This is a genomic window from Arthrobacter sp. AZCC_0090 (assembly GCF_014207375.1).
Lineage (GTDB): Bacteria > Actinomycetota > Actinomycetes > Actinomycetales > Micrococcaceae > Arthrobacter.
This window is the reverse complement of sequence record NZ_JACHEE010000008.1, coordinates 54,603-236,451: the sequence shown is the minus strand read 5'-3', so window position 1 is coordinate 236,451 and position 181,849 is coordinate 54,603. Positions and strand designations below refer to the sequence as shown.

Here is a 181,849-nt window from a genome sequence, read left to right as displayed (position 1 = left end):
CTCGGCTGGAAAACCCCCGCCCAAGCCCTCCAAGGAATTCTGGAAGAATCAGCAGCATAAGGACGTGTTGCAACGACCACTTGAATCCGCCTGGGAAAAGGGCACCAAAGGTGAGCGAGCGTCGGGGGCTACAGGACGCCGTCGAACGCTATGGTGGGCAGGTCCACGACATGGGCTCCGCCGTCGGCGACAATTGTTGCACCCGTGATGTACGACGAGTCCGGCGACACCAGAAAGTTCACCACGCCGGCCATTTCGGCAGGACCCGCAGCCCGGCGCAACGGCACATTGGCCGTGACAGTGCTGTAGCCCTCGTCCCTCCCTGCCAGACCGGCCGCTTTGGCGAACTGATCCATTTCGGCGTCGGCCATGGGAGTCCGAACCCACCCGGGACACAGCGCGTTCACCCGGATTCCGTGCACTCCGTAATCCCTGGCCAAGGACTTGGTCAGGCCGATGAGTGCGTGCTTTCCCACCGTGTAACCCGCTACATTGGGGCCGGCAAAAAGCCCCGCAAGCGAGGAAACGATCACCACCCGGCCGGCAGAGGTTCGAAGATGCGGTATCGCTTCCCGGACGGTCGTGAAGGCCGTTGTCAGGTTGGCGTTGAGGCTTGCCTGCCATGCGTCGTCGTCGGTATCGGCAACAGAGGCAAAGCCGTGCCCGCCAGCGTTGGCGATCACCATGTCCAGGCGGCCGAACTCGGCGACGACGGCGTCGACGGCGGCCCGGGCTTGGGCAGAATCGCTCATGTCCGCGACGACGGGCAACGCGCCGTGCTTTGCCGCCACGGCGTCAAGCGGTTCCCGCCGCCTTCCGACGACGGCGACCCTCGCACCCTCCTGGATGAGCCGGGCGGCGATCGCTTCGCCGATTCCTGTACCGCCGCCGGTCACCAATGCCGCTTGGCCCGCCAGGGTGTTGTTGTACGAGGTCATGCTGTTCCTCTTCGCTTTTGGGGGATTTTCAGGCCGGAAATGACGACTGCGCCAGGTACCCGTAGTCGGAAACGAGGCTTGTCCCGTTCACCGGCGCGGACACAGGTGAGGCCAGGTAAAGCACGTGATTGGCTACCTGTTCCGCGGTCTGGACGGGGTACTTCTGGGCCGCGAAGGTCTCCGAGGTGTGCCCCAGGTCGGCGCGTGCCATCGGGGTGTCCACGACGGATGGGCAGACACAATTCACACGTATCCCGTCAGGTTCCAACTCCACTGACAACGCTCGCGTCAATTGCAGGACGGCCCCTTTGGATGCATTGTAGGGAACCATTCCCGGGGCCGCGACGAAGCTGGAATCCGAGGCCAGGAGCACCATGGCACCGACGTTAGACAGCTTAAGAAATGGCGCGCATTGCTGAGCGAGCAGGAACTGCCCCGTCACGTTGACGCTCATGACACGCTCAAATTCGGCCACGCCCACTTCCTGCAGAGCTACCCCAACCGGCCCCGAAATGCCCGCGCATCCGACCGCGATATCAATCCCGCCAAAAGCATGCGCCACGGACTGCACGGCGAATTCCATGTGAGTCGGATCGGTGATGTCTGCGCGCACGAACATGCACGACGCTCCGGCCTCCAGTTCGCCGCCTGCCAGTTCGCGCTGAAGGGAACTGCCGGCGTCGTTGTCAACGTCGATCAAGGCGACACTGGCGCCTTCAGCGGCAAATGCGCGGGCGCATGCCCGGCCGATGCCCGAAGCCGCACCAGTGATGATCACGACCTTGCCCGCAAGCCCTAGCTCCATTGGTTCCTCCTGCCCGATTCCGTCACACCATCGTGGCAGTCGTGGCCGCACCGGCCTTGGCTTCAAGTGAAGGGAACTTGTCGGTGAACGCATCGAGCGGACGACGGCGGTAGCGGACGACGGCGGTGCCGGTCCCCCGAACGCTCGCTCACCTTTAGGGCCGCCGGGCGGAACGCTCGCTCACCTATAGGGCACAAAACCAGAACGCTCATTCACATGATGATCTGCAGGAGCGTCGCGGGAGGGACCGGACGAGAGGGCAGCTGTGCCGATTCCGCGCGGCAGCTGTGCCGATTTGGACAAGTGGCGTTCGCTCGCAGACAAGTCCCCTGCGCAGGGCCAATTTACGCTGGACCATACCGTCGCGCCGAAGTGATCTATCCCACAGCGCCGATGTTCACCTGCATTGCCGCTCCGAGAGAATTGAGAGCCTTCATGATTTCCAAGCTGACGAAAATCGGCGCCATCGCCGTGGCCGGCGCTCTGCTGATGACAGCCTGCGGCGAGGACACCAACAGCACCAAAGCGTCCGCGGCCGGAGCGAGCGGAGGCGACATCGTCGTAGGCTCCGTCAACGCACTGAGCGGCGGAGCGACGTTCCCCGAGGCATCGGCTGCGTCCAAAGCCGTCTTCGATGCCTTCAACGCTTCCGGCGGCATCAATGGCAAGAAGATCAACTACGTCATCACGGACGACAAGGGCGATCCCTCCACCGCCTCACAATCTGCCCGGGACGTCGTCGAGTCCAAGAAAGCCGTGGCCATGGTTGGCTCGGCCAGCCTGCTGGATTGCGATGTCAACGCCAAGTACTACCAGCAGAACAAGATCCTCTCCCTGCAAGGCACCGGCGTAGACCCCGCATGTTTCTCCAGCCCGGCGGTCTCCCCCGTCAATGTCGGCCCGTTCCTCGATACCGAAATGACCCTGACGTACGGCTCTGAAAAACTTGGACTCACGGACATCTGCGGATTCCTGGAAATTGCGGGCAGCACGGGCCCTGCGTACAAGGCGGCCATCGATAATTGGTCCAAGAAGACCGGCAAGAGCTTGAAATTCCTGGACGACAGCGTTCCCCTGGGCAGCCCCGATTTCACGCCGCAGGTCATCAAAGCGAAGAACTCCGGCTGCAAAGCCGTCTTCATCAACGCCATTGAGCCGGACGCGATCGGCCTGCTCAAAGCCGCCGAGGCCCAAGGACTGACGGATGTGACCTGGCTGTTCCTGACGTCCACCTACACCAGCGAATTCGCCAAGGCCGCGGGCAGCGCTGGCAAGGGCGTGTACGTTCCGGCAGAGTTCGCACCATTCACCGACCCGAAGGAAGCCGCCAACAAGGACTGGCGCGCCCTGATGGAAAAGAACAACATTCCGCTGACGTCCTTCGCCCAAGGTGGCTACCTGGCCGCAACATACTTCATCGAGGTCCTCAAAGGCATCAAGGGTGACATCACGCGCCAGTCCGTCACGGATGCGCTACTCGCGATGAAGCCGATCGACAACCCCATGGTCGGCACGCCGTATGTCTTCGGGCCCGGCGACAAGCACGGCTCCAACACGGCCGCGTGGCCGGTCCAGCTCAAGGACGGGGCCTGGGTCAAGGCCTCCGATACCTGGATGCTCCAGAACTAGTGGTCTCTGGCAGGTGCCGGTGATGGTCCGCCAAGGCCATCACCAGCACTCTGCCCCCATGTTTGAGAAAGAAGGGACACCATGCTCCAAGGCGCATTGGCCGGCCTTGCCGCCGGAGGACTCTACGCGGTGATCGCCGTGTGTTTGACCCTTATGGCGAGACTTGTGCGGGTCGTGAACTTTTCCCAAGTGGCCATCGGCATGTTTGCCGCCTACTTGGCAGTGATCTTCGCCGAGCAACACCTCCCCCAATGGGCAGCAACCGCAGCGGGCGTCTGCGTCGGCGCCGTCGTCTCCGGGCTGATCGGCTGGATCATCGCGCAGTGGCTTCCCGAAGCCGGTATCGGAGCCCGCTCGGCAGTTTCAGTCGCCTCCCTGCTGCTTCTGGTGTCCTTGTCCTTCATCCTCTTCGGCAGCAAGCCCAAGACGTTCAAATCCCTTCTTCCGGGGCCCGCATTCAGCGTGGGAAACGTTGTGGTGACCCAGGTTACGGTGGTCATGGTGGCGCTGGCCCTTGTAGTCGCCGTCGGATGCCATGTGCTGCTCACCAAAAGCAAGATCGGCACCAAACTGCGCGCCTTGTCAGAACGCCCGACGACGGCGGAACTTCTGGGCGTGCCGGCCAAGGGCCTGAGCATCGCCGTATGGGTAGGCACAGGCCTCATCAGCGCGGCCGCTGTGTCCATCGTGGCGCCGACCCAGACGAATGACCCCATTTCCCTGTCCTTCATCATTGTTCCGGCCTCGGCCGCGGCATTGCTCGGCGGCTTCCGCAGGCTTGATCTAGCCGTCGTGGGCGGATTGGCCTTGGGCATGCTGCAGGGCGCCTTGGCCCAGTTCGAGCAAATGTCCGTTCTCCGCTACTGGGTCCCGTTCCTGATCATTGTCGTTTTCCTGCTGTGGACACAGCGAAAGGAAGTCTGGGATGTTGCGCGCTAACTCCTTTCCGGCCCGGGGGCCGATGAAACCCCTTGCGATCGCCGTTGCCTGCGTGCTGGTCGGCTGGCTCCTCAGCGCGGTGCTGCCCTCCTACTTCGTCTTCCTCGGCACCACCGCGATCGTGGCCATGATCTCCCTTTTGGGCCTCGGCATTGTCACCGGGAGTGCCGGAATGATGGCGCTCTGCCAACTCAGCTTTGCCGCCGTGGGCGCCTGGGTGGTGTCCTGGCTTAACTCCGTGGATGCCCCGGGCGGCCTGATGGTGTGGCTCCCGCTAGGTGGGTTGGCAGCGGCAGCGGCGGGCGTCGTCGTCGGCCTTCCGGCACTCCGCCTCCGGGGCGTTAACCTGGCGGTTGTCACCCTCGGCTTTGCGGCTGCCGCAGACCTGACCCTGGGCAAGATCCAATTCCCTGGAACCCAGACGGGGATCCAAGTGGCTCGTCCGGATCTTTTTCCCGGCGACCGCAGGTACTTCCTCTTCGCCGTGATTGTCCTGGCACTGTGCAGCCTCTTGGTCCACTTTCTGCAGGCGAGCCGCTGGGGAAGCGGTTGGAAATTCGTTGCCTTCTCGGAGCGTGGAACCGCTTCGGCCGGGACCAGCGTGACCGTAACCAAGCTGACTGCATTCGGAGCGAGCGCGTTCTTGGCGGGAATCGGCGGCGGCCTGCTCTCGGGCCAAGTGGGGCTCGTTTACCCCAGCAGTTTCACCACCATCCAGTCCCTGGCCCTCTATGTCCTCGCCATCGTCTCCGGCTCCTACCTGATCGACATGGCAGTTCTCGGCGGAATCCTCTGGGTGCTCGTTCCGGAATTGCTCAAGCGCTTTGGGATCTCGCAGGACTGGGGATTTGTCATCTTCGGCGCCCTCGGCATTCAGTCCCTGACAACCGGTTCCAACCTCGGCGCCGACCTTCGCGCCATGTGGTGGCGCAGGACCCAGGGGCGCCGCAAGTCCATGGAAGTGACCAGCCCGACGGCGGCGGTCCCGACGGCGGTGACCAAACCGACGGCGGCGCGGCGTCCGGCGTCGTCGGCGTCCGTGTCGGGCTCGCCCGTGTCGGAAGCCGGCGCCCTGCTTTCGGTGCGCGGATTGTCAGTTACGTTCGGCCACGTGACGGCGCTCAGCGAGGTGGATCTGGACCTCGCCGAGGGCTCCGTCACAGGTCTGATGGGCCCCAACGGAGCGGGAAAATCGACGATGGTGGACGCCCTCGCCGGGTTCCTGCCGCAGCACCAGGGAACCATCCAGTTGGCCGGCCAGTCCCTCAACGGGCTCTCACCCATGGAGCGTGCCCGGTTGGGTATCCGCAGGACCTTCCAACAGGACCGCGTGCCGCCCACCCTCAGCGTCGGCGCCTATGTCCGCTTTATCGCACGCGGACAGGCGTCGGACAAGCGCGTCGAGGAACTCCTGGCGTTCTTCAACTGCCCGCCGCCGTCGACGCAACTGGCGAGGGTCGACGTCGGGACCCGCCGGCTGATCGAGGTCGCGGCCAATATGGCGGCGTCGCCCCGCCTCCTGCTGCTCGACGAGCCAGCCGCAGGTTTGTCCCACGAAGAACACGTTTCCTTCGCCGAACAGTTGGTACAGCTGCCCGCTCGTTTTGGCACCACGCTGTTGCTGATCGAACACGATCTGGACATGGTCCGCTCCGTGTGCAATGACTTGGTGGTCCTGAATTTCGGCGAGGTCATCGCATCCGGCCAGCGCGACGACGTACTCGCAAATCCGCAGGTCATGACTGCCTACATGGGCGAATTGGAGGTCTCATGAACGAGTTGATCCTCGACGACGTGAGCGTCAGCAGGGGCTCCGGTCCTGTGGTGTCCGGCGTGTCGTTGGTGGTGAAACCGGGGTCCCTGTTGACGCTAGTTGGTCCAAACGGTGCAGGGAAGACCAGCCTGCTGGAGTCGATTTCGGGCATCGTTTCCACGAGCAAAGGGGACATGTCCCTTGATGGTGTTCCGTTGGGCAAATTGTCCAGGATCAAGCGTTCGCGTTTGGGACTTGTCCATGTGGAGCAAGGCCGCACCGTCTTCCCCTCCCTGACCGTCCAAGAAAACCTGGAACTGACGGCCAAGTCTCCAGCCGGTGTTGATGAAGCCCTCGAGCTCTTCCCGGAGCTGCACAAACGAAGGGGTTCGGCCAGCGGCTTGCTTTCCGGTGGTGAGCAGCAGATGGTAGTTCTCGCCCGGGCCTTCGCTGCCCGGCCAAAGTACCTTCTGATCGACGAAATGTCCTTGGGACTCGCACCAGTGGTATTCCTGCGGCTCTTGCCCATCATCCGGCACATCGCGGATTCGGGCGTCGGCATCCTGATGGTGGAACAATTCGCACAGCTGGCATTGAAGATTGCGGACGAAGCCATCGTGGTGACCGGCGGACGCCTGACGTATGGCGGCCCGGCCGAACCGCTGATGGCCGACCCCGCCCTGCTGCACCGCGCTTACCTCGGAATAGCGGAAGTCTAGTTCCGCCCCCCTGCCAGGGCCCGACGTCGGCCCCCATCAACGCGACTGCCTGCCGGGCGTGCAGGCCTCACCGAGCAAAGGACAACAATATGACACTGCAGATCTTCGTCAACGCGGTCATCCGGACACAGGACCCGAAGCGCCCGTGGGCACGCTCCATGGCCGTTTCCGATGGCCGGGTTGTAGCGTTGGACGATGAAGCCGAGGCGCTTGTGGGTACCGGCACGGAAGCTGTGGACATGGACGGTGCCTTCCTTATGCCGGGCCTGATCGACGTCCACAACCACCATTCCCTGGCGGGGGCGGCTGATCTGTTCGAGTGCAACTTCCTTCCAACCGATGACGTGGACACCATTCTGGAGACGGTTGCCCGCTGGAGCGCGAGCCTCGAGCCCGGCGCCTGGGTCATTGGAGGCAGTTGGGGCAGCGGCCTGTTCGAGGAACTCTCCCGCTTGGACACGCTCGCCCGGCTCGACGAAGCCAGCGGAGGGCGGCCCGTGCTCCTCAAGGACGACAGCAAACACAACCGCTGGGTCAATTCCGCCGCCATGGCATTGGCCGGGATCGATGCGAGCACTAGAGATCCCGAAGGCGGCGAAATCCTCCGCGACCCCGCTACCGGGCTCCCCACTGGTGTCCTGATCGAGGCAGGCGGCGTGCTGGTTGAACGGGTCGTGGCAGCATCGCAGGGATACAGCCTGAAACAGATGGCACGTGCGTGCGCCCGGGGCATCGAGATCCTCCACTCCTACGGCGTCACAGCCTTCCAGGACGCAGCAACCTCGCTTCAAATAATGGAAGCGCTGCGGCACCTTGACCAATCCGATGCCCTGGCGGCATGGGTGGTCAGTTCCATGCAGGTCAATGACTTCATCTTCGGTACCACCCCGTTGGGCGAGGAACTGGTGTCCAGGGGTGAGGAATTCCGGACCGCCCACCATCGTCCCGACTTCATCAAGATCTTCCTCGACGGTGTGCCGCCGTCCCGCACTGCAGCTTTCCTGGAGCCCTACTTGCCGGACGAGCACCACGCCCATGACTTCGCCGGCCACACCACCATGCCTGCGGAAGATCTGGTGGGATGGCTCCGGCGGACCGCGAAGACGGGGATCTCGGCCAAGATCCACTGCACGGGCGACGCTTCGGTCCGCATGGTGCTCGACGCGGTCCAAACCATCCGAGGCGAGGGGTTCCACGAGGCGAAATACCAGATAGCCCACGGCCAGTTCGTCCATGAAGACGATCTCCCCCGCTTCGCAGCACTGGACGTCAGCGCGGACATTTCGCCGTCGCTCTGGTTCCCTGGCGTCATTTATGAGGCCATCAAAACGGTGCTCCCACTGGAACGGGCCACGAAGATGCAGCCCAACCGGGACCTTCTGGACAGCGGCGCGACCATCGGTGGCGGCTCGGACTGGCCTGTCAGTGTCTCCCCCAATGCTTGGGAGGCCATCCAAGGGCTCATCACCCGTGCCGACCCCACGGGACAATTTCCCGGAACCCTCTGGCCCGAACAAGCCATCACCCTCGAAGAAGCGCTGGCCTGCTACACGACGGCGCCCGCGAGAATGCTCGGACTGTCGGATCAGCTTGGCACCTTGGAACCGGGCAAAGCCGCAGACTTCATCCTGCTCGACCGGAACCCCTTCGAGGTGGAGCATTCGGCCCTCGCCAAGATCCAGACCCTTCAAACGTGGTTCGCCGGCAAGCGGGTCTTCCAACGCGCCTGACCCAGCGCCCACCCGCCAACGCTCGCTCACCTATAAGGCCCGAATGGCGAACCTTCCTTCACTTGATGTGAAGGAAGGTTCGCCATTCGGCCCCAAGATCTGCAGGAGGATCGCCCGGAAAGGCCCCAAAGGTGAGCGAGCGTTCGGGAAAGATGCCCAAGATCTGCAGGAGCGTCGCCCGGAGCAAGAGCCAGAGAGCCCGGAGAGCCCCTTCAGCCGCGGGTCAGGCCTCGGCTTTGCGGTCTTCGATCAGTTTTTGCACCTGCGGGAACAACGGGTGCGACGGCGGCAGCTCGGTAATGCGCTCAACCGCCTCGGCGGCGTCCATTTCGGCGAGCATCCGGGCGAGTTCCACGGCTTCGTCGTCTGCTCCGTCGTCGAAACGTAGGGCGGCTGATATGGCGTCGAGCAAGGCAACGGGAGTGACTCCGCGCTCGGCTAGTTCCGCGGCTGGGCCGATGAACCGTTCGTGCCTGCCCAATTTGCGCAGCGGAGCACGGCCTACCCGGTTCACTGTGTCCGGCAGGTACGGGTTGGTGAAGCGGGACAGGATCTTCTGCACGTAGGCTTCCTGCTCAGCCTCGACAAAGTCATGCTTGGCCAAGAGAAGCTGCTTGGTCTCCTCCAACACAGCTCGCACCCGGGCAGCAATGGAGGCATCGGCCATGGCATCGGAGATCTTCTCCAGTCCGGCGCCATAGCCGAAGTACGCTGCCGAGGCGTGTCCCGTGTTGACCGTGAATAGCTTGCGCTCGATGTACGGGCCCAGCTCGTCGACGAAGGTGGCTCCCGGGATCACCGGGGCCGCCCCAGAGAACGGGGTGCGGTCGATCACCCACTCGTAGAAGGTTTCCACTGTGACGTCCAAACCTTGGCCGGGCGCCTGGTTGGGAACGATCCTGTCCACGGCCGTGTTGGCAAACACCGCCGTGGAGGAAAGATCACCCGCGGCACCGTCCCAAGCGGCCTGCACTTCGGAGTGCAGGAGGTCCGTGGCGTTGATGGCGTTCTCGCAGGCCATGACCTGCAGTGGAGCCAACGACGGCGAAACACCGGACCGCGCGGCCAACCCCTTGGCAATGACCGGCGCCACGAACTTGAGGATGTGCGGCCCCACCGCCGTGGTGACGAGGTCCGCCGTCGCGATTTCCGCGACGACGGCAGCCTCTTCGGAGCCCGAATTCAGGGCCCGGAAACCGGACACGGTCTTGACCGCCGCATTTTCGCCGACCTCGTGGACCTCATAGGAGGACGCGGAGGCGAGCTGGCTGATCAGGGCGTCCGCGACATCGGCGAAGACCACCTCATATCCAGCCTCGTGCAGCAGCAAGCCGACGAATCCCCGTCCGATGTTCCCTGCCCCAAAATGGACTGCCTTCACTATGCGTTGACCTTTCCGAACAGATCCAGCACTTCGTCCACCGACGTGGCTTGCTCAAGCTGGGCCACTTGCGCCTTGTCCGTGAAGATCTTGGCGATGGAGGACAGGATGTGGAGGTGCTCATTGTTCTTGCCGGCCACGCCGACCACGAACTTGACCTGCTTGCCACCCCAGTCGATGCCCTCGGGGTAGCGGACAATCGACACACCAGAGTGCAGGATGTGGTCCTTGGCAGCGTTGGTGCCGTGCGGGATAGCCAGGAAACTGCCCATGTAAGTGGACACGGATTCCTCGCGCTCATGCATTGCGTGAATGTAGCCCATGTCCACGGAACCGCGATCCAGCAGGAGCTTGCCCGCCTCGTCAATGGCCGAGTCGCGGTCCGTCGCGGTGCCGTTGAGGATCACGCTTTCGGCGAGCAGGACATCCTTGCCCCCGACGGCGGTGGCCGCTTGAGCGGCAGGCTCGGCCGCCGTCGTCGAGCCTTTATCGCCGGGCTCAGCGTTGCTGCTTTTCACAAGTTCCACGATCTCGTCATACCGCGGGCTGTTCATGAAGTTGTCCACCGAGACGTGCACAGCCCCGGTCGTGAGCGGCTGGGCGCGTTCGGTGAGGTCCTGATGCGTGATGACGACGTCGTAGGTGTCGGTGAGGTTGGCAATGGCCGCGTTGGTGACTTTGACCCCCGGGAAGCCGGCCGCCTTGATCTTGTTCCGCAACACCGAGGCGCCCATGGCGCTCGAGCCCATGCCGGCGTCGCACGCGAACACGATGTTCTGGATGGGACGGGTCAGGAGCGCGGTACCGCCACCAGCACCGAGGAGCGCGGAGGAAACGGAACTCTTCTTGCCCTTGAGTTCTTCCATCTTGGAGGTGGCTGCGCTGAGGTCAACCTCGTCGCTGTGATGCGTGGTGCGGAGAATCAACGAGGAAACGAGAAACGATACCGTCGCTGCCAAGATGACCGACAAGATGACGCCCACATAGCTGTCGCGGGAGGTCTGGGCAATGACAGCGAAGATGGATCCCGGGGCTGCCGGAGCCACCAGGCCGGAGTTCGTGATCGCGAGCGTCGCAATGCCGGTCATGCCTCCGGCGATGGTTCCGAGGATCAGCATCGGGCGCATGAGGACGTACGGGAAGTAGATCTCATGGATCCCGCCGAGGAACTGGATGATCAAAGCGCCAGGTGCCGAGGCCTTCGCTGCCCCGCGTCCAAAGAAGATGTAGGCGAGGAGAAGTCCGGCCCCCGGGCCGGGGTTGGCTTCAAGTAGGAACAAGATCGACTTGCCTTGGTCGAGCGACTGCTGGATCCCCAACGGCGTCAACACACCGTGGTTGATCGCGTTGTTGAGGAAGAGGACCTTGGCAGGCTCGATGAAGATGCTGGTCAGCGGAAGGAGACCGTTGTGCACCAGGAACTGGACGAAATTGCCCGCTGCCTCGCTGAAGCGCGTAACCACCGGAGAAATACCGAAGAAGCCAAGCATGGCAAGCAGGGCGCCCCAGATACCGGCCGAGAAGTTGTTCACCAGCATCTCGAAGCCGGGCCGAATCTTGCCCTCCCAGATGGAGTCGATCTTCTGCATCGTCCAGCCACCGAGGGGGCCCATGATCATGGCACCGATGAACATCGGAATGCCGGCACCAACGATCACGCCCATGGTTCCGATGGCACCCACGACTCCACCGCGCGCCCCGTACACGTTCCGACCGCCTGTGTAGGCAATCAGGAGCGGCAGCAGGTAGGTGATCATGGGGCCAACGAGGCCCACGTTGGGCGCACCCGCGGCGTCGTTGCCGAAGCCGCCGAGTACGGGGACGGGCAGCCAGCCGGTCTTGATGAACAGGGCAGTAATAAGGCCCCATGCAATGAAGGCCCCGATGTTGGGCATGATCATGCCGGAAAGGAAAGTTCCGAACTTTTGGACACCAACGCGCAGGCTGGTGCGCGGCTTCGCAACGGTCTCTGTTGCCATGTGAATTCCTAACGTGAGTCCCGCATCAGTGCGGGATCAGTCGATATCTATCGAAGGAGGACAGCTTTAGGAGCTGCTGGAGATTCGGTGAAGCCATTCAAGGAAAAGCTTCAGCTCCGAACTGGATAGCTGGTCTGAATGCGAGGCTTGGAGGGCCGCATTCAGCGCGATTGCCGCAACAACAACCGACGACTTGCCGGAGTCGTCTGCTGCGGCGCCACGGGCAGTTTCCGTGGACACGGCGAAAATCATGGAATCCCGGGTCATGGTGGAGAGCTCGAGGTTCCGGTCTTCCAATGGCTCTGCAATGAGCATGAGCGTGACACCAACATTGGCTGCCAGAATGCTCCTCGCTGCCTCGCGCGGGGGTACGTTGATCTGGCCGGCAATGGCCGCCTTGCTCAGCATTTCCTCCAGGAGCGACTCGGCATCAGCCACGATGGCCGGCCTGCTTTCCGGACGGATGTTGCCGAACATCACCAGGTAAAGGTGCGGTTGGGTAAGCCCGAACCGGACGTGGTTGTCCCACATCCGCCGGACGTCCTCCAGGGGTTCCCCAGAGGGTGCGAAGTCCCGCTCTCCCGCCACGTACTCCTCGAAGCCGGCTGCAACGACGGCGTCGAACAGCCCCTCCTTGTCGCCGAAGTGGTGGTAGAGCGTGGGCGCCGTGACGCCTGCGAGTTTGGTGATTTGGCGCGTTGAGACCGGTGACCCGTCCGAATTCGCCAGCAACTCGGCAGCTGCACGGAGCAGCCGAGTTTTGGGCGGAAGCTGGTCATCGAAACTCATAGCCGCTACCCTAGCACCTATAGCAACGCTATATGAAGTGAGTCACAGAAGATTTTTTCGGATCCCGAGGCGCCGCAGCCGGTGGGTCCGATCCGAGAGCAGGACAGAGGATTTCAGTGCAGAATTTCCAAGGAGTAGGCGTCAGCCCGGGCCGCGTCATTGGCACTATCCGTCAGATGCCCAAACCAGTCAGCGAACCGCCGTCGGGCGAGCAGCTAGCCGCTTCCACCACGGCGGAAGAAGCCGTCGCGGGCCTGAAAGCGGCGGCCCAATCGGTCCACGACGAGCTCAAAGCCCGTGCGGACAAGGCCAGCGGAGACGGTAAAGCCGTGCTGGAAGCCACCGCTCTCATGGCCAAGGACACCATGCTCCTGAAGTCGGCCACCAAGCTCATCAACAACAACGGCAGCTCCGCCGAACGCGCCATTTGGGAGGCTGGCGCCTCCGTCTCCGAAATGCTCCACAACCTGGGCGGATACATGGCCGAGCGCGCAACCGACGTCCTGGATGTCCGCGCGAGGATCGTCGCCGAACTTCGAGGGGTCCCCGCCCCGGGGATCCCGGCGTCGGACACTCCCTTCATCTTGGTGGCCGAAGACCTGGCCCCCGCCGACACCGCAACGCTGGACCCCGCCGTTGTGACCGCGCTGGTCACTTCGGGCGGCGGACCGCAGTCCCACACGGCGATCATCGCTCGCTCCCTCGGCTTGCCCGCCGTCGTCGCCGCCCGCGGAGTAGACGAAATCCCGGACGGCGCCGAAGTCTTCGTGGACGGCGCGGCCGGTTCCCTTTCCCTCGAACCCTCCGAAGAGCAGCGCGCCGCCGCCCTCGCATGGGTCGAAAACGCCGCCACACTGGCTGTCTTCGACGGAAACGGCACGACGGCGGACGGCCACCTGGTGCCCCTTCTCGCCAACGTGGGCGGGGCCAAGGACGCAGCCGCGGCCGCCGCCCTGGGCGCGCAAGGCGTGGGCCTTTTCCGCACCGAATTCTGCTTCCTGGAACGCGACACCGAACCGACCGTGGTGGAACAAGCTGCCGCGTACAGGGGCGTGTTCGACGCTTTCCCAGGCAAGAAAGTGGTGCTCAGGACCCTCGACGCCGGCGCGGACAAGCCCCTGCCCTTCCTCACGGACGCAACAGAACCCAATCCGGCCCTCGGCGTGCGCGGCTACCGCACCGATTTCACCACGCCCGGGGTTTTGGAACGCCAGCTCGAGGCCATCGCCATCGCGGCCGGCGAATCAGAAGCCGACGTGTGGGTCATGGCGCCCATGATCTCGACTGCGGCAGAGGCTGCCCATTTCGCGTCGATGTGCGATGCCGCGGGGATCAAGACTCCTGGAGTGATGGTCGAGGTACCGTCCGCGGCACTGACCTCGGCGTCGGTCCTGCGGCACGTGGGCTTCGCCTCGCTGGGCACCAACGACCTCACGCAATACGCCATGGCCGCCGACCGGCAACTTGGCCCCCTCGCCGAGCTCAACACCCCCTGGCAGCCTGCCGTTCTGCGCCTTGTTCAGCTGACCGTCGCTGGCTCTGCGGAGGAAGGCAACAACAAACCCGTTGGCGTGTGCGGTGAGGCAGCCGCGGACCCGGCCCTCGCCGTCGTGCTCGTTGGCCTGGGCGTGTCCACCCTGTCCATGACTGCACGCTCTTTGGCCGCAGTCGGAACCGTGCTCAAAACGGTCACGTTGGAACAGGCTCAGGAGCTGGCCCGCTTGGCGCTCAGCGCTCCCGATGCCCTGGACGCCAAGGCCTGGGTCCGTGCCAAACTGCCGATCCTTGAGGAACTCGGGCTCTAAGCCCGGCCGCACCAACCCCAACCCGAACACAAGGAGTACCCATGCCCGAACGCACCGCCACCATCGCCAGCCGCTCCGGACTGCATGCCCGCCCGGCGGCTCTCTTCGCCGAAGCAGCGGGAGAATCTCCCGTTGAAGTGACCATCGCCATGCGGGGCGAGCCTGCCGAGGACGCGCTCGACGCCGCCAGCATCCTATCGCTCATGACGCTCGGCGCCGCGAAGGGCGACGTCGTCGTGCTTCGGGCAGAGGGCGACGGCGCCGACGCTGCACTGGACTCCCTGGTGACGCTGCTGGAAACGGACCTCGACGCGGAGTAGGCACCACCGGACGCTCCCTCACATATAGCCGCCTCCAACCCAACCCTCCTGCAGAAATACGCACCGCGCGCCGAAATGGACCGGAAATGCGCAAGCCGAATGCCGCCGTCGCGTTCTATGTACTCAGTATTGTGCTGCTCCCGGTCTCACTACTCGGCTATTTGATCTGGGTGGGGAAGCTTCTGGCCGCGAGGCCTTCTGGTGTGTCGACCGGCGCAGGCACCGCTCTCCGCAAGACCCAGAAGAAACGCGCGTGGGGAGGATTCGCGGTCGCCGTGGTGGAGTGACGGGCGAAAGAACCGGCGCTTGCAGTTCAGATCTGCAGGAGCGTTCCGCCGATTGGGCTCACATCAGAGCGAGCGTCCGGGATTTCGGCCGCATAGGTGAGCGAGCGTCTCAGGGCGGAGGCGGGCGTCTCAGGGGGCGCGGCAGGGGCGGGCGGGACGACGCGCCGCTCACGCGAAGGCGGACATGCCCGTAATGGAGCGTCCGATAATCAACGCCTGGACAGTTTCCGTGCCCTCATACGTGTGGATGCCTTCGATATCGGCGAAGTGCCGTGCCACGCGGTTGGCCAACAAGATTCCGTTGCCACCCAGCAGGTCGCGCGCGTTCGAAGCGATGCTGCGGGCGGTACGGGTGCAGGTGAACTTCGCGAGCGCCGCCTGCGAGGGGGTCAGCACGCCTTCTTCGTCCAGCTTGGTCATCTGCATGACCATGAGCTGCATGGTGGCGAGCTCCGAGTGCATGCGCGCAAGACGCTCCTGCACAATCTGGGAAGCGGCTAGCGGGCGACCGAACTGCCGGCGCTGGGCTGCGTACTGTACAGCGGTTTCATAGCAGGCCGTTGCATGCCCGACGGCGGACCACGCCACTCCCAGCCGGGTCGCCAAAAGGACGCGCGCTGTGTCCTTGAAACTCCGGGCACCCGGGAGCACGTTTTCCACCGGGACGAAGACGTTCTCCAAGCGGATGTGTGCCTGCCAGATGGCACGGAGCGACAGCTTGCCTTCGATAGTTGTGGCGAAGTAGCCAGGAGAATCTTGCGGGACAAGGTATCCATGCACCTGCCCGTCGTCGCCTCGGGCCCAGACCACCGTCAGGCCGCCGATCGAGCCGTTGCCGATCCACTTCTTTTCGCCATTGAGGACATATCCGCCCTCGACGGCCGTCGCAGTCGTCTCGAGTCCCACCGAATCGGAGCCATGGGCCGGCTCGGTCAAGGCGAAGGCGCCGTATTCCTCGGCCCGGGAAAGCGCAGGAAGCCAGCGGGCCTGCTGCTCCGGGGAACCGCACTCGGCAACGGACCGCAGCGCCAAACCACCCTGGACCGCAACCACCGTGCCGATGGAGCCGTCCCCGCGGCTCAGTTCCATGGTGACCAGCCCGGCGGCGGTTTTACTCATGGCCGGGAACCCATCGATGTTGATTCCGTCGCGCAGCAGGTCAAGTTCACCCAAGCGCTTCACCAGGTGCAGCGGATACTCCGCGCGCTCCCAGTATCCCGCGATGATCGGGAGCACTTCGTCCTGGACGAAGGTCCGCGCTCGGTCCCAGTAGGCGCGGTCTTCGCCGCTGATGTCCTTGAAAACGGAGGCCGGGTCGGGGTCCAGCGATTCGTTCAGGACGTACTCGGGTTCCATGGTGCCATCTGGGAAAACGGTGCCGTCCGGAAAAACGGCATTCAGCTCTGCGGACGTGTCGTCGGACGTCGTCGTCATGGGTGAATCCTCGCTCTGGGTTGCATTCTGCGACTCCCAGCATGCGCTGACACCGAGTTTCATGTCAAGGAACTCAGTACCATCGAGAGTTTTTGCTGGATCATCCCGACCCATCCACGGGCAGGCCGCGAAAACACGCGGCCGTTCTGATGGGGAACCCGAATGATCCAGCAGAATCTACGCCCGGTCCGAGGAAAACCGAGCTAGGCCAGGGCGTCGCGGACGGCCTGAAGAATCTGTTCCGTACCCGCAGCCTGATCCAGGACGGCAACCACGACGGCGGGACGGCCACTCTCCGGACGAGCCTGCCCACCCGCCTCGCCGGCCGGAACCCGGGCCGGTCCCCCGGCGAAAGTGTCAGCCAGAACACCCAGCTCCCGCGCGAGTCGGCCGGCCAGCTCTTGGGCCTCAGTTTCCGGCGCCTCGTCCTCTGCCTGCTCGCCACCGGCGGCCGCCCGCAGCCATTGGCGCAGGGCGCTGTTGTGCACCGCGATGACGGACGCAGCAAACGCCACGGCAGTGAGTTCCCGGTTCTCGCCTTCGGGCAAGGCCGCTTGCAGATAACTTCGAAAGGCCCGCTGATAGCGATGTGTCATGACCAGTTCACGATCACGAAGGGCGGGCACCTGGCGCAGGAGCTCGTAGCGGGCCAGCGAGGTTTCCCGGTGGCCTACATGGTGGTCAAAGACCAAGAGCGCCGCTTCCACAACAGAACGCAACGGAGCCGCCGTCGTGCGCAAAAGCAACTCTTGGACGCGCGCCAGAATCCGGTCGTGATCAGCGAAAACGACGTCCTCTTTGGAACCGAACTTGCGGAAGAACGTGCTGCGGCTGACGCCCGCGGCGTCGGCGAGATCGTCCACGGAGGTTGCGTCGTAGCCTTGCCGCACCAGCAGTTCGATTGCGGCCGCCACAGCGGGGCTCGGATCCGGATTGGCGGGGTAGTTGACCATAGGCGTGAATCTAACACGGCGGCGTAACCGCGCAGCCTCGAGCGCAGCTAGGCTTCTGCCATGGCATTGATAGCTCCCCGCATGACGTCTGGCCTGCCCGCAGACGACGCCCGGAACCTTGCAGCCTCACTCCAGGACAGCAACGACATTACCGTTTTCGTCGACGGTACCGTCCACCGGCTGCCGAATCAGGCGAGGGACGCCGTCGTCGATCTCCTCGGCCGGCTGAGCCGCGGCGAAGCGGTGACCGTCAGCAGCGTGGAGGAAATGCTCACGACGTCGCGGGCTGCCGAACTCGCGGGGATCTCGCACACCTACCTGCGCAACATGACCGATCGTGGCGAAATACCTGTCGAATACCGTGGCACGCACCGCCGGATCCGGCTCGCAGACATCATGGCGTGGCTGGAGACGCAGAAGCGCAAGCAAGCGGCAACGGCCGCCGGAGATGACGCCGTCAGCTAAAGGTGCGGATCGGGAAGCAACGCCGCGTCAGCTTTCGACTTCGCCGCCAGTGATGGTTCCGCGCCAGGCTCCTGTTTCGACTTCCCTGCCTTCAATGAATTCTTTGAAGTGCTGCAGGTCCTTCTTCACTTGGCGGTCGTCGAAGTGCGTCGATGCCCCTAGACGCTCGAGCGCAGTCTCTGGCTCCCAGGTCATGGTGACCGTAACCCGGGTTTCGGTGGCGCTCAGGGGCCTGAATGAGACGGTTCCGGTGTTGTGGGGACTGTCCGTACTTTCCCAACTGATCGTGTCATCGGGGACTTGGGCCGTGATCCGGGCGTCGAACTCGCGGTGCACCCCTACGATGTCGGTGGTGAAATGCACGGTGGTTTCGTCGACTTGCCGGACGGATTCCACCCCATCCATGAAGCGAGGAAATTCTTCGAACTGTGTCCACTGGTTGTAGGTCTGGCTTAGCGGCACATTTACGTCGACCGATTCCAGCACGGTGGCCATGACTGTTCACTCCTTCAGCTACCGGTCCGGCCCTGAACGGTTCGAGGGCCATGGGGCCTCAACTCCACGCTAGGACGAACCGAGGATAGGAACAAGAGTGGCTACAGGGGTGGCAAAGACGGACGGAACCCACCCGGGGGCCCGCTTCCGCCAAGCCTCGGCACGAGCGGAGAAGACTAGAATCGGCTTATCAGCCCACCGTATGCGAAGGACGAACTGGGCGCCCTGGCACACGCCGGGACCGCAGCGCTTACAACGAGGTGGTTCAAAATGGTTAGTTCAGGCAACCAGGGACAGTACCCCGAAAGCGTTATCTGACAGGGGCGCTTGGCAGGCTCCCTCGTTATCTAAATGTGACTTTGCTGGCCGGCTGATGTACCGTCGAGGGGCGACCCATTCCCCAACTGGGCCGCTTCCGGGTTGACGCCGAGCTCTGCCGCAACCCGGATTCCGCTAGACCCGCGGCAGAGACGGGGGACCCAGAGTCTCCGGGCCTATTTCTCCACAGGCCCTTGGGGTGAAGCCGCCACGTGCGGCCGGACGGCCTCGTCCGAACCCGACAGCTAACCTCGAAGGCGTTGAGAGGCAATCACCATGTCCCCAACCATGGATCAGCCTCGCCGTGCCCAAGTGGCGGGCGAGCGCACCAAACCAACCGGACGCCGTCGGGCCCAAGACAGCGCAACGTTCATCCCTGCGCAGGCTCCAGAACCTTTGAGTTCGACGGCGGAACCCACCACCGCGAAAACCCCGACGACGGCGGAACCCACCACGCGAGCGGCCGCCCGCGCGGCCGAGCGGGAGCGGGCCGCACAAGCCAGCTCCGCCCCGGAACCCGCCACCGCAGCGATTCCGACAGTGGCACCAACGCCGGCGGAACCCGCCACCGCAGCCATCCCGACAGTGGCACCAACGCCGGCGGAACCCGCCACCGCCGAACCCACAGCCCCCGAGGCCCCAGAGGCCGCACCGAACCAGAAGACTCAGGCCGCCGAAACTCGGAAGGCAGCCACGACCGCCCAGCGCGCGGTTCCTCGTGCCGGCTTCGGTCAGATGTCCTTCGCCGGTTCGTCGTTCAGCCGGGAACCTCATGCCGTCCTGAAGAAGGCTGCGACCATCCGGACGATGAGCAACCGGATGGCCGTGGTGGCCGGAGCCCTCGGCATCTTGTTGACGGCGGGTTCCCTGGGCCAGGCCCTTGAGTTGCCCTTCTTCGGCCAGGAATCCCAAGCCCAGGACGCAGACAGCCAAAGCTCCGTGCAGCCTGAGGTCCCTTCCACCGCGGGGAGCGTCTCCCCCGACGCAACAGCTTCACCGTCGGCAACCGCCACGGCTGCCAAGGCCGGTCAAACCGCGACCGACCCGGCGCAGGGGCCGCAAGCGCCCGCCGCCGTCGCGCCGTCGAGTGCTGGAGCACCATCGGTCTCCGTTCAGGTCCCCTCCGTCATCCCATCAGGGCTGCCCCCAAGCCTTGCCCCGGTGCCGGCCGTTCCGACGCAGGGCCCGGCGCAGCCTGCTCCGGCTCCCAGCCCGGCTCCGCCGGTCACGGTCACTCCAACACCGACGCCGACGCCGACGCCTACTGACCCATCCTCGCCGACGCCCACTCCCACCGATCCGCCCTCCCACACGCCACCTGGGCAATCGAAGCCGAAACCGCCGGCAAAGCCCAGCAGCGCACCGACGCCTTCGTCGCAGCCAACTCAGCCGGGCTTCGACTTGGGAGCGATTTTGGACGCTGCAAGCGGGATCCTGCAGTGAGGATGGGACAGCATCGAACATCATCCGTCGAGTGGCACGGGCGGTGCTGCCAGAGCACCCGGACGCAGATGACTGAGCGCCGCCCCGACCGCTGGCGTTGCAGCCTTCAGCTCAGGCCGTTCAAGCGGTAAACGAGTGCGGCCTCCGGTACCAGCGCAGCCTCAAATCCGCGGGCGGCCCGCCCAGCGGCGTGCCTTGAGCGTTGCGTGGAGTTCGAGCCGGATAGCGCCATTCAACGGATCAGCACCGATGAGTTGCCGCACCCTGGCCAGCCGGTTGTAGATGCTGCTGCGGTGCAAGTGCAACTTCGTGGCCACGTCCTGGACTGAGCCGTCGCTGTCGTAGAGCAATTCGAGAACGGGCAGGAGTTCGCCGTTGCGGTCGGCGTCCTCGATCGCCTGGAAATAGGACGAGCCCGAATCGTCCCAACCGCCGGGTGCCTGCAGCCGTTCGAACAACTGGTAGATCCCTGCCGAACGGCTGTCCACGAGCTCACCGAGCGGAGGATCGACGGCGGCAGCCTGGGCCGCGAGCTTCGACTGCCGGTACGCCCGCCCCAGTTGGCGGATGACCGAAAACGGCTCACTGATGCCCAGGATGACCCGGTCCACCTTCCGGCCGGCCCGCTTGGCGAGCTCCAGCTGATAGTGGACCAAGACCTGGGCATGTTCTGCCCGTCCGCCGGTTTCGCGGAACAGCAGGACCGAATGCGTCTCGGTACCGGCGCTGAAAAGTACGGAATCGACGCCGATAGTGGCCTGCAGCGCGGCGGAACGGTGCGTCAGCGTGGCTGCGATGGGATCGGAGACGCCGCCGCCGTCCTCGGCGTCGAGCACGGTCACCAGCTGCCACGGGCCCCGGCCCTGGACCTCCTTCCATCCGGCCACGGCCGCCACCGCGTTGGATTCGCCTTGGCATGCAGCCAGGAATTCCTGCTCGCGGCGGCGCCGGAACTCCGATTCGGCCGTATTGGAATCGAGCAGCAACCCCGCGAGGAGGTCCAGCTCGTCCCGCACGCCTGGCAACTGGGCGAGGATCGCCGTCGCGGTCTGCTCGTCAAGGTCTTGCTGGACCCAGAGGTACCCCACGCGGAAACCGCGCACCAGCAGCGGGACGCAGACGCGCCCCACCATGCCGAGTTCCTCATTGGCGGGCACGACGACGGGACGCACCGCGGTGGCGATGCCGTGCGAGAGCTGCCACGCACTGACGTCCACCGGGACTTTCTTGCTGAGGAGGAAATTCACGCGGACGCGGTCGGCGTGGGACTGGTTGGAACTATAGGCGAGCAGGACACCGTCGAGATCTTCCAGGGAGAGTCCGCGGCCCAATTTGAGTGCGACGTCCTCGACGATCTTCTCCACGTCCTGTTGCATGGAGCAAGACTACTTTGCCCGCTGCCCACGAGTGGCTGGATTTGTTTATCTAGCGTGGCATCTATCCGACGCGGGCCGGCACGGGAGCCTCGTCGGCCTTTTCGGGGAGGGCGCCTTCTCCCCGGAAAGGCACGAAGCATGGCGTCCCGATCGAACTCGCCTTCCCATTTCGCCACAACAAAGGTGGCCACGCAGTTACCGAGCAGGTTCACTACCACCCGCATGGAGTCCATCAGCCGGTCCGCGCCCAGGAGAAGCGCGACGCCCGCAACCGGGAAGATCCCCAATGCGCCGGCAGTGGCCGACAAAGCGAGGAAGGCTGACCCGGGAACCCCGGCCATGCCCTTGGATGTGAGCATGAGGATCCCTAGTGCCACGAGCTGCTGTCCGAGATCGAGATGGTGCCCGAAAGCCTGGGCGAGAAAAAGCAGGGAGATCGACAGATAGATTACGGCACCATCGAGGTTGAAGGAGTAGCCGGTCGGAATAACCAGTCCGGTGGTGCTGCGTGAGCAACCTGCGTTGGAGAGCTTGGCCATGATGCGCGGCATGACGGATTCTGTGGACGCCGTACCAAGGGCCAGCAGGAACTCTTCACGGGTGTACTTCAAAAACTGCCAGAGCGGCACCCGTGCGATGCCCCACGCCACGAGGAAGAGCAAAGCGATGAAGACGACGGCGGCGCCGTAACACGCCGCGATGAGTACTGCGTATGTGCCCAATGAATCCAGTCCGTACTGGCCAATGATGAACGCCATGGCCCCGAACGCGCCGATGGGTGCCACCCGCATGACCCAGGCCATGATCTTGAAGAACACGTCCAGGACGGTCTCCATGAACGTGAGCACAGGCCCGCACCGTTCCTTGCCGATCACAACAACGGCCGAACCGAAGAAGACGGAGAAGCACAAGACCTGCAGCAGGTTGTTGTTCGCGAAGGCGCCCACGACGCTGGTGGGGATGACGCCGAGCAGGAACTGGCCCAGGTCCTTGGGCGGCGCGGTGCCGGTCTTGGCGTTCAGGGCGTCCGGGCTCAGCGAATTCGGATCGATGTTGAGCCCTGCCCCAGGCTGGACGAGATTGCCCACCATCAGGCCGAATGCCAGGGCGAACAGTGTGGCCCCGGTGAAGTAGATGAGTGCCTTGACTCCGACACGGCCCACGGCCTTGACATCCCCCACCGCTGCAATTCCGGTGACGATGACCAGGAAGATCAATGGCGCGATGATCATCTTGATGAGCTGGATGAAGCCGTCGCCAAGAGGACGCAGTCCGGAACCGATACTGGGCCAGAAGTGGCCGATCAGCACACCTGCAACCACGGCGGCGAAGATCTGGACGAACAGGGATTTATACAGGGGCTTCCTGGGCGCAGGAACAACAGTCGAAGAGGTCTGTATCTTCATGGTGCTGGCCAATCGTTGGACGGAGGTGCGTGGTTGCTCGTCCACGATAGGAAAGCCACGTTTCAACGAAGTGACACAAATGTCACAAGAAGAATCATTCATGAAACATGCGTTTCAACTGGCGGGCCATCACTCATGCCGAATCCCGGATCGCCCGGCGAACATCAGGCGACACCTGACGCTCTCAGATTCGACAAATGTCGAGTTGCGGAGGGCAAAAACCCCGGAAATACAAGGAAGTTCACGACGGCGGCCGTCGCCTTTCGTGTCGCCTGGCTCACAGCGGATTTATTCTGGAATCACAGTCCCCCGCAGAGAAAAAGGCCGTTGAAGCCTTTCGAACATGGAGCCCACAATGATTATCGGTGTCCCCAAAGAGATCAAGAACAACGAATTCCGCGTTGCCATCACTGCCGCGGGGGTTCACGAGTTCCGCACCCACGGACACACAGTCCTGGTGGAGCGCGGCGCCGGCGTCGGCTCCGGTATCACGGACGAGGAATACGCGGTAGCTGGTGCTGAGATCGTGGCCGAAGCCGACGACGTCTGGGCACGCGCTGACATGGTCATGAAGGTCAAGGAACCCATCAAGGCCGAATACCACCGCTTCCGCAAGGGCCTGATCCTCTTCACCTACCTGCACCTGGCCGCTGAGCCTGAACTGACTCAGGAACTCATCAACTCCGGCGTCACGGCCATCGCCTACGAAACCGTCCAGGAAGGCCGCACGCTGCCCCTGCTGGCACCCATGTCCGAGGTCGCTGGCCGCCTGTCGGTCGTCGTCGGCGCTTCCTCCCTCATGGCACCGGCCGGCGGCAAGGGTGTGCTGCTGGGCGGCGTTCCGGGTGTCCGCCCGGCGAAGGTTGTTGTCCTCGGCGCCGGTGTCGCCGGAACCAACGCCGCCGCGATGGCCTTGGGCCTGGGTGCCGATGTCACCATCATGGACATCAACATCAACCGCTTGCGCGAACTGGACGCCCTCTACCAGGGCCGCCTGAAGACCGTCGCCTCCAATGCCTACGAGATCGAGAAGTCAGTGGTCGACGCAAACCTCGTGATCGGTTCCGTGCTGATCCCGGGCGCCAAGGCTCCCAAGCTGGTCACCAACGAGCTGGTCTCCCGCATGAAGCCCGGCTCCGTGCTCGTGGACATCGCCGTGGACCAGGGCGGCTGCTTCGAGGACACCCACCCCACCACCCACCAGGAACCCACGTACAAGGTCCACAACACGATCTTCTACTGCGTCGCCAACATGCCGGGTGCCGTTCCGAACACCTCCACCTACGCTCTGACCAACGTCACCCTGCGCTACGCGGTGTCACTGGCCAACCTGGGCGTCAAGGCCGCGTTCGACCGCGACCCCGCACTGGCAGCCGGCCTCAACATCGCCGCCGGCAAGGTCACGCACCGCTCGGTTTCCGAGGCACACAACCTGCCCCTCGTGGCCGACTGGCACAACCTGGTTTCGGCGTAGTTTCTCTCCGCCGCTGACACGGGCGTGGTTTAACGAACCCGACGGCGGGGTGCGGCTTCCATGGGAAGCGGCACCCCGCCGTCGTAGGCTCGGCACATGGACGAATATCGACTTCATCCGAGCTTGGTTACCCACTGGCGAGCCGGGGTGCTGGAGCCGTGGCCAGACGCAAAGGCAGCGACCGAGACCGTATGGCTCCCATTGCCTGAGGGGACCGATGGGGTGAGGTACTGGGAAGGCCTGAACGGACGGCTTGAGCCCGATGGCACGGTCACCGTTCTCGGGGTGCCGGCCTACGCATACGATCTGAACCTGGGTGACCGCGTCGCCGTCGTCCGTTCCCCCAAGGGATCGTTCGTAGCAACCGGAATTACACACGACGCCGGCAACTACACATTCAGATTTTTCCTGCTCGACCCGGATGACAAGACTGCTTGGTATCCGCTGGCGCAGGAGTTCGCAGCCGTGGGCTGTCTGATCGACGTTCTTTCGCCCCACCTGACGGCGTTGTCCTGCGTTCCGAAGGCATCACAGTCGGTGGCCGACCGACTTGCGCAACTCGAGGAACAAGGCACGCTTCAGTACGAGACGGGCCGCACTATCAACGTCTGAGCTCCGGACTGCAGTCGCCGGGACAAAGGTTCCTCCGGGGGAGGCGGCTCCAACTAACTGTCCGTTGCATTTCCTAACAATTCTTTAGATCTTCTTAGGTTCTTTCAACTGGCCGGGTCCTTTCAGCCCAATAATGTCGTAGGTCCCTGAAATGCTTGGTTCATGGCCGGAATTCGGGGAACACAGCTGATAGAGGCGGGCGCGCCGTCGGGCGGCGCAGGTCCGGATGCTCCTGTGTCAGATGCCTGGGTGCGGGATATTATCGATGCCGTTGCCTCCTTCCGCCCCGACGTCGCCGGCACCGAACCTGGCGACCGCGCCGAGTTGATAAACCAGATACGTGCCCTCGAGGATTTGAAGTCCGCGGCGGTCGCGGGTTTGCAGGCCAGGATCGCGGTCGCGTTCGATGCCGCCCAGCGCAGCTCCGAGGCCGACCTGGGCGTTCCGGCCGACGAACAGGGACGCGGCGTCGGAGCGCAGATTGCCTTGGCCCGGAGGGAATCCCCCGCCCGCGGGTCCCGGCTCTGCGGGCTCGCGAAAGCCCTCGTCACCGAAATGCCGCACACCCTCGCCGCCCTCGACACCGGGCGGCTCAACGAATGGCGCGCCACCCTGCTCGTGAAGGAAACAGCCTGCCTGAGCGCCGAGGACCGATGCGCCGTGGACGAGGAACTCGCCGCCGACACCGGGACCTTCGACGGTGCCGGGGACAAGGCGATTATCGCCGCGGCCCGGACCGCGGCCTACCGGCGGGACCCCCGCTCCGTCACCCAACGCGCCAGCCACGCCGCCGAGGAACGTCACGTCAGCCTCCGCCCGGCACCGGACACCATGACTTATCTGACGGCGCTTCTTCCGGTCGCACAGGGCGTGGCCGTGCACGCGGCCCTGTCCCGGCACGCCGACACCCTCCGCTCCTCCGGAGGGGAGACCCGGTCCCGGGCCCAGATCATGGCCGACGCCCTCGTCGAACGGACCACCGGCACCCCTGCGGGGATCAGCGGGGTGGAGGTCCAGCTCGTCATGACCGACCGCACCCTGTTCCAGGGCGACAGCGAACCGGCCCGGCTCCCGGGCTACGGCATCGTCCCCGCCGCCTGGGCAAGGACAATGCTCACCGCGAACAACCACCAAACCCAGCCCGGCCAAGCCGGGAACGAGCACTCCGCACCCGGCCAGCCGAGGTTTCGTTATCCGCGGCATGAGCACGCAGCACAGGCTGAGCCCGGGCAACGCCAAGCCGAAGAGAGCCAGCACCTCAGGGTCTGGCTCCGTCGCCTCTCTTCACCGCCCCCGGAACCGGGAACCTCGTCGCCGCCGACTCCCGGGCGCGCCTTTTCCCGGCCGGTTTGCGGCGCTTCATCCAAGCCCGCGACGACACCTGCCGCACCCCCTACTGCGACGCACCGATCAGACACATCGACCACATCATCCCCTGGCACCAAGGCGGCACCACCAGCCTGGCCAACGGCGCTGGCCTGTGCGAAGCCTGCAACCACACCAAAGAACTCAACGGCTGGACAGCACAAACCCGGACAGCACAAACAGGGCCCAGGACACCGCATGTCCTCGAAATCCGCACCCCCACCGGACATTCGTACCGATCAACAGCCCCGCCCCTGCCAGGAACGCACTTGAACGGAGACCCGCCCGTCATGGCGACCCACTATTTCGAGGACCTGTACTACAGGCGCGACCGACGCGAACTACGACAACCGGCCTAGGCACGCAAACACGACCGCCACACAGCAAGAGGATACGGCCGCAGCACTCTACCGCGTTAGCCTCGATGGAGGTTAAGACAGGTTACGGCTTGACCGGGTTGCCCGGGAGAATGCCCGAAGGAACGGGTACCGGGAGCGTGGGGACGGACGGCGTCGGGATCGTCACGGGCCCGGGCTGGCCTTTGGCGATGTCTCGAAGTCCCTCGCGCGGATCCTGCTGGGAACCGGGCACGGTGGTGGTGTGCGGTGTTGGATGCGCGCTGGTGCTTGGGGCGTCGGGGCTGGTGGGCGCCGGCGAGGGCGTCACGGGAACGCTTGTCTCGCGGGTGGGCATCGGCCCCGGCCCTGAGCGCGTCCCTTGCTGTTGCGGAGCGTTGCCGCCCGATCCGGGCGCGAGCTGGGAGACGACCGATCCCACCACGGCGCCAAAGTGTTCAATGGTTCCCTGAATGCCGCCGTCAGAGGCAGCCGCGGCGGTGGCGCCAGCGGCAAGGGAAGCCGCCACCGCAACAGCGGCGAAGGTCATGCGGCTCTTTTTGCGGCGGCGGGCAGCCAATTCGTCAACGGGTCCAGCAATCCCGCCGGCGGGTGCAGCCGCCACGAGGGAAGCCACCTCAACGGGCGCAACAGTCTCGGCAGGCGCGATCGCCACGGGGCCAGGCACCATCAAGGCTTGCACTTCGGCTGATGGCTGCGGCCGGTTGTTTGCAAGGGCGCGCAGTTCCAGCAGCTCGGACCGGATCTCGTACGCTTCGTCGAGCCCGGCTTCAGCAAGCAGGCGGTCGATGCCGTGCTCGCCGCAGGATGCGGATTTTTCGCTCATGATGTGCCATTCCTTAGTAGTGCACGTTCTCTCAGTGCACTCAATGCCCTGCGCTGCAACTGCTTTACGGCTCCTTGGGACTTGCCCATAATGTCCGCTGTTTCTTCCAACGACAGGTCTGCGACGACCCGTAATGCCAGGACCTCGCGGTAGTCGGAGTTGAGGTCGGCCAATAGCTCTGTCACGCTCAACCCCTCCGCGTGCCCAAATGCTTGGTCCTCCGCCGAAGGCGTACGCCGAGCGTCCAGATCGGGTTCATAGGGCGCGGCATCAGGCGTACGCTCCCGCTTGCGGTAGTGATCCACCATCCGGGCGTGCGCGATGGAGAAGAGCAGGGTCTTGGCTCCCTGAAGGCCGCCGCGGAGGGAAGCCAGTTTGGGATAGAGGGCCAGGAATACATCCTGCGTAACTGCTTCCGGATCGTCTACGCCGCGGGCGCGCAGGTAACCAAAAACTGGTCCGGAAAAGTTGTTGTAGGCAGCCGTGAAGAGCAGGGCGGGGTCGTCCTCGTCCGCCTGCAAATATTCATCAGCCAAAGGGTCAAGCACCCGCGACCCCTCCATCCCACGCAGCACGGTCATCCTCCCTGGCCTGGGAAATAACCGCTGCCGCCGTCTGTTGCGTCGCGGGGCTCCTTGTCAGTTCGCCAAGGAGCCCCGCCGTTCAAGCGTAGCTGTCGTGTTATGGGCGGACAGAATCGGCCGGGACGTCCACGGGTGCGCTGGGGACGTGGGACGGCACGGCGGGAACAGCCGGTACAGCAGGAACGGCCGGTGCGGACGGCAATGCCGGGACGGCGGGCGTGGCAGGCAGGGTAGCGGTGCCATTGGCGTCGGCCTTCACAGAGGCAGAACCGTCTGCCGACAGGCCGGCCGCCTTACCTTCGGTCACGACCGTTGCGCAGTGTGCCTTGACGTTGGCTTCGCCACCAGCGGCAACAACCAAGGAGGAGTAACCGGGTACCTTGGCGTCACCCTTCAGGCCACCGTTGAGCAGAGCCGTGCAGAGGCCGAATGCCTCGGGTGTGCTGGCTTTGGCTGCATCCACGGCGTCTGCGGCCTTGGACTTTGCGTCGTCTACGGCGTCCGTGGCCTTCGCTTTAGCGGTTTCGACGGCGTCGGCGGCCTTGGACTGAGCGGTCTCGGAAGCATCAGCTGCCTTCGACTTAGCGGCATCGGCTGCATTGGTGACGATGGGAGCCGGAGCTCCAACCAATTCGTGGGCGCTCTGCTGCAGGCCGCTCGGAAGCGCTCCGTTGAAGGCTGCGACGCCGGTTCCGCCAACCGCGACAGCTCCGGCGGCGAGGACGCCAGCGGCGATTTTGCTGGTGGCAAGGACAGTGAACAAGGACATGAGACCTCCGACAAACGTTTTTGGACTACCCCGGCAGCGGCTTTGTCGCTACCGGATGATCAGTGCGGACGTGGCCCACACACCCCTTACATCGCTGGCGGTCCCGGCGAAGTTACGCCGATCCAAAAAAAAGTTTCTTGGCTGCTCCGCGCCGGCTAAACCAAAGCCCTCGCCTGCTCAATCAGCTTCAGGACCTCGACTGGCCCTGCCGGATCCACCGGCAGCGGCAAGTCAGAGGCGGCACCGCCGTCGTCGATCTTCTCCGCCAAGATCCGGTAGAACTCCTGGTAGGCGCCGCGTTCCGTGGGAACGGGGGTCCGCACGCCATCGACTTCGAGGGTTCCATAGTGATGCGGATCCTCGACGCCGTAGGCAGCGTCCGTAGGCAGCCCACCTGCCACGATGAAGGGCTCCTGCGGATCGATTCCGTACTTCACGAAGCCGCCTTTGCTGCCCAGGATGCGGAAGCGCGGCGCGTGGAGCTGGCTGTTGACGTTCATTGCCACGTGGCTGATCACTCCGGAAGAGTGCTTCAGCGCTAGGAAAACGTCGTCGTCGGCATGTTCCTGCGGCCGCCGCGCGAGGATTTCGGCGTGGACGACCTCTGCGGGACCGAACATCTGCACAGCGAGGTCCAACAGATGGGTGCCGAGATCGAAAAGCAGCCCGCCGCCGTCGTCGGCCGTTGCGCTTGCCTTCCACGCCTTGCTGATTTCGGGCGCCCAGCGCTCCATCGACGCCTCGCAGCGCATGATCTCGCCCAGCGTCCCGGCGTCGAGCAGCTTCTTCACGGTGAGCGCGTCGCCGTCCCAGCGGCGGTTTTGGTAGACCGTGAGCACACGGCCCAGCCTCGCGGCCAGTTCGATCAGTTCCTGCCCCTGCTCACTAGTCACGGCGAACGGTTTGTCCACGACGACGTCGAGCCCGGCTTCCAGCGCGGCTTTCGCGAGCGGGTGATGCGTTGCGGGCGGCGTGCCAAGGACCACCAGGTCAAGTTCCCCGGCCAGCGCCAGGACGTCGTCGGGACCGTCCACGAGCTTCGCCGCGGGATACCGCTTCTGCGCCTTGGCCTTGCGGTCCGGGTCCGAAGTTGCGATGACGTCGAGGGAAAACGCGGGATTGGCTGCGATGAACGGCGCGTGAAAGACGCTGCCGGAAAGGCCATAGCCGACGACGGCGGTGCGGATCGGTGTGTGGGTCATGCCGCTACGCTACCGGGCAGGGGCATCCTGGCGAAGGTTTGTCAGCAGTCTTTCAGCAAGCGCGTGACAAGCTCGCGCCACGACGCAGCTAGGCGCTCCGGCGCGATTCCGTGGGCGCGAAGGGAATGGAGCATGCGCTCGGGATCCAGGGTGGCGCCGAGAGAAAGAGCCATAAGCCAGGGATCACGGTCCAAGCCCGCCTTCCGCAGAAGCATCTCGATGTGCCGGTGCCACAACACGACCGGCGGGGCGTCGTGCCGGTTTTGCGGGGAATGCTCCGCCGCGGCGCGGGCCAGCTCGCCGTACTCTTCGACATACTTGATGCGCGCTTCGCCGAAGGCAATAAGGCGCTCACGCGGAGGCGCTCCCGGACCCAAGGGCGGCGGACCGAAGATGAACTGGCGCTGGAAGTCCGATTCGGCGTCGCTCAGGAGGGTCATCATGAGTCCGGCCCTGCTTCCGAAGCGGCGAAAAACCGTTCCCTTCCCGACATCGGCACGGCAGGCGAGCATGTCCATGGTGACGGCGTCCACTCCGTGTTCAGCCACGAGCTCCCTGGCGGCCTGGAGGAGCCGTTCGCGATTGCGCGCGGCGTCGCTGCGCTCCGGCGGCGCCCCGAAAGGCAACTCGGGCCGGATGGGAATGAGGCTCACAAGAAACATTCTAGCCTCGGGAATATTAAGCGGACCGCAGTCCGTTTAGAATCTACGAAGGCAGCAAAAGCCTCCAAAAACTAAGAGTCTGCGGCACCGTCCGCGGCCAGACCCAAGGAGTTCCCATGTCCAAGAACACCGTTCTCGCCCTTGTTGGCAGCCTCCGCGCCGATTCCCACAACCGCAAGCTCGCCGAAGCCATCCAGCTCAACGCCCCGGAAAACGTGGACGTGCAGATCCACGGCTCCCTCGGCAACATCCCGTTCTACAACGAAGACATCGACGTCGAAGGCCAGGTTCCGGCCGAAGCCGCAGCCTTGCGTGCAGCAGCATCCGAAGCTGACACCCTCCTGCTTGTCACGCCCGAACACAACGGCACCCTGACCGCTTCCCTCAAGAACGCCATCGACTGGCTGTCCCGCCCCTACGGCGCCGGCGCCCTCGCGGGCAAGCCGACCGCCGTCGTCGGAACCGCGTTTGGCCAGTTCGGTGGAGTCTGGGCACAGGACGAGGCCCGCAAGGCTGCTGGCATCGCCGGCGCCAAGGTCCTCGAGGACGTCAAGCTGGCCGTTCCGGGCTCCATGATCCGCTTCGCCGAACTGCACCCGAAGGACGACGCCGAAGTTGTTGAGCAGATCAAGGCCATCTTCGAGCCCCTGACCGCCTTCCAGGAAGACGAAGTAGCAGCCTAGTCTCCTCGGTTCGCGCGGCCCTACCAGGAGCGTGCGCGAGAAATGCCCCTGTCCCGCCGTGAGGCGTGGGCAGGGGCATTCTGGCGATACGATTGGGCATGGCACCACGGCCAGAGCACAACCGCCACCCCGAAGTCGACGCCTACCTCGAGGCCCTCCCGGACTGGCAACGCACCATCGGGGAGCAACTGCGCGACCTCATCCACGAAGCCGAACCCGAAATCGCCGAAACGATCAAGCGCCGCACGCGGCCCTACTTCGTTCTCGACGGCAACGTCTGCGCACTGCTCGCCGCCAAGGACCACGTCAACCTGTTCCTCTACGACGGCGCAATTGTCCCCGACCCGGACAACATCATCACTTCCGGGCACGACAACAAAACCGCCCGAATGATCACCTTCTATCAGGGCGACGTGATTCCGCGTGCACCGCTCACCACCATGCTGCGGCAGATCGTGGCCAACAACCGCGCAGGCGGCTGGCGGAAGATCAAAAGGGCGGATTAGCGGACGCCGCGGGCCGGGTCACCCCCCAACCGCTACCATTCCGTGACTGAGCTGAGGCCGAACTGTCATGGGCGGATCGGCCCACGCCCGGGTAGCCAGCCGTAACGTTGATTTACAGGCACCAGGTGGGTGGATCAGGGCAGGAGCGGGGGCTGTCATGGGGGTCAGGCGCGGCGTGGAAGGCACGACGACGGCGATCGCCGCATTGTGCCTGTCGCTCGCGCTCTGCCTGGCTGGCTGCGCTTCCCCCGACGGCGGCCCGTCCGCCAGTTCGCCCTCGGCACCGCCCGGATCCCCGGGCTCCGTCGAGGCGACGCAGGAGCCCTTGGCGGGGCCGGTTCCGACGCCCCGCCCAGCGCCTCCGCCGTCCGTCAATGAGCCTCCCGCGGCTCCGCTCGCCACCGCTTTGGGCCCAGCAAGCGGCACCTCCAGACCATCGGCAAAGCAAAGCCAAGCCCCAGGGGCCGCCGGTCTACCCGGCACGGCCACAACCATTCCGTCGCCGGGGCCGCCTTCCGCAGCGTCAGGAAGCCCGAGCCCCCAGGCGCCCTTGCCCCTCCCAACCACCGGCGTGCCGTCCGGGACCGCCGTGTATTTCGTGGCGATCGGCGACGGCGGCAGCCGCGGCGTGCGGTTCGGCTCCGATGACAGCCTCGTTGCCGTGCAATTCAGTGCCTCTGAAGGCAGCGACCCGCTTGCCGCCGCCATGGGCCAACTGCTCGCGCCCGACGACGGTGCCACTCAGGCAGGCTTGTACAACGCACTCTCCGGCTCCGCGCTGCGGTACGTTTCGGGCTACCTCGACGGATCCACCGCCGTCGTGAACCTGAGCGGTTCCCTTCGCCCGGGGGGTGTATGCGACCACCCGCGCATCGAAACACAGCTGACCCAGACCGCAGTGGCGGCGACGGGGGCGTCCCAAGCGGTGATCTATATCGACGGGCGCACCCTGGCGGATGTCCTGAGCTTGCGCTGAGGCTTGCGCTACCGCCCGCCGAAGAGCGCGTCCATTTCGGCATAGCTCAGTGTTCCGGCGAGGCCCGACCAGTTCCCGTCGCCAAGAACTTCCATTGCGAGCCGGGAGACCGTCGCGTAGGCGGCCCTGGCAGTGCTGCCGCCAATGCTGATTCGCCGCACGCCGGCGTCGTGCAATTCCCCGGGCGACGGCGAACCCAGACCGGCCAGCGCATTGAGCGGCACGCTGATCCGCCGGGAAAGTTCGTGCAGTATATGGAGATCTGTCAACCCTGGTACGAATATTCCGTCCGCCCCGGCCTGCCGGTAGGCATCCGCACGACGCAGCGTTTCTTCATAGGCAGTGTCCGGAAACTTTCCGGACCAATAGGTATCCGTACGCGCATTGATGAAAAGCCGGACGCCGGCGTCGTCGGCTGTCTGCCTGATCAGGGCAATGCGCCTGGACTGCTCAGCGATTTCGCTGAGCGGCTGTTCCGCTGAGTCCTCGATATTGATCCCGACGGCGCCCGCCTCCAGCACCGCTCGAACAGTGGCCCGGAGTTCTTCGTCAATGCGTCCGTAGCCCGTCTCAATGTCTGCAGTCACCGGCAAGCGGGTGGCTTTTGCTATTCGCGACAGCGCCTCCATGGCAAGCTGCCGCGGAAGGTGGTCCCCGTCCTGGTACCCCAAGCTCCACGAGATTGCCGAACTGGAGGTGGCTACCGCCGTCGCGCCCGCTTCCTCGACCATCCGCGCAGATGCCGCATCCCACGCATTCACCAGTACCAAGGGCGCATGAGGCGCAGCGTGGAGCTCGTGGAAGCGGAGAGCCTTGGATTCGAGTTCGGGATGCATCGTCATGGCTCTATTCCAGCCTTCCGCTCGCCGGACGTAAAGCGAATCGCACCCAGAATTGTGAAAATCGGATGAAACATCTGTTGCCTTCTTGGCAACTCTGGGGAGTATCCTGTCAATGTGACCCACGAAACATTGGATGCCGGGCCGGAGTTGCCCGCTGAAGCAATTGACGCAATAGAGCGAGCAGCCACTGCCGCCCACCGCCACGAGGAACTCTTCTCGGAGCGCGCCGCCAACATTAAGCAGTCCGCCGTGCGTGATGTCTTCGACATTTCAATGCGCCCGGGGCTCGTCTCCCTCGCCGGCGGAAACCCCTACCTGCAGTCCCTCCCCCTTGAGAAGCTTGGCCAGACGGCTGCACGCATCATCGCCGAAGAAGGTATGACGGCGTTGCAGTACGGCGGCGGGCAGGGCACCGAGGAACTTCGCACCCAGATCTGCGAGATCATGGCCGCCGAAGGAATCACCGACGCCCGGCCGGAAAACGTCGTGATCACCGCAGGTTCCCAGTCGGCCCAGGACGTAGCCACCAAGGTCTTCTGCAATCCAGGCGACGTCGTGCTGGTGGAAAATCCCACCTATGTGGGAGCCCTGAACACCTTCGAGGCCTACCAGGTCCAGGTTGAGACCGTGGACATGGACGACGACGGCCTGGTCCCGGAGCTGCTCGAGGCCAAGATCGCGGAGCTTCAGGCCGAGGGCAAGAACATCAAGTTCCTCTACACGATCCCCAACTTCAACAACCCTTCCGGCATCACCCTCGCTCCTGCGCGGCGCCAGCGAATCGTAGATATATGCCGCAATGCGAATATCTTGATCCTCGAGGACAACCCCTACGGTCTTTTGCGCTTCGACGGCAACCCGCTCGCGCCAATGCGGGCCGCGAATGAGCACGACGTCATCTACATGGGGTCGTTCTCAAAAATCTTTGCCCCGGGACTGCGGATCGGATGGGCCCTTGTTCCCGAGCACCTGCAGCGGCGCTTCTATCTCGCGTCGGAAGCCGTGACATTGTGCCCTCCCACCCTGAATCAGATGATCATCTCGGCATATCTTCGGGACTACGACTGGCGCGGACAGATTGAGACCTACCGGGCCCTCTACGAGGAACGCTGCAAAACCCTGCTCGCAGCGTTGGAAGAGCACATGCCTCCCGGCCTGAGCTGGACCAGGCCCGAGGGCGGCTTCTTCGTCTGGGTAACCCTGCCCGGCGGTGTGGATACGTACCCGCTCCTCAAGAAGGCGATCGAGGCAGGCGTCGTGTTCATCCCCGGCGCGGCGTTCACGCACTCGGACGAACCATCCAACAAACTGAGATTGGCCTTCAGCGCAGTGCCACCTGAGTCCATTGCCGAAGGCGTCCGCCGTTTGGCACCAGTACTGCGCGGGGCAATCGACACCATTAACAAAGGAGTTACATCATGAGCGGAATCGTAGTGGTCGGCGTAGACGGCAGTGAGACCGCAATGAGGGCAGCCGAGGCAGCCAGGGACCTTGCGGCAGCACTGGGAGCCAGCCTTCGCGTCTTGACGGCCTTCGACAGCGACCGTACCGAGGTCTTTGAAAGCGGCAGCGACCGGTGGGTCGTCTCGGATGCGGACGACGCTGAAAAGGTTGCCCGCGGAGTTGCGGAAAAACTCAACAGCGAGCAGCTTGAAATCAGCTTCACGGCCGCACGCGGCAAGCCGGGAGAAGCGTTGATCCGCGAAGCCGAACGCGTCGGGGCTCGCTTGATCGTCGTCGGCAACCGTCGCATGCAGGGACTGGCACGCGTTCTCGGCAGCGTTGCCAACACCGTGGCCCACAACGCCCCGTGCGATGTCTACATCGCCAAGACGGACGAACCGTAAGCCACAGTCAGGCACTTGACGGGGATCACGCGTTGTGGTGGGCGGTCTCACCTCGATTTGGGCCGTGCGGCTAGGGTGCCGCCGGTAAAATTGGAGTGGCCCCCAAGGGCGCGAGCCGCCCATCACAACAACCCGTAGGGGATCCCTTTTGCTTACTCTGCAGCCGCGCCAGCGCGTCGGACACGACATTCTGCTTGCCCGCCACGGCAACCACATCAGCTCCATGCGTTTCGACCGTGCGAACGATCGTATCGTGGCACTTCTTGACGATGGATCCGTGGACAGCGCCCCAAACATGATTTCCCCGCTACTGCAGATGCCGGAGACGTTCCGCAGCATCATGCGTTCCGACTGGAAGTTGTTACTCGTGGTTGGTTCCGCCATGTTGGCCCTTGGCGCCCTGGCTATGGTGCTGTCGTTTGGAATGGTCGGCGGCATGAACGACCAGCAATTGCGCGATCTTGCGCTCAGCTACACGGCTTACTAGCGTTCGGTCTGCGTCCAAGTCCGGCTTCCCGAGCGCTGCTGGCCGATCGTTGAACCGTTAGATCAGCCAGCCCCGAAGGACCCACCAGAGGCCTGCGATGACCACTCCGCCGAACAACGATCCGGCGATGACTTGGCCACGGGTATGGTCCCGCAGCACTACCCGGGACCAGCCGACGGCGGCCACCAGAAGCAATAGCGGCAGCCATACCGGTCCGAACATGAGTACCGCAATGACTGCGGCTGCGGAGATTGCCGAGGCGTGACCACTGATCTTCCACACAAGGCTGACCGCGGCCAACACCGAGATCCCACCAATCAGGGCAAGGATCACCACTGAGACGCTCGTCGGGGCGTGGATGAGGTTGAGTGCCAGCAATCCGAGGACCACCGACACGAGCGCAAGCATCAGCAAGGGAGCACGCTCCTTGCGGTCGCTGACGTGGTGGTCTCTCAGTTTGCCGAGCCTCACCAGGACCAACACGTAGGCCAGCGGCAGGACGCATACAAAGAGCGCACCAAGGGCCCCGAACCATATGGTCCCCGGGAAACCCGGTTCCACCGCAGGGCTGATGAGCAGCAAGATGGACACCACCGCGGGCGGCTGGAAGACCTCCGTAAGGATCCGAGCAATGCGGTGCTCAGTCAAGCAGCAGTGCCGGTTCTTCGAGGATCGATGCGACGTCGGCCATGAAGCGGGCGGAGAGGTCCCCGTCCACCACGCGGTGGTCGAAGGAGCCGCCCAGCGTCGTAATCCAGCGAGGGATGACTTCGCCATCGAGCACCCAAGGCTTTTGCTTGATGGTGCCGAACGCGACGATCGCCACCTCGCCCGGGTTGATGATGGGCGTTCCGGTGTCAATGCCCAGGGCGCCGACGTTGGTAATGGTCAGCGAGCCACCCTGCATCTGCGAAGGCTGGGTCTTGCCTGCGCGTGCGGTACTGGCTAGCTCGTTGAGCGCGAGGGCCAGTTCCTTGAGGGAAAGGTCTTGGGCATCCTTGATGTTCGGCACCATGAGCCCGCGCGGCGTGGCAGCCGCAATACCCAGGTTCATGTAGTGCTTGACGTGGATCTCGGCGTTGCCGTTGCCGTCGGCGTTCTCCACCCAGGTTGCGTTGACGCTCGGGTTGCGGGCGGCGGCCCAGATGACGGCCTTGGAGAGGATCAGCAGCGGCGACACCTTGATGCCCTCAAAGTCCCTGGAAGCCTTGAGTCGCTTGACGAATTCCATCGTGCGGCTGGCATCGACGTCCACGAAGATGCTCACGTGCGGCGCCGTGAAGGCTGATTCCACCATGGCCTTCGCCGTGGCCTTGCGGACGCCCTTGACGGGAATCCGTTCCACGCGCTGATCCTGCGGCTTCTTGGACGCACCCCAGAACGTGTCGGCCTGGTCCACCTCGGCGTCGCGCTGGGCCTGGTAGCTGACCAGATCATCGCGCGTCACTTCGCCGCGAGCTCCTGTGGGAACGACGTCGGCCAGGTCAATGCCCAGATCCCGGGCGATCTTGCGCACTGGAGGCTTGGCCAGGACACGGTTGACCAGGCCGCTGACGGTGGCACCAAGTCCCGTGAGGCCCGGCGCCTGGGTCGCGCCCCCTTGGCTTCCGGCATCCTGGCTTGCCGCTGGCGGCTGCTGCTCAGCAACGATCCGCAGCGGCAAGGCCGGGGCTGCGGGTTCGACGACGGCGGGGGCCGGGGTGGGCAGTGCGGTCGGGGCGGGCGTTGCTGTGCTGGCACCTTCCGGGCGCTTGCGCGGGCGGCGCTTGACGGCGTCGGCTTTGGGACCCGAGCCCACAAGCGGACCGCCAGCCGGACCGGCGTCGGAGGTTCCAGGGTCTCCGGGCAGCTTGCCGTACATCGAGGCCTCGAAGACTTGTTCGCCTGCCGGCTCAGCGGAGGGTGCCGGTTCAGCGGAGGGTGCCGGCTCAGCGGAGGGTGCCGGTTCGGCCGCAGGCGAGGCCGACGCAGGCTCGGGTTCTGCCGGCGCATTGTCCGAGATGCCGATAATCGCGGTTCCTACTTCAATCGTGATCCCCTCAGGGACGAACAATTCCGCCACCGTACCTGCGTACGGGGAGGGCAATTCCACCAGGGACTTGGCGGTCTCGATCTCGCAGATGACGTCGTTGATGGCCACGGTGTCGCCGGGCTTGACCTTCCAGGAGACAATTTCTGCCTCGGTCAGGCCTTCGCCGACATCCGGCAAGTTGAATTTCTTAACAGTCACTTAGGTCCTCGATTTCGGCTGGCCCATCCGCGTGGCGGAGGGTGCAATCAGGGGCGGCTAGTAGGCCAGGGAACGGTCCAGGGCTTCGAGGATCTTGTCGATGTCCGGCAAGTAGTCCTCTTCCACCTTGGCCACGGGATACGGCATGTGGAAACCGCCCACCCGGATGACCGGGGCCTCAAGGTGCAGGAAGGCACGCTCACTGATCCGCGCTGCGATCTCGCCGCCGATGCCGCCGAACGTCGGTGCCTCGTGTGCAACGATCAAGCGGCCGGTCCTCTTGACGGAAGCGGTGACGGTATCAAAGTCGATGGGGGAAATCGAGCGGAGATCGATCACTTCGACGCTGTGTCCGTCCTCTTCCGCCGCTGCTGCCGCTGCCAGCGCGACCGGAACCAGCGGACCGTACGCAACGATGGTAGCGTCGGAACCTTCGCGCAGGACGTGCGCCTGGAACGGGTCCGACGCCGGTCCGGGGCTTTCGGTGTCCACCTCCCCTTTGAGCCAGTAGCGGCGCTTGGGTTCGAAGAAGATCACCGGGTCCGTGCAATCGACGGCTTGCTGGATCATCCAGTATGCGTCGTGTGCGTTGGACGGAGTGATGATGCGCAGGCCGGCCGTGTGGGCGAACAGGGCTTCCGGCGATTCTGAGTGATGTTCGATCGAGCCAATGCCGCCGCCGTAGGGGATGCGGATGACCACGGGAACGGTCAGTTTGCCGCCGCTGCGCGAGTGCATTTTGGCAAGCTGCGTGGTGATCTGGTTGAAGCCGGGGAAAACGAAACCATCGAACTGGATTTCGCAGATGGGGCGGTAGCCGCGCAGGGCAAGACCTATCGCGGTTCCCACGATGCCGGACTCTGCCAGGGGTGTGTCCACCACCCGGTCTGCACCGAAATCCCTGATAAGCCCGTCCGTCACGCGATAAACGCCGCCCAATGGGCCGATGTCTTCGCCCATGAGCAGGGATTTCGGGTTGTTAGTGAGCGAGGCACGCAGGCCTTCGTTGATGGCCTTGGCAATGGTCATGGTGGTCATCAGTTACTTGCGCCCCTCTTCGTCGTCGCCTACGAATCCGGCGGAGTATTCCTCAAACCAGGCAAGTTCCTCGGCCACCAGCGGGTGCGGCTCGGCGTAGACTCCGGCGAACGACTCGCGGATGTTAGGGCCCTGCAGGCTTTGGGTGGTACTACGGACGTGGGCCGCGAGCTTGTCTCCGTCAGTCTTGACTTGCTCAAAGAAAGCTTCGTCGGCCAGACCCTCGTTGCGAAGGTACTTCTCCAGCCGGTCCAGCGGATCCTTGCCGCGCCAAGCGGTTTCCTCGGCAGATTCCCGGTACTTGGTGGGGTCGTCCGCAGTTGTGTGCGCGCCCACGCGATATGTATATGCCTCAATGAGCACAGGACCGCGGCCTTCGCGTGCATGCTCAAGTGCCCATTCGGTGACTGCGTGGACTGCAATGACGTCATTACCGTCCACTCTGATGCCCGGGAAGCCGTATCCCTTGGCCCGGTTGAAAAGGGGCACCTTGGTCTGGACCTCCGTGGGGACTGAGATCGCCCAGTGGTTGTTCTGGCAGAAGAACACCACCGGAGCGTTGTAGGACGCCGCGAAGACCATGGATTCGTGGACATCGCCTTCGGAGCTCGCGCCGTCGCCGAAGTAGGCCACAACAGCAGCCTTCGGCTCGTTGGAGCCGTTGGCTTCCGCGAACTTCTGATCCCGCTGGATTCCCATGGCGTAACCAACCGAATGCAGCGTCTGGGCCGCCAGCACCAAAGTATAGAGATGGAAGTTGTTCTCGGTGGGATCCCAGCCCCCATTCGAAATTCCGCGGAACAGCTTCAGGAGCTCAGCCAGATCCACATCACGGGTCAATGCAACGCCATGCTCACGGTACGTGGGGAAGATGTAGTCTTGCCGCTGAGTAGCCCGTCCGGAGCCGATCTGGGCGGCTTCCTGGCCGGTCAGGGGGACCCAAAGGGCCAGCTCGCCTTGCCGCTGGAGGGCGGTGGCTTCCTGATCGAAGCGGCGGACCTTGGCCATGTCGGCGTAAAAACCTCGCAGCTGCTCAGGTTCAAGGCGCTTGGCATAGTCCGAGAAGACAGGATCGGTTCCTAGCTTGCCGTCCGGCCCCAGCAGCTGGATCATCTCGGCTCCGGGGTCGCTGGAGGCGCCTCCCGCAGGAGACTGCAGGTCCAGTCCCGTTCCGTTGATCCCGGGGGTGGGCAGTTGAGTTGCGCCCATTCCGTCTCCTTGCCTGCTTCAGCCCGACGCTGAGCAATATTCGCTGATATATGCCAATTCTGGAATGCATTCCGAAATCGGCATATCTTGGCTTTCGTCCCTTACTTTATCCGCAGTAAGGGACGCGGGTGCATTTGTTAACCGCTAGGAAGCCTGCGGCGCTTTTGTATAGGACGCACAGAGTTCCAGGAATCGGGTATTGGCCTCAACCTCTCCGATGCTGACCCGGACACCTTCGTTACCGAAGGCCCGCACGGACAACGCCCGCTCGCCGGCTAGTGCGGCGAATTCGGCGCTGTTCTCTCCCAGGTTCAGCCAGACGAAGTTGCCCTGTGCCTGAGGGACGAGCCATCCCAACTCCCGGAGTCCTGCTGTAACCCGGTCCCGCTCATCAACCAGGCTTTGTACCCTTGCAACAACCTGGTCGAAGTTCTCCAAGGAGGTAATAGCCGCGCGCTCGGCTATCTGCGACACCGCAAACGGCGTGGCTGCGACCCGCAGGTGCTGGGTGAGATCCGGTCCGGAAACGCTGTACCCAACGCGCAGCCCAGCAAGGCCGTGAGCCTTGGAGAACGTGCGGAGGACAACCACATTCGGGTACTTGCGGTACAGCTTGATGCCGTCCACAGCGTCCTGGTCCCGAACGAACTCCTGGTAGGCCTCATCGATAACGACAACCACGCCGGCCGGCACGGACTGGATGAACCGCTCCGTTTCCTCTGCAGTGAGGACGGGCCCGGTGGGGTTGTTGGGTGTGCAAAGCAAAATCACCTTGGTGCGAACGGTGACAGCGGCTGCCATGGCCTCGAGGTCGTGGCGTCCGTCCGAAAGCAATGGGATCTGGACGCCCTCAGCACCTGATAGGCCTACGCAGATGGGATAGGCCTCGAAGGAGCGCCAAGCATAGATGACCTCATCGGCTTTGCCGTCGTGGTTCTGTCCCGCAAACGTGGAAAGAATCTGGTTCAGCGCACCGAGGCTTCCGGCTCCCGTGACGACGTCGTCAGCGGGGATTCCCAGAAATTCAGCGAGCGCCGTGCGCAGCTTGGTAGAAAGAGGGTCCGGGTACCGGTTGATGTCCGATTGATCGGCAATAGCCTGGAGTACGGCGGGAATCGGGGGCAACGGGTTTTCGTTGGAAGACAATTTGTAGCTGGTCAGGCCTTCTATGACTGCGGGAGCCTTGCCTGCCGCATATTTGGGGAGCCTGTCCACCACCGGGCGGGGACGCACGCCCTCCGGTGCGTTGTCAGAAGAATTCATGGCACCAGCCTACTTGCAGGCATTCGAGACATGAGGGTGGGCCTCCCGGTCTGCGGGTGTGAAAGCATGGGCGCATGGGTTCATTCATTGTGCGTGTCCTGATCAACGGGCTGGCCCTCTGGGTTGCCAGCTGGATTCTGCCCGGGATGGATATTTCCAGCTCGGCAACAACCAACGCGGTCACGAATGCGGGGGTCACACAAGGCAGCGACACCCTGGGCGTGGTTCTTGCCTATCTCTTCATAGGGCTCATTTTTGGCATCGTCAATGCCTTTGTCCGGCCTTTGGTCAAGCTGCTCTCCCTTCCGATCACGATCCTCACCCTCGGCCTATTCACGATTGTCATCAACGCGGCCATGCTGTCCCTGACAGCCTGGCTAAGCAGCTACACACCGGTACACCTCACTATCGATAGCTTCTTCTGGACCGCAGTTCTCGCTGCCATCATCATCAGCCTGATCTCCATGGTGGCCAGCTGGATTCCGGGCGCTAACAGGCGCGAACAGGCGCGAACAGGCGCTAACAGGCGCACGGAAAGCTCGGAGCCGCCCGTTCGGCAGCCCTTCTAGCGCCCTCCCGATCCGGAGCGGATATCTGACGGGGCGTGTGGCCGCACACTAGGAGCTGGCGGGGGCACACGCGGAACCGGAACCGGCGGAGGCTGGGGAGCTCCGCGGCTCAATTTGAACCTGCTCACCTTGGCCATTCCGCCGACGCCCAGTATCCCGCCCAAAGCGGCTGTGGATGCCGCCAGTGAAGGATCGGAACTGAGCTGCACCAGCTTCGCCCCTTCCTCGTACCGTGAAAGCTTGTGTGCCGGCCCTATTCCCGGGTCTTCGCCCGGTGCCAGGCCAATCGGGTTGGTCATGGTCACCGTGACCCTGTCCTTGGTATCAGCATTGGCTTTGCCGTCGGCACCCGGCACCCAGTCCTGTTCGTGCTCCAAGTGCAGGCTGCCGATGCCCGCTTGCGGCGTGATTCCCCCGACAGGTGATCCTGCCGTCACAACAAACTTGAGGTTGTACTCGGCAAGGAACGCCTTGTCCTGACTCAGGTTCATGGCATGGATCCCTCCCTGGCTGTGGCCAACTGCCACCACCGTTTCGCCCGCAGCTGCACCTGCCTCAAGCAACGCCTGACGGATGGCCTTGCTGGTTTCTGTCGAGTCGTAGCCCAGTGCTTCGGCAATGCCGGCCTCATCCAGTGGATTGCTGCCGCCGGGCGGATTGCCCGGCTGGGTACCCGGAATCAATACGACCCATGTCCGTTCACCGTCTTTGTCTAGCTGCACTACTTCAATTTCGCCCTCTGAACTGGCTGAGACGCTGTCTAGTTCCCGAAGCATTCCTGCCGCGGACAGGTCCACGCTCTTGGTGACGGTCTCGCCTCGGCCGACGTCGATGGAACGTGGCCTGAGGAAGGCCAATGCGGGGGTCGCGGCGATGGCTCTCAAGACGGCGCCGACGTCGGTGGGGCCGATCATGGCCCCTGCAAGGTTGGCCGCTACCGGCGGCAACCCCATCATCAGTTCCAGCATCCGGGTCAAATCCCGGACGACTCCTTCCGTTGCTCCCCGCCAGCCAAGGTCCAGAGGGCTGGGCCCGGTCCCGAGGAGTGGCATTCCCATGCCCATTCGCAGGCGGATCGCCGCATGTGATTCAGCAAACTCATATTCACGGTGGCTGGCCCTGACATCGTTGCCAATCCGCTGAAGCTGTTCGCGAACCCGCCCTATGTCCCGGCCACTCTCACCGACGGCAATGATGGCGTTGCTTCCACTCGTGTAGGACGAGGCCTGGTGTGGGAAGAGCGCCACCCGTACTGCTTCAGCCTCCACTTCAATAGCCTGCAGTTGGCGCACGAGGCCATCCAACGCGGCTGCGCCAGCAAGCAGCTCTTCGAATTGGAAATTGATCCCACCGACACCCCCGCGAATGCGGAGAGGGCCATCCGGCTCGGGAGCTTTGGGGCGGGGCGACCCACCCCCGCCGACGGGAGCGACCTCGACCATCAGAAGCCTGCCCGGCCGTTCGATACCACATTCTGGGAATGCCGGAGAGTCACTGCGGCTGCCTCGCGCAAGGCATCACGACCCCTTCGAAGCGACGCGGCCTGCAAAGCGACCGTGGTCCTGTAGGCGCGGCCCGCCGGCGACTCCCAGCGGTCCATTTGCAGCTGCGCCAGTTTGCCAAGCACGGAGTCGGCCTGGTCTGCACAGGCCGACATCCGCCATCCGAGCCGCTGGACCTCCGCTGCACGTGAAACACATTGCTGGGATTCCACATCCGGTCCTCCGGCCACCATCTGAACGATGCTCATGAATTTGTCCTCCCCTAGGTCCAATATTGACGTTCTGGCACCGACACTACGGCCCGTTCCGTGAGTGCGGAACCGGCCGATGGGGGCTATGTGGACAACTGTCGAAAACACGGCTCTGGAGGATCGGGCGTGGGCTTATGCACATAGAGAAGTGCCGCTTAATGGCACAGCGCGAGTTCATGAAAGAATTGCCCCATGCCTGAAACCGTCGCCGCCGCTGTTACCCGTACGCCCTCTGGACGCTTGGCCCTTGCCGCGTCGCCGGAGCCGATCGCCCTTGGCCCGCTGGACGGCCGGTACCAGTCCGCCGTGGCTCCGCTGGTCGACTACCTTTCCGAGGCCGCCCTCAACCGCGACCGTGTGGCCGTCGAGGTCGAGTGGCTCATCCACTTGACCAGTAACAACGTGCTCCCTGGCGCTGGCCCCCTGACCGCCGAACAGCAGGAGAAGCTGCGCTCGATCGTCACCGAGTTCGACGCCGCTTCGGTCACTGAACTGGCCGAAATCGAAGCTGTCACGGTCCACGACGTCAAGGCTGTTGAGTACTACATCGGCCGTCGCCTGCCCGCAATCGGTATCGAGAACCTGACCGCGATGGTGCACTTCGGCTGCACCTCGGAAGACATCAACAACCTCTCCTACGCCTTGGGTGTCAAGGGAGCCGTGGAAGATGTGTGGCTTCCGGCTGCCAGCGCTTTGGTGAAGCAGATCGAAGCGATGGCGGAGGAAAACCGTGCGGTGCCCATGCTTTCCCGCACCCACGGCCAGCCCGCCACGCCCACCACGCTGGGCAAGGAACTGGCAGTCATCGCGCATCGCCTGAACCGTCAGCTGGACCGCGTTTCCAAGACGCAATACCTGGGCAAGATCAACGGCGCTACCGGTACGTATGCGGCGCACGTCGCTTCCGTACCGGGAGCCGACTGGCAGGCCGTAGCCCAGTCCTTCGTTGAGGGCTTGGGGCTGACCTGGAACCCGCTGACCACGCAGATCGAAAGCCACGATTGGCAGGCTGAACTCTACGCTGACGTTGCGCGCTTCAACCGCATCCTGCACAACGTCTGCACGGACATCTGGAGCTACATCTCCATCGGTTACTTCCGCCAGATCCCCGTCGCAGGCGCTACCGGGTCCTCCACCATGCCGCACAAGGTCAACCCGATCCGCTTCGAAAACGCCGAGGCCAACCTCGAGATCTCCAACGGGCTGTTGGACACTTTGGGCGCCACGCTGGTTACCTCCCGTTGGCAGCGAGACCTCACGGATTCTTCCTCGCAGCGCAACATTGGCGTCGCGTTCGGGCACTCGCTTCTTGCCATCTCGAACGTCGCCAAGGGACTGAAGGCCCTGGACGTTGCTGAGGAGGTCCTGGCGGCCGACCTCGACACCAACTGGGAAGTCCTGGGCGAAGCCATCCAGATGGTCATGCGGGCCGAGGCCATCGCCGGCGTCGAGGGCATGGAGAACCCATACGAGCGTCTCAAGGATCTCACCCGCGGCCAGCGCGTCGACGCCGCCCGCATGCAGGAGTTCGTCTCCGGCTTGGGGCTGTCCCCCGAGGCCGAGGCGCGACTGCTGGCCCTGACTCCGGGCAAGTACACCGGGATTGCCAACCAGCTTGTGGACCACCTGAAGTAGAAGCGCCGCACTACGGACGGACGAACGGCGTGTCGGCCCGGTCCTTGGCTGCCGTGCCTGATTGGCTGAAAGTCACGGGTCGAAACGCCGCGTGGACCCGGCATTTCCGAATCGAGTGTAAGGAACTGTGTCAGCATGAGGCTCTTGCTTATCCGCCACGGGCAAACCCCGGGAAACGTCTTGGGGCAATTGGACACAGCTTTTCCCGGCCCGGGGCTGACTGAACTCGGCGAACGTCAAGCCGCGGCGCTCCCCAAGTCCCTCGCGGACGAAGACATCACGGCGATCTACGCGTCCACACTGGTCCGCACCCAACTGACCGCCGCCCCGCTCGCCGAAGGCCTGGGGCTGGAGGCCACTGTCTTGGACGGTCTGCAGGAGATCGAGGCCGGTGCTTTGGAGAAGCTCACCGACCACGAATCACACCACAGGTACATGAGCACCGTTTTCGCCTGGACGGATGGCGAACTGGACGTCCGCATGCCAGGATCGGGTGACGGTCATGAGTTCTTCGCCCGCTACGACGCAGCTATCGCCAAGGTGGCAGCGGCCGGCGACGAGACGGCCGTCGTGGTCAGCCATGGTGCCGCTATCCGATGCTGGGCCGGTCGCCGTGCGGCCGATGTCGGCCGGGAGTTCGCCGCCACCCACCAGCTGCAGAACACCGGAATCGTGGTGCTCGAAGGCGATCCGGAAGGCGGCTGGCGCCTGCTTCACTGGGACCAAAGCCCCGTGGGCGGACTTGCCTTGGCAGACAGAACGGCCGAAGATCCCACCGGAGACGCCGTCGAATGATTGCGCACGAATAACACCTGTCTGAAGATCAGCCCAACACCCCGGAACTTCTCCCAACACTCGGTATTTCTCCGGACGCTTACGCGGAGGAAACACCGCGGTAACCCCCGTTTCCTAGGCTTGATTTGCATAACCCCCTCCGGCGAAAGAGGTTCCGATGCAGACCAACCCTCGGCTCAACATCAGACAGGTCACCTGGGCCAACCCGGTGGGCGCAGACCTCCGCGCCGCTCAGCAAGCGGAACTGGACGCGCGTTTCGGCAACTCAGACCACGAGCCCGGACCCGCCCCATCGGAAGCTGATACCGCCGTTTTCGTGGTGGCCTACGAAAAGTGCTCAGGCCAGCCCCTGGGTTGCGGCGGTCTGCGGATCTTGGACGCCGAGACCGCAGAAATCAAACGCCTATACGTTGTCCCTTACGCGAGGGGCTCAGGAGTGGCCAGCTCCATCCTTGCCGCGCTGGAAGCTCAAGCACACTCCCACGGCTTCAGCGTGATCACGGCAGAAGCGGGATCGGCCCAATCCGACGGTCGCAGCTTCTACGAAAGCGCCGGCTTCGCCGCTGTGCCCAACTTCGGCCCGTACATCGGCGTCAGCCACTCGCAGTGCTACGCCAAGCCGATCGATTCGCACAGCGCATCGCACACCGCGATGGCCTAAGGACAGCCTCCCTGCCGGCCGGCCAGCGCCTCGCCGAACCAACCCGGCCAGCGCCTCGCCGAACCAACCCGGCCAGCGCCTCGCCGAACCAACCCGGCCAGCGCCTCGCCGAACCAACCCGGCCGGCTCTCCAGATCAATCCGGGCTGCTGGATCAATCCAGGGTGCGTCCGCCCTGCCCTAGATGTGCCCGATTCAGGGCTTCGATTTCTTCGTCGCTGAGGTCGTCGAAGCTCTTGGCCTCGTGCTTGTCGCTCCGGGAGAACCGGACGAACATCAGGATGATGAGGGGAAGATCCACGATCTCCGCGAGGAACCACATCAGGTCCCCGGCGAGTTGCTGGTCACGCAACGGTGAGGGGAACCAGCCTGGTTGATTGCCCAAAACTGATGTGGCGCCGTCGAGAATTCCCGGGCTGAGCCGCATCAGGACCCCTGGCACGGCGTCGGCGAGCAGTTCGATGAATACGAAGATGAATTCGACCACAATGAGCGATCCAGTGCGCCCTGCACCGTCTTCCATGATCGGAACCGTCATGAGGAGTCCCATGGCAGGCACCAGCAAAGTCAGGATGATGTCGGCGGCCGGGTTGGTCCGGAGCACGTAGAACAGCGGGGTCAAGAACACCGTGAACATGGCGAGTCCCAGAAGCGCCGCCACGAGCGTGTTGCTGAGCATGCGGACGAGCCGGTATCCCAGAATCGCTTCGACACGCGCCGCGCCCGCGGGGCCAAGGGTCTGCCTTGCGAGCGTTAGCGGCTTTCCCAGCCCAATCAACAGCGGGACCACAAACAGGTAAGACGTCACTTTGAGGGTGAAAGCCCACCGCAAATCGTGGCTATAGGCGCCCGGGAATCCAAAGCTCAGCGCAGCAAAACTACCCAGGCCAAGAGCAAAGAAGGCAAAAGAGTTCCACAAAGGCCAGCGGATGTCCCGGCGCTTGGCGGCAACCAGGCCCTTTGAATACAGGACGACGGCGGCAACAAGAATGACCAAGGCAGGCCAGCTCATTGACCAGGCGCCTAGCACAACGCCCAACGGTGGCATGGTCAGCGGTTCCAGCAGGAAGGCCGGGCGCTCAGCCCAGCACGGCTGTGGGTCTTGTCGATCTTCATGGTGTTCCTCCAGCGCGTTCCCGGCGTGCCGCATGGTGCGCGAATCGGCGTGTCGTGTTGTGCCCTGAACCGGGTGCACCGTATCCATGTTACGGAGTCCAGCAAAGCATGGCACGCCATAGAAGACGCGGGCGCCGGGCCTCGGCTAATCTCGCATTATGGAAAAGGCTGACATCACGTTCCGGACCCGCAAATGGGTACGTCCGGAGGACCTCAACGCCAACGGCACTCTGTTCGGTGGAAGCCTGCTGAAATGGATCGACGAGGAAGCGGCAATCTACGCGATCCTCCAGCTTGGAAACGGCCGCGCCGTCACCAAGTACATCTCCGAAATCAACTTCGTGAGCTCAGCCGTCCAAGGTGATCTGGTGGAGATGGGGCTGACGGCAGTCCGCTTCGGCCGGACGTCACTGACCATGCGTGCGGAGGTGCGCAACATGATCACTCGAGAAAGCATCTTGACCATCGAGGAAATCGTCTTCGTCAACCTCGGGCACGACGGCCGGCCGGAACCGCACGGCTACACGGAAATCACGTACGACCGCGACCGCATCCCCACGCACCACCTGACGCAAGCGCTCCACGAGGACTAAGCGCCCGACGTCGGGCCCTCCCAAACGCTCGCCAGGAACCGGGGCGAGCATCACCCTTCTCGTTGACACTCCCCGGAAACGGGTGCTGGCGGCCGCGAAATTCGCGGCCGCCAGCTTGTATTTCCGGTGACGGGAGTGAATGCCACCGGAACTTTGGGGCGCCCAGGACGGGCGCATCGCCTCAAGCGAGGCGTCGGTCAGCGCCGGTCGAAGGTGAGGCCTCCTGGGACCTGGAAGGTCGGCATGAGTTCCAGCATGCCCACGTTGACGTGGCGCGGGGTTTCGATGGCGTAGTCGAGGGCGTTGACGATATCGTCAGTGGTCAGCGACTCGTAGCCTTCGTAATAGGTCTTCCACGCTTCTTCCATGGCTTCAGGCGTGCCACCCATGTTCCGGCCGAAGATCTCGGTTTCCACCCGGCCGGGGCAGATCTCCGTCACGCGGATGCGCTTGCCGACCGTGTCATTCCTGAGCTGCCGGGAGATCTGGTGCACGGCCGCCTTGGTGGCGTGGTAGACCGTGTGGCCATAGAAGTTGTAAAGCCCGGCGATGGAGCTGATGTTGATGATGTGGCCGAGGTCGCGCTCCACCATGCCCGGCAGGACCAGCCGCGTGAGCTGAAGCAGGCCGCGAAGGTTCACGTCAATGAGCTCGTCGATGTCCTGCTCGGACGAGTCCAGGAGGTTGCCGGGACGGGAAACGCCGGCGCAATTAACCAGGACATCGACTTTCAGCTCGCTCACGACGGCGGTCAGCGCCGCTGTGTCGGTCAGGTCCACTACGTGCGGGATGGCACCCGTACGATCGGCCAGCTCGCTGAGGCGTTCCTCGTTGCGGGCCACGGCATGAACGGCGAGGCCTCTCTTGGCGAGGCGCTCGGTAATTGCGGCACCCATACCGGTTGACGCTCCGGTGACGAGGGCGGTGTTGTAGTCGGAAAATGACATTGCTTCTCCAAAGTGGGGAATAGGAGGGCACAAAGTGCCCGGAGGTCCGTGGGGCTTAGGCGTCGCGGAGGGGTTCGTGGGCCCGGTCCTTGACCGTGCTCACGGCTGCCAGCGTGCCGAGGGCCGTGATGACTGCGTAGAAGGCGGGCATGTAGATGTTGCCGGTGCTGCTGATAAGCCAGGTCATCAGCAGGGGGGCCGTTCCGCCGAAGAGCGCGGAGGAAATGTTGTAGCCGAGGCCGTAGGCGGAATACCGAACCCGGGTGGGGAACAGCTCAACGATTAGGATGTGGATCACTGCCGTGTGGCCGGCGAAGACGATGGCCATGATCGAGGCGCCGAGGATAGCCAGGCCCATGTTTCCCGTTGCGATGAGGGCGTAGGACGGGATGCCCAGGATGGTCATGGCAATGGCGGAACCGGCGATGACCTTCTTGCGGCCGATGCGGTCGGACAGGGCGCCCATGAATGGAATGGCGATGCAGATGACAACCAGGCTGCAGGCCGTGATGAACAGCGCCTCGCCGATGGTGAAGTTGAGCTGCTTGCCCTTGAGGAACGTAGGCATGTAGGAGAACAGGACGTAGTAGCCGGAGCCGTTCATGAGCGGGATGAAGAGTGCCAGAACCATGGCCCGGCGGTGCTCAGCGGACTTGAAGGCTTCCTTGAGCGGGTTCTTGGAGAGGCCGCCCTCTTCCTTGAGCTTTGTGAAGTTGGGGGTGTCCGCGATGGCCTTGCGGATGTACCAACCGATGACGCCCATGGGAATGGCCACCAGGAACGGAATGCGCCACACGAAGGAGCCGAAGCCACCGCCGTCGATGGCAGCCTGGGTGAGCCAAGGAGACATGGAGAATGCCACGAGGGTGCCGGTGAGCAGTGCTGCGAACGAAGCGATCTGTGCATAGGAGGTGATGATTCCGCGCTTGCCCTCTGGGGCGTGCTCAGCGAGGAAGGTCATAGCGCCGGCGGCTTCGCCGCCAACCGAGAAGCCCTGCAGGAGCCGCAAGAGGACGAGCAGCACGGGCGCTGCGATGCCGATGGCCGAGTAGGCGGGCAGGAGGCCGATGCCGGCGGTGGCAACACTGATCAGGAGAATCACGAAGACGAGTAGCTTTTGCCGGCCGATCCGGTCGCCCAAATAGCCACAAACTACTGCGCCAAGGGGCCGGACGAAGAACGACACTGCGTAGCCGGCAAAGACGAACAACAGGGCGTTGTCCGGGTTGCCCGGGGCGAGGAACACCAGGGCAAGCGTTCCGGCCATGAATGCGAAGATGCCGTTGTCATAGAGTTCCACGAAGATGCCAACGCAGCCTGCGGTGACAACCTTGCGCGTTTGACGGCCAGTGAGCCGTTCATGCTGCACTTGTGCAGCGTTGGTGTTTGCGGTCATGACATTTCCTTCTTGATGTTGAGCGTAGCAACCGCTACTGGTTGGCGACAGGTTTTTAGCTGCATGCCGCAACCGGTAGGTCCTGCCACTGAGGTCGGCATCCAATGCCAAGGAGTCCGAAGACGGTGTTGACGGATTCGCGGAGTGTTTCAAGCTGGGCCCGCGAGCGCCGATGGGCGGCAGTTGCCTCTGCCACGGTTGTTTTCCTGAAGTGGACCTTGTCGTCCGGGCGGGCTTGGGCAAGGACGTCCAGGCCACTGCTGGTGACCACGGCGAGGACCGGATATCCGGCGGTGACGCCGCGTCCCCGGTGCAGTACCAGTAGTTCTTCCCGGGAGGGAACCTCGACGGCGCCCACCGGCACCCCGCGCGAAAGCACTTCGCCGCTTGAGGTTCTTTCCGGAAGTTGGCCGCCGAGCCTCAGGCCGATGTGGTTGCTCCGGCCGCTCACGGCGTATTCCGACGTGAAGAGCAACTCGCTGGAATCACCGAAGTCGGCAACATCCGGACCGTCGGTCACATCGACCAGCAGCTCCGACCCCATGTTCGGCCGTTCAAGGCCAAGACGGAAGAGCGGGAGGTCGAAGTATGGTTGGCGCACTGGGCTTACGCTGCGGCGGGTAAGGAGCGTGGTTCCTTCCGTGAGTTGAAGGCCGAAGCCCACAACGGTGTCCGGAGCACAACTGCCCAAGAGCATTGGGGCCTCCACCGAGCCGTGGATGGCCACGTAGGCACGGAGGCCCCGGTTGATTCCCCGGATGGACACCATCTCGCCTGCACGGACCGAAACCGGCTCCCACTGGCTGCACGGACGCCCTCCGACGGAGAGAGTCAGCGGAGCCCCTGTGACCGCAATCAGGATGTCGGAGTGCGCCTTCATCCTGAAGTCGAGGGCAGTGATCTCCACCAGGGGATCATTGTCCAAGTTGCCGGCCAAGATGTTGGCTGCCCGGGCCGAATATTGGTCCAGGGCGCCGTTGACCGGCAGTCCAAAGCGAGGTCCACGGAAGCGGCCAAGGTCTGTGACCACGGCGTTACCGGGTTGCTGGATGAGGATGTGCCCACTCATGGCCGCGGTTCCAATTCCCTGCCGACGTAAGAGCCGAAGTCTTCGGCCTCGATGCGGCGGAACCGCAGAATGTCTCCGGGCTTGTAAGGGACCAGGGGTTCGCGGCGGATGTTCAGGACGGTCAAAGGGGTCTGGCCAATGACGCACCAGCCGCCGGGTGCCACCGCGGGTGCGATGACGGCCTGGCGTCCGGCGACGGCCACTGCCCCTGCCGGAACGCTGAGCCGCGGATCCTTGAGGCGCGGCACGGGCTTGGGGAACGCGGGGCCGTCCATCATCGGCGAGCCAGCAGGAGCACCCAGGCAACGAACGGTGTACGTCTTTTCGGTGTGGAGGCGGATGACTTCCTCGGTGGGGATGCCTTGGTATTCGGCTACCTTCTCCAGGTCGGGACCGTAGTCGCCGCCGTAGACCACCGGGACGTCAAACTCGCGGGGTGCCGCTTCCGCGCCGCCGGAGCGGCCCATTTCGAGGAGTCCCAGCTTGACGAACGCGCGCACCTGGCGTGCAGACACCAGGACAGGATCGAATTCCACCAAGACGGAATCGTAGGTGGGTACCGCGCCGTGAAGGCCCTCGGCGCCACAGCTCTCCAGCCAGTCCGCAAGACGGTGGACTGTCTGCCAGTTGTCCTCGCTAGCTTCAGCAAGTGCCACGACGCGCAATGCGGAGTCTCCGGATTCGTAGATCTCGGTGGGAGCCGCGCTGAGAATGGACATGTCAGGCTGCCTTCCTCTTGGCATCCATGACCTCTGCCAACGGGGCGATCCGAACGCCGGCCGAAATGAGTTCCGAACGGATGAGCCGGGCGAGTTCCACCGCACCTGGGTTGTCTCCATGAAGCAGGACGGTGTCTGCGGAAATGTCGATGTCGGTGCCGTTGGCGCAGCGGATCTTGCCTTCGCAGACCATGCGGACGGTGCGATCCACAATGGCCGAGGCATCGTGCAGTACCGCGCCGGGCTGGCTCCGCGGAACGAGCGTCCCGTCTTCCTGGTACGCACGGTCCACGATTCCGACTATCGCTACGTCCAGTCCGGCGGAACGTGCCGCCTTGGCCAGTTCGCCCTCCTGGGCGACAACGATGAGTTCGTTGTCCACGCGGGCGGCGGCTTCAGCCACGGCGGCTGCGTAGTCAGGGCGAACGGCTACGAGGTTTCCCAGCCGGCCGTGGGGTGCAATGTGGGTGACCTTGGTTCCGTGGAAAGCTGCGAAGCCGGACAGGGCTCCCAGCTGGTACAGCACATCGGCACGCACCTCGTCAGCGCTGAGGCCCATGTCGCGGCGGCCGAAGCCACGCAGGTCCGGAAAGCTCGGGTGCGCTCCGATGCCGACTCCGCGGCGTACGCATTCAGCAACCGTGGCATCCATGATGTCCGGATCGCCCGCGTGGAACCCGCAAGCGATATTGGCGCTTGAAACGATCTCCAGAAGATCGGAGTCGCTGCCCATGGTGTAGGCGCCGAATCCCTCTCCAAGATCCGCTACAAGATCAATTGTCGGGTTCACGTGGTTCTCTTTCCGTGGTTCTGCATTAGGGTCCCGCAATTCCATACGAACGGCTGGAATATTCGGTGAATTCAGTTGCCTGTTCGATTGAAAGTGTTTGGCTAAAATTCTTCAATCAGAGGAACTGTCGGTAATTCTTTGGTGATAGAAGTCTCGCACCGACGAACTTCCGGCACAAAGACCTATTCGCTATCACGGGATAGCTCCCGGTTATGACCTACGGCACACATGCTGCCGGCAGGGACCGCATGCCGCCGCGGCCAGAGGGCGATGTGCCCGAAAGTCTCATAGATGCTCTTTACGTGACGATCGATTTGTGGGGCAGTGCGCCAAGTGCGTCTATATTTGGTATTGGGACAATTGGTTGATGGGGAGTCAACGAACTGCCGGCAATGATTGGGAAACGCCACCGCGGGGATGTGGATCTCAAATTTAGTCGTTGAGAGACGGGTCACACAAAGACTGATTGTGTGTGCCTACATAGAATTTCCTTATGGCATCTATGCCCCAATGAGGGCCTAGAGGAAGGCAGACCCATGGACACGCGGAAGCTCTCATACTTTGTCAAGATCGTCGATTCGGGGAGCATCACGAAGGCCGCCGCAGCGCTCCACGTCGCCCAACCCGCCCTCAGCCAGCAGGTGTCCGCGCTGGAAAGCGATTTGAAGCAACGCCTGCTGATTCGCAGCAAGCAAGGAGTCGAACCAACGGCTGCAGGACACACCCTGTATCGCCATGCCCAGACCATCCTGCGCCTCGTTGAACAAGCAAGGCAGGACGTAGCGACGTCCGGGGCAGCACCGTCGGGGCGCGTGTCCATCGCCATCGCCCCGTACAGCATGGCCTCCAGCCTGACGCCGCAGATCATCCGCGAGGTCGGCCGGCGTTACCCGGACATCGTGGTGCACCTGACGGAGATCTTCGGCGGCGTGCTCAGCGAGGCCATCAAGAACGGTCGCCTCGACATGGCGCTGATCTACGAGCCGGGGAAGATCCGTGGAGTGCAGTTCACCACCATGATCGTTGAAGACCTGCATCTGGTGACCCATGAAGACGTCGATGTGGCCCAAGGCCGAACGACCGTCACCCTCGAAGAAGCCAGCAGCCTTGGACTGTTCCTCCCCGAAAAGAATCACACCCTGCGCCAGATCATCGAGAAGGGGCTGGCCGACCAAGGGTTGCCCTTGCGGCTCGTGGGGGAAGTGGAATCCGTTCCCTCGCTTGTTCGGCTCATCCGCGCAAACCTGGGAGCCACGGTCCTCCCGAAATCCGCCGCCGACGCCCTCTTCCCCGATGAGAACTTCAAGGTACTGCGGATCATCGAACCGGCTTTGCAGTGCAAGATTGCCTTGTGCACCCCCGACCATGAGCCCCTGTCCGAAGCTGCGTCGGCGGTGCTCATCCTGGTCAAGGAGATGCTGCAACAGCAGTTGATCAGCAAGTACGCGGCAGATCCGTCCGAGGCTTGATCCATCCATAACATTGCCTTATCCGGACAGACATCTTTGGTCTTATTCACCGGCGTTTTAGTTTCCTATTATCGAATTAGCAAGTAATTCGAAAGCGGCTCACGGATTCCGTGAACCCCATCAAAGGAACAACGGTGAAAAAGATCAGTCAGACCCGGTGGGTTTCGAATCCAGCCCTCGGAACGATCAGTGCACGGACCGGATTCCACTGCCCAAGGAACGGTTTCTGGCGTCCGCTGGGAAGCACAGGCGAGCCTCTCTTCGTCTTCGAGGGAAGCCTCATGCCGGCGTACGCTGGACACAGCATCGAATGGCATTTGGTCGACGCCCGGACTGGACTGATCCACTAACCACCAACCCGCCGTCGTCGGCTCACTCCAATTCGACACAGAAAATGCCCTGCGACCCTGGAAATTCAGGGTCGCAGGGCATTTTCCGTGTCGCCGGACCAGCCCAATCAGTCTTCGACCAGAAGCCCCTTGGCCTTCAGCTTCTCCGTCAGCCCGCACAACTCGATCGTGGTGCCTCCGGCGTGGTAGGCCTTGATGAGCTCGCGTTCGGCGTCGTCCCGGGCCTGGGAGAGCGCGATGACCTCCTCAGCTTCCTCGCGGCGCACTACCACGACGCCGTCAGCGTCGCCGCGAAGGATGTCACCGGGGTAGATGATCTCGTCGCCGAAGACCAACGGGTGGTTGATCGGCCCAAGGGTTTCCTTGACCGTGCCCTTGATGCAAACGCTGCCGGAAAACACGGGCAGGCCCAACTCAATGAGGTCCTGGGTGTCCCGCACGCCGGAGTCCGTCACCATCGCTGCAATGCCCTTGGCTTTCATGGCGTTGCCCAAAACGTCGCCGAAGGTTCCGGCGTCGGAAAATTCCTGCGCACCGACCAGGACCACATCGCCGGCCTGGGCGTAGTGGATGGCGACCTGCAGCATGAGGTTGTCTTGCGGGGCACAAGCCACGGTTACGGCCGGGCCGCAGAATGACATCGAACGGTCAATCGGCTTGATCTTGGAGCTCAGGGCTCCCCTGCGGCCCTGGGCTTCGTGGATGGTTGCGGAGGAGAACGCCGCGAGGCGGCTGACGACGTCGGCGTCCGGCCTCTGGAACTTGGTCTTTACGTGGATCATGTCCTGAATCTTTCTTTTGGCTGACTTTTGTGATGCCTGTGGGGGCTTAGTTGAGGGCGCTGACTGCCTTGCGGATCGAGTCCACGCCAGCGTTGATGGTTTCCAGCGAGGTCGCGAAGGAGATCCGGAAGTAGGGGCCGAGGCCATAGGCCGAGCCTTGGATAACAGCGACCGCGGCGGCGTTGAGGAGGTACAGCGTGAAGTCCTGGTCGTTCTCGATGACCGTGCCGTCGGGAGCCGTCTTGCCGATGACCCCGTTGCAGTTCACGTAGGCGTAGAAGGCACCGTCAGCGGGCGCGACGGACAGTCCGTCAATGGCGTTGAGGCCTTCGACGGCGACATCACGGCGCTTACGGTAAACCTCCACGCTGTCCCGGACGAAGGACTGATCGCCATTCAGCGCAGCTGCCGCGGCGGCCTGGCTGATGGAGGACGGGCAGGAGGACGTCTGGGACTGCAGCTTGTTCATGGCCGCGATCAACGGTGCCGGGCCGACGCCGTAGCCAAGGCGCCAGCCGGTCATGGCATAGGCCTTGGAGACGCCGTTGACCAACAGGATGCGGTCACGCAAGGACGGAACGGCAGTGACGAGGCTGGTCACCCGGCCGTCGCCAAAGTGGATCTCGTCGTAGATTTCGTCGGTGAGGATGTAGACGTGCGGGAATTCCTCAAGCACGGCACCGAGCGCCTTCAGTTCTTCGCGTGAGTACACGGCTCCCGTCGGGTTGGACGGAGCGTTGAGGATGAGCCACTTGGTCTTGGGAGTGATGGCTTCCTTCAGGGCGGCCGGCGTGAGCTTGAAGCCGGTCTCCTCGCCACAAGCGACGATGACGGGAGTGCCGTCGTTGGCGAGGACCATGTCCGGGTAGGACACCCAGTACGGTGCCGGGACGATGACCTCGTCGCCCTCGTTGAGCGATGCCATGAGGGCAACGTAGAGGACCTGCTTGGCACCGCCGCCGATGGTCAGCTGGTTCGCTGCGTAGTGCACGCCGGTGTGGCTTTCAATCCGGCGGAGGATGGCGGTCTGCAGCTCGGGAGTACCGGTCACCGAGGTGTATTTGGTCTCGCCAGCGTTGATCGCCTCGATAGCGGCCGCTTTGATGTGTTCAGGGGTGTCGAAGTCCGGTTCGCCGACGGTCAAGTCGATGATCGGGATCCCTTCGGCTCGTAGTTCGCGGACGCGGGCGGCGGCCGCAACGCTCGCTGAGGACTTGATACGGGTGACCCTCGACGCCGGCAGGTACTCGGACATTGTCTTCTCCAGAATCGTGAAACTCAGGATTCGGGTGTCGAATCCCCAATTTCGAGACTAGGCACTGCCGAGCGCCGTGGATAAGACCTAATCTGCGTGGATCAATAAGGGGCTCTTATGACGGTCGGCTCTCTTCGGCCCCATATGGGGTATCTGGCCCGATTTCGGGTTGTTCTGCCCCATATGGGTTAGTTCCCATGCACTTTCCTTATGGGTTCACGCGGTATTGGTATTTCCGCGCCTCTGCGAACGCCGCCTAGATTTCATAGATCAGAAGAGTTAGCGAAAAGTCCGAAAGGGATCCAATGCCAGCCCCATCCGGCTCCCTTCGGGGCACGTCAGCCACCGGCAGATACACCTACCGGGCCAATGCGCCAGCCCGGCCCCAAACTGCTGCCAAAGGGGAGCGTGCCAAGCTCACCCACGCCCTCGCGGCGCATAGGCAACTCCTATCCCACGCTTCGAGCGCCATCCGAACTTTGACCGCCGCCCGTAACGAGATGATCGCCCAGGCCCTTGAAGATGGGCTCACTCTGGCCACAATTTCCGCGGTGACCGGGGAAAACATTCGGGCTGTCCGAACCATTGGTTTGGCTTATGACGACCTCCACCCGAGTGGGCTTCCGCGGGGCGCACATCTGGATGCCCTGAGGGCGAAAAGCGAGCAACTCAAAGCGGCCGAAGGCACCGCGACCAGATCACGGAACAGCGGGAGACCTTGATTGTCACGGCGCTCCGGACCCAAGCCTGCGATGACCTTGAACTTGCCGCGCTGACGGGCCTCACGCCCGACCATATCCGGAGGTCAACACGGGGCGTCGCCCGTCCAGCCTAGTTACGGGCCAGCCCAGTTACGGGCCAGCCCAGACGGGCGCCTTCGCCTAACGGACGCGCTCACTTCACTGGCTCGTCTTGACCGGAGGAGTCCTGCAGCTAAACAGTTCCTGTGGTCCTGTTTTCCTGGCGATGAGCACCGTCAATGCGCGGGCTGACGTTGAAATCGGTTCAAAATGTTGGATCGATCGCGCACCAACGTTCCAGACGCGCTTCACGCCCAGCACACGGTCGTGCTCATCCGTGGCAACCAGGGGCGGGCTTCCTTGCCCTCCTGTGGGCCTGCGTTTCCAGCACAGACTGACCACCGTGGCATGCTCCCAGAATTCCACGGCAGTCACGAAGAATTCGCGTCCCTCATCATCCAGGAACGGCCCCCACTGCGGGACGTAAACCGCCCGTAGATCGTACTCCACGGGGCCCGAACGCCTTGCAGCCGGCGGTTGGGCAGTGGCTGCTTGTTGAGGATTGAGATCTGGTTGCGCGACCACGGCATGCTCCATTGAAATTGCGGACGGCCCCCTCCTAGGCCGCCCCCGAGCGGCCTCGGGATATCCAATGTAGCTCCGTCCGACGACCTCCGGAAGAGTGCCGACTACCTACCTAGTTCAGTAGCTCGACGGCGTGTCACCTGTCCCGCCAAAGGGCGTGTCGCCGTCGGGGGTTGCGGGGACGAACTTATCCGCGAGCGCTTCCGTGCCGCGCGCCAGTAGCGCGACATCTGCGCCGACCAGCACGAAGGACGCGCCAGCGGCCATGTAAGCACGCGCTGTGTCTTCGTTGAAAGCATTCACGCCGGCAGGCTTGCCTGCCGCTTTCGCCGCGGCGAGGCAGTGCTCGACGGCGGCACGCACCTTGGGGTGTTCCTGCTGACCCAGCAGGCCCATGGAAGCCGCGAGGTCGGAGGGCCCCACGAAGATGGCATCGACGCCGTCGACCGCCAGGATCTCTTCCACGGCGGCGACCGCGGCCTCGGTTTCGATCTGGACCGTCACGCTGACCGTCTCCGAAGCCCGGGCGAGATAGTCCGGGATGCGGTTCCAGCGCGAGGCGCGGGCCAGGGCCGAGCCGACGCCGCGCACGCCGTGGGGAGGGTAGCGTACGGCGGCCACCGCCGCTTTCGCCTCCGAAGCCGAGTTGACCATGGGGATGAGCAAGTCCTGTACGCCCAGGTCCAGGTATTGCTTGAGCAGCACGGTGTCGTTGGCCGGTGGGCGGACTACGGCTTGGACGGGGTAGCCGCGGACGGCCTGGAGCTGGGCGAGGATGGATTCGAGGCCGTTGGGGCTGTGTTCGGCATCAATCAGGAGCCAATCCAGCCCTGCCCCGGCGCACAGTTCCGCGATGAGTGGGCTGCCGGAGCACACCCACAACCCCGCGAGTGGCCGGCCGGCAGGGCCGGTTTGGTTCCGCAAGGCTTCACGGAACGTGCGGTCTGGTTCTACTCGAACCGGCATGTGATGACTCCCAAGGGTCCGTAGTCGGCGTGGACGGTATCCCCTTTGTACACCCACAGCGGGCGGGTGAAGGAGCCGGCGAGGATGATCTCCCCGGCCTTCAGCCCGTCTCCGTGAGGGGCGATCTTGTTGGCCAGCCAATGCACCCCGTTGGCAGGGTGGTCCAGGACTCCGGCGGCGACGCCGGTTTCCTCCACGGTCTGGTTCTTGTACAGGATGGCCGATACCCAGCGGAGGTCGACGGCGTCCGGGCGGACCGGGCGGCCGCCCACCACCATGGCACCCATCGCGGCGTTGTCCGAGATGGTGTCCACGATGGTCCGGCCCTCCATCTCGATCCTGGAGTCCAGGATCTCGAGGGCCGGAACCACGTAGTCCGTGGCGTTCAGGACGTCGAAGATGGTGCACCCTGGCCCGGAGAGGTCCTTCTTGAGCACGAAAGCCAGTTCCACTTCGACCCGCGGGTGGGTGTACTGGTCCCACGCCACGGAGCAGCCCGTTTCCAGCACCATGTCATCGAAGATCGCGCCGTAGTCGGGTTCGGTGATGCCCGTCGCGGCCTGCATGGCCTTGGACGTCAGTCCGATCTTGCGGCCCACCAGCTTCCGGCCGGCGTCCTCGTTCCTGCGCCGCCACAACTGCTGCACGGCGTAGGAATCCTCCACCGTCATGTCCGGGTAGCGGGCGGTCAGGCGAGGCACCGGGGTCCGGGACCGGCCGGCTTCCAGTAGTTCGTCCGCAATGGTTTCTATCGTCTTCGGGTCAAGCATCTTCACACTCCGTTCGGCCATCCTGCGGTCAGTATCCCTTTAAAGCCCGGACACTAGACCTGGGCGCCGAGCTTGAAGCCCTCTGCCGTGGCGCCTTCTGGCCGGGTGTAGGAGAAACCGTCGGCGCCCACGGTGACCGCCATTTCGCTCTTTTCCTCACGGATGATGACCGGCTGGGGGTTGCCGTCCAGGTCCAGGACGAGGGAGGCCTCGGTGTACCAGGAGGGGACCACGGGGTTGCCCCACCAGTCGCGGCGCTGGTTGTCGTGGACGTCCCAGGTGACGGTGGGGTTGTCAGGATCGCCCGTGTAGTAGTCCTGGGTGTAGATCTCGATGCGGTGCCCGTCCGGGTCCAGGATGTACAGGTAGAACGCGTTGGAGACGCCGTGCCTGCCGGGGCCGCGTTCGATCCGGTCGCTGATGCGCAGGGCGCCCATCTTGTCGCAGATCTGGATGATGTTGTGCTTCTCGTGCGTCGAGAACGCGATGTGGTGCAGGCGGGGACCGTTGCCGCCGGTCAGGGCGGTGTCGTGCACGGTCTGCTTGCGGTGCATCCACGCGGCGTACGTGACGCCGTCGGAATCCTTGATGTCTTCCGAGACGCGGAAGCCGAGGTCCTCGAGGTACTTCCGGCCGCGGGGAACGTCGGGGGTGACCTGGTTGAAGTGGTCCAGGCGGACCAGCTCCCCGGCGGAGTACAGGTCGTAGCGCTGGGTGAGGCGTTCGACGTGCTCCACGTCGTAGAAGAACTCGTACGGGAAGCCCAGCGGATCCTCCACGCGGACGGAGTCGCCCACGCCCTTGGTGAAGCCGTCCTTGCGGCGCTCGACCCGGCAGCCCAACTCGCGGTAGTACGCCTCGGCGGCGTCCACCTCGGCCGGGGACTTCACCCGGTACGCGAACGCGGCGGCGGCTGCGACCGGTCCCTTGCGCAGGACGAGGTTGTGGTGGATGAACTCCTCGAAGGAGCGTAGGTAGATGGTGTTCTCGTCTTCTTCGGTGACGTGCAGGCCCAGGAGGTCCACGTAGAACTCGCGGGACTTGGCGAGGTCTGTGACCACGAGTTCGAGGTAGGCGCAGCGCACGATATCCGGAGCCGGGACGGAAGGGGTGGGGACAAAGTTGGTCATCGGGTTCTCTCTTCTTTGAAAGGGGTCTCTGGGGTTCGGTACCCAACTGACTCGCAGTAGGTGTCGTTTTGGAGCCTCATAACGACAACAAGTGCGAGTTAGTTGGGTTACGCGCCGAACTTGGGGGTGTGGACAGCGCCGAGGGTGATGTGCACGGCCTGCTGGTCGGTATAGAAATCGATGGAGCGGTAGCCGCCTTCGTGGCCCAGGCCGGAGGCCTTGACGCCGCCGAAGGGAGTGCGCAGGTCCCGGACGTTATGACTGTTGAGCCACACCATGCCCGCCTCGACGTTCTGCGCGAAGTTGTGGGCGCGGGTCAGGTTCTGGGTCCAGATGTAGGCCGCCAGGCCGTATTTGGTGTTGTTTGCGAGGGCGAGGGCTTCGTCGTCGTTCTCGAACGGGGTGATCGCGACGACGGGTCCGAAGATTTCTTCCTGGAAGATCCGCGCATCGGGCGCGACGTCGGCAAACACAGTAGGGGCGATGTAGTTGCCTTCCGGGAGGTGTGCCGGGCGTCCGCCACCGGCCAACAGCCGGCCTTCGGACTTACCGATCTCCACGTACGAGGCAACTTTTTCGTAGTGCTCGGGGTGGACGAGGGCACCGACCTGGGTCTTGGGGTCGTGCGGGTCCCCGACGACGATGTTCTTCGCGCGGGCCGCGTACTTTTCGCAGAACTCGTCATAGATGGCGCGTTCGACGAGGATGCGCGAGCCCGCGGTGCAACGTTCCCCGTTGAGGGAGAAGACCCCGAACAGGGCCGAATCGATCGCGGCGTCGAGGTCGGCGTCGGCGAACACGACGCACGGCGACTTGCCGCCCAGCTCCATGGACAGGCCCTTGAGGTTGGCTGCGGCGTTGCGGAAGATGGTCTGGCCTGTGGTGGTCTCGCCGGTGAAGGAGATTAGGGGCACGTCCGGGTGCTTCACGAGGGCGTCGCCGGCTTCCTCGCCCAGGCCGTTGACCAGGTTGAACACGCCGTCCGGCAGGCCGGCGTCCTTGAAAATAGTCGCCCAGAGTGAGGCCGAAAGCGGGGTGAACTCGGCCGGTTTCAGGACCACGGTGTTGCCGGTGGCCAAGGCCGGGGCAAGCTTCCAGGACTCGAGCATGAACGGCGTGTTCCACGGAGTAATAAGGCCCGCCACGCCGATCGGCTTCCGGTTAACGTAGTTGATCTGCGAACCCGGAACCTTCATGGCGTCGTCGAACTGGGCCACGATCAGGTCCGCGAAGAAGCGGAAGTTCTCCGCCGCGCGCAACGCCTGGCCCTTGGCCTGGGTGATCGGAAGGCCGGTGTCGAAGGTCTCGAGCTCGGCGAGGCGGGCTTCCTGGGCTTCGACGGCGTCGGCGATCCTGTTCAGCACGCGGGCGCGTTCGCGGGGCTTCATCTTCGGCCACGGGCCGTTCACGAAGGCTTCGCGGGCGGCGGCGACGGCGAGGTCGATGTCTTCCTCCTGGCCGGCTGCGGCGGTGGCGTAGTTGCCGTTCGACACCGGGTCCAGGACGTCGAAGGTTTTGCCGCTCACGGAGTCAACGAACTGACCGTTGATGAAGTGCTGGATGTGGGTGGGAAGGTCCTTCGGGACGTAGTGGGTGGTGGTTTCTGGTGCAGTGAACGTCATTGTTGTCTTCCTTTACTGCTCTTTACTGCTGTGAAGGTGGGTCAGATGGTCTTTGCTTGCACGGCCGCCGGGGCTAGCGACAGGTACGCATCCAGGGTGGCGGCGCGGTGCCTGCGGGCGGCTTGTTCGATGGTGTCGGCGTCGGCGTTGCTTTCAATGAGTTGGAGCAGTGCCTCGTGTTCGTCCACGGACTCATGCGCACGCCCGGGGACGAATCGGAACGTTGAGGCCCTGATCGAGGCGAGTCGGTTCCAGCCCCGGTGCACGAGGTCCAGGATGTGCGGATTGGGGCAGTGTTCAAAGAGCACGCTGTGGAAATCCTGGTTCAGCGCAGTGAAACGGACCGGGTCGAAATGTTCCAAGCAGTCGCGCATCTCGGCGTTCACGGCCCGGGCCCGGGCAATGGCCACGGAATCAATGAGGGGTGCGGACAACGCAGTGGCCGCGCCCTCGATGATGCTCAGGGTCTGCATCGTGTACAGGTACTCTGTGGGGTCGATTCCGGAGACCGTGGCGCCGATGTTGCGCTCGAACTTCACGAGCCCTTCGGCCTCCAGGCGACGGATCGCCTCCCGGACCGGGACCACGCTCACGCCGAGGTCCTCGGCAATCTTGGCCAGCACCAGCCGATAACCCGGCGTGTAGGTGCCCTCCACGATGCGCGCCTTCACGGCCGCATAAGCCTGCTCGGACTTGCTGCCGGTTTTGGTTCCTGCGGCGTCAGCAGCGGAACGTTCGACGGCGGAAATCCCGACGGCGGTTTCAGTCACCTTGGGCTCCTTCCCACTCCTGGTACCGGGCACGCCACTGCGCGTTCATCGGATACAAACCGTCCACGCTGTTGCCCTGTTTGACCATCTCGAAGATGAAGGCTTCTTCCTTTTCCTGCTCGATGCACTCGTCCACGAGTTCCCCGGCGATGGCCGGCGGAATCACCAGGATGCCGTCCGAGTCGGCCACGATGATGTCCCCGGGCTGGACGGTGGCTCCGCCGCAGGCGATGGTGATGTCGGTGTCCCACGGAATGTGGCGTCGGCCCAGCACGGCGGGATGCGGGTTGGCGAAGTAGGTGGGCATGTCCAGTCCTGCCACCGCCGAATAGTCGCGCACGCCGCCGTCGGTGATGATGGCCGCGGCACCGCGCATCTGGGCACGCAGCGCCAAGATGTCCCCCACCGTTCCGGTGCCCTTTTCGCCCCGGGCTTCCATGACCAGGATCTCGCCCTCGTTCACGGAATCGATGGCGCGTTTCTGTGCGTTGAAACCGCCGCCGTGGGTTGCGAACAGGTCCTCGCGGTTAGGAACATAACGCAGGGTCCGCGCGAGCCCGACCACTCGGCGGTCCGGGCGAGTGGCCTGCAGTCCGTCGATGCTCACATTGTTCAATCCGCGTTTGCGCAACTGACTGGACAAGGTGGCCGTGGCGACGCTTTCGAGTTTCTTCTTCAGCTCCGAAGTCAGAACGGACACGATGGGGGCGAGGCCCGCCGCTTCACGCGAACCGTACGCTTCCTCCCGCTGGGTGCCGTCGGTCTTGGGCCGGGCACCAAAGTCCGCGAACGACGTCGTACCTTCCGTCACTGTGGTGGTGAGACGACCCGAGCTGAAGTCACCGGCACTCACCTCAACCTCGACGACGTCGCCCGGCTGGGCGACGGAGGCACCGGCCGGGGTGCCGGTCAGGATGATGTCGCCGGTTTCGAGTGTGAGGAGCTGGGAGAGATCGGCCACGAGGCGCGCGAAGGGGAACAGCAATTCTTCGGTGGTGTCGTCCTGGACGAGTTCGCCGTTGTGCCAGGCGCGGATGCGCAGCCCGGAAGGGTCGACGTCGGCGGCCGGGATGAGCGCCGGTCCTACCGGGGTGAAGCCGTCGCCGCCCTTGGACCGGAGGTTGGAACCCTTGTCCGCGTAGCGCAGGTCATAGACGCCGAGGTCGTTGCTCGCGGTGACCCACTGGACGTGGTTCCAGGCGTCCTCGAGGCTCACACGGCGGGCAGGCTTGCCGATGACCAGCGCGATCTCGCCCTCGTACCCGAGGAGTTCGCAGCCGGCCGGACGCTCTACCGCTGAGCCACTGAGCGCGAGGGACGACGATGGCTTCAGGAAGTACGACGGCTGCTCCGGGGTACGGCCGCGCTGGGCCGCCCGACTGGGGTAGTTGATATGCACCGCGATGACCTTGTGGGCTGCGGCCAGGATGTGGTCGGTGACCTGTTCCAAGATAATCTCCTCATCGAGTACGAAATCGTATACGATAACTATGGCTGGCGAACTTCGAGGCGTCAACCCCGGCGCGGATCCCGTGGCTTGTTTCCCAATCCGGAGCTTCAAGCAGCGGCCTTGGAAACAAGCTCCGGCGTCGGGGTGGGCCCACGAGGGCCTTGTGGCCCCTGTCACGCCTGCCGTACAGTTAGAAACCGAATCAGGTTCAAATAGAGAATTCACAGTTCTATAATTGAACAACCGCACAACGAAGTGAGGAAAGCCCGTGCAGTTCCACCACCACGGTTATGTATCCGGTGACCCGCGAGTCCAACCGGCCGCCGGCGTCGGCATCAACCGACCCTCGGACCTTCCCGATGAGGTCGACGTGCTCATCGTCGGCAGCGGGCCCGCAGGCATGCTCGCCGCCGCGCAACTGTCCCAGTTCCCGGGCGTCACGACGCGGATCGTGGAGCGCCGCGGCGGGCGGCTCGCGATCGGCCAGGCCGACGGCATCCAGGCCCGCAGCGTCGAGACCTTCCAGGCGTTCGGCTTCGCCGAGCGGATCATCGCCGAGGCGTACCGGATCACCGAGATGGCGTTCTGGAAGCCGGACCCTGCCGACCCCTCGCGCATCATCCGGACCGCCCGCGCCCTCGACGATCCGACCGGTGACATCAGCGAATTCCCGCACCTCATCGTCAACCAAGCGCGCGTGCTTGATTACTTCGCCGAGTTCATGGCGAACTCCCCCACCCGCATGTCTCCCGACTACGGACTGGAATTCCGCGGACTCGAGGTCGCCAACGAGGGCGACTACCCCGTCAGCGTCACGCTCCTCCACACGGCCGGCCCCGATGAAGGCCAGGAGCGCATTGTCCGGGCCAAGTACGTCGTCGGCGCAGACGGCGCGCGCAGCAAGGTGCGGGAATCGATCGGTTGCACCCTCGCTGGCGACCAAGCCAACCATGCCTGGGGCGTCATGGACGTCCTCGCCGTCACGGACTTCCCCGACATCCGCACGAAGTGCGCCATCCAGTCCGGCACGGGCGGCAGCATCTTGCTGATCCCGCGCGAAGGCGGACACCTCTTCCGCATGTACGTCGACCTCGGCGAGGTCAACCAGGGTGACAACCGCTCAGTGCGCAACACCACCATCGAGCAAATCATCGCCAAGGCCAACGACATCCTCCACCCCTACACCCTCGATGTGCGCAACGTCGCCTGGCACAGCGTCTACGAAGTGGGCCACCGCCTCACCGACAGGTTCGACGACGTCCTGCCGGAGGAACGCGGAACCCGCACCCCCCGCGTCTTCATTACCGGCGACGCATGCCACACCCACAGCGCCAAAGCTGGCCAGGGCATGAACGTCTCCATGCAGGACGGCTTCAACTTGGCGTGGAAGCTCGGACACGTCCTCGAAGGCCGCAGCCCGGAGAGCCTGCTGTCCACGTACTCCGCCGAGCGCCAAGTCATTGCCAAGAACCTCATCGACTTCGACAAAGAGTGGTCCACGCTCATGGCCAAGAAGCCCGAGGAATTTGAGGACCCTACCGAGCTGGAAAACTTCTACGTGAACACTGCGGAATTCCCCGCCGGCTTCATGACCCAGTACGCCCCCTCCGCGCTCATCGCCGAGCCCGCACACCAAAGCCTGGCCACCGGCTTCACCATCGGCAAACGTTTCAAGTCCGCGCCCGTGGTGCGCGTCTGCGACACCAACCCGGTACACCTCGGCCACCAGGCCAAGGCGGACGGACGCTGGCGGATCTACGTCTTCGCGGACGGCGCACCGGCCGGTTCCTCCGGAGTTGTGGCGGACTTTGCCGAGTGGATCGCGAACTCGCCGGATTCGCCGCTGGCCGCAACGCCGTCGGACGCTGACCGCGATGCGTGGTTCGACGTGAAGGTGATCTACCAGCAAGAGCACACGAGCGTCGACATCGGGGCTGTACCGGCAGCGTTCAAGCCGCAGGTGGGGCCGTTCAAACTCACGTACCTCGAGAACGTCTACGCTACCGATCCTTCGGCTGACATCTTCGAACTGCGCGGCCTTGACCGCGGCGGCGTCGTGGTGGTGGTGCGTCCGGACCAGTACGTGGCGAACGTCCTGCCCTTGACCGCGACGGCGGAACTCGCCGCATTCTTCGCGCCCCTCCTGCAGGCAGGGGTCCACGAGGCGGTGTGAACTGTCGGCGCGGCCTGCCGCGCTCGATGATTCCTGAGGAAGGGTTCATTCTGTCAGTGGCCCGTCGTAGGGTACCGGCATGGACATCATCATGGTTCCCGGATTCTGGTTGGACGCTTCTTCGTGGTCGGAGGTCACGCCGCCGCTCGTTGCTGCGGGACACACGGTCCACCCGCTCACGCTGCCTGGGCTCGAGGCCGTTGACGCCCCACGGTCCGGCATCGGCCTCAGGGATCACATCGACGCGGTAGTGGCGGCGGTCGACGCTGTCGGCAAGCCCGTTGTCCTGGTCGGCCACTCGGGTGGAGGTGCCATCATCCACGGCGCCGTCGACGCCCGCCCGGACCGCGTGGTCCGGGCGGTCTACGTGGACAGCGGTCCGCTCGGCGAGGGCGGCGTCATCAACGACGAGCTGCCGGTTGAAGGCGACGCCGTGCCCTTGCCGGCATGGGAGCTCTTCGAAAACGAGGACCTCGTGGACCTCAATGACGAACTGCGGGCCGCTTTCCGCGCACGCGCCATCCCGGAGCCAAAGAACGTGACCACCGATAAACAGCGGCTGCACGATGTTCGCCGCTACGACGTCCCGGCCACCATCATCGCTTGCGAGTTCCCCTCCAGCCTGCTGGGCGAGTGGATCGAATCAGGCCACCCCTTCGTGGCCGAGCTCGCGCGCATCAACGACGTCGAATTCATGGACCTGCCCACCGGACACTGGCCCCAGTTCACCAAGCCTCTCGAACTCGGGGAAGCCATCCTGGCCGCTGTTGAGCAGACCCGCTAGGGGTTCCGGGGCGTGGTCCTAAGCGGCGCGTTGTTCGGACTGTTCGGCCGGTCCCTCAGGCTGCGGGGACTCTGCACCTATCGAGGCATTGGCCGGACGGTCCCATTCCCGGCGTTCGCGAGTCTCTCCGTAGGGGACATCAGGGCTGAGGGCAACGGTGTACCGGTTGTAACCGTGCTGGGTGACCAGGATGCCGGACGAGCGCTCCCGCATGGCCTGCGTGAGGACCGTCTCGACGGCGGTATTCAGTTCGGTTTCGATGGTGCCCGGTTCGTGGGCGGTGATTTCCAGAACGAGGTCCGGGAGGTGCTTGATCATGGTGTTCTCACTTTCGAGGCTTGGGCTGCGTCGGAGAAAGTCAGGGGCGGCCGCCCCGGGTTCGGGGTGCGAAAGGAAGGCCTAAGAAGAAAGGAATTCGTGAAGTGTGCCCTGCATTCGATGATGGGGCGGTGGCCGGCCGTGAAAGTCAGGCGGGCGGGATCTGGGAGGCAATTGTCTCGTCGATCCAAGGACAGTGTGGCGGAAGTCAGGCTTCCGACGCAAGTGGAAACGCCGGGTTTTTCTGACGCGGGCCTGAACCGTACCGGATGTGGTGGGCTTGTCCCTCGAAGAGGCACGAGCCGTCCTGTGGGACAAGGGGACCGCGAGCCGCGGCGCCCCTCCCCGGGGCCGCGGAGCCTGCGGGCCATGCGCGAAGAACCTGCCGACGACACCACGAGCTAAAAGGCCGTCTTTCAAGCTCAAAAATAGCTCTTCCATCACCGCGCAGTGTCATGTACCATTTCACATATCACGTGACATGGACCACATCGTCTAGTTTCACTTGCTCCCCACATGGAAGATCACTATGACCCTTTCAGAAATCGCAGACGGCAGGATCGCGCCCCGTTTCGGCATCAAGCTGGACAACATCTCGAAGCGCTACGGCGACCACGTCGTCCTTGATGATGTTTCCTTGCACGTCGAGCCGGGAACTGTCACTGCCCTTATCGGCCCCTCCGGTGCAGGCAAAAGCACCTTCCTGCGTTGCACCAATCTCCTGGAGCGTCCTGATTCCGGGACCATCCAAGTAGGCCAGCACACCATCGAGCCGGGCAAGGAAGTCAACAGCCGGGACCTCGCGGCCCTGCGGCGCACGGTGGGCATGGTGTTCCAGTCCTTCAACCTGTTCCCCCACATGTCCGCACTCAAGAACATCAGCTTCCCGCAGCAGAAAGTCCTCGGACGCAGCAAAGAGGAAGCTGACGAACGCTCCATGCAACTGCTTGAGCGGGTCGGCCTCAAAGAGAAGGCGTCCCAACACCCCGGGCGCTGCTCGGGCGGCCAGCAACAGCGCATCGCGATTGCCCGCGCCCTTGCGCTGGATCCGGGCATCATGCTCTTCGACGAGCCGACGTCGGCGCTCGATCCTGAGGTGGGGCTCGAGGTCCTGGCCGTCATGCGTGAGCTTGCCGCCGATGGCATGACCATGATCGTGGTCACCCACGAGATGCAGTTCGCCCGCGACGTCTCCGACACGCTCGTGGTCATGGCCGATTGCAAGATCATCGAGCAGGGCGATCCCCGGGCCATCATGAGCGATCCGCAGGAGGCCCGCACCCGACGCTTCCTGCGGGCAGTGCTGGAGCGCTGATATGGACGCGCTTTCCGCGGTCCTTCAAGGGCTGCCTATGACCCTCATGCTGACGCTGTTGGCGTTCACGATCGGCATCATTGGTGCCGTCCCGCTCGCGGTGGGCTTGTCGTCGTCGAACGTTCTGGTTCGGCTCGCCTGCCGGCTTTTCGTGGACCTCGTCCGCGGAGTACCAATCATCGTGTGGCTGTTCCTCCTCAAGTTCGGCATCCAGATCGGCACCTTCAAGTTCAACCCGGTGGGTGCCGCAATAGTGGGCCTCGGCATAGTGTCCGTCGCCTACCTGGCTGAGATCTACCGGGGCGGATTGCAGTCGGTGCCGCGGGGCCAAGGCGAGGCAGCACATGCCCTCGGCCTGGGACGGGGGACCACGTTTTACGGCGTCATGGTCCCACAGGCCTTTCGCATCGTCTCCCCCTCCATCGCCACGTACCTGACCGGCTTGCTCAAGGACTCCTCGATCGCTTCGACGATCATCGTCACGGAAATGGTCTTTCAGTCCCAGGCCTTCGCCCGCCAGCACCCCACGGTGGAGGGAATCCTGCCCTACATCATCGTGGGCATCCTCTACATCGTGCTGAGCCTGCCGGTGGCCTACTTGTCCCGTCGACTCGATTCCCGCATGAGGAAGGCCATCTACGCATGACCTGGCTAACAGAATGGGCGGGCTACCTCCCGCAGATGATGTCCGGCCTCGGCGTCAGCCTCCTGATCGCCGGCATCTCGATCTTCTTCGGCTATCCCTTGGGACTGGCACTCAGCCTCATGGTGACCGCCAAGAACCTGGCCGTCCGCACCGTGGGACTCGCCGTCGTCGAAATTGGCCGCGGCGCACCCGCGCTGGTGATCCTCTACCTCTTCTACTACGGTTTGCCGAAGTTCGGGATCGCATTCGAAAGCATCACTGCGGCTTGCCTCGCGCTTACCTGGAACTCGGCGGCGTACTCGAGCGAGATCATGCGGGCAGGAATCCAATCAGTGGCCCGCGGACAGCTTGAGGCCTCCAACGCGCTTGGCTTGTCCCAGCGCGACACCTTCTTCCGGGTCATCATGCCGCAAGGCATGCGCTCGGCAATCCCGGGGCTCATGGGAGTCGCGATCCAGATGTTCCAAGGGACGTCCTTGGCGTACGCGATCGCGGTCCCCGAGCTCATGAAGTCGGCATACAACATCGGCAGCCAGGACTTCAACTACCTACAGATCTTCACCCTCGCCGGCCTCTGCTACGCCGCCATCTCCATGCCGGCCACGTGGATCACCGTCTTCTTCGAGAAGCGCATGGCCCGGCACACCTAACCACCCCCATCCCGCAACACCCCCACATCACCAGGAGGAACCATGAACACCCATCGCCTCAAAGGCGCCGGCATCCTGACCGCCAGCGCGATCGCACTCAGCTTCGGCCTGACCGCTTGCGGTGGATCTTCGGGCGCAAGTACAGCCTCGTGCACCCCGAAACACCAGGGCATCCAGACCGTTGCGCCGGGCAAGCTCACGGTGGGCGTCATCGACATCCCGCCGTTCAGCAGCTACAACAGCGGCAAGCCCAACGGAATCGACATCGCGATCGTCAGCAAGATTGCCAAGGACGAGTGCCTCGAACCGGCCTACCAGCAGGCCACCTACGCCGATGCCGTGCAGTCCATTTCCGGCAGCAACATCGACCTCGCGGTGGGCACCATCGACGCGACCGAGAAGCGCCTCAAGGCCGTCGATTTCTCCGCTTCCACGTATCTCGACGGCATGGGCATCGTTTCCAAGTCTGGCGCCACCACCGTCGCCGACCTCGAGAAGATGAACAAGGTGGGCACGATCGACGGCTACCTGTGGGTTGAGGACCTCAAGAAGATCCTGGGCGACAAGCTGGTCACCTACCCGAGCAGCGTCGAGCTCAAGGCGGACTTCGACGCCGGCCGCCTGGACGCCGACGTCGACGCTTATGGCGTGCAGGTGCTTCAGTTCAAGGGCGCCTCCGGAGTCAAGGTCGCCCTCGCGAACGAGAAGCCGGACGCACGCGTCGGGGCAATCGCCCACGCACCCGAGGCCGCGTTCCCGATGACCAAAGGCAACAAGAGCCTGCAGGACGCCCTCAACGCCGGCATTAGTTCACAGCGCGCCGACGGCACCATCACCAAGCTCCTGACCGACGCAGGCCTGTCCGAAGGACTTGGGAAGGTCGCCGACAAGCAGTACGTCGTTCCCGCAAGCTAGCCCACTGCCTCCCAGCTGACGCAAGTCAGCAAACCCCGGGTGCCGGGTTTCGGCCCGGCACCCACCTCAACCACCTGTGCAATGTCACATGGTAGATTAGGCTGTGAGGTAGCTCACGGCAGCACAATGACGGCGCCGCGCGTGCCCATCGAAAGGACCAACCATGACTGAAACCCGCAAGCCCTGGCACGGCGTACTCGTCGCCACAGCACTGCCGTTCAAGGACGATCTCAGCATCGACTACGACGCCTACGCTGAGCACGTACGCTTCCTGGCCAACGCAGGCTGCGACGGCGTAGCCCCCAACGGATCGCTGGGGGAGTACCAAACGCTGAGCGATGAAGAGCGCGCCCGCGTCATTACGACGGCGGTCGAGGCCGCGCCCGAAGGCTTCACCGTCATGTCCGGCATCGGCGCATACGGCGGGCTGCAGACGCAGAGGTGGGCAGAACAAGCCGCCGAGGCGGGCGCCAAGGCGCTCATGTTGCTCCCTCCGAATGCCTACCGCGCCAACGACGACGAGGTGGTGGACCACTACCGCCGCGCAGCCGCCGTCGGGCTGCCGATCGTGGCCTACAACAACCCGATCGACACCAAAGTGGACCTCACTCCGCAGCTCATCGCCCGTCTCCACGGCGAAGGCCTCATTGTCGGCGTCAAGGAATTCACGGGCGACGTGCGCCGCGCCTACGAAATCAAGGAACTCGCGCCTGAGGTGGACCTTCTCATCGGCACCGACGACACCGTCGTCGAGATGGGCCTGGCCGGTGCCGTCGGCTGGGTAGCGGGCTATCCGAATGCGATTCCGGAATCCACGTTGGAGCTCTACCGGCTTTCAACCTCAGGCGACGTCTCTGACCTGGACCGCGCCCGCGAGATTTACCGCGATCTGCACTCCCTCCTGCGTTGGGACAGCAAGACAGAGTTCGTCCAGTCCATCAAACTATCCATGGATATCGTTGGCCTTCACGGAGGCGCCTGCCGCCCACCCCGGGGACCGCTCGCCCCCGCAGTGCGCGACGCCGTTATCCGCGACACAGAAGCAGCCCTCGCGAAGGGTTACAAATAAACAAGAGGTGAGCGAGCGTTTCCGCAAACCCGCCAAAGGTGAGCGAGCGTTTCCGCAAAACCCCCCAAAGGTGAGCGAGCGTTTGGTGGGAGACGCACAAGCCGGGTTGCGGTCCTTCGGGAGCGTGTCTAAGCGACGGCGAAGGGCCGTTGCCCGGCGAAGCAGCCACGGGGACCTAGACCAACCAGAAGGAGCACTCCATGAGAACCAGCCGCATCTTCCACGCCGTGGACTCACACACCGAGGGCATGCCCACGCGCGTCATTACGGGCGGCATCGGGACGATCCCCGGTGCCACCATGGCCGAGCGCCGGCTGTGGTTCATGGAGAACAGCGATTGGATCCGCACCCTGCTTATGACCGAGCCGCGGGGCCACGCGTCCATGAGCGGCGCCATCCTCCAGCCTCCCACCAGGCCGGATGCGGACTTCGGCGTCCTTTTCATCGAGGTCTCCGGGCTCCTGCCGATGTGTGGGCACGGCACCATCGGCGTCGCAACAGTGCTGGTGGAGACTGGAATGGTGGAGGTGGTCGAGCCGGTCACCTCGGTGCGGCTCGATACGCCGGCCGGCCTGGTGATCGCCGAGGTGGCCGTCAAGGACGGGCATGCCGAGTCCGTGACGATCCGCAATGTGCCTTCCTTCGTGGATCGCCTCGACGCCTTGGTTGAGGTCCCCGGCTACGGCACCGTTGCCTACGACCTCGCCTTTGGCGGCAATTTCTACGCGATAGTCGACCTGGACAGCCTCGGTTTGCCCTTCGAGCGCTCCCGAAAGGATGATCTCCTCAGGGCCGGACTCGCCATCATGGACGCCATCAACGCCGACGACGAGCCTGTCCACCCCGAGCGCCAAGACATCCGCGGTTGCCACCATGTCTACCTCAAGGCCCCGGGTTCCACGGCGGAGCACTCCCGCCATGCCATGGCCATCTACCCCGGCTGGTTCGACCGCTCCCCGTGCGGCACCGGCACCAGCGCCCGCATGGCGCAGCTACACGCGCGCGGCGAACTCGCCCTGGACACAGACTTCATCAACGAGTCCTACATCGGTTCGCGCTTCATCGGTCGGCTGGTCGAAGAGACCGAGGTACGCGGCCGGCCCGCCGTCGTCCCCACCGTCACCGGACGGGCTTGGCTCACGGGCACCGCGCAGTACTTCCTCGATCCCACCGATCCCTTCCCGGAAGGGTTCCTGCTGTGACGCTCCCATACTTCGATGCTGCGGCGGTGCGGGCGGCGGCCCCATGGACGACGGCGATCGCCGCACTCGAGCACGCGCTCCGGGATGGCGTTGACCCGGAGGAGGACAGCCCCCGCCTGTTCAGCCCCGCTCCGGGCGGCGAGTTCCTGCTCATGCCCGCGGTCGGCCAACACTACAGCGGGGTCAAAACCCTCACCGTGGCCCCCGGAAACCCCGCGCGCGGACTCGAGAAGATCCAAGGCATCTACCTGCTGCTCGACTCGGAAACGTTGGCTCCCCTGGCCACGATGGATGGCAACGAGCTCACGGCGATCCGCACTCCTGCCACCACCCTCCTCGCCGTGAAACACATTCTCGCCGCGGCTCCCGGCAGCGGAACCGGTGCTCCGGGAACGCCGCACGTGCTCGTTTTCGGCGCGGGGGTCCAGGCACTCAACCACCTCCGGGCGGCGAGCGCCGTGTTCCCGGAGGCGAGCTTCGCCGTCGTCGGCCAGCGCCCCGAGCGCGTGCGGGTCCTCATCGAGCAGCTTGCGTCCGAGGGAATCAAGGCCCGCCCGGCAAGCGCTGCAGAGGTATCGAGCGCCGATGTGGTGCTCTGCACGACGTCGTCGCGTACTCCGCTGTTCGACGGCGGCCTGGTGGCTCCTGGCGCGGTCGTCGCCGCGGTGGGCCAGCACGGCCTGGACGCGCGTGAGGTGGACGCGTCGCTGGTGCGGCGCTCCGACGTCGTGGTGGAGGGGCGGGCCTCGGCCTGGCGGGAAGCGGGAGATCTCATTCCTGCCCGCAGCGTCGAGGAATGGAAATCCATCCAACCAGCCAATCTGCGGGAGCTGGTCAATGGCGAGTTCGAGCGGATTCCGGGCCGGCCCTGCGTGTACGCAGGTGTGGGCATGGCATGGGAGGACCTCGTGACGGCGGCCTTGGTGTATGAAGGAGGCACCAGACCATGACGCCTGCACAAGGAGTGCTCACCGTGCCAGCCAACAACAAGCTTCCCATCGCACCTCTGGGCCGCCAGCGCAGCCTCCGCGAATCCGTCACCGAGTCGCTTCGCGCGGCAATCATCGCCGGAACCCTCGAAGAAGGCACGATGTATTCGGCGCCCGCGCTCGGCGCGGCCTTCGGCGTCTCGGCCACTCCAGTGCGCGAGGCGATGATGGACCTGACTCGCGAAGGCCTGGTGGAAACGGTGAAGAACAAGGGCTTCCGCGTCACCAGCATGAGCGATCGCGAGCTCGACGAAATCACTGAGATCCGGCTGCTTCTTGAGCCGCCTGTCATGGCCGACGTCGCCGGAACGGTCCCGCCGTCGGGCATGACGGTGCTCCGCTCGCTGGCAGACAATATCGTCGAGGCGGCGCGCGAAGGGGATCTCGCCGGTTATCTCGTCGCGGACCGCGACTTCCATGCTGAGTTGCTCCGCTATTCGGGCAATAACCAGCTCGTTGCACTCGCCACCAGCCTGCGTACCCGAACCCGCATGTACGGGCTCAAGACTTTGAGCGAGAGCAACCGCCTGGCCGACTCGGCCCAGGAACACCACGAACTACTTGACCTCATAGAGTCCGGCGACGCCGACGCCGCCCGGGAACTCATGCGCCGCCACATCGGTCACGCCCGCGGCCTCTGGGCCACCGGCGAGAACGAGACACCACCCGAGGAGCAACAAACATGAACCAAGGCAGCGACGTCCTCGTCATCGGTGCCGGGGTCATCGGGGCGGCTACCGCCTACTTCGCCGCCCGGCAAGGCCTCTCGGTCACGGTCATCGACAAGGGCCTGCCTGCGAGCGGCACCTCTTCCGCCTGCGAGGGGAACATCCTCGTCTCGGACAAGGAGCTCGGCCCCGAGCTTGAGCTCACCCGCTACTCCCTGGGGGTCTGGCACCAAGACCTTGGGGAACACAAGAAACTCTGGGAATTCGAATCCAAGGGCGGGATCATCGTAGCCTCGCGCGAGAGCAGCCTCGCTTCGTTGAACCGCGTCATGGCCGTGCAGACGGGCTATGGAGTGGCGGTAGAGGAACTGGACCAAGATGCGCTGCGCGAGGCCGAGCCGCATATTTCCCGCGAAGCCCTGGGCGGCGCAAGCTACTCCGAGGACTGCCAAGTCCAGCCGATGCTCGTCGCCGCCCACCTCGTCCGGCTCGCAACCGAGGCGGGAGCACGATTCCTTGCGGACACTCCCGTGACCGGCTTTCTGCGCAGTGGTTCCTCAAGCAGTGGTTCCTCAAGAAGCGGCTCCTCAAGCAGTGGTTCCGCGGCCAACGGTGGCCGCGTCACCGGCGTTAAGACTCCCCGCGGGGACTTTTTCGCGGACGCGGTGGTGAACTGTACGGGCACATGGGCGGGCGAGCTCGCCGCGCTGGCCGGGGTCAGCGTGCCGGTCCTCCCCCGGCGCGGATTCGTCATGGTCACCGAGCCACTCCCGCCGATGGTCCACCACAAGGTTTACGCGGCCGAGTACATCGACAATGTCGGCAGTTCCGACGCCGGCCTCCAGGGCTCGCCCGTGGTCGAGGGCACCCCCAGCGGCACCATCCTCATCGGTTCGACGCGTGAGCGGGTGGGCTTCGACCGCACGGTGAGCACCGATGCGCTGAGCCTGCTGGCCCGCAATTCCACTGCGCTTTTCCCCTTCCTGAAACACGTCAAGGCCATCCGTCACTATCACGGTTTCCGCCCGTACTGCCCGGACCACTTACCGGTGATCGGGCACGACGAGCGCGCCCCCGGGCTCTGGCACGCTGCCGGCCACGAAGGCGCCGGGATCGGACTCTCTGCCGGAACAGGCAAGCTCCTCGCCCAGGCGCTCCTTGGCCAAACCCCGGACCTCGATCTTTCACCTTTCGCTCCGGCCCGCTTCGGCGAGCTCCCCGCCAGCGAACCTGCACACCATTCCACTTCACCCCAGTCCGCGGAACACCGAGAGGAGGCCACAGCATGAGTACCCGAGCACGAGGCGCGGCAAAGACTGCCGCGATCGGCGGCGTCGTCCGCGTGAGCTTTGATGGGCGGCCGCTTGAAGCATCTCCGGGCCAGAGCGTCGGCGCTGCTTTGACCTCCCAAGGCATCACAGCCTGGCGCGCCACACGCAAAGGCGAGCGGCCTCGGGGGCTGTTCTGCGGCATCGGCGTGTGTTTCGACTGCCTGCTGACGGTGGACGGCTCCGCCAACCAGCGCGCGTGCCTTGTTGAGGTTCGCGAGGGCATGGAAATTGAGGGCTCATGCCGGGAGGATCCCTCGGAAGAAACCGGAGGACGAGCATGACGCCGCCCATCGTCAGCGCGGACATCGCCGTCGTGGGCGCGGGTCCCGCCGGGCTTGCCGCCGCTGTTGCGGCTGCCGAGTCTGGAGCCACCGTGGTGCTCGTAGACGCGGGTGCCCAGCCGGGCGGCCAGTTCTGGCGGCACCGGCCTGAGACCGTTGTGCCGGTGCCGGATGGCCAGGGACACCACGGGTGGAAGAGTTACCTTGACCTCCGCGCAAGGTTCGACGCCGCTCGCCACCAAGGGCTGATCACGTACCTTCCCGGACTCCAGGTTTGGATGGCCCAGCAAAACCAGCCAGCGCAAGGGGACGACGCCGGCTTCACCTTGCGCACGACGCCCACCGTCGCGGAAGCTGCTTCGGACCGAAGCGCCGCCGGCGCCCGAACCGTCGTCGCGCGCCGCCTCGTCCTGTGTACCGGCGGCTACGACCGCCAACTGCCGGTTCCCGGCTGGGATCTTCCCGGCGTGATGGCCGCCGGTGGCATCCAGGCATTCATCAAGGCCAACGGAATTCTGCCTGGGAAACGCTTCGTGATCGCTGGAACCGGCCCTTTTCTCCTCCCGGTGGCCGCGAATATCGCCGAGGCTGGCGGCAAGGTCCTCGCAGTGCTTGAGTCCTCTTCCCCGACCACCTGGCTTCCGCATCTGCGTGCTGCCGCAGGAGTGCCGGAGAAGGCACTTGAAGGAGCGGAGTACGCCGCAGTCTTCGCCCGGCATCGGATTCCGTACCGCACACGCAGCATCGTCACCGAGGTCCTCGGATCCGGATCCCTCGGAGCGGATCATGCGTCCGGGGTGCGCACGGCCAAGGTCGATGCCGACGGCAGCGTCCGGCCTGGAACAGAGCGCGTGTACGAAGACGTGGACGTGGTGGGTTTCGGCTGGGGCTTCACGCCGCAGATGGAGCTGCCGCTGTCTTTCGGCGTCGAAACCCGGCTCGACACGGACGGCTCGCTGGTGGGCGTCGTCGACGAGCGCCAGCAGTCCAGCGTCCCGGGCCTGTATCTCGCAGGTGAGGTCACCGGCGTCGGCGGCGCTACGTTGGCCGTACTTGAGGGCCTCGCAGCGGGCACCGCCGCGGCGGGCGGGTCCGCCTTGCCGCAAAAAACCGCTGCGTCAGAGAAGACCACTGCGCGGCATCGGCGTTTCGCGGAGGCAATGCACCGGGCCCATCCGGTTCCCCCTGCCTGGCAGGACTGGCTCACTCCGGAGACCACCGTGTGCCGCTGCGAGGAAGTCACCGCCGGCGAGATCACCGAAGCCCGGGAGAGCCTGGGTGCCCGCGATGCCAGGAGCCTCAAGTCCTTCACCCGCGCCGGAATGGGCTGGTGCCAAGGCCGGGTTTGCGGCTTCGCATCAGCCTGCCTTGGAGCCGGGCCGGGCGCTTCGCCCACCGCCGAATCCCTGTCCAGCGCCGCCAAGCGGCCCCTCGCTGCGCCCGTGGGCATAGGCGAGCTCGCCGCGCTGGACGCCGACTACGAAGACCCCACGAATTCCCTCCTGAAAGGAGACCGAGCATGACCACCGTCGCCCAAAACACGCCCGGCAAGCAATCCAACGCGAGGGCCGTAGCGCCCACTACTGACACCGAACTGGAATCGTTCCTCGCCGCTGCCCAGGCCGCCGCGTCGCCGCTCGCCGCCTTGCGGCCTGCCGAACGCGCAAAGCTGCTCGACGCCGTCGCCGACGCCCTCGACTCGGCCGCGGACCAACTGGTCCCCGTGGCCCAGCGCGAGACCCGCCTGGCCGAGGGCCGCCTCCGCGGTGAGCTCAAGCGCACCACCTTCCAGCTGCGCCTGTTCGGGGAACTGTTGCGCGATGGCGGTTACCTCGACGCCCGGATCGACCACGCCGACGCCGACTGGCCCATGGGTGCTCCGCGGCCCGATCTTCGCCGCGTTCTGGCGCCCTTGGGGCCGGTTGTCGTGTTCGCCGCCAGCAATTTTCCCTTCGCATTCTCGGCGGCGGGTGGAGACACCGCCTCGGCACTTGCCGCCGGAAGCCCCGTGCTGCTCAAGGCGCACTCGGGCCATCCACAGCTTTCCTTGCTCACCGCAGAGGTTGTCACCTCCGCCCTTGCTGCTGAGGGCGCTCCCGAGGGCACCTTCGCACTCATCACCGGTACCGCCGCCGGGGCCGCCGCACTGCGGGATCCGCGGATCAAGGCCGGCGCCTTCACGGGCTCCATTCCGGGCGGGCGCGCATTGTTCGACATCGCAAGCTCTCGGCCGGAGCCCATCCCCTTCTTCGGCGAGCTGGGCAGCAACAACCCGGTCTTCGTCACCGAAGCCGCGGCCGACGACCGCAGCATGGAGATCGCCGAGGGCTTCATCGGTTCCTTCACCCTCGGCGCCGGACAGTTCTGCACCAAGCCCGGCACGCTGTTCGTCCCGGCGGGATCCCGCCTGGTGGACGCACTGCGCAACGCCGCCCTGCCGCCGGCAGCGCCATTGCTCAACGATCGGATCCAGTCCGGCTACGCCGAAGTGCTTCAGGAGCTGCAGGCCAACCACCGCGTGACGGTCCTGGCCCAGGGCTCCGATCCTCTGGCCGACCCGCCCAGTCCCACGCTCCTGCTCACGACCGCCGCGGACATGCTCGCCGAACCGCATGCTCTCCAGGCCGAGTGCTTCGGCCCCACGGCCGTCGTGGTGGCGTACGACGACGAGTCCCAGCTTCCGCAGATCGCTGAGACTTTCGAGGGGCAACTGACTGCGACAATCCACGGCACGGATTCCTGCAACGTGGCCGGGCTCATAGAGATCCTCGCACGCAAGGCCGGGCGGGTCCTCTGGAACCAGTGGTCTACCGGCGTCTCGGTCACCTATGCGCAGCAGCACGGCGGGCCCTACCCAGCGACGACTGCGGCCGGCAGCACGTCCGTGGGAACTGCCGCGATCGAGCGTTTCCTGCGGCCGATCGCCTATCAGGGATTCCCGCAGCACTTGCTGCCTGAATCCTTGCGCGAGGAGAATCCCCTGGGAGTACCGCGCCTTGTGGACGGGCGACGGGAGGGGTAGTAGTCCTCTCGGGGCCGGCCGGCTCGGCTCTTGCTTGCCCTCGGGCCACCTTCACCCCGTGGTGCCCTTGACAAGATCCGCAGGTGCATGAATGATACGAGCCTCACCAGCTTTGTCCCTTCCCTTGGTCAATGGCTGAATCGGTGTCCGGCGTCGTCGAAAGAGTGTATTGACAGTAATCGTGTGGGCGTGTTTTTCGCTCGGGCTGGTGGGGCTGCTCCTGAACTGGATGAGTGTCATCGGAACGCTGATAGTGCCGCGGCCGCTGCACAGCAACCTTTCACGGGTGACCCATATGGTCACGGCGAAGATGTTTTTTGCCATCACAAAACCCGTCACCTCGTACGAGGTACGTGATCGGATCCTTGCCTGGCAGTCTCCGATGTCGTTATTCGTCCGCTTGCTTGTCTGGGTGATCCTGTTCGACCTGTCGTTCAGTCTCCTGCTTCTTCCCTTCGTCGACGGTGACATCTGGCTAGCTGCCAGCGAGGCTGGCTCCGCGATGTTCACGCTCGGCTACGCAGCGCCGTCGAACTTTGGCAACACAGTATTGGTCTACGCAGCCGCGTATACCGGGCTGATCGTCATCGCTTTGCAGATTGGCTACCTGCCAACGCTCTACGCAGCCTTCAACAGGCGTGAAGCAGAAGTAACGCTTCTCGTGTCGAGGGCGGGCTCACCGTCGTGGGGACCTGAGCTTCTGGTGCGCACACGGTTCGGCATGGCTGCTCAAAACAGCACCAGCGAGCTGAGCGATCTCTACCGTACCTGGGAGCGATGGGCCGCTGATGTAGCCGAATCGCACAGCACCTACCTCACGTTGGTGTGGTTCCGTTCACCTGCACCGCAGTCGAATTGGCTCAATTCGCTCCTCAGCGTGATGGATGCGGCCGCGTTGCAACTTTCGCTGAGTCCGGGGTCTGCACCGAGCACCCGGGCGCGCCTGGTTCTTCGAATGGGGTTCACCTGCCTGAATCAAGTGGCGCGGGCCATTCGTATCCCGGTCGACGAGGACCCCGATCCCGATTCCCCACTGGACGTGACTTTCGAAGACTTCCAGGCAGCAGTGGAACTCATGCGGACGGTCGACTACCCGGTTGAAGTGACAGCAGAGCAAGCCTGGCCCCACTTCAGGGGCTGGCGCGTCAACTACGAAAAGGTGGCGTACGCCCTCGCCTACGCGATCGACGCCCCGCCATCGATGTGGAGTGGCCCGCGCCGCTTCCCATCAGAACCCACCATGCCGTACCGGCCGAAGAACCGTACCTCAAAGGAAGTCAAGCCAGACGACCCGCAAATGCTCGGCCAGCGGAGGACGCGCTGACGGAGGCGTGCAGGGGTTCGGGTCCGCCACGACCGCCACGATGGGGGCATTGAGCTGTTCGACCCGGCCTGAGTCACTCCTTCCAGCGATTCTGCCCCGCGAGACTGCGTTGTCAGGCTTTTGATGACTTCCGGACGATCAGTTCGAAGTCGAAGATTTCGTTCACGATCGGATCGTCAGCAGACCTGTCCACGAGGATCTCGACCGCTCTCCGGGCGATGGCTTGAGTGGGCTGGCGGATGGATGACAGCGGCGGCACGGAATAGGCGGACGCCTCGGTGCCGTCGACGCCGACCACCGCTACCTCGCCCGGGACGCCAAGTCCGAGGGAATACGCAGCGAAGAGCACCCCATGGGCCTGTTCATCCGTCGTGGCGTATATGGCGCGCGGGGCATCTGGTGATCGCAGCCACTCCGCGGTCACTTCGGACGATCCCGCCCTGGAAATGGCGGAGGCTCGCTCGGTCACCCGGACCCCTAATCCGGAAACTGCACGCGAGAATCCTGCGGCATGCTGCCTGGTTCCGACGGAGTCGACCGGCCCATTGAGCAAGCCAATACTTTCGTAGCCCTGTTCAATCAGATGACGGGTTGCCACATATGCGGCTTCTTCGTAATCGATGGTCAGCGATGATGCGTGCTGCTCTTCGGAGAGCGGGTGAAGGGCGACTACGGGCAATCGGGCTGCGTGGGCCGGCTTGAGATCGGGTTCATCCAGAAGAGAGACGAGAATGAGGGAATCAACCTGGCGCTCGATGAAGGTTTCGATGAGGCGGTGTTCCTGGTCCTCAACTGTTGCGGAGTCGCCGATGAGAAGCAGGTGGTCCCTACCGGCCGCCGCGATCTCCACCGCCCTGGCAAGTTCTGCGAAGAACGGGTTGGCAATATCCGGAACAATCAGTCCGATCGATCGCGTCTTGCCAGCACTCAGCGCCCGCGCCAGTGCGTTGGGTTTGTAGTCGAGCTCACGAGCGGCCCGCAGAACCCGCTCCCTGGCATCGGCTGACACAGCCCGTGGACCGTTGTTGAAGACGTAGCTCACCACCGCATTGGACGTTCCGGCCAGTCTCGCTACGTCCCTGGCTGTCGGCATGGTCCTCTCCTCTTCCAAACATCGAACTCTAACCGCATAGACGAGTTGATCATACCGGCTTCCCCCGCGGAGCGGATCCCAAAAAAATCTCTTGTGAAACCATTCGCCTCGGAGTAGTCTAACCGGTTAGATGCTCCATGGCATTCCCCCACACATCAGAAAGGCTTCCCGTGAAGCGCAAACTTCTCGCAGCCACGTCGCTGCTTGCGGCCGGAACACTCTTCCTGGCAGGCTGCTCGACGAGCTCCCCGAATTCCGGTACGGCAAACGGAAGCGAAGGCTCTGGAACTGGAACCGTGAACCTGCTTGGTCCCGAAGATCCCGCGACTTTCGCGCCGGTCATTGCGGCATTCAAGGCGAAGAACCCAGATATTTCCGTCAAGTACTCCCAGGTGCCCTTTGACCAGCTCAACCCGACGCTGCAGCAACGCCTCGGCGCAAAAGACGACACGATCGACGTTTACACCGTCGACCAGCCGCGTTTGTCCCAGCTCGCCGCCCAGGGTTTCCTCGAGGATCTCAGCAGTCTGAAAGGCCAAACCAAGGCCGCCGTACCTGACGCGCAATACAGCGTGAATCTGTACCAGGACAAACTGTGGGCCTTGCCAATATGGAATTCAACGCAGCTGATGTTCTTCAATAAGAAGGCCCTCGACGCGGCCGGCGTCAAGCATCCCTCCATTGACCCGGCACAGCGCATGACCTGGGAGCAGGTCGTCAAGGACGGCAAAGCCGTGCAGGCAGCAGGAACCCAGTTCGGGCTCCTCTTCGAACAGGTCGAGGCCTACTACCAGCTCCAGCCGCTGGCCGAATCTGCAGGAGGCGGCTCAGGCATCACCGGCGACAAAATGCTCACGACCGACATCACCAACCCGGGCTGGGAGAAAGCCATGCAGTGGTACGCGGACACGTTCTCCTCGGGCCTGTCCCCCCGCGGCGTGGGCGGATTCCAGACCAGCCCTGTCTTCACCTCAGGGAAGGTGGCCTACTTCATCGGAGGTCCCTGGGACATCGGCAACTTCGCCAAATCAAGCATTGACTGGGGCGTGGCCCCGATGCCGTACTTTGCCGGCGGAAGCCAGGCCACCCCGACTGGCTCCTGGTCCTGGGGCATCAACCCCGCATCGAAGAACAAGGCCGCAGCCAAGAAGTTCCTGGAATTCGCATCCTTTGATCCGGCAGGCAACCTCGCCACCACGGAAGCGCAAACCATCATTCCGGCCAACACGGCAGCAACCGCCCAGTATCTACCCAAGCTTGAAGCCCTCGGCGGAGACAAGAGCAAGGGAGTGGGCTCCCTGATTGCCCACGAAAATACCGAAACGGCTAAACCCCGACCGGTGAGCATCGGCTATATCCAGTTCGAGGAGATCATTGGCAAAGCTTTCGCCGACATCCGCAACGGTTCCCCTGTGAGTGAGCGGCTCAAGCAGGCTGCCCAACAGATCAACGATGCTTGGAAACAGCTGTAGCAATGTCACAGACAACTGATCGCCGACCTGCGGCAGAAGGGCGGGCCGCCCCCACACGGCCCGCCCGCCGCAGGCGGCCGGCCCCACTAATAGCCGTAGCGGCGGCCTTCTTGGCCCCGGCCTTCATCAGCCTGCTCGTGTTGCGGATAGCGCCGGCAGCGGTGGCCCTATGGGACAGCCTCTACCGTCACAGCTTCCTCCAAGGCGGAACGGTCTTCGTCGGCATTGAAAACTACACTGATCTCTTTGACAACGTGGACTTCAAAAACGCCCTGCTGGTCACCCTCGTGTTCTCCCTCGTCGTGAATCCGCTCCAGATCAGCGCCGCCTTCCTACTCGCAGTTCTCTACACAAGAAAGGCCGCGGGCGCGAAGATCTGGAGATCCCTCGTCGTCCTGCCGATAGCTGTTCCCCCCGCCGTCTCGGCAGTCGTTTGGAGCGTCATTTACCGACCCGACGGATTAGGCAACTCCTTCCTCTCCCTCCTGGGCCTGCCCGCCCAGCCGTTCCTGACCTCTCCCCAGCAATCACTAGCCTCCATCATGGTGCTGCTGAGCTGGATCGGCGTCGGCTACTGGATGCTCTTCCTGATCGCCGGCATCAACGACGTTCCGACCGAGCTCTATGAAGCAGCGTCCATCGATGGCGCGTCGGCATGGCGAAAACTATGGTCAGTGACCCTGCCACTGGTCCGCCGCCCGCTCGCCTTTGTCCTCGTTGCCGACACCGTCTCCAACTTCCTCATCTTTGCCCCCGTCCAGATCCTCACCAAGGGCGGACCGTCAGGATCCACAAACCTCCTCATGTACGACATTTACACCCGGGCCTACACGCTCGGAGACCTCAGCAAAGCCCAAGCAGAAGTGATCATTCTCGTGCTACTCACACTCGTCATCGTCGCCGTGCAGTTCCGGCTACTTCGCAGCTCTGATGCCGCATGATCGCCGCAACAACGCAAGCCAAGGTCACCAGGCAGCGCACGGTCGCCTACCTCGGATTGAGCGTGCTGGGAGCTTGTATCGGCATCCTCTTCCTGACCCCGCTCTGGTGGACATTCGTGAACTCCCTACGCCCGGGAAGCGATACATTCCGCTACCTGAATCCCCTGGAGTGGGAGACGTTCTTCACGGCGACACCATCGCTGGACAACTACGCCGCCCTCCTGCGCAGCGATCTTGGCCTGGCAACCCTGAACTCGATCATCGTCAGTGGCATCACCGTGGTTGTGGGTCTGGCGATATGCTCCATGGCAGCGTTCGCCCTCGCGGCCATTCCCTTCCGCGGAAGCGGCATAGTGTTCGTGGCCGTCGTCGTGAGTTTCCTGATCCCCTTCGACGCGATTGCCATCCCCTTGGCAAATCTGTTCCGCGACTGGAACCTCCAAAACACGTATGCAGGACTGATCCTCCCAGGTCTCGGGAACGGAATGGCGATCTTTCTGCTGAGGACATTCTTTCTGGCCATCCCCAAGGACTTGGTCGAAGCCGGACGGCTGGACGGTTTGGGATGGTGGGGGATCTTCCGCAGGATCTACCTCCCGTTGTCGGCGCCGTCACTCATCGGGGCTGGCCTGACGCTCTTCCTGTTTCAGTGGCAGTCATATGTCTGGCCGCTCCTGAACGGAACAGACAGCCAGCACATCCTCGGACCAATCGCACTCTCGAACATGCAAGGGCAATTCAACGTCGACTACGGAGTGATGTTCGCGGGCTCGATGGTTCTGACCCTGATTCCCTTGGCCATCATCATCGCGTTCCAGCGCTATTTCATCCAGTCGGTATCCACCACTGGGCTCAAATAGCCCCACTCCCCATCTGGCCCGGCAAAGCCATGCCACAAACACTTCGTAAGGAAAACACCATGGGTGCTGAACACCGCATCATTCTTGACACCGACATTGGATCCGACGTCGACGACGCTCTCGCCCTCGCACTCATTCTTGGTTCCCCGGAGGCCGAACTGCTCGGAGTCACCACCGTTTACGGCGACACGCTCCTTCGCGCTCGGCTCGCCAGACGGCTGGGGAAGCTGGCAGGGCGGGATGTGCCCGTGTATTGCGGGATCGGAACTCCCCTATCTGGCCGTGACGTCTGGTGGCCTGGTCACGAAGGGTCCCTGCACGAAGGTCTGGAGAATGAAAGCATCCAGGACGAAGACGCCGTCAACTACCTCTTGCGCCAGGTCGCTGAGCACCCCGGTGAGGTCGACATTGTTGCCATCGGTCCGCTGACCAACATCGCGGCAGCACTCAAAGAAGATCCAGCATTCGAACGGAATGTGAGGCACCTTTGGATCATGGGCGGGGCGTTCGGCACAGGAGAAGTTGAGCACAATTTCCGCAGCGACGACCTATCGGCTTCAATCGTTTTCAAATCCAGCCTCAACATCACCGTCACCGGGCTGGAAATCACTCGCAAAGTTGAAATGCGCCGCGATCAACTGGAACTCATCTCCGCGGCAGGGCCCTTGGGAGCCGCACTGGACGCAGACATCCGCCAATGGTGGGAATTCTGGAACGAGGAATGGAACGTTCCGCACGACCCGATCACTGTATTGACCCTTCTCCGGCCTGGACTCTTCGACCTATCGGTTCAGGGCACCGTGTCCATCGCAGGCGGAGGCGAATCCGCTGGACTCAGTACGTTCATGCCCGACGCGAGCGGCAAGGTCCGCCGCGTCACAACCATTGATGCCAACTCCGTAGCCGCCGAAATCAGCTCAAGAATCGTAAGCGCCGGCAGCACGCGCCAACTACACGAAATTGACTAGACCCGCCCGGTGGACACGAGCGTCTGCGGGGACTTTTCCAAGATGCCGCCTGAGTTTGCTCGATTCCGAGCATCACGGAAGGATGCGGGGGTTCGCGCCTAAAGCGGCGGATACCGTCTGAGGCCCACCATGCCACCGGCGGTGATCAGTGCTCCGCCGAAGGCCACCAGCAACCCGGCCACGGAAAAGGTGGGCGCTACGGGCTGACTGTTCCGGGCAGGGCCGCCCGGGTCAAACCTTGGGCCCGCCGCCGACGCTGAGTTCTGAGCCGAAGGAGCCGGAGGAGTGGCAATCGGCAACGGCGCTGCGCCCCCCGTCGTAGCTGATGGCGCGGCCTTGGTGGGGCCCGGCTCCACGGTCACCGCGGACGACGGAGGGGAGGCCACACCAGCCGGAGTAGTAGCTCCCGGATCAGGCTGGGGTTGCGGTTGTACCGGCGGACTGGGCGTAACTGGCGGGCTGGGTTTGCCCGACGGCCGCGGAGTCGGGGAGCTACCTGGAGAGCACGCACCCACCAGTCCAAGGAGGCCCTGCGAATCGCAGGGCGCCGCCACTGCAGTCCCCGCTGTTGCCAGTGCGATCAGCCACAAAGCGAAAGGAAGTGCGACGAGGGCAACTGGAACCTTCCGGCGAGTCATGGCTTCGACTCTACCTACTGAGCGCCAACTTGGGAGAAAGGTGCGGCCTGCCCGAGTCACAAGGCCAGGCCGCACCAACGATCACGACCATATCCACAGCCGCTTGGACGTCTGAGGTTCTCAGGGCGTGATTGGCCCTTGCAGGACACGGAGCGCAAGCGAAGCGTCGCCCTCGATGAGCGCGGTGTCCACGAGGTCCGAACGTCCCCAGAGACCGAGGTACATGCTGCGCAGAGGTGCAGAAATCGATGCCGCGATCGGCCCCGTACCGACGGCCCAGCTGCCGGATCCTGGGACATTGAAGGTCACGGCCGCTTCCGGCTGCGGCATCCGCCCCAGCCGCAACTGGCGCGGGGTGAACATTTCCAAGACCTCACCGATTCCATCGAGCATGAAGTCCTCGCTGAAGGCTGGGGCCTCCAAAACCGATGCGGAGCATGCGTCAACAAGGTGGATGGAGTGTTCGTGCGCCTGGCGCCTGAGCCAGAATCCAGCCTTCTGCGAAGGCCCAAAAGTCCAGCACTCCTTCTCGGGATCAACCCTCGCCATGGTGTCAAGAAAGGAGTTCGACCCCTTGAGGAACCACTCTGCACCGCCGACGGACGGGGCAGGGGGTTCCTCGACGAACTTCCCGCCAAGAACAATCTCCGCAGCCCATCGTTCGATCGAGCCGAGGTGCCCGAAAAGTCCATCGAGTGTCCAACCCGGACATGCGGGAACCGAATGCGCAAGCTTTTCTTCAGGTTGTCCGGCAAGGACGCGGAGTTGATCGACGCAGGCGGACAGTTCGGCAAGGTAGCGATCGGGCGACATGGGTTGAGCATAAACCGCCGTTAGCCTCAATCCCCCAGCTGACCCAGAATCCGCGCGAGCTCAGCGCGGTCCTCTGTGCTGAGCCGGCCAAAGTACTCGGAGGACTTGCCGCGCCGTTCGGCACTGATCTTCGCAAAGAGCTCCTGCCCGGCGGCCGTGGCGGCCACCAGGGTAGCCCGCCGGTCCGTGGGATCCGGGTCGCGACGGACGAGGCCCTTGGCCTCGAGCTGGTCCACCACCTCCGTGGCCGAACGTGGCGCAATGCGCAACCGTTCGGCCAAGTCTTTCAGGCGCATCGGTTCACGGGCCGATGGGTCTTCCGGCGCCATGAGCGAGCCGGCCTTCGTGTCACCAGCTGGACGCCGTCGCATCAGGGTCATGAGCGCCCGCCATTGGTGCGGCGTCATTTCCCACGGAGCCAACTGCTCGGCCCAGGTTCGGCGCAGCCCCCGGAAAGCGGCATGGAACAGATCGCCGAGATCGGCGGAATCAGAGGGCTGTGAGTGCATGCCGCCAGTCTAGCAATTTGACCCGTAACCACATAGTGAGGTAGCCTCTGTATTACTCAGCGCGATTCCCGCGCCCCATTCACCACTGGAGGTGGTGCTTATGACGGAGAACATCCACAGCCACAATCCCGCAGCGCCGGGCTCCGCGATCCGAAACGGCGGCCGCGGTCCTGCCCGCCCTAATCCCGCCGACCGCACCCAGCTGAAACAACATCCCATCAGTCTCAAGCGGATTGCCGGACTGTTCACACCGCACAAGGCGACCATCGCCGTCGTCGTGCTTCTCATTAGCGCTTCCAGCATCATCGGCCTGGCGCAACCCTTCCTGGTCCGCCACATCATCGACGTCGCGTTGCCCGGCAAGGATCTGCCGCTTCTCGGCTGGCTGGCTGCCGGATTGATCGGCGTAGCCGCCGCAACCGCGCTCATTGGCGTGGTGCAAACCTGGATGACCACGGGCATGGGCCAGAAGATCATGCACACGCTGCGCACGCGCTTGTTCACGCACCTGCAGCGGCAATCGCTGGGATTTTTTACCCGGACCCGCAGCGGCGAGGTGCAGTCGCGGTTGAACAACGACATCGCTGGCCTGCAGCAAGTCATCACGTCCACTGCCACTGGCGTCGCCTCCAACCTGACCACGGCCATTGCCACCGCCATCGCCATGGTGGCCATTTCACCCGGACTTTCGCTGCTGTCGCTTGTAGTGATCCCGCCAGCCGTCTGGTTCACCCGCCGGGTGGCCCTGCTCCGGCGCAACATCACGTCCACGCTGCAGAGCGAACTGGCCACGATGAACACGCAGGTGGAGGAGGGGCTGTCAGTCTCCGGCGTCCGGCTCTCCAAAACCCTCGGAACCACCAGGCGCGACGCCTACCGCTACACGGAAAGCTCCAGACGGCTGATCGGCCTGGAGATGCGTTCGCAGCTGGCCGGCCGCTGGCGGATGGCCACCATGGGCTTGATCTTCTCCGCCATTCCGGCGCTGATCTACCTGGCTGCCGGATTGCCAGCCACCAGCGATGGCATGACCATTGGCACTCTCGTGGCGTTCACTGCCTTGCAAGCAGCCATCTTCCGCCCCATCATGAGCCTGCTGGACCTCGGGGTCCAATGGGTCACCGCGATGGCGTTGTTCAGCCGGATCTTTGAATACCTGGACTTGACCCCCGAGATCACGGCCCCGGCACAGCCTGTCCCCCTGGACCCGGCCACAGTGCGTGGCGAGGTCCGCTTTGAGGGCGTCCGTTTCGCGTACGACGGCGGCACTGAAGTTTTGCGCGGCATCGACCTTGTGCTCCCGTCAGGCAGCAGCACCGCAATCGTGGGCCCCACGGGTTCCGGCAAATCGACGTTGGGCTCGTTGGTCCCACGCCTGCATGATGCCACCGCCGGGCGGATCGCCATTGACGGCGTGAATGTCCGCGACATCGCCCCGGCGGACCTGACGAAAATCGTGGGTGTGGTGTCCCAAGAGACGTACCTCATTCACGACACCATTCGGGAAAACCTACTGCTCGCCGCACCGCACGCGGACGACGCACTCCTGTGGAGCGCGCTGGCCTCCGCGCAGATCGCGGACCTGATCGCGGGCCTGCCGGACGGCTTGGACACCGTGGTCGGCGCCCGGGGCCACCGGTTCTCCGGCGGCGAGCAACAGCGCCTGGCCATTGCCCGGACCATCCTGCGCAATCCGAAAGTTCTGGTCCTCGACGAGGCCACTTCCGCATTGGACAACGCCACTGAGTCCCAGGTTCAGGCCGCGCTCGACCGGCTGGCCGTTGGCCGGACTACTCTGACCATCGCCCACAGGCTCTCCACCGTGGAGAAGGCGGACCAGCTGGCGGTGCTGGCCGGGGGTGCCATCATCGAGATCGGAACGCCTGGCAAGCTTCGCGATGCCGGCGGCGCCTATGCACGGCTCGTCGAGGCCAGAGAGACTGTGGAGTTTGAAGATCATGATACGGAAGCCCTTGCCCGGCTCACGGCATGAACCGGTACCCGATCCCCACCTCGGTGATCAGATTCTCCGGATTCCGCACGAAGGACTCGGCGCAGGGTGCTTTCGCAAGTGCCGGTGTTCGCCTCCTGCCATGGACGTTAAGGATTCGTCAAGATAGGAGCCATCCGGGAGGAAAGACGTGCAGTCGATGCTAACTTCGGCAGTGATAGCAGTGCCGTGCGCCACGCGGAAAGGCAAACATGACCACCTTGAGCAGGCCGCCAGCTGATCCTTCGGCGCCACAGCCAGGGACCATGGCCTCCCTGCGGACATGGCTTCTCTTCGGACTGCAGGACAGCAAGGGAATCCACCAGGGTCCCGGCGCAGTGGGCGATTCCCATCTGAAGAAGCATTCGTGGTGGCAGGTCATGTGCCTGACCGGTGTCGATTACTTCTCGACGCTGGGCTACCAGCCGGCTATCGCGGCACTGGCTGCCGGAGTGATCTCCCCCTTGGCCACCATCGTCTTGGTGGCCGTCACTCTCCTCGGCGCCCTTCCCGTCTACCATCGCGTCGCCGGGGAAAGCCACCGCGGCGAGGGATCGATCGCCATGCTCGAGCGCTTGTTGCCGCGTTGGGGCGGCAAGATCCTTGTCCTCGTCCTCCTCGGGTTCGCGGCGACCGACTTCATGATCACCATGACTCTCTCGGCAGCGGACGCCACCGCCCACGCGATCCAGAACCCACTTGCCCCGGGCTGGCTGCAGGGCCAGAACATCCTGGTTACTTTGTTCCTGCTGGCTCTGCTCGCCGCCGTGTTCCTGCGCGGATTCAAGGAAGCAATCGGCGTGGCGGTGGTCCTCGTCATTCTCTATCTGGGCCTCAACGTCGTTGTCGTATTCGCAACGATCGTAGAGGTATTCACCCATCCGGTCGCAGTGGGTGACTGGTGGCATGCACTGTCGACCTCCCACGGAAACCCCATCATGGTGGTCGGCATCGCGCTACTCGTGTTCCCCAAACTCGCCCTGGGCCTGTCCGGTTTCGAGACCGGCGTCGCCGTGATGCCCCAGATCCGTGGACATGCCGCGGACACCGAGGAAAACCCTGCCGGACGGATCAAGGGAACCCGCCGGCTCCTGACCACGGCAGCCGTCATCATGAGCTCGTTCCTGATCGCTACCAGTTTCACTACCGTTGTGCTGATTCCGGACCAGGAATTCCAGCCGGGCGGCCAGGCCAATGGTCGCGCCTTGGCGTTCCTAGCCCATCAATATCTCGGCGTCGGATTCGGCACCGTGTACGACATCAGCACCATTGCCATCCTCTGGTTCGCCGGCGCCTCCGCCATGGCCGGGCTACTGAACCTGGTCCCGCGGTATCTGCCGCGCTATGGGATGGCACCGGGATGGGCCCGAGCAGTGCGCCCCCTGGTGCTGGTGTTCACCCTCATCGGGTTCCTGATCACCTTCCTCTTCAACGCCGACGTCGATGCCCAGGGTGGCGCCTATGCGACCGGTGTGCTGGTGCTGATGACCTCGGCAGCGGTGGCGGTGACGCTCTCCGCCCGCCGCGCACGGCAGCGCAAGCGCACAGTCGGGTTCGGCATCATCGCGGTGGTCTTCATCTACACCACGATCGCCAACATTTTCGAGCGTCCCGAAGGCATCCGGATCGCCGCGATCTTCATTCTGGGCATCATCGTGATCTCCTTGCTCTCCAGAATCCGGCGTTCCTTTGAATTGCACGCCACGCACGTCCATCTGGACCGCCAGGCGCTGGAATTCATGTCCACCAATCTGAACGGGCCGATTGCGCTCATTGCCCATGAACCGCTACGCCTCACGGCTGAGGCGTACGAGGAAAAGCTCACCTCAGCCATCGAAGTCAGCCACATTCCCGTCGACTACCAGGCACTCTTCCTCGAAGTGATCGTGGACGATTCCTCCGATTTTGAAACTGCACTTGAAGTCCGTGGCGTCACCCGTCACGGACACCAAATCCTGGAAGTCCACGGACCCGTGGTCCCCAACACCATCGCCTCGGTGCTCCTGCACATCCGGGACGTGACCGGGCTGATGCCGCACATCTACTTCCGCTGGACCGAAGGCAACCCGATTATCAATCTCCTGCGTTTCCTGTTCCTCGGCGAAGGAGAGATCGCGCCGGTGACCCGGGAAGTCCTCCGTGAAGCCGAATCCGACGTCACCCGGCGCCCCTGGGTCCACGTCGGCTGACCGCGTCTGACGTTGGGGATGATGCTCAAGCGCAGGTACGGATGACCCTAACGGCGGACTCCAACACCGCGCCTACGCCGGAGGCGCCGTGGATTCGCGGACTACAAGGTGCGTTGCGAGCTCCACACGGCGCGAGTCCACTGCGTCACCACGCATTTGGCGCAGCACGAACCGCAGGGCCGCGCGGCCCATCTCCTGCAGCGGCTGGGACACGGACGTCAGGGGAGGCACCGATTCTTCTGCTTGGTAGGTGCCGTCAAAACCGACCACGCTGATGTCCTCGGGGATGCGGATCTTTTGCCGGCGCGCCTCGGCGAGCACTCCCAAGGCGATGCTGTCGCTTGCGGCGAAGATCGCCGTTGGGCGCTCTTCGAGTTGAAGCAGGGTTTTCATTCCCGCCACACCGTTCTCGGAGCGGAAAGGTCCTGACAGGATGTAGCGTTCCTCGACAGGCACCCCCACCGCCATCAGTGCGGCCATGTAGCCGTGGAGCCGCGCCTGGTTGCATTCCGCTGCTTCGGGCCCGCCTAGATAGGCGATCCGGCGGTGCCCAAGATCCAGCAGGTGGGCCGTGGCAGCCTTGCCTCCAGCCCAATTGCTGGCGCCGACGCTGACCACATCACCCGGGGGCGGGTTGAGCGGGTCGATGACAACAATGGGTATCTGCCGGCGTCGAAATGGATCCAACTGCTCCGAACTGAAGGCCGAGGTCACCACGATCATGCCGTTGCGTCCCTCGTCGATAATCCGCTGGGCCCGCTGTTCCGGGCTTAATGTCGAACCACCTTGCTGGCCCGTGATGTTGAGGAGGACTTCGACGTCGGAGGAGGCTGCGTGCTCCAGCACACCATTGAGTACCTCCACGCCATACGCCGAGTTCAAGGTGTCGAGCACGACCTCCACCACGGGCCGCCGGCCGGCGATGTTCTTTCGCTGAAGCGGTGATTTGTACCCCGTCCGCTCCAAGGCCGTCAGAACCTTGGCGCGCGTAGCAGCGGCAACGTCCTCGCGCCCGTTGACCACCTTCGAGACTGTGGGCATCGAGACGCCCGCTTCCCGCGCAATGGCGGCCAATGTCAGCTTGGCCGGACGTTCATTGCTGGCCATGACTCCCTTACTCTTTCGAAATATTTCGGTCCCACAAGTCTGAATGCCTGCACCCGAAGAGTCAATCATTATTTCGTAAAAGAGTTGAACTTTATGCTCGAAAGTCCTTGACGGTGACTCAGGCCACAGCTAAATTTGCCTGACGGACCGAAATTAATGTCGAAATATTTCGAAGATTCCGCAAAGCGAACTCAATGTCAGCGGCAGTGCAGCCTCGTTCCTGAAGGCCGGACTCCCGAAACCAAAAGCCGGGCAATCAGCGTCGAGCCCGGAGGACGAATGGAAATGCAAATGGTAAAACTCACGTTGCGTTCAGCAGCGATCGCCGTCACCGCTGCGGCCGTCTCAATCTCCCTCGCAGCTTGCGGTTCCAGCGGGCCGGCAAGTTCGGCAGGCAACGCCGATTCGGCCACAATGTGGGGCCTTACAGGCGGTAACCAGCCCGTGCTCCAGAAGTCCATTGATGCGTGGAACAAAGCCCACCCGGACGAGGCCATCAAGCTCGACTTCTTCGCGAACGACGCGTACAAGACCAAGGTGCGCACCGCCGTCGGCGCCGGCCAGGGACCCACTTTCATCTACGGTTGGGGCGGCGGAGTCCTGAAGTCCTACGTCGACTCCGGCCAGGTGGCCGACATGTCCGATTTCATCGCGTCAAACCCCGATGTCAAGAGCCGCTACCTGCCGTCCGTGCTGAAGAACGGCGTGATCGGCGGCAAGACGTATGCCCTGCCCAACAACAACGTGCAGCCCGTCGTCCTGTACTACAACAAGGAAGTCTTCGACAAGATCGGCGCACAAGCCCCCAAGACTTGGGATGAACTAATGGCGCTGGTGCCGAAGTTCAAGGCAGCCGGCATCGCTCCCTTCTCCCTGGGCGGCCAGTCCAAGTGGCCTGACCTGATGTGGCTCGAATACCTGGTGGAGCGCATCGGCGGACCCGACGTCTTCGCGAACATCGCCGCCAACAAGCCCGGTGCCTGGTCCGATCCCGCCGTCAAGGAAGCCCTAAGCAAGATCCAGGAACTGGTTGACGCCGGCGGATTCGTCAACGGCTTCTCCTCCATCGCGGCCGACAGCAACGCGGACCAGGCCCTCCTCTACACCGGCAAGGCAGCCATGATCCTGCAGGGCGGCTGGATCTACCAGGGTATGAAGAAGGACGCTGCGGACTTCGTCAAGAACGGCAAACTGGGCTACATCACGTTCCCGAGCGTTTCCGGCGGCAAGGGCGATCCGGCCAACGTCGTGGGCAACCCGTCCAACTTCTGGTCGATCTCTTCCAAGGCCACTGACAGCCAGAAGAAGGCTGCCCTCGACTACGTCAAGAGCGGCATGTTCACCGACGCTGACACCCAGGCCCTGATCGACTCCGGAGCCGTCCCGGTGACCACGGGTATCGAAAGCAAGCTGGCCGCATCACCGGACAAGGACTTCCTGAGCTATGTGTACGGCATGGCCAAGAACGCCCCCAGCTTCACCCTCTCTTGGGACCAGGCCCTCAGCCCGGCCCAGGGAGACGCCATGTTGGCGAACCTGGACCAGATCTTCCTGAAGAAGATCAGCCCCGATCAGTTCGTCTCAACCATGAACGCAACGATCGGAAAGTAACCAGTGTCCATCTCAACCGGTTCTTCCCGGCGGGTCCTTGAAAAGGGCCCGTCGGGGTGGCTGGCCGCACCAGCCCTCGTCTTCTTCCTGCTCTTCGCCATCATCCCGCTCTTCGGCGTGCTCTTCCTCAGCTTCACCAAATGGGACGGGCTGGGCGAAATCAAGCTGGACGGCTTGTCCAGCTGGACCACGGTCCTGACTGATCCCGTCACCGGCAATGCGCTGTGGGTCACTGCCAAGATCATGTTCTTCTCGTTCATCGTCCAGGCTCCCATCAGCTTGCTCCTCGGAGTCTTCACGTCCGCATCGCAGAAATACCGCGCAGCCCTCGCTGTCCTGTACTTCGTGCCGTTGCTGCTGTCCTCCGCGGCCGTCGCCATCGCCTACAAGGCCCTGTTGGACCCGAACTTCGGCCTCGGCCCGGGCCTGGGCCTTCCGTTCCTCGCCCAGGACTGGCTAGGAAACTCGGATCTGGTGCTGTTCGTCGTCGTCTTCGTCATCGCCTGGCAGTTCGTCCCGTTCCACACGCTCATCTACCAAGGCGGCGTTCGGCAGATCCCGGCGTCGCTCTATGAAGCGGCCCAAATCGATGGCGCGGGACGAGTCCAGCAGTTCTTCGCCATCACCTTGCCCCAATTGAAGTACACCATCATCACGTCCTCCACCCTCATGGTGGTTGGCTCACTGGCCTACTTCGATCTCGTCTTCGTCCTCACCGGAGGAGGCCCCGGCTACTCCACGCGGCTGCTGCCGCTGCACATGTACCTGACCGGCTTCAAGGCCAACGACATGGGAGCGGCAAGCGCCCTGGGCGTCATCCTCGTGGTGATCGGCCTTGCCCTGGCCCTCATCCTGCAACGACTCGGTGGCAAGAACCGCAACGCAAGCCAATTGGAAGGTGCCTGATGGCTTCCACAACCCAGATTCCCGCACCGCCGGCAAGGCGCACCGCGCTTAGCAACAAGCAAGGCCACAAGCATGGTCCCCGAGCAAAAGGGACCAAGGGACCCGGGCGCTTCCGTCCCAACTATCTGGGCGGCCTGGGCGGTTGGCTGTGGCTGGCGGTCATCATCGTTCCCATCTACTACGTGGTGGTCACCAGCCTGAAGAACCAAGCCGGCTTCTTCACCTCGAACCCGATGCTGCCGCCAAGCGAGCCGACCCTGGACAACTACAAGCTGGTCCTGGACAACGATTTCGCGATGTACTTCTTCAACAGCCTGATGGTCACCGTGGGAAGCGTCGTGCCGGCACTCCTGGTCTCGTTCATGGCCGCCTACGCGATCGTCCGGGGCAAGGGCCGCTTCCTGACGTTAACGAACAACACGTTCCTCCTGGGCCTGGCGATCCCGCTGCATGCCACGATCATCCCCATCTATTGGATGATCACCAAGGCCCATCTCTATGACACTTTGTTGGCGTTGATCCTCCCCTCCATCGCGTTCGCCATTCCCATTTCCGTCCTCATCCTGAGCAACTTCATGCGCGATGTTCCCAACGAGTTGTTCGAGTCCATGCGGCTCGACGGCTGCTCAGACTGGGCCATGATGTGGCGCCTCGCGCTGCCCATGACGCGGCCCGCCGTCGTGACCGTGGGCATTTACAACGCGCTCGGCGTCTGGAACGGCTTCCTCTTCCCGCTGATCCTGACCCAAAGCCCGTCCACCCGTGTGCTTCCGCTGTCCTTGTGGACCTTCCAAGGCGAATTCAGCGTCAACATCCCCGCCGTGCTGGCTTCCGTGGTGCTCGCCACCTTGCCGCTTCTGGTCATCTACGTTGTGGCCCGCCGCCAACTGCTCAGCGGACTGACCGCCGGATTCAGCAAATAGCCAACGCTCTTTTGAAATCCACGAAAGGAAACTCAATGACCACCGCAAAGCCCTTGCGCGTCGGCATGGTCGGCTACGCGTTCATGGGTGCCGCCCACTCCCACGCCTGGCGGACAGCGCCGCGGTTCTTCGATCTCCCGCTGGACCCCCGGCTCACCGCTCTTTGCGGCCGGAACGACGACGGCGTCCGGGCCGCCGCGGGCAAGCTCGGCTGGGGATCGGTGGAGACAGACTGGCGCCGACTTCTTGAGCGGGACGATATCGATCTGATCGATATATGCACCCCGGGGAATACCCATGCCGAGATCGCGATCGCAGCCCTTGAGGCCGGTAAGCACGTGCTATGTGAAAAGCCGCTGGCCAACTCTGTGGAGGAAGCCGAGCGCATGACCGAAGCCGCGCAAGCCGCCGCGGAACGCGGAGTCTTCTCCATGTGCGGGTTCAGCTACCGCCGCACTCCCGCGTTGGCCCTCGCCAAGCGGATGGTCGAAGAGGGCCGGCTGGGAAACATCCGGCACGTGCGCGCGCAGTACCTGCAGGATTGGCTCAGCGACGAAAACGCGCCCATGACGTGGCGACTGGACAAGTCCAAGTCCGGGTCCGGCTCGCTGGGCGACATCGGAGCGCACAGCATCGACGCCGCACAGTGGGTCACCGGGCAGCAGATCACGGGCGTTTCCGCGCTCCTGGAAACGTTCGTGCACGAGCGGCCGTTGGCCGGTGATCTCGTGGGCCTCGGCGGACACGGCGACGTCGGCGCGGATGCGCCGCGCGGCACGGTCACCGTTGATGACGCCGCCATTTTCACGGCAAGGTTCGACGGCGGCGCTACTTCAGCGGGCGCGGTCGGGGTTTTCGAGGCCACGCGTTTCGCGCTGGGACGGAAGAACGCCATGCGCTTGGAGGTCAACGGCACCAAAGCGTCCTTGGCATTCGACTTCGAAGAGATGAACGTCTTGTCCTTCTACGACGCCGCAGAATCCCCCGACGCCGGATTTCGCCGGATCTTCGTCACGGAACCCGAACACCCCTACGCAGGCAATTGGTGGCCTACCGGCCATGGTCTTGGATACGAGCATGGCTTCACGCACCAAGTGGTGGACCTGGTGACGGCGCTCGGCGCGGGCGCGCAGCCCTCGCCGTCGTTCGCTGATGCCTTGCAAGTGCAAAAGGTACTGGCCGCCGTGGAAGGCAGCGCCGCAGAGTCCAGCCGCTGGCAGAAAGTCTAGGAGGGAACCCCGATGACAAGACCCATCACACTGTTCACCGGCCAATGGGCCGATCTGCCCTTCCAAGAGGTCGCCCGGCTCGCGGGCGAATGGGGCTTCGACGGGCTGGAAATCGCCTGCTGGGGGGACCACCTCGACCCCTACCGGGCCTCCATTGACGACGGCTACGTTCAGGAACGTCTCGACATCCTCGACAAGAACGGCCTTAAGGTTTTCGCCATCGCCAACCACCTCACGGGGCAGGCGGTGTGTGACGATCCCATCGATGAGCGCCACCGGGACATCCTGTCCGATGAAGTCTGGGGCAATGGTGATCCCGAAGGGGTGCGGCAACGCGCTGCAGAGGCGATGAAAGTGACGGCACGGGCCGCGGCACGCCTCGGCGTCAAGACCGTCACGGGATTCACGGGCTCCTCCATCTGGAAAGCAGTGGCCATGTTCCCGCCCGCCTCGGAGGCGATGATCGAACGTGGCTACCAGGATTTCGCGGACCGCTGGAACCCGATCCTCGACGTGTTCGACGAGGTGGGGGTCCGCTTCGCCTTGGAAGTCCACCCCTCCGAGATCGCCTATGACTACTGGACCGCGAAGCGTGCCCTGGAAGCCGTCGGCCACAGGGAGAGCTTCGGGCTGAACTTCGATCCGTCCCACTTCATCTGGCAGGACCTGGACCCGGTGATGTTCCTCCAGGATTTCGCGCCGAAGATCTTCCATATGCACGTCAAGGAATCCATCCGCCAGCTCAATGGCCGCAATGGCCGGCTCGGATCCCACTTGCCATGGGCGGATCCGCGGCGGGGCTGGGACTTCGTCACCGCAGGCCATGGGGACGTGAACTGGGAGCCGATCTTCCGGACCCTCAATGCCATCGGCTACGAGGGACCCACCAGCGTCGAGTGGGAAGACGCCGGCATGGACCGACTCGTGGGAGCGCCGCAATCCTTGGCCATGGTTCGGGAACTCGCCGCTATCGCCCCGCCGATCACCGCATTCGACGCGGCATTCTCAAGCCGCTGACCACCTCCTATTTTCGGCTGTCCGGCCGTATTTCTATGCAAAGGAAACCATGACTAACAAGAAGACCGCCCTTGTGGTCCGTGGCGGCTGGGATGGCCATCAGCCATTCGAGGCCACAGAACTCTTTATCCCGTTCCTCAAGGACAATGGCTATGACGTCCGTGTCGAGGAATCTCCCAAGGTATATGCCGATTCGGAATATATGGCCGGCGTGGACTTGATCGTGCAGTGCATGACCATGTCCACCATCGAGAAGGACGAATTCGAGGGGCTCCGCACAGCGGTCGAAAACGGCACGGGTCTTGCCGGATGGCACGGCGGCATCGCCGATTCCTACCGGAACAACTCGGACTACCTGCACCTGATCGGCGGCCAGTTCGCCTGCCACCCGGGCAGACACCCGGACGAACGCACCGGCGAGCAATCGGACAACTACGTTCCCTACACCGTGAACATGCTCCCGGCTGCCGCGAGCCATCCCATCACGCAGGGGCTCGGCGACTTCGAGTTGGTCACCGAGCAGTACTGGGTCCTCTCGGACGACTACATTGACGTCCTCGCCACCACCACCCAGAAGGTCAGGGACTGGGACCAGTGGAACCGGGAAGTCACGTCTCCCGCTATCTGGACCCGGCAGTGGGCCGAAGGCCGGATCTTCGTCTGCACCCCCGGACACCGCGTGGAAATCCTCCAGGACAGCAACCTCCGCACCATCATCGAAAGGGGCATGCTGTGGGCAAGCCGTTAAAAGTGGGCATCATTGGCTGCGGCGCCATCATCGCCCAATACCTCGCGAACTTCCGCCGGCTGGACGCCATTGAACTGGTGGCCGTGGCCGATCTCGATGCCGCCCGAGCCCAAGCAATCGCGGATTCTTACGACGGCGTCCGCGCGGTCACCGTCGACGAACTCTTGGCGGCGGCTGATGTCGAGCTCGTCCTGAACCTCACCATTCCGGCCGCGCATGCGCCAATCGCTTTGAAGGCGATCGCTGCCGGCAAGAGTGTTTATGGGGAGAAGCCGCTCGCTGCGACTACCGCCGAGGCGCGGCGAGTGCTCGACGCGGCGCGGGAGGCCGGCGTCGTGGTCGGCTGCGCACCGGACACGGTGCTTGGTACCGGTATCCAGACCGCCCGCAAGGCGATCGACGACGGCCTGATCGGCGCCCCGATCTCGGCCACCGCGACGATGGTGACCCCGGGGCACGAGCGCTGGCACCCCAATCCGGACTTCTACTACCAACCTGGCGGCGGACCGCTGCTGGACATGGGCCCCTACTACGTCAGCGCCCTGGTCACGCTGCTTGGCCCAGTGGTTTCGGTCATCGGAGCAGCAAGCCACACGCGCAACACGCGGACCATTGGTTCAGGACCGCGCGAGGGCGAGGTGATCCCGGTGGACATCGATTCACACGTGACCGGCGTCCTGGTCCACGCCTCTGGCGCGCTGTCCACGCTCGTGATGAGCTTTGACGCGGTGAAAACCAAGTCGGCCAACATCGAGATCCACGGAGAGGCAGGGTCCCTGATGGTTCCTGACCCAAACCACTTCGACGGGGACGTTGAGCTCTTCACGCTCGGCGCCGACGCTTGGCGGACGCTCCCAATCTCGGCCGGCTACATCGATTCGGGCCGGGGCTTCGGCATTGCCGACCTCGCCGCCACCCCGGCTGGTGCCGAACCGCGCGCGGGCGGCCAGGTGGCGTACCACGCGCTGGAGGTCATGGAATCGGTGCTGGCATCCGCCCACACTGGCTCAGCAGTGTCCATCGAAAGCACGGTGGCACGGCCGGACCTTGTGGAACTGACCGTGTTGGCGGCACCGCTCGCAGAGGTTCAGGGAATCAGCTCGTAGGCCTGGCCCAAAATTCTCCGGACTGAGGTGGCCGCGGCGCCGATGAGCGCCCCGGTCTGCCCCAGTTCGGAGAAGGCCACGTTTCCTTCCGGGATCAACCCCGGCGCGTGGTGGCCCAAGCTCCGGCGCAGAGCGGGAGCGATCCACTCCTCAAGTGCCGCGAAATGCCCGCCCAGCACGACGGCGGAAATATTCGCCACCCGTGCCGTCGAGGCCACAGCGATTCCGAGGTAGCGTCCGGCCTGTTCAACCGCTGAAATCGCCCGTTCATCGCCGTCGCGAGCGTGACTCAGCAACTGGGCCATGTGCTGCGCGGTCGAATCCAGGTCTATTCCCGCAGCAGAATATATGGCGTCTTGGCCCGCGAACGTTTCAAGGCAACCGCGGCCACCACAGGCGCACAACGGACCGTCGGGATGGACCACCACATGCCCGACCTCACCGGCATGGCCTTGCGGTCCGGCGAAGAGCTGAGAAGCTATGACCAGCCCACCTCCGACGCCCACCTCACCGGACACGTACAGGAAGTCACGGAACCTGTCGCTTTTGCCGTGATCTGCGCCGTGGCCAAACCAGAGTTCCGCGAGCGCGGCACTGTTGGCCTCGTTCGAGAGAGAGACGCCGAAAGGCGCATCCGGCAACAGCGTGGGGAGCTCCTCGGAGAGCTCGACGTCGGCCCAGCCCAGGTTCGGGGCGGCCAAGACCACGTTGTGCTCCGTTTCCACCAACCCTGGGACCGTCAGTTCCCCGCCAAGAAGTTCGACGCCGGTGCCGGCCGCCTCAATTGCCGCCCGCCGGGCCATCGCAACGAGGATCGGCAGGATGTCTGCGGGCTGGCTTGCGCGGTTGTGTCGTTCAACGGTTTCGTGGAACAAGAGATCCCCGGAGAAGTCCAAGACCCCTACCGCGAGATAGTCCACATTGATTTCCGCGGCGAGTGCGCCGCGGGCCGGATTGAGGACGAGCCCGGTTCCGGGCCGGCCGCGTTCGCCGTCGCGGGTGACGCTCGCTTCCCGCACCAGTCCGCACTCAAGCAAATCGGCCACAATGCTTGAAACGGAGGCCTTGGTCAGGCCACTTTCCGCGGCGAGTTGGGCGCGCGTTGCCCCACCGTTCCCCTGGATCCCGGCGAGGACGAGTGCCAGGTTCTGCCTGCGGACATCGCCCACTCTTCCGGGCGACGGCGTGTCAGGCATGTTTCCTCCGGGATCCGGTTGAGGACGGGGTGACCTCCATCATCATTCACGGATCAGCGGTTGCGGACCATTTGGACCGTGCCGCCGCAGTTACTCGTCGGCAGAAGTCACTTCAAAGCCGATCGGGCCATGTTGGAGAAGGCCCAGGTCCTGACGAGCAACGGTTCAGTTGCCGGTATCAATACGGGCACTGGCCTTCCTGTAGTTCTGGCCAATTGAGGCCCGGAAATCGGGCTCAGGGTTGGCGTCGACGGCCACGAGCCAGTCTGGGCGGTGCCCTGAGAGCGCCCATGCCGCCTGAACCGCCGCGCCGCGGGCAACGTATTCACCAGGGCTCGGAACGACTACGGGAAGGTCAAACACCTGCGCTGCAATCCGTTGCACGGCAGGATTCTGCACGGCACCACCGATCAGGAGCAACCGCTCGGCACGGACACCTTGGGTACGCAGCGCATCCAGGCCTCCAGCGAGGCCGCACAGCATGCCTTCGATGGCCGCCCGGGCGATATTCGGCCGGGTGGTGGAGGCGATGCTGAGACCGTGGAAACTGGCCTTCGCATGAGGCAGGTTGGGTGTCCGTTCCCCTTCGAAGTACGGCACCAGCACCACACCTCCCGCACCAGGTTCGGCCTCGAGGGCGAGCCGGGAAAGCTCGTCGAAGTCGACGTCGAGCAATGCCGCAATAGAGCTGAGCACGCGGGCTGCGTTCAGCGTCACCGCGATCGGCAGGTACTCCCCGCTGGCATCCGCGAAGCCCGCCACAATCCCGCTCGCATCATGTCCGGGCGAGGAGTCGACGGCGAACACGGTGCCGCTGGTACCGACGGACACCACGACGTCGCCGGGTTTTGCTCCGAGGCCCAGTGCCGCGGCGGCGTTGTCGCCCGCCCCGACGCCGAGCAGGATTCCGCCACCAACAGCCTCACTAGCGCCGGTGCCGCCGAAACATGCCGGGTGCACCCGGCCTGCGGTTTCGCCCGGGCCCAGCACGCGGGGAAGAACGACGACGCCGGGCGCCGCCGTCGCCGTCCCGCCTGAGGCTTCCCGGGCGTCTTGGCCAAACGCCAGTTTGAACAGGTCCAGATCGTAGCGTCCCGTCAGCGGGCTCCAGTAGCCGGTGCCGCTGGCGTCCGAGCGGTCAGTGGTGAGCTGGTCCAGGTCGGGCCCCAGGGGGCTGGAGCCCGCCGGGCCGTAACCGCGGAGACGCCACGTCAGCCAGTCATGGGGAAGTGCGACGGCGGCCACCTTGGCCATGTTTTGGGGTTCGTGGTCCCTGATCCACCGGATCTTGGTGATGGTGAAGGAAGCCACTGGCACGAGCCCGGTCCGCCGGGCAAAGTCCTCTGCCCCTACTTCGGCGATGAGGTCCTCCGCGACTCCGGCCGAACGCGTGTCATTCCACAGCAGCGCCGGCCGCACCACGTTGCCGTCGCGGTCCAGCAGCACCATGCCGTGCTGCTGGCCCGCTACGGACAGTGCGCTGACATCGGCGAGTCCGCCAGCGTCGTCGAACGCTTCGGAGAGCGCCCGCCACCACTCGTCCGGATGGACCTCCGTTCCCTCAGGGTGGCTCGTCCGGCCTTCGCGGACGCGGGCTCCGCTTTCCGCGTCCAGGACCACCACTTTGCAGCTTTGAGTAGAGGAATCAACCCCGGCAACCAGGTTCAAGGAAGCAGTGGCCACAGGATCAGCGTGCCCCGAGGAGGTGCTCGATGAAGAGCTGCTGGAGCTTCACGAATCCGAAGCCTTTGCCGCCAAAGTAGGCATCGGCGTCGAAGTCCTCGTAGGCGGACTTGTCTGCACGCAACTGCTCGTAGCCTTCTCCCGGGTTCAGGGTGGGCTCGTTGATTTCTGCAACCCGTGAAGCCTGGAGGGCTGCCTGAACTTCAGGGTCGGCGCGGAATGCCTTGGCGCGCTCCTTGAGGAGCAGGTAGGTCTGCATGTTCGCAGCCGCAGAGTCCCACACGCCGTCGATGTCTTCGGTGCGGCTCGGCTTGTAGTCGAAGTGGCGCGGGCCCTGGTAGGAGGGGCCGCCGTCGGGACCGCCGTTTTCGAGGAGGTCCACCAGGGAGAACGCGTTCTGCAGGTCGCCGTGGCCGAATACCAGGTCCTGATCGAACTTGATGCTGCGCTGGCCGTTGAGGTCGATGTGGAAGAGCTTGCCCTGGTACAAGGCCTGGGCAATGCCGTGCGTGAAGTTCAGGCCTGCCATCTGCTCGTGGCCGGTCTCAGGGTTGATGCCCACGAGATCCGGGCGTTCGAGGGTTTCGATGAAGGCCAGGGCGTGGCCCAGGGTGGGGAGCAGGATGTCGCCGCGGGGTTCATTCGGCTTCGGTTCGATGGCGAACCGGATGTTGTAGCCCTTGTCCGTGACGTAGTCGCCCAGCAGGTTCACGGCTTCGCGGTATCGTTCGAGCGCTCCGCGGATGTCCTTGGCGGCGTCGTACTCGCTGCCTTCACGGCCGCCCCACATGACGAAGGTTTCGGCACCGAGTTCAGCGGCCAGATCGATATTGTCCAGCACTTTGCGCAGGGCGAAGCGGCGGACTCCGCGATCGTTGCTCGTGAATCCGCCGTCCTTGAACACAGGGTGGCTGAACAGGTTGGTGGTGACCATGGGGACCACCAACCCAGTGGCCTTCAGGGCCCCTTGCAGCCGGTCGATTTCGCGCTGGCGATCGGCCGCCGAGCAACCGAAGGGGAACAGGTCGTTGTCGTGGAAAGTGATGCCGTAGGCGCCGAGGTCGCTGAGGCGGTTGATGGCTTCGACAGTGTCCAGGGGAGGGCGGGTGGCAGAACCGAATTGGTCCTGAGCCTCCCATCCCACGGTCCAGAGGCCGAACGAGAACTTGTCTTCACGGGTGGGCTGAATCGTCATTGAGTGCTCCAGGTAGATTTGTAGATTTGTAGATTTGTTTCGCCATCCAACATATTACGAATCTCTGTGATGTCAACCACTTGGAAGCACCGAGATTTTTTCATACAACTTACGAAAAAATCGCAAAGGATCTAGCGGTTGAGCCATTCAGCCGTTATGTTGTTGTGGACATCAAATAAGGCCACAAGGCTCCCAAACGAAGGATTCAACCGTGACTGATCAGCTGGTGGCGGAACGCAACTGGGCAGGAAACTACAGCTACCAGGCACCGCAGATCGCCCACCCTGACAGCGTGGAGCAACTCCAGGAGCTCGTGGCAGGCGCGCGGCAGATCCGTGCGCTGGGGTCCCGGCATTCGTTCAACGCCATCGCGGACACGGACGGCACCTTGGTGGTGCTGGACCGGCTGGACCCGGGGATCAACGTGGATGCGGCAAATATGACTGTCACGGTGAGCGGCGGCACGCGGTACGGGACTCTCGCGTCGGAACTCCAGCGCCAGGGTTTCGCGCTGCACAACTTGGCATCGCTCCCACACATTTCGGTGGCAGGAGCCGTCGCCACCGCCACGCACGGCTCCGGAGACGCAAACGGCAACCTGGCCACCGCCGTCGCAGGCCTTGAACTTGTCACCGCGGACGGCAACATTCTTACCGCACACCGCGGCGACGAGGACTTCGACGGCATGGTGGTGGGACTCGGCGCACTGGGCATCGTCACCACGCTGACCTTGGACATCCAGCCAAGCTTCGACGTCGCCCAGAACGTCTTCGAAAACCTCAACTGGGATCTCGTCCTGGAAAACTTCGACCAGATCACTTCGTCCGCCTACAGCGTCAGCCTCTTCACCGATTGGAGCGGAGACACCCTGGGCCAGGCATGGCTCAAGCGGCGCAGCGGTGATCCGGCAGCGGAAATTTCAGACTTCTTCGGCGGCACTCCGGCAACGGAAGCTCGGCACCCGCTTCCGGGAGTGTCAGGCAGTAACTGCACGCAGCAGCTCGGCATTGCCGGGCCTTGGTCCGACCGGCTGGCTCATTTCAGGATGGAATTCACCCCGAGCCAGGGCGATGAGCTGCAAAGCGAATACCTCATCCCCCGTGAGCACGCCGTAGACGCGCTCCGCACCATGCGCAGGCTTTCCGGTATCGTGACCCCGCTGCTGCTGGTAGCCGAAATCCGTACGATGGCCGCGGACCAGCTCTGGTTGAGTGCCAACTACGGCCGAGACGGCATCGGGTTGCATTTCACTTGGCGCCAGGACCAGCCGGCGGTCGAAGCCATCCTGCCGCTGCTTGAGGCGGAATTGGCTCCGTTCGCGGCGAGGCCGCACTGGGGCAAGCTGTTCGACGCCGGCGCTGCCGCCGTCGCGCCCTTGTACCCCCGCTTTGACGACTTCATCGCACTGGCGGACCGCCTGGATCCATCAAGGAAGTTCCGCAACGACTTCCTGGACCGCACGGTGTTTGGTAGCTGATATTGTCGCGATGATGCCCTCCCCCACCCGAACTCCCGCCACCGCCAGCGAGCCCGATCCCTCGCGGCGAAACAATTTGGCCCTGCTGACGTCCCTTGTCCATCACAACGGCGTGCTCAGCCGCGCCCAGCTGACCAAACGCACCGGCCTGAACCGGTCCACGGTAGGGACGCTGATAGGGCAACTCGTGAACCTCGAAGTGGTGTATGAGACGGCGCCGTCGGGTGAATCCCAGGTGGGTAGACCCAGCCCCATTGTCCATCCGCGTCCGTCCATAGCTGCCCTTGCGGTCAACCCTGAGATTGACGCCGTCACCATTGGCCTCGTCGGCCTCGGGGGGAAGGTCCAGAAAAAGATCCGCTTCGACACCGAGCGGATCCCCACGGCCAAAGAGGCCGTGAACATCGCGGCCGCAGTGATTGCCGGAATGCGGTCCGAGCTGGACACTTCCTACCGGGTCATGGGCGTGGGTATCGCAGTGCCCGGCCTGGTCAACCGGGACGACGGCGTGGTGCGGCACGCTCCGCACCTGGGCTGGCGCAACGAGCCGGTAGCCGGCATGCTGAGCGAGGCCACCGGATACCCATGCCACGCTGCCAACGACGCATCGCTGGGCGCTGAAGGCGAACTCCTCTTCGGCGCCGGCGCGGGGCAGAAGAACTTGATCTACCTCAACGGTGGGGCCAGCGGGATCGGCGGCGGAGTCATCGCGGACGGAGCACTGCTCCGCGGAGTATCGGGGTACGCCGGGGAACTCGGGCACACCTTTGTCCGCTCGTCCGGGAGGCCCTGCCACTGTGGGGCCACGGGCTGCCTTGAAACCGAAGTCTCCCAGTCCTCGCTTTTTGAACTCGCCGGGTTGGGCGGTGGCGACGCTAGCCAGCTCGAGCAAGCGCTCCGCGCGAAGAGCAGCGAATCTGTTACCGCAGAAGTGGCGCGCCAGGTTGGGTATCTTGGCATCGCCTTGCGGAATGCCGTCAACACTTTCAACCCGGAAGCGATCGTCCTGGACGGTTTCCTTGGCGTCTTGCACTCGCTGTCTCCCGGGACCCTGGACAGCTCGCTCCGGTCCCAGGCCATGGACGGACCATCCGGCCAGGTGAAGATCTACCAAGCTGCCCTCGGTTCGGATCTCATGATGATCGGAGCCGCGGAACTAGCCTTCACGCAATTCCTTGCGGACCCTGCCGGCGCTTTCCCTACCCCTACTCCCTAGTCAGGCCGACCATGCTGAATCAGGCGCCCTCGCTCAATCAGGAACCCTCCCTTAATTTGGCACCGCCCCACAGCGCACCATCACCCATGGGCGAGCATTTCGAACTCACGGCCAGCATCGGCGGCCGCAGCCAGCGCGTCGTGGTGACGGAAGTCGCCGCCAGCTTGCGGGAGCTCGACGTCGACGGCGTGGCCCTCGTCCAGGGCTATCCCGCCGATGCGCAACCGCCGTGGTGCGCAGGCTGGGTCCTGGTTCCGTGGCCCAATCGGGTGGCCGGGGGCACGTGGAGCTACGACGGCGTTGCCCAGCAATTGGACATCACGGAACCGGAAAACGGGAATGCCTTGCACGGATTGCTGACGCGCACTCCGTATCGGGTCACTTCACGCACCACGGACAGCATCACCCTCGACGCCGGTGTCTCGCCACAGCCGGGATACCTCTTCGAGCTGTCGACGTCGGTCCGCTATCAACTCGTGGTGGACGGGCTGCGCGTCACACACCGTGTGGAAAATACGGGTCTCCGATCCGCACCGGTCGCGCTCGGGGCACATCCTTTCCTCCGTTTGGGCAGCGTGCCGACCGAAGAACTCAGGCTCTACATCAACGCCGATACCCACATCGAGGTGGACGAACGCCTGAACCCGAGCGGAATCACCACGGACGTCAGCGGAACCCGGAACGACTTCCGCACCGGCCAGATGGTGGGTTCCGTTGACCTCGACGATGCCTGGGGCAATGTCCGTCAAGAAGGCGACGGCAGCTCCCTGCACTATCTGGAAGCGCCTGACGGCAGCCAAGTTCAGCTGCTCATGGACGCTTCCTTCGGCTACGTCCAGGCCTTCACCACTACGGAGTTCACCACCGACGGCGGCATGGTGACCGCCGTCGCGCTTGAACCGATGACCGCCCCGGCCGATGCCTTCAACAGCGGCCACGGCCTGCGCTGGCTGGAACCCGGCGAGGCCTGGGAAGCTAGCTGGGGCATCCGGTACCTGCTGCCCCGGCGCTCGGGCGGGATCTCCTAAGTTTGTGCGGAAACCTCCGCAGGTACAGTTTGTCGGATGACTACCAAGATTGATCTCGAACGTGCTGCCGATACCCTCCGGGCGTGGGCATTGGATGAAGACCTGAAGCAACGTGTCATGTCCTCGCCTACCCTGGCGACGATGGCTTCGCGTGTCGCGAGGAGATACTCGGCCGGGGATACCGTCACTGACGCTATCCGGGTAGCCGCAGCGGCGGTGTCTCGCGGCCACGCCGCCAGCATCGAGTACGCCGGCGAGAGCGTGCGCAGCGCTGATCTCGCTCGCTCGGAGGCCATAGTGTTCCTCGAGTTGGGCTCCGCTCTCGGGACCTCTGGCCTGCCGAGCACTATCTCCTTTGACCTCTCCCACCTCGGCGCACTCGTGGACCGCGATCTGGCCCTGGACCACGTGCGCCAACTCGCCGCGATAACTGAACCGTTCGGAACGGAGCTGATGATCTCGGCCGAGGGCTCGGATCGGACCGACCTAGTCCTTGACCTGTACGACGAACTTGCCGCCGAGATCCCCCGCGTCGGCATCACATTGCAAGCTCGCCTACATCGCACGCCCGGCGATCTTGAGCGGGTCCTGCGCCACCCGGGTACCGTTCGTCTGGTCAAAGGCGCGTTCCTTGAGCCCGAGTCCGCCGCCTATCCCCGCAACAGCGCCGAACTCACCAACGCCTACCTCGAACTGGCAAGCCAGCTCATCCACTCCGGCCACCCGTTGTCCCTCGCGACCCACGACGACACGCTCGTCAGCACGCTTATCGCCAGGCACGGCGAGGCGTTGAAGACCGGCACGATCGAATTCGAAATGCTCCTCGGACTGGGGACTGACCTTCTGGACCGACTGCAGCAGGAAGGCTACCGAACGCGCGAGTACGTCATCTTCGGTGGCGAATGGTGGTTGTACGTCCTCAACCGCATCGCCGAGCACCCTGAACGAGCGCTCACGGCCCTCGCCGACCTCAACCTGAGCTGACCCTGTCACTTCCCTGGCGACGCGCAATTGGCTAGCTGACACGGAGAAAGCCTGACGACTCCCGAATTTCGGTCGCGCCACGGGATTTCCGCGTCGCCAGAGGTTTAGCGCGTCGCCAGACGTTTAGCGCGTCGCCCCCGACCACCCCGTGTACGACTCCGCCAGGTACGCCCGCGCATGCCGCGAGGAGACCACGGAGTGGAGCTCCCCGAGCTGGCGGGCACGGCTGAAATCGTCCGAACCGGGAACGGTGTGCAGCATGGAGGTCATCCAGTAGGAGAAGTGCTGGGCCTTCCAGACGCGTTCCAGGGCGCGGTCGCTGTAGGACTCGAGGAGGGCGCCGGAACCGCTTGAGTAGAAGGACTCGAAACCTTCGAAAAGCACTTTGACATCGTGCAGGGCCAAATTGAGGCCTTTGGCACCTGTGGGCGGGACGGTGTGGGCGGCGTCTCCGGCAAGGAACAGGTTCCCGTGGCGCATTGGGGTGTGGACGAAGCTGCGGAACGGCAGGACCATCTTCTCGAGGACCGGCCCCTCCTTGAGCTCAAAGCCGTTTCCGTTGACGCGTTTGCGGAATTCGGACCAGATGCGCTCGTCGTCCCAGTCGGCCACGTTTTCCTTGGGGTCGCACTGGAAGTACATGCGCTGCACGTTCTCGGTGCGCTGGCTGATCAGGGCGAAGCCGTTCTCCGAATTGGCGTAGATCAGTTCGTCCGAGCTTCGCGGAGCCTGGGCGAGGATGCCGAACCAGGCGAACGGGTATTCGTGGAAATACCACTTGCGGTTCGCCTCCGGGATCTGGAAGCGGCAGTGGCTGCGGGATCCGTCGGCACCCACCAGGAAGTCCGCCTGGATCTCGAATTCCTGGCCCTCGGAGTCGGTGAACCAGACTTTCGGCTTGCCTTCGAGATCGCGGATGGTGGTGTCCGTGACGCTGTACCGGACGTCCCCGCCGTCGTCCTTACGCCGTGCAGCGAGGTCGAGGAAGACGTCTGTCTGCGGATAAAGCCAGACCGATTCCCCCACGAGTTCCTTGAAATCGATCCGGTGGCTTTCGCCGTTGAAGCGCAGCTCGATGCCGTCGTGCCTGTCGCCGTCGCGCAGCACGCGGTCCGAAACGCCGCTGTCCACGAGCAGATTCACGGAGCCGTGTTCCAGGATGCCCGCACGGACTGTTTCGGCGATCTGCTGATGGCTGCGGACTTCGATGACGGTGGATTCGATCCCCGACTTCGCCAGCAGGTGGGAGAGCATGAGGCCGGCCGGGCCTGCGCCCATGATGGCCACTTGGGTGGTGATGATCTTGCGTGCCATGTGTTCCTCGCTTCATTGCGGAACCGCGGCTGGAGGGCTGCGGCGGGTTCTGTTGATCAGTGTGACCCCCACCGCATGGTCGGCGTTACCCGAATTCCGTTCAACGGAAAATCGCTACGCCTTCTCCGAGCTGGCGTCCGATGCCGCGGGCCGCCGTCTGCAGCGCCGGGACCAGCGCCTGCAGGCGCATCTCAGCAAGCGGGACCACGACGCCTAGCGCGGCCACAGCGCGCCGCCTACCGTCCATGACCGGTACCGCGATACCCCACGTATCCGGATCCACTACGCCGGCGAGCTGCGCGTAGCCCTGCTGCGCGGTTTCGGCCAAAAGGTGGCGGACGACGTCGGCAGTCACCTTCCCGGCAGGGTCAGTGAACTGCTTGAGGTACTCCGCCTGCTGCTCGCGCGACTGGTTCGCCATCAACGCGAGCCCGGCCGAGGAAATATGGACAGGCATGCGGCCGGCCACGCGGGCGCGGTTGGCCACAGATCCGCGGCGGGACAGCCGTTCCACGAACAACGCCTCCCAACCGTCCAGCACTGCGAGGTTCACGTTCTGGTTCAGGACCTGCTGGATGTCCTCCATGAACGGCAGGGCTGCTTGGCGGAGGGCCAGGGTGGGTGAATTGCGGTTGACGAGTTCCCACAACCTCAGGCCCAGGCGGACATGTCCACCCGGGGCCAGTTCCAAGAGCCCGTGATCGGCGAGTTGCCGCACCAAACGATGCGCGCTTGTGAGCGGCAAACTAGCGGTCTCCGCCAGTTCGGAAAGCTGCAGGGAGGTGGAGCCTTCGGGAAAGGCTTCAATGATCCGGACGATGCGATCCACCACGGAATCGCCGGACGCCGAGTTGGCCACGGAGCGTTTCCCACTTTCCTACGGATTCCATTGAACGGTGCCGCGCTCCAGCTTACACGGGGTCCGTGGGACCGGCGGGCGCATTTTCCACGGGCGTCTCCCCAGCAAGATTCGCCGCGGGATCCTGTACTTTCCGCCGCGAGATTTCCATGCCAATCGCGTCATAATGCGCCAGCAACTCCGGTCCGCGAAAGGTGGTGGGTTGGTCCAGTAACCCAAAGGCGAAGTCGCTCGCGGCGAGAAGTTCGTCATCGGAATATTTGTCCAGCGGCTGGAATCCCCCGGCATCGATCGAGGCAGCGAACTCGCCAGTGATCTCGACGGGTTTCGGCCCCGCCGCCTCAACGGGAAGGGCGGCAGGCCGATCCATGAATTCCAGCGAAACTCCGGATCCGGTGGAGAGCCCTACTTCGGTGGCGCCGCCGCCGATCGCATTGAGGTCGTTACGAAGTCCCGCCAAGGCCTGCGATTCCACAAGCGCGGCGCGGGCAAAGCTCACTCTGATGTGGGAAATGATGCCCATCCGCCGGATCCGGCGAACGATGTGGACGAGAGCGGGGCGGGAATCCTCGTTGAGGCTCCCCCGCACGTCTATCTCTACTGCATCCGTGGAAACATCGAACTTGACGAGGGCGTGCAATCTGCGGTCCATAGGTACTCCAAAAGAGGGTGTCTATGGCCGACGGCTCAACCTCAAGAAGCGTAGCCTCTGGCACCCTGTTGCACAACCCCGCCCGTTGACCAACGGAAAAGTCCGGACTCAGCTCGCCCGATTGTGTCCGTGGCCGTGGCCTGGCTCCTCGAAGTGGGTCAGCGCGCCCGCTGCGTCGACCGAATCCACCAAGGACTTGGCGATATCGCGCAATTTCACGTTGCGATTGCTCGAGGCATCTGTCAGGATCCGGACAGCGTCCTCCTGGCTGCAACGGCTCTGTGCCATGACAACTCCCACGGCGATGTCGATGATCGTGCGGGACTCCATCGCCGCCCGGAGGTTCTTGGCACTGTCCGCGTGAAGTGCGAACCTGACGGCAAGGCGCAAGGCCTGCGAGACCTCTCTGGTGTATCCCCGGGCACGCTCCGCGGCCCTTTCGTCGAACTTGTAGGGGGCTTCGGAGTACAGGTTGAGCGCGGCCTTCGCCTCGCCCTCAAGGTCGAAAGGCAACGACAGAACCGACCTCAGGCCGAACGACACAACCGCGTTCGCATAGTCAGGTCCCCAGCGATCCTCCTCAAGGAGATCGGGAACGTGGACTTCCCGCTCCTCTTCGGCGGCCGTCAGGCAGGGACCTTGTGCCAAGGAATACTGGATCTCATCCACCTCCCGGGCCACATCACTGCTCCACCCGACCGTGACGGCCTTGCGCTCGCGCAGCAGCGTGATCCCACAGAGCGCGTCATCGCCGTCGCCCGCCATCTGGTGGGCAGAAAACCGTGCCAGTTCATTGAGGAAGTCCTCGAAGTCGGCACTTTCCAGGATCAGGTTCTGGATTTGGTCAATGGTGGTCGGGGCGGAATCTGCAGGGAGCATGGCACGTTCTCCAGGTGAATATGCTGATGGGGGCATGTGGAAATAATAAGCCTCCTTAGCTAGGGTCCAACACTGCTCGCAACCGTGCCCATGCCGTCGGCGTCAATACCACCGCAACGCCGACGGCGGCCCCGATCACCGTCTCCACGATGCGGTCCCGCAGCAAGAGCCCGGGGTCAACCCGGGCGGCCAGCAGCGTTGCGATCAAGGCCAGCGGTGTCACGAAAATCTGTGCCACCAGGTACTGCCTGGCAATAAACATCTCCGCCCCGAACTGGCAGGCCGCGATCACTAGGACCATGGCCCACGGCGCGGGACTAAGCCACAAGATGCCCGCCAGCAGCACCAGGCCGATCACCGTTCCGGCGATTCTCTGGATACCCCGGCGGACACGGTGACGGGTGGAATGTCCCACCAAAGGGACCACGGCCGCCACCATGGCCCAATACGTGTGCCCGAAGCCGAGCCGTTCGCCGGCCAGCGTCGCCAGCGTCCCCGCGAGGCCGGCCGCTACCAGGTAACCGCCGCCTTCCAACCACGCTGCCCGACGCTCGGGAGCCGTGTGCCGGATGGGCGGCGGCCGCTTCCAGGGCGTCCTATGGCTCTTGACCACACGGGCGGACATGCCGATCAGAAGGCACAAGCCCGTGGTCAAGACGGCGACCAGCAACGCTTCCCACAAAGGGGGCTGCGCCGCAATGGAGGCGATCGCGGCGAACGCGAAGATGTGGAAAAGGGAGCCGGCAGGACGCAGGCGCCAAAACGCGGCCACCACAGAACAGGCGCCGGCAACGAAAGTGGTCGCGGCGGTCAGGAACCATGAGTATTCGACGGCCCCGGTCCCCCACTGTTGCGCCACACGGGCGGTCAACGTTCCGAACAAGATGACCAACAGCATGAGGCCGCCGGCACGGAGCTGGCTGCGGAAGCGGAGGCTGTGCGGTTCGTTACGGCCGTAGATGCCGGTGAAGGCGCCGAACGATGCGAAAACGGCCAGATCGAGGCGGCCCACCAAGGTCAGCGTAATGAGCGGAACGAACACGCCTACTGCACAGCGGAGAGCCGGGTGATGGTCCTTGTTGCCGGGACCCATGGTGAACATCTCCGCTACAGCCTTCAAGGGGCAGCTTGCCTTTCGTCGCAGGATCAAACATACGACGGCGGCGCTGGCGTCCGCTTCGAATCTTACGGTGCAGCGGCCTTATTTGCGCATGGCCTCATGGATCTGGAGCGCAAACCAGAGCTGGGCCAGGGTGGAGGTTTCGGTCATGTCGAGACCCGTCAATTCGCTGATTTTCCGGATGCGGTAGATAACGGTTTGGCGGTGGGCGAAGAGCGCCGCTGCGGTCTTTTGCCAGGACCTCTGGGTGTCCAGATAGGTCCTCAAAGTCACGATGAGATCGCCTTCCTGGCTCTGTTCGTACGCGAAGATCGGGCCGAGCAGCCGCTGAACCAACGCCGCCCCTTCCTCAAAACTCGTCAGCCCCAACCATGATGGTCCCTCGGCGTAGCGGGTCAAATTCAGGGCGTTACCTTTGGCTGAACCGAACGCCCACAGCGATTCCTGCAGCGCACGCTGGATCCCGGCGGCAGAGGTGGGCGAGCTGATGCCAATCCTCGCCCCGGGCCCAGCGCAGTGGATCAGGACGTCGTCAGTCACCGCTGCGGACACCGCCACATGAAGCGTGTTGAAACGCCGCAAGCACGCGGCCTTAAAGCCGTGGCGCCACAGTTCGACGTGGAGGTTCGCCAGCCGCTCGCCGTCGTCGGATCCTATCGAAACCACCACAAAACTTTGTGCCGGAACATCAAAGGCGGTGAGCCGGCTCTCCAGCTCCGCGATCCCGAGGCGTCCGTCGACCGCCTGCAGGAGGAATTCGCCCGCGAGGCGATGTTGGCTTTCCAGGGACAGGACCGTCCGGGAGAGTTCCAGTCCCAGCACCGTCGCCGCATGTAGAAGCACGACGGCGTCAGGGTGCGGATCGCTTTTCGGCAGCACCACCAAGAGCGCGTTGGGGTGGGTCGGAATGTCCATCATCAACACATGCCGGCCAAGCAGCCGATGCCATTGAAACTTTTTTCCGGCCAAGGGTGTTTGCCCTGTCAGCGGGGCCAATTCCGACTGCAGGAAGTCCGGCAGCGGCTCGCCGTCCGGATGCCATGGATGGAGGCAGCGCCGGTCCACCACGAAAAGATCCGCATCGAGCTCAGCCGCGAGTCCATGGAGAAGGCCGTGCCAGTGGTCCTCGATTGTTCCCGTGGTGCGAAGCAAGTCATAGACCCGGGCGGTCTGACGCAGGCGCCGCGATTCCTCCAACAGGGAGGCCTCGGCCACCGTTCGCGCGATGGCGATGAACGGTAGGGGGTACGGAATGTTGATCAGCGGCAGCGGCAACCGCTCGCAAGCCGCCAGGAACTCCGGCAATAACTCCGGGGCGTGCATCTTCTCTCCGATGGCCAGCGCACTGGCCCCTGCGCCGACGAGTGCCTCGGCGAGCGCTACTTGGCCTGGGGCGTCGGCTGGGATCGACAGGCCGTTGGTCATCATCAGTTCGCCGCCGGTGACCCATTCCCACAGCCTCGGCAAGTCGGAAGTGTGAGCCCACGTGATTCGGCCGTCCTTACCGGCGGACCCCGCCAGAAGAGTGAGCCCCAACTGGGGTTCCGCCAAGAGCTCGGCCACGGTTATCGCCATGAAGATGTGCTCCCAGATCGTTCAGGCCGTTTCGCGGCGCTTAGACATTTGTATAAGGGCCTCGGCCATTTGTAGTCAATCTACCGCTATACGCAGTGATATGCGTCACCAAGAATGGGATGACGTACTTCCCGACAACACTCCGACTCGACATTCCCGCTCAAAGGCGAGCACCCCTCCTCCCAACCCGAAAGCTGCCGGCGTCGCCGCTCGACAGCACCGCACGAAGGATCCCGGCATGACAACGCATCAGCCCATCGGCCCCGTCGACGCAACAAAAGTCCCCCGGTATGCCGGCCTCGGCACCTTCGCCAGGCTTCCCCAAATCGACCGCGTCCCGGACTACGACATTGCGATCGTCGGAGTACCGTTCGACGGCGGAACGTCCTTCCGGCCCGGCGCCCGTTTCGGTCCTGCCGCGGTCCGCGAAGCCTCCCGGCTTCTGCGTCCGGGGTACCACCCCGAATTGGACGTTGAGCCCGTCGACGAAGTGCAGGTTGTGGACGCCGGCGACATCGCCTGCACCCCCTACGACATCACACGGGCCGTCCGTGAAATCGAAGAGCAGGCACTGCCCCTGATCAGTGAGGACAAGAAGCTCATCTCGATCGGCGGCGACCACACCATTGCCCTCCCGATGCTCAGGGCCCTGAACAAAGTCCACGGACCGGTCGCGTTGCTGCACTTCGACGCCCACCTGGATACTTGGGATACCTACTTCGATCAGCCGGTCACACACGGAACCATCTTCCGGCGGGCTTTCGAGGAAGGCCTCCTCGTGGAAGACAGATCCATGCACGTCGGAATCCGCGGACCGGTTTACGACCGCAACGATTTCCTCCGCGACCATGAATTCGGATTCCAGATCATCCGCTGCTCGGACCTGGATGTCATAGGCGTTCCGGCGGCCATCGCACAGGTCAAGGAGCGGCTCGGCGACACCCCGGTCTACGTCTCCATCGATATCGACGTCCTGGACCCCTCCTATGCGCCGGGCACCGGCACCCCGGAGATGGGCGGGCTCCACTCCCGCGAACTGCTGGCCCTGCTCCGCGGACTGGACGGCATCAACATCGTCGGCGCCGACGTCGTCGAAGTCGCTCCGGCTTACGACCATGCAGACATCACTTCGGTGGCTGCGGCCACCCTTGTCTTCGATCTCCTCGCGCTGATGGTGAACCGCGGCAAGGCCGAGACGAACACTGTCTCCCTCGACGATGCCCGTGAGCTGCAAGCAGCCTCTTGGACCGCGTCATGAACACCCCAAGCAATCCCGCCGCAGTCACCGAAGTGCCCCGGCTCGAAGACAAGACCATTCAGCCCATCCCGCTGAACGAACGCCACGGAAAGGCGCGGGACCTCTTCACCATCTGGTTTGGTTCCAACATCATGATCATGACCATCGTGACCGGCGGACTCGCCACCACGGTGTTCGGGCTCAGCTTTGTGCCTGCCATCGTGGGAATCATCCTCGGAAACGTCATCGGTGGCATCTTCATGGCGCTGCACTCCGCCCAAGGACCGCAATTGGGCGTGGCACAGATGATCCAGACCCGCGGCCAGTTCGGCTCCTTCGGGGCGCTGCTGATCGTTGTCATCGTGGTGATCATGTACGTCGGATTCTTCGCCGCGAACTTGGTCTTTGGCGGCGAGGCAATGGCCGCAGTCAGCCCGGACATCAGTGTTGACGCCGGAATCATCATCATCGGCGTCGTGAGCGTCATTGCCACTATTTTCGGCTACCGGCTCATTCACGCCTACGCACGTTTCCTCAGCATCGTGGCCGGTTTGGCATTGCTTCTGGCCTTCGTCTGGATCATGTTCGTCCACGGGCTGCCTGCCACTTTCCTCTCCCAGGGAAACTTCAACTGGGTCGGCTTCATGGCCACCGTCTCCGTGTCCGCCTTGTGGCAGCTCGCCTACGCCCCGTACGTCTCGGACTACTCCCGCTACATGCCGCAAGGCACCGGCTCGGGCCCGGCATTCTGGGCGTCCTACTCAGGCTGCGTCCTGGGCACGCTCTTCCCGATGATCCTGGGCGCCTTGGTAGGAACCTTGGCGGTCACGATGGGCGCGGACGCCGGCAACGTTGAAATCGTCGGCAGCATGGGAGCGGTGCTCCAGCCATGGACCCTGGCAGTCGTGGGAATCTTCTGCCTCGGCGTTGCAGCGTCGAACGCCATGAATCTCTACTGCGGCGTCCTGTGCAGCCTCACGATTGGGCAGACGTTCAAGCCGAACTGGTTGCCGCGCGCCAAGACCCGAAGCGTTGCGGCAATCATCCTCTTCACCCTCGCACTCCTGATCTCGCTGTTCGCACGCGACAATTTCATCCTCTTTTACACCAACTTCCTCTCCTTCCTGATGTACGTGCTGGTTCCGTGGACGGCCATCAACCTGGTGGACTACTACCTCCTCCGGCACGGCGATTACAGGGTTGAAGACTTCTTCAAGCGCGACGGCGGCGTGTACGGCCGCTTCAACTGGGTAGCGATCGGTTCCTACGTGGCAGGTGCCCTGGTCCAGCTGCCGTTCTCGGCAACGGCGATCTTCACCGGGCCCGTCGCAGCGGCAATGGGCGGCGTGGACCTCTCATGGATTGTCGGCCTCGTCGTGGTTGCCCCGCTCTACTACGTCGCAGCACGAGTGTTCCGGAAGAAGACCGAAGCCGCACCGTTCCAAGCCCCCGTACTCGCAAGCGACCTGGTCTAGCGCAGCGCGGACCAAGGCCTGCACTCCCCCTAAACTCCCGACGTCGCGACCGGCGCCAGAAAACAAAGGCAAAAATCATGACACTCATTGAGACCGAACAGTTCACCGTCCGCCGCGTCAGCGAAGACACTGGCTCCCCTGCGGCCCACAACGTCTCGGGCATCTTGCGGCTGCCTCTGCCTCCCAGCGGGCACTTCATTGGCGGATCGTTTGTTCCGGGCTCTTCCAACCACCTCATCGACGTCGTAGACCCCACCACTGAAGAGGTCATCGCCTCCGTACAGGCAGGCACCGCCGCGGATGTCGACGTTGCTGTCGAAGCAGCCGTGGCGGCCCAGAAATCGTGGGGCGCCACCACGCCGAAGGAACGATCGGAGGTCTTGAACCTGATCGCCAACATCATTGAAGCCAACCGGGAAGCCTTCGAAATCATCGAATCCGCCAACACCGGTAAACCGCGAACCGTTGCGGAAGACGATGTCTCCAGCACCATTGATACTTTCCGATTCATGGCCGGAGCTTCCCGCACGCTGACGTCCATGGCCGGTGGCGATTACGCAACCGGGCACACCTCGGTGATCCTCAGGGAACCGGTGGGCGTGGTGGGCGTCATCACCCCGTGGAACTACCCCCTGCTGATGGCGGCCTGGAAGATTGCGCCCATCCTGGCCGCGGGAAACAGCATCGTCCTCAAGCCGTCCGAACAGACGCCTCTCTCGACGCTGAAGCTCGCGGAAGTCCTGGCCGGACACATTCCCGATGGAATCCTCAACGTCGTGACTGGACAGGGCCGAACCGTCGGACAGCGGCTTTCCGAACACCCTGGCATCGCCCTCGTTGCCTTGACAGGGAGCGTTGTCAGCGGACAGGCCGTGGCCGAGACCGCGGCCAAATCGGTCAAGCGCGTCCACCTGGAACTCGGCGGCAAGGCCCCGGTTGTTGTGTTTGCCGACGCCGACCTCCGTGCTGCCGCCGCAGGCGTGCGAAACGCCGGTTACTGGAATGCCGGGCAGGACTGTGGCGCTGCATGCCGCGTCCTTGTGCACGAGTCTGTGGCTGCCGAGTTCACCGAACACCTGGTGCGGGAAGTCGGCACGCTGGTGGTGGGGGCTCCTGGCGCAGGGGACGACGTGGAAATCGGCCCCATGATTTCCCGCCCACACTTCGAACGCGTCAAGGAATCACTGGCCGAGGCAAAAGCCGCAGGCCTGCACATAGCCATCGGCGGTTCCGCGTTGGCGGGCCCGGGTTACTTCATCGAGCCCACGGTCATCAGCAACGTGCCGGCCGGTGCGCCTATCGCTACCCACGAGATCTTTGGTCCCGTGGTCACGGTCGAGACTTTCACTTCCACCGAAGAAGCCATTACACGGGCAAACGAGAGCCCCTACGGGCTGTCTGCCTCGGTATGGACCCGGGATTCAAGCCTCTCACTGGGCGTCCCAAAGCAACTCGATTTCGGTACGGTCTGGGTTAATTCACACTTGGTGTTGGCTTGCGAGGTACCGTGGGGCGGATTCAAGGGATCCGGATACGGCCGGGACCTCTCGCTCTACGCTTTGGACGACTATTCCCGCACCAAGCACGTCATGATCAACCACGGCGCATGAGCGTTCAGACAAGCAACGGAGCTTAGCAATGACCACCGCGAACCTTCCCCACACATCATCCTCGGCACGCGCCGCCACCCCGTCCGCCCCCTTCGGTACTGACGTCACGTGGACCAACTGGGGCGGGAACCAGAGCGCCACGCCAGCCTTCACCGTCCGGCCGCGGACTGAACAAGAAGCGCTCGACGCCGTTCGTTTCGCGATCCGCGAAGGCTTGCCCGTGCGGGCGGTCGGCTCAGGGCATTCGTCGTCGCCGTTGGTCCAGACGGGCGGCGTCCTGATGGACATGTCCGCACTATCGGGGATCACCGGAACCGATGCTATCCGGCGTCGCGCCAGAGCCCTTGCCGGCACCACCATCAACGCCTTCGGCGATCCGTTGTGGGAGCAGGGGCTGGCACTGGGCAACCAGGGCGACATCGACAAGCAGCAGATAGCGGGAGCGCTCTCAACCAGCACCCATGGTTCCGGGAAGGATCTGGGTAGCTTCTCCTCAAGCCTTCGTTGGGTGAAGCTGATCAATGGTTACGGCGAGATCGTCGAAATCGGCGAGGGGCAGCTCCGTGAACTCAGGGCAGCCCAGGTGGCTTTGGGCACCCTCGGGATTTTCCTTGAGGTGGAGTTGGCGGTTGAGGACCGTTACTACCTGCAAGAACAGATCACGTATCCCACGTGGGCGGAGACCAAGGCAACGTGGCAGTCCGACATCGACGGGAACCGGCATTACTCGTTCCTCTGGTGCCCGGAAGAAGGTTCGTGCGAGCTCCTGGACCTCCCGGGCGCACCAGGCCTTAGCATGGCAAACCGCAGCTACACCAAGCGGTACAACATCGCGCAGATCCAAGACGAGCGCGAAATTTCGGGTGCGGAAGGTGCCCGGCTTGACCGCTCGTACCGCATCTATCCAGGCGGATTCACCACACCGTTCCACGAACTCGAGTACTTCGTGCCGAGCGAGGTTGGACTGTCCGCCGTCGAGGCTGTCCAGGACCTGATCCGCACCAAGCATGCTGACCAGAAATACCCCGTAGAGGTTCGCTGGGTGAAAGCCGATGAGGGTTACATGTCCCAGTTCCAGGGACGCGATACGACGGTCGTCACCCTGACCACCGAGCCCGGAACCGACTACTGGCAATTCTTCCGGGATGCCGACGCGGTACTGCAGGAATTCGAGCCACGAGCGCACTGGGGAAAGATCCATTTCATGACCAGGAGCCGCTTGGAACGCCTCTACCCGGAGCTGGACACTTTCATCCAGGTACGTCGCGAGTTCGATCCTCGTGGAATATTCCTCAACGACCACACCCGCGCCTTGCTGGGCTGAGCCAGGGAGGCAACGCCCGGTACGCCCGTTTGAAACTTTGGAATGGTAGTTTGATCTCTGATTTAGCCAGATACCCGTACCCACCGGAGGTCATTCCATGCTCAAAGGTTTCAAGGACTTCGTTCTTCGCGGCAACATTATCGAGCTGTCCATCGCGGTCGTCATCGGCACCGCATTCACAGCCTTGGTCGCAGCGTTCACAACCAACATCATCAACCCGGTCATCGCTGCCGCTGGCGGAGTCAACGCCGAAGGCCTGGGCTTCTCCATCTGGCCGGACAACGCGAAGACCTTCGTCAACTTCGGCGCAGTCATCACCGCGTTCGTGACCTTCCTGATCACGGCTGCCGTGGTGTACTTCATCTTCGTTGCGCCCATGAACAAGATCAACGAATTGACCAAGCGCCGGGCGTCCATCGAAGAGCCTGAGGACGAGCCGCTGCCAGCCGACACCGCACTGCTGGTCGAAATCCGCGACCTCCTGACCGAACTCGCCGCGGCCAACAAGGAAACCTCCCGCTAAGTCCTTCGCGGGCCGGTTCAACGCGTCCACCGCGCGCTGGACCGGCCCGCATACCGTTGTATGAGATCGTGACGCAGGCGCAATCCGCCTGAAACAGGGTTCGGGCACCATTGGTGCCATGAAGCCGAACACGAGGACTCCCGCTACCGCAGAGCTCTCCTGCGAAGTGTGCGGCCAGATGCCCGAGGCCCCGAAGGCCCGGGTGACAGTGGCCCAAATCGCCGTGATGCTGCCGATCGAACTTCTTGTGCATGCCATCGTGGTTGAAACGCACCTGCCTTACCTGGCCAAGGTGCTCCTCCTGACCGTCACCGCCACAGTGCTGGTGATTTGGGTAGCCGAGCCCTCGGCGGCAAAAGTCCTGCGGCGCTGGATCCATGCCCCGGCCCTCCGCCACCGCCGGAACCTCAACTCTGCCCCCGCGCTTTGGCGGGCGAGGACCGTGCTCCGGGACCAGCCGGGCTCCCTCCAACGGATCACCCAATCGCTGGCGCGGGCCGGCATCAACATCCTCAGCATCCATGTCCACCCTGTGGATGGAGCGGTGATGGACGAATTCGTGTTGTCCGCCCCGGGCGACCTCGCCGAGCAGGATCTGCTAACAGCCCTCGACGACGGCGGCGGCCGGGATTCGCACGTATGGCCCACCACTGCACTCGCCATGGCGGACGGCCAGACCAAGGCCCTGAGCCTGGCTGCCCGGATTGCCGACAACCCGAACGAATTGTCCCTTGCGGTCGCGGAACTTCTCTCAGCGAAAATCGTCACCCCAAACCTCGAGAGCTCAGAACCCGAAGGTCCGGCAGCCGAGGCGGGCTCCGCCGTCGGGCCTTCCACGACGTTCCTGAAGATTCCCACCGCGTGGCACGGACCGCTCTTGTTTTCCCGGCCGGGTGAGCCATTTACGCCGGCGGAATCAGCCCGCGCCCATCGGCTGGCCGAGCTGGCGGAAATCCTGGCGCACACCCGCGGCGCCGAATCCAAGGACCGGGACTGAGCCCAGGCCTCAACTGGAGGGCGGTGGCGGCATGAACGCCATGGACGTAACGCACGTGGATACTGCGGAGCCACGCGGGGCGCTTAGCTCCGCGTTGCCCAGTGCCGGGTCGCCCAGCACCGGGATGCCCAGTGCTGAAGCGGTGGCCACGAGCCGGGTACCCCAACACTGGGGCCGGGCAATGGCCGTTGCCATCGGCAAACTCGCGGACCAGTTGGCTGCGGAAGATGGGCATGAAGCCTTGATGGGCCGGGAACTACGGCTTCGCATCACGGAAGATCCCGGGGGAGTACGCATCGCAATGTGGTGTTTGCCGGAGGAGTAGCCGCCCCGCGACTCCTAGGCCCTGGTCGACGGAGGCCTCACGACACCCTGAATGCCTCGTGACACGGGGGATCCCTGGCGACACGGGTATTCCGGCGTCGCCAGGTGGGCGGAGCGTCGGAAGGTGAACAGTGCGTCGTGAGGTGGGCGGAGCGTCGCCAGGTGGGCAGCCTGTCGTGGGGAAGATACCGCGTCGCCAGCGCAACACCGCGTCGCGGGCGCAACACCCAGCCCTCGCCCCGCCCCGCTCCGCCCCCGCCAACACCCCGCTCCCGGTATCCCAACCCACACGTCCACCTACCGCCGCGTCATATCGGTATCCCACCGCCAACCTCCGCGCCCAAGCAACCCCGCAAACTCAAGCAACACCTCCACCCAGTCACATTTCGTTTCCTGGCTTTGTATACCAAAACCCTTGACAGTGCGCCGGGTCACATCTAACTTTGATTTTGGGATCCCAAAACGGGATCCCAAAACGGACTCAATGAACCGGCAGCGTCCCTCCTCCCAGAAAGAGGATCGGGCCGCTACAGCTGCCGCCGGCGCGGGTCCAGCTGCCGCGGCAACCCGCCCAGCTCAAAATTCAAGACTTCCCGCTCCTCAAACTCCCCCTGAAGGAGAAGCTGTGTCTCTCCCCAACACCGAAACAGTGGCCCCGGCCGTCGAAGAAAAAGCAGAAGAACAAACCGGCAAGGACGGCGTGCAGCGACGCACGAGTGTCCGTTGGAGGCTCTTCGTCCTGCTGCTGATCCTGGTAGCCGTCAACTACATCGACCGCGGGTCCATCTCCGTGGCCCTCCCCATCATCCAGAAGGAATTCAACCTCGCACCGGAGCTCATCGGGCTCCTGCTTTCGGCATTCTTCTGGACCTATGCCCTCATGCAGATCCCGGTCGGCTTGCTGATCGACAAGTTCGGTCCCCGCAAGGTGGTCACGGCCTCGTGCATCGGCTGGGGCGCCGCGACGGCAGCGTCCGGCCTGGCCGGCGGATTCCTGAGCATGTTCATTGCACGCCTTGGTATCGGCGTCGCTGAGGCAGGCGTCATGCCGGCCGGTGGCAAGCTCAACGCCATCTGGATGCACAAAAGGGAACGTGGCCGCGGCGCCACGATCCTTGACGCAGGCGCCCCGCTCGGCGCTGGCCTGGGCGGCATCCTGATCACCTGGCTCATCGCCTCCACGGGCAGCTGGCGCTACTCGTTCATCATCGCCGGTGCCGCCACGGTCCTCATGGGCTTGGCCGTCTGGTGGTACGTCCGCGACAATCCCCGCAACCACAAGGGCGTCAACGGCGCCGAGGCCGACTACATCGAGGCCTCCCACGCCGAGGAAGACGCCGAGGCCAAGAAGGACGGCGTCAAGGGCAAGCGTGCACTCCTCCCCTACCTGAAGTTCCGCTCCTTCTGGGCCATGTGCTTCGGCTGGCTTGGCTTCAACGGCGTGTTCTACGGCCTGCTGACCTGGGGCCCGCTGTACCTGGCCCAGGCCAAGGGGTTCAACCTGAACACCATCGGTTGGTCCACCTTCGTGATCTTCGGCGCCGGCTTTGTCGGCGAAATCCTGGGCGGCACCATCGCGGACAAATGGCGTGCAGCGGGCGCCTCCGCAAACAAGGTCATGCGCACTCTGTTGGGCATCTCCAGCGTTGTGGTGATTGGCGGCCTGGTTGGCGTCACGGTCGTGGCGGACCCGACGACGGCGGTTGTCCTGCTGTCCGTGGTCATGTTCTTCCTCCGCTGGGTTGGCCTCTTCTGGAGCATCCCCGCGATCCTGGGCGGCCGCACCAACTCGGGCGTACTGGGCGGCGCCATGAATTTCAGCGGCAACATCTCCGGCTTTGTCACCCCGATTGTGGTAGGCCTGATTGTCGGGGCCACGGGCTCCTACACCTGGGCCCTCCTGTACTTCGTCGGCTCCGCGATCATCATGGGCGTCTCCGTGCTGACGTTGGACTACGGCAAACGACTCCCGGTCTAACTCGCCTGACCGGTCTGGCCGGACGGTCCTGAACCACCCAAGGCCAGACGCCCGCCGGGAATGCCGGGGCGCAATGACCCAAGAACACGAATGGAGCAGAGATGCTGATTGCAGATGAAACCCCCACCACGGACCGTCCCCTCCGGGAATCCGTGCGGGACACCATCCGTTCGCGAATCTTCGAGGGTCATTACGCGCCCGGCACCCGGCTGGTGGAGCGGGACCTTGCCGCCGAATTCAACGTGTCACGCCTACCCATCCGGGAAGCTCTTCGCATGCTGCGGCAGGAAGGCCTCATCCGGGACAGGGCATCCCGCGGGACCGAAGTGGCAGGGCTGAGCCCCAAAGACGTCGAGGACCTCTTCGACGTCCGCCAATCCCTCGAAGTCCTCGCGTGCCGCCTCGCCGCGGCCCGCGCCACTGAAAAAGACCTGAAGCATCTAGCGAAACTCCTCGAAGAGGCCGATCGTTTCCTCGCCAAAGGCTCAATCTTCGAGGCCCACCGCGCCAACAGCGAATTCCACGATGCCATCACGGCCATCGCCAACAATGACTTTCTCCGCACTGCGCTGGAACCGCTCCAAGGCCGCATGCACTGGCTCTTCCGCCACGTGGACGACCTGCCGGAACTGATCCGGGAGCACCGGGACCTCTACGCCGCCATCGCCAGCGGCGATCCCGAGCTCGCCGCAGCCCAATCGGCGTCGCACATTGGAAAGTACCGCGAGCAGTTCCCGCAGGACTCGCCCGCCACCGAACTCAAGTTGCAAGGCAAACGACCATGAAATTGCTAGTCATCAATCCCAACATCAGCGAGGACGTCACTGCGCTGATCGACGCCGAAGCCCGCCGCTCGGCGGGGACGGACACCGAACTGGTCGTCCGGACCGCCGGCCATGGCGTCGAATACATCGAGACCCGGTTTGAAGCCCTCATCGCAGCGGGCGCGGTCGCCGAAATCATCGCCGAGCACTGTGGCGATCCGACGGCGGACCACATAGACGGCGTCGTGGTTGCCGCATTCGGCGATCCGGGAATGCCCGCCCTCAAGGAACTTTGCGATGTCCCGGTCATCGGCATCACCGAGGCCGCCCTCTGCGCTGCGGCCCTGCAAGGCCAGCGCTTCTCGATCATCGCCATCTCGGACCGCATCACCGCCTGGTATCGGGACTGCGTGGAGCATTTCGGGCTCGGCAGCCGGCTCGCCTCGATCCGTTCCATCAACCAAAGCCTCAACGGCATCGGCACGGTGCAACAGGACTTCAAGGAAACCCTCTTGGCACTGAGCCGGCAGGCCGTCGCGGAGGACGGCGCCGACGTCGTCATCCTGGCGGGTGCCCCGCTGGCGGGACTCGCCCGCGAACTTGGAGGACAGATCCCCGTGCCTGTGGTGGACGGGATCTCCGCCGGGATCCGCATGACCGAAGCGGTGGTGGCGCTGCAGTCCGGTTTCCATCGCCAGGGCGCTTTTGCGCCGCCGCCAGTCAAGCGCCGCGCGGGGTTGTCCGAAAACCTCGACGCCGCCCTGACCGCCATCCAGGCCGCCGTTCCGGCCGGAAAGTAGGGACACCATGACTAACCCCGATCTCGTCATCGCCCACGGCACCGTGGTCAACAGCTTTGGCCGGCAGGCCGCCCACATCGTGGTCGACGGCGGCCGCATCACCCAGCTCATCGACGCCGCCGAGCCGGTCCCCCCGGCCTCACGCATCGTCGATGCGTCCGGCAAGCTCGTGATCCCCGGCGGCGTTGATGGCCATTGCCATGTGGCCCAAGTGACCGGCCGCTTCCGGACCCTGGACGACTACCGCACCACGTCCACCGCGGCCCTGTGGGGCGGCACCACCACCATCATCGACTTCGGCATTCCCCGCGACGCCCAGGAATCCCCGCTGGATGCCGTCCTGAACAAGAAGCGGCTGGCCACCGAGTCCCGCTGCGACGTCGCGCTGCACGGATCCGTGGTCAGCTGGGACGAAACCGTGCCGTGGCAGCTGGAGCAGCTCGCCGCCGAGGGCGTCCGTTCGGTGAAGATGTACACCACCAACCGCGGCTCCACCATGGCCGACGGGGACACCATCCTGAAAGTCATGCGCGAAATGGTGCGCCTGGACGGACTCACGTACATCCACGCGGAGCACGATCCCATCATCGCCGATTGCACCGAACAGCACGCCTCGGATGGACGGATCGGCATCGAACACCTGCATTCCATGCGGCCCGAGCTCGCCGAGGAAATCTCCGTCAAAGAGACGCTCGCAATGGCCGAGTACACCGGTGCGCCGGTCTACTTCGTGCACCAATCGACCCCGGGAGCGGTGGATCTTGTCACCGAGGCCCGCGAGCGCGGCCAGGAAGCCTACTCCGAGACGTGCCCGCACTATCTAACGCTGGATGACACCGTCTACGGCTCGAAATTCCCCGAATGGTACGCCTGCTGCCCACCCATGCGGAGCGCTGAAACCGTCGCCGCGCTGAAGGAACGCCTCGCGGCCGGAGCGATCCACACTGTGTCCTCAGACCACTCCTGCTACGACCTCTCGCAGAAACGCGAGCGCACCGACGACGTCCGCTTCATGCCGCACGGACTGCCCGGCGTCGAAACGCGCATGCCCGTCACCTTCACGGCGATGGCGTCGAGCAGCACCGTGGAGGACTTCGTCGAGGTCTTCTCGGCGGGCCCCGCGCGCATCAATGCCGTGCCCGGCAAGGGCACCATCGCGGTAGGGTTCGACGCCGATCTGGTCATCTTTGATCCCGCCGAGGAACGCGAGGTCGACGGCGGCGCGCTGCATATGGGGACTGACTTCTCGCCTTTCGAGGGGAAGACGCTGAGCGGCTGGCCCGCCGTCGTCGTCTCCGCCGGACGCGTGGTGATCGACGACGCCGGTTTCCACGATCCCGGTGCCGTGGGCCGTTTCGTGGCGCGCAAGGGCTTCACCGCCCACCGCGATGCCCTCTCCGACAACGATGACTTGTCCGTTCCCGTTACCGTTTCCGCTTAGGAGCCTCGATGCCTTCAGCACACCGCCCCACCCGCATCGGCATGATCGTGCCGTCGTCCAACACCTGCCTGGAGCCGCAGAGCTACCGCATCCTCGGCGACCGGCAGGACGTCACTATCCATTTCACGCGGATTCCGGTCACCCGGATTGCGCTGGATGATTCCTCGGACAAGCAGTTTGATTCGGCCGTCATGCGGGAGGCCGCCGCATTGCTTGCGACGGCGGACGTGGACGTCATCGCGTGGAACGGAACCTCGGGTTCCTGGCTCGGCGCCGCGCACGACGAGGCCCTGGTCCGGGAAATCACTGAGGCCACGGGGATCCCGGCCACGACGTCCACGCTGGCCTACCTGGAAGCCTTCAAGACGTTCGGCACGGAGCGGATCGGCATGTTCACGCCCTACACGGGGGACGTCAATGACGCGGTCATTGAGTCCTACGCGCGCGAAGGAATCAAGACGGTGGACCACCGCCACTTGAACCTCAGCGACAACGAATCCTTCGCGCGGGTCACGGACGCGGAGATGCTTCCCGGATCCTTGGAACTTGCTGCCTCGAACCCGGATGCGCTCATTTACTTGTGCACAAACCTTTACGGAGCCAACATCACTGCGGAAGTGGAAGAAGCCACCGGAGTGCCGGTACTGGATTCCGTAGCGGTGACGCTCTGGCACTGCCTCAGGCTTGCCGGAGCGCCTTTGCTGGCACCGCGGTGGGGCCGGCTGCTTGCAGAACTGCCCTAGGAAAAGTGCCCTCGCTTCACAGGGGTTGGATGTTCTCCGCCTGCGGGCCCTTCGGGCCTTGCACGACGTCGAACTGGACCCGCTGATTCTCGTCCAGTGATCGGTACCCACTTGTGGCGATCGCCGAGTAGTGGGCAAAGACGTCCGCCGAACCGTCGTCGGGGGCAATGAAGCCGAAACCCTTCTCGGCGTTGAACCATTTGACAATACCTGTTGCCACGGCCGTGTTCCTTCTCTGAATCTGACTGACCATCGGCTTCACGACCGATGCCTCCCGGACGCATACGTCCGATGCCTCAAACCTACGGTGCGGGGTTCGGGGGCGCAAGGATCTTCGGGGGTCTCGGTATTCCCGAGCTCGCCGAATCTTGAGGGTTTCTTGCTCCTCTGCAGTGCTGGATCTTGAAGTTGGGCAGGCAGGGTGGGTGATGATTAGCGTCGTCGTCCACAGGGAGAACACATGGGGTTGTTCCGGCGACGGTTCGAGGCGGCAGCGCCAAAGATCCACGTGGACATCCTCGAAGACCACGCAGTGCTCCGCGAGGGCCTGGCTTCCTGGCTTGAGGCCAACGCCCAAACAGTGAAAGTGGTGGGCAAGTACGGCTCCTGGGCTGAGCTCGCAGCATCACTCGGCCACTTGTCTGATGTGGTCCTGCTGGACATCATCCTTGGCGACCGCATCCCACTGCGATCCAAGATCCAAGCCATTCTCTCCACGGGATCGCAAGTGGTGGTGTGCAGTTCCCTGACAGAACCGCTGGTGATCCGTCAAGCGTTCGACGCCGGCGCCTTGGCCTACATACCCAAGACGGCAGGAGCCGAAGTGCTCACCACAGCCGTTCTCGCCGCGGCACGCGGCGAACAGTTCGTCCTACCCGAGCTCGCCGGCGCCCTTGACGTCCCGGGGCCGCGGATCCACCTCACGCCGCGCGAACACGAGGCCGTCTCGCTTTATCTGGGGGGCGCGGGCGGGACAATGGCCGATGTCGGCGCCAGCCTGGGCATCAGTGCCGACGGCGTGAAGAAGCTCCTGGTTTCGGTCCGCCGCAAAGCCCACGACGGGCCGGAACCACTCAGCCGGCCCGCGCTCCGGGAACTGCTGATCGCCGACGGTTGGCTCCTCCCCGATCAGTGAGGTGAATCCGCCCTCCCCGGGGCTTCCGACCCATCAAGGCATGGGGCATACTTCTTTAAAGTGAATGCCATTCGCTTTAAAGAAGTATGCCCGGCCGCGCCGAAGTTGCTGCGGTCCTGGGCCAAGACCGGCCCGAGACCGGATCCGATGGAGGAGCAACATGTCGCGCATTACCACTGGCCAAAGCGAGATCACCGTTGGCAACTGGCAGGAGCCAGGGAATCTGTCCTGGTCCTTTCTTCACATGGATAACCTCTTTCCTACCGCCCAAATCCATGCAGCGATCACCGGTTCGGTCACCACTGAGGACCGTACAGAGCCCGGGGCATTGCTCGGGGATCCCTTCGGCCTCCGGGGAGTGGCTGTGCGCTTGCCCGACGGCTCAGACAGTACCGTTGCCGGGGTTCTGGCTTCCACCAGCACCGATGCCTGGATGGTCCTGCGCGGCAACGAGGTGCTCGTCGAGGAGTATTTCGGCGAGATGGGCCCCGGGACCAGGCACCTGCTCATGTCCGTCAGCAAGTCCATTGTGTCCGCGGTGGTGGGCGCCCTGGTTGCCCAAGGGAAGATCGATACCGCAAAGCCGATAGAGCACTACATTCCGGAATTCCGCGGTAGTGGGTACGCGGGCGCCACAGTACGGGACTTGTTGGACATGCGCAGCGGCATCAAGTTCTCCGAGGAGTACCTCGATGCCGGGTCCGAGGTCCGGAAGCTGGACGAGGCTGTGGGGTGGGCACCCCGACGCGGCGGAGCGGCCACGCTCAAGGAGTTCCTGGTGACCCTTGAACAGGTCCGTGAACATGGCGGTCATTTCGAGTACCGCAGCTGCGAGACCGACGTGTTGGGCTGGCTTTGCGAAGTTGCTGGCGGGAAGCCGTTCGCAGAACTCGCCGGTCAGGTTCTCTGGTCACGGATGGGTGCCCGTCACGACGCGTACATCTGTCTCGATACGGCCGGCACTGGCATGTTCGACGGCGGCATCTGCGCCACGCTTGGTGATATGGCCCGTTTCGGGGCCATGGTCCGCGACGGCGGCGTTTCACTGGACGGCGAGCGGGTCCTCGAGCCTGGCTGGGTGGATGACATCTTCCAGGGCGGCGCCGATTCCGCAGAAGCGTTTGCGGCCAGCAGCCATGCTGAAGCGATGCCTGGCGGAAGGTACCGCGGCCAGTTCTGATTCCTTTCGGAGGACCAGAACACCGCTTACTGCCTTGGCATCCACGGGCAGATGATCTATATCAACCGGAATTCCGGCGTAGTGGGGGTCAAATTCTCCTCGACGGCACTCCCGGTCGACCCCGTCGCAGGCCCCGCGGCGGCCGCGATGTTCGAAGCCATCAGCAGGCGGTTGACGCCTCCGGCCGGACAGTGAAAGCCCTCGCAAAACTGGGTCCAGATCACACTCCGGGTCAAGGGGATTTCTCAAAAAGTATTCAAACTGTAGACAGACTGTATACAAGTGGTCTACAGTTTTGGAACGGCGCTAAGTGAGTCGCATCACGAGGGCCGGCCGAGACGTCCCGGCGATATGCATGTCCTGCGCAACGGTGCGCACGAAACACATCGACCCGAAACCCGAGGATCCCCCATGAGCAATGTGTCCGAACAGGAGCGAGCGGTGCGCAAGCACACCTCCCTTCCTGCAGTTGCTGCATCCAGCCTCGCCGGCACCGCCGTCGAGTGGTACGACTTCTTCCTCTACGGCACAGCTGCCGCCCTTGTCTTCAACAAACTGTTCTTCCCCAGCGCTGACCCCTTTGTCGGCACCATGCTGGCCCTTGGCACGTTCGCGGCGGGCTTTGTCGCCCGGCCTCTCGGCGCCATTGTCCTTGGCCACCTTGGCGACAAGCACGGCCGCAAATCCACCCTTGTCGCCAGCCTGCTGCTGATGGGTATCGCAACGGCACTCATCGCGTTCATCCCGTCCTACGCCTCCATCGGCATCGCCGCCCCGCTGATCCTGCTCATCCTGCGCCTCATCCAGGGCTTCGCACTCGGCGGTGAATGGGGCGGGGCCGTGCTGCTGGTGTCCGAGTACAGCGACGACAGCACCAAGCGGGCCTTCTGGGCTTCCTGGCCGAATGTTGGTCCACCGCTGGGCAACCTCATGGCGGCTGGCGTCCTTGCCCTGCTGTCTGCAGTCATGCCCCAGCCGGACTTCCTGGCCTGGGGCTGGCGGATTGCCTTCGGTCTTTCCGCGCTGCTCGTGATCATCGGGCTGGTACTGCGCCTCTACGTCCAGGAAACTCCGCTCTTCCAGGCCTCCCAAGCCAAGACCGAGGCTGAGCACTCCTCGCGGCCAAAGCTGCCGCTGACGGAACTCTTCCGTGGAAACTGGCGCGAGATCCTGATCGCCACCGGCAGCCGCATGGGTGAAAACGCGGGCTTCTACATCTACTCGCTATTCCTTATCACGTATGTCACCGACATCCTCAAGGTCGACCGGCAGACCGGCCTGACCGCGGTCATGATCGGCCAGGGAGTCGCCGTCGTGGCAGTCCCGCTGCTGGCAATCTACGCCGACCGCATCGGCCGCAAGCCCATGATGATCGGCGCCTCTGTAGCGACAGTGGTGTGGGCGTTCGCATTCTTCGCACTGCTGGACACCCGCGAACCCGCGGCGATCATCCTCGCGGCGGTCGGCGGCCTGTTGATCTTCGCGGCCTACAGCTCGGTCATCGGCGCGTTCTTCTCCGAAATGTTCCCCACCAAGGTCCGGTACAGCGGAACCTCCGTGGCGTACAACCTTGCTTCGCTCATCGCCGGCTCGCTCTCGCCGATCATCGCCCTGGCTCTCTACAAGGCCTTCGGCACAGGCCAGGCAATTGCCCTCTACCTCGCGGGCATGGGCGTGATCTCGATCGTCTCGGTTGCCTTCGCCAAGGAAACCAAGAACATCAAGCTCAGCGACCTTGACACGAAGGTTGACCACAAGGTGGCACAGTCATGATGTAGTCAAAGTTCGTGGCGGCCTGACCGCCGCCACGAAAGGCACACACGACCGCATGAAGGCACCAGAATCGAGGACCAATGAGCATTTTCCAGAAGCCCGCTCCAACAGCTCCGGAGGCAGCCTATCTTTGGCTGCGCAGGGAAATCTCGTCACTTCCTTGGGACCAGGAAGCCTTCCTCAGCGAGAACGCCATCGCGGAGGCCGCCGGGGTTTCCCGTACCCCGGTCCGTGAAGCCCTCCTGCGGCTCGAAGCCGCCGGGCTCCTTCGCCGAGTTCCGCACAAGGGCGCGTATGTCCCGGCGCTGACAGCTCAGGACATCGAAAGCATGATGGAAGTCCGCCAAGTCATCGAAGACTGGGCGGTCCGCAAAGTCACATCCCTAGGACGCCTAGGTCCCGAACTGGACCGGCTCCTGCACGCGCAGGAAGAAAGCCTGGCAGACCCAGTGGCATTCATCGAATGCGATATCAGCTTCCACAAATACATCGTGCACGCGGCCGGCAACCCGGCGCTGGAGGAACTCTACGATTCGCAGCGGTTCAAGCAGCAGCGCATGGGCGTCAAGGCCATCCAGGACAGCCAGGGCCGGAGCGACCACGTCGTCACTGAGCACCGGGCCATTGTGGACGCGATCCGGAGCCAGGACTCGCAGATCGCCTCGGCCGCGGTACGGAGCCACCTCGACTCCACACTCGCCGTCCTCAAAGCCATACCCACCCACGCAAACCGAAGCTAGGCCGCCCAACTGGCCGCAGCTTCGCCCGCAACACATAAGGAGCACCATGGACATTGCACTCGTCCAGTTGTCCAGCCCGGACAACGAGACCCAGAGCCAGCGCATCGAGCGCGCAGAGGCCCTCCTGCGCGAACAGCGCGGAGCGGATCTCATCGTGCTCCCGGAGCTCTGGAGCGCCGGCTACTTCCACTTCGAGCAGTACCCGGAACTTTCGGAGACTGTGGACGGACCGACCGTGGCCATGTGCGCTGCCGTGGCGAAAGACCTCGGGACCTACGTGCACGTCGGAAGCATCGTGGAACGGGCCGAAGGCGAGGCCTCCGTCAGCTCTCCGGTGTTGCGCAACACCTCGGTACTGCTTGACCCCCGGGGCAATGTCGCCCACAGGTATTCGAAACTCCACGTCTTCGGCTACAAGTCCCTCGAAGCCGATCTGCTGACTCCGGGGGTTTCCCTCCCGGTTGCTGATACCCCGTTCGGGCGGATGGCAGGCACCACGTGCTACGACCTTCGCTTTCCGGGCCTCTGGTCCGAACTGAGCGTCCGCGGCGCGGAAATCGTCGTGGTTCCCGCCGCCTGGCCGGCCGCACGCCGGGAGCACTGGAAGCTCCTGACGTCAGCCCGCGCCGTCGAACACCAGGTCTTCGTCCTCGCCTGCAACGCCGCAGGCATCCAGGATGGCGTTGAGCTTGGCGGCACCAGCCGCGTTGTGGATCCCACCGGTCGCCTTGTGGCTGAAGCCGGATCCGGCGAAGAGGTGCTGCATGCCAGCATCGATCCCACCATCGTCCAGACCACCCGTAGCGAGTTCCCGGTCATCGCCGACCGGCTCGCCGACTACTCGGGCCTTGCCCGCTGACCAGGAAAGACCCACCCATGAAGACCAGCACAGAAACGTTGACGTTCGACGTCGCGGGCACCGGCGAGACGATCGAGCTCACCGACTTCTACGCCGTCGTCGCCGGCTACACCGGCCGCGACGCTGCCGCCGTCCAGCACCACATCGATGAACTTGCCGCCATTGGCGTCGCCCCGCCGCCCTCGGTGCCGATGTTCTATCCGGTGGAGAGCGTGACCGTGAGTTCCGCCCCGGAACTGACGATCGCGGGCGAGAAGACTTCCGGCGAGATTGAGCCGCTCTACATCCGGCACGGCGGACGCTACTACCTGGGCATCGCCTCGGACCACACGGACCGCCACGTCGAAACGATCGACATCGGCGACTCCAAGCGGGCCTGCCCCAAGCCCGTGGCCGGCACCGTCGTAGCAGTGCCGGAACTCGACGGGCTGTCGCTCGACGAGTGCCGGGCACGTACCTGGGTGGACGGCCGCCTGTACCAGGACGGAACGCTGGATAACTTGCGGACCCCCGCCAACGTCGTCGGACTCCTCCTGGAACGGAACGGGATCGGCGAACGGGACTTCGTCTGCCTTGGAGGCACCCTGCCGGTCATCGGCGGCGAGTTCATTTATGGCCGGGAATGGCGGATCGAACTGGCCTTCCCCAACGGAAACACCATCGACCACACGTACATGATCACGAAAGGACACCAGTCATGAGGACCGGAGAAGAGTACATCAAGACGCTCAATGATGGGCGTACCGTACTGATTGACGGAGAAGCAGTAGAAAACGTTGCCGAACACCCCGCGTTCCGCAACGTCATCCGCACCATCGCCGAGCTGTTCGACATCGCAGCCTATCCCGCCAATGGCATGCAGTACCACAGCGAAGAAATCGACGGCACGGCCAACCGGGTGTTCAGCATCCCGCGCACCGCGGAAGAGCTGAAGTTGCGCCGCCAGGCCGTTGAGCGATGGGCCAAGCACACCCACGGTTGGGTGGGCCGCAGCCCGGATCACGTGGGCACCTTCTTCGCGGCCTTCGGAGCCCACCCGGAGGTCTTCGAAAACTCCGAGCGCGACTTCGCAGGCAACATCCGCCGCTACTACGAGCGAATCCTGCGCGAAGACCTCTACGTCTCCTACGCGATCATCCCGCCGCAGGTATCCCGCGCGACGACGGCGTCCGGCTGGGAAGGCGACTTCCTGCAGGTCGGCGTGGTCCGGGAGACCGAAGAAGGCCTGATCGTCCGCGGCTCGCAGATGCTCGCGACCGGCGGCGCCATCGCCGACGAAGTCTTCGTCACCTGCATCAAACCCCTGGGCCCGGACGATGTCGACTTCGCCATCAGCTTTGCGCTGCCGACGGCTACGGAAGGACTCAAGTTCCTCTGCCGCCGCCCGTTCAGTCCGGCGGCCACCAGCGAGTTCGACTACCCGCTGACCAGCCACTACGACGAGCCGGATGCCCTGGTCATCTTTGAAGACGTCCTGGTTCCCTGGGACCGAGTCTTCATTGACCGCAGCGTGGAGACCCTGCGCCGCCAGTTCTTCGAAACCGGCGCGCACGCATTGGGCAACTGGCAGGCCCAGACGCGCTTCACCACCAAGCTGCAGTTCATCGCTGCCGTGGCGCGCAAAGTCACTCAGGTCAACGGCACGGACAAGATCCCGGGCGTCCAGGAGAAGCTCGGCGAACTCGCAGCCCTGGTCTCCTCGGTGGAGTCCGCGCTGATCGCCGCCGAGTACACGGCCCAGGCCGATTCCTCCGGAATGCTCGTTCCAGGCAAGCGCGCCCTCTATGGCGTGATGGGCCTGCAGTCCGAAACCTACCCGCGCGTCATTGCCATCCTGCGTGACTTGGTGGGCGGCGGTGTCCTGCAGCTACCCTCCAGCGTGGTGGACATGAAGAGTCCCGTGACGGCTCCCGACGTCGAGCGCTATATCGCGTCTCCGGGCGTTTCGAGCGAAGAGCGCATCAAGCTCTTCCGCCTGGCATGGGACATCATCGGCTCCGAATTCGCCGGGCGCCACCAGCAGTACGAGCTCTTTTACGCCGGGGCGCCGTTTGTCGTCAAGGGCGTTTACACCTATCGGAACTACGGCTACGAAGCGCAAGTCGCCGAACTCGATGAGTTCCTGGCCAGCTACGGCGTGGACGGCCGCAAGGAGGAGAACTAATCATGGCCAAGCCGGAGTTTGAATTCACCCCCACCTCATCGGTGGAGTTCACCCCTTGCACACCCCACATCGAAGGTCTCTCCGAAGCCATCCTGGCCCGCGACGACGCCAATGACTCCGTAACCCGCATCCTCAAGTTCGAACCGGGCACGGACACCTCTCCCAACGGAGCCCTGACTCACGACTTCTGGGAAGAGGTCTTCATCTTCGAAGGCTCCTTCGTGGACCAGCGCCTCGGCAGGACCTTCAACGCCGGTGACTGGGCCACCCGCCCCCCGGGCATGGAACACGGCCCGTGGATCTCCGAAGGCGGAGCCAAGATGTTCGAAGTGCGCTACTACCAGGACGGAAAGAACTGACATGGGCACTCCCGCAGTCTTCGCCGAGCCCGACGGGCTGGCCATGCGCCGGACCATGGGCCGCTTCCTCACCGGTGTTGCGGTGGTGACCACCGAGCACGACGGCGAGCAGTACGGCATGACCATCAACTCGCTCACGTCCATCAGCTTGGACCCGCCCATCCTGATGATCTCGCTGAACTTCAACACCCGAACAGGAGATGCCCTCCTGGCCAGCGGAAAATTCGCGATCTCCATCCTCGGCGCCAAGCAGGAAGCCGTGGCACGGCAGTTCGCCACACGCGGCGGCGCCCGCTTCGAGGCCGGTGAGTTCGACACCACCGAGGGCGGCCTGTCGGTCATCGCCGGTGCACTGTCCCAAGCAGAGTGCAGGGTGGTCCACCAATACGACATCGGCGACCACCAGGTGTTCTTCGGCCAGGTAGTGGGATGCCGCGACCGCGACGGCGAAGGCCTCGCGTTCAACGCAGGTAAGTTCGGCTCGTTCCGCGACTTCAACCACGACGCCATGCCCTGGACGTTCTAGGATCTGGCGCGACTCGGCGAGCGGTATGAGCACCTTCAGTCGATGAGCACCGGGGCTTCGGCGATCACCGAGGCCCCGGTGTGCTCCCGGGCCTTGGCGGAACGGTGGTGCAGCCAGTTCGCCACCGCCAGGACGGCCACGAGCCCGAAAGTGCTCAGGAGCTGGGGACGCGAATCCTCGCCAATGAAGCCGACGGCGAAGATGGCCACCAGGATGAGGAGCCCAAGGCCCGTGAGCCAGGGGAAGCCCGCCATCCGCAAGGGAAGGACCGTCCCCTCGCGATCAGCTCGGAGGCGCAATGCGAGTTGGGCGAGCAGAGCGGAGGTCCACACCAACAGGGACGTCGAGCCCACGATGTTGAGCAGGACGGGAAGGACCTTGTCCGGGAAGGCCACCTCAAGCACAGCCGTGACGACGCCGAAGGAGACACTCGCCAGCACGGCGACCGCCGGGACCCTGGCCTTCGACAGCGAGGCGAGGACGCGCGGCGCTTCACCCCGCTCGGCGAGCGAGAACGCCATCCGGGAAGCACCGTAAAGGTTTGCGTTGAGGGCGGAGAGCAGGGCCGCGACAGCAACCAAGGTGATGGCGGTGGCCGCACCGGGCATGCCGGCGGTTTCCAGGACGGCAGCGAATGGGCTCTTCAGGCCCGGGGAGCCCACGGGGACTACCGCAGCGATGACGAAAATCGACCCGATATAGAAAACCAAGATCCGCCAGAGCACCGTGCGCACAGCCTTCCGTACGCTGCGGGCGGGCTCCTGGGTTTCTGCTGCGGCCACCGACACGATCTCGGTGCCGCCGAAAGCGAAAGCCACCACGAAAAGCGCCGTGGCGATTCCCGCGAATCCGTGCGGGGCGAGATCGCCTCCGGTGAAATTGACCAGACCCGGTGACGGGACACCCGGCAGCCAGCCGCAGAGGAGGGCAACGCCAATGACGAGGAACCCAATGATTGCGGCCACCTTGAGCAGCGCGAACCAGAACTCGAATTCACCGAAATTCTTCACGCGGGTGAGGTTCACCGCGGTGAGGATCGCGATGAACACGAAGGTCATCAGCCATACCGGCAGTGCGGGGAAGACGGTTGAAAGCAGTCCTGCCGCTCCGAGCGCCTCCGCTGCGATGACAACTACGAGCTGCAGCCACCAGAGCCAGCCCACGGTGGCGCCGGCCACGGCTCCGAAAGCCCTGGCCGTGTAGACCGAGAAGGCACCGCTGTCCGGCTTGGCGGCCGCCATTTCGCCGAGGGCCCACATCACGAGGATGATGAGCGTCCCCGCAACGAGGTAGGAGATCAGCACGGCGGGGCCGGCGGCCTGGATTCCGGCGCCCGAGCCGATGAAGAGGCCCGCGCCGATGGCGCTTCCGAGTCCCATCATCGTGAGCTGGCGGGGTTTGAGCGTGGCCCCGAGCGCGGGGGCAGACGTCATTGTCTGGTGTTCCATGAAGGAGTCCTCTGGGTTGATGGTGGAACTGGATTGATGGTGGAACGGGTTGGGGTTGGGGACTTCAGGCTGTTTGGGCTTCCAGGACCTGAAGGACGCGATCGTTGGACATGGGATCGGCAACGGTGATCCGGATGCCGTCTCCCTGGTATGCCCGGACCAGGATGTCCGCGCGGTCGAATGCGGCCACGAGCCTTGCCAGGAGGTCCTCGTCTGCACGGATCCAGAGGAAGTTGCCCTGGCTCGGCCGCAGTTTCCAGCCCTGGGCTTCCAGCCGTATGGCCATCCGCGCGCGCTCTTCCTTGACGACGGCAACCCGGGCCCGCATTTCGTCGGCCGCGTCCAACGAGGCGATGGCTGCTTTCTGGGCGAGTGCGGTCACTGAGAAGGGGATCGCGGTCCGCCGGAGCCCTTCCGCGATTTCCGGTGCCGCTACGGCGTATCCCACGCGCAGGCCGGCCAGTCCGTAGGCCTTTGAAAAGGTGCGCAGGATGCACACGTTCGGGTACTCGCGGTAGAGCGCCAGGGAGTCGGGGCCGCTACCCGCTACGGCGTATTCCACGTAGGCCTCGTCGATCACCACGAGGACGTCGGAGCGCACGGAGCGGAGAAACACCTCAAGGCGTTCGTGGCTGATCGGCACGCCTGTGGGGTTATTGGGGGTGCAGAGCAGGATCACCTTGGTCCGCCCGGTGACTGCTGCGGCCATGGCGTCGAGGTCGTGGCCCTCGGCGTCGTCCAGCGGGATGCGGACAGGCCGGGCGCCTGCCAGCTCTACCAAGATGGGGTAGGCCTCGAAGGACCGCCACGCGAAGATCACTTCGTCCCCGGCGTCGCAGACTCCGGTGATGATCTGCTGGAGAACGCCGACGCTGCCAGGTCCCACGGCAATCTCGCCGGCGGTGACGGAGAGATGGCCGGCGATCCGTTCGCGGAGCTCGACGGCGGCCATGTCCGGGTAGCGGTTCATCCTGCCCGCCGCTTCGGCCACCGCTGCCGCGGCCGCGGGCAGGGGTTCGTGGTGGCTTTCATTGCTGGCGAGTGCTGCGATGTCCACCCCTGCGCTGCGCCGGCCCGGGACGTAGGACGGGAGGCCGGAGACCGCTGCACGAAGGATGGGGAGCGCAGTTTCGGCAGCCGTCAGGATCTGATCACTGGTCATGGCTAGATCATGGAAGTGACCCGGAGCACATTGCAAGATACTCTGGACGCCTTGGGATTTCTGCTCAACTTCTACTGTCTGTGGTGAAAATATGACCATCCCGAATCCCCGCAGCTTCGATTCACTGGACGCCAGGATCATCCTTGCCCTCGACAAGGACCCGGAGGCGAGCGCCTTGGCCCTTTCCCGGACACTCGGCGTCGCGCGGAACACGGTGCATGCGCGCCTGGCGAAGCTCGAGCGCGGGGGCGCCCTCAGGTCCTTCAGCCAGAGGCTTGACCCCGCGGCCCTCGGCTACGGCTTGCTGGCCTTCCTCTCCCTTGCCATCAGCCAAACCCGCACGGGTTCAGTGGAAGGCGGGCTCGGGGCGATCCCGGAAGTCATCGAAGTGCATGCCACCACCGGGGATGCAGACCTCATGGCCAAAGTGGTGGCCCGGGACACGGCCGATCTCTACCGCATCACCAACCAGATCCTGGAAATCGACGGGATTCAGCGGACCAGCACAGCCATCTCCGTCTTGGAACTCATGCCACCGCGTTTCGACCGCCTCTTGAACAGGCTGTCGAAACAGGAATCCGCTCTTCGGACGTAGACTGAGTGACCCCCGCCACAATTGAGCATATTCTCACCATTCCTGTGAATTATTGACAAATATCCCATGTGATATCGGCTCTCTTGCCTATCAACGGTATGGACCCGAAGATCGCTGACATGACTTCACTCACAGTGTCCGGCCGCGTGGCGCAGGTTCTCAGCAGCTATCTCAACGATGTGTTCGGCGTGATGGGCAACGGAAACGTCTACTTCCTGGACGCCGCCGAGAAGCAGGGCCTCCGCTTTTCCGCCGTACGCCACGAAGGCGCCGCCATCGCAGCGGCAGACGCCTACTACCGCGCATCCGGGCGCCTCGCTGCGGGGACCACCACCTACGGCCCGGGCTACACCAACGCCCTGACGGCACTCGCGGAGGCGGTCCAGGCGCAAATACCGGTCGTCCTGGTCACCGGTGACGCTCCGAGCAGCGGCGCCCGGCCCCAGGACGTGGACCAGGCGGCAATAGCCGCAGGTCTCGGCGCGGCCACCTTCACCGTCACCCGCGATGCCGCGGGCTCCATCACCCGGCAGGCGGTGGAGTACGCACTCACCACGCGCACCGCCGTCGTCATCGCTATCCCGTACGACCTCGCGGCGCTCGAAGCAGCGGAGGAAGAGCCCGCAGCGCCGCAGGCGGCTGCGATTGCGGACGACGTCGACGGCGGCCTCCAGCGGGTTGCCGGCCTTCTGGCCGGGGCGAAGCGGCCGCTCATCCTCGCGGGCCGCGGCGCGCATCTCGCCGGGGCCGGCCCCGAACTCCGAGGACTCGCCGACTGCCTCGGCGCGCTCACGGCCGGGACCGCCCTGGCGCTGAACCTGCTGGCGGGCGAGGGATACCTCGGCGTCGCGGGCGGCTTCGGCACTGATACTGCTGCCGGGCTCATGGACGAGGCCGACGTGGTGCTCGTGGCGGGGGCAAGCCTGAGCCCTTTCACGATGCGCTTCGGCCATCTGATCGGCCCGGACGCCACCGTGATCCAGATCGACACCGCCATCGAGCCGACGCACCCGCGGGTGGACATGTTCGTCAGTGCAGACGCGAAAACCGCCGCAGGCCGGATCCTCCGCATGCTGGATGACGCTGCCTCGCCGGAGGCCGCCGCAGGTCAGGGTTGGCGCTCGGAAGCCCTGAAGCGCCTGGCCGACGGACCGGCCCACCATGCCGGCTCCGAGGAGACTCCGGACGGCCGCCTGGACCCGCGCGCCCTCGCCACGGCACTGGATGCCGTCCTGCCTGAGCGCCGCACCGTGGTCCAGGACGGAGGGCACTTCGTCGGATGGGCACCCATGTACTGGCGGATCCCGCGGCCCCAAGACTTGATCATGGTGGGAACCGCCTATCAGGCCATCGGGCTCGGCCTTGCCAGCGCCGTCGGAGCCGCCCGGGCCGTGGACGACGGACGTACGCTGGTGCTGGCCTCCGGCGACGGCGGCTTCCTGATGGGCCTGTCCGACCTGGAATCCCTCATCGGCGCGGCCAGCAGCGCCGTCGTCGTGATTTACAACGACGCCGCCTATGGGGCCGAGATCCACCAGTACGGATCGAAGGGCCTCACCGAAAAGCCGATGCTCATCCCCGAGGTGGACTTCAGCGGCATCGGCCGCGCACTCGGGGCCGAGTCCGCGGTCATCCGCTCGCTGGCCGATCTTTCCGCGCTCAAAGAATGGATCGACGCCGGCGCCAAGGGAACCTTCGTGGCCGATTGCCGCATCACCTCGAGCGTCAGGGCCCCGTGGCTCAGTGAATGGATGAGGGCTTCGCAGGCCGCGAAGGAGACTGTCGCGGGCTAAGGGCGCGAGACCGTGGGATGCCGCTCCGTCGGACAAAGGGTCAATTCCGCCAACGGTGCTGGCTGGACCTCCGGCGAAGGCGGTCCCGCACGCGGGAAGGCCTCCCTTCGAGCGATTCGGAGGGAGGCCTTTTGTTTGACCTAGGGGTCCAGGGGCCTAAAGGAACCCGACCTTGGTCATCAGTTCGGTGACCTTCTCGCTGTTGAGCTTGGCGGGGTCCACCGAAGGTGCCTGGAGATCCTTGAGGGGCACAAGCTTGGAGTTGGCGGGCACATCGGAGCCAACGGTGTATTCAAAGGAGTCGCCTGTCTGGAGGACCTGCTGGCCCGCTTTGCCGGTGATGAACTTCAGGAACTGCTGGGCCTGGTCCTGTTTTTTGCTCGATGCCAGAACGGCGCCTCCGGAGACGCTGACGAACGCACCGGGGTCCTGGTTCTTGAAGTAGTGGAGATCAACATTCTTGCTGTTCTCTCCAGTCTGGGCCTGGTCCACGAACGAGTAGTAGTGGTACAGGACTCCTGCGTCCACTTCGCCGGCGTTCACGGCCGCGAGCACCGGGGTATCGTCCTTGTATGACTTGAAGTTGTTCTTCGCCGCCTCCAGCCATTTCTGGGTTGCGTCTTCTCCCTTGAGCGCGAGCATCGCGCTGACGATGGCCTGGAAATCCGCTCCGCCGGTGGACGCGCCGATGCGTCCCTTCCAGACGGGGTCGGCGAGGTCCATCAAGGACTTGGGGAGCTGATCCGCTGTGAGCTTGCCCTTGTTGTAGGCCAGCACGGTGGAACGGGCCGCGATGCCCGTCCAGTCGCCGGTGGAGGGCCTGTATTGCGCGGGAACCTGGGCGAGGGTTGTTTGGTCCACCGGGGCCAGCAAGCCGGCACTCGCGATGCGGACCATGGCCGGGGAGTTCTCCGTGAGGAAGACGTCCGCCGGGGAGTTCTTGCCTTCCTCACTGAGCTGGTTGCTCATTTCAAGGTCGTCACCGTTGCGGAGCGTCACCTTGATTCCCGTTTCCTTGGTGAAGGCGTCGACCCACGCGCCGGTGAGGTTTTCGTGCTGCGCGTTATATACGACAATGCCATCTCCGGATGCCGCGGCGGATGTGGAACTTCCGGTTGCCGTCCCGCTGGGTGAGCCGCTGCACGCCGAAAGTGCCAGCAGCGTGGCCGTGGCGGCGGCAAGGGCCGTAGCGGGTTTGATGCCGAATTTCATGGGGGGCCTTTCGAGGGTCCGGGCTGGACCGGACCAGTTGGGGAGATGCAGTTGGGGCAGTGCCGTTGTAGGCAAGGCAAACCTTACTGTAATAACAACATGCCATTGTTGCGTAATTCGGCGCACGCTGTGGTCGACTGTTACAAAGGACCGGCCACGGCGGATCGATAGCGAATAAGCCAGGGGAACGTCCCGGCCGGCAAGTCCACCCCGGGCGCAAGTGCCTGTCGGGCACATTCGCCAGGGTGCCACAACCGCTCCAGTCCGCACGGCAAGCCTGAGAGGCTGATCTGAGCCGAAGGAGCCAGAGCCTGCAAGGGTTCTGTCCGAGCCCGTGTTTGGTGAGCGCTTCCTTGATCTGTTCAATAGCGGCAGTCCTGCCAGCCCTGTGGGGTCCGATAGATCCGGCACGCGAGGTCCCCGGCTGCCGTTCCGTCGGAAAAATATCGGTTCCGTCAACGGTGATGGTCGGCGATCCGCCAAAGGCGGATCCTGCAGTGTCGGCCGCGGATTCCATCAGCCGCATGTAGATGGACGCGCCAAGTGAGGGTCCAGGCGGCCAGTCGCCGGGCTGCTTCATCCGAGTGAGGGCACTCGCCGATGTACAGAAGCTCGATTCTCATGGGCTTGTGAAAAAGTGAGGGTCCAGCGTTAGCGCCGACGCTCAGGACGACTATCGGCGGATCTGCGGGGTCGGCGTTGACTTGGGTGCGGTCCCGGTTAGGGTGTTGGTTTGGCCGTCGCGATGGTCTCACCACCGGCGGCGTCGATTACTTTTCTCGTACCGAGCGGTGCCTTCAGGGTCAGGGTGACGTCATGGTTTTTGGCTATCTGACAGGTACTTGAGGAATCCGGTTCCCGGGACACCGTGATCGTGATGGTGACGGAGTCGGCCTTTTCCGTGGCTTCGGCGGATTTGAGCGTATCGCACGCACCGTATCCGGTCGTGACTGTGATCGAGTTCGAGGTCTGCTCGGTCCGATAGTTGAACAGCACCGCGATGTAGTCGGCCGGGCTATTCGGAGGGATGGTGCCGGTCGGGCTTGGCTGCTGGGGGCCGGCGCACCCACCAGCCAGAAGCCCTATCAGCAGGACTGCCCCCGCGCGTGACGCTATCTGGATCATGCGGTGCGCAGCCATCCCGGGTAACCCCAGTAGGCGTCCCAGATGTCGCTGTAGATCTCGATACAGCCACCGCCACCACCACTGTGGATGCCTTTTGCAGCGACGGCGCCATCGGACCTCACGGTATAAACCGGCCCGCCCGAGTCGCCGCCGGTAGTACAGGTTCCGCCCTTCGTACCCCAGGAAACGTTGCGCGCTACTGTCCCGTCGCTGTATGTGAAATTCCCCCGTGCCGTTTGGGTCACCCATCCACATAGTTCACCCGAGTAGGCGCCACCGGTGCAATACTGGTCGCCTGCCTGGGGCCGGCGTGACCACATCTCCCTGACCGTGAGGTAATTGGCGGCCCCTGGCCCTCCCACGTACACGCCGGTACCGGACTGGAGACCTCCATTGAGCCTGATCAGGGAAAGATCGCCGCTGTAGTCGCTCGCTCCGGGAAAGCGGACCGAACCGGTTCCAGACAACCAGTTCGACTCACTGGCGTTGATCCACCCCAAGCTCTGGGCGGGGGTTGATACAGAGCCTCCGTTCGGGCCGCAGTGGCCCGCGGTGATCATGTAGTAGCTGGAGGAATCGATCCATGGCCACCCGACGGTGCAGCCGCCGACGGGAGCGTTGATATTCGCCCCGCCCCAAAACGGGGATGGGTCATAGTTCCTGCTTTGAGGCTTGACGATCGGCGGGTTAGCGACGATGACGACTTCGATCGCGGACGGATCGTACTTCGCTGCCAGCGACGACAGAAAAGCCGCCGGCGCCTGCGAAACCTCCAGAAGCACCCGCCCAGTCTGCGGGTCCGGGAAATTGGCAATCACAGTCGCCAAAGGTCCGACACCGATCGTCTCATCCATGATCTTCTGCAGGTACCTGCGGCTATGCGCGGCTGCGGCCGCCCGATGCTGCCGGAACGGTGCGACAGCCGCGTGCTTTCCGGTGGGTTTGGGCTTCGGGCGGGCCGCCGCGACCGGGTCGAAACCGGCAGCCTTGGCACGGCCGGCAGCCGTAGCAGCCGTCACCACTACCTCGTTCGTCGTACGGTCGAACCACGGGAAGGAGAAATTGTCCGGATCGCTCTGGCTCTGGTCCTCGGCCGCGTCCAGCGCGAGTGCCACGTCGTCGGGGAGCTGACTGCCAGCCACAGGAAGTGTCGGGAGGATCGTGATGCCGCTGGAATCCACATACGGGACCGTCGCGGCTGCCTGGCTTGCGCTGGCTGGAACGGTGCTGACCCCACCTACAGCCACCAGCGCAAGAACTACGGGAATGACCGCTTTCCGGACCCTCATGATGTTCCCCCAACGTCATTGTTCATCGAATCGGTGGAGGAAGTCTCCTGTAGCCAAAACAGATTGTCAATGGGCTGCGCCGCGGCGGTGCCGGAAGAGCCAGCAGACCCTCGTTATGGTTCGCTGATGTGCCGGAATTGGTTGTGGTCGAAGCCCTCCGGCCTGACTGTTGGTTCTCCTGCCTCGTCCTGGAACAGCCTGTAGTAGACGGTGGAAAGCCGGTCACTGCCGCTCAGTGTCCCGGCACGGTAAAGGTGGGCCGCCCACTGCGCGGCGACGATTTCCGAAACCCATGCATTGCACTCCCCCGAAGGCAAGACATCCGTCTGCCGGTGAGTCGGTGATGCCCGGCAACGGAGACCGTCGCGCATGTTCCGGAGAAGGACTTGTTCTGTCCCAGCCAGGCCGTGCCGGCGACGTCAGCGCCGAAGGTCAGGTCAACATGCCTGTCCGTGAACGAACGGGATCCGATCATGGGCATATTCCGCGTCTTTGGATCGAGGCTGTTCTCGGCATTGGTGATCCCCTCCGGGCCGTTATACAAGCGTTCCAGGCATCGTCCGGCGAGGTTCCATCACCACTGATCGCGAGTGGATCCCCGTACCGTCCCAGCGCCGCTTCCGCCGTTAAGAGCGCGCTAAATCTCTGCCCGCCGGCGTAAGGAAACCATTAAGACCGGCGGCGGCCGCCCTGTTTGGTGATCTGATGAAGAGAGGAAGCACCCGCCGTCGGGCCTTCCACCCGACCCTCCGCAGGAGCTGAATTCACCATGAAACGAATTGACCTGAACACGGGAACGGAACATGACGCCGAGTTGTCGGGCGCGCACCCTGAAGACTACGTCGTGGTCGATGACCTCGGTGATTTCACGTATTACCCGTCCGAGGCAGTCATGCTCGAAGACTTGGAGTACGTTGACGAAGCAGCCAGTATCCTCGACCGGGCGGGCAACGATTTTCGCTTGACGCTGGAGGGAAACAGAAAGCTGAGGCTGGGTTCCTCGTTCGGCAGGGTGGAATTTACCTGGCTCCGCCAAGCATGGATGAACGACCGGCGCCGGGATCCGCAGGCGCATCGATTGCTCCGTTTCTACCCCACAACTTTGGACGCCCTTCTGGCTGGAATTTTTGAAATCCTGACCCTTGAACTTGCCATCCAAGCCGCAGGCTCACCATGGGTGTTGGAGATGGGTGGAGAGGAAACGCACCCGGCGACACTCAAGGACGTCGATGGCCTGCTCGCTGGGCTTGATCATCTTGAAGCGGCATCTGTGCGCGACCCCTGCGGACACCACTATCGGCCGACCCGTCACGCACCTCACCCTTTCCGTTCCCGCAGCGCGGGGGCGATCTATTACGTCGAGATTGAGACCCACCCCGGGGAGGCCGGCAATGGTCCCCAAGTTTCTGACAGTTTGCCGTGAGTTCCTTCACTGCGGGTTACCGCCCGGTAGGCGTTCTGCGATAGTTGGGAACCATGGTGAACGTCCAGACCGAAATACTCATCCAGCAGCCCCGTGAGATCGTGGCGAGTTTTGCTTCTGATCCGGACAACGCGCCCGTCTGGTACGTAAACATCCGATCGGCGCGGTGGCAGACGTCGCGGCCTTTGGTTGTTGGATCACGGGTCGCTTTCACTGCGCGGTTCTTGGGCCGCGACCTCGACTATGTCTACGAATTCACCGAGCTTGTCCCCGGCGAGTCACTCACCATGCGCACAAGCCAAGGCCCTTTCCCGATGCGGACCACCTACACCTGGTCCGATGAGAATGGCGCGACCCGCATGACCCTTCGCAACACGGGTGAACCCTCGGGGTTCTCCGCTCTGGCCGGCATCGTTATGGCGCCGATGATGCGCAGGGCCATGCGGAAGGACCTCGAGAACCTCAAGAAGATCCTCGAAGCCCGCTAGTCCACGAAGCCCCCTGGGAACGGCTAGCCGCTCACCAGGAAACGGCGGCCGGGAACCTGGTTCCCGGCCGCCGCCCTCGCGTCAAGCGTTAGGAGCTAGGGCACGACGGCGACAACGTCGATTTCGACGAGGAAGTCACCGAGGAACGAACCCACCGTAGTCCGGGCCGGGTAGGGGATTTCGACGAACTTTTCGTAGATGGCGTTGAACCCCGCGAAGTCCCTGCCCGCCCTTAACCCGGACCTCATCGCCCGACGGTCTCACCCGTTGGTGAGGGTGACGTCGTCGAGGTACATCCAGGTGTCGTCCGCGGGGCTGGAGCCGTCGAGGTGGACGTTGAACCAGAGGGTGATGGTCTGGCCTTTGTAGGCGGAGAGGTCGGCGCTGAACTGGGTCCAGGTGCCGTTGTTGTTGCAGAGTTTGAGCAGGCTGCCCAGGATGGTGCCGCTGGTGGTGCGGACTTGTGCTTCCATCCAGTCGTAGGGGCAGGCGTTGCCGGTGCAGGGGTCTTCGGCGCTGTGGGGCTGGTACCAGAAGGACAGGGTGGAGGTCCCGGTGGCGGGAACCGTGATGGTCTGGGACAGGCTGCTGTCTCCGAGGGGCTCCGTTCCCGAGGCCAGGCCCAGGAGTGCGGAGCCGGTGCCGGTGTGGGCGGTGGTGGAGGCTACGGGTGCCCGGACGCCGCCGGTGGTCCAGGAGCTCAGCCCGGATTCGAAGCCTCCGTTGGTGATGGTCGTGGTGGTTGTCGCGGTGGGGGTGACCGGCGCCGAGGCCGCCGACGCCGGGGAGGTGCCGACGGCGTTCGTGGCGGTCACGGTGAAGGTGTAGGCGGTGCCGTTGCTGAGCCCGGTGACGGTGGTGCTGGTGGCGGGCGGGTTCCCGGTGACGGTGACCGGGGCCAGGGTGGTGGTGCCGGCGTGCGGGGTGACGGTGTAGGTGGTGATCGGGGAGCCGCCGTTGGCCGGCGCGGTCCAGGACACGGTCGCGGAGCCGTTGCCCGCGGTCGCGGTGACCCCGGTGGGGGCGGCGGGCGCGGTCGGTGTTGTCTGGCTGTTGGTCAGGGTGACGTCGTCCAGGTACATCCAGGTGTCATCCGCCGGGCTGGAGCCGTCGAGGTGGACGTTGAACCAGAGCACGATGCTCTGCCCGTTGTAGGCGGTCAGGTTGGCGCTGAGCTGGGTCCAGGTGCCGGAGTTGCTGCTGAGTTTGAACAGGCTCGCCAGGGTGGTGCCGCTCGTTGAGCGGACTTGGGCTTCCATCCAGTCGTAGCGGCAGGCGGTGCCGGTGCAGGTCTCGTCCGCGGTGTGGGGCTGGTACCAGAAGGACAGGGTGGACGTCCCGGCGGCGGGGACGGTGATGGTCTGGGACAGGCTGCTGTCGCCCAAAGGCTCGGCACCCGACGCGAGCCCGAGCAGCGCGGAGCCGGTGCCGGTGTGGGCAACAGCAGAGGCCACGGGTGCCCTGACCCCGCCGGTGGTCCAGGAGCTCAGCCCGGATTCGAAGCCGCCGTTGGTGACCCCGGGAACCGGCGCGGCCGGGGTGACGGGCGCCGACGCCGCAGACGCCGGGGACGTCCCGACGGCGTTGCTCGCCGTCACCGTGAACGTGTAGGCGGTGCCGTTGCTCAGTCCGGTGACGGTCGCCGTCGTCGAGGGCGGATTACCGGTAACCGTCACCGGAGCCAAAGCCGTGCCACCTGCGGAAGGCGTCACCGCGTACGAGGTGATCGGGGAACCGCCGTTGGCCGGTGCCGTCCAGGACACCACCGCGGAAGCGTTCCCCGCCGTCGCGCTCACCCCGGTCGGAGCGGCAGGCGCCGTCGCCGCGGCCGGGGTGACGGGCGCCGACGCCGCAGACGGAGCAGAAGTCCCGACGGCGTTCGTCGCCGTCACCGTGAACGTGTACGCCGTGCCGTTGCTCAATCCGGTGACGGTCGCCGTCGTCGAGGGCGGATTACCGGTAACCGTCACCGGAGCCAGGGCCGTGCCACCTGCGGAAGGCGTCACCGCATAGGAGGTGATCGGGGAACCGCCGTTGGCCGGTGCCGTCCACGACACCACCGCGGAAGCGTTCCCCGCCGTCGCGCTCACCCCGGTCGGAGCCGCAGGCGCCGTCGCCGCGGCCGGGGTGACGTCGATCATGGAGTAATCGTCCGTGGTGATCGATCCATTGGATTGGATGTTCAGTCCGTAGCTGACGCCCGAGGCACCTGCCGGAAGAGCCGGCGTGGTCCAGGTAATTTGGGTCCAGTTGCTACTGGCGTTGAACAACGGGCTCGCTGTCCAGTAGGTCCAGTACCCCGTTCCTGTGCGGTAATAGACCTCGAATTGTGTGATGACGTTGGATTTGTACCACGCGCTGAGCTGATAGACATGGCCGGGAGTTCCCGTAGGCGAGCAGCCGCCAAGGTCTAGCGCAGGTAGGAGCTTCGCGTCACCGCTGACGTACCCGCTCAGCCTCAGAAGCTCGGCGTTGTTACCAGTGTGACCGGGCGAGACCACGGAAAAGGTGGGCGTATTAGTGCCGTATCCACCCGCAGCCCAGCACAGCGGAATTCCGCTGGTAAGCGTCTCCAGGCTCGGATTCTGGATCATGTTGGTTCCCTGTGGAGGCGGGGGCGGCACAGGCGGGCCCGAGACGAGGGGCTGGACCGCGCCACCGATTACCTGGTCAACCGTCTTCACGGCAATGCTGCCCGCTGTCTGTTGTTGCGCTAGCCATGAGGCGAATTGGTTGAACAAACTGGGGCTGATGGTGAGCGTCGGATCGGTTCCCACCGCGATGTGGTGGAAGGTCAATTGAACCCAGCCACCGCCCGCGGCTTGGGCCTTGGTCACGGAGTCTTCAAGGTTGGACAGCGTCCACGTGCTGTCCACTTCCTCCGGCGCGGCAGTGTCATACGGGTTGGCGGGTGGGATGGTCTCCGCTGCCGGCAGTCCCGGATCATCCTTGCTGTAGAGGTCACCCAGCCCACGCGCACTGTTGAATCCGCAGTTCTTCACGATGGTCTGGACCGCCGGGTCCAAGGAAGCGAAGGGGTAGGCGAAGCTGGTGACCTTGAAGCCCATGCTTGCCAAGGCGACCCTGCCGTTGCACACCTGGCGCGTCACTTCATCCGAGGTCAACGTGACCAAGTCCGGGTGGGTGACGGTGTGTCCGGCAATCTCATTGCCGTCCGCAAAGAGTTGCTGCAGGTTCGCCGACGTGAAATAGCTCGGCTGGTCGATCCACCCGGAGGGGACGAAATAGGTGCCGTGAAGTCCGAGGTTCTTCAGCGTGGCTGCGGCATTCAGCTGGTCGGCATTGCCGTCATCGAAAGTGAGCGTGATGACGGTGTTTGCGGCGGCATGGGCCGGCAGGGCAAAACCGCTCAGGAGTGCCAGGACCATCGAAGCGCTCGCCCCAACGGCTCCCCAAAGAGGCCCGCGACGCCGCGCCGTCGCCCTCTTGCGCGTCGAGAACATACCCACCACACCCACCGTCCAATCGAAGCCGGAGCAAACCAGTCAAGGATGGGAGCATCCCGCACTAGACCTGCGGTGATGATAGGGCGACGAATAGGGCCGTGTCTTGAGTGGGCTCACCCGGTTGGATCCAGCTCATGGCGCGCAAGCACTCTAGAGTCCAACTGCGGGCACTCTAGGGCTGGTTAACGAACTTACAGTGCCTTGACAGCGCTCAACACCTTGGTGAGGGACTCCTTGGCGTCGCCAAAAAGCAGGGTTGTCTGCGGCTCATACATGAGTTCGTTCTCAATGCCCGCGAATCCCGGCCGCATGGACCGCTTCAGGAAGACGACTTGGCGCGCGTCGGCCACTTCGAGGATGGGCATACCGTAGATCGGCGAACCCGCACTGGTCTTCGCTGCGGGATTGACGACGTCGTTCGCACCGACCACCAGCGCGACGTCGGCCGTCCGGAATTCCGAGTTGATCTCGCCCATTTCCTTGAGGGACTCATAGGGCACGTTCGCTTCGGCGAGCAGGACGTTCATGTGGCCGGGCATGCGTCCGGCCACTGGGTGGATCGCGAAATCCACATCGATGCCTCGCGCCTCAAGTGCGAGCGCCAGCTCGGCGGCCGTGTGCTGGCCTTGGGCTACCGCGAGCCCATAGCCGGGAACGATGATGACCCGCTGCGCGTAGCCAAGAAGCACGGCCACGTCCTCCGCGCTGGATGAGCGGACGGGCCGATCGCTCACCGCCGTCGATCCCGCCGTCGAGCCTCCCTTGAACGCGCCGAAGAGGATGCCCGCAACGCTGCGGCCCATGGCCGCGGCCATGGCCCGGGTGAGGATGGTGCCCGAGGCGCCCACCAGCGTGCCCGCCACCACCAAGAGCACATTGCCAAGCACCAGGCCCGAGGCCGCCACGGCCAGGCCGGTGAAAGCGTTCAGCAGCGAGATGACAATCGGGACGTCGGCGCCGCCCACCGGCAACACGAGCAGCACGCCCGCCGCCAGTCCCAGCACCAGGAGCAGCAGCGCGAGCGCGAGGGAACCGCTGAAAACGACGGCGACGGCGGCACCCACCGCCGCGAGCAGCACCGCTCCCATGAGCGTCGGCAGGCCGGCGAACACCACCGGGCGGGTGGTCATGAGCTCCTGCAGTTTGGAAAAGGTGATGGCGGAACCCGCGAACGACACCGCCCCCACCAGCAGCGTGAAGACAATGGCCACGCGCACCCAGGGGTCCTCAGTGTGCGCGAGTTCCAGGAGTGCCACGAGCGCCGCGGCACCGCCACCCACTCCGTTGAACAGCGCCACGAGCTGTGGCATCTGCGTCATCTTGACCTGGCGCGCCACCGGCGCGGCCACGCCCGAACCGACCACCATCGCCCCCAGGATCCAGGGAACGTTGTCCATTTTGACGGACATGAAGACGGTGGCGACGGCGAGCGCCGCGCCGAAAGCGCCCACCAAATTGCCGCGCCGGGCGGTGCGCGGAGAATTCAATCCCTTGAGCGCGAGGATGAAACACACGGCCGCCGCGAGGTAGAGGAGCGAGGTCCACACCGGATCGATGAGGGTCATCGCATACCTTCCTTGGCCTCGGGTTTCTTAGCCGCAGTCACTTCGCGTTTGCGGCCGCGGAACATCTCGAGCATGCGGTCGGTCACCACGAAGCCGCCCACCAGATTGGCGGTGGCGAGGACGACGGCGAGCAAAGCCACCGTGAGGACCCACGGGTCCGAGGCCTGCCCGGCAACGATGATCGCGCCCACCAGGATGATTCCGTGAATGGCGTTGGCCCCGGACATCAAAGGCGTGTGGAGGGTGCTCGAGACCTTGGAGACCACCTCGAAACCGACGAACACCGCCAACACGGTGACGGTGAGAAGGGCGATGCCGTCCATTACGAAACCCCCTCGCTCGCGGAGCCCATGGAACCTGCGGAGCCCACTGATTCTGCCGTCTCGGCGGATAGTGCCTCGAGAGCCTCCGCCGTGGGAGCGTGCCGCACCTCGCCGTCGTGCGTCAGGCACGCACCCGCCACCACCTCATCGCCGAAGTCCGGAACAACGGCTCCATCACAAGTCATCAGAGCAAGGAGGTTGGCGACGTTCTTCGCGTAGAGGCGCGAGGCGTCCGCAGGCATCGCGGAGGCGACATCCTTCATCCCCACCAGGGTGACCGTGCCTTGGCCGTCCGCCGTCGGAATCTCAATGTCCAGGCCAGGCACCGAGCCCTCCACGTTGCCACCTGACTCGGCGGCGAGGTCGACGACCACCGAGCCCGGGCGCATGTGCTGGACCATCTCGCGACTCACCAGGAGCGGGGCCCGCCGTCCGGGGACAGCCGCCGTCGTAATGAGTACGTCGGACTGGGCAACGTGCGGTGCGAGCAGTTGGCGTTGCAGGGCGCCGCGATCGGCGCTGAGCTCGCGGGCATAGCCGCCGGACGCTTCAGCCGTCTCGACGTCGAGCTTAATGAACGTGCCGCCCATCGAGGCCACCTCGTCCGCCGACGCCGGCCGGATGTCGTTGGCGGAAACGCGTGCGCCCAGCCTCTTCGCAGTACCGATGGCTTGTAGACCCGCCACACCGGCGCCCAACACCAGAACGCGGGCCGGGGGGATGGTTCCGGCGGCCGTCATGTATAGCGGGAAGAAGCGCGGCAGGCGCATCGCGGCCTCGAGCACGCAGCGATACCCGGCCACGAGGGCCTGCGAGGTGAGGGCGTCCATGGATTGTGCGCGGGAGATGCGCGGCACCAGCTCGAGCGCGAAGGAGGTCACGCCCGCTTCGGCAAGCGCGCGGACGGTGGGAAGTTCCGACGACGGCGAGGCCAGGCCCACGGTGACGGCACCCCGGCGCAGCGCGGCCGCCGTCGCGGGCCCTAGGGGGCGGACGTGCGCGTAGACGTCCAGTCCTGCGAGATCCAAGCCAGGAACGATGAGGGCGCCCGCCTGGCGGTAGTCGTCATCGCTGTGGCCTGCGGCCGTTCCGGCTCCGCTTTCGACAAAGACCTCCAGCCCCAATCCTGCCAACTGCGTGACGGTCTCGGGCGTCGCAGCAACCCGCCGCTCACCATCCAGGCGTTCCCGCGCTATGCCAAGTTTCACCCGCATTCCCTTCCCGAAACCTCATTGCCCCTCTGAACATCGTCATTGCCCCGAGCCGTCGTTGGCTTGAGTCTAGGACGCGGAAGGCCCGGGCGGGAGTAGGTGCCGAGGTCATCTCGCGGACGGTCCGGCGCACCACTCCATTACCCACGTTTTGGATCGAACCCCACCAAGATCAGCGTTGCCTTGATCACGCAGAGGATGGTGACGATTCCAATGGCTACCGTGGGCCGGTTCCACGTGGAAATGACGTTTCCTTCCGAGGAAAGAAAGCCTGAGGCCCGGGCATCCTGCTACGCCTTCGCGATTTCGTCGCGACGGCCTACTACCGCAGGCTGGCTTAATCGCTGGTACTTCGTGCCCCCTGCCGTGATGACAACAGCTTGGATCCCTGGGTTAACGCGTGCACACCGCGTTCCCGCAGCAGGTTCACGGTGACGCGACCCGACATCCGCGTCTCGAAAAGCTGTTGTTTTCCAAGACGGCAACGTGGTCTGACTCGCAGGATTCTAGTTTGCCGTTAGCGCCCTCTCACAGTGCATTTCACCGTGCGGGTCTTACGTACATTGCCTTCTTTGACCCCGGACCGGGAGCCTGTGGAAACAAGGAGTGTGCTGTCAGGGACCGGCTTACAGGCGGAGCTAAAAGGTTGGTCAAAGGGTCACACCGCTCGTACCGCCTGGCTACGAGCGGTACGTTCGCGTTCTCAACCCGATCGAGATTGATAACGGCTCCGCCGTCATGTGATCGGACGTCGTAAACCGCGACACGCCCTAAGGATCCGGCCAATGGCTTCGGGTCAGGTCCGCTTGCGGCTCGCGATCTCGTCAGAGAGCTGCTGTACATGGGCGGGGTCCGCGTCCCGGGCAATGGCGACGTAGTGGTCCATGACGGCCGGCCGGTAGCGCACGGGCAACGTCTGTCCTGGGGCGAGCCGGGTGAGCGCGGTGATCGTGAGGTTCTCGTCCGCGATACCGCGGAACGAGATGCCGTCGGCGGTCTCCACGTCGAACATCAGGACCACGCGTGGATTGCTGTTGACCTCCCGCCAGTCGACCAGAACGCCGAGCGCAAGCGCCCCCGTACGCAGTTCCGCATTGCGCTTGCGTGCATCACTGCTCAGGAGCGGATTCGGGGCGACGCCCGGGAAGTCGGGCCCGACGCCGAGCGATTCCCGGCTCAGGTCTGGCCTGAGCTGCGCCATCATATCGTTGAGCTTTTTCTTCGAACCGAACATCCTGACCTCTCCCTCACACCGGTGCCGGAATCTCGGCCTGGCGCTTCGCCATCACCGCGATTGTACGTCACGGCCGTTCCCGACCACCGTCGCATCGCCCCGTCCCGATTGGGTCGCCGTCTGCGGCCGCGGACGGGCTCGGTTGAGAGCAACTGAAAACGCGACACGGGACCAGAGTTCCCGCCAGAACGCTCAACCTTTGCCAGACACGCCCCATAGCCGTCCGGCAAAGGATCCCTCACCGTGCACATGGATACAACCAGTGGAGAGGTTCGGAGAGGGACCGGCTTGCGAGCGTCTCAATCTGTGCAATCGGCGCCACTGCCGAATCGACATCCACTCCCATCGACGCCTCCAAACCGCTACGACGATTTAGCGGACTCCCGTGGCGGAGCCATCCGGAATTGAGCGCAGCATTAGAGCGCCCGTGTGCGTGATCGCAAAGGGAAAGCGCCATAGCGGCGGGCAGTCATCGTTGTCTTCGTCGTGGCCGGTGGTCCTTATCTGGCGGCTCCAGAATTTCGGCTCGATGCCGCGGAGCAAGCAGGAAGCGTGGATCCCGGCGTACTCGCTGTACACAGTGGCCGTGATGGTGTTCCTCCTGGTGGGCGGCTCGGCGCGGGCCGCGCGGCGGTTGGCAGTGGCGAACGGGGTTCGTGCCAAGTGCAGCTCTCCTTCATCTTCGACGCTCAAGCACGGACCGGCACCTACCATGTGAACACCTCCTGCGGGGTTCTGCCCGGGCCCGGGGCCGGGTGAGCTTGAGGTCAACCCTGAGAATCCGCAGGACGTAGTCATCGTCAGGCATGAATCTCTGACCCAACACGTTGCACCACCACGTCCTCTTCCGGCTGACGGTCTGGCGCATAAGGGTCCGTTAGCCGAACCTCTTGCGGGACGTTTGGCGCGCGAGCTGGCGCTCAAAGTGGTTGACCACGAACGCTCAAAACGGTGGAGTAATCGTGCTCAAAATGGTAGCTTGGAAACGCTCACAATGGTGTACTAGTCAAGAAGCGCTGGAGAATCATCACAATGGACGGGTACAAGAGACGGATCATCGATGACTCAATCGACGAGCTCTTCCCTTCGTTCGCTGCAATCTCCATCGATGGGGCCCGCGCAATCGGGAAGACCTCCACTGGGAGGCAGCGAGCGAAGACAATTCTCGACTTGGACCTCCCCGAAATACGGCAGTTGATCCAAGCAGATCCCAAATACTTGAACAGAGTAGACACCCCGGTCCTCATCGATGAATGGCAACATGTCCCCGAGGTCTGGGACCGTGTCCGCCGCCTCGTCGACAGCGACCCGACCGGCGAACGGTTCATCCTGGCCGGCAGCGCCGCACCCGTTGGCGCCCGCCTCCACTCCGGCGCCGGCCGTATCATCAGATTCCGGATGCGACCTCTCTCCATCGCGGAACGCAACTTGGCAACTCCAACCGTCCGCGTCGGCGATCTGCTCAGCGCAGACACCCCGGACATCTACGGTTCCAGTGACGTTGAACTGCGCGACTACGTCCGCGAAATCGTCGCCTCGGGATTCCCGCAGCCCCGGCAGATGAGCGATCGTGCCCGCGGAGTTTGGCTGGATGACTACATCGAGCGAGTCATCACTCACGACTTCACCGAACAGGGACACCGCATCCGCCGGCCTGAACTACTGCGAGGTTGGTTGCGGGGTTACGCCTCGGCCACCGCGTCCGCAACCACCTTCGCGAAGATCGGTGCCAGTCTCGACCCAGGTGAACCAACAGGACCAACGAAGAAGACGTCGATCGCCTACCGTGACGTCCTCAGCAGCCTCTACCTGCTCGACCAGGTCGACGCCTGGTCGCCCAGCCAGAAGATCCTGTCACGAGCTTCCCTCGCGCCGAAGCACTTTCTCGCGGATCCGGCACTCTCCGCGCGCCTGCTCAACCTCAACGAGGTCAAACTGATGTCCGCCGCCCAACCCGCGACCAACAACGGGGACCGAACTCGCCTCGGCGATTTCTTCGAAGCACTCGCCGCCCTCAGCCTCCAGACCTATGCGGAGGCGAACGACGCGCAGGTGTCTCACTTCCGCGACCATGATGGGAGGCACGAAATTGACTTCATCATCCACCGAGGACACGCAGAAGCTGTGGGTGTTGAAGTGAAGCTAAAATCCGCGATCACCGACCACGACGTTCGCCACCTGCTCTGGCTGAAGGAGTCGCTCCCGGACCAAGTCGTCGATCTCGTCGTCATCAACACGGGCACCCACGCTTATCGTCGACAGGATGGCGTGGCGGTCATCCCGCTCGCGTTGCTCACCGCCTGAGGGGATCCTTCACCGGGACAGCTGCACCCAGTTGGCATTCTCAAGAAGCGAGAAAGCCGAGAGTACGCTGGCTCCATGAAGCGGCCTCATAGGAAAGGCACTCGGCAGGCGCTCTCACGAGATTGCGTCGACAAAGTGGGAGCAGGCAAGCTCCATAGCCCCCGCTGGGAGCTGGTGCCCGCCATCAAATAGATATGTGTCGCTGACTCCAAGGCCGAAGCCCGCGAGCACGGCACGTACTCCGTCAATAGGGAACCACGGATCAGCGGATCCGGCTGTGACGAGCACCCTCTGTCCTTCGAGGGCTCTTGCTACCGCGGGCAGGTCGCCGGCCGCCGTGAGGCCAGGTACGAACCATGCCGGATTGTGCTTGATGCGGTGAGATGCGAACGAGGCAACGGTGCCCACACCGCAGCTCACCACGCCAGCGGAGAGGCGGACATCGAACGCTAGGCTGAAGAGCGCCACCTGACCGCCAAGAGAATGGCCCATGATGCCTAGATTCCCTGTTGACTTCCCATGGGTGCCCAAGAATGATTTCGACATGAAGCGGGGGAAACGAATAGCAATCTGGGCGCTGTGCGCCGCCCTTCTTTTCGGGATAGGCGCTGTGGGAGTGCGGCTTTGGACCGTCCACCAGATGACCTCGGACTGGACGCTGTGGCCCAAGGAGGTGCCGTCCAAGGTCCAGTTCGCCGGTCGTGACTTCAACTGCGGACCGAACCCAGCACCAAGCACCCGTACTTTGGACGGCCTGCGCTTGCGCGGGAAAACCGCCGGCGGCGCCGATATTTACACGGCCGAATCCGCCACGGGGCAAATCACGGTGACTTCGATTCTGGTCAAGACCGATATCGCGACTTATTCGTGCGGCATCATGGGCGGCCCAGCTCTGCTCCTGAACCAAAGCCCTGCACGCTAAGGGATCCCTGACCGGAGGAGGTCCGATTGACCAACGGACTATGCAGGCCGGACCCGGAACTTCTGGTCGCGGCATGTCAGACGGCGGACAGCCGTCTGACATCGTAGGAGATGCGGTCAGCTCGATGTATGAATATCCAGACTCTCTGCGGTGTTGGCCTATCCAGACACCGTGCCCGCCCATTCCCATCTTCGGACTGCTCTAATAAGCTCGCTGTGGGCTGGGAGCCTCCAGTTACCGCACCGTCGATGAGCCGGTTCCGGCCGCGCCGTCGGGAAGGAACATTGCCATGGCCACGTACAAGATCGGATACTTCGTCGGCAGCCTTTCAAGCCGCTCCATCAACCGTGTCCTGTCCAAGGCGCTCATCAGCGTCGCGCCGGAAGAGCTCGAATTCACCGAGATTCCTATCAAGGACCTGCCACTGTACAGCCCGGACTACGACGCCGACTACCCGCCCGCCGGCCGGGCCCTGAAAGACGCGATTGCGGCATCGGACGGGATCCTTTTCATCTCCCCCGAGTACAACCGCTCCGTCCCCGGCGCCCTGAAGAACGCCATCGACTGGGGATCCCGGCCCTGGGGAACCAACTCCTTCGCGCGCAAGCCAACGGGGATCATCGGGACATCACCTGGCAGCATCGGGACGGCCGTGATGCAGGCGTCGATGCGTAGCGTCCTGAGCTTCCTCGACGCACCTCAGCTGAACGCCCCTGAGGCCTACATCAAATTCAACCCGGCGGCCTACAACGAGGACGGATCGGTCAGGGACGAAGGCACGGCATCCGTCCTGCGCCACTATGTGGAGGAATACTGTGCGTTCGTCGAGCGCGTTCTGGCCGCCAACGCACCAGGGCACATCGGCGACCACCATCCGGACCACGCCAAGCTGACGCGGTAGCGCGGGCCTGCTGCGCGGCTACGGGCTACTCCCCGGTCAGCCCGTCGATCGACTCGCGGAGGAGATCGGCGTGGCCGTTGTGTCTCGCGTACTCCTCGATCATATGCAGGACAATCCATCGCAGGCTGGGCGCTCGGCCATCGGGCCAGGTGCGCACGGCAAGCCGGCCCAGGCCGCCGTCGTCCATCGCTTCGGCGACCAGCAAGTGGGAGCGGGACACCGTGTCCCGCCAGAGCGCTCGGAGCTGCTCGGGTGAGTCCTCGGCGGCTGAGTGCCATTCCCAGTCCGGATCGGCTTTCCAGTCCACACTGTCCCATGGGGGCTGGCGGTCCCGGTCGTGCAGGCATTGGGAAAACCAGTGTTCCTCAACATAGGCCAGGTGCTTCAGCAGCCCGCCCAGGGTCATCGAGGTCGGAGCCACGCGCGCCCCCAAGCCGGATGCGTCGAGCCCAGCACACTTCCACGCAAATGTTGCTCGCTGGTACTCCAGGAAGCCAAGCAGGGTAGCGGCCTCGTCGGCTGAAACGGGAGGTTCGGGTCGTCCTTGCTCGTCCACGTCAGTCATGGGCCGTGAGCCTACGCGCTGCAACGCGCCGTGGCAACGCCGCCAAAGCTAGTGCTTCGCAGAGACGTCCTGCGATATCGCCCGCGCCGTCTCCACGATCTGCTCCCGGACCGATTCAAGGTATGCAGCGGGGTTCGGCTGGGCAGCGACGTTTTGGGCTTGGAGCGAGACGTTGACCGCGGCAGCCACATGGCCCGCTTTGTGGTTCCACACCGGCGCTGCCACGGACATGAGACCCAACTCCAGCTCTTGGTCCAGCAGGCACCAGCCCTGCCTGCGCACCCGGTCCAGCTCGGCCAGAAGTTCCTCGCGGGACGTGATGGTCCGTGGCGTCAGGGCTTTGAACTCCACCGAAGACAGGTATTCGTCCAGTTTCTGCTGCGTCAGGCCGGCAAGGAGCACGCGTCCCATGGACGTGGCGTATGCCGGGAAGCGGGTGCCCACCGAAATGCCGACCGTCATGATCCGGCGCGTGGTCACCCGGGCCACGTAGAAGATGTCCGCGCCGTCCAGTACCGCGGCCGACGTCGACTCCCCCAGTTTCAGCGACAGCTCCTCAAGGTGCGGCTGCGCGAGCTGTGGGAGGGACAGAGCCGACAAGTACGAGTAACCGAGCTGCAGCACCATCGCTGTCAGGGCGAAGGTCTTGCCGTCGGTACGGACATAGCCCAGCTCAACCAGTGTGTGCAGGAAGCGCCGGGCCGTGGCACGCGTCAGGTTGGTGCGTGCCGCCACCTCGCTGAGCGTCATGACGGGGTTGGCCGCGTCGAAAGCGCGGATCACGGACAAGCCACGTGCCAGTGATTGCACGTACTGGTCACTCGCCTGGGGAGCGCCTGCCTGCGGTGCTCCGGCTACTGCTGCGTCGGTCATGGTTACCAATCTTATTGGCGCGAACTGGCAGCAGGTGCCCCTTGGATTGCTTCCAGAGGGCATCTGCTGCCAGTTCGCGCGCGACTTGAGACGACCTAGACCCCGACGGCGGCGCCAGCCGCCTTTTCTTTGAACGGCACCAGCGGGACCGGCACCAGCGCTTGGAGTTCTTCGAAGGTGCAGCCGAACGTCTCACGCACGGTCACGCCGTCGGGCCCTATCAAGAAGACCGCTTTGTCCGTGTACACGCGAGTCACGCAGCCCACGCCGGTCAGCGGATAGCTGCAGCGCTCCACGAGCTTGGACACACCGTCGCGGGTCAGGAGCGTCATCATGACGAACACGTCCTTGGCACCGGTCGCCAAGTCCATAGCCCCACCGACGGCCGGAATGGCGTCAGGAGCCCCGGTGTGCCAATTGGCGAGGTCGCCCGTGGCCGACACCTGGAAAGCGCCGAGCACGCAGATATCCAGATGGCCGCCGCGCATGATCGCGAAGGAATCGGCGTGGTGGAAATACGAAGCGCCGGGGAGTTCGGTGACGGGGATCTTGCCAGCGTTAATGAGGTCGCCGTCGATCTCCTCGTCCTTGGCCTCCGGGCCCATGCCGAGCATCCCGTTCTCCGTGTGGAGCGTGATGTTCTGCTCCTCGGTGAGGTAGTTGGAGACGAGCGTCGGCTGACCGATGCCGAGGTTCACGAACGAGCCCGGAACGATGTCGCGCGCCACGAGCCGCGCGAGGTCGTCGCGGCCCAGCGGCGTCGCCGAGGTCTGCAAACTGGTTTGGATGCTCATGTCAGGCCACCTTCACGATGCTGTTGACGTAGATTCCGGGGGTCACCACGTTCTCCGGGTCGAGGGCGCCCGTGGGAACGATCTCCGACACCTGGACGATGGTGTGCTTGGCGGCGGCTGCCATGATGGGACCGAAGTTGCGGGCCGTCTTCCGGTACACGAGGTTGCCCTTGCCGTCGGCTTTGAGCGCCTTGATGAGCGCGACGTCGGCGTGGATAGGCGTCTCGAAGACCTGCCATTTGCCGTCCAGCAGCCGGGCTTCCTTGCCCTCGGCCAGCATGGTGCCGTAACCGGTGGGCGTGAAGAACCCGCCAATCCCCGCGCCCGCCGCCCGGATGCGCTCGGCCAAGTTCCCTTGCGGCACGAGCTCCAGCTCGATGTCCCCGGCCTTGTACCTGGCGTCGAAATGCCAGGAATCGGACTGCCGGGGGAAGGAACAGATCATCTTGCGGACCCGGCCTTCCTTGATGAGCAGAGCCAAGCCCTGATCGGCCTGCCCGGCGTTGTTGTTCACCACGGTGAGGTCCGTGGCGCCGGACTCGAGCAGCGCGTCGATGAGTTCGAACGGCTGGCCCGCATTACCGAAGCCGCCGATCATGACAGTGGAGCCATCCTTGATGCCGGAGACTGCCTCGCCAACCGTGTCAATGAAATTCAGCATGGTTCTTTAGCCCTTAACCCCAGGAGTGACGTTTTCGAGCACCACGGCCAGGCCCTGCCCGACACCAATGCAGATGGCCGCGACACCCCAGCGCTGTCCAGAGGCTTGCAGGCTGCGTGCCAAGGTCCCCAGGATCCGGGTGCCGGAGGCGCCCAGCGGGTGGCCCATCGCGATCGCGCCGCCGTGCCTGTTCACGATGGAAGAATCGATCCCCCACGCATCGATGCAGGCAAGGGACTGCGCGGCAAACGCTTCGTTGAGTTCGACGGCGCCCACCTGCTCCCAGCCGATGCCCGCCTTCGCGAGTGCCTTGTTAGCCGCTTCCACCGGGGCGTAGCCAAAGAACTGGGGATCGTTTCCGTGTGCTCCGCGGCCAGCGATACGAGCAAGCGGCTCCAGCCCGAGCAGCCCGGCGGCGCTTTCGCTGCCGATCCAGGCCGCGGAGGCACCGTCGGACAGCGGCGAAGCGTTGCCTGCAGTGACTGTGCCGCCCTCCGGACCCGAAGACTCGGGACGGAACACCGTTTTGAGCCCACCGAGCTTCTCCGCCGTCGAGCCTGCCCGGATGCCTTCATCGCGGACCAACTCCGTACCCGGAACCTGGCTCACCAGCTGGTCATAAAAGCCTTCGTCCCAGGCGGCAGCGGCGAGGTTATGCGACGCAGCGGCGAACTCGTCCTGGCGTTCGCGGGTGATCCCGTACTTCTCGCGCAGCCGTTCGGTGGCCTCGCCGAGGGAAATGGTCCAGTCCTTGGGCATGGCCGGATTCACCAGGCGCCAGCCCAGGGTGGTGGAGGCCAGGGTCATGTCGCCGGCCGGGTACGGCTTGGAAGTCTTGGGCAGCACCCACGGCGCGCGGGACATGGATTCGGCGCCGCCTACCAGCATCAGCTCGGCGTCGCCGGCATTGATCTGGCGAGAGGCGATGATGGCGGCATCCAGGGAGGAACCGCACAGGCGGTTGACCGTGGTGCCCGGGATCGACGTCGGAAGCCCGGCCAGGAGGGTGGCCATGCGGGCGATGTTGCGGTTCTCCTCGCCGGCGCCGTTGGCGTTGCCGAACACCACTTCGTCAATCCGCTCGACGTCCAATGCAGGCGCACGCTTCACGGCTTCGCGCACCACGTGGGCCGCGAGGTCATCCGGCCGGACCCCGGCAAGGCCCGAGCCGAATTTTCCAAAAGGTGTTCGCACGGCGTCGTACACATATGCCTGATTCATGCGTTATCCATTTCTTTGAAGACCTGTTGCGCGGTCTTGAATGCGGTGTTGGCGGAGGGGACTCCGCAGTAGATGGCGGTCTGCAGCAGGATTTCCTTGATTTCGTCCCTGCTCAGCCCGTTGGTGATGGCAGCGCGGATGTGCATGGCCAGTTCCTCCCAGTGCCCGTGCGCCACCATCGCGGTGATGGTGACGGCGGAGCGCATCTGCCGCGTCAGGCCCGGGCGGGTCCAAATGCCGCCCCAAGCGATGCGGGTGATCATGTCCTGGAAGTCCCCGGTGAAGGCGTCCTTGTTCGCGTTGGCACGGTCCACGTGCGCGTCGCCGAGCACTTCACGACGGACCACCATGCCGGCGTCGTAGATTTCCTGCGAGGTAGCGTCGCGCTGAACAGCGCCGTTGCGCTCGATGCTCATTTTCCGGCCTCCATCATGAACGTCCGCATGAGGTCCGCGACGACGGCGGGCGCCTCCGCGGGCGCAAGGTGCCCGACGCCGTCGAGCGCTATAGCGACTGCAGTGCCGCCGTCTGTGTGGATCCCTGCGTTGATGCCCGCGGCAATTTCTTCAGCGAACGACGGCGGCGCAACAGTGTCCTCGACGCCGGCCAGCGCCTGCGTGGGGACAGTGATGCTGCCGAGTTCGGAGCGGACGTCGAATCCGGCGAGGGCCTCGCAGCAGAAGGCGTAGCTGAAGCGGTCGGCGTCCCGCAGGGCGTGCAGGAGGCGGCTGCTGACCACGGGCTGCCGATCCATGAAACCCGGGGCGAACCAGCGCTGCGCGGACCCCTGGATCATCACTGCAGTGCCTTGCGCGCGGACGGTTTCGGCGCGTTCAAGCCACCCTTCCGGCGTGCCGATCTTCGCGCCGGTGCATTGCACGGACAGGCTCTTGAGCCGGTCTCCGTGCTTGATGCCCAATTGCAGGCCGGTGGCGCCGCCCAGGGAGTCCCCGGCGTAATGGAAGACGGCGCCGGGGACGATTGAGTCCACCAGGTCCACCACCGCGTCTGCCAGTTCGGCGACGCTGAACGTTTCCGAGGCCGCGGGCGAGACGCCGTGACCGGGAAGGTCCCAGCCGATGACGTCGAACTCCGAGCCGAGCAGGGTTGCCGTCTCGGTCCACAGCACCGTGGACGTTCCGAGCGAGGGCCCCACCACCAGGAGGGGCTTCTCCCCCGGGGTGCGCTGCGGGGACAGCAACACCGCTTTGATGTTGGGCTTAGCCACGATCGGCTCCCTTCGGATGGGTGTGTGCGAATTCCGAGTACTCCGCCAGGACGCGGCGGCTGATTTCGGCGGCCTCGCCTACATAGTTGGCCGGGTCGAGAAGGGCCTGCAGTTCCTCGTCGGACAGTTTGCTGGTCGGGACGGCTTCGCGGAGGAGCTTGGTGTAGATCCGGGCCTGCTCCACAGCAGGCGCCTGGAGGGTATCGTCGACGACGGCTTGCAGCCGGGCCTTCGCGTCGCTCCTGTCCGCGCCAAGGAGCGGAGCAACGGAGGATGCCACGGCTTCACTGAGCAACAAGGGCCCGGAGATTTCCAGGTTGCGGCGCATCGCCTCCGGGAAAACGCGGAGTCCTTCGGCGAGCTCGCGGAGCTGGGTCGCGGCACCGAGTGCGAGCCGAAGCAAGCCCCGCAATGCCTGCCATTCGCTGTGCCAGGCGCCGTCCGGGCGTTCGTCGTTGAAGTTGGCTGCCGCCAGGTGCAGCTGCGCAGCCAATCCGGGAGCTTGGAGCGCCGCGCTACGGATCAGCACCGACAACACCGGATTCTGCTTTTGCGGCATGGCCGAGGAAACGCCTCGCCCTGCCGCAAGCGGCTCACCCAGCTCGGCAACCTCGGGCCGGCTAAGGAACAGCAGATCCGAGGCGATCTTGCCGAAGGAGTCCGTCAGCGCCGCGAGGGCGTCGCCGAGTCCAGTGACGGCCAGGCGGTTCGTGTGCCACGGCGCGGGAACGGGAGCGAGGCCTAGTTTCCCGGCCAAGGCATCGGCCAAGTCGAAGGGGCTCGACGGCGAGCCTTCCGTGAGCTGCGAGCCTTGCGTAAGCGGCGAGCTTTCCGTGAGCACCGTAGCGGCAGCCAGGGTGCCACCGGCGCCGCCGAACTGCACGGGCAACTTCAGGGCTTCGAGGCGACGGGCCGCGGCGGCCACTCCGTGGAACCACTGCGCAGCTTTGAGCCCGAAGGTGAACGGAAGCGCATGCTGGGTCAGGCTTCTGCCGACGCACAGCGTGTCCGCATGCTGCTCCACAAGGGCTGCGAGCGCCGTCGTCGTACCTTTCACTTCGGCGAGAAGCGCGGAAACCACGCGGTGCGCGAGCAGCATCAGGGCCGAATCCAGGACGTCTTGGCTGGTCAGGGAGGTGTGTACGGCGGCAAGCGCGCCGAGGGCCCCGCCGGGATGCTCAGCGTCGAGTTGCCTGACCCTGCCTCGGAGATCGGCCAGCAGCGGAATAACCGGGTTAGCGCCGCCTTGTGCGCGTTCGGCGATGGAAGCGGCATCGTAAGCCCAGGATTCCGCGGCCTCGGCGACCACAGCGGCAGAACCGGCGGGAGCGAAGCCCGCCTCTTCAAGCACGGATGCCCAAGCAGCCTCGACGTCGAGGATGGCGGCAATGACCGCACCGTCACCCGTCAGCGCCGCCACCGCGGGCGACGCCGAAACCGGGCTGAGCAGCCCGAAATCGCCGTCGCCACTCACTGGGTGGCGCCTTCGGAGCGCTCGAAGTCGAGAAAGACAGTCTCGTTCCCGCCCTGCAGGCGCAGATCCCAAGTGAGTCCGCCATCCGCGTCGCGGCGTGCGATCAGGGTGCTGCGGCGCTCGGGGTCCAGGGAGCTGAGAAGCGGATCGGCAGCGAGAGCTTCCTCGTTTTCCGGCAAGTAGATGCGGGTGAAAAGGCGGTTCATGAGGCCGCGGGCAAAGACGGCCACCGAGATGAACGCCGCAGCTCCCGCCTCGGTGGGTCCGGGGTTGACTGTGGTGAACGTGAAGACACCGGAGTTGCCCACGGCCGCGCGGCCCCAACCGGTAAAGGTGTAGCCGTCCCGGACCAGGGAGCCCGTGCGCTGGACCACGTTGCCTTCGGAATCGGGCTGCCAGATCTCCAGGATGGCGTCCGGGATGGCCTCGCCTGCGCCGTCGTACACGGTGCCTTGCAGGCGGATGCTTCCGGGGCTGCCGGGGGCCAGGAGCTCGTTGTCCTTATTAAAGGGGAGGGCATACCCATAGAAAGGGCCAACCGTCTGGCCGGGTGTCGGGGTCAACTTACTCATGCTCTACTCCTCATCCCCGGCGTCGCCAAAGGCTTCGTTTTCGGTCCAGGTCCGCTTAGACCCGCTCAGCACAATGTCCCAGTTGTAGCCGAGGGCCCACTCGGGGCTCGTCAGCTCGTGGTCGTACTTGGCGACGAGCCGGTCGCGGGCGTCCTGGTCCACGATCGATTGGTAGATGGGATCCAGCGGGAACAACTGGTCACCGGGGAAGTACATCTGGGTGACAATGCGCTGCGTGAAATCCGTGCCGAACATGGAGAAGTGGATGTGCGCCGGCCGCCAGGCGTTGAGGTGGTTCTTCCACGGGTAGGCGCCGGGCTTGATGGTGGTGAAGCGGTAGGAGCCGTCAGGTCCGGTGATGCAGCGCCCGACGCCGGTGAAGTTCGGGTCGAGCGGGGCGGGGTGCTGGTCGCGCTTGTGGATGTAGCGGCCGGCAGCATTGGCCTGCCAGATCTCCACGAGCTGGCCGGCAACCGGACGGCCGTCGCCGTCGAGCACTTTGCCTTGCACGATGATCCGCTCACCCTGGGGTTCGCCGTTGTGCTGGATGGTGAGGTCCGATTCCAGGGCGTGCACGTCCTGGTGCCCGAATGCCGGAGAGTACAGTTCGATGGTCTCCGGATCCGCGTGGTGCAGGCTCTTGGTGGGGTGGCGCAGGATGCTGCTGCGGTACGGCGCAAAGTCCAGGCGGGGCTGGGTCTCCGGCGCGGCACCGTCCTTGAGCGCCCGGGCGTACGCCTCGCCGATGGCCTTGATCTCGGCGCTGAGATCCGCTTGGGTTTCGACGGCGGCGTCCGACGGCGCATGGGCGGCATGCGGTTCGGCCGCCGGTACGAGCTCGTCGTCTTGGTAGTGCCCGGCATTTGCGTCTAGCAGCACGGCCGGCTCCTTTCGGGTGGTTGCTTTCCTGGTTTCTGCTTGCGTTTCTGCTTAGCGGTGCATGTGGTGGGTATGAAGCGAGTCGTACTGGGCTGCGTCGTATTGAACCGCGTGCCGCACGGGGGCGTTGGGAGCGCCGTAGCCGTCGTAGTTACCGCGGCGTTCGACCATTTCGAAGAACACGCTGCCCACCGTGGCGGTATAGAAGTGGAGGAATTCACCATTGGCGTCCCTGTCGTAGAGGAGGTTCAGTTCCTTGAGGGTGGCGAGGAAAGCAGGCTCCAAGGCGAAGCGCGCATCCAGGTCCTCGTAGTAGTTGGCCGGGATCTGCAGAAAATCGAGTCCACGTGCCTGCGCCGCCCGCGCCGTGGCCACGAGGTCATCCACCGCGAAGGCAATGTGTTCCTGGTAGCTCTTGCGCCCACCCTGCTGAAGCAGCGGCGCGAGGTTCAGGACCAGGCGCACCGCACGGTCCGACGTCTGCATGACCTGCGAGCGCACCAGGCCGCTGGGGCTCGGCACCTCGGCGAACGGCAGCGGTTCCAGGGCCAAGGCACTCGTGTAGAAAAGGACGGCTTCGTCGAAGTGCTGCCAGGGCTGCGCCAGGTTCACGTGGTCGATGACCGCGGAGCCGGCCGCGGCCGGGTGCTCCAGCCCTTCGCCGAATTCATGCGTCCAGGCCGCGGTGCCATCCGGGCTGCCTTGGCACAGGAAGATCTCGGTGGAGTCCGGGGCGGCGATGCCTTGGAAGACTTCCTCGTCCGCCTGGACCTTGCGCGGCACCACCGGAGCCCTGAGTTGCTGGGCGCGAGCCGAGGCAATCACTGGAGAGTCGACGTCGAACCCCAACGCCGCGATGGCGGGTTCACTATGCGACGGAGCCTGTTCGTTGATGATGACGCGTGCCTGCCCCATGGACCACAACTGCACGTCCTTGGTCCGGTGCCGGCCGGCGAATTCGAAGCCGAGCTGGCCGAGGAGCGTCTCGAGCTGAGCGGGCTCGTCCGTTTTGACCTCTGCGAAGTTGAACCCGGCCGGTTCCGCCACCTTGGGCAGCGTGGCCAGTTCCATGGGATAACGACGGCGGCGGGCAGCGTGGGCGAGGGAGTCACCATCGGCGCTTCCAGGGATAAGGGATGCCGCGTTCGCGTCGAGCCACTTGGCGCTCTGTTCCTCAAGCCAGATCAGAGAGCGCATCGCGTCCACCGCGGTGCGCTCCACGTCCGATTGGCGGAAGACGTCGTTGAAGACCTCCAGCGAGACGGGACCCGAATAGCCTGCGCGCGCAACGTGGCCCATGAACTTGGCCAGCTCGAATTGCCCCTCGCCCGGGAACACGCGGTAGTGGCGGCTCCAGGAGAGCACGTCCATGGAGAGCTTGGGGGCGTCGGCCACCTGAACGAAGAAGATCTTTTCAGGCTTGATGGCCTCGATGGGTGCCGTATCCCAGTCGCGGGAGAGGATGTGGAAGGAGTCAAGGCACGTGCCGAGGTTGGGGTGGTCCACCGTGTCCACGAGGCGGTGCGCGTGCTCGTAGTCGTTGACGTATTTGCCCCAGGCCAGGGCCTCGTACGCTACTTTGACTCCGTGGTTCCCGGCCAATTCCGCAAGACGGCTGAGCTGCCCGGCCCGGAGGTCGTCGTCGTCGATCGTGGCGGTTCCCACGTTGGTGCACACCAGGATGGTGTCCATGCCGAGGCGGGACATGAGCTTGAACTTGGCGTCCGCCCGGCGCAGGTTTTCCTGCAGAATGTCCTCGGTGACGCTGTCGAAGTCGCGGAACGGTTGGTAGAGATCCAGGCCGAGTCCGAGGTCCGCGGCCATCTTCCGCACGTCCTCGGGGCTAAGGGGCGAGGTGACGAGGTCTTGTTCGAAGATCTCGATGCCGTCGAAGCCCGCGATGGCGCAGGCCTGCATCTTTTCCTTGAGCGTGCCGGAGAGGCAAACCGTGGCGATTCCCGTGCGCATCAGTGCCCCGTCCCGGCGAGAGCCTTGCCGGACTTCGACTCTTCAGCTGTGGACTCTTCGGCGGTCACCAGCTCGAGGAAGTGTGACCGCATCCGCTCCGGATCGGCGTCGCGGCCGGTGAAGATGCGGAACGCGTCGGCGGCTTGGCCCACGGCCATGCGGCCGCCGTCGAGCACCCGGCACCCCTTGGCCCGGGCCTCGAGAACCAGCTGGGTTTCAATCGGCCGATAGACGATATCGGCCACCCAGTGCCGGGGTTCCACGAGGGACATGTCCAGTGGGAGGCCTGGATGCGCGGCCATGCCCATCGGAGTGCAGTGCACCAGACCGTCAGCCAGCGGCATGAGCTGCGGCAGCTCCGCCGTCGTCCGGGCCGTGACGGTGCTGCCCGGGAACAACGCGGCGAGTTCCGCCGCCCGTTCGGCACAGCGCGCAGGGTCCACATCCACAAGGTCCAGCGTCTTGACCCCCGCGGAAAGCAGCGCGTAGGCGACGGCGGAGCCGGCACCCCCAGCGCCGAGCTGGACGACACGGTCCAGTCCGGCGTCGGGAAGGCCGCTAGCCAAGGCGGAACTGAAACCGGAGAAGTCTGTGTTGTGGCCGATGAAGCGGCCGCCCTCGATCAACACGGTGTTCACTGCGCCAAGCCGCCGGGCGTCCTCGGAAACCTCGTCCAGGAACGGCAGCACCAGTTGTTTGCACGGGTGCGTGATGTTGAGGCCGTTGTAGCCAAGCCGTGAGGCGGAAGTCAGGAGATCGCCGACGGCGGAGCCGGGCAGGGAGAGCTCCAGGAGGTCGATGGGCCGGTACAGGTAGCGCAGCCCCTGGACGTCAGCCTCCCTCTCATGCATGGGCGGCGTCAGCGAAGGCGATACGCCTTCACCGATAAGGCCCACCAGGAAGGATTCGGCTCGGTTGCTCATGCTCATTGCTCCTTTGACAACTACACCCGAGGATTGGCTCCCCTGGACTCCCTGAGGACATCCAGAGCTTGCTGCTCCGCCGGGCGGTATGAATCAGACTACACAAAATGTTCATATATTGCACTTGTGTTCTTATCGCGAACAAAAGTGGGTGCCGCAAGGCCCTTCAGCGCTGCGGCAAGCGGTCGGCAAGCTCGGACGCCGCACTCTTCAACAGGGGTACGACAGCCACGAGCTGTTCCACGGTCATTCGGAAAACAGGGACCGCGGTGGCAAGGGATGCGAAGGCAACGCCCTGGGAGTTGAGGACGGGGACGGCGACGGCGCGCATGCCCACCTCATTCTCCTCGTCCATGATCGCGTAGCCCTGGCGGCGGACCTTCTCGATTTCCACGCGGAAGGCGTCGCGATCGGTGATGGAGAATTCCGTGAGCGGCTCCAGTTCAAGCTCTTCCAGGAGCAGCTTCCGCTCCTCGTCCTCAGCGAAGGCAACCAGCGCCTTGCCTACCGCAGTGGTGTGCAGCATTCCAAGATGCCCCGGATCGCTGGTGACCCGGAACATTTGGGGGCCGTCCACCTTGTTGACCGTGAGGTGGTGGTGGCCGTCCCGGACCGACAGGATGGTGGCTTCGCCGGTTCCCTCCGTCACGCGCTGCAGGATGGGCCGAGCCGTACCGGCAAAGCCGTGGTGGTTGGACACCCGCTGCCCGAGCTGGAAGACACGGAGTCCCAGGTGGTAGCGGCGGCCATCGGCCTCGTAGTCCACAAAACCATCGCGCGTCAGGGATCCGAGCAGGCGATAGGTGGTACTGAAAGGCAATTCCGCCTGGCGGGCGAGCTCAGAGGCACTCGCCCCCTTCGGCTCGTTACCCAGCAGCACAAGGAGGCCCAGGGCCTTGCCGATCATGTCGGTCTTTGTGTCTTCCTTCACATCCATAGATCAAGATTGCCACATCGTGAGAGCTATATCTAGATGGTGAGTAAATATCTTGACAAGTGACTGCGCTCACAGTCATCATTGCTATATCGCACAAGTAGCTCTCACAATGTGGCTACAGTGTGAGGCCGCTGCCGGACCAACATCGACGTTCCAGGTACGCAAAATTCAGCCAGATGCGACATCGCCGTCACACAAAGGAACACCATGAGTCACACGATCCCGTCTACGACGCCGGGCACCGCCACGGCAGGAACGCCGAAGAAGGCCGCCCTCGCCAGCTTCCTCGGCAGCGCCGTCGAGTACTACGACTTCTTCATCTTCGGTTCGGCCGCGGCCTTGATCTTCCCGCACGTCTTCTTCCCCAGCGCCGACGCCAACGCCGCCATCATGTCCTTCGCGACCTTCGGCTTCGCCTACGTGGCACGGCCAGTCGGAGCCATCATCCTGGGGCACTTCGGCGACCGCATCGGCCGCCAGCGCGTCCTGATGTTCACCTTGGTGCTCATGGGCGCGGCGACGTTCATCATCGGCTGCCTCCCCGACTTCAAGACCATCGGTTGGTGGGCCCCTGCACTTCTGGTCTTCGCGCGTCTTTGCCAGGGCCTCTCGGCTGCGGGTGAGCAAGCTGGCGCCTCGTCCATGACACTGGAACACGCCCCGGACAACCGCCGTTCGTTCTTCACCTCCTGGACCCTCACCGGAACCCAGGGCGGCCAGATCCTCGCGGCGCTGGTCTTCATCCCCGTGGTTGCCCTTCCGGACGAGATCAAGTACGGCATCGGCTGGCGCATCCCGTTCTGGCTCAGCGCCGTCGTGGTCCTGGTAGCTTTCTTCATCCGTCGCACCCTGCACGAGCCGCCCGCATTCGAAGAGGCCAAGAAGAATCACCAAATCGCCAAGCTTCCGGTAGCCGACCTCCTCAGGCTGCACTGGGCCGATGTCCTGCGCGTTGTCTGCTGCGCCTTCATCTCCGCCGTGAGCACGGTCTTCGGCACCCTGGCCATCAAGTACGCCCAGGACGTGGCCCACGTCAACAGCACCATCACCCTGTGGCTCGTTGTGGCAGCCAATATCGTGGCCCTTGGCACCCAGCCGGTCTTCGGCAAGCTGGCTGACCGGATCGGCCGCAAGCCCGTCTTCATCTACGGTGCCGTAGCCAGCGCCATCATGACGCCGGTGTTCCTCCTGACGCTTGAATCCGGGAACGTGCCGCTCATGTTCCTGGTGTCCGTGGTGTACTTCGCCCTTGGTTACGCCGCAGCCAACGCTGTATGGCCCTCCTTCTACGGCGAGATGTTCAGCACCAAGGTCCGCTTCTCCGGCTTGGCGATCGGCACGCAGCTCGGCTTCCTCATGGCAGGCTTCGCCCCGACCATCGTCACCGCAATCGGCGGCACCAAAGCAGGCGGCTGGGTCCAGATCAGCATCTTCACCGGCGTCATCTGCGTCATCGCAGCGGTCTCCGCGATGACCGCCCGGGAATCCTTCAAGACCCCGACGGCGGAGCTCGGCCTGAAGTAGGACGCCACCAGTTTCAGCCCTATCCGTTGTTCCCCACCGACTCCCGGCTTTCTCAAGCTCAGGCCGGTGGGGAACAGCGGATTTTCTTTGTCCCGGAAGTCTTACCCACGGCTAACCCAGACGAAATCACCCTGCAACATTGGCCCGCCACACTGGGATAGCCGGCAAACGCTGGCAGCTCCAGCCAGGGAGGCCACCATGTTGAAGGAAGTATCAACCCACCCCACTCGAATCCGCGCACTTGACCAGCTGCACCGCGGCGACCAGATCGAAGCCCGCCTCTCCGTGGGACCCTCCTACGATGACGTGGTCATCCGCCGGGGCAGTGTCCAGGAGACGGCCCCGGGCATCGGGGTCGTCTGGATCATGGATCAGCTGACCGGCCTCCGCAAGGCCATCAATACCGACGAATGCACAGTCTGGCGAGTGGCCTGATCCTGGCCCCGAACCGCTCAGCCGCCAGCCACGGACTGGATGATCAAGACCTCCTGGCCGGCCGCAACTTCAGTATCCAGACCTTTCAATCGCCGGACCTCCTCGCCATTCACGTAAATATTCACGTAGCGGCGGAGGGACCCGGTTTCGTCCCGGAGCCTCCGGGCCAGCACCGGGTAGTCCCCGGTCACAGCGTCAAGCAAGCTTTCCACGGTCACAGCTCCGTCGGCGGGCGTAGTCAGGTAGGACTGCCCGCCGGCGAGGGGCTGGAGCACGCTGGGCAAAACTACGGTGATGTCAGACAACGTTTGTCCTACGCTGGCAGGCCGGATGCCGCGGAGGCAGTGGCCAATTCAGCAGCAAGATCGCGGGAGACAACGGCAGCCCGGACGCACAAGACATCGGGCAGATGCGAGGCGACCTCGATGAAAGACTCGCCCTCGTCAGCGCTGGCGTAGACCGAACCGCCGCGTGTTCCGAAGTACACCCCGGCAGGTTCAGCTGAATCCACCGCGGCCGCGTCACGGAGCACTGCATTGTATTCGTGGTCCGGGAGTCCCACGTCCAGACGTTTCCAGGTATTCCCGGCGTCGTCCGTGCGGTGCATCGCTAACCGGCCATCCGGCGGAATCCGCTCGCCGTCCGCCTTGATCGGGACCACCCACGCGGTACCTTCGCGGCGGGGATGGGTGAGCATCACGAAACCGAAATCAGCCGGAAGCCCCTCGGCGATTGAAACCCAGTTCTCGCCGTTGTCATCCGTGCGGTACACGCCGTGGTGGTTCTGCGCGTACAGGCGGCCTTCGACGGCGGCATCCGCAGCGATCTTGTGTACGCACTGGCCGAACTCGGGATTGGGGTCCGGCATGAAGTAGGCCGAAATCCCCTTGTTCCGGGCCTCCCAGGAGGATCCGCCGTCGAGCGATCGGTAGACGCCCCCCGTGCTCATGGCGACGTGGACGTTCTCCCCGGATGGGTTGATCACGATCGAGTGGGCGGCAGCGCCGCCGTAACCTGCTCCCCATTCGCTGCGATGGGGGTGGTCCCACAGGCCACGGTTCAGCTCAAAGTGCTCGCCGCCGTCGGTGGACTTCCAGACGGAGATCGGCTCGCAACCCGCCCAGACGACCCCGGGCCGGGATGCGGAGTCCGGGTAGATCTGCCAGATCCGTTCGAGCGCGGCGTCGGTGTCCTCGGGGAATTTGATGGCGCCTTGTTCGGGCTCGGTCCACGTGGCGCCTAGGTCATCGGAGTGGACCACAGTGGGCCCCCAGTGTTCGGAGCGTACGCCCACCATGATCCGGGGGTTGTCCCCCCGGGTGTCGATCCCGATGCTGGGGATCTCGCTCATGAGGAAGTGCGGGCCGGAGAGGGACCATTCCTTGCGGTCTGCGCTGCGTGCCAGCCACAGTCCTTTTTTGGTCCCGATCGCCAAGACATAACTCTCTGCGGTAGCCATGAACCCCATGCAACCATCCCCGCGCGGGAGCCGCAACGGTTTTGTGAACCGGTCTAGGAAACCGGCTCAGTCCACGAACTCGGACTGCGTCTCAATAAAGTCCCAGTCGGCATCGGTCAGCCCGCCGGCCAGGTCATCGGGATGCGGCCCGCCAGCCTCGGCAATACGCTGCAGAACCTCCAGTGGAAGCTCAGTGGCGCGCAGGTTCTCCCGCAGCCATTCCTTGCTCTTGAGGTCAATGTCCAGCCACCACATGAAGATCTCCACGTGGACCACCCCTTCCTGTGCACGTTAACGCTAAGCCGGAGAGGGATGCTCTACAAGGGGGCGCGGAGCCTGTTCAAACCACGGCCCCCGGTCAACAATTGGGTATGGCCCCGGATAGTTTCAGTGGGCGTGTTCCGTTGGTTCTCGGGGTCTTGCCCGGGCAACACCCGCACGTGCTGCAGACGGCACTGGATCTCGCACTCCACCTCGCCGCCCCGTTGGTCTGTGCCTACGTGGATGAGGCCAGCTACCTGGTGGAATGGGATCCGGCGAAGGAAACGCACCGCGTGTCACTCCACCCCGGGAAGGTTGACGCCGACATCATGGCAGTCCAAAACGAGTTACGCTCCCGGATCAATGAAGCCACCGCGGCCGGCGCCGTCGACTGGACTTTGCGCACCCTCGCCGGCGACCCTGCGCATGCAATCAGCCGGCTCGCGGAAGATGTCCAGGCTTCCATGATCATCCTCGGCTGCCCCGAGCCCGGGCTCGGGCACAGAATATCCGAAGCCCTGAACGGCTCGGTTGCCACATGGCTCAGCCGGCACCAAAGCCGGCCCCTGCTGCTCGTCCCGCTCCCCAAACACGGCCGACATGGTTCCGAGCAACGGACCGAAGATGACACGGATGGCCGGATCAGGCCCTAAATTCGGGCCCCGAAAAACTAAAGTGAAAGTAGTAATTCGGATTGGTAGCGGAGGGCCGTCGGGGCACGTAAGCTAATTGTCAGCAGGAACCAAAGAACCTGCTCCAAAGTCCGCTCCGGAGTGCGTATCCCCCAATAACGCACTCCGGAGCTCTTTGTTTAAGCCCGGCTTCCGGGCGGTTAAGGGCCGGAAGCCGGGCGGTTAAGGGCCGGCTTCCGGGCGCCCCTCACGGGGTTAAAGGTGTGTAATCACCGGGTGTCCATTGCGTCCACGCCTGCATCGTCCCGGCGTTTCACGAAAAGGGTGGCGGGCCATCACAGACGGCCCGCCACCCTTGAGACGATGACAAGCTACGGTCAGAGTCCAGCGACTCCGTTTGGAGTACCGACGCCCGTGGGCCCATCCCAACCGCTGCCAGCCAGGCACCATTGGCTCGTGGGGCAACTGCCCGTTGAGCCCGAGACGACGTCATTGAATTTGCCGGCGTTTGTGTACGGGAGGGAGTTTGCCAGCGCTGCGGAGCTACCGGAGTTCCCGGAAAGCGCGTACATGGCGGCGATGAGGGGTGAGGATAGGCTCGTTCCCCCGTACTGGGCCCAGGACGAGCTGGTACTGCTGTTCGGCGCATACACCGCCAAGCCGGTCTGCGGATCTGCGACGGCAGCCACGTCCGCTGAGGCGCGTCTGCTGCAACCCGTGCCGAAGGCGGCAGCAGCCGGCAACGCGGCATTGACGGTGGAGCATCCGGATCCCGAGCCGGACCAGGCCGACTCGCTCCACCCGCGGGTGCTGGTGTCCTTGACCAACGACGTGCCGCCCACAGCCGTGACATAGCTCGACGATGCGGGGTAGGACGAGCCGGTGTAGCCATTGTCACCGGTGGATGCAGTTACTGCGATGCCGGGGTGGTTGTAGTACGTGCCGTAAGTGGAGTCGGGGGAATCCCCGCCCCCGTAGCTGTTCGAGATCGCGGCGACCCCTGGCTGTTTTGCCGCTGTAGCCACGGCCGTACCAAGATTGGTGAAGCTGGCGGTTGTGGCCTGCACAACGAGAATCTTGCAGTCCGGGCACGCCGCGGAGACGGCGTCGACGTCGAGGGCGGTTTCGTCGGCCCAGCCTGAATTGAACCTGGGAAGCTTGCTGCCGCCGTTTTGGTTCATGATGGTGAGGCAGCCGTTGCTGACCGTGCATGCCGGCAGGCCGAACTGCGAGCGGTAAACGCCGAGGTCTCGCTCAAGGTTCGGATAGCCGTAGGCGTCCACAATCGCCACGGTGCGTCCGCTGGACTTGAGGCCAGTGAGGTTGTAGGCGCTCTGAATATCCGCAGGGGTCTTGCCAGTGGAGAGCGCAGTGCTTCCAGCGGGCGTAACCTGGCTTCCCTGAGGCAGTGCTTTGGCCGCGCCTGTTGAATCATCGACGTACTTGAGCGCAAAACACGACGCATTACCGGCAGGGACATCGGCACAAACCCTCTCCGCATGCCAATTGGCTTGCGGAGAAGGTTGTGCAACAGCCGCCGGTGCCGTCGAGAAAGTACTCATCAACAGCAGCAAAGCCCCGGAAACGCTAAGAATCTTCTTCACGAAACCTCCCTGAGGATCAATAAGATTCGCATTGACAAAAGAGTCAAGGCGGCGCGACCAGCTTTGCACCAAACACCACACTTGTCACGCACGTCACATCCATTGCCCGCCGTTGACGAGCCTCCAGGGATCGGAGCTCCGCCGCCTTGCCCGGCCGGTCGCCGTCGTCGTGGGTTTTGGGACAAAGGTGAGTCCTGCGCGCATCCCGCCACCACCTGGCGACGCGCAAATTACCGGGGGACGCGCGGAATCCCTGGCGACACCCGAATTCGGGCTGCGCTAGGCAAGAACCGCCGCGCCAGGGAATCCGCGCGGCGCCACACACGAACCGCGTCGCCACACAAGAACCGCGTCGCTCAGCCAACGACGGCGCGTGGCGGCGCCCCGCCTAGACCGCCCGGACCGTCCTAGACGAACTGGTACAGCAGGGCCGCCATGCCGAAGCCCACCACGGAGAGCACGGTTTCCAGCACGGTCCACGTCTTCAAGGTGTCCTTGACGGACATGTTGAAGTACTTGGAGATGATCCAGAAGCCGCCGTCGTTCACGTGGCTGGCGATGATGGAGCCGGAGGAGATGGCCATGACGATCAGGGCCAATTGGGGCTGCGAATAGTGTCCGGCGGTGAGCGCCGGGGCCAGGATGCCGCCGGTGGTCACGATCGCCACGGTGGCGGAACCTTGGGCGATGCGCATACCGCAGGCGATCACATAGGCGGACACAATGACCGGGAGCCCTGCTTTGGACAGGGTGTCGGCCACCGCGTTGCCTACTCCGGTGGCCGAGAGCACGGCACCGAAGAACGCACCCGCTCCAACAACCAGCAGGATCATGCCGACCGGCTTGAGTGAAGCAGAGCTGAGTTCGGAGAGCTCCTTGGCGCTCATGCCCCGGCGGATGCCCAGCAACCACATGGACAATCCCACGGCAACGGTCAACGCAATGGCCGGGTTGCCGAAGAACACCAGCGTGTCTCGGAATCCACCAGCAGGCAGGAAGACGTTGCCGAAGGTGGCGCCGAGAATCAGGACCATCGGCAGGCCAATGGCCAGGGCAACAAGGCTCATGGGCGGTTCGTGGCCCACGGCTTCTTCGGCCTCGGGGATCACGCGGTCCTCCGGAACGGCGATCTGCACGCGCTTGCCGATCCATCGGCCCCACAGGATGCCGGACGCGAACCAGGCGGGGATGCCGCAGGCAAGGCCCATAATGATGATCCAGCCGAGTTCAACGTGGAAAAGTCCAGCCGCGGCCACAGGGCCCGGGTGCGGTGGCAGGAAGGCGTGGGTCACGGAGAGGCCTGCGAGGAGCGGCAGGGCGTACAGGATGAGGGACTTCCCGCCCCGCACCGCCGCGACGTAAACCAAGGGCGCGAGCACGAAGATGCCGATGTCGAAGAAGACCGGGATACCCAGGACGAAGCCGGTGACACCCATCGCAACAGGGGTGCCCTTTTCGCCGAAGACCTTTACCAGTTTCCCCAGCAGGACCTCCGCGCCACCGGAACGTTCCAGGATCGCGCCGAGCACGGTACCTAGGCCAATGATCAGGGTGATGTGCCCGAGGATCCCGGCGAAGCCCTTCTCGATGAGGGCGTCCCCGCTCTTGATGGGC

General features: G+C 64.1%; 174 protein-coding genes, 2 pseudogenes and 1 riboswitch (1 of these 177 running past the window's edge). Of the genes and pseudogenes, 90 read left to right on the top strand and 86 right to left on the bottom strand.

Translation table 11 applies throughout. The features are described 5' to 3' along the window. Window positions 1–128: 128 nt before the first annotated feature. Together HNP00_RS14565 and HNP00_RS14560 are read right to left on the bottom strand one after the other, a co-directional pair. Window positions 129–938 carry an SDR family NAD(P)-dependent oxidoreductase gene (locus HNP00_RS14565; protein WP_184740296.1) on the bottom strand — a complete coding sequence of 270 codons (810 nt, stop codon included), beginning with the start codon at window positions 936–938 and terminating at the stop codon, window positions 129–131. Between the two features lie 28 nt (window positions 939–966). Then, window positions 967–1,743: an SDR family NAD(P)-dependent oxidoreductase gene (locus tag HNP00_RS14560; RefSeq protein ID WP_184740294.1), complete on the bottom strand. Its 777-nt coding sequence runs from the start codon at window positions 1,741–1,743 to the stop codon at window positions 967–969. A gap of 435 nt (window positions 1,744–2,178) precedes the next feature. On the opposite strand from HNP00_RS14560, the gene HNP00_RS14555 reads away from it, so the two are divergent. The 5 genes from HNP00_RS14555 (at window position 2,179) to HNP00_RS14535 (ending at window position 8,513) form a co-directional block, all read left to right on the top strand. Continuing rightward, on the top strand, window positions 2,179–3,372 hold the full coding sequence (locus HNP00_RS14555; RefSeq protein WP_184740292.1) for an ABC transporter substrate-binding protein: 1,194 nt from the start codon (window positions 2,179–2,181) through the stop codon (window positions 3,370–3,372). 81 nt (window positions 3,373–3,453) lie between these two features. Next, on the top strand, window positions 3,454–4,311 hold the full coding sequence (locus HNP00_RS14550; RefSeq protein ID WP_184740290.1) for a branched-chain amino acid ABC transporter permease: 858 nt from the start codon (window positions 3,454–3,456) through the stop codon (window positions 4,309–4,311). After that, window positions 4,298–6,085: an ABC transporter permease subunit gene (locus HNP00_RS14545; RefSeq protein WP_184740288.1), complete on the top strand. Its 1,788-nt coding sequence runs from the start codon at window positions 4,298–4,300 to the stop codon at window positions 6,083–6,085. The genes HNP00_RS14550 and HNP00_RS14545 overlap by 14 nt, the downstream gene beginning before the upstream one ends. After that, window positions 6,082–6,783 carry an ABC transporter ATP-binding protein gene (locus HNP00_RS14540; protein WP_184740287.1) on the top strand — a complete coding sequence of 234 codons (702 nt, stop codon included), beginning with the start codon at window positions 6,082–6,084 and terminating at the stop codon, window positions 6,781–6,783. The genes HNP00_RS14545 and HNP00_RS14540 overlap by 4 nt, the downstream gene beginning before the upstream one ends. An 89-nt stretch (window positions 6,784–6,872) precedes the next feature. Then, window positions 6,873–8,513 (top strand): amidohydrolase, encoded by a 1,641-nt coding sequence (locus HNP00_RS14535; protein WP_184740285.1) that lies wholly within the window; start codon window positions 6,873–6,875, stop codon window positions 8,511–8,513. Between the two features lie 223 nt (window positions 8,514–8,736). Here the strand turns inward: HNP00_RS14535 and HNP00_RS14530 are convergent, their stop codons facing one another. From HNP00_RS14530 to HNP00_RS14520, 3 genes are all read right to left on the bottom strand, one after another. Continuing rightward, on the bottom strand, window positions 8,737–9,894 hold the full coding sequence (locus HNP00_RS14530; protein WP_184740283.1) for a mannitol-1-phosphate 5-dehydrogenase: 1,158 nt from the start codon (window positions 9,892–9,894) through the stop codon (window positions 8,737–8,739). Then, a complete protein-coding gene (locus HNP00_RS14525) occupies window positions 9,894–11,873 on the bottom strand; it encodes a PTS mannitol transporter subunit IICBA (protein ID WP_184740281.1) in 1,980 nt (659 codons plus the stop codon). Before HNP00_RS14525 ends, HNP00_RS14530 begins: the two co-directional genes overlap by 1 nt. A 66-nt stretch (window positions 11,874–11,939) precedes the next feature. After that, a complete protein-coding gene (locus HNP00_RS14520; protein ID WP_184740279.1) occupies window positions 11,940–12,662 on the bottom strand; it encodes a TetR/AcrR family transcriptional regulator in 723 nt (240 codons plus the stop codon). Window positions 12,663–12,778: 116 nt separating this feature from the next. Between HNP00_RS14520 and ptsP the strand changes: the two genes are divergently transcribed. The 3 genes from ptsP (at window position 12,779) to HNP00_RS14505 (ending at window position 15,074) form a co-directional block, all read left to right on the top strand. After that, window positions 12,779–14,467: a phosphoenolpyruvate--protein phosphotransferase gene (ptsP, locus tag HNP00_RS14515; protein WP_184740277.1), complete on the top strand. Its 1,689-nt coding sequence runs from the start codon at window positions 12,779–12,781 to the stop codon at window positions 14,465–14,467. A gap of 41 nt (window positions 14,468–14,508) precedes the next feature. Further along, the gene (locus HNP00_RS14510) at window positions 14,509–14,787 is read left to right on the top strand and encodes an HPr family phosphocarrier protein (RefSeq protein WP_184740275.1); all 279 of its coding nucleotides are present in this window, start codon (window positions 14,509–14,511) and stop codon (window positions 14,785–14,787) included. A gap of 86 nt (window positions 14,788–14,873) precedes the next feature. Continuing rightward, window positions 14,874–15,074 carry a hypothetical protein gene (locus HNP00_RS14505; RefSeq protein ID WP_184740273.1) on the top strand — a complete coding sequence of 67 codons (201 nt, stop codon included), beginning with the start codon at window positions 14,874–14,876 and terminating at the stop codon, window positions 15,072–15,074. 168 nt (window positions 15,075–15,242) lie between these two features. On the opposite strand, the gene HNP00_RS14500 is transcribed toward HNP00_RS14505, so the two are convergent. Both HNP00_RS14500 and HNP00_RS14495 read right to left on the bottom strand, forming a co-directional pair. Then, complete coding sequence (locus HNP00_RS14500) at window positions 15,243–16,508, bottom strand: acyl-CoA dehydrogenase family protein (RefSeq protein WP_184740271.1); 1,266 nt, start codon at window positions 16,506–16,508, stop codon at window positions 15,243–15,245. A 203-nt stretch (window positions 16,509–16,711) separates the two neighbouring features. Then, the gene (locus tag HNP00_RS14495; RefSeq protein WP_184740269.1) at window positions 16,712–17,461 is read right to left on the bottom strand and encodes a TetR/AcrR family transcriptional regulator; all 750 of its coding nucleotides are present in this window, start codon (window positions 17,459–17,461) and stop codon (window positions 16,712–16,714) included. Between the two features lie 60 nt (window positions 17,462–17,521). On the opposite strand from HNP00_RS14495, the gene HNP00_RS14490 reads away from it, so the two are divergent. After that, window positions 17,522–17,926 carry a helix-turn-helix domain-containing protein gene (locus HNP00_RS14490; protein WP_184740267.1) on the top strand — a complete coding sequence of 135 codons (405 nt, stop codon included), beginning with the start codon at window positions 17,522–17,524 and terminating at the stop codon, window positions 17,924–17,926. A 27-nt stretch (window positions 17,927–17,953) separates the two neighbouring features. Here HNP00_RS14490 and HNP00_RS14485 read toward each other — a convergent pair whose 3' ends face one another. Continuing rightward, window positions 17,954–18,421, bottom strand: coding sequence for an SRPBCC family protein (locus HNP00_RS14485; RefSeq protein ID WP_184740265.1), 468 nt, complete (start codon window positions 18,419–18,421; stop codon window positions 17,954–17,956). A gap of 441 nt (window positions 18,422–18,862) precedes the next feature. Next, a riboswitch (cyclic di-AMP (ydaO/yuaA leader) is annotated at window positions 18,863–19,013 on the top strand. A gap of 2 nt (window positions 19,014–19,015) precedes the next feature. Between HNP00_RS14485 and HNP00_RS14480 the strand changes: the two genes are divergently transcribed. Then, window positions 19,016–20,182, top strand: coding sequence for a hypothetical protein (locus HNP00_RS14480; protein WP_184740263.1), 1,167 nt, complete (start codon window positions 19,016–19,018; stop codon window positions 20,180–20,182). Between the two features lie 161 nt (window positions 20,183–20,343). Here the strand turns inward: HNP00_RS14480 and HNP00_RS14475 are convergent, their stop codons facing one another. Beyond that, window positions 20,344–21,513 carry a CdaR family transcriptional regulator gene (locus tag HNP00_RS14475; protein ID WP_260404988.1) on the bottom strand — a complete coding sequence of 390 codons (1,170 nt, stop codon included), beginning with the start codon at window positions 21,511–21,513 and terminating at the stop codon, window positions 20,344–20,346. Further along, entirely contained in the window at window positions 21,426–22,964 is a 1,539-nt protein-coding gene (locus tag HNP00_RS14470; RefSeq protein WP_260404982.1) for a cation:dicarboxylate symporter family transporter, read from the bottom strand. The genes HNP00_RS14475 and HNP00_RS14470 overlap by 88 nt, the downstream gene beginning before the upstream one ends. A 355-nt stretch (window positions 22,965–23,319) precedes the next feature. Between HNP00_RS14470 and ald the strand changes: the two genes are divergently transcribed. The 3 genes and pseudogenes from ald (at window position 23,320) to HNP00_RS14455 (ending at window position 26,774) form a co-directional block, all read left to right on the top strand. Beyond that, window positions 23,320–24,438: an alanine dehydrogenase gene (gene ald / locus HNP00_RS14465; RefSeq protein WP_184740327.1), complete on the top strand. Its 1,119-nt coding sequence runs from the start codon at window positions 23,320–23,322 to the stop codon at window positions 24,436–24,438. Between the two features lie 96 nt (window positions 24,439–24,534). After that, window positions 24,535–25,050 carry a DUF4265 domain-containing protein gene (locus tag HNP00_RS14460; RefSeq protein ID WP_184740258.1) on the top strand — a complete coding sequence of 172 codons (516 nt, stop codon included), beginning with the start codon at window positions 24,535–24,537 and terminating at the stop codon, window positions 25,048–25,050. A 162-nt stretch (window positions 25,051–25,212) separates the two neighbouring features. Further along, window positions 25,213–26,774 (top strand): annotated as a pseudogene (locus HNP00_RS14455) (HNH endonuclease). Window positions 26,775–26,856: 82 nt separating this feature from the next. Here the strand turns inward: HNP00_RS14455 and HNP00_RS14450 are convergent. From HNP00_RS14450 to HNP00_RS14430, 5 genes are all read right to left on the bottom strand, one after another. After that, a complete protein-coding gene (locus HNP00_RS14450) occupies window positions 26,857–27,597 on the bottom strand; it encodes a hypothetical protein (protein ID WP_184740256.1) in 741 nt (246 codons plus the stop codon). Continuing rightward, complete coding sequence (locus tag HNP00_RS14445; RefSeq protein WP_184740325.1) at window positions 27,594–28,145, bottom strand: RNA polymerase sigma factor; 552 nt, start codon at window positions 28,143–28,145, stop codon at window positions 27,594–27,596. The genes HNP00_RS14450 and HNP00_RS14445 overlap by 4 nt, the downstream gene beginning before the upstream one ends. Window positions 28,146–28,278: 133 nt before the next feature. After that, the gene (locus tag HNP00_RS14440) at window positions 28,279–28,950 is read right to left on the bottom strand and encodes a hypothetical protein (protein ID WP_184740254.1); all 672 of its coding nucleotides are present in this window, start codon (window positions 28,948–28,950) and stop codon (window positions 28,279–28,281) included. 155 nt (window positions 28,951–29,105) lie between these two features. Next, window positions 29,106–30,152, bottom strand: a complete 1,047-nt coding sequence (locus HNP00_RS14435; protein ID WP_184740253.1) for a Gfo/Idh/MocA family oxidoreductase — start codon at window positions 30,150–30,152, stop codon at window positions 29,106–29,108. A gap of 41 nt (window positions 30,153–30,193) precedes the next feature. Further along, window positions 30,194–30,805, bottom strand: a complete 612-nt coding sequence (locus tag HNP00_RS14430) for a TetR/AcrR family transcriptional regulator (RefSeq protein ID WP_184740251.1) — start codon at window positions 30,803–30,805, stop codon at window positions 30,194–30,196. A gap of 125 nt (window positions 30,806–30,930) precedes the next feature. On the opposite strand from HNP00_RS14430, the gene HNP00_RS14425 reads away from it, so the two are divergent. From HNP00_RS14425 to HNP00_RS14415, 3 genes are all read left to right on the top strand, one after another. After that, on the top strand, window positions 30,931–31,497 hold the full coding sequence (locus HNP00_RS14425) for an NAD(P)H-dependent oxidoreductase (RefSeq protein WP_184740249.1): 567 nt from the start codon (window positions 30,931–30,933) through the stop codon (window positions 31,495–31,497). A gap of 98 nt (window positions 31,498–31,595) precedes the next feature. Continuing rightward, window positions 31,596–32,003, top strand: coding sequence for a DUF1801 domain-containing protein (locus tag HNP00_RS14420; protein ID WP_184740247.1), 408 nt, complete (start codon window positions 31,596–31,598; stop codon window positions 32,001–32,003). A 157-nt stretch (window positions 32,004–32,160) separates the two neighbouring features. Beyond that, entirely contained in the window at window positions 32,161–32,979 is an 819-nt protein-coding gene (locus HNP00_RS14415; protein ID WP_184740245.1) for a GerMN domain-containing protein, read from the top strand. 8 nt (window positions 32,980–32,987) lie between these two features. On the opposite strand, the gene HNP00_RS14410 is transcribed toward HNP00_RS14415, so the two are convergent. Then, a complete protein-coding gene (locus HNP00_RS14410) occupies window positions 32,988–33,821 on the bottom strand; it encodes an isocitrate lyase/phosphoenolpyruvate mutase family protein (RefSeq protein ID WP_184740243.1) in 834 nt (277 codons plus the stop codon). A 114-nt stretch (window positions 33,822–33,935) separates the two neighbouring features. Here HNP00_RS14410 and HNP00_RS14405 point away from each other — a divergent pair, with 114 nt between their 5' ends. From HNP00_RS14405 to HNP00_RS14395, 3 genes are all read left to right on the top strand, one after another. Continuing rightward, a complete protein-coding gene (locus HNP00_RS14405) occupies window positions 33,936–35,243 on the top strand; it encodes a PLP-dependent aminotransferase family protein (RefSeq protein WP_184740242.1) in 1,308 nt (435 codons plus the stop codon). Further along, the gene (locus HNP00_RS14400) at window positions 35,240–35,668 is read left to right on the top strand and encodes a universal stress protein (protein ID WP_184740241.1); all 429 of its coding nucleotides are present in this window, start codon (window positions 35,240–35,242) and stop codon (window positions 35,666–35,668) included. Before HNP00_RS14405 ends, HNP00_RS14400 begins: the two co-directional genes overlap by 4 nt. Window positions 35,669–35,816: 148 nt before the next feature. Further along, the gene (locus tag HNP00_RS14395) at window positions 35,817–36,155 is read left to right on the top strand and encodes a hypothetical protein (protein WP_184740240.1); all 339 of its coding nucleotides are present in this window, start codon (window positions 35,817–35,819) and stop codon (window positions 36,153–36,155) included. A gap of 57 nt (window positions 36,156–36,212) precedes the next feature. Here the strand turns inward: HNP00_RS14395 and HNP00_RS14390 are convergent, their stop codons facing one another. The 5 genes from HNP00_RS14390 to HNP00_RS14370 all read right to left on the bottom strand — a co-directional run bounded on the left by HNP00_RS14390 (window position 36,213) and on the right by HNP00_RS14370 (window position 41,895). After that, window positions 36,213–36,803, bottom strand: coding sequence for a phosphatase PAP2 family protein (locus HNP00_RS14390; RefSeq protein ID WP_184740239.1), 591 nt, complete (start codon window positions 36,801–36,803; stop codon window positions 36,213–36,215). Beyond that, window positions 36,796–38,385, bottom strand: coding sequence for a dihydrolipoamide acetyltransferase family protein (locus HNP00_RS14385; RefSeq protein WP_184740238.1), 1,590 nt, complete (start codon window positions 38,383–38,385; stop codon window positions 36,796–36,798). Before HNP00_RS14385 ends, HNP00_RS14390 begins: the two co-directional genes overlap by 8 nt. A 57-nt stretch (window positions 38,386–38,442) precedes the next feature. Next, window positions 38,443–39,423 carry an alpha-ketoacid dehydrogenase subunit beta gene (locus tag HNP00_RS14380; protein WP_184740237.1) on the bottom strand — a complete coding sequence of 327 codons (981 nt, stop codon included), beginning with the start codon at window positions 39,421–39,423 and terminating at the stop codon, window positions 38,443–38,445. Between the two features lie 3 nt (window positions 39,424–39,426). Continuing rightward, a complete protein-coding gene (gene pdhA, locus HNP00_RS14375) occupies window positions 39,427–40,632 on the bottom strand; it encodes a pyruvate dehydrogenase (acetyl-transferring) E1 component subunit alpha (RefSeq protein ID WP_184740236.1) in 1,206 nt (401 codons plus the stop codon). Between the two features lie 144 nt (window positions 40,633–40,776). Next, on the bottom strand, window positions 40,777–41,895 hold the full coding sequence (locus HNP00_RS14370) for a histidinol-phosphate transaminase (RefSeq protein ID WP_184740234.1): 1,119 nt from the start codon (window positions 41,893–41,895) through the stop codon (window positions 40,777–40,779). 74 nt (window positions 41,896–41,969) lie between these two features. On the opposite strand from HNP00_RS14370, the pseudogene HNP00_RS14365 reads away from it, so the two are divergent. Further along, window positions 41,970–42,395: pseudogene (locus HNP00_RS14365) on the top strand (phage holin family protein); the annotation flags it as partial. 65 nt (window positions 42,396–42,460) lie between these two features. Here HNP00_RS14365 and HNP00_RS14360 read toward each other — a convergent pair. Then, window positions 42,461–43,906 (bottom strand): hypothetical protein, encoded by a 1,446-nt coding sequence (locus HNP00_RS14360; RefSeq protein WP_184740230.1) that lies wholly within the window; start codon window positions 43,904–43,906, stop codon window positions 42,461–42,463. Then, entirely contained in the window at window positions 43,906–44,214 is a 309-nt protein-coding gene (locus HNP00_RS14355) for a hypothetical protein (RefSeq protein WP_184740228.1), read from the bottom strand. The genes HNP00_RS14360 and HNP00_RS14355 overlap by 1 nt, the downstream gene beginning before the upstream one ends. 195 nt (window positions 44,215–44,409) lie before the next feature. Between HNP00_RS14355 and purB the strand changes: the two genes are divergently transcribed. The 3 genes from purB to HNP00_RS14340 all read left to right on the top strand — a co-directional run bounded on the left by purB (window position 44,410) and on the right by HNP00_RS14340 (window position 47,308). Next, window positions 44,410–45,852, top strand: a complete 1,443-nt coding sequence (gene purB, locus HNP00_RS14350; protein WP_184740226.1) for an adenylosuccinate lyase — start codon at window positions 44,410–44,412, stop codon at window positions 45,850–45,852. A gap of 135 nt (window positions 45,853–45,987) precedes the next feature. Further along, window positions 45,988–46,647, top strand: a complete 660-nt coding sequence (locus HNP00_RS14345; RefSeq protein WP_184740224.1) for a histidine phosphatase family protein — start codon at window positions 45,988–45,990, stop codon at window positions 46,645–46,647. Window positions 46,648–46,804: 157 nt separating this feature from the next. After that, on the top strand, window positions 46,805–47,308 hold the full coding sequence (locus HNP00_RS14340) for a GNAT family N-acetyltransferase (RefSeq protein WP_184740222.1): 504 nt from the start codon (window positions 46,805–46,807) through the stop codon (window positions 47,306–47,308). Window positions 47,309–47,461: 153 nt separating this feature from the next. On the opposite strand, the gene HNP00_RS14335 is transcribed toward HNP00_RS14340, so the two are convergent. Continuing rightward, window positions 47,462–48,511 carry a cytochrome c oxidase assembly protein gene (locus tag HNP00_RS14335; RefSeq protein ID WP_260404981.1) on the bottom strand — a complete coding sequence of 350 codons (1,050 nt, stop codon included), beginning with the start codon at window positions 48,509–48,511 and terminating at the stop codon, window positions 47,462–47,464. A 70-nt stretch (window positions 48,512–48,581) separates the two neighbouring features. Between HNP00_RS14335 and HNP00_RS14330 the strand changes: the two genes are divergently transcribed. Then, window positions 48,582–49,016: an acyl-CoA thioesterase gene (locus tag HNP00_RS14330; protein WP_184740220.1), complete on the top strand. Its 435-nt coding sequence runs from the start codon at window positions 48,582–48,584 to the stop codon at window positions 49,014–49,016. A 197-nt stretch (window positions 49,017–49,213) separates the two neighbouring features. On the opposite strand, the gene HNP00_RS14325 is transcribed toward HNP00_RS14330, so the two are convergent. Genes HNP00_RS14325 through HNP00_RS14305 form a run of 5 tightly spaced genes read right to left on the bottom strand, consistent with a single transcriptional unit; the run spans window position 49,214 to window position 53,937 of the window. After that, window positions 49,214–49,963 (bottom strand): SDR family oxidoreductase, encoded by a 750-nt coding sequence (locus HNP00_RS14325; RefSeq protein WP_184740218.1) that lies wholly within the window; start codon window positions 49,961–49,963, stop codon window positions 49,214–49,216. A gap of 55 nt (window positions 49,964–50,018) precedes the next feature. Beyond that, entirely contained in the window at window positions 50,019–51,359 is a 1,341-nt protein-coding gene (locus tag HNP00_RS14320; RefSeq protein ID WP_184740215.1) for an MFS transporter, read from the bottom strand. Between the two features lie 55 nt (window positions 51,360–51,414). Further along, the gene (locus HNP00_RS14315; RefSeq protein ID WP_184740213.1) at window positions 51,415–52,428 is read right to left on the bottom strand and encodes a biotin-dependent carboxyltransferase family protein; all 1,014 of its coding nucleotides are present in this window, start codon (window positions 52,426–52,428) and stop codon (window positions 51,415–51,417) included. Next, window positions 52,425–53,147: an allophanate hydrolase subunit 1 gene (locus HNP00_RS14310; RefSeq protein WP_184740211.1), complete on the bottom strand. Its 723-nt coding sequence runs from the start codon at window positions 53,145–53,147 to the stop codon at window positions 52,425–52,427. Before HNP00_RS14310 ends, HNP00_RS14315 begins: the two co-directional genes overlap by 4 nt. A gap of 1 nt (window position 53,148) precedes the next feature. After that, window positions 53,149–53,937 carry a LamB/YcsF family protein gene (locus HNP00_RS14305; RefSeq protein ID WP_184740210.1) on the bottom strand — a complete coding sequence of 263 codons (789 nt, stop codon included), beginning with the start codon at window positions 53,935–53,937 and terminating at the stop codon, window positions 53,149–53,151. A 536-nt stretch (window positions 53,938–54,473) separates the two neighbouring features. Between HNP00_RS14305 and HNP00_RS14300 the strand changes: the two genes are divergently transcribed. After that, complete coding sequence (locus HNP00_RS14300) at window positions 54,474–55,406, top strand: LysR substrate-binding domain-containing protein (protein WP_184740208.1); 933 nt, start codon at window positions 54,474–54,476, stop codon at window positions 55,404–55,406. A gap of 134 nt (window positions 55,407–55,540) precedes the next feature. Continuing rightward, window positions 55,541–55,756: a hypothetical protein gene (locus HNP00_RS14295; RefSeq protein ID WP_184740206.1), complete on the top strand. Its 216-nt coding sequence runs from the start codon at window positions 55,541–55,543 to the stop codon at window positions 55,754–55,756. A 107-nt stretch (window positions 55,757–55,863) separates the two neighbouring features. On the opposite strand, the gene HNP00_RS14290 is transcribed toward HNP00_RS14295, so the two are convergent. The 9 genes from HNP00_RS14290 to HNP00_RS14250 all read right to left on the bottom strand — a co-directional run bounded on the left by HNP00_RS14290 (window position 55,864) and on the right by HNP00_RS14250 (window position 65,826). Then, window positions 55,864–56,538: a 4-carboxy-4-hydroxy-2-oxoadipate aldolase/oxaloacetate decarboxylase gene (locus HNP00_RS14290; protein WP_059388748.1), complete on the bottom strand. Its 675-nt coding sequence runs from the start codon at window positions 56,536–56,538 to the stop codon at window positions 55,864–55,866. Window positions 56,539–56,584: 46 nt separating this feature from the next. Next, the gene (locus HNP00_RS14285) at window positions 56,585–57,793 is read right to left on the bottom strand and encodes an aspartate transaminase (RefSeq protein ID WP_184740204.1); all 1,209 of its coding nucleotides are present in this window, start codon (window positions 57,791–57,793) and stop codon (window positions 56,585–56,587) included. 899 nt (window positions 57,794–58,692) lie between these two features. Continuing rightward, complete coding sequence (locus tag HNP00_RS14280) at window positions 58,693–59,043, bottom strand: hypothetical protein (protein WP_184740202.1); 351 nt, start codon at window positions 59,041–59,043, stop codon at window positions 58,693–58,695. 192 nt (window positions 59,044–59,235) lie between these two features. After that, complete coding sequence (locus HNP00_RS14275; protein ID WP_184740200.1) at window positions 59,236–60,084, bottom strand: aldolase/citrate lyase family protein; 849 nt, start codon at window positions 60,082–60,084, stop codon at window positions 59,236–59,238. Next, a complete protein-coding gene (hpaH, locus tag HNP00_RS14270; protein ID WP_184740198.1) occupies window positions 60,069–60,854 on the bottom strand; it encodes a 2-oxo-hept-4-ene-1,7-dioate hydratase in 786 nt (261 codons plus the stop codon). Before hpaH ends, HNP00_RS14275 begins: the two co-directional genes overlap by 16 nt. Window positions 60,855–60,907: 53 nt before the next feature. Next, on the bottom strand, window positions 60,908–61,984 hold the full coding sequence (gene hpaD, locus HNP00_RS14265) for a 3,4-dihydroxyphenylacetate 2,3-dioxygenase (protein ID WP_184740196.1): 1,077 nt from the start codon (window positions 61,982–61,984) through the stop codon (window positions 60,908–60,910). 107 nt (window positions 61,985–62,091) lie between these two features. Beyond that, a complete protein-coding gene (gene hpaE, locus HNP00_RS14260) occupies window positions 62,092–63,606 on the bottom strand; it encodes a 5-carboxymethyl-2-hydroxymuconate semialdehyde dehydrogenase (protein WP_184740194.1) in 1,515 nt (504 codons plus the stop codon). Window positions 63,607–63,647: 41 nt separating this feature from the next. Continuing rightward, a complete protein-coding gene (locus HNP00_RS14255) occupies window positions 63,648–64,376 on the bottom strand; it encodes a GntR family transcriptional regulator (protein ID WP_395893820.1) in 729 nt (242 codons plus the stop codon). After that, the gene (locus HNP00_RS14250; protein ID WP_184740192.1) at window positions 64,369–65,826 is read right to left on the bottom strand and encodes a fumarylacetoacetate hydrolase family protein; all 1,458 of its coding nucleotides are present in this window, start codon (window positions 65,824–65,826) and stop codon (window positions 64,369–64,371) included. The genes HNP00_RS14255 and HNP00_RS14250 overlap by 8 nt, the downstream gene beginning before the upstream one ends. Window positions 65,827–66,094: 268 nt before the next feature. Between HNP00_RS14250 and HNP00_RS14245 the strand changes: the two genes are divergently transcribed. Continuing rightward, a complete protein-coding gene (locus HNP00_RS14245; protein ID WP_184740190.1) occupies window positions 66,095–67,999 on the top strand; it encodes an FAD-binding monooxygenase in 1,905 nt (634 codons plus the stop codon). 79 nt (window positions 68,000–68,078) lie between these two features. Further along, a complete protein-coding gene (locus HNP00_RS14240) occupies window positions 68,079–68,783 on the top strand; it encodes an alpha/beta fold hydrolase (protein WP_184740188.1) in 705 nt (234 codons plus the stop codon). An 18-nt stretch (window positions 68,784–68,801) separates the two neighbouring features. Here the strand turns inward: HNP00_RS14240 and HNP00_RS14235 are convergent, their stop codons facing one another. Then, on the bottom strand, window positions 68,802–69,101 hold the full coding sequence (locus HNP00_RS14235) for a hypothetical protein (protein WP_184740186.1): 300 nt from the start codon (window positions 69,099–69,101) through the stop codon (window positions 68,802–68,804). A gap of 529 nt (window positions 69,102–69,630) precedes the next feature. On the opposite strand from HNP00_RS14235, the gene HNP00_RS14230 reads away from it, so the two are divergent. From HNP00_RS14230 to HNP00_RS14170, 13 genes are all read left to right on the top strand, one after another. After that, window positions 69,631–70,416, top strand: a complete 786-nt coding sequence (locus tag HNP00_RS14230; protein WP_184740185.1) for an amino acid ABC transporter ATP-binding protein — start codon at window positions 69,631–69,633, stop codon at window positions 70,414–70,416. A 1-nt stretch (window position 70,417) separates the two neighbouring features. Then, a complete protein-coding gene (locus HNP00_RS14225; protein ID WP_184740183.1) occupies window positions 70,418–71,062 on the top strand; it encodes an amino acid ABC transporter permease in 645 nt (214 codons plus the stop codon). Beyond that, on the top strand, window positions 71,059–71,712 hold the full coding sequence (locus HNP00_RS14220) for an amino acid ABC transporter permease (protein WP_184740181.1): 654 nt from the start codon (window positions 71,059–71,061) through the stop codon (window positions 71,710–71,712). Before HNP00_RS14225 ends, HNP00_RS14220 begins: the two co-directional genes overlap by 4 nt. 42 nt (window positions 71,713–71,754) lie before the next feature. Then, window positions 71,755–72,627 carry an ABC transporter substrate-binding protein gene (locus HNP00_RS14215; RefSeq protein ID WP_184740179.1) on the top strand — a complete coding sequence of 291 codons (873 nt, stop codon included), beginning with the start codon at window positions 71,755–71,757 and terminating at the stop codon, window positions 72,625–72,627. Window positions 72,628–72,790: 163 nt separating this feature from the next. Then, window positions 72,791–73,696 (top strand): dihydrodipicolinate synthase family protein, encoded by a 906-nt coding sequence (locus HNP00_RS14210; RefSeq protein ID WP_184740177.1) that lies wholly within the window; start codon window positions 72,791–72,793, stop codon window positions 73,694–73,696. A 200-nt stretch (window positions 73,697–73,896) separates the two neighbouring features. Continuing rightward, a complete protein-coding gene (locus tag HNP00_RS14205; RefSeq protein ID WP_184740175.1) occupies window positions 73,897–74,898 on the top strand; it encodes a proline racemase family protein in 1,002 nt (333 codons plus the stop codon). Then, window positions 74,895–75,848 carry an ornithine cyclodeaminase family protein gene (locus HNP00_RS14200; RefSeq protein ID WP_184740173.1) on the top strand — a complete coding sequence of 318 codons (954 nt, stop codon included), beginning with the start codon at window positions 74,895–74,897 and terminating at the stop codon, window positions 75,846–75,848. Before HNP00_RS14205 ends, HNP00_RS14200 begins: the two co-directional genes overlap by 4 nt. After that, on the top strand, window positions 75,845–76,573 hold the full coding sequence (locus HNP00_RS14195; RefSeq protein ID WP_184740171.1) for a GntR family transcriptional regulator: 729 nt from the start codon (window positions 75,845–75,847) through the stop codon (window positions 76,571–76,573). Before HNP00_RS14200 ends, HNP00_RS14195 begins: the two co-directional genes overlap by 4 nt. Beyond that, window positions 76,570–77,844 (top strand): FAD-binding oxidoreductase, encoded by a 1,275-nt coding sequence (locus HNP00_RS14190; RefSeq protein WP_184740169.1) that lies wholly within the window; start codon window positions 76,570–76,572, stop codon window positions 77,842–77,844. Before HNP00_RS14195 ends, HNP00_RS14190 begins: the two co-directional genes overlap by 4 nt. Continuing rightward, on the top strand, window positions 77,841–78,167 hold the full coding sequence (locus tag HNP00_RS14185; RefSeq protein WP_184740167.1) for a (2Fe-2S)-binding protein: 327 nt from the start codon (window positions 77,841–77,843) through the stop codon (window positions 78,165–78,167). The genes HNP00_RS14190 and HNP00_RS14185 overlap by 4 nt, the downstream gene beginning before the upstream one ends. Further along, a complete protein-coding gene (locus HNP00_RS23655; protein ID WP_221451503.1) occupies window positions 78,164–79,690 on the top strand; it encodes an NAD(P)/FAD-dependent oxidoreductase in 1,527 nt (508 codons plus the stop codon). The genes HNP00_RS14185 and HNP00_RS23655 overlap by 4 nt, the downstream gene beginning before the upstream one ends. Then, a complete protein-coding gene (locus HNP00_RS14175) occupies window positions 79,687–81,189 on the top strand; it encodes an aldehyde dehydrogenase (NADP(+)) (RefSeq protein WP_184740163.1) in 1,503 nt (500 codons plus the stop codon). Before HNP00_RS23655 ends, HNP00_RS14175 begins: the two co-directional genes overlap by 4 nt. A 169-nt stretch (window positions 81,190–81,358) precedes the next feature. After that, window positions 81,359–82,513 (top strand): hypothetical protein, encoded by a 1,155-nt coding sequence (locus tag HNP00_RS14170; RefSeq protein ID WP_221451502.1) that lies wholly within the window; start codon window positions 81,359–81,361, stop codon window positions 82,511–82,513. Window positions 82,514–82,625: 112 nt separating this feature from the next. Here the strand turns inward: HNP00_RS14170 and HNP00_RS14165 are convergent, their stop codons facing one another. Further along, window positions 82,626–83,606, bottom strand: a complete 981-nt coding sequence (locus HNP00_RS14165; RefSeq protein WP_184740161.1) for a LacI family DNA-binding transcriptional regulator — start codon at window positions 83,604–83,606, stop codon at window positions 82,626–82,628. A 170-nt stretch (window positions 83,607–83,776) separates the two neighbouring features. On the opposite strand from HNP00_RS14165, the gene HNP00_RS14160 reads away from it, so the two are divergent. Genes HNP00_RS14160 through HNP00_RS14145 form a run of 4 tightly spaced genes read left to right on the top strand, consistent with a single transcriptional unit; the run spans window position 83,777 to window position 87,847 of the window. Continuing rightward, window positions 83,777–85,078, top strand: coding sequence for a sugar ABC transporter substrate-binding protein (locus HNP00_RS14160; RefSeq protein ID WP_184740159.1), 1,302 nt, complete (start codon window positions 83,777–83,779; stop codon window positions 85,076–85,078). 2 nt (window positions 85,079–85,080) lie between these two features. Beyond that, window positions 85,081–86,019 carry a carbohydrate ABC transporter permease gene (locus HNP00_RS14155; protein ID WP_184740158.1) on the top strand — a complete coding sequence of 313 codons (939 nt, stop codon included), beginning with the start codon at window positions 85,081–85,083 and terminating at the stop codon, window positions 86,017–86,019. Further along, window positions 86,016–86,879, top strand: a complete 864-nt coding sequence (locus HNP00_RS14150) for a carbohydrate ABC transporter permease (RefSeq protein ID WP_184740156.1) — start codon at window positions 86,016–86,018, stop codon at window positions 86,877–86,879. Before HNP00_RS14155 ends, HNP00_RS14150 begins: the two co-directional genes overlap by 4 nt. 59 nt (window positions 86,880–86,938) lie before the next feature. Beyond that, on the top strand, window positions 86,939–87,847 hold the full coding sequence (locus tag HNP00_RS14145) for a nucleoside hydrolase (protein ID WP_184740154.1): 909 nt from the start codon (window positions 86,939–86,941) through the stop codon (window positions 87,845–87,847). Between the two features lie 98 nt (window positions 87,848–87,945). Here the strand turns inward: HNP00_RS14145 and HNP00_RS14140 are convergent, their stop codons facing one another. The 3 genes from HNP00_RS14140 to HNP00_RS14130 form a co-directional block, all read right to left on the bottom strand. Beyond that, on the bottom strand, window positions 87,946–88,485 hold the full coding sequence (locus tag HNP00_RS14140) for a hypothetical protein (RefSeq protein ID WP_184740152.1): 540 nt from the start codon (window positions 88,483–88,485) through the stop codon (window positions 87,946–87,948). A gap of 120 nt (window positions 88,486–88,605) precedes the next feature. Further along, window positions 88,606–89,298, bottom strand: a complete 693-nt coding sequence (locus HNP00_RS14135) for a maleylpyruvate isomerase family mycothiol-dependent enzyme (RefSeq protein WP_184740150.1) — start codon at window positions 89,296–89,298, stop codon at window positions 88,606–88,608. Window positions 89,299–89,324: 26 nt separating this feature from the next. After that, window positions 89,325–89,807 (bottom strand): MarR family winged helix-turn-helix transcriptional regulator, encoded by a 483-nt coding sequence (locus HNP00_RS14130; RefSeq protein ID WP_184740148.1) that lies wholly within the window; start codon window positions 89,805–89,807, stop codon window positions 89,325–89,327. 100 nt (window positions 89,808–89,907) lie between these two features. On the opposite strand from HNP00_RS14130, the gene HNP00_RS14125 reads away from it, so the two are divergent. Together HNP00_RS14125 and HNP00_RS14120 are read left to right on the top strand one after the other, a co-directional pair. Beyond that, window positions 89,908–91,800: an ABC transporter ATP-binding protein gene (locus HNP00_RS14125; protein WP_184740146.1), complete on the top strand. Its 1,893-nt coding sequence runs from the start codon at window positions 89,908–89,910 to the stop codon at window positions 91,798–91,800. 209 nt (window positions 91,801–92,009) lie between these two features. Then, window positions 92,010–93,986: an amino acid transporter gene (locus HNP00_RS14120; RefSeq protein WP_184740144.1), complete on the top strand. Its 1,977-nt coding sequence runs from the start codon at window positions 92,010–92,012 to the stop codon at window positions 93,984–93,986. 72 nt (window positions 93,987–94,058) lie between these two features. Here the strand turns inward: HNP00_RS14120 and HNP00_RS14115 are convergent, their stop codons facing one another. Beyond that, window positions 94,059–95,093, bottom strand: coding sequence for a LacI family DNA-binding transcriptional regulator (locus HNP00_RS14115; RefSeq protein ID WP_184740141.1), 1,035 nt, complete (start codon window positions 95,091–95,093; stop codon window positions 94,059–94,061). Window positions 95,094–95,384: 291 nt separating this feature from the next. Between HNP00_RS14115 and HNP00_RS14110 the strand changes: the two genes are divergently transcribed. From HNP00_RS14110 to HNP00_RS14080, 7 genes are read left to right on the top strand one after another with little or no spacing between them, the layout of a single operon-like run. After that, on the top strand, window positions 95,385–96,704 hold the full coding sequence (locus HNP00_RS14110) for an extracellular solute-binding protein (RefSeq protein ID WP_184740139.1): 1,320 nt from the start codon (window positions 95,385–95,387) through the stop codon (window positions 96,702–96,704). A 3-nt stretch (window positions 96,705–96,707) separates the two neighbouring features. Next, a complete protein-coding gene (locus HNP00_RS14105; RefSeq protein WP_184740137.1) occupies window positions 96,708–97,610 on the top strand; it encodes a carbohydrate ABC transporter permease in 903 nt (300 codons plus the stop codon). Further along, window positions 97,610–98,533, top strand: a complete 924-nt coding sequence (locus HNP00_RS14100; protein WP_184740135.1) for a carbohydrate ABC transporter permease — start codon at window positions 97,610–97,612, stop codon at window positions 98,531–98,533. Before HNP00_RS14105 ends, HNP00_RS14100 begins: the two co-directional genes overlap by 1 nt. A 35-nt stretch (window positions 98,534–98,568) precedes the next feature. After that, window positions 98,569–99,762 (top strand): Gfo/Idh/MocA family protein, encoded by a 1,194-nt coding sequence (locus tag HNP00_RS14095; protein WP_184740133.1) that lies wholly within the window; start codon window positions 98,569–98,571, stop codon window positions 99,760–99,762. Between the two features lie 12 nt (window positions 99,763–99,774). Further along, window positions 99,775–100,779: a sugar phosphate isomerase/epimerase gene (locus HNP00_RS14090; RefSeq protein ID WP_184740131.1), complete on the top strand. Its 1,005-nt coding sequence runs from the start codon at window positions 99,775–99,777 to the stop codon at window positions 100,777–100,779. Window positions 100,780–100,828: 49 nt separating this feature from the next. Continuing rightward, entirely contained in the window at window positions 100,829–101,527 is a 699-nt protein-coding gene (locus tag HNP00_RS14085; RefSeq protein ID WP_184740129.1) for a ThuA domain-containing protein, read from the top strand. Continuing rightward, window positions 101,512–102,633: a Gfo/Idh/MocA family protein gene (locus HNP00_RS14080; protein ID WP_184740128.1), complete on the top strand. Its 1,122-nt coding sequence runs from the start codon at window positions 101,512–101,514 to the stop codon at window positions 102,631–102,633. The genes HNP00_RS14085 and HNP00_RS14080 overlap by 16 nt, the downstream gene beginning before the upstream one ends. Here HNP00_RS14080 and HNP00_RS14075 read toward each other — a convergent pair. From HNP00_RS14075 to xylA, 3 genes are all read right to left on the bottom strand, one after another. After that, on the bottom strand, window positions 102,615–103,829 hold the full coding sequence (locus HNP00_RS14075) for an ROK family transcriptional regulator (protein ID WP_184740126.1): 1,215 nt from the start codon (window positions 103,827–103,829) through the stop codon (window positions 102,615–102,617). The genes HNP00_RS14080 and HNP00_RS14075 overlap by 19 nt on opposite strands. Before the next feature lie 165 nt (window positions 103,830–103,994). Further along, window positions 103,995–105,497: a xylulokinase gene (gene xylB / locus HNP00_RS14070; RefSeq protein WP_184740316.1), complete on the bottom strand. Its 1,503-nt coding sequence runs from the start codon at window positions 105,495–105,497 to the stop codon at window positions 103,995–103,997. A gap of 19 nt (window positions 105,498–105,516) precedes the next feature. Further along, window positions 105,517–106,707: a xylose isomerase gene (gene xylA, locus HNP00_RS14065; protein ID WP_184740124.1), complete on the bottom strand. Its 1,191-nt coding sequence runs from the start codon at window positions 106,705–106,707 to the stop codon at window positions 105,517–105,519. 211 nt (window positions 106,708–106,918) lie between these two features. On the opposite strand from xylA, the gene HNP00_RS14060 reads away from it, so the two are divergent. The 4 genes from HNP00_RS14060 to HNP00_RS14045 all read left to right on the top strand — a co-directional run bounded on the left by HNP00_RS14060 (window position 106,919) and on the right by HNP00_RS14045 (window position 111,412). Continuing rightward, complete coding sequence (locus tag HNP00_RS14060; RefSeq protein ID WP_311770580.1) at window positions 106,919–108,184, top strand: FAD-binding protein; 1,266 nt, start codon at window positions 106,919–106,921, stop codon at window positions 108,182–108,184. 13 nt (window positions 108,185–108,197) lie between these two features. Then, window positions 108,198–109,400, top strand: coding sequence for an ROK family protein (locus HNP00_RS14055; protein WP_260404979.1), 1,203 nt, complete (start codon window positions 108,198–108,200; stop codon window positions 109,398–109,400). 86 nt (window positions 109,401–109,486) lie between these two features. After that, window positions 109,487–110,428 (top strand): aldose 1-epimerase family protein, encoded by a 942-nt coding sequence (locus tag HNP00_RS14050; RefSeq protein ID WP_260404978.1) that lies wholly within the window; start codon window positions 109,487–109,489, stop codon window positions 110,426–110,428. A gap of 36 nt (window positions 110,429–110,464) precedes the next feature. Beyond that, a complete protein-coding gene (locus HNP00_RS14045) occupies window positions 110,465–111,412 on the top strand; it encodes a proline dehydrogenase family protein (protein WP_184740118.1) in 948 nt (315 codons plus the stop codon). Window positions 111,413–111,535: 123 nt separating this feature from the next. Here HNP00_RS14045 and HNP00_RS14040 read toward each other — a convergent pair whose 3' ends face one another. From HNP00_RS14040 to HNP00_RS14015, 6 genes are all read right to left on the bottom strand, one after another. Beyond that, window positions 111,536–112,726, bottom strand: a complete 1,191-nt coding sequence (locus tag HNP00_RS14040; RefSeq protein WP_184740116.1) for a 4-hydroxybenzoate 3-monooxygenase — start codon at window positions 112,724–112,726, stop codon at window positions 111,536–111,538. A gap of 100 nt (window positions 112,727–112,826) precedes the next feature. Beyond that, window positions 112,827–113,585 (bottom strand): IclR family transcriptional regulator, encoded by a 759-nt coding sequence (locus HNP00_RS14035; protein ID WP_184740115.1) that lies wholly within the window; start codon window positions 113,583–113,585, stop codon window positions 112,827–112,829. A gap of 52 nt (window positions 113,586–113,637) precedes the next feature. Then, a complete protein-coding gene (locus tag HNP00_RS14030) occupies window positions 113,638–114,237 on the bottom strand; it encodes a hypothetical protein (protein WP_184740113.1) in 600 nt (199 codons plus the stop codon). 108 nt (window positions 114,238–114,345) lie between these two features. Then, the gene (locus HNP00_RS14025; RefSeq protein WP_184740312.1) at window positions 114,346–115,116 is read right to left on the bottom strand and encodes a GAF and ANTAR domain-containing protein; all 771 of its coding nucleotides are present in this window, start codon (window positions 115,114–115,116) and stop codon (window positions 114,346–114,348) included. A 55-nt stretch (window positions 115,117–115,171) separates the two neighbouring features. Continuing rightward, complete coding sequence (locus HNP00_RS14020; protein WP_184740111.1) at window positions 115,172–116,236, bottom strand: FUSC family protein; 1,065 nt, start codon at window positions 116,234–116,236, stop codon at window positions 115,172–115,174. Window positions 116,237–116,317: 81 nt separating this feature from the next. Then, entirely contained in the window at window positions 116,318–117,811 is a 1,494-nt protein-coding gene (locus HNP00_RS14015; protein ID WP_184740109.1) for a PucR family transcriptional regulator, read from the bottom strand. Window positions 117,812–118,049: 238 nt separating this feature from the next. Here HNP00_RS14015 and speB point away from each other — a divergent pair, with 238 nt between their 5' ends. From speB to HNP00_RS13955, 12 genes are all read left to right on the top strand, one after another. After that, complete coding sequence (speB, locus tag HNP00_RS14010) at window positions 118,050–119,069, top strand: agmatinase (RefSeq protein ID WP_184740107.1); 1,020 nt, start codon at window positions 118,050–118,052, stop codon at window positions 119,067–119,069. Then, window positions 119,066–120,523, top strand: a complete 1,458-nt coding sequence (locus HNP00_RS14005; RefSeq protein ID WP_184740105.1) for a cytosine permease — start codon at window positions 119,066–119,068, stop codon at window positions 120,521–120,523. The genes speB and HNP00_RS14005 overlap by 4 nt, the downstream gene beginning before the upstream one ends. 77 nt (window positions 120,524–120,600) lie before the next feature. Beyond that, the gene (locus tag HNP00_RS14000) at window positions 120,601–122,133 is read left to right on the top strand and encodes an aldehyde dehydrogenase family protein (RefSeq protein ID WP_260404977.1); all 1,533 of its coding nucleotides are present in this window, start codon (window positions 120,601–120,603) and stop codon (window positions 122,131–122,133) included. A gap of 28 nt (window positions 122,134–122,161) precedes the next feature. After that, a complete protein-coding gene (locus HNP00_RS13995; RefSeq protein WP_184740103.1) occupies window positions 122,162–123,457 on the top strand; it encodes a D-arabinono-1,4-lactone oxidase in 1,296 nt (431 codons plus the stop codon). A 97-nt stretch (window positions 123,458–123,554) separates the two neighbouring features. Further along, a complete protein-coding gene (gene mscL, locus HNP00_RS13990) occupies window positions 123,555–123,980 on the top strand; it encodes a large conductance mechanosensitive channel protein MscL (protein ID WP_184740101.1) in 426 nt (141 codons plus the stop codon). 118 nt (window positions 123,981–124,098) lie between these two features. Further along, on the top strand, window positions 124,099–124,977 hold the full coding sequence (locus HNP00_RS13985) for an ACT domain-containing protein (RefSeq protein WP_184740099.1): 879 nt from the start codon (window positions 124,099–124,101) through the stop codon (window positions 124,975–124,977). A 31-nt stretch (window positions 124,978–125,008) separates the two neighbouring features. Continuing rightward, window positions 125,009–125,302 carry a hypothetical protein gene (locus HNP00_RS13980; RefSeq protein WP_184740097.1) on the top strand — a complete coding sequence of 98 codons (294 nt, stop codon included), beginning with the start codon at window positions 125,009–125,011 and terminating at the stop codon, window positions 125,300–125,302. Between the two features lie 624 nt (window positions 125,303–125,926). Further along, the gene (locus HNP00_RS13975; RefSeq protein ID WP_184740095.1) at window positions 125,927–127,279 is read left to right on the top strand and encodes an MFS transporter; all 1,353 of its coding nucleotides are present in this window, start codon (window positions 125,927–125,929) and stop codon (window positions 127,277–127,279) included. 101 nt (window positions 127,280–127,380) lie between these two features. Continuing rightward, complete coding sequence (locus HNP00_RS13970; RefSeq protein WP_184740093.1) at window positions 127,381–128,064, top strand: GntR family transcriptional regulator; 684 nt, start codon at window positions 127,381–127,383, stop codon at window positions 128,062–128,064. Beyond that, a complete protein-coding gene (locus HNP00_RS13965) occupies window positions 128,061–128,843 on the top strand; it encodes an aspartate/glutamate racemase family protein (protein WP_184740091.1) in 783 nt (260 codons plus the stop codon). The genes HNP00_RS13970 and HNP00_RS13965 overlap by 4 nt, the downstream gene beginning before the upstream one ends. A 7-nt stretch (window positions 128,844–128,850) precedes the next feature. Then, window positions 128,851–130,284 (top strand): amidohydrolase family protein, encoded by a 1,434-nt coding sequence (locus HNP00_RS13960; protein WP_184740089.1) that lies wholly within the window; start codon window positions 128,851–128,853, stop codon window positions 130,282–130,284. A gap of 8 nt (window positions 130,285–130,292) precedes the next feature. Further along, a complete protein-coding gene (locus HNP00_RS13955) occupies window positions 130,293–131,027 on the top strand; it encodes an aspartate/glutamate racemase family protein (protein ID WP_184740087.1) in 735 nt (244 codons plus the stop codon). A gap of 16 nt (window positions 131,028–131,043) precedes the next feature. Here HNP00_RS13955 and HNP00_RS13950 read toward each other — a convergent pair whose 3' ends face one another. Next, window positions 131,044–131,247 (bottom strand): cold-shock protein, encoded by a 204-nt coding sequence (locus HNP00_RS13950; protein WP_306860887.1) that lies wholly within the window; start codon window positions 131,245–131,247, stop codon window positions 131,044–131,046. Window positions 131,248–131,487: 240 nt separating this feature from the next. Between HNP00_RS13950 and HNP00_RS13945 the strand changes: the two genes are divergently transcribed. The 10 genes from HNP00_RS13945 (at window position 131,488) to HNP00_RS13905 (ending at window position 139,763) form a co-directional block, all read left to right on the top strand. After that, window positions 131,488–132,162, top strand: a complete 675-nt coding sequence (locus HNP00_RS13945) for a response regulator (RefSeq protein ID WP_184740083.1) — start codon at window positions 131,488–131,490, stop codon at window positions 132,160–132,162. A gap of 160 nt (window positions 132,163–132,322) precedes the next feature. Continuing rightward, on the top strand, window positions 132,323–133,342 hold the full coding sequence (locus HNP00_RS13940; protein ID WP_221451501.1) for a serine hydrolase: 1,020 nt from the start codon (window positions 132,323–132,325) through the stop codon (window positions 133,340–133,342). Window positions 133,343–133,393: 51 nt separating this feature from the next. Continuing rightward, window positions 133,394–133,537, top strand: coding sequence for a hypothetical protein (locus HNP00_RS22955; RefSeq protein WP_221451500.1), 144 nt, complete (start codon window positions 133,394–133,396; stop codon window positions 133,535–133,537). Between the two features lie 216 nt (window positions 133,538–133,753). Next, entirely contained in the window at window positions 133,754–135,115 is a 1,362-nt protein-coding gene (locus tag HNP00_RS13935; protein ID WP_184740081.1) for an MFS transporter, read from the top strand. Window positions 135,116–135,195: 80 nt separating this feature from the next. Next, window positions 135,196–135,855 carry a GntR family transcriptional regulator gene (locus HNP00_RS13930; RefSeq protein WP_184740079.1) on the top strand — a complete coding sequence of 220 codons (660 nt, stop codon included), beginning with the start codon at window positions 135,196–135,198 and terminating at the stop codon, window positions 135,853–135,855. A 46-nt stretch (window positions 135,856–135,901) separates the two neighbouring features. After that, window positions 135,902–136,714, top strand: coding sequence for a carbon-nitrogen family hydrolase (locus HNP00_RS13925; protein ID WP_184740077.1), 813 nt, complete (start codon window positions 135,902–135,904; stop codon window positions 136,712–136,714). A gap of 17 nt (window positions 136,715–136,731) precedes the next feature. Then, the gene (locus HNP00_RS13920; protein ID WP_184740075.1) at window positions 136,732–137,415 is read left to right on the top strand and encodes a DUF2848 family protein; all 684 of its coding nucleotides are present in this window, start codon (window positions 136,732–136,734) and stop codon (window positions 137,413–137,415) included. Continuing rightward, a complete protein-coding gene (locus HNP00_RS13915) occupies window positions 137,412–138,878 on the top strand; it encodes a 4-hydroxyphenylacetate 3-hydroxylase family protein (RefSeq protein ID WP_184740073.1) in 1,467 nt (488 codons plus the stop codon). The genes HNP00_RS13920 and HNP00_RS13915 overlap by 4 nt, the downstream gene beginning before the upstream one ends. A 2-nt stretch (window positions 138,879–138,880) precedes the next feature. Then, on the top strand, window positions 138,881–139,237 hold the full coding sequence (locus tag HNP00_RS13910; RefSeq protein WP_184740071.1) for a cupin domain-containing protein: 357 nt from the start codon (window positions 138,881–138,883) through the stop codon (window positions 139,235–139,237). Between the two features lies 1 nt (window position 139,238). Continuing rightward, window positions 139,239–139,763 carry a flavin reductase family protein gene (locus HNP00_RS13905; RefSeq protein ID WP_221451499.1) on the top strand — a complete coding sequence of 175 codons (525 nt, stop codon included), beginning with the start codon at window positions 139,239–139,241 and terminating at the stop codon, window positions 139,761–139,763. A gap of 35 nt (window positions 139,764–139,798) precedes the next feature. Here the strand turns inward: HNP00_RS13905 and HNP00_RS13900 are convergent, their stop codons facing one another. Both HNP00_RS13900 and hisC read right to left on the bottom strand, forming a co-directional pair. Further along, window positions 139,799–141,211, bottom strand: a complete 1,413-nt coding sequence (locus tag HNP00_RS13900; RefSeq protein WP_184740069.1) for an amino acid permease — start codon at window positions 141,209–141,211, stop codon at window positions 139,799–139,801. 64 nt (window positions 141,212–141,275) lie between these two features. Continuing rightward, entirely contained in the window at window positions 141,276–142,373 is a 1,098-nt protein-coding gene (gene hisC, locus HNP00_RS13895; RefSeq protein ID WP_184740067.1) for a histidinol-phosphate transaminase, read from the bottom strand. A gap of 91 nt (window positions 142,374–142,464) precedes the next feature. Between hisC and HNP00_RS13890 the strand changes: the two genes are divergently transcribed. Continuing rightward, window positions 142,465–142,968 (top strand): Lrp/AsnC family transcriptional regulator, encoded by a 504-nt coding sequence (locus tag HNP00_RS13890; RefSeq protein WP_184740065.1) that lies wholly within the window; start codon window positions 142,465–142,467, stop codon window positions 142,966–142,968. A 119-nt stretch (window positions 142,969–143,087) separates the two neighbouring features. After that, window positions 143,088–144,761, top strand: coding sequence for a thiamine pyrophosphate-binding protein (locus HNP00_RS13885; RefSeq protein WP_184740063.1), 1,674 nt, complete (start codon window positions 143,088–143,090; stop codon window positions 144,759–144,761). A gap of 156 nt (window positions 144,762–144,917) precedes the next feature. Here the strand turns inward: HNP00_RS13885 and HNP00_RS13880 are convergent, their stop codons facing one another. From HNP00_RS13880 to HNP00_RS13865, 4 genes are all read right to left on the bottom strand, one after another. Further along, window positions 144,918–145,973, bottom strand: a complete 1,056-nt coding sequence (locus HNP00_RS13880; RefSeq protein ID WP_184740061.1) for an iron ABC transporter substrate-binding protein — start codon at window positions 145,971–145,973, stop codon at window positions 144,918–144,920. Window positions 145,974–146,693: 720 nt separating this feature from the next. Next, window positions 146,694–147,098, bottom strand: a complete 405-nt coding sequence (locus tag HNP00_RS13875; RefSeq protein ID WP_184740059.1) for a hypothetical protein — start codon at window positions 147,096–147,098, stop codon at window positions 146,694–146,696. Continuing rightward, window positions 147,095–148,387 (bottom strand): trypsin-like serine protease, encoded by a 1,293-nt coding sequence (locus HNP00_RS13870; protein WP_184740057.1) that lies wholly within the window; start codon window positions 148,385–148,387, stop codon window positions 147,095–147,097. Before HNP00_RS13870 ends, HNP00_RS13875 begins: the two co-directional genes overlap by 4 nt. Window positions 148,388–148,500: 113 nt before the next feature. Beyond that, window positions 148,501–148,704: a hypothetical protein gene (locus HNP00_RS13865; protein ID WP_184740055.1), complete on the bottom strand. Its 204-nt coding sequence runs from the start codon at window positions 148,702–148,704 to the stop codon at window positions 148,501–148,503. A 452-nt stretch (window positions 148,705–149,156) separates the two neighbouring features. Between HNP00_RS13865 and HNP00_RS13860 the strand changes: the two genes are divergently transcribed. Both HNP00_RS13860 and HNP00_RS13855 read left to right on the top strand, forming a co-directional pair. Beyond that, complete coding sequence (locus HNP00_RS13860) at window positions 149,157–149,810, top strand: hypothetical protein (protein ID WP_184740053.1); 654 nt, start codon at window positions 149,157–149,159, stop codon at window positions 149,808–149,810. 53 nt (window positions 149,811–149,863) lie between these two features. After that, window positions 149,864–150,298, top strand: coding sequence for an SRPBCC family protein (locus tag HNP00_RS13855; protein WP_184740051.1), 435 nt, complete (start codon window positions 149,864–149,866; stop codon window positions 150,296–150,298). 95 nt (window positions 150,299–150,393) lie between these two features. Here the strand turns inward: HNP00_RS13855 and HNP00_RS13850 are convergent, their stop codons facing one another. From HNP00_RS13850 to HNP00_RS13820, 7 genes are all read right to left on the bottom strand, one after another. After that, window positions 150,394–150,546: a RidA family protein gene (locus tag HNP00_RS13850; protein ID WP_221451498.1), complete on the bottom strand. Its 153-nt coding sequence runs from the start codon at window positions 150,544–150,546 to the stop codon at window positions 150,394–150,396. Window positions 150,547–150,558: 12 nt separating this feature from the next. Then, complete coding sequence (locus tag HNP00_RS13845) at window positions 150,559–153,687, bottom strand: fibronectin type III domain-containing protein (protein WP_184740049.1); 3,129 nt, start codon at window positions 153,685–153,687, stop codon at window positions 150,559–150,561. Window positions 153,688–153,956: 269 nt separating this feature from the next. After that, window positions 153,957–155,330 (bottom strand): NAD(P)(+) transhydrogenase (Re/Si-specific) subunit beta, encoded by a 1,374-nt coding sequence (locus tag HNP00_RS13840; RefSeq protein ID WP_184740047.1) that lies wholly within the window; start codon window positions 155,328–155,330, stop codon window positions 153,957–153,959. Continuing rightward, a complete protein-coding gene (locus HNP00_RS13835; RefSeq protein ID WP_184740045.1) occupies window positions 155,327–155,653 on the bottom strand; it encodes an NAD(P) transhydrogenase subunit alpha in 327 nt (108 codons plus the stop codon). Before HNP00_RS13835 ends, HNP00_RS13840 begins: the two co-directional genes overlap by 4 nt. Further along, window positions 155,653–156,861 carry a Re/Si-specific NAD(P)(+) transhydrogenase subunit alpha gene (locus tag HNP00_RS13830; RefSeq protein WP_184740043.1) on the bottom strand — a complete coding sequence of 403 codons (1,209 nt, stop codon included), beginning with the start codon at window positions 156,859–156,861 and terminating at the stop codon, window positions 155,653–155,655. Before HNP00_RS13830 ends, HNP00_RS13835 begins: the two co-directional genes overlap by 1 nt. Window positions 156,862–157,660: 799 nt before the next feature. After that, window positions 157,661–158,065, bottom strand: coding sequence for a hypothetical protein (locus tag HNP00_RS13825; protein ID WP_260404975.1), 405 nt, complete (start codon window positions 158,063–158,065; stop codon window positions 157,661–157,663). A 405-nt stretch (window positions 158,066–158,470) separates the two neighbouring features. After that, window positions 158,471–158,761 (bottom strand): hypothetical protein, encoded by a 291-nt coding sequence (locus HNP00_RS13820; RefSeq protein WP_184740039.1) that lies wholly within the window; start codon window positions 158,759–158,761, stop codon window positions 158,471–158,473. A gap of 369 nt (window positions 158,762–159,130) precedes the next feature. Here HNP00_RS13820 and HNP00_RS13815 point away from each other — a divergent pair, with 369 nt between their 5' ends. Beyond that, complete coding sequence (locus HNP00_RS13815) at window positions 159,131–160,402, top strand: ATP-binding protein (protein ID WP_184740036.1); 1,272 nt, start codon at window positions 159,131–159,133, stop codon at window positions 160,400–160,402. Window positions 160,403–160,516: 114 nt separating this feature from the next. Here the strand turns inward: HNP00_RS13815 and HNP00_RS13810 are convergent, their stop codons facing one another. Beyond that, complete coding sequence (locus HNP00_RS13810) at window positions 160,517–160,894, bottom strand: hypothetical protein (RefSeq protein WP_184740033.1); 378 nt, start codon at window positions 160,892–160,894, stop codon at window positions 160,517–160,519. A gap of 52 nt (window positions 160,895–160,946) precedes the next feature. On the opposite strand from HNP00_RS13810, the gene HNP00_RS13805 reads away from it, so the two are divergent. Further along, entirely contained in the window at window positions 160,947–161,324 is a 378-nt protein-coding gene (locus HNP00_RS13805; protein WP_184740032.1) for a hypothetical protein, read from the top strand. A 289-nt stretch (window positions 161,325–161,613) separates the two neighbouring features. Then, window positions 161,614–162,225 (top strand): NADPH-dependent FMN reductase, encoded by a 612-nt coding sequence (locus HNP00_RS13800; protein ID WP_184740031.1) that lies wholly within the window; start codon window positions 161,614–161,616, stop codon window positions 162,223–162,225. A 25-nt stretch (window positions 162,226–162,250) separates the two neighbouring features. On the opposite strand, the gene HNP00_RS13795 is transcribed toward HNP00_RS13800, so the two are convergent. From HNP00_RS13795 to HNP00_RS13735, 13 genes are all read right to left on the bottom strand, one after another. Next, window positions 162,251–162,790 (bottom strand): DinB family protein, encoded by a 540-nt coding sequence (locus HNP00_RS13795; RefSeq protein WP_184740030.1) that lies wholly within the window; start codon window positions 162,788–162,790, stop codon window positions 162,251–162,253. Window positions 162,791–162,838: 48 nt separating this feature from the next. Continuing rightward, complete coding sequence (locus tag HNP00_RS13790; protein WP_184740029.1) at window positions 162,839–163,663, bottom strand: IclR family transcriptional regulator C-terminal domain-containing protein; 825 nt, start codon at window positions 163,661–163,663, stop codon at window positions 162,839–162,841. A 95-nt stretch (window positions 163,664–163,758) separates the two neighbouring features. Further along, window positions 163,759–164,457 (bottom strand): 3-oxoacid CoA-transferase subunit B, encoded by a 699-nt coding sequence (locus HNP00_RS13785; protein WP_184740028.1) that lies wholly within the window; start codon window positions 164,455–164,457, stop codon window positions 163,759–163,761. Between the two features lies 1 nt (window position 164,458). Beyond that, window positions 164,459–165,118, bottom strand: a complete 660-nt coding sequence (locus HNP00_RS13780; protein ID WP_184740026.1) for a 3-oxoacid CoA-transferase subunit A — start codon at window positions 165,116–165,118, stop codon at window positions 164,459–164,461. Between the two features lie 6 nt (window positions 165,119–165,124). Continuing rightward, window positions 165,125–166,339 carry a thiolase family protein gene (locus HNP00_RS13775; protein ID WP_184740024.1) on the bottom strand — a complete coding sequence of 405 codons (1,215 nt, stop codon included), beginning with the start codon at window positions 166,337–166,339 and terminating at the stop codon, window positions 165,125–165,127. Further along, the gene (gene pcaC / locus HNP00_RS13770) at window positions 166,336–166,755 is read right to left on the bottom strand and encodes a 4-carboxymuconolactone decarboxylase (RefSeq protein ID WP_184740022.1); all 420 of its coding nucleotides are present in this window, start codon (window positions 166,753–166,755) and stop codon (window positions 166,336–166,338) included. The genes HNP00_RS13775 and pcaC overlap by 4 nt, the downstream gene beginning before the upstream one ends. After that, window positions 166,752–167,567 carry an alpha/beta fold hydrolase gene (locus tag HNP00_RS13765; RefSeq protein WP_184740020.1) on the bottom strand — a complete coding sequence of 272 codons (816 nt, stop codon included), beginning with the start codon at window positions 167,565–167,567 and terminating at the stop codon, window positions 166,752–166,754. The genes pcaC and HNP00_RS13765 overlap by 4 nt, the downstream gene beginning before the upstream one ends. Beyond that, the gene (locus HNP00_RS13760; RefSeq protein WP_184740018.1) at window positions 167,560–169,041 is read right to left on the bottom strand and encodes a lyase family protein; all 1,482 of its coding nucleotides are present in this window, start codon (window positions 169,039–169,041) and stop codon (window positions 167,560–167,562) included. The genes HNP00_RS13765 and HNP00_RS13760 overlap by 8 nt, the downstream gene beginning before the upstream one ends. Continuing rightward, window positions 169,038–169,613 carry a protocatechuate 3,4-dioxygenase subunit alpha gene (gene pcaG, locus HNP00_RS13755; RefSeq protein ID WP_184740016.1) on the bottom strand — a complete coding sequence of 192 codons (576 nt, stop codon included), beginning with the start codon at window positions 169,611–169,613 and terminating at the stop codon, window positions 169,038–169,040. The genes HNP00_RS13760 and pcaG overlap by 4 nt, the downstream gene beginning before the upstream one ends. Before the next feature lie 3 nt (window positions 169,614–169,616). Next, complete coding sequence (pcaH, locus tag HNP00_RS13750) at window positions 169,617–170,489, bottom strand: protocatechuate 3,4-dioxygenase subunit beta (RefSeq protein WP_184740306.1); 873 nt, start codon at window positions 170,487–170,489, stop codon at window positions 169,617–169,619. A gap of 54 nt (window positions 170,490–170,543) precedes the next feature. Then, window positions 170,544–172,460 carry a bifunctional sugar phosphate isomerase/epimerase/4-hydroxyphenylpyruvate dioxygenase family protein gene (locus HNP00_RS13745; RefSeq protein ID WP_184740014.1) on the bottom strand — a complete coding sequence of 639 codons (1,917 nt, stop codon included), beginning with the start codon at window positions 172,458–172,460 and terminating at the stop codon, window positions 170,544–170,546. Continuing rightward, window positions 172,460–173,383 (bottom strand): shikimate dehydrogenase, encoded by a 924-nt coding sequence (locus HNP00_RS13740; RefSeq protein WP_184740012.1) that lies wholly within the window; start codon window positions 173,381–173,383, stop codon window positions 172,460–172,462. The genes HNP00_RS13745 and HNP00_RS13740 overlap by 1 nt, the downstream gene beginning before the upstream one ends. A gap of 166 nt (window positions 173,384–173,549) precedes the next feature. Beyond that, complete coding sequence (locus HNP00_RS13735; RefSeq protein ID WP_184740010.1) at window positions 173,550–174,320, bottom strand: IclR family transcriptional regulator; 771 nt, start codon at window positions 174,318–174,320, stop codon at window positions 173,550–173,552. 207 nt (window positions 174,321–174,527) lie between these two features. Here HNP00_RS13735 and HNP00_RS13730 point away from each other — a divergent pair, with 207 nt between their 5' ends. Together HNP00_RS13730 and HNP00_RS13725 are read left to right on the top strand one after the other, a co-directional pair. Further along, complete coding sequence (locus HNP00_RS13730) at window positions 174,528–175,844, top strand: MFS transporter (protein WP_184740008.1); 1,317 nt, start codon at window positions 174,528–174,530, stop codon at window positions 175,842–175,844. 198 nt (window positions 175,845–176,042) lie between these two features. Next, window positions 176,043–176,279, top strand: coding sequence for a hypothetical protein (locus HNP00_RS13725; protein WP_059388807.1), 237 nt, complete (start codon window positions 176,043–176,045; stop codon window positions 176,277–176,279). A gap of 17 nt (window positions 176,280–176,296) precedes the next feature. Here HNP00_RS13725 and HNP00_RS13720 read toward each other — a convergent pair whose 3' ends face one another. From HNP00_RS13720 to HNP00_RS13710, 3 genes are read right to left on the bottom strand one after another with little or no spacing between them, the layout of a single operon-like run. Further along, window positions 176,297–176,584, bottom strand: a complete 288-nt coding sequence (locus tag HNP00_RS13720; RefSeq protein WP_184740006.1) for a MoaD/ThiS family protein — start codon at window positions 176,582–176,584, stop codon at window positions 176,297–176,299. An 8-nt stretch (window positions 176,585–176,592) separates the two neighbouring features. Beyond that, on the bottom strand, window positions 176,593–177,747 hold the full coding sequence (locus tag HNP00_RS13715) for an exo-alpha-sialidase (RefSeq protein WP_184740004.1): 1,155 nt from the start codon (window positions 177,745–177,747) through the stop codon (window positions 176,593–176,595). 57 nt (window positions 177,748–177,804) lie between these two features. Beyond that, window positions 177,805–178,005 carry a hypothetical protein gene (locus HNP00_RS13710; RefSeq protein WP_184740003.1) on the bottom strand — a complete coding sequence of 67 codons (201 nt, stop codon included), beginning with the start codon at window positions 178,003–178,005 and terminating at the stop codon, window positions 177,805–177,807. A 104-nt stretch (window positions 178,006–178,109) separates the two neighbouring features. Between HNP00_RS13710 and HNP00_RS13705 the strand changes: the two genes are divergently transcribed. Beyond that, window positions 178,110–178,652 carry a universal stress protein gene (locus HNP00_RS13705; RefSeq protein ID WP_184740001.1) on the top strand — a complete coding sequence of 181 codons (543 nt, stop codon included), beginning with the start codon at window positions 178,110–178,112 and terminating at the stop codon, window positions 178,650–178,652. Between the two features lie 356 nt (window positions 178,653–179,008). Here HNP00_RS13705 and HNP00_RS13700 read toward each other — a convergent pair whose 3' ends face one another. Together HNP00_RS13700 and HNP00_RS13695 are read right to left on the bottom strand one after the other, a co-directional pair. Continuing rightward, the gene (locus tag HNP00_RS13700) at window positions 179,009–180,235 is read right to left on the bottom strand and encodes a hypothetical protein (RefSeq protein WP_221451495.1); all 1,227 of its coding nucleotides are present in this window, start codon (window positions 180,233–180,235) and stop codon (window positions 179,009–179,011) included. 407 nt (window positions 180,236–180,642) lie between these two features. After that, a protein-coding gene (locus HNP00_RS13695) for a GntP family permease (protein WP_184739999.1) crosses the window boundary here: on the bottom strand, window positions 180,643–181,849 show its 3' portion. The gene runs 185 nt beyond the window's last position; only the last 1,207 of its 1,392 coding nucleotides appear in the window; its start codon lies off the right edge, out of view — the gene reads right to left on this strand; it ends in the stop codon at window positions 180,643–180,645.

What these genes read in the sequence shown, in the direction of transcription:
- HNP00_RS14355 (WP_184740228.1), bottom strand. Translation starts at nt 44,214, where the DNA reads ATGAGCATCGTTCAGATGGTGGCCGGAGGACCGGATGTGGAATCCCAG.
- HNP00_RS14315 (WP_184740213.1), bottom strand. Translation starts at nt 52,428, where the DNA reads ATGAGTGGGCACATCCTCATCCAGCAACCCGGTAACGCCGTGGTCACA.
- HNP00_RS14540 (WP_184740287.1), top strand. Translation starts at nt 6,082, where the DNA reads ATGAACGAGTTGATCCTCGACGACGTGAGCGTCAGCAGGGGCTCCGGT.
- HNP00_RS14230 (WP_184740185.1), top strand. Translation starts at nt 69,631, where the DNA reads ATGACCCTTTCAGAAATCGCAGACGGCAGGATCGCGCCCCGTTTCGGC.
- HNP00_RS13705 (WP_184740001.1), top strand. Translation starts at nt 178,110, where the DNA reads ATGGCCCCGGATAGTTTCAGTGGGCGTGTTCCGTTGGTTCTCGGGGTC.
- HNP00_RS14535 (WP_184740285.1), top strand. Translation starts at nt 6,873, where the DNA reads ATGACACTGCAGATCTTCGTCAACGCGGTCATCCGGACACAGGACCCG.
- HNP00_RS13735 (WP_184740010.1), bottom strand. Translation starts at nt 174,320, where the DNA reads ATGGATGTGAAGGAAGACACAAAGACCGACATGATCGGCAAGGCCCTG.
- HNP00_RS14120 (WP_184740144.1), top strand. Translation starts at nt 92,010, where the DNA reads ATGACCACCTTGAGCAGGCCGCCAGCTGATCCTTCGGCGCCACAGCCA.
- HNP00_RS13780 (WP_184740026.1), bottom strand. Translation starts at nt 165,118, where the DNA reads ATGCTGAATTTCATTGACACGGTTGGCGAGGCAGTCTCCGGCATCAAG.
- HNP00_RS14510 (WP_184740275.1), top strand. Translation starts at nt 14,509, where the DNA reads ATGCCCGAACGCACCGCCACCATCGCCAGCCGCTCCGGACTGCATGCC.
- HNP00_RS13790 (WP_184740029.1), bottom strand. Translation starts at nt 163,663, where the DNA reads ATGACCGACGCAGCAGTAGCCGGAGCACCGCAGGCAGGCGCTCCCCAG.
- HNP00_RS13715 (WP_184740004.1), bottom strand. Translation starts at nt 177,747, where the DNA reads ATGGGGTTCATGGCTACCGCAGAGAGTTATGTCTTGGCGATCGGGACC.
- HNP00_RS22955 (WP_221451500.1), top strand. Translation starts at nt 133,394, where the DNA reads ATGATCTATATCAACCGGAATTCCGGCGTAGTGGGGGTCAAATTCTCC.
- HNP00_RS13945 (WP_184740083.1), top strand. Translation starts at nt 131,488, where the DNA reads ATGGGGTTGTTCCGGCGACGGTTCGAGGCGGCAGCGCCAAAGATCCAC.
- pcaG (WP_184740016.1), bottom strand. Translation starts at nt 169,613, where the DNA reads ATGAGTAAGTTGACCCCGACACCCGGCCAGACGGTTGGCCCTTTCTAT.
- HNP00_RS13970 (WP_184740093.1), top strand. Translation starts at nt 127,381, where the DNA reads ATGCTGATTGCAGATGAAACCCCCACCACGGACCGTCCCCTCCGGGAA.
- HNP00_RS13980 (WP_184740097.1), top strand. Translation starts at nt 125,009, where the DNA reads ATGAACGCCATGGACGTAACGCACGTGGATACTGCGGAGCCACGCGGG.
- HNP00_RS14095 (WP_184740133.1), top strand. Translation starts at nt 98,569, where the DNA reads ATGACCACCGCAAAGCCCTTGCGCGTCGGCATGGTCGGCTACGCGTTC.
- HNP00_RS14055 (WP_260404979.1), top strand. Translation starts at nt 108,198, where the DNA reads ATGCCCTCCCCCACCCGAACTCCCGCCACCGCCAGCGAGCCCGATCCC.
- HNP00_RS13795 (WP_184740030.1), bottom strand. Translation starts at nt 162,790, where the DNA reads ATGACTGACGTGGACGAGCAAGGACGACCCGAACCTCCCGTTTCAGCC.
- HNP00_RS14560 (WP_184740294.1), bottom strand. Translation starts at nt 1,743, where the DNA reads ATGGAGCTAGGGCTTGCGGGCAAGGTCGTGATCATCACTGGTGCGGCT.
- HNP00_RS14480 (WP_184740263.1), top strand. Translation starts at nt 19,016, where the DNA reads ATGTCCCCAACCATGGATCAGCCTCGCCGTGCCCAAGTGGCGGGCGAG.
- HNP00_RS14045 (WP_184740118.1), top strand. Translation starts at nt 110,465, where the DNA reads ATGACTACCAAGATTGATCTCGAACGTGCTGCCGATACCCTCCGGGCG.
- HNP00_RS14440 (WP_184740254.1), bottom strand. Translation starts at nt 28,950, where the DNA reads ATGTCCTTGTTCACTGTCCTTGCCACCAGCAAAATCGCCGCTGGCGTC.
- hpaE (WP_184740194.1), bottom strand. Translation starts at nt 63,606, where the DNA reads ATGACGTTCACTGCACCAGAAACCACCACCCACTACGTCCCGAAGGAC.
- HNP00_RS13860 (WP_184740053.1), top strand. Translation starts at nt 149,157, where the DNA reads ATGAAACGAATTGACCTGAACACGGGAACGGAACATGACGCCGAGTTG.
- HNP00_RS14420 (WP_184740247.1), top strand. Translation starts at nt 31,596, where the DNA reads ATGGCACCACGGCCAGAGCACAACCGCCACCCCGAAGTCGACGCCTAC.
- HNP00_RS13905 (WP_221451499.1), top strand. Translation starts at nt 139,239, where the DNA reads ATGGGCACTCCCGCAGTCTTCGCCGAGCCCGACGGGCTGGCCATGCGC.
- HNP00_RS14135 (WP_184740150.1), bottom strand. Translation starts at nt 89,298, where the DNA reads ATGTCGCCCGATCGCTACCTTGCCGAACTGTCCGCCTGCGTCGATCAA.
- hpaD (WP_184740196.1), bottom strand. Translation starts at nt 61,984, where the DNA reads ATGACCAACTTTGTCCCCACCCCTTCCGTCCCGGCTCCGGATATCGTG.
- HNP00_RS14210 (WP_184740177.1), top strand. Translation starts at nt 72,791, where the DNA reads ATGACTGAAACCCGCAAGCCCTGGCACGGCGTACTCGTCGCCACAGCA.
- HNP00_RS14505 (WP_184740273.1), top strand. Translation starts at nt 14,874, where the DNA reads ATGCGCAAGCCGAATGCCGCCGTCGCGTTCTATGTACTCAGTATTGTG.
- HNP00_RS14220 (WP_184740181.1), top strand. Translation starts at nt 71,059, where the DNA reads ATGACCTGGCTAACAGAATGGGCGGGCTACCTCCCGCAGATGATGTCC.
- HNP00_RS13745 (WP_184740014.1), bottom strand. Translation starts at nt 172,460, where the DNA reads ATGCGCACGGGAATCGCCACGGTTTGCCTCTCCGGCACGCTCAAGGAA.
- HNP00_RS14195 (WP_184740171.1), top strand. Translation starts at nt 75,845, where the DNA reads ATGACGCCTGCACAAGGAGTGCTCACCGTGCCAGCCAACAACAAGCTT.
- HNP00_RS14015 (WP_184740109.1), bottom strand. Translation starts at nt 117,811, where the DNA reads ATGGCGATAACCGTGGCCGAGCTCTTGGCGGAACCCCAGTTGGGGCTC.
- HNP00_RS13885 (WP_184740063.1), top strand. Translation starts at nt 143,088, where the DNA reads ATGACTTCACTCACAGTGTCCGGCCGCGTGGCGCAGGTTCTCAGCAGC.
- HNP00_RS14555 (WP_184740292.1), top strand. Translation starts at nt 2,179, where the DNA reads ATGATTTCCAAGCTGACGAAAATCGGCGCCATCGCCGTGGCCGGCGCT.
- HNP00_RS13875 (WP_184740059.1), bottom strand. Translation starts at nt 147,098, where the DNA reads ATGATCCAGATAGCGTCACGCGCGGGGGCAGTCCTGCTGATAGGGCTT.
- HNP00_RS14345 (WP_184740224.1), top strand. Translation starts at nt 45,988, where the DNA reads ATGAGGCTCTTGCTTATCCGCCACGGGCAAACCCCGGGAAACGTCTTG.
- HNP00_RS14330 (WP_184740220.1), top strand. Translation starts at nt 48,582, where the DNA reads ATGGAAAAGGCTGACATCACGTTCCGGACCCGCAAATGGGTACGTCCG.
- HNP00_RS14175 (WP_184740163.1), top strand. Translation starts at nt 79,687, where the DNA reads ATGACCACCGTCGCCCAAAACACGCCCGGCAAGCAATCCAACGCGAGG.
- HNP00_RS14240 (WP_184740188.1), top strand. Translation starts at nt 68,079, where the DNA reads ATGGACATCATCATGGTTCCCGGATTCTGGTTGGACGCTTCTTCGTGG.
- HNP00_RS13930 (WP_184740079.1), top strand. Translation starts at nt 135,196, where the DNA reads ATGAGCATTTTCCAGAAGCCCGCTCCAACAGCTCCGGAGGCAGCCTAT.
- HNP00_RS13915 (WP_184740073.1), top strand. Translation starts at nt 137,412, where the DNA reads ATGAGGACCGGAGAAGAGTACATCAAGACGCTCAATGATGGGCGTACC.
- HNP00_RS14090 (WP_184740131.1), top strand. Translation starts at nt 99,775, where the DNA reads ATGACAAGACCCATCACACTGTTCACCGGCCAATGGGCCGATCTGCCC.
- HNP00_RS14470 (WP_260404982.1), bottom strand. Translation starts at nt 22,964, where the DNA reads ATGAAGATACAGACCTCTTCGACTGTTGTTCCTGCGCCCAGGAAGCCC.
- HNP00_RS14205 (WP_184740175.1), top strand. Translation starts at nt 73,897, where the DNA reads ATGAGAACCAGCCGCATCTTCCACGCCGTGGACTCACACACCGAGGGC.
- HNP00_RS13800 (WP_184740031.1), top strand. Translation starts at nt 161,614, where the DNA reads ATGGCCACGTACAAGATCGGATACTTCGTCGGCAGCCTTTCAAGCCGC.
- HNP00_RS14025 (WP_184740312.1), bottom strand. Translation starts at nt 115,116, where the DNA reads ATGCTCCCTGCAGATTCCGCCCCGACCACCATTGACCAAATCCAGAAC.
- HNP00_RS13845 (WP_184740049.1), bottom strand. Translation starts at nt 153,687, where the DNA reads ATGGTCCTGGCACTCCTGAGCGGTTTTGCCCTGCCGGCCCATGCCGCC.
- HNP00_RS14380 (WP_184740237.1), bottom strand. Translation starts at nt 39,423, where the DNA reads ATGACCACCATGACCATTGCCAAGGCCATCAACGAAGGCCTGCGTGCC.
- HNP00_RS13810 (WP_184740033.1), bottom strand. Translation starts at nt 160,894, where the DNA reads ATGGGCCATTCTCTTGGCGGTCAGGTGGCGCTCTTCAGCCTAGCGTTC.
- HNP00_RS13910 (WP_184740071.1), top strand. Translation starts at nt 138,881, where the DNA reads ATGGCCAAGCCGGAGTTTGAATTCACCCCCACCTCATCGGTGGAGTTC.
- HNP00_RS14400 (WP_184740241.1), top strand. Translation starts at nt 35,240, where the DNA reads ATGAGCGGAATCGTAGTGGTCGGCGTAGACGGCAGTGAGACCGCAATG.
- HNP00_RS14485 (WP_184740265.1), bottom strand. Translation starts at nt 18,421, where the DNA reads ATGGCCACCGTGCTGGAATCGGTCGACGTAAATGTGCCGCTAAGCCAG.
- HNP00_RS14000 (WP_260404977.1), top strand. Translation starts at nt 120,601, where the DNA reads ATGACACTCATTGAGACCGAACAGTTCACCGTCCGCCGCGTCAGCGAA.
- HNP00_RS14050 (WP_260404978.1), top strand. Translation starts at nt 109,487, where the DNA reads ATGGGCGAGCATTTCGAACTCACGGCCAGCATCGGCGGCCGCAGCCAG.
- HNP00_RS13900 (WP_184740069.1), bottom strand. Translation starts at nt 141,211, where the DNA reads ATGGAACACCAGACAATGACGTCTGCCCCCGCGCTCGGGGCCACGCTC.
- HNP00_RS14565 (WP_184740296.1), bottom strand. Translation starts at nt 938, where the DNA reads ATGACCTCGTACAACAACACCCTGGCGGGCCAAGCGGCATTGGTGACC.
- HNP00_RS14100 (WP_184740135.1), top strand. Translation starts at nt 97,610, where the DNA reads ATGGCTTCCACAACCCAGATTCCCGCACCGCCGGCAAGGCGCACCGCG.
- HNP00_RS14110 (WP_184740139.1), top strand. Translation starts at nt 95,385, where the DNA reads ATGGTAAAACTCACGTTGCGTTCAGCAGCGATCGCCGTCACCGCTGCG.
- HNP00_RS13775 (WP_184740024.1), bottom strand. Translation starts at nt 166,339, where the DNA reads ATGAATCAGGCATATGTGTACGACGCCGTGCGAACACCTTTTGGAAAA.
- HNP00_RS14520 (WP_184740279.1), bottom strand. Translation starts at nt 12,662, where the DNA reads ATGAGTTTCGATGACCAGCTTCCGCCCAAAACTCGGCTGCTCCGTGCA.
- pdhA (WP_184740236.1), bottom strand. Translation starts at nt 40,632, where the DNA reads ATGGGCGCAACTCAACTGCCCACCCCCGGGATCAACGGAACGGGACTG.
- HNP00_RS14490 (WP_184740267.1), top strand. Translation starts at nt 17,522, where the DNA reads ATGGCATTGATAGCTCCCCGCATGACGTCTGGCCTGCCCGCAGACGAC.
- HNP00_RS14130 (WP_184740148.1), bottom strand. Translation starts at nt 89,807, where the DNA reads ATGCACTCACAGCCCTCTGATTCCGCCGATCTCGGCGATCTGTTCCAT.
- mscL (WP_184740101.1), top strand. Translation starts at nt 123,555, where the DNA reads ATGCTCAAAGGTTTCAAGGACTTCGTTCTTCGCGGCAACATTATCGAG.
- HNP00_RS14235 (WP_184740186.1), bottom strand. Translation starts at nt 69,101, where the DNA reads ATGATCAAGCACCTCCCGGACCTCGTTCTGGAAATCACCGCCCACGAA.
- HNP00_RS13740 (WP_184740012.1), bottom strand. Translation starts at nt 173,383, where the DNA reads ATGAGCAACCGAGCCGAATCCTTCCTGGTGGGCCTTATCGGTGAAGGC.
- purB (WP_184740226.1), top strand. Translation starts at nt 44,410, where the DNA reads ATGCCTGAAACCGTCGCCGCCGCTGTTACCCGTACGCCCTCTGGACGC.
- HNP00_RS14005 (WP_184740105.1), top strand. Translation starts at nt 119,066, where the DNA reads ATGAACACCCCAAGCAATCCCGCCGCAGTCACCGAAGTGCCCCGGCTC.
- HNP00_RS14410 (WP_184740243.1), bottom strand. Translation starts at nt 33,821, where the DNA reads ATGACGATGCATCCCGAACTCGAATCCAAGGCTCTCCGCTTCCACGAG.
- HNP00_RS14215 (WP_184740179.1), top strand. Translation starts at nt 71,755, where the DNA reads ATGAACACCCATCGCCTCAAAGGCGCCGGCATCCTGACCGCCAGCGCG.
- HNP00_RS14320 (WP_184740215.1), bottom strand. Translation starts at nt 51,359, where the DNA reads ATGACCGCAAACACCAACGCTGCACAAGTGCAGCATGAACGGCTCACT.
- HNP00_RS14040 (WP_184740116.1), bottom strand. Translation starts at nt 112,726, where the DNA reads ATGGCACGCAAGATCATCACCACCCAAGTGGCCATCATGGGCGCAGGC.
- HNP00_RS13835 (WP_184740045.1), bottom strand. Translation starts at nt 155,653, where the DNA reads ATGGACGGCATCGCCCTTCTCACCGTCACCGTGTTGGCGGTGTTCGTC.
- HNP00_RS14435 (WP_184740253.1), bottom strand. Translation starts at nt 30,152, where the DNA reads ATGACCCACACACCGATCCGCACCGCCGTCGTCGGCTATGGCCTTTCC.
- HNP00_RS13850 (WP_221451498.1), bottom strand. Translation starts at nt 150,546, where the DNA reads ATGAGGTCCGGGTTAAGGGCGGGCAGGGACTTCGCGGGGTTCAACGCC.
- HNP00_RS13725 (WP_059388807.1), top strand. Translation starts at nt 176,043, where the DNA reads ATGTTGAAGGAAGTATCAACCCACCCCACTCGAATCCGCGCACTTGAC.
- HNP00_RS14335 (WP_260404981.1), bottom strand. Translation starts at nt 48,511, where the DNA reads ATGGATACGGTGCACCCGGTTCAGGGCACAACACGACACGCCGATTCG.
- HNP00_RS13815 (WP_184740036.1), top strand. Translation starts at nt 159,131, where the DNA reads ATGGACGGGTACAAGAGACGGATCATCGATGACTCAATCGACGAGCTC.
- HNP00_RS13955 (WP_184740087.1), top strand. Translation starts at nt 130,293, where the DNA reads ATGCCTTCAGCACACCGCCCCACCCGCATCGGCATGATCGTGCCGTCG.
- HNP00_RS13730 (WP_184740008.1), top strand. Translation starts at nt 174,528, where the DNA reads ATGAGTCACACGATCCCGTCTACGACGCCGGGCACCGCCACGGCAGGA.
- hpaH (WP_184740198.1), bottom strand. Translation starts at nt 60,854, where the DNA reads ATGCTTGACCCGAAGACGATAGAAACCATTGCGGACGAACTACTGGAA.
- HNP00_RS14155 (WP_184740158.1), top strand. Translation starts at nt 85,081, where the DNA reads ATGTCACAGACAACTGATCGCCGACCTGCGGCAGAAGGGCGGGCCGCC.
- HNP00_RS14460 (WP_184740258.1), top strand. Translation starts at nt 24,535, where the DNA reads ATGGACGAATATCGACTTCATCCGAGCTTGGTTACCCACTGGCGAGCC.
- HNP00_RS13965 (WP_184740091.1), top strand. Translation starts at nt 128,061, where the DNA reads ATGAAATTGCTAGTCATCAATCCCAACATCAGCGAGGACGTCACTGCG.
- HNP00_RS13985 (WP_184740099.1), top strand. Translation starts at nt 124,099, where the DNA reads ATGAAGCCGAACACGAGGACTCCCGCTACCGCAGAGCTCTCCTGCGAA.
- HNP00_RS13925 (WP_184740077.1), top strand. Translation starts at nt 135,902, where the DNA reads ATGGACATTGCACTCGTCCAGTTGTCCAGCCCGGACAACGAGACCCAG.
- HNP00_RS14300 (WP_184740208.1), top strand. Translation starts at nt 54,474, where the DNA reads ATGGACACGCGGAAGCTCTCATACTTTGTCAAGATCGTCGATTCGGGG.
- HNP00_RS14425 (WP_184740249.1), top strand. Translation starts at nt 30,931, where the DNA reads ATGTCCAAGAACACCGTTCTCGCCCTTGTTGGCAGCCTCCGCGCCGAT.
- HNP00_RS14030 (WP_184740113.1), bottom strand. Translation starts at nt 114,237, where the DNA reads ATGGACCGCAGATTGCACGCCCTCGTCAAGTTCGATGTTTCCACGGAT.
- HNP00_RS14150 (WP_184740156.1), top strand. Translation starts at nt 86,016, where the DNA reads ATGATCGCCGCAACAACGCAAGCCAAGGTCACCAGGCAGCGCACGGTC.
- HNP00_RS14185 (WP_184740167.1), top strand. Translation starts at nt 77,841, where the DNA reads ATGAGTACCCGAGCACGAGGCGCGGCAAAGACTGCCGCGATCGGCGGC.
- HNP00_RS13995 (WP_184740103.1), top strand. Translation starts at nt 122,162, where the DNA reads ATGACCACCGCGAACCTTCCCCACACATCATCCTCGGCACGCGCCGCC.
- HNP00_RS14290 (WP_059388748.1), bottom strand. Translation starts at nt 56,538, where the DNA reads ATGATCCACGTAAAGACCAAGTTCCAGAGGCCGGACGCCGACGTCGTC.
- HNP00_RS14115 (WP_184740141.1), bottom strand. Translation starts at nt 95,093, where the DNA reads ATGGCCAGCAATGAACGTCCGGCCAAGCTGACATTGGCCGCCATTGCG.
- HNP00_RS13855 (WP_184740051.1), top strand. Translation starts at nt 149,864, where the DNA reads ATGGTGAACGTCCAGACCGAAATACTCATCCAGCAGCCCCGTGAGATC.
- HNP00_RS14225 (WP_184740183.1), top strand. Translation starts at nt 70,418, where the DNA reads ATGGACGCGCTTTCCGCGGTCCTTCAAGGGCTGCCTATGACCCTCATG.
- HNP00_RS14415 (WP_184740245.1), top strand. Translation starts at nt 32,161, where the DNA reads ATGGGGGTCAGGCGCGGCGTGGAAGGCACGACGACGGCGATCGCCGCA.
- HNP00_RS14525 (WP_184740281.1), bottom strand. Translation starts at nt 11,873, where the DNA reads ATGGCAACAGAGACCGTTGCGAAGCCGCGCACCAGCCTGCGCGTTGGT.
- HNP00_RS13940 (WP_221451501.1), top strand. Translation starts at nt 132,323, where the DNA reads ATGTCGCGCATTACCACTGGCCAAAGCGAGATCACCGTTGGCAACTGG.
- HNP00_RS14545 (WP_184740288.1), top strand. Translation starts at nt 4,298, where the DNA reads ATGTTGCGCGCTAACTCCTTTCCGGCCCGGGGGCCGATGAAACCCCTT.
- HNP00_RS14275 (WP_184740200.1), bottom strand. Translation starts at nt 60,084, where the DNA reads ATGCCGGTTCGAGTAGAACCAGACCGCACGTTCCGTGAAGCCTTGCGG.
- xylA (WP_184740124.1), bottom strand. Translation starts at nt 106,707, where the DNA reads ATGACGATTCAGCCCACCCGTGAAGACAAGTTCTCGTTCGGCCTCTGG.
- HNP00_RS13960 (WP_184740089.1), top strand. Translation starts at nt 128,851, where the DNA reads ATGACTAACCCCGATCTCGTCATCGCCCACGGCACCGTGGTCAACAGC.
- HNP00_RS23655 (WP_221451503.1), top strand. Translation starts at nt 78,164, where the DNA reads ATGACGCCGCCCATCGTCAGCGCGGACATCGCCGTCGTGGGCGCGGGT.
- HNP00_RS14140 (WP_184740152.1), bottom strand. Translation starts at nt 88,485, where the DNA reads ATGACTCGCCGGAAGGTTCCAGTTGCCCTCGTCGCACTTCCTTTCGCT.
- speB (WP_184740107.1), top strand. Translation starts at nt 118,050, where the DNA reads ATGACAACGCATCAGCCCATCGGCCCCGTCGACGCAACAAAAGTCCCC.
- HNP00_RS13805 (WP_184740032.1), top strand. Translation starts at nt 160,947, where the DNA reads ATGAAGCGGGGGAAACGAATAGCAATCTGGGCGCTGTGCGCCGCCCTT.
- HNP00_RS14285 (WP_184740204.1), bottom strand. Translation starts at nt 57,793, where the DNA reads ATGTCCGAGTACCTGCCGGCGTCGAGGGTCACCCGTATCAAGTCCTCA.
- HNP00_RS14190 (WP_184740169.1), top strand. Translation starts at nt 76,570, where the DNA reads ATGAACCAAGGCAGCGACGTCCTCGTCATCGGTGCCGGGGTCATCGGG.
- HNP00_RS14075 (WP_184740126.1), bottom strand. Translation starts at nt 103,829, where the DNA reads ATGCCTGACACGCCGTCGCCCGGAAGAGTGGGCGATGTCCGCAGGCAG.
- HNP00_RS14495 (WP_184740269.1), bottom strand. Translation starts at nt 17,461, where the DNA reads ATGGTCAACTACCCCGCCAATCCGGATCCGAGCCCCGCTGTGGCGGCC.
- pcaC (WP_184740022.1), bottom strand. Translation starts at nt 166,755, where the DNA reads ATGAGCATCGAGCGCAACGGCGCTGTTCAGCGCGACGCTACCTCGCAG.
- HNP00_RS13785 (WP_184740028.1), bottom strand. Translation starts at nt 164,457, where the DNA reads ATGAGCATCCAAACCAGTTTGCAGACCTCGGCGACGCCGCTGGGCCGC.
- HNP00_RS14125 (WP_184740146.1), top strand. Translation starts at nt 89,908, where the DNA reads ATGACGGAGAACATCCACAGCCACAATCCCGCAGCGCCGGGCTCCGCG.
- HNP00_RS14340 (WP_184740222.1), top strand. Translation starts at nt 46,805, where the DNA reads ATGCAGACCAACCCTCGGCTCAACATCAGACAGGTCACCTGGGCCAAC.
- HNP00_RS13880 (WP_184740061.1), bottom strand. Translation starts at nt 145,973, where the DNA reads ATGAAATTCGGCATCAAACCCGCTACGGCCCTTGCCGCCGCCACGGCC.
- HNP00_RS14325 (WP_184740218.1), bottom strand. Translation starts at nt 49,963, where the DNA reads ATGTCATTTTCCGACTACAACACCGCCCTCGTCACCGGAGCGTCAACC.
- HNP00_RS13870 (WP_184740057.1), bottom strand. Translation starts at nt 148,387, where the DNA reads ATGAGGGTCCGGAAAGCGGTCATTCCCGTAGTTCTTGCGCTGGTGGCT.
- HNP00_RS14550 (WP_184740290.1), top strand. Translation starts at nt 3,454, where the DNA reads ATGCTCCAAGGCGCATTGGCCGGCCTTGCCGCCGGAGGACTCTACGCG.
- HNP00_RS14360 (WP_184740230.1), bottom strand. Translation starts at nt 43,906, where the DNA reads ATGGTCGAGGTCGCTCCCGTCGGCGGGGGTGGGTCGCCCCGCCCCAAA.
- HNP00_RS14450 (WP_184740256.1), bottom strand. Translation starts at nt 27,597, where the DNA reads ATGAGCGAAAAATCCGCATCCTGCGGCGAGCACGGCATCGACCGCCTG.
- HNP00_RS14310 (WP_184740211.1), bottom strand. Translation starts at nt 53,147, where the DNA reads ATGTCCATTCTCAGCGCGGCTCCCACCGAGATCTACGAATCCGGAGAC.
- HNP00_RS13825 (WP_260404975.1), bottom strand. Translation starts at nt 158,065, where the DNA reads ATGGCGCAGCTCAGGCCAGACCTGAGCCGGGAATCGCTCGGCGTCGGG.
- HNP00_RS14085 (WP_184740129.1), top strand. Translation starts at nt 100,829, where the DNA reads ATGACTAACAAGAAGACCGCCCTTGTGGTCCGTGGCGGCTGGGATGGC.
- HNP00_RS14145 (WP_184740154.1), top strand. Translation starts at nt 86,939, where the DNA reads ATGGGTGCTGAACACCGCATCATTCTTGACACCGACATTGGATCCGAC.
- ald (WP_184740327.1), top strand. Translation starts at nt 23,320, where the DNA reads ATGATTATCGGTGTCCCCAAAGAGATCAAGAACAACGAATTCCGCGTT.
- HNP00_RS13840 (WP_184740047.1), bottom strand. Translation starts at nt 155,330, where the DNA reads ATGACCCTCATCGATCCGGTGTGGACCTCGCTCCTCTACCTCGCGGCG.
- HNP00_RS13920 (WP_184740075.1), top strand. Translation starts at nt 136,732, where the DNA reads ATGAAGACCAGCACAGAAACGTTGACGTTCGACGTCGCGGGCACCGGC.
- HNP00_RS13935 (WP_184740081.1), top strand. Translation starts at nt 133,754, where the DNA reads ATGAGCAATGTGTCCGAACAGGAGCGAGCGGTGCGCAAGCACACCTCC.
- HNP00_RS13890 (WP_184740065.1), top strand. Translation starts at nt 142,465, where the DNA reads ATGACCATCCCGAATCCCCGCAGCTTCGATTCACTGGACGCCAGGATC.
- HNP00_RS14500 (WP_184740271.1), bottom strand. Translation starts at nt 16,508, where the DNA reads ATGACGACGACGTCCGACGACACGTCCGCAGAGCTGAATGCCGTTTTT.
- HNP00_RS14165 (WP_184740161.1), bottom strand. Translation starts at nt 83,606, where the DNA reads ATGCCGACAGCCAGGGACGTAGCGAGACTGGCCGGAACGTCCAATGCG.
- hisC (WP_184740067.1), bottom strand. Translation starts at nt 142,373, where the DNA reads ATGACCAGTGATCAGATCCTGACGGCTGCCGAAACTGCGCTCCCCATC.
- HNP00_RS14370 (WP_184740234.1), bottom strand. Translation starts at nt 41,895, where the DNA reads ATGAATTCTTCTGACAACGCACCGGAGGGCGTGCGTCCCCGCCCGGTG.